This is a genomic window from Alteromonas sp. KUL49, from assembly GCF_006538345.1.
Taxonomy (GTDB): Bacteria; Pseudomonadota; Gammaproteobacteria; order Enterobacterales; family Alteromonadaceae; genus Alteromonas.
In genome coordinates this window covers 115,344-297,484 of sequence record NZ_BJKL01000007.1, presented here as the reverse complement: position 1 = coordinate 297,484, position 182,141 = coordinate 115,344, and the positions used below count along the sequence as shown (strand labels likewise).

Annotated in this window: 153 protein-coding genes and 6 pseudogenes (1 of these 159 only partly in view); 87 read left to right on the top strand and 72 right to left on the bottom strand. The window is 45.3% G+C overall.

The features are described from left to right. Window positions 1-13: 13 nt before the first annotated feature. From EYS00_RS20560 to EYS00_RS14220, 12 genes are all read right to left on the bottom strand, one after another. Window positions 14-178 (bottom strand): hypothetical protein, encoded by a 165-nt coding sequence (locus EYS00_RS20560; protein WP_165399390.1) that lies wholly within the window; start codon window positions 176-178, stop codon window positions 14-16. Between the two features lie 120 nt (window positions 179-298). Next, window positions 299-625, bottom strand: coding sequence for a hypothetical protein (locus EYS00_RS14265; protein WP_130637751.1), 327 nt, complete (start codon window positions 623-625; stop codon window positions 299-301). A gap of 581 nt (window positions 626-1,206) precedes the next feature. Next, a complete protein-coding gene (locus EYS00_RS14260; RefSeq protein WP_242618776.1) occupies window positions 1,207-1,494 on the bottom strand; it encodes a hypothetical protein in 288 nt (95 codons plus the stop codon). Window positions 1,495-1,614: 120 nt separating this feature from the next. Beyond that, the gene (locus EYS00_RS14255; protein ID WP_130637749.1) at window positions 1,615-1,995 is read right to left on the bottom strand and encodes a hypothetical protein; all 381 of its coding nucleotides are present in this window, start codon (window positions 1,993-1,995) and stop codon (window positions 1,615-1,617) included. 65 nt (window positions 1,996-2,060) lie between these two features. Continuing rightward, window positions 2,061-2,321, bottom strand: a complete 261-nt coding sequence (locus EYS00_RS14250) for a hypothetical protein (protein ID WP_242618775.1) — start codon at window positions 2,319-2,321, stop codon at window positions 2,061-2,063. Window positions 2,322-2,448: 127 nt separating this feature from the next. Next, entirely contained in the window at window positions 2,449-2,865 is a 417-nt protein-coding gene (locus EYS00_RS14245; RefSeq protein WP_130637747.1) for a hypothetical protein, read from the bottom strand. A 73-nt stretch (window positions 2,866-2,938) separates the two neighbouring features. Next, window positions 2,939-3,139, bottom strand: a complete 201-nt coding sequence (locus tag EYS00_RS14240) for a hypothetical protein (protein ID WP_130637746.1) — start codon at window positions 3,137-3,139, stop codon at window positions 2,939-2,941. A gap of 575 nt (window positions 3,140-3,714) precedes the next feature. Then, window positions 3,715-3,978, bottom strand: coding sequence for a hypothetical protein (locus EYS00_RS14235; RefSeq protein ID WP_130637743.1), 264 nt, complete (start codon window positions 3,976-3,978; stop codon window positions 3,715-3,717). 126 nt (window positions 3,979-4,104) lie between these two features. After that, window positions 4,105-4,518 (bottom strand): hypothetical protein, encoded by a 414-nt coding sequence (locus EYS00_RS14230; protein WP_130637741.1) that lies wholly within the window; start codon window positions 4,516-4,518, stop codon window positions 4,105-4,107. Between the two features lie 561 nt (window positions 4,519-5,079). Then, window positions 5,080-5,442 carry a hypothetical protein gene (locus tag EYS00_RS20555; RefSeq protein ID WP_165399389.1) on the bottom strand — a complete coding sequence of 121 codons (363 nt, stop codon included), beginning with the start codon at window positions 5,440-5,442 and terminating at the stop codon, window positions 5,080-5,082. Between the two features lie 142 nt (window positions 5,443-5,584). Then, on the bottom strand, window positions 5,585-5,761 hold the full coding sequence (locus EYS00_RS20550; protein WP_165399388.1) for a hypothetical protein: 177 nt from the start codon (window positions 5,759-5,761) through the stop codon (window positions 5,585-5,587). Window positions 5,762-5,911: 150 nt separating this feature from the next. Next, the gene (locus EYS00_RS14220) at window positions 5,912-6,349 is read right to left on the bottom strand and encodes a hypothetical protein (RefSeq protein ID WP_130637738.1); all 438 of its coding nucleotides are present in this window, start codon (window positions 6,347-6,349) and stop codon (window positions 5,912-5,914) included. A 254-nt stretch (window positions 6,350-6,603) separates the two neighbouring features. Between EYS00_RS14220 and EYS00_RS14215 the strand changes: the two genes are divergently transcribed. Next, entirely contained in the window at window positions 6,604-7,572 is a 969-nt protein-coding gene (locus EYS00_RS14215; RefSeq protein ID WP_130637736.1) for an integron integrase, read from the top strand. A gap of 80 nt (window positions 7,573-7,652) precedes the next feature. On the opposite strand, the gene fadA is transcribed toward EYS00_RS14215, so the two are convergent. After that, window positions 7,653-8,816, bottom strand: coding sequence for an acetyl-CoA C-acyltransferase FadA (gene fadA, locus EYS00_RS14210; protein WP_130637734.1), 1,164 nt, complete (start codon window positions 8,814-8,816; stop codon window positions 7,653-7,655). A gap of 18 nt (window positions 8,817-8,834) precedes the next feature. Beyond that, complete coding sequence (fadB, locus tag EYS00_RS14205; protein ID WP_130637732.1) at window positions 8,835-10,985, bottom strand: fatty acid oxidation complex subunit alpha FadB; 2,151 nt, start codon at window positions 10,983-10,985, stop codon at window positions 8,835-8,837. 388 nt (window positions 10,986-11,373) lie between these two features. Here fadB and EYS00_RS14200 point away from each other — a divergent pair, with 388 nt between their 5' ends. The 3 genes from EYS00_RS14200 to EYS00_RS14190 all read left to right on the top strand — a co-directional run bounded on the left by EYS00_RS14200 (window position 11,374) and on the right by EYS00_RS14190 (window position 15,573). Further along, the gene (locus EYS00_RS14200; protein ID WP_130637730.1) at window positions 11,374-13,431 is read left to right on the top strand and encodes a transglycosylase SLT domain-containing protein; all 2,058 of its coding nucleotides are present in this window, start codon (window positions 11,374-11,376) and stop codon (window positions 13,429-13,431) included. Between the two features lie 90 nt (window positions 13,432-13,521). Further along, window positions 13,522-14,841: a Xaa-Pro dipeptidase gene (pepQ, locus tag EYS00_RS14195; RefSeq protein WP_130637728.1), complete on the top strand. Its 1,320-nt coding sequence runs from the start codon at window positions 13,522-13,524 to the stop codon at window positions 14,839-14,841. 15 nt (window positions 14,842-14,856) lie between these two features. Next, window positions 14,857-15,573 carry a ZIP family metal transporter gene (locus tag EYS00_RS14190; protein WP_130637726.1) on the top strand — a complete coding sequence of 239 codons (717 nt, stop codon included), beginning with the start codon at window positions 14,857-14,859 and terminating at the stop codon, window positions 15,571-15,573. A gap of 192 nt (window positions 15,574-15,765) precedes the next feature. On the opposite strand, the gene ispB is transcribed toward EYS00_RS14190, so the two are convergent. Next, entirely contained in the window at window positions 15,766-16,740 is a 975-nt protein-coding gene (ispB, locus tag EYS00_RS14185; protein WP_130637724.1) for an octaprenyl diphosphate synthase, read from the bottom strand. A gap of 368 nt (window positions 16,741-17,108) precedes the next feature. On the opposite strand from ispB, the gene rplU reads away from it, so the two are divergent. The 4 genes from rplU to folA all read left to right on the top strand — a co-directional run bounded on the left by rplU (window position 17,109) and on the right by folA (window position 19,707). After that, a complete protein-coding gene (gene rplU / locus EYS00_RS14180) occupies window positions 17,109-17,420 on the top strand; it encodes a 50S ribosomal protein L21 (RefSeq protein ID WP_130637722.1) in 312 nt (103 codons plus the stop codon). A 15-nt stretch (window positions 17,421-17,435) separates the two neighbouring features. Beyond that, a complete protein-coding gene (gene rpmA, locus EYS00_RS14175; RefSeq protein ID WP_115591793.1) occupies window positions 17,436-17,693 on the top strand; it encodes a 50S ribosomal protein L27 in 258 nt (85 codons plus the stop codon). Window positions 17,694-17,894: 201 nt separating this feature from the next. Continuing rightward, window positions 17,895-19,061, top strand: coding sequence for an Obg family GTPase CgtA (gene cgtA, locus EYS00_RS14170; protein WP_130637720.1), 1,167 nt, complete (start codon window positions 17,895-17,897; stop codon window positions 19,059-19,061). Between the two features lie 148 nt (window positions 19,062-19,209). Beyond that, window positions 19,210-19,707, top strand: coding sequence for a type 3 dihydrofolate reductase (gene folA, locus EYS00_RS14165; protein ID WP_242618774.1), 498 nt, complete (start codon window positions 19,210-19,212; stop codon window positions 19,705-19,707). 45 nt (window positions 19,708-19,752) lie between these two features. On the opposite strand, the gene rpoS is transcribed toward folA, so the two are convergent. The 10 genes from rpoS to EYS00_RS14115 form a co-directional block, all read right to left on the bottom strand. Further along, window positions 19,753-20,742 carry an RNA polymerase sigma factor RpoS gene (rpoS, locus tag EYS00_RS14160; RefSeq protein ID WP_130637718.1) on the bottom strand — a complete coding sequence of 330 codons (990 nt, stop codon included), beginning with the start codon at window positions 20,740-20,742 and terminating at the stop codon, window positions 19,753-19,755. 82 nt (window positions 20,743-20,824) lie between these two features. Then, the gene (locus tag EYS00_RS14155; protein WP_130637716.1) at window positions 20,825-21,760 is read right to left on the bottom strand and encodes a peptidoglycan DD-metalloendopeptidase family protein; all 936 of its coding nucleotides are present in this window, start codon (window positions 21,758-21,760) and stop codon (window positions 20,825-20,827) included. A 1-nt stretch (window position 21,761) separates the two neighbouring features. After that, on the bottom strand, window positions 21,762-22,340 hold the full coding sequence (locus EYS00_RS14150; RefSeq protein ID WP_130637714.1) for a YqaA family protein: 579 nt from the start codon (window positions 22,338-22,340) through the stop codon (window positions 21,762-21,764). Beyond that, window positions 22,337-22,972 (bottom strand): protein-L-isoaspartate(D-aspartate) O-methyltransferase, encoded by a 636-nt coding sequence (locus EYS00_RS14145; RefSeq protein WP_130637712.1) that lies wholly within the window; start codon window positions 22,970-22,972, stop codon window positions 22,337-22,339. Before EYS00_RS14145 ends, EYS00_RS14150 begins: the two co-directional genes overlap by 4 nt. A gap of 21 nt (window positions 22,973-22,993) precedes the next feature. Beyond that, window positions 22,994-24,067 carry a tRNA pseudouridine(13) synthase TruD gene (gene truD / locus EYS00_RS14140; RefSeq protein ID WP_130637710.1) on the bottom strand — a complete coding sequence of 358 codons (1,074 nt, stop codon included), beginning with the start codon at window positions 24,065-24,067 and terminating at the stop codon, window positions 22,994-22,996. Further along, window positions 24,064-24,537 (bottom strand): 2-C-methyl-D-erythritol 2,4-cyclodiphosphate synthase, encoded by a 474-nt coding sequence (gene ispF, locus EYS00_RS14135; protein ID WP_130637708.1) that lies wholly within the window; start codon window positions 24,535-24,537, stop codon window positions 24,064-24,066. The genes truD and ispF overlap by 4 nt, the downstream gene beginning before the upstream one ends. After that, a complete protein-coding gene (ispD, locus tag EYS00_RS14130; RefSeq protein ID WP_130637706.1) occupies window positions 24,528-25,265 on the bottom strand; it encodes a 2-C-methyl-D-erythritol 4-phosphate cytidylyltransferase in 738 nt (245 codons plus the stop codon). The genes ispF and ispD overlap by 10 nt, the downstream gene beginning before the upstream one ends. A gap of 2 nt (window positions 25,266-25,267) precedes the next feature. Next, window positions 25,268-25,558: a cell division protein FtsB gene (gene ftsB / locus EYS00_RS14125; RefSeq protein WP_130637704.1), complete on the bottom strand. Its 291-nt coding sequence runs from the start codon at window positions 25,556-25,558 to the stop codon at window positions 25,268-25,270. A 102-nt stretch (window positions 25,559-25,660) separates the two neighbouring features. Next, on the bottom strand, window positions 25,661-27,373 hold the full coding sequence (locus EYS00_RS14120) for a TIGR03545 family protein (RefSeq protein ID WP_130637696.1): 1,713 nt from the start codon (window positions 27,371-27,373) through the stop codon (window positions 25,661-25,663). A gap of 107 nt (window positions 27,374-27,480) precedes the next feature. After that, window positions 27,481-29,103: a methyl-accepting chemotaxis protein gene (locus EYS00_RS14115; protein ID WP_130637694.1), complete on the bottom strand. Its 1,623-nt coding sequence runs from the start codon at window positions 29,101-29,103 to the stop codon at window positions 27,481-27,483. 372 nt (window positions 29,104-29,475) lie between these two features. On the opposite strand from EYS00_RS14115, the gene putA reads away from it, so the two are divergent. Continuing rightward, window positions 29,476-33,276 (top strand): bifunctional proline dehydrogenase/L-glutamate gamma-semialdehyde dehydrogenase PutA, encoded by a 3,801-nt coding sequence (gene putA / locus EYS00_RS14110; protein WP_130637692.1) that lies wholly within the window; start codon window positions 29,476-29,478, stop codon window positions 33,274-33,276. A gap of 59 nt (window positions 33,277-33,335) precedes the next feature. Here the strand turns inward: putA and EYS00_RS14105 are convergent, their stop codons facing one another. Next, the gene (locus EYS00_RS14105; protein ID WP_207301712.1) at window positions 33,336-33,899 is read right to left on the bottom strand and encodes a TIGR04211 family SH3 domain-containing protein; all 564 of its coding nucleotides are present in this window, start codon (window positions 33,897-33,899) and stop codon (window positions 33,336-33,338) included. Between the two features lie 199 nt (window positions 33,900-34,098). Between EYS00_RS14105 and EYS00_RS21210 the strand changes: the two genes are divergently transcribed. Genes EYS00_RS21210 through EYS00_RS14095 form a run of 3 tightly spaced genes read left to right on the top strand, consistent with a single transcriptional unit; the run spans window position 34,099 to window position 36,736 of the window. Continuing rightward, window positions 34,099-35,058: an inorganic triphosphatase gene (locus tag EYS00_RS21210; RefSeq protein ID WP_307723749.1), complete on the top strand. Its 960-nt coding sequence runs from the start codon at window positions 34,099-34,101 to the stop codon at window positions 35,056-35,058. Next, the gene (locus EYS00_RS21205) at window positions 35,055-35,603 is read left to right on the top strand and encodes a hypothetical protein (protein WP_307723748.1); all 549 of its coding nucleotides are present in this window, start codon (window positions 35,055-35,057) and stop codon (window positions 35,601-35,603) included. The genes EYS00_RS21210 and EYS00_RS21205 overlap by 4 nt, the downstream gene beginning before the upstream one ends. A gap of 47 nt (window positions 35,604-35,650) precedes the next feature. Beyond that, window positions 35,651-36,736 (top strand): AraC family transcriptional regulator, encoded by a 1,086-nt coding sequence (locus EYS00_RS14095; protein WP_130637688.1) that lies wholly within the window; start codon window positions 35,651-35,653, stop codon window positions 36,734-36,736. 14 nt (window positions 36,737-36,750) lie between these two features. On the opposite strand, the gene EYS00_RS14090 is transcribed toward EYS00_RS14095, so the two are convergent. Together EYS00_RS14090 and mutH are read right to left on the bottom strand one after the other, a co-directional pair. Then, window positions 36,751-36,996: a YfhL family 4Fe-4S dicluster ferredoxin gene (locus tag EYS00_RS14090; RefSeq protein ID WP_130637686.1), complete on the bottom strand. Its 246-nt coding sequence runs from the start codon at window positions 36,994-36,996 to the stop codon at window positions 36,751-36,753. A gap of 68 nt (window positions 36,997-37,064) precedes the next feature. Then, window positions 37,065-37,740: pseudogene (gene mutH / locus EYS00_RS14085) on the bottom strand (DNA mismatch repair endonuclease MutH). 116 nt (window positions 37,741-37,856) lie between these two features. Between mutH and rppH the strand changes: the two are divergent. The 7 genes from rppH to EYS00_RS14050 all read left to right on the top strand — a co-directional run bounded on the left by rppH (window position 37,857) and on the right by EYS00_RS14050 (window position 45,286). After that, entirely contained in the window at window positions 37,857-38,399 is a 543-nt protein-coding gene (rppH, locus tag EYS00_RS14080; RefSeq protein ID WP_130637684.1) for an RNA pyrophosphohydrolase, read from the top strand. Between the two features lie 34 nt (window positions 38,400-38,433). After that, window positions 38,434-40,725 carry a phosphoenolpyruvate--protein phosphotransferase gene (gene ptsP, locus EYS00_RS14075; protein WP_130637682.1) on the top strand — a complete coding sequence of 764 codons (2,292 nt, stop codon included), beginning with the start codon at window positions 38,434-38,436 and terminating at the stop codon, window positions 40,723-40,725. 81 nt (window positions 40,726-40,806) lie between these two features. Beyond that, window positions 40,807-41,613: a sulfite exporter TauE/SafE family protein gene (locus tag EYS00_RS14070; protein WP_130637680.1), complete on the top strand. Its 807-nt coding sequence runs from the start codon at window positions 40,807-40,809 to the stop codon at window positions 41,611-41,613. A 3-nt stretch (window positions 41,614-41,616) separates the two neighbouring features. After that, entirely contained in the window at window positions 41,617-42,414 is a 798-nt protein-coding gene (gene lgt / locus EYS00_RS14065) for a prolipoprotein diacylglyceryl transferase (RefSeq protein ID WP_130637678.1), read from the top strand. 22 nt (window positions 42,415-42,436) lie between these two features. After that, window positions 42,437-43,270: a thymidylate synthase gene (locus EYS00_RS14060; RefSeq protein WP_130637676.1), complete on the top strand. Its 834-nt coding sequence runs from the start codon at window positions 42,437-42,439 to the stop codon at window positions 43,268-43,270. Window positions 43,271-43,280: 10 nt separating this feature from the next. Beyond that, window positions 43,281-44,306 carry a response regulator gene (locus EYS00_RS14055; protein WP_130637674.1) on the top strand — a complete coding sequence of 342 codons (1,026 nt, stop codon included), beginning with the start codon at window positions 43,281-43,283 and terminating at the stop codon, window positions 44,304-44,306. After that, window positions 44,306-45,286, top strand: a complete 981-nt coding sequence (locus EYS00_RS14050) for a sensor domain-containing diguanylate cyclase (RefSeq protein WP_130637673.1) — start codon at window positions 44,306-44,308, stop codon at window positions 45,284-45,286. Before EYS00_RS14055 ends, EYS00_RS14050 begins: the two co-directional genes overlap by 1 nt. On the opposite strand, the gene EYS00_RS14045 is transcribed toward EYS00_RS14050, so the two are convergent. The 5 genes from EYS00_RS14045 to rapA all read right to left on the bottom strand — a co-directional run bounded on the left by EYS00_RS14045 (window position 45,283) and on the right by rapA (window position 51,543). Beyond that, the gene (locus tag EYS00_RS14045; RefSeq protein ID WP_130637763.1) at window positions 45,283-46,536 is read right to left on the bottom strand and encodes an MFS transporter; all 1,254 of its coding nucleotides are present in this window, start codon (window positions 46,534-46,536) and stop codon (window positions 45,283-45,285) included. The two genes, EYS00_RS14050 and EYS00_RS14045, sit on opposite strands and share 4 nt — an antisense overlap. A gap of 121 nt (window positions 46,537-46,657) precedes the next feature. After that, window positions 46,658-46,981 (bottom strand): hypothetical protein, encoded by a 324-nt coding sequence (locus tag EYS00_RS14040; protein ID WP_130637672.1) that lies wholly within the window; start codon window positions 46,979-46,981, stop codon window positions 46,658-46,660. Between the two features lie 130 nt (window positions 46,982-47,111). Beyond that, entirely contained in the window at window positions 47,112-47,954 is an 843-nt protein-coding gene (locus EYS00_RS14035; protein WP_130637671.1) for a DUF3530 family protein, read from the bottom strand. 68 nt (window positions 47,955-48,022) lie between these two features. Then, window positions 48,023-48,709 carry an RluA family pseudouridine synthase gene (locus EYS00_RS14030; RefSeq protein WP_130637670.1) on the bottom strand — a complete coding sequence of 229 codons (687 nt, stop codon included), beginning with the start codon at window positions 48,707-48,709 and terminating at the stop codon, window positions 48,023-48,025. After that, on the bottom strand, window positions 48,709-51,543 hold the full coding sequence (rapA, locus tag EYS00_RS14025) for an RNA polymerase-associated protein RapA (RefSeq protein WP_130637668.1): 2,835 nt from the start codon (window positions 51,541-51,543) through the stop codon (window positions 48,709-48,711). The genes EYS00_RS14030 and rapA overlap by 1 nt, the downstream gene beginning before the upstream one ends. 348 nt (window positions 51,544-51,891) lie before the next feature. On the opposite strand from rapA, the gene EYS00_RS14020 reads away from it, so the two are divergent. Next, window positions 51,892-53,289, top strand: coding sequence for a PhoH family protein (locus EYS00_RS14020; RefSeq protein ID WP_130637666.1), 1,398 nt, complete (start codon window positions 51,892-51,894; stop codon window positions 53,287-53,289). Between the two features lie 162 nt (window positions 53,290-53,451). Continuing rightward, on the top strand, window positions 53,452-53,862 hold the full coding sequence (locus EYS00_RS14015; RefSeq protein ID WP_130637664.1) for a BLUF domain-containing protein: 411 nt from the start codon (window positions 53,452-53,454) through the stop codon (window positions 53,860-53,862). A 38-nt stretch (window positions 53,863-53,900) separates the two neighbouring features. Here EYS00_RS14015 and EYS00_RS14010 read toward each other — a convergent pair whose 3' ends face one another. From EYS00_RS14010 to EYS00_RS13995, 4 genes are all read right to left on the bottom strand, one after another. After that, window positions 53,901-57,065 carry an HD domain-containing phosphohydrolase gene (locus EYS00_RS14010; protein ID WP_130637662.1) on the bottom strand — a complete coding sequence of 1,055 codons (3,165 nt, stop codon included), beginning with the start codon at window positions 57,063-57,065 and terminating at the stop codon, window positions 53,901-53,903. A gap of 116 nt (window positions 57,066-57,181) precedes the next feature. Beyond that, a complete protein-coding gene (locus EYS00_RS14005; RefSeq protein ID WP_130637660.1) occupies window positions 57,182-58,132 on the bottom strand; it encodes a hypothetical protein in 951 nt (316 codons plus the stop codon). Between the two features lie 77 nt (window positions 58,133-58,209). Continuing rightward, window positions 58,210-59,607 (bottom strand): siroheme synthase CysG, encoded by a 1,398-nt coding sequence (gene cysG / locus EYS00_RS14000; protein ID WP_130637658.1) that lies wholly within the window; start codon window positions 59,605-59,607, stop codon window positions 58,210-58,212. Between the two features lie 119 nt (window positions 59,608-59,726). Beyond that, complete coding sequence (locus tag EYS00_RS13995; protein WP_130637656.1) at window positions 59,727-61,451, bottom strand: DEAD/DEAH box helicase; 1,725 nt, start codon at window positions 61,449-61,451, stop codon at window positions 59,727-59,729. A 214-nt stretch (window positions 61,452-61,665) separates the two neighbouring features. On the opposite strand from EYS00_RS13995, the gene prsT reads away from it, so the two are divergent. Further along, window positions 61,666-64,440 carry an XrtA/PEP-CTERM system TPR-repeat protein PrsT gene (gene prsT / locus EYS00_RS13990; protein ID WP_130637654.1) on the top strand — a complete coding sequence of 925 codons (2,775 nt, stop codon included), beginning with the start codon at window positions 61,666-61,668 and terminating at the stop codon, window positions 64,438-64,440. Window positions 64,441-64,596: 156 nt separating this feature from the next. After that, complete coding sequence (locus EYS00_RS13985) at window positions 64,597-65,409, top strand: ion transporter (protein WP_130637652.1); 813 nt, start codon at window positions 64,597-64,599, stop codon at window positions 65,407-65,409. A 55-nt stretch (window positions 65,410-65,464) separates the two neighbouring features. On the opposite strand, the gene EYS00_RS13980 is transcribed toward EYS00_RS13985, so the two are convergent. Both EYS00_RS13980 and zigA read right to left on the bottom strand, forming a co-directional pair. Continuing rightward, window positions 65,465-66,097, bottom strand: a complete 633-nt coding sequence (locus EYS00_RS13980; RefSeq protein ID WP_165399386.1) for a DUF1826 domain-containing protein — start codon at window positions 66,095-66,097, stop codon at window positions 65,465-65,467. 1 nt (window position 66,098) lies between these two features. Continuing rightward, a complete protein-coding gene (gene zigA / locus EYS00_RS13975; protein WP_130637648.1) occupies window positions 66,099-67,304 on the bottom strand; it encodes a zinc metallochaperone GTPase ZigA in 1,206 nt (401 codons plus the stop codon). Between the two features lie 220 nt (window positions 67,305-67,524). On the opposite strand from zigA, the gene EYS00_RS20545 reads away from it, so the two are divergent. Then, on the top strand, window positions 67,525-67,692 hold the full coding sequence (locus tag EYS00_RS20545) for a hypothetical protein (protein WP_165399385.1): 168 nt from the start codon (window positions 67,525-67,527) through the stop codon (window positions 67,690-67,692). A 71-nt stretch (window positions 67,693-67,763) separates the two neighbouring features. On the opposite strand, the gene tolC is transcribed toward EYS00_RS20545, so the two are convergent. After that, a complete protein-coding gene (gene tolC, locus EYS00_RS13970; protein WP_130637646.1) occupies window positions 67,764-69,137 on the bottom strand; it encodes an outer membrane channel protein TolC in 1,374 nt (457 codons plus the stop codon). A 279-nt stretch (window positions 69,138-69,416) separates the two neighbouring features. On the opposite strand from tolC, the gene nudF reads away from it, so the two are divergent. From nudF to EYS00_RS13935, 7 genes are all read left to right on the top strand, one after another. Next, window positions 69,417-70,043 (top strand): ADP-ribose diphosphatase, encoded by a 627-nt coding sequence (gene nudF, locus EYS00_RS13965; protein ID WP_130637644.1) that lies wholly within the window; start codon window positions 69,417-69,419, stop codon window positions 70,041-70,043. Between the two features lie 38 nt (window positions 70,044-70,081). Beyond that, window positions 70,082-70,477, top strand: coding sequence for a DUF1249 domain-containing protein (locus EYS00_RS13960; RefSeq protein ID WP_130637761.1), 396 nt, complete (start codon window positions 70,082-70,084; stop codon window positions 70,475-70,477). Then, window positions 70,477-71,259: a metallophosphoesterase gene (locus EYS00_RS13955; protein ID WP_130637642.1), complete on the top strand. Its 783-nt coding sequence runs from the start codon at window positions 70,477-70,479 to the stop codon at window positions 71,257-71,259. The genes EYS00_RS13960 and EYS00_RS13955 overlap by 1 nt, the downstream gene beginning before the upstream one ends. Beyond that, window positions 71,256-71,849 (top strand): YqiA/YcfP family alpha/beta fold hydrolase, encoded by a 594-nt coding sequence (locus EYS00_RS13950; protein WP_130637640.1) that lies wholly within the window; start codon window positions 71,256-71,258, stop codon window positions 71,847-71,849. The genes EYS00_RS13955 and EYS00_RS13950 overlap by 4 nt, the downstream gene beginning before the upstream one ends. A 120-nt stretch (window positions 71,850-71,969) precedes the next feature. Further along, entirely contained in the window at window positions 71,970-73,865 is a 1,896-nt protein-coding gene (gene parE, locus EYS00_RS13945) for a DNA topoisomerase IV subunit B (protein ID WP_130637638.1), read from the top strand. Window positions 73,866-73,889: 24 nt separating this feature from the next. After that, on the top strand, window positions 73,890-74,555 hold the full coding sequence (locus EYS00_RS13940; RefSeq protein ID WP_130637636.1) for an HAD family phosphatase: 666 nt from the start codon (window positions 73,890-73,892) through the stop codon (window positions 74,553-74,555). Between the two features lie 131 nt (window positions 74,556-74,686). Beyond that, entirely contained in the window at window positions 74,687-75,994 is a 1,308-nt protein-coding gene (locus tag EYS00_RS13935) for a hypothetical protein (RefSeq protein ID WP_130637634.1), read from the top strand. A gap of 1 nt (window position 75,995) precedes the next feature. Here the strand turns inward: EYS00_RS13935 and EYS00_RS13930 are convergent, their stop codons facing one another. Further along, window positions 75,996-76,307 carry a hypothetical protein gene (locus EYS00_RS13930; RefSeq protein ID WP_130637632.1) on the bottom strand — a complete coding sequence of 104 codons (312 nt, stop codon included), beginning with the start codon at window positions 76,305-76,307 and terminating at the stop codon, window positions 75,996-75,998. A gap of 120 nt (window positions 76,308-76,427) precedes the next feature. On the opposite strand from EYS00_RS13930, the gene EYS00_RS13925 reads away from it, so the two are divergent. After that, window positions 76,428-76,619: a putative motility protein gene (locus EYS00_RS13925; protein WP_130637630.1), complete on the top strand. Its 192-nt coding sequence runs from the start codon at window positions 76,428-76,430 to the stop codon at window positions 76,617-76,619. A gap of 1 nt (window position 76,620) precedes the next feature. Here the strand turns inward: EYS00_RS13925 and epmB are convergent, their stop codons facing one another. Next, window positions 76,621-77,646 (bottom strand): EF-P beta-lysylation protein EpmB, encoded by a 1,026-nt coding sequence (epmB, locus tag EYS00_RS13920; RefSeq protein WP_130637628.1) that lies wholly within the window; start codon window positions 77,644-77,646, stop codon window positions 76,621-76,623. 36 nt (window positions 77,647-77,682) lie between these two features. On the opposite strand from epmB, the gene efp reads away from it, so the two are divergent. From efp to EYS00_RS13900, 4 genes and pseudogenes are all read left to right on the top strand, one after another. Further along, window positions 77,683-78,252 (top strand): elongation factor P, encoded by a 570-nt coding sequence (efp, locus tag EYS00_RS13915; RefSeq protein WP_130637626.1) that lies wholly within the window; start codon window positions 77,683-77,685, stop codon window positions 78,250-78,252. 272 nt (window positions 78,253-78,524) lie between these two features. After that, window positions 78,525-79,492: pseudogene (gene epmA, locus EYS00_RS13910) on the top strand (elongation factor P--(R)-beta-lysine ligase). A 153-nt stretch (window positions 79,493-79,645) separates the two neighbouring features. Further along, on the top strand, window positions 79,646-82,210 hold the full coding sequence (locus EYS00_RS13905) for a TonB-dependent receptor (RefSeq protein ID WP_130637624.1): 2,565 nt from the start codon (window positions 79,646-79,648) through the stop codon (window positions 82,208-82,210). Window positions 82,211-82,293: 83 nt separating this feature from the next. Beyond that, window positions 82,294-82,800, top strand: a complete 507-nt coding sequence (locus tag EYS00_RS13900) for a GNAT family N-acetyltransferase (protein WP_130637622.1) — start codon at window positions 82,294-82,296, stop codon at window positions 82,798-82,800. On the opposite strand, the gene EYS00_RS13895 is transcribed toward EYS00_RS13900, so the two are convergent. Both EYS00_RS13895 and EYS00_RS13890 read right to left on the bottom strand, forming a co-directional pair. Beyond that, complete coding sequence (locus EYS00_RS13895; RefSeq protein WP_130637620.1) at window positions 82,797-83,408, bottom strand: peptidylprolyl isomerase; 612 nt, start codon at window positions 83,406-83,408, stop codon at window positions 82,797-82,799. The genes EYS00_RS13900 and EYS00_RS13895 overlap by 4 nt on opposite strands. Window positions 83,409-83,422: 14 nt before the next feature. Further along, complete coding sequence (locus EYS00_RS13890; RefSeq protein WP_130637618.1) at window positions 83,423-84,604, bottom strand: methyltransferase; 1,182 nt, start codon at window positions 84,602-84,604, stop codon at window positions 83,423-83,425. Between the two features lie 192 nt (window positions 84,605-84,796). Here EYS00_RS13890 and EYS00_RS13885 point away from each other — a divergent pair, with 192 nt between their 5' ends. From EYS00_RS13885 to EYS00_RS13875, 3 genes are all read left to right on the top strand, one after another. Next, a complete protein-coding gene (locus EYS00_RS13885; RefSeq protein ID WP_130637616.1) occupies window positions 84,797-85,120 on the top strand; it encodes a BolA family transcriptional regulator in 324 nt (107 codons plus the stop codon). Continuing rightward, the gene (locus EYS00_RS13880) at window positions 85,062-85,709 is read left to right on the top strand and encodes a nucleotidyltransferase family protein (protein WP_242618773.1); all 648 of its coding nucleotides are present in this window, start codon (window positions 85,062-85,064) and stop codon (window positions 85,707-85,709) included. The genes EYS00_RS13885 and EYS00_RS13880 overlap by 59 nt, the downstream gene beginning before the upstream one ends. 298 nt (window positions 85,710-86,007) lie before the next feature. Next, complete coding sequence (locus tag EYS00_RS13875) at window positions 86,008-87,795, top strand: polysaccharide lyase family 7 protein (RefSeq protein ID WP_242618772.1); 1,788 nt, start codon at window positions 86,008-86,010, stop codon at window positions 87,793-87,795. 36 nt (window positions 87,796-87,831) lie between these two features. Here the strand turns inward: EYS00_RS13875 and EYS00_RS13870 are convergent, their stop codons facing one another. The 3 genes from EYS00_RS13870 to EYS00_RS13860 all read right to left on the bottom strand — a co-directional run bounded on the left by EYS00_RS13870 (window position 87,832) and on the right by EYS00_RS13860 (window position 91,107). Further along, window positions 87,832-89,085 carry an NAD-binding protein gene (locus EYS00_RS13870; RefSeq protein ID WP_130637610.1) on the bottom strand — a complete coding sequence of 418 codons (1,254 nt, stop codon included), beginning with the start codon at window positions 89,083-89,085 and terminating at the stop codon, window positions 87,832-87,834. Window positions 89,086-89,202: 117 nt separating this feature from the next. Then, entirely contained in the window at window positions 89,203-90,531 is a 1,329-nt protein-coding gene (locus tag EYS00_RS13865) for a nitrate regulatory protein (RefSeq protein ID WP_130637608.1), read from the bottom strand. A gap of 288 nt (window positions 90,532-90,819) precedes the next feature. Beyond that, entirely contained in the window at window positions 90,820-91,107 is a 288-nt protein-coding gene (locus EYS00_RS13860; protein WP_130637606.1) for a hypothetical protein, read from the bottom strand. Window positions 91,108-91,310: 203 nt separating this feature from the next. Between EYS00_RS13860 and EYS00_RS13855 the strand changes: the two genes are divergently transcribed. The 6 genes and pseudogenes from EYS00_RS13855 (at window position 91,311) to EYS00_RS13830 (ending at window position 100,787) form a co-directional block, all read left to right on the top strand. Continuing rightward, window positions 91,311-92,876, top strand: coding sequence for a SulP family inorganic anion transporter (locus EYS00_RS13855; RefSeq protein ID WP_130637604.1), 1,566 nt, complete (start codon window positions 91,311-91,313; stop codon window positions 92,874-92,876). 272 nt (window positions 92,877-93,148) lie between these two features. After that, complete coding sequence (gene nirB, locus EYS00_RS13850) at window positions 93,149-95,695, top strand: nitrite reductase large subunit NirB (RefSeq protein WP_130637602.1); 2,547 nt, start codon at window positions 93,149-93,151, stop codon at window positions 95,693-95,695. Window positions 95,696-95,708: 13 nt separating this feature from the next. After that, complete coding sequence (gene nirD, locus EYS00_RS13845) at window positions 95,709-96,062, top strand: nitrite reductase small subunit NirD (protein ID WP_130637600.1); 354 nt, start codon at window positions 95,709-95,711, stop codon at window positions 96,060-96,062. 51 nt (window positions 96,063-96,113) lie between these two features. Next, window positions 96,114-98,855 carry a nitrate reductase gene (locus tag EYS00_RS13840; RefSeq protein ID WP_130637598.1) on the top strand — a complete coding sequence of 914 codons (2,742 nt, stop codon included), beginning with the start codon at window positions 96,114-96,116 and terminating at the stop codon, window positions 98,853-98,855. Between the two features lie 75 nt (window positions 98,856-98,930). Next, window positions 98,931-99,808 (top strand): annotated as a pseudogene (gene cobA / locus EYS00_RS13835) (uroporphyrinogen-III C-methyltransferase). Further along, entirely contained in the window at window positions 99,792-100,787 is a 996-nt protein-coding gene (locus EYS00_RS13830) for a glycosyl transferase family protein (RefSeq protein WP_130637596.1), read from the top strand. The pseudogene cobA and the gene EYS00_RS13830 overlap by 17 nt, the downstream one beginning before the upstream one ends. A gap of 79 nt (window positions 100,788-100,866) precedes the next feature. Here EYS00_RS13830 and EYS00_RS13825 read toward each other — a convergent pair whose 3' ends face one another. Then, complete coding sequence (locus EYS00_RS13825; RefSeq protein WP_130637594.1) at window positions 100,867-103,989, bottom strand: efflux RND transporter permease subunit; 3,123 nt, start codon at window positions 103,987-103,989, stop codon at window positions 100,867-100,869. A 4-nt stretch (window positions 103,990-103,993) separates the two neighbouring features. Further along, window positions 103,994-105,232, bottom strand: coding sequence for an efflux RND transporter periplasmic adaptor subunit (locus tag EYS00_RS13820; RefSeq protein WP_130637592.1), 1,239 nt, complete (start codon window positions 105,230-105,232; stop codon window positions 103,994-103,996). A 229-nt stretch (window positions 105,233-105,461) separates the two neighbouring features. Here EYS00_RS13820 and EYS00_RS13815 point away from each other — a divergent pair, with 229 nt between their 5' ends. Beyond that, window positions 105,462-106,460 carry a LysR family transcriptional regulator gene (locus EYS00_RS13815; protein ID WP_130637590.1) on the top strand — a complete coding sequence of 333 codons (999 nt, stop codon included), beginning with the start codon at window positions 105,462-105,464 and terminating at the stop codon, window positions 106,458-106,460. Window positions 106,461-106,484: 24 nt separating this feature from the next. Here EYS00_RS13815 and EYS00_RS13810 read toward each other — a convergent pair whose 3' ends face one another. Both EYS00_RS13810 and EYS00_RS13805 read right to left on the bottom strand, forming a co-directional pair. After that, a complete protein-coding gene (locus EYS00_RS13810; RefSeq protein WP_130637588.1) occupies window positions 106,485-107,651 on the bottom strand; it encodes an AAA family ATPase in 1,167 nt (388 codons plus the stop codon). Window positions 107,652-107,657: 6 nt separating this feature from the next. Next, window positions 107,658-108,407 carry a LytTR family DNA-binding domain-containing protein gene (locus EYS00_RS13805; protein WP_130637586.1) on the bottom strand — a complete coding sequence of 250 codons (750 nt, stop codon included), beginning with the start codon at window positions 108,405-108,407 and terminating at the stop codon, window positions 107,658-107,660. A gap of 383 nt (window positions 108,408-108,790) precedes the next feature. Between EYS00_RS13805 and EYS00_RS13800 the strand changes: the two genes are divergently transcribed. From EYS00_RS13800 to EYS00_RS13770, 7 genes and pseudogenes are all read left to right on the top strand, one after another. Next, entirely contained in the window at window positions 108,791-109,015 is a 225-nt protein-coding gene (locus EYS00_RS13800) for a DUF2141 domain-containing protein (RefSeq protein ID WP_130637584.1), read from the top strand. After that, the gene (locus tag EYS00_RS13795; protein ID WP_130637582.1) at window positions 109,015-110,538 is read left to right on the top strand and encodes a carotenoid oxygenase family protein; all 1,524 of its coding nucleotides are present in this window, start codon (window positions 109,015-109,017) and stop codon (window positions 110,536-110,538) included. The genes EYS00_RS13800 and EYS00_RS13795 overlap by 1 nt, the downstream gene beginning before the upstream one ends. Window positions 110,539-110,971: 433 nt before the next feature. Then, on the top strand, window positions 110,972-112,381 hold the full coding sequence (locus tag EYS00_RS13790; protein ID WP_130637759.1) for a CmpA/NrtA family ABC transporter substrate-binding protein: 1,410 nt from the start codon (window positions 110,972-110,974) through the stop codon (window positions 112,379-112,381). Between the two features lie 25 nt (window positions 112,382-112,406). After that, complete coding sequence (locus EYS00_RS13785; RefSeq protein WP_130637580.1) at window positions 112,407-113,402, top strand: ABC transporter permease; 996 nt, start codon at window positions 112,407-112,409, stop codon at window positions 113,400-113,402. A gap of 17 nt (window positions 113,403-113,419) precedes the next feature. Further along, window positions 113,420-114,285, top strand: a pseudogene (locus EYS00_RS13780) (ABC transporter ATP-binding protein). Window positions 114,286-114,387: 102 nt separating this feature from the next. Further along, window positions 114,388-115,596 carry an alginate export family protein gene (locus EYS00_RS13775; protein ID WP_130637578.1) on the top strand — a complete coding sequence of 403 codons (1,209 nt, stop codon included), beginning with the start codon at window positions 114,388-114,390 and terminating at the stop codon, window positions 115,594-115,596. Window positions 115,597-115,623: 27 nt separating this feature from the next. After that, window positions 115,624-116,196 (top strand): molybdenum cofactor guanylyltransferase, encoded by a 573-nt coding sequence (locus EYS00_RS13770; protein WP_130637576.1) that lies wholly within the window; start codon window positions 115,624-115,626, stop codon window positions 116,194-116,196. A 6-nt stretch (window positions 116,197-116,202) separates the two neighbouring features. Here the strand turns inward: EYS00_RS13770 and EYS00_RS13765 are convergent, their stop codons facing one another. From EYS00_RS13765 to ccoG, 4 genes are all read right to left on the bottom strand, one after another. Further along, entirely contained in the window at window positions 116,203-116,793 is a 591-nt protein-coding gene (locus tag EYS00_RS13765; RefSeq protein WP_130637574.1) for an HD family hydrolase, read from the bottom strand. Between the two features lie 71 nt (window positions 116,794-116,864). Then, entirely contained in the window at window positions 116,865-117,494 is a 630-nt protein-coding gene (locus EYS00_RS13760) for a thiol:disulfide interchange protein DsbA/DsbL (protein WP_130637572.1), read from the bottom strand. A 109-nt stretch (window positions 117,495-117,603) separates the two neighbouring features. Then, entirely contained in the window at window positions 117,604-118,575 is a 972-nt protein-coding gene (locus tag EYS00_RS13755) for a serine/threonine protein kinase (RefSeq protein ID WP_130637570.1), read from the bottom strand. Beyond that, window positions 118,572-120,005: a cytochrome c oxidase accessory protein CcoG gene (ccoG, locus tag EYS00_RS13750; RefSeq protein WP_130637568.1), complete on the bottom strand. Its 1,434-nt coding sequence runs from the start codon at window positions 120,003-120,005 to the stop codon at window positions 118,572-118,574. Before ccoG ends, EYS00_RS13755 begins: the two co-directional genes overlap by 4 nt. Before the next feature lie 268 nt (window positions 120,006-120,273). Here ccoG and EYS00_RS13745 point away from each other — a divergent pair, with 268 nt between their 5' ends. After that, a complete protein-coding gene (locus EYS00_RS13745) occupies window positions 120,274-120,792 on the top strand; it encodes a DUF3016 domain-containing protein (protein ID WP_130637566.1) in 519 nt (172 codons plus the stop codon). 58 nt (window positions 120,793-120,850) lie between these two features. Here the strand turns inward: EYS00_RS13745 and EYS00_RS13740 are convergent, their stop codons facing one another. Then, window positions 120,851-122,611 (bottom strand): acyl-CoA dehydrogenase family protein, encoded by a 1,761-nt coding sequence (locus tag EYS00_RS13740; protein WP_130637563.1) that lies wholly within the window; start codon window positions 122,609-122,611, stop codon window positions 120,851-120,853. Between the two features lie 229 nt (window positions 122,612-122,840). Between EYS00_RS13740 and EYS00_RS13735 the strand changes: the two genes are divergently transcribed. Both EYS00_RS13735 and EYS00_RS13730 read left to right on the top strand, forming a co-directional pair. Beyond that, a complete protein-coding gene (locus EYS00_RS13735) occupies window positions 122,841-123,590 on the top strand; it encodes an SDR family NAD(P)-dependent oxidoreductase (protein ID WP_130637561.1) in 750 nt (249 codons plus the stop codon). A 14-nt stretch (window positions 123,591-123,604) separates the two neighbouring features. Continuing rightward, complete coding sequence (locus tag EYS00_RS13730; RefSeq protein ID WP_130637559.1) at window positions 123,605-124,462, top strand: amidohydrolase; 858 nt, start codon at window positions 123,605-123,607, stop codon at window positions 124,460-124,462. Window positions 124,463-124,492: 30 nt separating this feature from the next. On the opposite strand, the gene EYS00_RS13725 is transcribed toward EYS00_RS13730, so the two are convergent. The 3 genes from EYS00_RS13725 to EYS00_RS13715 form a co-directional block, all read right to left on the bottom strand. Further along, window positions 124,493-125,680, bottom strand: a complete 1,188-nt coding sequence (locus tag EYS00_RS13725; protein ID WP_130637557.1) for a mandelate racemase/muconate lactonizing enzyme family protein — start codon at window positions 125,678-125,680, stop codon at window positions 124,493-124,495. A gap of 13 nt (window positions 125,681-125,693) precedes the next feature. Further along, window positions 125,694-126,461 (bottom strand): class II aldolase/adducin family protein, encoded by a 768-nt coding sequence (locus EYS00_RS13720; RefSeq protein ID WP_130637555.1) that lies wholly within the window; start codon window positions 126,459-126,461, stop codon window positions 125,694-125,696. A 68-nt stretch (window positions 126,462-126,529) separates the two neighbouring features. Continuing rightward, complete coding sequence (locus EYS00_RS13715) at window positions 126,530-127,042, bottom strand: NUDIX hydrolase (RefSeq protein ID WP_130637553.1); 513 nt, start codon at window positions 127,040-127,042, stop codon at window positions 126,530-126,532. 134 nt (window positions 127,043-127,176) lie between these two features. Between EYS00_RS13715 and EYS00_RS13710 the strand changes: the two genes are divergently transcribed. The 5 genes from EYS00_RS13710 to EYS00_RS13690 all read left to right on the top strand — a co-directional run bounded on the left by EYS00_RS13710 (window position 127,177) and on the right by EYS00_RS13690 (window position 135,218). Further along, the gene (locus EYS00_RS13710; RefSeq protein WP_130637551.1) at window positions 127,177-128,259 is read left to right on the top strand and encodes an efflux RND transporter periplasmic adaptor subunit; all 1,083 of its coding nucleotides are present in this window, start codon (window positions 127,177-127,179) and stop codon (window positions 128,257-128,259) included. Window positions 128,260-128,261: 2 nt separating this feature from the next. After that, window positions 128,262-131,369, top strand: a complete 3,108-nt coding sequence (locus EYS00_RS13705) for an efflux RND transporter permease subunit (RefSeq protein ID WP_130637549.1) — start codon at window positions 128,262-128,264, stop codon at window positions 131,367-131,369. A 456-nt stretch (window positions 131,370-131,825) separates the two neighbouring features. Then, window positions 131,826-132,230, top strand: coding sequence for a phosphate ABC transporter substrate-binding protein (locus tag EYS00_RS13700; protein WP_130637547.1), 405 nt, complete (start codon window positions 131,826-131,828; stop codon window positions 132,228-132,230). A gap of 35 nt (window positions 132,231-132,265) precedes the next feature. Then, a complete protein-coding gene (locus EYS00_RS13695) occupies window positions 132,266-133,447 on the top strand; it encodes a topoisomerase IV (RefSeq protein WP_130637545.1) in 1,182 nt (393 codons plus the stop codon). 151 nt (window positions 133,448-133,598) lie between these two features. After that, entirely contained in the window at window positions 133,599-135,218 is a 1,620-nt protein-coding gene (locus EYS00_RS13690) for a methyl-accepting chemotaxis protein (RefSeq protein ID WP_130637543.1), read from the top strand. A gap of 56 nt (window positions 135,219-135,274) precedes the next feature. Here EYS00_RS13690 and EYS00_RS13685 read toward each other — a convergent pair whose 3' ends face one another. The 5 genes and pseudogenes from EYS00_RS13685 to rpsU form a co-directional block, all read right to left on the bottom strand. Then, a complete protein-coding gene (locus EYS00_RS13685) occupies window positions 135,275-135,964 on the bottom strand; it encodes a cupin domain-containing protein (protein WP_130637541.1) in 690 nt (229 codons plus the stop codon). 80 nt (window positions 135,965-136,044) lie between these two features. Further along, window positions 136,045-137,874, bottom strand: coding sequence for an RNA polymerase sigma factor RpoD (gene rpoD, locus EYS00_RS13680; protein WP_130637539.1), 1,830 nt, complete (start codon window positions 137,872-137,874; stop codon window positions 136,045-136,047). 311 nt (window positions 137,875-138,185) lie between these two features. Further along, window positions 138,186-139,970: a DNA primase gene (dnaG, locus tag EYS00_RS13675; RefSeq protein WP_130637537.1), complete on the bottom strand. Its 1,785-nt coding sequence runs from the start codon at window positions 139,968-139,970 to the stop codon at window positions 138,186-138,188. 93 nt (window positions 139,971-140,063) lie between these two features. Then, window positions 140,064-140,509 (bottom strand): annotated as a pseudogene (locus tag EYS00_RS13670) (GatB/YqeY domain-containing protein). 98 nt (window positions 140,510-140,607) lie between these two features. Next, a complete protein-coding gene (gene rpsU / locus EYS00_RS13665; RefSeq protein ID WP_012517258.1) occupies window positions 140,608-140,823 on the bottom strand; it encodes a 30S ribosomal protein S21 in 216 nt (71 codons plus the stop codon). A 313-nt stretch (window positions 140,824-141,136) separates the two neighbouring features. Here rpsU and tsaD point away from each other — a divergent pair, with 313 nt between their 5' ends. Next, window positions 141,137-142,150 (top strand): tRNA (adenosine(37)-N6)-threonylcarbamoyltransferase complex transferase subunit TsaD, encoded by a 1,014-nt coding sequence (gene tsaD / locus EYS00_RS13660; RefSeq protein ID WP_130637535.1) that lies wholly within the window; start codon window positions 141,137-141,139, stop codon window positions 142,148-142,150. Between the two features lie 16 nt (window positions 142,151-142,166). Here the strand turns inward: tsaD and plsY are convergent, their stop codons facing one another. Beyond that, window positions 142,167-142,769 (bottom strand): glycerol-3-phosphate 1-O-acyltransferase PlsY, encoded by a 603-nt coding sequence (gene plsY / locus EYS00_RS13655; RefSeq protein ID WP_130637533.1) that lies wholly within the window; start codon window positions 142,767-142,769, stop codon window positions 142,167-142,169. A gap of 227 nt (window positions 142,770-142,996) precedes the next feature. On the opposite strand from plsY, the gene folB reads away from it, so the two are divergent. The 6 genes from folB to EYS00_RS13625 all read left to right on the top strand — a co-directional run bounded on the left by folB (window position 142,997) and on the right by EYS00_RS13625 (window position 148,787). Further along, complete coding sequence (gene folB / locus EYS00_RS13650) at window positions 142,997-143,350, top strand: dihydroneopterin aldolase (RefSeq protein ID WP_130637531.1); 354 nt, start codon at window positions 142,997-142,999, stop codon at window positions 143,348-143,350. Then, window positions 143,350-143,844 (top strand): 2-amino-4-hydroxy-6-hydroxymethyldihydropteridine diphosphokinase, encoded by a 495-nt coding sequence (gene folK, locus EYS00_RS13645; RefSeq protein ID WP_130637529.1) that lies wholly within the window; start codon window positions 143,350-143,352, stop codon window positions 143,842-143,844. Before folB ends, folK begins: the two co-directional genes overlap by 1 nt. 8 nt (window positions 143,845-143,852) lie before the next feature. Beyond that, window positions 143,853-144,653, top strand: a complete 801-nt coding sequence (locus tag EYS00_RS13640; protein ID WP_130637527.1) for an undecaprenyl-diphosphate phosphatase — start codon at window positions 143,853-143,855, stop codon at window positions 144,651-144,653. Between the two features lie 31 nt (window positions 144,654-144,684). Then, window positions 144,685-145,053 carry a histidine triad nucleotide-binding protein gene (locus EYS00_RS13635; protein WP_130637525.1) on the top strand — a complete coding sequence of 123 codons (369 nt, stop codon included), beginning with the start codon at window positions 144,685-144,687 and terminating at the stop codon, window positions 145,051-145,053. Between the two features lie 326 nt (window positions 145,054-145,379). Continuing rightward, entirely contained in the window at window positions 145,380-147,548 is a 2,169-nt protein-coding gene (katG, locus tag EYS00_RS13630) for a catalase/peroxidase HPI (RefSeq protein WP_130637523.1), read from the top strand. A 402-nt stretch (window positions 147,549-147,950) separates the two neighbouring features. Then, entirely contained in the window at window positions 147,951-148,787 is an 837-nt protein-coding gene (locus EYS00_RS13625) for an HDOD domain-containing protein (RefSeq protein WP_130637520.1), read from the top strand. Window positions 148,788-148,795: 8 nt separating this feature from the next. Here the strand turns inward: EYS00_RS13625 and EYS00_RS13620 are convergent, their stop codons facing one another. Beyond that, the gene (locus EYS00_RS13620; RefSeq protein WP_130637518.1) at window positions 148,796-149,974 is read right to left on the bottom strand and encodes a benzoate/H(+) symporter BenE family transporter; all 1,179 of its coding nucleotides are present in this window, start codon (window positions 149,972-149,974) and stop codon (window positions 148,796-148,798) included. A 350-nt stretch (window positions 149,975-150,324) separates the two neighbouring features. Between EYS00_RS13620 and EYS00_RS13615 the strand changes: the two genes are divergently transcribed. After that, window positions 150,325-150,879, top strand: coding sequence for a helix-turn-helix domain-containing protein (locus EYS00_RS13615; RefSeq protein ID WP_130637516.1), 555 nt, complete (start codon window positions 150,325-150,327; stop codon window positions 150,877-150,879). On the opposite strand, the gene rdgC is transcribed toward EYS00_RS13615, so the two are convergent. Continuing rightward, entirely contained in the window at window positions 150,876-151,787 is a 912-nt protein-coding gene (gene rdgC / locus EYS00_RS13610) for a recombination-associated protein RdgC (protein WP_130637514.1), read from the bottom strand. The two genes, EYS00_RS13615 and rdgC, sit on opposite strands and share 4 nt — an antisense overlap. A gap of 94 nt (window positions 151,788-151,881) precedes the next feature. Further along, window positions 151,882-153,609 carry a sensor histidine kinase gene (locus tag EYS00_RS13605; protein ID WP_130637512.1) on the bottom strand — a complete coding sequence of 576 codons (1,728 nt, stop codon included), beginning with the start codon at window positions 153,607-153,609 and terminating at the stop codon, window positions 151,882-151,884. Window positions 153,610-153,810: 201 nt separating this feature from the next. Here EYS00_RS13605 and phoB point away from each other — a divergent pair, with 201 nt between their 5' ends. From phoB to EYS00_RS13545, 12 genes and pseudogenes are all read left to right on the top strand, one after another. Next, window positions 153,811-154,500, top strand: coding sequence for a phosphate regulon transcriptional regulator PhoB (phoB, locus tag EYS00_RS13600; protein WP_130637510.1), 690 nt, complete (start codon window positions 153,811-153,813; stop codon window positions 154,498-154,500). 73 nt (window positions 154,501-154,573) lie between these two features. Continuing rightward, window positions 154,574-155,875 (top strand): phosphate regulon sensor histidine kinase PhoR, encoded by a 1,302-nt coding sequence (phoR, locus tag EYS00_RS13595; protein WP_130637508.1) that lies wholly within the window; start codon window positions 154,574-154,576, stop codon window positions 155,873-155,875. Next, on the top strand, window positions 155,876-156,844 hold the full coding sequence (locus EYS00_RS13590; RefSeq protein ID WP_130637506.1) for a PstS family phosphate ABC transporter substrate-binding protein: 969 nt from the start codon (window positions 155,876-155,878) through the stop codon (window positions 156,842-156,844). Continuing rightward, window positions 156,825-157,715: a 2OG-Fe(II) oxygenase gene (locus tag EYS00_RS13585; protein ID WP_130637504.1), complete on the top strand. Its 891-nt coding sequence runs from the start codon at window positions 156,825-156,827 to the stop codon at window positions 157,713-157,715. Before EYS00_RS13590 ends, EYS00_RS13585 begins: the two co-directional genes overlap by 20 nt. A 102-nt stretch (window positions 157,716-157,817) precedes the next feature. After that, window positions 157,818-160,598, top strand: a complete 2,781-nt coding sequence (locus EYS00_RS13580) for a hypothetical protein (RefSeq protein WP_130637502.1) — start codon at window positions 157,818-157,820, stop codon at window positions 160,596-160,598. A 117-nt stretch (window positions 160,599-160,715) separates the two neighbouring features. Next, entirely contained in the window at window positions 160,716-163,367 is a 2,652-nt protein-coding gene (locus EYS00_RS13575) for a TonB-dependent receptor domain-containing protein (protein WP_130637496.1), read from the top strand. 176 nt (window positions 163,368-163,543) lie between these two features. Next, complete coding sequence (locus tag EYS00_RS13570; protein ID WP_130637494.1) at window positions 163,544-164,302, top strand: DUF3450 domain-containing protein; 759 nt, start codon at window positions 163,544-163,546, stop codon at window positions 164,300-164,302. A gap of 13 nt (window positions 164,303-164,315) precedes the next feature. Beyond that, window positions 164,316-165,677, top strand: coding sequence for a MotA/TolQ/ExbB proton channel family protein (locus tag EYS00_RS13565; protein ID WP_130637492.1), 1,362 nt, complete (start codon window positions 164,316-164,318; stop codon window positions 165,675-165,677). 2 nt (window positions 165,678-165,679) lie between these two features. Beyond that, on the top strand, window positions 165,680-166,198 hold the full coding sequence (locus EYS00_RS13560; RefSeq protein ID WP_130637490.1) for a MotA/TolQ/ExbB proton channel family protein: 519 nt from the start codon (window positions 165,680-165,682) through the stop codon (window positions 166,196-166,198). A 29-nt stretch (window positions 166,199-166,227) separates the two neighbouring features. Further along, window positions 166,228-166,635 (top strand): biopolymer transporter ExbD, encoded by a 408-nt coding sequence (locus EYS00_RS13555; protein WP_012517280.1) that lies wholly within the window; start codon window positions 166,228-166,230, stop codon window positions 166,633-166,635. A gap of 3 nt (window positions 166,636-166,638) precedes the next feature. Then, window positions 166,639-167,248 (top strand): annotated as a pseudogene (locus EYS00_RS13550) (energy transducer TonB). A gap of 4 nt (window positions 167,249-167,252) precedes the next feature. Next, window positions 167,253-168,578 carry a CDC27 family protein gene (locus tag EYS00_RS13545; protein WP_130637486.1) on the top strand — a complete coding sequence of 442 codons (1,326 nt, stop codon included), beginning with the start codon at window positions 167,253-167,255 and terminating at the stop codon, window positions 168,576-168,578. A gap of 87 nt (window positions 168,579-168,665) precedes the next feature. On the opposite strand, the gene EYS00_RS13540 is transcribed toward EYS00_RS13545, so the two are convergent. The 3 genes from EYS00_RS13540 to EYS00_RS13530 all read right to left on the bottom strand — a co-directional run bounded on the left by EYS00_RS13540 (window position 168,666) and on the right by EYS00_RS13530 (window position 172,583). Then, on the bottom strand, window positions 168,666-169,736 hold the full coding sequence (locus EYS00_RS13540) for a DUF1624 domain-containing protein (protein WP_242618768.1): 1,071 nt from the start codon (window positions 169,734-169,736) through the stop codon (window positions 168,666-168,668). Window positions 169,737-169,896: 160 nt separating this feature from the next. Then, window positions 169,897-172,023: a TonB-dependent siderophore receptor gene (locus EYS00_RS13535; RefSeq protein ID WP_130637484.1), complete on the bottom strand. Its 2,127-nt coding sequence runs from the start codon at window positions 172,021-172,023 to the stop codon at window positions 169,897-169,899. Between the two features lie 146 nt (window positions 172,024-172,169). Then, a complete protein-coding gene (locus EYS00_RS13530; RefSeq protein ID WP_130637482.1) occupies window positions 172,170-172,583 on the bottom strand; it encodes a hypothetical protein in 414 nt (137 codons plus the stop codon). Window positions 172,584-172,740: 157 nt separating this feature from the next. Here EYS00_RS13530 and EYS00_RS13525 point away from each other — a divergent pair, with 157 nt between their 5' ends. From EYS00_RS13525 to EYS00_RS13515, 3 genes are all read left to right on the top strand, one after another. After that, window positions 172,741-173,190 carry a hypothetical protein gene (locus tag EYS00_RS13525; RefSeq protein WP_130637480.1) on the top strand — a complete coding sequence of 150 codons (450 nt, stop codon included), beginning with the start codon at window positions 172,741-172,743 and terminating at the stop codon, window positions 173,188-173,190. 12 nt (window positions 173,191-173,202) lie between these two features. Then, window positions 173,203-173,859 carry a hypothetical protein gene (locus tag EYS00_RS13520; RefSeq protein WP_130637478.1) on the top strand — a complete coding sequence of 219 codons (657 nt, stop codon included), beginning with the start codon at window positions 173,203-173,205 and terminating at the stop codon, window positions 173,857-173,859. A gap of 101 nt (window positions 173,860-173,960) precedes the next feature. After that, a complete protein-coding gene (locus EYS00_RS13515) occupies window positions 173,961-175,730 on the top strand; it encodes a diguanylate cyclase (protein ID WP_130637476.1) in 1,770 nt (589 codons plus the stop codon). 39 nt (window positions 175,731-175,769) lie between these two features. Here EYS00_RS13515 and EYS00_RS13510 read toward each other — a convergent pair whose 3' ends face one another. Continuing rightward, window positions 175,770-177,329: an AMP-binding protein gene (locus EYS00_RS13510; RefSeq protein ID WP_130637474.1), complete on the bottom strand. Its 1,560-nt coding sequence runs from the start codon at window positions 177,327-177,329 to the stop codon at window positions 175,770-175,772. A 503-nt stretch (window positions 177,330-177,832) separates the two neighbouring features. Here EYS00_RS13510 and EYS00_RS13505 point away from each other — a divergent pair. From EYS00_RS13505 to lysC, 3 genes are all read left to right on the top strand, one after another. Further along, window positions 177,833-180,649, top strand: coding sequence for a bifunctional aconitate hydratase 2/2-methylisocitrate dehydratase (locus EYS00_RS13505; protein ID WP_130637472.1), 2,817 nt, complete (start codon window positions 177,833-177,835; stop codon window positions 180,647-180,649). A 178-nt stretch (window positions 180,650-180,827) separates the two neighbouring features. Continuing rightward, window positions 180,828-181,262 carry a DUF192 domain-containing protein gene (locus EYS00_RS13500; RefSeq protein ID WP_130637470.1) on the top strand — a complete coding sequence of 145 codons (435 nt, stop codon included), beginning with the start codon at window positions 180,828-180,830 and terminating at the stop codon, window positions 181,260-181,262. Window positions 181,263-181,337: 75 nt separating this feature from the next. Beyond that, window positions 181,338-182,141, top strand: the 5' portion of a protein-coding gene (gene lysC / locus EYS00_RS13495; RefSeq protein WP_130637468.1) for a lysine-sensitive aspartokinase 3. The gene runs 546 nt beyond the window's last position; the window shows 804 of its 1,350 coding nt (coding positions 1-804); its start codon is at window positions 181,338-181,340; its stop codon lies off the right edge, out of view.

Sequence of the window (182,141 nt, the reverse complement as noted above, 5' to 3'; positions counted from 1 at the left end):
CTTTTGTAGCACGTTATTTTTTTTTAGCGAGAGATGGATACGTATCCTCAACAGACTCCGGAGTGATTTCGAATTCAGTATTGTCAGGGTGATCGAATAACTTTCTACGCCACTGCATGTGCTGAGATATTTCGGCTCTGATCTCACCCAACAGTTGCAAATGAGCTTCTTTGGTCAAACTAAACTCCGAGAGTTATAACACTAAGCTAAGGGGCATAAGCACAATGCGAAAATCGCGAAGCCGCATTGTGTTTTTGTCCCAGCGAGCCGCGTAGCGGGTTGCGACTTGAGCGTTTTGTTAGGTGCGTTTTTCAATAACAAGAGTACCTCCCGAATTGCAGGATGTTGCAATGAGTTTTTCAGGTATATCGATTTTACTTAAAGGTGACATTGATTTAATAAGAATGAAAGGGTAATTGACAGTACTCACGCTACCTGCACTATTACTAGTAACTACAATTTTTTTAAGTTCACTATCTGTTTGTTCTAGGGCTGGATTGTGCCATGTATAGATGACGCTAACATCGAAATTTAGCGGGTTTTGAAGCTTTACAGTGCATTCATAAGAAGTCGCAAGTGCTTTTGTAGAATAGGTTAAAACTGCAATTAAAATAAATAGCTTCATTTAAGCACCTAACACTAAGCTAAGGGGCAAATGTACAATGCGAAAATTGCGAAGCCGCATTGTATATTTGTCCCAGCACGCCCGCGCAGCGGGATGCGACTTGAGCGTTTTGTTATGTGCCGGTTGCATAATAATTGAGATTACCTCCCAAAAGCGGTTTGTATGAAGATACTTTAACTTCTGAACCTACATAGCATCTTGGTTCACAAACAACTTTCAAGAACATGCCATTATCAAGTCTTACAGTGGCGTAATGAACTAGCGGCCCCGCACCACTTGGTTTCGGTATACTAGAGTATGTCTCAGCAATAACACCATTTTTTGTTTCAATTAGGTATCCGCGAAAAAAGACTAAGTCAGCTAGCAAATAAATTACCGCAAATATTAACAGCCAAATGAAAGTGCTCTTAAATAGTGATTTATTCATAACGTTTCAGGCACATAACACTAAGCTAAGGGGCAAATGTACAATGCGATAATCGCGAAGCCGCATTGTATATTTGTCCCAGCGACCCGCCCCGCGGGTTGCGACTTAAGCGTTTTGTTATAAGCCATTCTTAATACATCCCAGTTTAGTGAAATTAATCTCCACTGCTACCACCTGAATTTGAACCCTCGTTGCCTGAATACAAATTGCCACTACCAGAATGGTCTTTTACTGGGTTGCCACTGTTAGATTTTGGGTTTATTGAACGAAGAATTAGTACAGTGGCAAGTGGCCCAATAATCGGTACAAGCCAATTAGCGAGTAAAGTTACAACTTGAGAGCTTTTCTTAATAAAGAGAGTGTTGTTAACGGCTAATGTATTTAAAAATGCCCAAGCCAAATGAACGCAACAAATCCCTGCCAATAAATAAACCAAATCCATAAATTTTCCTGTGGCTTATAACACTAAGCTAAGGGGCAAATGTACAATGCGATAATTGCGAAGCCGCATTGTGTATTTGTCCCAGCACCCCGCGCAGCGGGTTGCGACTTAAGCGTTTTGTTATACGCCATTTGCCTGCAATGATTTTTTTGCTACCAAAATAAAGCAAATACCAATCCCTAAAACAATTAAACAAATAGCGATAAAAGGCATGGCGCTTACAATTACAGATATTCCTTCGCCTACATTACCTTCCGCAATTGTTAAGTTTTCTGCTGAGCCAGAAACTAAAAATGAAGTTGGCGCCCAAAATGCCCTGTAAGTTACCATAGCAGAAAGTCCTAACGAAGCTAACGCTCCAAAGCTCGCTACAATCCAGCCAACTACTTTCAGAATTTTTGCCAAAATCATATTTATCCCTAATAAATCTTTCCATTTTTGAGTGGCGTATAACACTAAGCTAAGGGGCAAATGTACAATGCGATAATCGCGAAGCCGCATTGTATATTTGTCCCAGCGACCCGCGCAGCGGGTTGCGACTTAAGCGTTTTGTTAGGTGCCATGTATCAAAGGCCTCCGTAAAACAATGCAAAGCATAGATAACCTGCTAAACAAACAGCAAAACCTGAATAAACCAATTTCCCAGAATAAGAGGCTGTTTTCCAATTCAGTGCACAGTAAATTAGTGAAAGAGGAAGGAATAGAATTGTAGCAATGCCAAAAATATGCTGTTTGTTACCTATGGCTGTCAATGCACTAATCAAACTACCGACAAAGAACAAGGTTATTCCTAAGCCCAGTAATAAAATCACTAAAACTAGTTCCAAAGATTGTTTCTCCTTCGCTGGCACATAACACTAAGCTAAGGGGCAAATGTACAATGCGATAATCGCGAAGCCGCATTGTATATTTGTCCCAGCGACCCGCGCCGCGGGTTGCGACTTAAGCGTTTTGTTATATGCCGGTGCCAGTCTGCCCAATTGAGGTTTCCTTTAGCAATTCTAGTCCAAGCTTTAAATGCGTATCCAAATTAATCTCCAAATAAAGCATGTCTATATTTTCTGGTAATTGCATCGATGGAGTTGAGCCTTTCAATCCGCCATTAAGTGCTATTTTGAATACAGTAGCAAATTCCAAGGGGGAAAGACTATCCATTGAATCAAACAATTCGACTTCAATGTTCGATTTCGCTACTAAATCCTTCTGGGAGTATTCTTCTTTATTCCCGACACGAGCGGTAACTACTTCGCGCCTAGCCGAAGCAAGCTGAATAATGTCTTCTATAATTTCCAAATCTATATTCATATTGATTGAGGCATATAACACTAAGCTAAGGGGCAAATGTACAATGCGATAATCGCGAAGTCGCATTGTATATTTGTCCCAGCGACCCGCGCAGCGGGTTGCGACTTGAGCGTTTTGTTATGTGTCGTTAGCTGAATAATCATTGTTGTTTAGGCGGTTCGTACATTAGCCATTTTGATGTAAATCCGGCACTTCCAAACAGAAAAACTACTCCAGCTAACCAAGGTAAGCCGCCTTCCCAGTCAGACCATTGTATTTGAGCAAAACCAAAGACAAATATGTAAGCTACTAGCGCCCAAACTAAGACTACGCTAATTAGGTTTCCGATTCTTTTAGTCACTACAATCCTTATAATTTATTTATCCTTGAAGGCACATAACTTCCAAATAAGGGGCGCAGGCACGGGGCTATAATCGCGCAGCGGCCCCGTGTATGCGTCCCAGTGCGCGTCAGCGCACGACTTAATTTGTTTGTTATAAATGATTTACGGTAAAAGCTGCAAGTGAAAAGAGTGTTGCCTTAGATTTGTTTTTGATGTTTTTAACAACCTGCCATGGCGCGCACTGAGCTAAAGCGGCTTTCAAAAGAGATTTGCCGCCACAAGTAACCGCTGATGTAGCAACTGTAAAATTAAAAACAACCTTTCACTCACTCGGTCGTAGCCGTTCTTGAATTATCCGCGAAGAGAGGCCGAAAAGAGTGAGTTGTTTACGCAGTCGAATGTTTGAGTACAAACGCTGTTAATTGAAAAGACAAACCAGAAGCTAATGGCTACTTAAAAAAGAGTTAAAGCCTGAATTTCGCCATGGTTTATAACACTAAGCTAAGGGGCAAATGTACAATGCGAAAATCGCGAAGCCGCATTGTATATTTGTCCCAGCAGCCCGCGCAGCGGGTTGCGACTTGAGCGTTTTGTTATGCTTCATTGCCCCAACGCCCTTGTTCTAGGCTAAGCTCTAGAAACTCTTGAAAAGACTGGTCTTCTACGTTGAAAAAGTCGAATCCTGTTCGTTTAAAACCGTCTATCTCTGCACTTTCCACCTTCCCAAGTCCTTTGTTTGCCAGAGAATATTCATTTTGAAGAATGTAGATAAGTTGATGGAAGCGCAAGTTAGGTTGAGCTTTCCAAATTTCCCGTAGTGATTCGAGTATTTCGTCTATTCTTTTTGGGTCTCTCACTAATGTTCCTTATTGGATGGAGCATAACACTAAGCTAAGGGGCAAAAGCACAATGCGATAATAGCGGAGCCGCATTGTGTTTTTGTCCCAGCAGCCCGCACAGCGGGATGCGACTTGAGCGTTTTGTTATACGCGTTTTTCAACGTAGTGCATACCCCATTTTTTCGCCGCAGCTAGCATGAAACTGAAATAGCTTATCGAAAAGCAGGCGTTAAAATATACGTCAGCTCCGTCTTTAAAAAGTAGAGACTGTGCAAACGATATAGCTATGCTGAACAAGGCAATAAACCATATAGCTTTAATTACATTGTCGTAAGTGGCGTTTTTTAAAATGCCACTGTGTTGCTGAAAGCTGAGAAAAAAACTCGATACCTTGTAGCACAACCAAACCACAAAAAGCGTTGCAAGACAGGTAAAGATAGTCGCGGACAATTCCTGAGTAGCTAAACCGATAAAAAAGGCGGAGAGGCACCAAGCGATAGGAAGCTTGATTGCATTCTTTTCCGTGAATGCTAAGTAATTAGGTTTTTCAGAGAGCATTTCTATCCTTGTTAATTAAGAGCGTATAACACTAAGCTAAGGGGCAAATGCACAATGCGATAATTGCGAAGCCGCATTGTGTATTTGTCCCAGCGACCCGCGCAGCGGGTTGCGACTTAAGCGTTTTGTTATGTGCGTACATTAAACATCCTTTTACTTTGTAGCATTTTGTACAAAAAATATAGGCTAATGAACGGGCATACAAATATTGCTTTGTACGAAAGTGTAATTGGGTAAATTTCCGGTAGCGCTAGACCGACTAGAAAAGCAAAAAACATAGCAGAAATGGAAAGGCCGCAGAAAATAAGACAGAAATAACCCAAAATTGTCAAAGAGCTGAAGGGCTTATTTGAGATAGCTTTTTGAATTATGGTGTAACCTGAAATGAAAAATACAATAGTTATTATGTTGGCGAGTACTAAATCCATCTAATTATTCCTTGTAGCACATAACACTAAGCTAAGGGGCAAATGCACAATGCGAAAATGGCGGAGCCGCATTGTGTATTTGTCCCAGCAGCCCGCGTAGCGGGATGCGACTTGAGCGTTTTGTTATGTGCGTTCATGCTAAAACCCCGTTTAGTAACATGCTGGGCATGAAAAAGCAGAATGCCAATATACCTGAACTTGTGAATACAATTGCGACTGCACAAAATGAAGCTTGAACACAAAACACAGAAGGTTTTGCAGAGGCACTTTGCCTTAAAGCTATTATCGCAGTGCAAATACACATTTTAACTTTTTGGTATTTTGTAGATAACCACGATGCTAGAGGGGCAAGGCTAGCAAAAACCATAGCAACCGCTACTTCCATACCTCCAAGCTGAACTAAAAACGCAATTTCTGGTAGAAACGCCGCGGCAACAACCATTGTAATTCCAACAATAGCGCGCTGTAGATTAGTTAATTCATTCCATGATTTCATATTTTTCCTTTAAGCACATAACACTAAGCTAAGGGGCAAATGTACAATGCGATAATCGCGAAGCCGCATTGTATATTTGTCCCAGCAGCCCGCGCAGCGGGTTGCGACTTAAGCGTTTTGTTAGGAGTACAAGTCATCAAAACTACGCCCCGATGCTTTTGAATAAAAAGTACGAGAGAGTCCCAATGCACAAGACAGCAATTGCCACCATTATGGTGAGTGTTTTTGATTTTGCCATTGATTGAGCTAGTGCTACTTCAGTTTGCATTTCAATGAGATCTGAAGCCTTCATTGATTTGCTAATTTTCTGTTTATTCATAAAGTCTCCATTTGAAATTTCGTGTACACCTAACGCCCAAATATGGGGCGCGGATGCGCAGGCGATAATGGCGAAGCCGCCTGCGTGTTTGCGTCCCAGCCCGCCTTGGCGGGCGCCATAATTTGTTTGTTATGTTGCCAGCCATTGAGGCTAATAGAAGTCATATAACTCTTTGAACCTTTCTAGTGACTCCTCTTCATTTTGTCCGAGAAGAGATTCGTTATAACTGATACTTTCAGGTACGCCAGCAGTTGAAAAATTCACCCTAACAAACTCTGCATAATGGCTTATGCCGTAGCTTAGATCTTGAAAGCCAAGAGTTTTATTCTCTGAAATTGGCTTAAAAGAGTTCGCATGGATAAACAAAGAATTCAGAGTTGGGCCACTCTTGTGATATTGAGCATTTATTTGTACAAGCTTAATTTCAATACCTTTTAGATGAGGCATTTTCTCTAATATAAAAAAGATTGATCTCTTTTCAATCGCATCTTTATCTAGTGACGCTAGTGTATCCCAAACATACTCTTCTGTTCCTTGGGCTGATGAAAGGAAGAATATAAGAAAACATGCAAGCACTCTCGACTTCAATTTTTCAAACCTCCGATGTTTATTGCAACATAACAATTTAATGTACGGAAAAAGTCCTTTATGCAAGACGGAATAATTCCATATATACGATTTCCTATTGTTTCAACTCTCGCACGAAAATACCCCAATATCAATTCACTACACTTTGGACTAGAAAATCCTGAGCAATAGTACGGAATCATTCCTGAATAATTTACAGGCCTCATTAAATTGTAGAAGCTGTGTTTACATACAGTTTAATGATAGGCGAATTAATGAGGTCCATGTTCTTGCAAATGGTTGTTGAGCATATGCGCAATCGGCGCTATGCCAAACGTACAATTGAGTTGTATAGCAGTTGGATCGTTAGTTTTATTCGCTTCAATGACAATGCCCATCCCGCCGATTTGGGCGACGAAGAAGTCGAAGCCTTTTTATCATATCTCGTCGCCGCCAAAAACGTTGCGCCTGCAACGCAGGCCAGTGCCTTAAATGCCTTGGCGTTTTTGTATCGCGATGTGCTCGAACGTCCTTTATCCCTTACTCTAGATTTTGTTAATAGCCAGCGCAAAGCAAAGCTTCCCGTGGTACTTACCGAAGATGAAGTCGTGCTCTTATTTTCGAAGATCCCCGCCGTGCATAAATTGCCTATTTCACTTTTGTATGGCAGTGGTTTGCGTTTGATGGAGTCAGTTCGGCTAAGGGTGAAAGATATTGATTTCGACTACAACGCTATTCGAATTTGGGATGGTAAAGGTGGAAAGAATAGGGTGGTTACTTTGGCCACCGAATTAAAGCTTGCGTTAGTGCGGCAGGTGGGCTTGGTGGAAAACTATTTAATGGCGGATCTAGATGATCCTGACTTTTCCGGTGTGTATTTACCATATCGGCTTAGAGTGAAGTACAAGAATGCGTCTAAATCTTTGGAGTGGCAGTACCTTTTTCCGTCGTCAAGGTTATCGGTCGACCCCGAAAACCAACGCCTACGACGCCATCACGTGGATGAAACGAGCATTCAAAAGGCAATAAGAAAAGCAGCGAAAGACTGCGAGATTAAAAAGAAGGTAACGCCACATACATTACGGCATTCCTTTGCTACCCACTTACTGCAAGCCGGCGCTGATATTCGCACAGTTCAAACTCAGTTAGGGCATTCTGATGTGAAAACAACCCAAATCTATACCCATGTGTTACAGCAAGGTGCACAGGGGGTAGTAAGTCCACTTTCTAGAATTTTGAAATAGCAGCCGAGCCTTCATAAGGATTCTGGTACGCACAAAAAAAGGGCCCGTAGGCCCTTTTCAAAGTGCGACGATATCAGCGTTTAAACACGCTCGAATACTGTAGCAATACCTTGGCCTAAACCAATACACATAGTAGCTAAGCCTAAGCTTACGTCTTGTGATTCCATTAGGTTGATGAGCGTGCCCGAGATACGTGAACCAGAACAACCCAGCGGGTGACCAAGTGCTATTGCACCACCGTTAAGGTTAATCTTGGTATCTAGGTTGTCCATCCAGCCTAGTTGCTTAATACACGATAGTGCCTGTGCGGCGAACGCTTCGTTAAACTCTGCAAGTTCAATATCGTCCATAGTCAGGCCAGCGCGCTTAAGGGCTTTTTGTGTTGCCGGTACTGGGCCGTAACCCATAATAGCTGCATCACAACCAGCGACTGCCATTGAGCGAATTTTTGCACGAGGCGTTAGGCCAAGGGCTTTTGCACGCTCAGCCGACATAAGTAACATTGCTGATGCACCGTCCGACAGTGCAGACGAGGTACCTGCTGTTACCGTGCCGTTTACCGGATCAAATACAGGGCGTAGTGCAGCCATGCTTTCCGCAGTACTTTCAGGGCGAACCACTTCGTCATGGTCGATTAGCTTCAACACACCGTTTGCATCATGGCCTTCAACAGGCACTATCTCGTTAGCCCAGCGGCCTTCAAGTTGCGCTTTGTGCGCTAGCTGGTGCGAACGTGCACCAAAGGCGTCTTGCTGTTCACGGGTAATGCCGTTCTGGCGACCAAGTAGCTCTGCAGTCATGCCCATCATGCCAGACGCTTTTGCCGTGTACTTGGCAAGGCCTGGGTGAAAATCAATGTTGTAGTTCATAGGCACGTGACCCATGTGCTCTACACCACCAATCATGTAAATATCACCACGGCCACTCATAATACCGCTAGCAGCATCGTGAAGGGCTTGCATCGATGAACCACACAAGCGGTTAACCGTGACTGCACCTGTGGTACGTGGAATTTGCGTAAGTAGCTGGGCGTTGCGCGCTACGTTAAAGCCCTGTTCTTTGGTTTGCTGAACACAGCCCCAAATAATGTCTTCAATTTCCGCAGGATCAACACCTGGGTTACGCGCTAGCAGCGCGGTCATAAGTGCAGCAGACAGGTCTTCTGCACGCACGTTTCTAAATACACCATTTTTTGAACGACCCATTGGGGTACGTACGCAATCAATTACGACGACTTCTTTCATTAGATTATCCTCCGGGTCTTAAGCGAAATATGATTTACCAGCAGCGGCCATTTCACGAACGCCGTCTGAAATCTGATAAATAGGGCCAAGTTCAGCGTACTTGTCTGCCATTGCAACAAAGTTTGCCAAGCCAATGGTTTCAATCCAGCGGAAAATACCACCGCGGAATGGAGGGAATCCTAAGCCGTAAAGTAGTGCCATGTCGGCTTCTGCTGCACTGTCTACAATGCCTTCCTCTAGGCAGCGAATAGCTTCGTTGGCCATAGGGATCATAAGGCGTGCAATAATGTCGTCAGCGTCAAAGTCTTTAGTTTCAGCGACGTGTGGCGCCATCAGTGCGTAAGCTTCTTCGGCTGGAGTTTTCTTCGGCTTGCCGCGCTTATCTACACCGTAGTTATAGAAGCCTTTGCCATTCTTCTGGCCTAAACGCTTGTCATTGTAGAACAAGGTCACTGGGTCGTTTTCTAGGCGTGCCATACGCTCTGGAATACCATCAGCCATTACGTCAGCCGCATGGTCGCCCGTATCAATACCGACTACATCCATTAGGTAGGCAGGGCCCATTGGCCAGCCGAATACTTTTTCCATCACTTTATCAACGGCAACAAAGTCAGCACCGTCAATCAATAGCTGGCTGAAGCCTGCAAAGTAAGGGAATAATACGCGATTCACTAAGAACCCTGGGCAGTCGTTTACAACAATCGGGGTTTTGCCCATTTTCAGCGTTGCAGCTACCACGGCATTAATAGTTTCTTCTGAGGTATTTTCGCCGCGAATAATCTCAACCAATGGCATGCGATGTACTGGGTTGAAGAAGTGCATACCACAGAAGCGCTCTGGCTTATTTAAGCTCTTAGCCAGTTGATTGATAGAAATCGTTGACGTGTTGGAACAGATAATAGCGTCACCTGCTACGTTGTCTTCGGTTTCTTTAAGTACAATACCTTTGACTTTCGGGTTTTCTACTACCGCTTCGATAACAAGGTCTGCATCTTTCAGCGTGCTGTATTCAAGTGTCGGCGTAATAGCGTTAAGGGTTTGTGCCATTTTGGCTGCATCAACCTTGCCGCGTTTCATGCCTTTACCAAGGATCTTCGCTGCTTCTGACAGGCCAAGATCTAACGCACCTTGGTTAATGTCTTTCATGATGACTGGCGTGCCTTTAACAGCGCTTTGATACGCAATACCGCCACCCATAATGCCTGCACCCAGTACAGCATTAAGTGAAGACTGTTTAGTCGCTGCTTTTGCTTGCTTCTTACCTTTGCCCTTGACTAGCTGGTCGGCTAAGAAAATACCAATCTGCGCTTTTGCTGCGTCGGTTTTTGCTAGTGCAACAAAGCCTTCGTTTTCTAGTTTAAGTGCACCTTCGCGACCAAGGCCCGCTGCTTTTTGTACGGTTTCTACCATTTTATGCGGCGCAGGATAGTGTTTACCTGCTTGGGCAAATACCATGGCTTGCGCAGTGCTGAAACTCATCATAGCTTCGTTTTTGTTTAACTGAAGCGGCGCTTTTTTCACAGCGCGGCGAGCTTGCCAGTCAAATTTACCCGCCGCAGCGTCTTTCAGCATTGAAAGCGCACCTTCAACGAGTGCTTCTGGTGCCACTACTGCGTCAACCGCGCCTTCTGCTAGGGCTTTAGCGCCTTTGCGGTCGCGACCAGTGGTCATCCATTCTAGAGCGTTATCTGAACCAATAAGGCGAGGAAGACGAACTGTACCACCAAAACCAGGCATTAGGCCTAGTTTAACTTCAGGTAAACCGATAGATGCAGTGGTGTCTGCAATGCGCAGATCACAGGCGAGTGTCATTTCACAACCGCCACCCAATGCGAAGCCGTTTACGGCAGCAATCGTGGGGAACGGAAGGTCTTCGAAACGGTCGAATACTTGTGATGTTTTGGCAACCCATGACAGCACTTCAGCTTCTTCCATGGCAAATAGGCCAGTAAATTCTGTAATGTCAGCACCTACGATAAATGTAGATTTTGCGCTGCGTACTAGCACACCTTTGATGTCACTTGCCGCAAGTAGGGCTTGAGTGGCTTCATCAAGTTCAGTAACCGTTTGACGGTCGAACTTATTGACTGAACCTTCGGCGTCGAATACCAGCTCAGCAAAGCCGTCTTCTAAAAGACTGACGGACAGACTCTTGCCTGTGTATATCATTATCATCTCCTTTGGCATTGGCCAGGATGTTAGTTGTGCGCTGCTCCAAGTGAAGCAAATTCCACGACTAACGCGTTAGGGTGGCTAGATTCTTTACAAAGCCACACAAAATTTCAATGAAAAATTCAAACAGCTGTTTAATTTTTTACAATACTGGTGGTGCAACCAGTGAAATTCAAGGTCGAATTCACATATTGTGTTTGTATAATGGGCATGTTTACCGTAAACCGCCAATTCACAGTGAAAATAATCTACTATCATTGCGTTAATGGCGCTGAACAGGTCAATGTGCTCGTGTTGATACCTTTGTTAACCCATCAGCCGTGATAAACGTTACTATGCTTATTGTCAGTCGCGTATTCTCAACTTTTAGCGGAGCAGTAACACAATGGACAGTGCAACCCACCATTGTTTGATGCACAAGGTACTTTCTAGCAAAGTGTTACGCCCGTATTGGTTAACACTGCAGGTAGTTTGTGTCTGGCTTCTAGCCCTTGGATTAAGCGGTTATGCTCTCGCTGATACTGACGCCACTGAAAATGCAGAGTTTGATTGGTACGTCACGCTCGAAAAAAACATCCGTACCGCCTCTTGGCGCAAGTTGTCTTCACTTGAAGAGCAAATCGAACAACATCAAGAACACCCACTTTATGCCTATTTATTGCGGGCAAAAATAAATCGCAATTTTACCTACGCGAATCGTCGTGAAGTAGAGCAATTTCTCAATGATTATGAGGGGCTACCAGTCGTTTCTGGCATGCGTAAACGGTGGCTAAAGTATTTGGCGAGTAAAAATCACTTCCACTCACTTGCGCGTAACTATCGTACTGGCATGGGGGCAGAGTTGACTTGCCATTACCTTCGGCATCAAATTAAGCAAGTTGACGATCCCGAGCCTTATATTCAACAGGTAACTGGCCTGTGGCTTCATGGTAAATCTCAGCCCGATAACTGTGACCCTCTCTTTTGGATGTGGCGCAAAGCAGGGTATTTAACTCCCGAACTTGCGTTTACACGTATTTCTATGGCGGCAAAACAAGGTGAGCGTAAGTTAGCGACTTACTTAAAACGTTTTTTGCCCACTGAACAGCAATACTTAGCAAACGCGTGGTTAGCGGTCATGCGTAATAAAAATCAGGCGAATACTAGCCGTCTATTTCCTCTGAAATATCCAGAACAGGAAGCAGAAATTTTGGTGTGGGCCATTGAAAAATTAGCCTGGCAATCGCCGCTAAAGGCGGTAGATGCATACAATAAATGGGATGAAAAGGCGGTCTTTTCTGTGCCCCAGCAACATGTATTGCGCCGTGCTATTTCACTGAGCATGACCATAGATGATTTACCCGAAGCACCTACTTGGTTAGATAAAGCCAATGTGGCGGGGGTGAATGATGATGTGGTGCAATGGCACGTAGCCTATTTACTTCGCTCTGAATCATGGCAAGAAATAGTCGCCGTTATCGATCAAGCGCCAGAAGCGCTGCAGCAAGAAGACTTTTTCCGTTACTGGCGAGCGCGGGCTTATGAAGCACTAGGGCAGTCAGGGCAAGCAAACACGGTTTATCAAGCGCTTGCTCAAGAGCGCCATTACTACGGTTTTGTGGCCAGTGCGCGACTGAATCAAACACCCACATTTGGCCATGAACCGGCACAGCGTAATGCCGATGTTATTAATACTGTTGCCTCGCACCCCGCCGCAGTGCGTGCAAAAGCCTTATGGACGCTACAAAACTACACCCAAGCGCGGCGTGAATGGCGCTACTTGTTATCCCAACTAAGTACAGAGGAAGTGACTCAAGCAGGTATTTTGGCCCACGAGTGGGGCTGGCATAGTCGAGCTATTGTGAGCTTTGCCCAAAGCGGGTATTGGGATGACGTGGAGCGTCGTTTCCCGTTGGCACATGCGTCACAATTTGAAACAGCAGCTCAAGAGCACGGTATATCCCAACCCCTAGCGATGGCTATTGCGCGCCGTGAAAGCTCTTTTATGTCTGACGCCGTCTCCACTGCTGGGGCTACAGGCCTAATGCAAGTACTCCCCAGTACTGCTCGCTACTTAAACAAGCGCCGTGTGAGTCGCAATACCTTATTTCAACCAGAGGCCAATGTGGGTTATGGCGCACAGTATCTGCGATACCTCACGGATAAGTTGGGCAATAATGATGTGCTGATCTCTGCATCTTACAATGCGGGGTGGCGTAAAGTATTGGCATGGCTACCCGAAGATAATAGTGTTCCCATGGATATTTGGATAGAAAATATTCCTTATCGAGAAACCCGCGATTACGTCAAAGCCGTTATGGCGTATAGAGAAATTTACGCTATGCAGCTAAACGCTCCGTCCCCATTTTTCGTAAGCCTCCTAGGGGCTTCTGCGCCTAGCTTTGACGAAATTGAGTCTCATATGACGGGTAGCGCAGCTGAGACGTGTACGGCAACCTGTTAAATTTCACCGAGGCAACGTGATACACTCACGCCATACTATTAAAAAAAGTGCACTGCCTTTTAGGCAGGCTTAATAAACGACAGAGGTGTTATGTCTAGCCAATTGACAACCTATCAAGAGCATATTGCTACGCTGCAAAGCCGCACTAAAGAAGCCTTACAACGTGAAGGGCTAGATGGTTTAGTGATCCACTCAGGTCAAGGCAAACGCATGTTCCTTGACGACAACTACTATCCATTCACAGTCAATCCTCAGTTTAAAGCCTGGGTCCCTGTGGTCGACAACCCAAATTGTTGGTTGGTAGTGAACGGCGAAGACAAACCTACGTTAATATTTTATCGTCCCGAAGATTTTTGGCACAAAGTTCCGCCTGTCCCCCAAGACTTTTGGGTAGAGAGTTTTAATATCGTTATGCTTGCTCAAGCAGATGCGGTAGAAAAACACTTGCCTTATGATAAAGCGCGCTATGCCTATATTGGCGAGTATATCGAAGTTGCTAAAGCCTTGGGTTTCGATAACGTGAACCCTGACCGGGTAATGCACTACTTACATTATCAACGAGCATACAAAACCGACTATGAGTTGGATTGTATGCGCCAGGCCAATAAAATTGCGGTGGCCGGTCACAATGCCGCCCAGCAGGCTTTTTTGGCAGGTAAAAGCGAATTCGAAATCAATTTGGCGTATTTATCAGCCTGTGGACAGGGCGACAACGAGGTACCTTACAATAGTATTGTTGCGCTGAATGAACATGCGGCCATATTGCACTATATGCAGCGTGATACAGCAGTGCCCAGCGAGAGTCGCTCGTTCTTGATTGACGCTGGCGCGAGCTTTCACGGCTACGCGGCTGACATTACTCGTACCTACACCAATCAAGACGGCTTGTTCGCCGACTTAATTGCTCAGCTTAACAAGGTAACGCTCAGCTTGGTCGATGCCCTTAAGCCCGGTACTGAATACACCAATGTTCAGCTACTTGCCCACGAAGGTATTGCTCACATGCTTAAAAACAGCGGTATCGTTAACCTAGACGTAGCTGAGATGATTGAAAAGGGTATTACATCTACCTTTTTCCCTCATGGTATTGGCCACTTCTTAGGCTTACAGGTACACGATGTGGCAGGGCTGGTGAATGATGACAGAGGCACGCCCAAAGCATCGCCCGCTGAACATCCATTTTTGCGCTGCACCCGTATTATAGAACCAAGACAAGTGTTCACTATTGAACCGGGTTTGTATTTTATCGACAGCTTACTTCGAGATCTAAAAGCAACTCCGTCGTCTAAGTTCATTAATTGGGACACCATAGGCATACTTCGCCCCTTCGGCGGAATACGTATCGAAGACAATATTATTGTTCACCGCGATCGCAACGAGAACATGACGCGGGATTTAGGGCTGAATTAATCTCAAGGAAAAAGCATGCCTAGCTCACTGAATGATGTACTCATTATTGCATTACTCGCGGGCTTGGCGATGCCCCTTGGCGCACTCATTTCTACTATTCACGGTATTCAACCCAGATGGCTTGCCAAAGAGCTTCGCCATGGCATTTTGGCGTTGGGAGCCGGCGCACTTGTGTCTGCCGTAGCCTTGGTCCTTGTGCCCCAAGGTCTAGAAGGTTTACCTACCTTCGCAGGTATAGGCTGTTTTATTGCCGGTGCTATTGGGTTTATGGGGTTAGATATATTCTTTGCTCGCAGTAAGTCTAAGGCAAGCCAGCTTGCCGCCATGCTCACCGATTTTATCCCAGAATCTTTAGCGCTTGGTGCCGCAGCGGCCACAGGCGGGAGCACTCTCTTACTTGGCGGGTTAATTGGTTTGCAAAATCTACCCGAAGGGTTTAACGCTTTCAGAGAAATGGCACCCAATACCAAACGCAAAAAAGTACGTTTACTCCTGATTTTTACTGCAATGGCACTACTTGGCCCTTTGATGACCTTGATTGGTTTTTGGGTACTCGATGATTATCCGGTGCTGCTTAGCAGCATCATGCTCTTTGCTGGTGGAGGTATTCTTTACTCGGTATTTCAAGACATAGCCCCTCAAGTGCCTATGAGAAAACACTGGCTACCCACCTTGGGAGCTATTTTGGGGTTTGCATTGGGCATGGTGGGATTTTTACTAGAGGGGCATTAGCAATAGCACTTGAGTTATTTTAGGTCAGATAACGTCAGTCAGGGAAACAGTCTTTATAACGATCTAAAGAGGGACGATGGACTTTTTATAGCCATCTGAGGCATGCATGTCGAAGCTGAGCCCCATGGATGGCACTGGCGTGCGATAAAAAGTCCATCATTACCTATTAGAGATTTCACCTGAAGGTGTTTTTTAGCTTGTTCGAGCCACAGACAGGTGCGCAAGAGAAGCTAAGGCCTCTTTGAATGGCGAGTCAGGAACAATAGCTAGCGCATCTACTGCTTTCTGAACTTCTTTGTGTGCACAGGCGGTGGTGTATTCCAATGCACCGGTGTCTTGCATAATTTGCTGTATTTTCGACAAATGAGGTAAACCGTTACCTTGCTCAATGGCGTCTTGTATTAATTGTCGATCATCGTCATTTTTGGCATTCCACATAGCGTACAGTAGGGGGAGGGTGGGCTTACCTTCTGCCAAGTCATCCCCGGCATTCTTACCCATCTCTTCGCTATCAGCCATATAGTCTAAGATGTCGTCGGCTAGCTGAAACGCAGTACCTAAGTGCTTGCCATAATCTTGCATCGCTGTTTCTACGGCTTGGGGCTGGTCTGTAAGTACCGCAGAAAGTTGTGTGGCTGCTTCGAACAAACGCGCCGTTTTACCATAAATAACGTCAAAGTAGCGCTGCTCAGTGGTTGACGCATCGTTACAATTCATCAGCTGAAGTACTTCACCCTCGGCAATTTGGTTGGTCGCTTGAGAAAGGATATCCATCACTCGCATACGCTTAAGGCTTACCATCATCTGGAATGAGCGGGTATACAAAAAGTCACCCACCAATACCGAAGCTTGATTACCAAAAATGGCATTTGCGGTCTCTTGGCCACGGCGAAGTGTAGATTCATCTACTACATCATCATGAAGCAAAGTTGCAGTGTGAATAAACTCGATAATTGCGGCTAAGGTGTGGTGGTCTGTATTTTCAATGCCCATCGCACGTGCGCTAAGCACCGTAAGTAGTGGACGTAACCTCTTACCGCCACTGTTCACAATGTAAAAGCCAAGCTGATTAATCAGTGATACGTCGGATTCTACTTGTTGCTGAATCAGTTGGTTAACGGCCTGCATGTCATCGCTGGCCATCGCGCGGATTTTTTCAATATCCATAGGCATGTGTGCTGAAATTCTTCGTTATAGTACTCGGCAATAATGGGGCTAGATTGTACCTTAAAGCGATTGACTATCCACCCTATTTGTTGACTGAATTGGTTGAAATGCCTCGTAAATACTATAAGTGGGTCTTTTATCCTTATTCTGTTCATCTAATTGTACAAAGTCCTTCTGTAATTAGTTAAAATAGCGAAAAAATTATGGTCCAAATTGCTACAACGTTCGCCTTTAAAAAGAATTTTGCGCAATGTTGGAAAAATAATCGATTTTTGTCTGTATTGGGGTTGTGATCCAAAGATGTATCACGTACAATTCGCGCCCTGTTTTTTGAATTGAAGCGTCAGTGACGCAGAGCGGAGTTAACTATGTACGCGGTTTTCCAAAGTGGCGGTAAACAACACCGTGTGGCCGAAGGCCAAACCGTTCGTCTTGAAAAAATCGAAGTAGCCCCAGGTGAAACGGTTGAATTTGACAAAGTTTTAATGGTAAGCAACGGTGACGATGTAAAAATCGGTACACCAGTAGTTGCTGGTGGTAAAGTGACAGCTGAGGTTGTTACACACGGTCGTGGCGATAAAGTAAAAATCGTTAAGTTCCGTCGTCGTAAGCACTCTCGTAAGCAAGCGGGTCACCGTCAGTGGTTCACAGAAGTGAAAATCACTGGTATCAACGCATAATAGGAGCACGAACTAATGGCACATAAAAAGGCTGGTGGTAGTACCAAAAACGGTCGTGATTCAGAAAGTAAACGCCTAGGTGTTAAGCGCTTCGGTGGTGAATCTGTATTAGCGGGTAACATCATTGTTCGTCAACGTGGTACGCGTTTCCACGCTGGTGACAACATGGGTATCGGCAAAGACCACACATTGTTCGCATTGAAAGACGGCAAAGTACAGTTCGAAGTTAAAGGACCGAAAAACCGTAAGTTCGTGAGCATTGTTGCTGAGTAAGCGCATTATTGCTTACGCCGAACAGGCTTAAGAAAAACCCCGCGCTTGCGGGGTTTTTTGTTTGTAAAGTGAGACAGTTTTAAAATTCCAGCGCACTAGTACATCATTGTTGTCTGCGTTGCAGGCGATACTGCTGGAATTGGTATAGACTTATAGGTTCCACAACGCACTAATACCAAGGCAATTCGCCCGGAGTGATAAATGAAATTTGTAGATGAAGCTGAGATTCGTGTTGAAGCTGGTGACGGCGGCAATGGCGTAATTGGCTTTAGACGTGAAAAATACGTCCCACGAGGTGGGCCTGATGGCGGTGACGGCGGAGACGGCGGCAGCGTATTCTTAATGGCTGATGAAAACCTCAATACATTGATTGATTATCGCTTCGAAAGGTTCCATCGTGCTGAACGTGGTCAAAACGGTCAAGGCAGTAACTGTACTGGTCGTGGTGGTGCTGATCTTACGTTAAGTGTGCCTGTGGGAACCCGTGCTACCGACGACGACACCGGTGAAGTATTGGGTGATTTGACCCGTCACGGTCAGAAGCTTAAGGTCGCGCAGGGTGGTTTTCACGGTCTAGGTAATGCTCGTTTTAAAAGCAGTACAAACCGTGCCCCTCGTCAAAAAACCAATGGTACGCCAGGCGAGATTCGCAACCTTAAACTAGAGCTAATGCTATTGGCCGATGTAGGTTTGCTGGGTATGCCAAATGCAGGTAAGTCTACCTTTATTCGTTCTGTGTCTGCGGCAAAACCAAAAGTGGCTGATTACCCGTTTACCACTCTAGTACCCAACTTGGGGGTAGTGCGCCAAGACTCTCAACGTAGCTTTGTGGTTGCTGATATTCCTGGGCTCATTGAAGGTGCAGCCGACGGTGCAGGTTTGGGAATTCGATTCCTTAAGCACTTAGAGCGTTGCCGAATTTTACTCCACATTGTTGATTTACTACCTGCGGATCAAAGCGATCCTGCCGAAAACGCTAAAGCCATTGTACAAGAGCTTGAAAAATACAGTCCTAAGTTGGCAAGTAAGCCTCGTTGGTTAGTTTTCAATAAAGTAGATTTGCTACTTGAAGAAGAAACCGAAGAGCTGTGCAAGCAAATTGTTGAAGAGCTTGAGTGGGAAGGGCCGGTGTATCAAATTTCTGCCTTCCAAAGGCTAGGACTTGACCCGCTTTGTCATGAGATCATGAATTTCATCGAAACGCTGCCAGTCGAGGCAGAAGTAGAAGACGAAGAAGACGAAGTTGAGTTTAAGTGGGATACGTATCACAGAAATACTATCGAAGCTCATGATGATCTTGATGACGACCTTGACGACGATGATTGGGACGAAGACGATTACGACGTTGAAGTAGAATACCGTAAATAGTCTATTACATACCATGTTATTGAAAAACGCGGCCAAAGAGTCGCGTTTTTTTAATTTTGGGTACATAGTGAGAAATGGGTAAATCCACAGACGTTATCACTGCATTCATGTATCATGAGGTCAACTTTTTTAACCGCGATAGGTAAGAATGAAAATTGCCATGATAGCCGCAATGGCGAATAACCGTATTATTGGTGCTGACAACGATATGCCTTGGCATCTTCCTGCTGATCTTAAGCACTTCAAACAAGTGACTATGGGTAAACCAGTGATCATGGGCCGTAAGACTTACGAGTCAATAGGACGAGCACTGCCTGGTAGACCAAACATCGTTATCACCTCAAACACTGAGTACACTTTGCCTGATGCATCTGTAGTAAGCTCACCAGAGGCAGCGATGGATCTTGCCACTACGTTAGTAGAGAAAGACCAAGAAGTAATGATTATTGGCGGTGGTACGATTTATCAGATTTTTCTTCCTCAAGCCGAGATGCTGTATTTAACCCATATAGACCTAGAGGTGAGTGGTGACACTCAATTTCCAGACTATTCGGTACATAGTTGGACTGAATCAGAGACTCAATCATTCTCTGCAGACGACAAAAACCCTCACAATTATCGTTTTGTTACGTTAACACGAGCATAAAAAAAGGCGTGCTGGTAGCACGCCTTTGTTAGCAACGTTTAAACGCTAGCCCATTTGGTCAAACAGATTCTCTAATGAAAGACCTTGATGGCCCAGCATATCTCTCAATCTGCGCAACGCTTCCACTTGAATTTGACGTACACGCTCTCGGGTTAACCCAATTTCAGCGCCCACATCTTCAAGGGTCGACGGCTCGTATCCCATCAAACCGAAACGACGAGCAAGTACTTCACGTTGTTTTGGGTTGAGGTCTTGTAGCCAGTTTACGATATTGGACTTGATGTCAGAATCTTGAATGTTACCTTCTGGACCCGATTCTTTTTCATCAGCAATAATATCAAGCAGTGCCTTGTCGTTCTCACCACCGATAGGAGTATCTACCGAGGTAATACGCTCGTTTAGGCGTAGCATTTTCGATACGTCTTCAACTGGCTTGTCGAGTGCCGACGCAATCTCTTCTGCGGTAGGCTCATGGTCAAGCTTTTGAGACAATTCTCTAGACGCACGCAAGTACACATTTAATTCTTTAACCACGTGTATTGGTAAGCGAATAGTACGGGTTTGATTCATGATGGCGCGTTCAATGGTTTGACGGATCCACCATGTGGCATAGGTTGAAAAACGGAAACCTCGTTCTGGGTCAAATTTTTCAACAGCTCGGATAAGGCCTAAATTTCCTTCTTCTATTAAATCAAGAAGGGCTAAGCCACGGTTGTTGTAGCGCCGCGCAATTTTTACAACTAAGCGCAAGTTGCTAACTATCATGCGTTTGCGAGAGGCTTCGCAACCTTTCAACGCACGTCTAGCAAAATACACTTCTTCCTCGGCGGTAAGTAGTGGTGAAAAACCGATTTCGCCCAAGTATAGCTGGGTGGCATCTAGGTTTTTGGGTAGGTCTTCCTGACTAATAACGGCATCGTCGTTTTCACTATCTAGTGCATCTGCTGCTATTTCCTCAGCTTTTACCGAGGCTTCCATGATGTCTAATTCGTCTAGTGTTTTCGTTTCGATCTCAGCTTTAGTTTTTTGGCTCATAACTGAATCTCCTGCTTCAAAGGTTACCTTATGATGTTTCTCCTTTAGAAATATTTTTATGCTTATTTATTGTTATTATAAATTATTGCTTCGGTAGGTATTTAAGTGGGTCCAAAGATTTTCCCCTATACCTCACTTCAAAATGAAGTCTGACCGAGTCTGTTCCGCTACTGCCCATGGTTGCGATTTTTTGACCGGCAACCACCCAGTCTCGTTCGTTTACCAGTATTGAATTGTTATACGCATAAGCACTTAGAAAAGATTCTGTGTGCTTAATAATCACGAGATTGCCATAACCCCGAAGCGCGCTACCTGAATAAACGACTTTGCCATCAGCAGCAGCAACTACGTCACTCCCCAATGGCCCTGCAATATCAACACCTTTGTTGCCAGACTCAGCGATATCGAAGGTTTCGACTATTTCACCAACTGCTGGCCACACCCAACATGAAACCTTGTCTGGGAACCCGTTCTGCGACGCATTATTGACGTTCGATGACGAGTTTTTGTCACATTTACTTTCATGTTTATTAACAAGATTTTCACTTTCACCATACCCATGTGATTGTGGTTGGTCAATCACTCTTTGGGCGGTATTTGTTGTGGTCAGACCTGTATCTTGTGTCGGTGTGACTGATGTGACTTCATTGCCCGTAGAAACCACGGTGGGAACTGATGGGCGAGGTGCTGGTGCGCTTGTGACTCTCACCGCTGTTGGCGCGGGTTTCTGAGCAGCTGGAGGTGTTAAACGCAACGATTGTCCGGGGAATATACGATAGGGCTCGGCAAGATTATTGTATTGAGCGATATCTCGATAGTCATTACCCGTGTACCAAGCAATACCGAAAAGCGTATCTCCGGGCTTAACGGTATAGGTGGTGTCTGTGTACCCGCCCGTCTCTTCTGATGGTTGACTGTTTAACAATACAATAGGAGCAGGAGTGGTGCGCGCACCACAACCTACTAGCAGCGCCGAGGTGATAACAACTGTGCATCCTAGCCAATTGTATGTAGACATGTTATTTCAGTAATAAGTAGGCAATAACAGCCAGTGCAACCACTATCCAGCCTAGCGCTTCAACATATTGTCTTAGCTTGGCTTCCATTGGTGCCCCGCCCCATCGCATCAAGCTGGCAACGAGAAAAAAGCGAGCCCCCCTACCAATGGCCGAAGCAATGAGAAAAGGCAGAAATGCCATTTGCAGAAAGCCAGCACTTACGGTAAATATTTTGTAGGGAATGGGTGAGAAGCCAGCTAAAAATACAATCCAGACACCATATGCTTCGAACCACTGCATGGCAGTCTCGATTTTGTGAGTATATCCCCAGCTTTCTATAACGGGCGCTAGCCAAGCATCAAAGGCAAAATACCCTAGCAAGTAACCAGCAATTCCTCCAACGATAGACGCTATGGTGGTGATTAGCGCAAAAGTGAATGCCCGGTTAGGTTGAGATAACGACATTGGGGCGAGCATGACATCTGGCGGAATAGGAAAAAACACAGACTCAGCAAAGCTCAGACCGCCTAAGTATTTACTTGCGTGTGGGTGCTTTGACCAACGAATAGCGAGGTCATAACACGGCTCAAAAATTTTCAAAGTAGCTCTCCTGCAACCAGAGGTACAAACCGCACAGCCTCAACTGTTGTGGTTTTAAGTTCCCCTTCGATCCTATCGATACACAGTAATGACTGTTGGTCGTCACCCACTGGAATGATTAATCTACCACCTTCTTTCAGTTGATCACAAAGATCTTGCGGTAAACTGCTTGCCGCTGCGGTAACTATTATGGCGTCAAATGGTCCCTTTGAAGGCCAACCTTTCCAGCCATCGCCATGTTTCATGGCAATATTGTGAAGGTCAAGCTGATTCATTCGCCGTTTTGCTTGAAACTGCAACGACTTAATTCGTTCAACGGAATACACATAAGAGAAAAGCTGCGCCAAAATTGCCGTTTGGTAACCCGAACCAGTGCCTATTTCCAACACATTTTTGGGAGGCGTAGGACTATCGAGCAATAATTCGGTCATTTTCGCTACGATATAGGGCTGTGAAATCGTTTGCCCCTGACCTATGGGTAAGGCCGTATTTAAATAGGCTTGATGCTTCAGTGTTTCAGGTAAAAAAACTTCTCTGGGCGTACCCGCAACGGCGTTTAATACCTTCTGAGAGCGAACTCCCTCGTTGTAGAGCAGCTCTGCTAATGCATCTCCTTTTCTTGAAACTCTCATAATGGTGTGTGTCTTCCTTTATTATTCTGTGTGCGTAGTGGGCGACAACGTTTCGATACACTCCCTCAGTACCGAAGTGGCAAAGCAACCGCTGGGTAATGAAAAGCTTATGGTTAATGTATCACCATCAGAGGTCCATTCAAGTTGTTGTGGCCAAATCTTGATAGCTCTGCGCTCTTGTTCAAAACCTGACTTGGCTAAAAACTCGGTGACTTCAGCGTGTTGCTCAGTAATTTTGGTTTCAAACCCTTGGGCGTCTCCCTGACTCGGCAGCGCTCCTTTGCCCCATAAAGGCGCCGTAGGGCTGATGTCTTGGGCGTCGAAGCGCGCCTGACTGTCACTGGCTTCTGGGGTTTGTATGTAAAAACTATTTGAACCGGTAAGCGATAGTGCGTCGCCATCCAGAACACTGTCAAAATGACCTTGATTAATACGGGCAGCGACAACTTCGTTAAACAACCAACTACGCAACGCCGAGAGTGCCATGGAACGCTTGTTGCGATGACGTATAGTTTCACCGTTCACCATGCGCTCAGCCATTAACAGATTACCACCGCGCTGTACCTCGCCCTGGTCGTTGATACGCATCACACCAAAACGTTGTTCGCCATAGTAATTGGGTACACCCCGTTGGCCAATATGAGAGAGTCGAGATGTGACCTCATCAATAGCAACCACATCTCGCAAGGTAATGATGAAGCGGTTTCCTTTGAGTTGCCCTGTTCGAAGCTTTTTGTGATGACGATACTGAGCAAGTACCTTAACCCCTTCTAGGTCGAAATTAGAAAAGTCAAAGTCTGGCTTTCCTGGGGCATGAATACCGAACCATTGTTGAGTTTTGGCGTACTTGTCTTTCCTACCCGCATAAGTGATTTGTCGCAGCGGAAGCTTTACAAACCGAGCGATCTGTTCTGCAACGTAAGCAGTGTTATTGTTGGTCTTTTCAACCCAAATGAATTGGTGCTCACCTTCACCACTGGGCTCGTAGCCTAAGTCTTCAATGACTTGAAAGTCGTCTGGGTAGGTTTTAAATACGCCCGAGGCGCTAGGTTTGCCATAGTAAAACGGCCAATGTTGAGTGTCTAACTGATTCATGAGCGTGCCAATAGTACAACGGCGTGAGCGGCAATACCTTCTTTTCGACCCGTATAGCCAAGCTTCTCAGTGGTGGTGGCTTTAACGTTTATGTCGTCTAGAGCACAGTTGCAGTCTTGCGCGATGGTTTCACGCATGGCTTGTATGTGCGGCGCCATCTTGGGCGCTTGGGCTACTATGGTCATGTCGGCATTACCCACCACATAACCTTGCTCGCCAATCACTTTGATCACGTGACGTAGCAACACACGACTGTCTACGCCAGCGTACTCATCATCAGTATCAGGAAAGTGCTTACCAATATCGCCCAAAGCGGCAGCGCCAAGCAAAGCATCACACAGGGCGTGTAGTAGCACATCACCGTCAGAGTGTGCGAGTAGTCCTTGATCGTACTCTATTTTTACACCACCGATAGTGATAGGTCCCTCGCCACCAAACTTATGTACGTCAAAACCGTGACCTATTCGCATGAACTCGCCTTATTTCTTTGTTGTAAGTAAAACCCAGCAAGCGGAAGATCCGCTGGGTGAGTAATTTTGATATTGATGGGATCACTGTCAATCAGTGTAACCTTTCCTTTGGCCCACTCTATGGCTGACGCTTCATCCGTAATGGCAACGCCCTCTGCGAGACTTCTCTCTAGTGCTTCAGTGAGTAGTTTTACCGGAAATAGCTGGGGGGTGAGTGCGTGCCAGAGATTTTCTCTACTTTCTGTATGCGAGACTGTACTGGTGGTAGACACTTTATTGATTGATGACGGCGGATTTGCACGTTTCATCGTGTCTCGTACCGGCGTGGCTAATATACCCCCGGAAACCTTCTCATTGTCGATAACTGACAAGAGCTTGGTGATATCTTGGTGTTGAACACAGGGACGTGCAGCATCATGTACTAGTGCCCATTCAAATCCATGAGCTTCACGCAGTGCGTTTAATACTGAGTCTGCGCGCTCATTACCACCTGTCACTACGGTGACATTGGGGTTGCTCGCGAGTGCTAGCGTTGGAAACATGTCGTCGTCGGGATTAAGGGCCAGTATAACGTGCTGAATGGCTGGATGAGCAAGTATATGGTCAACCGTATGTTCGAGTATCGTTTTGTTGTGTAACGTGAGGTATTGTTTCGGTATGTCAGCTTGCATTCGACTGCCAATACCAGCGGCTGGGATAACCGCAACCACGGCGGGTGCTACTTTCATGTTTAATTCGTTTCTGTTGGCAATATTCGGTAAAAAGTCTCGCCTTGTTTGATCAGACCCAGTTCATTGCGAGCACGCTCTTCAATGGCTTCCAAACCAATTTTTAGGTCGTTGATATCGGCTTTGAGTAGCGCGTTGCGTTGCACCAAATTAGCATTTTGCTGAGCTTGCTCGGCCACTTGATCTTGAAGTGCTGCGTAATCAGGAATACTGTTTTTACCAAACCACAAGCGATACTGCAGAAGCCCTAGCAGGGTCAGTAATAAGATGGGGAGCCAATTATCACGTAACACAGTATCACCTAAATTTGGAAAACTAACGGTAATGTAAAACCCACTGGGTTTCACCGCATGGCGGCTATTATGCCGCTATGCGGTGGGGGAAGCAAAGAGACATTACTCTTCCTGTCCTAAGCCCCTTTTTAATGCATCAAAAATAGAGCCTTCATTAATAAGCCCGCCCAATTGCGTTTCCAGCAGTGATTGCAACGCATTATTGTCAGCATTAGCGCCGTTAAGCATGGAGGTGATGTCGCCGAGCTGTCCGTTTAGCGCATTGAATTCATCTGCTCCAACCGCATTAATTTTAGCCTTCAGTTCGTCTATTTTATCTTGTTGCGATGCACTGAGTGCAGACATAGCAAGCTGGGCCAGTTGTCCATCTAAGTCAGAAGAAATTGAAAATCCAGGTTGGTCCACTGTACCGTTTAACGTCATATCCATGGACAGTTGTTGTAATGCTTGCAAGGCACCTGCAACAGCACTGGTGATATCACTCTCCCCAGTAGCTTCCATCACTAATTTAGACAGGTCGATGTTACCGCCGCCAGACACTGTATTGTCCACAATGTTAATTGACCCGACTGTCTCTACCAGCGCAGACTTTAACAGCGCATTAAGCGACTCGCTTTCGCTCAGAGAAACATTTTCCATCGCTAATCCAGCCAATGACCAAACTTGCTCAGCGTCTATGCCGTTCTCGTCCATCCAAAACTGACCGTTCGATGAAAACTGCTTGAGTAGGTTTCCTGCGGCATCAATGGTGAACGTTGTGGGTTTTCCAGTAACCGCATGGGCATTGGTAATGTTTTGCCAACTACTGGTGATACGCTCCTCTTGCCATTGCATAGAAACGTCCGCTTGTTTAACCAGTACTGCGGGGGCAGGTGCTGTTTCAGCTTGAGGTTCATTGTTACCCTCGACCAGTGGCATAACAATTTGCAGTGCAGACGTCAGATACTGAGTATATTCGGCAGCTTTGTCACCAAACACCATATAGGTGACTTGCGAAAGCATGGCTTGGTCGCCCATAAGTGCACCTTGAAGTAAGGTGTAGTCTTGTTGTCGTGCTTCATTAATTGCACTTAAGTGCTGTCTGATAACCTGCTGTGCTTCTTGAGTGTTTTGGGTGAAAGACGCAATGATATCTTTGTCAGCACTAATCGCCGTCTTCAGTTCCTTTAGCGTATTCGTCGCGTTGAGTAACGCTTGCGGATCTCGCATATTCACTGATTTTAACGCTTCTATCTGAGCCTTGTATTCTTCTATTCGCTCTTGGGTAGGTAGCGCCTTGTAACTGGCTTCAAGGCTGGTGGAATATTCCTCATAGGTTGCTTTTGCCTGTTCAACGGCGGTTAATGTTTGTAGCGGGCTACGCTCTATCAGTTCATCAACTGTGGGAATAGCGTCGGTCGCTTGTTGTTTAACATCGGCAAACGTCAGTGGTGGGCTGGGAACACGGTATACCTCACCCTCATGCTCTCGCGCTTGGTCAAAAGCTACGTCAAGCACAGATAGGTTATTGACAATAATAGGTTCAGACAGCAACGAAACTAACTCTACATCTGCATTGGCCTCACCAACTACTACTTGGTTTCGCATTGGTTTATGAGGATTGGTTAGCTCGATGTCGGTAATACTGACAGTGGTAGGGTAAAGCGAATGGTCTACTGAACCTATGTTGACCTCAGCGCCATACGATTCGCCCAACTTGCTTTCGAGTACTAATTTGATGATGGTATTGGCGAAAAACACGTAAGTTATCACCAACAGACCAAGTACGCCCAAAATAAGATACTTTAGGTTTAGCCCTTTACTGCGCTCACTCATAGTTTATTCCTTGTGTAGCTGCGATATCACGTTCGAAAAAGGAATCTTAAGTGTAATGTACATCATCACTTTGTACTAGCGCCTGTTTACCTCACTTGAGAGCAGCATCAAAGCTTAAATCGATTCGCAACCTCTCTAATCGCTATGCAACTGGTTTTTAGTGATTCACTAGCATCGGCAAGGGTGTCTGCAGTTTTCGAACTTTCATCCGCCGCGCCGGATAGGGCAGTTATTCGAGAGTTGGCCTCATTCGCCGCTTCTGCTTGTTGCTCGGTGGCTCTGGCGATTTGACTGCTCATACTTGATATGTCTGTCATGATACCGTCCGCTGCTTTGAGGTTTTCGTTGGCAGATATTGCCTTCTCAACCGTGACATTTGAGGCTTGCTGGCTGACTTTGACGGCGTTTACCGCAGCTTTGGCATTACTTTGCAATGTTTCAATCATAGCTTGGATTTCATCCGTACTTTGCCCAGTTCGACTAGCAAGGGTGCGTACCTCATCAGCTACAACGGCGAAACCTCGGCCTTGTTCACCAGCACGAGCTGCTTCAATAGCAGCATTCAGTGCCAAAAGATTGGTTTGATCGGCAATACCACGGATCACATCGAGTACCGCGCCAATACTATCTGTGTGTCGCGCCAGTTCGGTAACTACTTCACTGACACTTTCGATATTGTTGGTCAGTGAACGAATATCCTCCACGGTGTTTTCAACGACGTTAGCGCCGTCTTGTACCTTTTCTCTCGCGGTAGACGTGCTTTTCTCGGCGGTATCTGCGTTGACACTGACTTCCTGAATTTGCGATGTCATCTGATCCATCGCTTCCGCAACTTGAAGCATATTCTCATGTTGGTTTTGCGCATGGTGGTTACTGTTTTTACTCTCGTTATCAACAGATTCAGCCTGAATAGTTAATTCGGAGATGTTCTCTCTAATACTGAGTAAGGATTGACGAATCTTGTCAGTAAATTCGTTGAAGTATCTGGCTAGGCGAGTTACTTCATCTTGGCCGTTGACTGGCAAGGTACGTGTGAGGTCACCTTCACCTTTGGCAATGTCTCGCATGCGTTCGGCAATTTCTTGAATGGGGCGAACAATACTGCCGCCAATGAATGTGATCAAAATTACCACCAGAATAATACTGACTAGGCAAAATCCAATCACTAGGTAGCGCATGTGAGCGTACTCTTCTTCTAGCGAGGTAAGATAAATACCTGAACCGATGGTCCACCCCCAATCATCGAAGCGCTTTACATAGGATATCTTATCCTCGGGTGTAGTTTGCCCGGGTAGCGGCCACACATAATCCACAAAGCCGTCACCTTTTGCTCTTACCAGACGTGCCATTTCCACAAAAAAGGCTTTGCCATTGTCGTCTTTAAACGTACGCAAATCTTGTCCATCAAGAGAAGGTTTAATGGGGTGCATGATCATAGTGGGGGTATCGTCTTGCAACCAAAAGTAGTTACTGCCGTCGTATCTCAGTGTTTTCACCGCTTCTAATGCTTGTTGTTTAGCTGTTGCTTCGTCAATATCTGTGCGGTTGGCATAAAACATCAGCATGGTGTGGACAACTTCTACAAGGTGTTGATTTTCCTCATACGACTTAGCTTTCAGAGCATCAAAATGTCGGTTGAGCACAATGCCTGATAGCACTATGAGTATGAGAGCGGTGAGGGCAATGATGATGCACAGGCGCTGAATCAGGCTAAATTGTCGAAGTACCATACTGAACACACCTTGTTATAAATTTGTTAATACATTAATGGTGAAAGTGTAGACGTTTTTTTAACCTTGCACTTAACTTATATCGTGCAATTTAAAAGCAAAATTTGTCGTTCCGATAAGGTGTAAATCAGGTGAAAAGAAATATTGGCAGATAAATAAAAAAGTTGATCTTTGTACTCTTGGCGAAACACATATTTGTGCTAGTATCCGCGCGAATTGAGCTCGCGTTTATTCGCTCAGTTAATGAAGGATTTACACAATAAGAAGCAGGCGAAATACATCTGCTCAAAGGCCTAAGCAGTGTGAGTAAAAATAGCTCGTATCTGTTTTAGAGTTGGTTTGGTTTTCAGCTATTTCTACGAAAGGGTTGCCATGCTCATTAACGACGATTTTCATACCTTATCACCCCTACGCCAGCGTATACGCGATCACTACCGATTGAGTGAATCTGACGCTGTCGATCAAATACTTCCCATTGCCGAAGTTGACCCTAGTGCTCGAAGTCGTGCTTGGGATCGTGCAAGAACTATGGTGCTTAACATTCGACAAGCCCAAGAAGGACATGGGGGGGTAGACGCACTATTGAATGAGTTTTCTCTTTCAACCGCTGAAGGTATTGTTCTGATGTGTTTAGCCGAGGCTTTGCTTCGTGTGCCTGACAGCGATACGCAAGACGAACTTATTCGCGACAAGCTTTCAAAAGGTCAGTGGACACCACATCTAGGCAATTCTGACTCCTTGTTTGTTAATGCGTCCGCATGGGGATTATTGTTCACTGGCAATATGGTGAACTATGCAGATAAGCGTAAGAAAGACCAATTCGGATTATTGAAGAAAACCGTAGGTCGCTTGGGTGAGCCAGTTATTCGTAAGGCAATGAATATTGCTATGCGCGTGATGGGGCGCCAATTCGTGATGGGCGAAACCATTGATGCGGCGGTAGAGCGAGCCAAAGATAAAGAGAGTAAGGGTTACGTTTATTCTTACGACATGCTGGGCGAAGGTGCCCGCACTATGTCGGATGCAGACCGCTATTACGCCGCTTATGTCAAGGCCATTGAAGTGATTGGCGAAGCGGCAAAAGGCAAAGGTCCTATTCGTGCGCCGGGTATTTCAGTGAAGTTGTCGGCCATTCATCCGCGCTTTGAGTTGTCTCACAGAGAGCGTGTGCTCGCTGAAATCCCACCTAAGCTAAAAGCTTTGTGTTTAATGGCGAAAGCATATGATATCGGGTTAACGGTAGATGCTGAAGAAGCAGACCGTCTCGACCTTTCACTAGATATTATCGAGTCGGTATTTCGCGATGACGAACTGTCAGGATGGACGGGCTTTGGCCTTGCGGTACAGGCGTATCAAAAGCGCGCTATTCACGTTATTGAATATCTACGCGAGCTTACGGTTCAGGTAGGTCGTCCACTGATGATTCGTTTGGTGAAAGGCGCGTACTGGGATACTGAAATCAAGCTAACTCAGCAGGCGGGTCTTGATGAGTTTCCAGTATTCACGCGAAAGTCGTCTACTGACGTGTCTTACCACGCCTGTGCTAATCGCTTGTTAGCGTATCGAGATACTATCTATCCTCAATTTGCTACCCATAATGCATATACCGCATCGGTTATTTTAGAGCTGGCGGGTGATAACAAAACAGGCTTTGAATTCCAGTGTTTACACGGCATGGGAGACAGTCTTTACGACCAAGTAGTTACCCAAGAAAAAGTTCAGTGTCGGGTCTATGCTCCCGTGGGTGAACACGAGGATTTGTTGGCCTATTTGGTGCGACGTCTTCTAGAAAATGGGGCGAACTCATCGTTTGTTAACGCCATTGTTGATGATGAAAAGCCCGTCGAGTTGTTGCTTGAAGATCCGGTTGAGAAAACCCAGCGGTTAAAGACGCGTTACAATAAGCAAATCATTAAACCCAAAGATATGTTTGGTGAGCAGCGTGCCAATTCAAAGGGCTTAGACCTTACCGATATCAATGCACTGCATACGCTTCGCCCTGAATTAGAGCGATGGAAAGAGGCCCTCTCTATTCAGGCTTCTGACATTCCTGAGAATGGCGTTGCTGTGTTAAACCCAAGTGATCACAGCGATATTGTTGGCTACCACGTGTATGACGACGATGCATCAATGCTGGCTGCGTTAGATACTGTGGATCAAGGGTTTGCTTCCTGGTCTCAAACGCCTGTAAGTGAGCGGGCTGACATCCTCAATCGCACCGCGGATGCGCTAGAGCGCAATATGCCTGAACTCATAGCACTGTGTGTGCGAGAGGCGGGTAAGGTGCCACAAGACAGTATTGACGAAGTCCGTGAAGCGGTTGATTTTTGTCGTTACTACGCAGCCCAAGCACAAGAATTAGTAAAGGATGAGCGTCTGCGCGCCCGTGGAGTGGTGCTTTGTATAAGCCCATGGAACTTCCCCCTAGCCATATTTTTAGGCCAAGTGGTGGCAGCACTTGCAACGGGTAACACTGTGATTGCCAAGCCCGCAGAGCAAACGAGTCTAATTGCCATTCGCGCTGTAGACATGATGTATGCGGTGGGTTTACCTGTCTCTGCACTTAAACTGGTCATCTCTCCTGGAAAGCCAGTGGGTGATGTGCTGATTCCAGATCATCGCGTAAAAGCGGTAATGTTCACTGGGTCTACACAAACAGGGACTTTATTGTCTCGATTACTCGCGAACCGCACTAATGAACAGGTGCCGTTGATTGCTGAAACTGGCGGGCAAAACTGTATGATCGTCGACTCTACTGCATTACCCGAGCAAGTGGTAGACGATGTGGTTCACTCAGGTTTCCAAAGTGCTGGGCAGCGTTGTTCTGCTTTGCGTGTGCTTTTTGTCCAAGAAGAAATTGCCGATCAGTTGGCGCAAATGCTTGTGGGGGCAATGAAAGAACTTGAAGTCGGCGACCCCGCATACTTGAGCACAGATGTTGGTCCTGTGATTGACACTAAAGCGCTTACGAGCTTGACCGAGCATCAAGCGTATATGAAGGACAACGGTAAATTACTGTATCAAATTGCTGTGCATGAGAAGGCAGACAAAGGGACCTATTTCCCACCGTCCTTGTATGAAATCAAAGACATATCAGTACTGAAAAAAGAAGTTTTTGGACCTGTGGTTCACCTTGTACGATTTAAAGGCAGCGATATCGACAAGGTGTTGGAGCAAATCAATAGTACAGGTTTTGGTTTAACCATGGGGATTCACTCTCGTATTGAAGCAAGAGCGAATGAACTCGCTGCGAAAAGTCGAGCAGGTAATATCTACATCAATCGCAACATGATAGGTGCAATTGTTGGTGTTCAACCCTTCGGTGGTCGTGGACTGTCTGGTACAGGCCCGAAAGCAGGTGGGCCTAACTACTTGCCACGCTTAATGATAGAAGTCGCCACACCAGAAGAAGAGTGCAGTACTGATATCGCAGCGATGAATGAAGTACTGCGCAGTGATCAGCGTCACGCTGAACAAGCGCAGCAAATTATGACTGCTGCTGCGAGTGTTGAATCACAGTGGCGTCACATGCCATTGATTGAACGTGTGTCTATGGTGCGTCAGCTTCTCGCAAAAATTGCTCACGTGGATATTGTGGAAGACTTAGCCGATGATTTAAATCGCACCCTTGAAACCGCACGACAACAATTGATGAATGTAGAGCGTCACTTGTCGAAACCCGTCGAATTGCCGGGGCCGACCGGTGAGTCCAATCAGCTACATTACGAACCAAGAGGTACCTTGATGTGTTACGGCGACAAGCACGTGACCTTTGAATATTGGGTGTTGTCTTTGGTTACAGCGTTATCAACGGGTAATACGGTAGTGACTGTTGTGTCTGATTTGTTCTATGAAGAAGCGTTGGCTTTTCAGTCTAAGTTCTTGGCAACAGGAGCACCTAAGGGGGTGCTTCAAGTCGCTAAGTTGGCTCACACCGAAGCGTTGTTAGCATCACCTGCGCTAGCCGGTGTGGTGGTAGATTCTAATGCTAAGCGCCGCGCCTTTATGTCGAATGCGCTTGCTCAGCGAGATGGTGCAATCCTACCTGTGATTACTGCGGAGTATAATGACAACTTGCTCAAACGGGTAATTACCGAAAAAACCATTAGTATCGACACTACCGCATCAGGTGGTAACACCTCGTTAATGACGCTAGTAGAAGATGACGAGTAGGTAATATTGGAGCTGCGTTGGCAATACGCCAACGCAGCCATATTCGCTACATTAAGTTATTACATCCACTCGCTATTGCGGCGGCGCTTTTTAGGAATAAGCATTAATAGAATGCCCAATAGCACGCCAGCGCCTGCCACCATTCCCCCGCGGGTAAACCAACGCATTTGCTCGTCTTGATCGGCTTTGTCTAATGATGCTGTTAACGAAGCGACCTCGCTATTTTGTAGCTGTAGCTGTTCGTTAACACTAGCAAGTTGTTGTTCCGCTTGGTTAACACGTTGACGTAGCTCGGTGTTTTCAGCCGCCAGCGTTGCAGCATCGCTTTGGCTAGCTTCCAGTGCGCTTTCTAGGGCAGGTATGCGCAGTGTACTTGGTGCTTCGTCACTCACAAATCGCGATTCAATCCAGCCTTCTCGGCCTTGGTCATCTGTCACTTGGGTGAAGTCACTCTCACTGCCACGTGGTCCTACAGTGATGGCTGTACCTGCATCAATTGACCCTAATATGCGGTAGTTTCTTCCTGGTCCCGCATGAAGGAATACAAAGAGGTCCTCTCTGACATACTGACTTGGCTGTTCAGTTGTGCTCTCTTGAAAGCCATGAGAATAGAATGATGACAATAGAAGAGCAGAAAAAAAACACTGGCGAATCATGGTGAATCTCAAAAAATAGCGGTGTGGTGAGATGGTATTGGTTGCATCGCACAAAGGCAAGTATTGTGGGATACACATATTTTAAATAGGCGATACACCCAAGATTGCTTCTCGTATTATACAAAGGTATGGTGGCAACATTATTCTCTGCATAATTGCATTGTTCATGTCTGAAATAGAATTAAAGTTTGTGACTCGTCACGAGGCGCACGCTACATTCGTTGCAAAAGTGCTTCCCTTGTTTGAAGCAAAAAAGGTTTTACTCATTTCTCAGCGAGAGATGAGACTAGAAAACGATTACTACGATACGCCCTCGCAAGAGTTTCAAAAGCACAAGATGGGCTTTCGTGTACGCGGTAATAATGGCCAATACGAGCAAACGCTAAAAACTAAAGGTAAAGTCAGCGGTGGTTTGCATGAACGTGCAGAGCACAATGTTTCGCTTTCTCATCCACTTCCAGATTTATCTTTATTTGACGCTAGTGTATGGCCTGATAGCTTTCCTGTGGAAGCAAAGCAGTCGCGTCTGGAAAAGCAGTTTTCAACTCACTTCATTCGCTATGAATATTTGGTAGAACATCAGGGCAGTAAAGTCGAGGTAGTGATTGATTGTGGCGAGGCGGCTACTGAAAAGGCGTCGTCGTACATCAATGAAATTGAATTGGAGCTTGTCTCTGGCGAAGTGACCCACCTGATAGCGCTTGCAAATATAATTAATCAGGTAATGGACGTCCGGCTGAGTGACGTGTCAAAGGCTGCGCAAGGGTATGAGTTGTTGCATGGCTTTAATGGCAAGAGCAAATCCTTGCCTGCGTTCTTGTCTCTGGAGGAATCAACCTCCACAGAAGAGGCATTTGTACTTGCGGTGAACGCTGCATTGAAACACTGGCAATATCACGAGCACGCCTATATTTCTGGGCAAAAAGTTAAAGCACTCGGAGAGATTGCCAAAAGCGTGCGTCTGCTCCTACAAAGCGTGTCCTTGTATTTGCCCGTATTGCAGTGCCCTGCATTATTGAGTTTGCACAAAAAATTGATCGTATTGGCACAGCGCTGGGCGTGGCAAGATGACTTGCAGAGCTTGCGTTATCTTTTATCAAAGAAAAGTCTGTTTTTAAAACCTTGAGTAAACATCCTGCTGTCACGAGTTACTTACAGGGGCGTCAGGCCGGCCTGTTACATGCCCATGTTCCGTCAGAAATGTTTTTTGACCAATTTATGACAGAAATCAAGTTGCAAGCCATCAACTTAGTGCAGATTAAACCGTGGCGCAATCAAACCCAAGGCTTCGATTTACCCGTAATTGATCACGCCAAAGGGTGGTTGTCTCAAGGCTGGCAAACGGTACAACAAAGTATGCCACTTAGTAAGCCTATGCGCGCAACCAATTATTCTGCAGTGGAGGTTTTATTAAGGCAGACACTGTGGAGTGGCTTTTTACTCGGTGATTTGTTTGTCGAAGCGAGAGGAAATTTTCGTGCGCCTTGGCTAGATTTACTAACAGGTATTGACGAGTTGAATGCTTTACTTATGCTTAAGCAGGCATTAAAAGATGCTGACCTAGAGTCGCAAGAAGAATTAAGTCAGTGGACAAACGACAAACTGGCTATTCTTATTGGTGTCATGGAACGAACGCGCAATGTTGCGATGCAACGAGAAATTTATTGGTAATGCCGCCAGTGATGATTAATGGCGCATTAGCACAGTAGGACGTATGGATGCTTAGCACTGATTTTCTATTCGATTACACCTTATACGGCATTATCGGTTTGTACCTTGTCGTGTTAGCTCGGGTGTTTTATTTTGCCAATGACCTACCGTCAAAAGGTTGGATTGGTATTGCGGTACTCTGCTGGCCCTTCTTTATGCTGGATGAGTGGGTGCGCTTGTGGGATCTCCAAATGTTGATTCCGGTATTCGGCCTTTCTGATGCATTTGGTGTTTTATTGCTGACCTGCTGCTACCGTGCCGTTAAGTCTCTGCTTGTGCTCACTCCCTCCCGTCGCTTTCGTTTGTGGTGGCCATTTGTTGTCACCGCGGTAATTCAGTCTTTCGTGGTTTTTATCCCTGAAAGCGAAAAATTATTGTGGTTAGATGCATCGCCAAGCGGTAGTCCTCTGTTGTTGTGGCCCGTCTATTTGTCTTCATTGTGCGCAGGGTTCAGCATCTTGCTTTTGGGCATCTTTATTACTGAACACGTACATTTGTATCACCGCCATCTACCCGAACAGGTGGTGGACGTACAGGAATTTAGAGTGTCAAAACTCGCCGGTGTTATGGCGTTTACTGTAGGCGTAGCTTTCTCAAGCATTTTGTTGGTCACCGCAGCGATGTTTGGTTTTTTTGAATTACCCATATGGGAAAGCTTACATCATGTGATTTTGGGGGGGCCGCTACTGTTGTGCTTGCTACTACTATCGTTTAAGCGCACCACGTCGCCGTCTCCTCTTGATTACGAGAGATTAGAGCACTTGGACATCAAACCGGCACAAATGCGAGAGGTCATTACGCTTGCAGAGCAAGCAATGATTGATCAAAAAGCCTATAAGGAAATTGGTTTAACTTTAGCGTCGTTTTGTCGTAAAGCGAATATTGACCCTACTACTTTAGCGATGGCTTTGCAGTTTCAGGTAAAGAAAAATTTCAGAAGTTTTGTTTACCATTATCGTTTGGAGTACGCGAAAAAAGTGCTACTGAGAACCGATACTAAAATAGCGAAAGTCGCCAAGCGATTGGGGCTTAATTCGGAAAAATTCCTCAGTGATGTGCTGGTTAAACACCTGAGAAATAATCCGTCTTTGTAGCGAATTCTATTCGACTAGCAGTGCATCGCAGCATATTTATCCGCTAGTTGTGAGAGTGACTCTGTGTGGGCAGGGTCCTTCTCAATACATTCAACGGGGCACGCCGCTATACAGCTAGGTTCGTCGTAATGACCAATGCATTCTGTGCATCGGTTCGGATCTATCACGAAAATTTCACTGTTTGAAGAAATCGCCTGATTTGGACATTCGTCTTCACATAATTCACAGTTGATGCATTCTTCGGTAATTTTCAGCGCCATGATCTACTCCTTATCAAAAGGTACATAAAGACTATAGCGAACCGGAATATAGGGCAGCTTGAGGTAGGTCAAGCAAAAGCTTGATGAAGAATGTGAGCGGTGAATGATTTTCTCAAGTAAAAGCCTCTAGGGCGTGTTTTTATTCTTTGACCCTCTGGCCCAAAGGCGTCTGTAAGCACACTACCGTTTGCTGCTTTTGGTCTTATATGTAGGGCCTCACCTTGACGGGCTGTGATGGTCTCTACATTGCCGGTAAGAATGGCTTCGGTAAGCTCCTCCCAGTCGGTTCTGAGTATTGCGTCTTCTTGAGGAGTGGGGCGCCACAAGAAACCCGTTGCTAAGCGACGCTCGGCTAAAGGAATAGCGCGGTCGCCCTCAATAGGTAACCACAATACCTGTTGTAGCTTGTTTCTTACATTACTCTGTTGCCAGGTCATACCCGGGGGGAATTATCAAGGGTGTAAAACAAACGTATGTGGTTTCGAGAGGCTGACCGACGGCGTCGATAGGAATTGTTTTAAGTTCAACACCTAAATCGGGAAAGTCTTGCTGGGGTTTGGAACCCGCAGTGGCGCCTAACCACAATTCTACCAACATACCCGGCCATCCTTTGTGACGCTGCAAATTGGCAGGAATCGCTACATTTGCCATGGTAGCTAACTCGCCTAAACTCAAGCCTGCAATGGCCTGACAGCGTTTCAACAGTTCGTCGATGCTGGTTGGTGGTGTAGCTGGTGGTTGCATGATATGAGTCACTTATTACTTACCGCTTGTTCGTAGATGACGATTAATGCTTTGAAAGGCGTATATATTATGGAAGAATGCAACAATAGAAAAGTATAGAGTGCCCGGGAGTCTATGTGATAGATGCCGATGGATTCCGTGCGAATGTGGGCATAGTGATTTGCAACAAAATGGGTCAAGTATTTTGGGCAAGACGTTATGGTCAACATTCATGGCAGTTCCCTCAAGGCGGAATTGATGAAGGGGAATCTGCTGAACAAGCGATGTATCGTGAGCTTCACGAGGAGGTGGGGCTAACACAAAAAGATGTTTCTATCTTGAGTGTTACACGCAATTGGTTGCGATATAAACTACCCAAGCGACTCATTCGTCAGGGAAGCAACCCTGTGTGTATTGGCCAGAAGCAAAAGTGGTTTTTGCTCCAACTTGAATGCGATGAGCGGGAAGTTGATGTATTAAAAACAGGGCATCCTGAGTTTGATGATTGGCGGTGGGTAAGTTATTGGTACCCCATACGAAATGTCGTGTCCTTCAAACGGGATGTGTACCGCCGGGTAATGAAAGAATTTGCTCCGGTAGTGCTGTCTTCTCAACAGCGAGGCCAGCAGCGTCATCAAGGAAATGGCGCAAGACGCAATAAGAAGCGTCGTCGGGGATAATGTAAACCATGGACATGTGAGGGAATAAAGCGCGATGCTAACCACGCTTAAACGTATTGTGCAGGAAATTAATCAAATTCCTGCACTTGATACCGCTCTGTTCCGTCTAGCGAGCCGCGTAAAGCAAACGCTAAGCGTAGACTCATGTTCTATTTATCTCGCGGATTACGAAAAACAGGAATTCGTTCTCAAAGCAACAGATGGCCTTCACCCCGATGCTGTCGAGCAAGTAAAAATAGGTTTTTCAGAAGGGCTTATCGGTTTAGTTGGCCAAAGAGAAGAACCTCTTAATATTGTAAACGCCCATACTCATCCCCGATTCAAACACTATCCGGAAGTACAAGAAGAAGCGTATAATGGCTTTTTGGGTACGCCGATCATTCATCAGCGTCGAGTCTTAGGGGTTATCACACTGCAGCAAGGTGATATGCGCCGCTTCAGTGAAGACGAAGAAGCTTTCTTGGTGACCTTAGCCGCACAGTTGGCATTGGAAATAACCAATGCAGATATGCGTGGCGCGCTGAATAACACAACGTCCAATGATCCTATTCCCACGCAAAAAAATGTGAGTGGTATTCCTGGCTCACCGGGGCTGGCTATAGGTCGTGGCGCATCCTCTGAAAAATCCGTAAAGCTGAAAAACTGGGTAGTGAAGCGAACCACGTCTCCGGCTGAAGAAATTAAAATCTATCGCCGTGGTGTTGAACTTACTCGGGCTCATGTTGATGCCTTATCTCAGCGGTTAGATGATGGGATCCCCGATGACGTAAAGTCTATTTTTCAGCTCTATCACCATCTACTTGATGCCAACAGTCTCGGGCGAGAAGTTGAAGAAAAGATCCGAGGGGGGTGGGATGCCGCGTCGTCGCTCAAAATGGTAGTAGAGAATTACGCCGCCCGTTTTGAAGCAATGGATGACCCTTACATGCAAGAGCGGGCTATCGATATTGTTGATTTGTCTGACCGTATTCTCATGTATATCGTTACTGAGGCCAAAGGGCACAGTGTGGTTGAAACACCAGTGTACGACGAGAGTATTCTTGTTGCTGAAGAAGTGTCAGCCAATATGCTGGCCGAGTTCCCTCGAGAAAAACTCAAAGGCATCATCTCAATACGCGGGTCTAATAACTCTCATGCGGCTATTTTGGCCCGTGCCATGGGTGTGCCTGCGGTGATGGGTTGTCAAAACGTATCCCCGTCACTGTTAGAGGGTAAAGAAATCCTTATTGACGGATACGCGGGCGAAATCATCGTGTCGCCTGAGCGTCATATCAAACTTGAATTTGCGCAGCTTATTGAAGAAGAAGCGGCGGTTGCTCAGCGTATTGAAGCTGACGTCGACAAACCCTGTGAAAGTGAAGACGGATGTCGAATGGCGCTGTATATCAACGCAGGTTTATCCGCCGAAGTTGAAATCAATGCAGGCCAGATAGGTTCAGGAATTGGTTTATACCGTACCGAAATTCCTTTTATGTTACGTGAGCGTTTTCCATCAGAATTAGAGCAGGTGGAATTGTACCGACAGGTGCTTGCTTCCGCACCGTCACTACCTATTACCATGCGCACCTTAGACGTAGGCGGTGATAAACCGTTACCTTACTTTCCTATTAACGAGGAAAACCCCTTCTTAGGATGGCGAGGTGTTCGCTTAACCCTAGATCACCCCGAAATTTTCTTGGTGCAAGTACGTGCCATGCTCAAAGCGAGCGTAGGCTTGGACAACTTGCAAATTATGCTTCCTATGATTTCTTCCGTGTCTGAGGTAAAGGAAGCAAAACGACTAGTTAATCAGGCATACTTTGAAATAAGCGATGAGCTCAAAGCTAAGCATGTTAAGCTTCATCGCCCTAAACTCGGTATAATGCTCGAAGTGCCTTCAGTGCTTTATCAGCTACCTCAGCTTGCCAAACATGTGGATTTCTTTTCGGTGGGCAGTAATGATTTGACCCAGTATCTACTAGCGGTAGACCGAAATAATACGCGAGTTGCTAGTCTGTACAATTGTTACCATCCAGCAGTACTTGGTGCGTTGTTCGATATTGTCAAACAAGCCAATCAGAATCAGGTGCCCGTAACCATATGCGGTGAATTAGCAGGGGAGCCCGGCGGTGCAATATTACTCATGGGAATGGGCTATCGCCGCTTGAGCATGAGCGCTTTTAATATTCGCAAAATCAATTGGCTTATACGTAATGTAAGTTTGGAAGAAAGTAAGCAGTTACTATCGCTAGCACTAACGTCTAGCTGTCATAGTGAAGTGTTTGAACACGTCAATCAATATCTTGAAACGAAAGGTCTCGGTGGCTTGGTACGTGCCGGTGCTTAACGAAATATAAGCTTCATTTTATTAATCGCTTTCTGTAGTGAAAACTATGTTAGTCTACGCGCTTAACTTCAGGGAGTGGGTATGGATCCGGTAGTCATTATTTTTCTTAGTTGCCTAGGAATTGGCGCTGTGGTTGGTGTGTTAGCCGGCATGTTAGGTATTGGAGGCGGCTTGATTATTGTGCCTGCCTTGTCTTATTTACTGATCAATGTGTTGGGAATGAGTACGCAATATGTCATGCAAGTGGCAGTGGCAACATCGTTATCTACCATCATTTTTACCGGTCTTTCCTCCGCGCTTACTCATCACAAGTTAGGCAATTTTCATAAGCCAACGGTTATATACACCAGTTTAGGGATAGGGTTTGGCGCCGTTGCCGGAGCATTCACGGCAAGTGCAATTCCCGGCGAGATGCTCATTGATGTATTTGCGGTATTGGTCATGCTGATTGCATTGCAGATGGCTTTCGGTAAAAAGCGTGCCTCTGGAAATAAAGCCACACCTAAGGTTCTCGGTGTTGTTGGTACCCTAACCGGAGGGGTAAGTGCCTTCATGGGTATTGGCGGCGGCGCTTTGCTTGTACCTGCGTTAGTGTGGTTCAACGTGAACATTCGTCAGGCCATCGGTTGCGCTGCTTTTTGCGGTTTGGTGATCGCCGTATTTGGTACGGTAAGTTTTATCATCTCCGGCTGGTCTAATACAAGCCTACCATCGGGTAGTGTTGGGTATGTCTACCTGCCAGCGGGAGCAGGCATAGTCGCGACGTCCATGCTAACCGCCAATATTGGCGCCAAGTTAGGGCAGAAGGTCAATGTTAGAGTACTTAAGTTAATGCTAGCGGCCTTGCTAGTGTTAGTCAGTTTAAAAATGTTAGTAGGAATAGAATAGGTTATGTCTGACAGTAGTTATCTGGTATTCCCCAGTATAGACCCTGTTATTTTTAGTGTTGGGCCATTAAGTGTGCGTTGGTACGGAATGATGTACTTAGTGGCATTTGTCGCGGCGTATTTATTAGCACAGAAACGCTTATCAAATACCACCTGGACGAAAGACCAAGTCAGCGACATGCTGTTTTGGGGCTTTATCGGCGTCATTTTAGGTGGTCGATTGGGGTACGTGTTCTTTTATCAGTTTGGCATGTTTCTCGACGACCCCTTGTATCTATTTAAGATATGGACTGGCGGTATGTCTTTCCACGGCGGTCTCATTGGTGTCTTGGTTGCACTTTTTTGGCAGGCCAAGCGAATGGGTACCACATTCCTCGCGCTAGGGGATTTTGTCGCCCCTCTTGTTCCCATTGGTTTAGGAGCGGGGCGTATCGGTAACTTTTTAAATGCCGAATTGTGGGGAAGGACCACAGATGTTCCATGGGCTGTGATTTTTCCTAATGCGGGTAATGAACCCAGACACCCGTCACAACTCTACGAATTTGCACTCGAGGGCGTGGTGTTATTCGTCATCTTGTGGATGTACTCAGCTAAGCCTCGTCCTGTGGGCGCAGTAGGCGGTGTCTTCTTGTTGGGTTATGGATCATTCCGCTTTATCATAGAGTTTTTCAGAGAACCCGATGCACACATAGGCCTATACCAACTTGGCCTAAGTCAAGGGCAACTCTTGTGTCTTCCTATGATACTATTGGGATTGATCTTATTGCTTCGCGCATACAAGCGCGACGATGCAAATGCGTAACAACAGATAATAAAGAATAACGATGAAAGAATATCTTACTCTGATGCGCCATGTGCGTGACAATGGTGTGAAAAAGGAAGACAGAACCGGTACGGGAACCCTGAGCGTATTTGGTTACCAAATGCGATTTAATTTGCAGGAAGGTTTTCCATTGGTGACGACTAAAAAGTGTCACCTAAAATCGATTATTCATGAGTTGTTATGGTTTTTGAAAGGTGAAACCAACATCGCCTATTTGAAAGAGAATGGCGTAAGTATTTGGGACGAGTGGGCAACTGAAGACGGCGAGCTCGGTCCTGTTTACGGATATCAATGGCGCAGTTGGGATCGCGGTGACGGCACTACGGTCGACCAAATCAAAGAGTTAGTAGAACAGATTAAAACAAATCCAGACTCTCGTCGCTTGATTGTGAGTGCGTGGAACCCGGCAGTACTGCCCGATACAAACTACTCTCCGAAAGAAAATGCGGCCATGGGTAAGCAAGCCCTTCCTCCATGCCACACCCTTTTCCAGTTCTATGTACTCGACGGAAAACTCAGTTGCCAACTATATCAACGCAGCGGTGATATTTTCTTAGGCGTACCTTTTAACATTGCAAGCTACGCCTTACTGACGATGATGGTAGCGCAAGTTTGTGATCTTGAGCCCGGTGATTTTGTACACACATTAGGCGATGCACATTTGTACAGTAATCATTTAGAGCAAGTAGAACTGCAGCTTAGCAGAACACCGTACAAGCGTCCTACCATGGCCATTAACCCTGAAGTAAAAGATTTGTTTTCTTTTACCTATGATGATTTTGAGCTTCAGGATTATGAATGTCATCCACATATCAAAGCACCTGTAGCGATCTAGCGAGGTAGATGTGACTATTCCAGTACTCATTTGTGACGACTCTGGCTTTGCTCGCCGCCAAATGGCGCGCAGTATTCCAGATGGCTGGGATGTGGAGATTTCATTTGCAGAGAATGGAGCGGAAGCCATATCTATGATCAAAGCGGGAAAGGGCGATGTGCTTTTCCTCGATCTAAACATGCCAGTAATGGACGGCTACGAAACGATGGAGGTCATTCGAAAGCAGGACCTCCCGTGCTTGGTTATTGTGGTTTCTGGTGATGTTCAGCCAGAGGCGCGCACCCGTATGAAAAATATGGGGGCGTTAGAGTTTATTCGCAAACCTATCGACAATACCAAGTTAACGACTATTTTAGCGGCGTATGGTATTTACAACGGTGACAGCGAAGCGAGTCATCGAGTGGAAGAGGCGAATAAGCTTAAAACTCATACCTTGGAAGACCAGTTAGACGCTTATCGAGAAATGGTGAACGTTGCTATGGGTCAAGCCGGTGAAAGTTTAGCGCAATTACTGGGTACCTTTATCGATTTGCCCATCCCGAACGTAAATTTGTTAGCGAGTAACGAATTATCTATGGCGATTGCAGAGATTAATCACAATGAGTGTGTATCTGCAGTTTCTAAGGGGTTTGTTGGCTCAGGAATACGTGGCGAAGCTTTAGTCATATTCAACGACACCAATACACAGAGCATGGTCGAATTGCTTGGATACGATGCCCATGACTCGATAGGAAGCTTAGATTTAGAAGCCCTGATGGATGTATCGAATATACTTATTGGTGCGTGCTTAAATGGCCTTGCCGAACAGTTGAACGTAAGCTTTAATCAGACCCATCCAGTACTGCTGGGTCGTCACCAAGGGCTAGATACCTTACTCAGTGACAACGTGAAAAAATGGGGGCAGATTATGGCTGTCGAGATTGGCTACGCCATCAAAGCAAAAGGTATTGCTTTTGACTTGTTGTTGCTGTTCCCTGACGACGCCATGAAGCAAATTTATTCCAGATTAATGCAAGAGAGCAGAGAGATAGCTTAATGACTACCCCCATGGACGCAGGTAATTGGACCGAGGCACTTGTTAACTCCATTGAGGTGGGCGTGGTTATTCTTGACCGTGATTTTATGGTTGAGGCCTGGAATCCTTTTATGGCAAACCACTCCTCTGTGCCCGCGAAAAGGATTATTGGTACGTCGCTGTTTTCCCATTTTCCTGAAATCGATCAACATTGGCTGAGGTTAAAGTCGGAGCCTGTTTTTAACCTCAGAAGCCCAGTGTTCATTATTTGGGAACAGCGTGAATATTTGTTTAAGTTTGGTTGTGATAGACCTGTGACCTGCGACGCGGACCACATGTATCAGAACGTGACAATGTTTCCATTAGTATCCAGCTCCGGAGATGTAGAGCGTTTTTGTATGCTGGTGTATGACGTGACCGATCAGGCGTTAGGTAAACGCGGTATCGAGCGTCTTAACGAAGAACTCAAGATTGCCAGTCGAGTCGATGGGTTAACGGGCTTATTTAATCGCAGATATTGGCAAGATCGCTTTGAAAATGCCTATAAGCTTGCCATGCGTCGTGAAAAGCCGAGTACGGCAATGATGTTGGATATCGACCACTTCAAACGTATCAATGATACCTACGGCCACCAAGCCGGTGACAAGGTTATTCATGCCTTGGCACAGTTAGTTAAACGCTGTATCCGCGAAACAGATTTGGCAGGGCGCTATGGTGGTGAAGAATTTGCGGTGATTCTCACTGACTCTACAGTAAAAAATGCCACCATAGTTGCTGAACGTATTCGTCGTTTTGCCCAACGTCTCACTGTTGAGCACGAAGGTAATGAGATCTCATTTACGGTGAGCTTAGGCCTTGCGCAACTCGAGGTTGATTCCAAGTCTAGCATGGCTTGGCTTGAACAGGCCGACCAGGCCTTATACGCAGCCAAAGAGGGAGGCCGCAACCAATACCGTCTCTTTGGTGATGACGAAAACCCCGTAGCCATAGGCTTGGCTTAACGGTTTGCTTCCATCGTATTAATACGCTCTCTGATGTTGTATAAAAACAGCAAGCTCGGGATGACCATTAATGCGGTGGCGATGAAAAATACGCTCCAGTTACCGTCTAAATAATCTACCATAAAGCCACTGCTTGATGCGACAAGCGTTCTCCCAGCGACGCTCAATGAAGCCATGAGAGCGTACTGAGTAGCACTGAACGCTTTGTTACACAGTAGTGATATGAAGGCTACCATCGCCACCGTGCTCCATGCTGCAGTAAACCCATCAACGATTACCGCTGCGGTAAGTAATTTCACATCAGGGCCGACCTGTGCAATCACTGCAAACATCAAGTTTGATGCAGCCATAGCGATACCGGCAATCATTAAGCCTCGATAAATCCCATAACGAATATTTATTAGGCCACCAATGAGTGAAAAAATGATAGTCACCCACCAGTTTAACAACTTTGAATAACCGCCAATTTCGCTGTTGGTAAACCCGATTTCTTTGTAAAAAACGATACTCATTCGGCCTAAAAATGCTTCACCGAGTTTAAATAGAAAAATAAATAGTAAAAATGACAGAGCAACTTTTACACCATTACGCGTAAAGAACTCTTTGAAGGGAAAAATAATAGTTTGTTGCACCCACAGAAGCGCCCCTTGATTGTTGGACGCGCCTTGCACTGCTTTACGCATTGCGGCGCGGTCAATGTCTGGCTCTTTGGTGAAAAGCGTACCGAGTATTAACAACACCATAATCCCACCAATTATCAGGTAGAGCTGTGGCCAATACCAATCTGTAGAATCTGCAAGGAAAAAAGGCAAGGCACCAAGTCCGCCATAGCCTGTCCACCATCCTGCAGTGGCAACGGCAGAGGCAGCCGACATTTTGTCTCTTTCCTCTGACTCAATAACGTCAATACGATAACCGTCAATGGCAATATCTTGAGTCGCTGAACACAACGCTATCATAAAGCCGCATAGTGCAATCCAGAATAAGTGATTGCCTGCATTAAGTTGAGACATGACGATACAGCACAGCAGAACACCGCACTGCATCATAAAAATCCAACCCTTCCGTTGCCCGAATCCGTATATTTTCAGTCTGTCGACAAGTGGCGACCATATCCAATTGAACGAATAAACCGCAAAAATTGCCCCAAAAAGGCCAATAGCTGATCGAGACAAGCCTTCGTCTTTTAACCAGGCGGAGAGCACAGACCCTATCATGATCCATGGAAAGCCGCTGGCTATACCAAACATAAAGATTGTGAAGAGGCGTTTGTCTTTGTAGGTATTAAATGAACTGAGCAAGGGAGGAATTCGTTGAATGTTTTAGCTATTGAGCCACGAAGTGTAGCGAGTTGCAAGAAGGAGAATAGTGTTACGGACGAATACCCACACAGTCGAAAGGGCAATGGCCATTGCCATCAAGGAACAACACGCAAGTTTTTAGTTCATCGACCAACACTTGGTCGCCTTTGATAGTGTCTTCTGTCCAAAATTGCACCTGGTGAAGCACGTGCCAAAACACCCGCTCTTTTTGCGTGTAAGGTTGTGTAAGCGAATGAGCGATTTGTCCCCACTCTTCTAAGGTATCCCAAAAGAAGAGCTCGAGCTCTTTAAAAGGCATTTCTCCTTGCCAGAACGACTTCAAATAGAAGCTCAATTGCTTAGCTTTCTGATTTACAAATTCTTGCACTGTCACGAGGAATACAACCGTTTATGTATCTACATCTAAGTATAGCGGCAATCTGCTTGATTACTGTGTTTTGTAACTAGTTACGCTTAGACCACTGTTTTTATTTAGAAAATAGGTTAATCGTTTTCATTCTGGATTACCAGCCTAAATAGCGGATCCAGCCCAAAATTTGACCTGCAAGTAATTGAATATGCGGTGGTTGTTGATTCTGTGTAGTGGGGTGATGGATGTGTGGAGCAGCCAGTTGTCGCTGCCTGTAGTGCAGTTTAAGCGATGTTTTTGCGAGTGTTTCTCGTTGTTCTGCGGTGCTTGCATCCCAGCTATTTTGATTGGGGTAAGAGATATCTAACAACGGAAACGGTGTTTGGGCCACTAGTGATGGTAGTGCTTGATTTATCTCATAGTGCGGCCAATAGGGAAAAATGCTAACCATGGTATCAGGGTAGCCAATTTGATCATTCGCACCTAAATCTATGAGCTGTGCGGCGGTCATTCCACTCGCGATCACTAGCCTAAAGCCCGCGGTGTTATCGCTAAATTGGTAGAGTTGATTCATGATCATCATCAATCGCTGCTGCACATCTTCGTAGTTAGCAACCATTTTTCGACTATCTTCTCTGGCGCTAACATTCGTCATCTGCTCACCGTCTTGTGTTGCTTCTGCTGTCATTTGAGCGGCCACAGACCCATTTAAGAACAACGGAAAGATCACCGTGCGCCAACCCTTTTCATTGAGGGAAGAGGCAAGGTGTTTTGCATCAAATAGTGAGAAGCCTGATGCACTGTCATCGGCAAAAATAAAGGCAACGCCGAGGGTCAGTGGTAGTGAAGAAGGGGTATCAAATACGGGGTACTGGGACTCGCCGACCATGAGCTCGGTATATTCGTCTTGCATTAACGCGTGCTGTATGTCATTCATCATCTCGGCTTCTGCCCTAGGCAGCACCAAGCATAAGAATGCCAATAGAATTACACGCATAAACCGTCTCAAATAGAACCAATACTTATCGTATTATCGACCAATTTCTCAAAAGCTAAATGCTTAAATTAGAACGGGCTTGGCGTATGGTCACTAAAAGGGATTGGGGTTTCAAAGGTCATCCAGTTGTAAGAATCTGGGTGATTGAAGCTGATAGCTTGGGCATGCAGTTGAAGACGAGATGCTTTGGCGAGTGCCGTTGGGTGAGCATAGAGTCTGTCGCCAAGTATCGGATGCCCTAAAGAGAGCATGTGTACCCTGAGTTGATGGGAACGCCCAGTAACAGGGTAGAGCGCCATCAGTGCTTCGTCTTCTTTTTGCTCTACCACCTCATAGCGAGTAAGAGAAGGCTTTCCGTTGTCGTGATCGACTTTTTGCTTCGGGCGGTTTGGCCAATCAACAATTAACGGTAAGTCCACTTCACCCGAGGTATTGTTGACCACACCATTCACTCTTGCAAAGTAACGTTTGTGGGTGATCCTTTGCTGAAACTGACTCGACAAATTGCGGTGACTTTCTTTGTTCATCGCCATAATCATGATGCCGGAAGTGGCCATGTCAAGACGGTGCACGACAGTTGCCGTGGGGAAAACCTTATTAACACGACTAATCAGGCAGTCTTGATGTTCGGGAGCTCTGCCCGGTACGCTCAAGAGTCCACTGGGCTTATTAGCCACCACGATGTCGTCGTCATAGTACAGAATCGACAAATACGGATCATAGGGTGGCGCGTAAACAAAGTTAGGATTGGGCATTAGGGGTTATTTACCACAATTCGCAGAGCGTCTAACTGAACATCGGCTTGCTGAATCACTTCATCTAGGGCGTGAATTTGCTTTTCGATAAAGGTAATTTCACTGTCGCGGACTGCAGGATTACGTTGTTGCAAATCCTTTAAACGCTGAATTTCACTATTGAGCGTACTATGCATGTTTTCTAGTGCGTCGTGCAAGCATTGGTTGGCCTGTTGATGGGCAAGCTTTCGTGCCGCTTCAATGGACAGCTGGAGCGGCTTTTCTAGCGCACCCAATAGCTGTTGTGAAATCTTTTTACCTGCAGGACGCCTAACTTCAACATCTAACTCCACCTGTTTACCCTGCGCATCTAAGCATATTTTGATAGGGGTTTGCGGCAAGAACCGACCCAACTGAAGTGCTTTAGGCGCTTTTGCATCCAAGGTAAATAGAGCTTCAAGCCAATACGCGCCTTTGGGAAGTGTTTTTTCGGCGCTAAAACCAATACTGCTTTTGCCATGAACATCGGTAAGGATAACGTCAATGGCAGTGTGCACCAAAGGATGGTCCCAACTCAGAAATTGCACGTTCTCAAGAGTCGTCGCTACGCGACGTTTATAAGTCACTGTCATGCCTTCCGGATCTAGTCCGGGGAGCTGGCTGACCATAGATTCAGTGGGCATCAAGATAAAGCAATCGTTACCCTTTTCATCTTGCTGCACGCCAATAGCATCAAATACCCGCCCCATAAAGCGAGACAAGTCTTGTGTGCTGTCCAGTTCAATAATATCTTCGAGTAGCTGCTCTATACGTCCTTCACCCGAGGCATTTAGCTCTAGAAGACGGTCTCTACCTTCCTCGAGTTGCGCCATGAGTTGGTTATTAAGGACTCGACTAGTTTCAATTAACTCATTACGAGCATCCGTATTATGGGGTTGCAAACAAGCGCCCAGCAAAAGTGCTTTTACGTCTTCAAATACGCCAGTGCCAGTAGGGCAAGTGTTTTCGAAGGCATTAAGACCTTGGTGATACCACTGGGCTAATACGTGTTGTGCACTACTATCGATGTAAGGTACATGAATTTGCACGGTTTGAGTTTGCCCGATGCGGTCTAGACGACCAATACGCTGCTCAAGCAAATCTGGGGTAAGGGGCAAGTCGAATAAAACAAGGTGGTGGGCAAACTGGAAGTTTCTACCTTCGCTACCAATCTCACTACATAAAAGAATCTGTGCACCTTCTTCTTCGTCGGCAAAATAGTGTGCAGCTTTGTCTCGCTCAACAATACTCATACCTTCATGAAATACACTATGGCGGGTGCCTGTTTGTGTGCGAATTACCTCACCCAGCTCTTGCGCTGTTCTGGCGCTGGCGCATATTAGAAGGATTTTCGCCGGTTTTATCGACGCCATGAAATCCAGCAGCCAATCCACTCTCGGGTCAATGGTAGTCCATGAGTTAACGAGTTTAGGCTGCCTTTCTGGATACAAAGCTTGAGTAAGATCGCCGCTAACAATCGCTTCGCTGTATTCCTCTGGTGTTTCAAGGGGGTACACATTAAGCGCGCGCTCGGGGAAGCCCTCAATATTTGCTCGACGGTTCCTAAACAACATTCGCCCAGTACCGTGACAATCAATAAGTTGGTGTAATAGCGTAGAGCGAGCTTCTTGGGTCGAGAGCGAGTCTGCACTAGACACGTTGGCCATCACATCCGGTGCGATCTCTGTCAGTTTAGCCAGCTGTTTGTCGTCAGGTAGGCTTTCTGAAAGTAGTGGGGCAACCGCGTCTGCTAGCTGACTGTAGCGAGACTCCTCTTGTAAGAACACACTGTAGTCATGAAAGCGGGCGGGATCGAGTAAACGCAAACGGGCAAAATGGCTCTCATGGCCAAGCTGATCTGGTGTCGCAGTAAGCAGCAATACGCCAGATGTTTGATTGGCTAGCGCTTCAACACATTGGTACTCATCGGATGGAGCCTCGCTAGACCACGCCAAGTGGTGGGCTTCATCAACTACCATTAAATCCCAGTGCGCGGCTAACGCTTGTGCATGTCTTTTGGGATTAGAGGCAAGAAAGTCGATGCTACACAATACTAATTGATCATTCTCAAACGGGTTTGACTCCCCGTCATCAAGTGCTTCGCATCGACTTTCATCAAAAATAGCAAACGCTAAGTTTACGCGGCGAAGCATTTCCACTAGCCACTGATGAATTAATGAATCAGGTACCAAAATCAAGATACGTTCAGCGCGACCAGTTTTTATCTGTTGGTGAATAATCAATGCCGCTTCAATGGTTTTACCCAGACCAACTTCATCGGCCAGCAATACCCTCGGCGCATGTCGCGTTCCAACTTCTGAAGCTATATGAAGTTGGTGGGGTATTAGTGAGATACGCGCACCAGACAAGCCAATAGTCGAAGACTTGAAATAGGTATACTGATACTTCATGGCGTTAAAACGCAAATCGAACCACTTGGGGTGGTCAAGTTGCATATTGAATAAACGCTTTTCAGGTTGGTTTAAACGAATGTGATGATCGAGAAAGGTTTCTGGTAACCGTACCTGCGCTTTGGTGTCTTCTCGAATGCCCATGTAAATGAGCACGCCTTGGCTCTCTTCTACTTCAGTGACATTCATTTCCCAGCCATCTTGGCTTTTTACGGTTTCCCCTATCTCGAAGACGAGCCTTGTTAATGGCGCATTTTGTTTCGTGTACATACGGCTTTCACCGGTTGCGGGGAAAAGCACTTCTACAGCGCGAAAATCCACGCTGATTACGGCACCTAAACCCAGTTCCGTCTCAGCGTTACTTAACCAACGCTGACCAACAAAAAACGACATTTCAGAACTCATACTACACCAACCTATTTTTCGGGGGCGACATTGTACGCATTGCTACCACATAAGTCATTAATACTAGTACACCTATGATGAATAGGCGGCCCGATGAGGCACCTTCCGTTGTGAAGAACGGCTTTTGAAGAAAGAAATAGTTACTAAATAAACCGTGCCAAAAACAAAAAACTGCATTATGGTGAACATTAGAAGTGTGAAAACAAAAGCGCTTCTAGAAAAGCCATGCTTTTCGTCAGTCGATGCGATAAGGGTAGAGGTCCTATTCGAACGACACCTACTCTTCGCGTAACTGTCCCGAGCACGTCAGCGGTTGGACGGGCCAAGCTTTATTTACCGGAGTGTAGGATGCCCCAAAAAAAATCACCTGATACAAAAATATACGTCCTCGATACCAATATTCTGCTTCACGAACCTCTCGCCTTTCTCTCATTTAAAGAACACGACGTTGTTGTACCTATGACGGTACTGGAAGAGTTGGACTACATCAAAGACAGTAAAAAAGACGTTGCACGAGATGCCCGCGTATCTATTCGCGCTATGGAAGACTTGTTGCACGATGCAACGCCCGAACAAATGGTTGACGGCGTCTCAATGGAAGGACTCGGCGCAGGAGACACCGCCCCCTCTGGTGCACTGTCTATTTTTGCTGATCTCAATATGCTTGAAACCAATCAAGTGTTCACCAGCAACGAAAACGACAACAGAATTATTAATGTTGCGCTACATTTGCAAGCCAGTTACGCGCCACAACAAATTGTACTGGTAACGAAAGATCTCAACATGCGCCTCAAAGCAAAAGGGGCTGGTTTAAACCATGTTGAAGACTATCGTACTGACCAACTTATTTCTGATATCAAATACCTTTCTAGAGGCTTTCACCAATTTGAGGGAAGCTTTTGGGATCAAGTGAAAAGTGTAGACAGCCGCACTGAAGGTCGCGACACCATTCACACCGTACCCAAGTCCATGCTACCAGAGGCTTACGTAAATGAGTTTTTGCTTGATGATTCCAAACAATTTGCGGGGCTAGTGGAATCAGTCGATGCAGATAACCTAGAAATTTTAGACTTAGGTTACGATCGCCTAATGAGTCGCCATGCATGGGGCATTTCGCCAAAAAATATCGGTCAAGCTATGGCCCTTCACGCTTTACTCGATCCTCATATTGACTTGGTTGTACTCACTGGCCCAGCAGGTAGCGGTAAAACTTTACTTGCGCTAGCGGCTGCCCTTGAAATGGTTGTCGAAAAGAACATGTATGAAAAAATAATCGTGACCCGTAGCACACCAGAAATCGCTGAATCAATTGGCTTTTTACCGGGCACAGAGGAAGAAAAGATGCTTCCGTGGTTGGCGAGTATTACTGATTCACTGGAAGTACTGCACAAGCATGATGAAAACGTAAAAGGTTCAATGAACTACATCATGGAGAAGGCCAATATTCAGTATAAATCGGTGAATTTTATGCGTGGGCGCAGTATTCAAAACTCGATTGTTATCTTAGATGAATCGCAAAACTTAACCGCATCACAGTTAAAGACAATCATCACACGTTGTGGTGAAGGGACAAAAATTATCGTGGGAGGTAACCTCGCGCAAATCGACAGCAACTATCTTAGTGCGGTAACGTCAGGTCTGACTTATCTGGTCGAAAAGTTTAAAGATTTTTCTGGCAGTGCAACGTTGAATTTAGACGGAGTGGTGCGTTCTCGCCTTGCTGATTTTGCAGAGCGACATTTGTAGCCATTGGACATTTCCCATTAGTGAAGAGAACAAGGATGTTCTCTTCATTGTATTCAATTGGGTAAAAAAGTTTCGTAATTATCGTAACTTTAAAGCTGATTCGTGTGCAATTACAAAGCGCTGTGCTACTTTTTTCTAAAGCAATCAGGATGTTCACTAAGCATGTTTTTTCAATTGGTCTATTGCTCCAAAGCAAACCAACATTTTACCTCTGCCGATTTACTCGCTCTGTTAGAACAATCGAAAGACTACAATGCTAGCAAAAATATTACTGGCCTCCTGCTTTACAAAGATAAGTCTTTTATCCAGTTGCTAGAGGGCGATAAAAAGGAGATTTTGGACCTGTATAGGGAGATTGAAAAAGACACGAGGCACCGACAAGTGACTCGCCTTATCGAAAAAGAAACCGATGAACGTCACTTCCCGCAGTGGTCCATGGGATTTCAGCATTTAGATGAAGATAGTGACAAAGTGCAGGGCTATTCCTCTTTCATGAAGGATACCACGTTACTCACACCTGAACGGGCAGGCGAAGTATCAGAACTGTTGGACTTCTTCAAGTTAAATAGTTAAGGCGTGGACAGCAGCCTTTAATGACTTTTGTCGCAAAGCTAGGCCGCCTCACTCTCCAAATATTTGCTCTCGTCTACGTCGTCTATTTGATGTGGCGACAGGTAACGTTCTGCATAGATTTTGTAGATACCGGAACGAATAAATAGCTTAAACACTTCCATATCGACGTGATTGTCCAGACTCATCTTATACAGAATATCTATTGAAACACTCAGGGGTTTTGCGCGTTTATAGGGACGGTCTGACGCGGTTAGCGCTTCAAAAATATCAGCTAGTACAAGAATGCGTTCGGGTATGGATAGATCTTTTGCAGTGAGCCTACGTGGATAGCCAGTGCCTTTCAGTGTCTCATGATGAGTTGAGGCATATCTTGGCACCTTTGATAACTCTTTGGGGAATGGGAGAGAATCGAGCATTTTGATAGTACCGATGATGTGCTCGTTAATGATAAATCGGTCCTCAGCCGTCAGCGTGCCTCTACCAATTTTCAAATTGTAAAGTTCTCCCAAATTCGCTTTATGTTCTGGAACGTCAACTTTAATACCAAGATGTGGAGCGTATTCTACTTTTTTATCACGTGTGACAATATGTGCTGCCTTGTCTGATAACAAATGTTCGGTAACGGGAAGTGATTCTCCTGTTTTACTTTGATTGAGTTCTTCCAGTGGAGATAGGCCTAGTTGGTCATCGAAGTGCCGTTGCCAAGTTGTTCGAGCGATTTCATCGAGCCTTGCTAGTTTATCCTCTGCCATAAATTCTCCGCCCTGATTACAAGACGCGACAAAGGCAAAATCTTCTTGGAGTCTTTTTTGCGCCATTTGTAGTTTTGCATCTAGCATGGAAACATCACTAGGGTTAGCAATAAGACCTTGTAAATAATTGATTTGCGCGTCTCGCCATAGCACTTCAAATCGCATTCTTACTTCGTGAATTCGATTGTAAATGCATTCTAGCTTCGAGCCTTTATCAACGATGTGTTCAGGCGTAATAATTTTCCCGCAATCGTGAAGCCATGCCGCTAGCTTAAATTCACGTTGCTTGTCTTTGGTGTCCAAAGCAAACGACGCGAAGTAGGGCGTGTTGTCTTTGCTTGCAACATCCGCAAGCATCAATCCGAGCTCTGGCACTCGGTTACAATGACCAGCAGTGTAGGGCGATTTGTCATCGATCGCTTGAGCAATAAGTTTGACAAATGAGTCTAGTAGCGCAACTTGATTTTTTTCGTGCTCCTGTATTGAGTGAGCCATATTGGTTAGAGAAGAAAATACTTCGTCAATTTCGGTAATGAAACTAGATTGATGGACGAGGTCATCATACTGCCGACTTTTGATTTTACGGTTTTCCTCACTCAGTTTACGCATCGAATTCACAATGGGGTTAGAGAAAAACCAAGTCACTGGCATCAGTAAAACGAGTATGGCAAGGGTGATCAAAACCGACTTACTAACAAAGCTCAATCCTTGTTCGTAGGCTACTTTTGTGGGGATCATTAGCGCGAAGTAATTGGTATCGAAACGACCAAGCGTAGTGGTAGACAAAAATACTAGATATTCGGTGCCAGAGATGTTCTCGACGCGTAACTCGGTCGGAGTATTGAGTTCCGACGCAAAATCGATGAGTGCTTTGTAGGGAACCGTATTAGTGCTTAATGTTGCCGTGTTATCTGAACTTGTTTTTAACCACCGCTCGCTCAAATAAGCGATTTCTTGTTTAGTGAGATTGTTAATCGCAAAATCAAACAAATCGACGACATTTTGATTTTGACTGACCAGCCTGAGTGTGGTGTCAAAATTCATTCTCGATGTATCAATATTTGTGTGCTGCATTAACCCTTCGATAAAGTACATTTTTTCTGTGTACGAAAGAATGATTTCACTGTCGATAGTTGCGTATACTTCACCAGCTTCCACCGCAAATAATGCGTCTTTAATCGATGGGTAAGTAATCACCTCTATATCTGGGTATACCGCGGGGAGAATACTTTCGATGGACCAGCCTTCACCGATTGCCACGAGCTTTCCGTTCAAATCACTCAATGAATCAAGCTGTGGCTCTCCGTTTCGGGTCGCAATGGCCAAGGGCATATCTAATAGGGGTTGTGAGTAGTTTCCCCAGCTTTGGTTATCGAGAGTAACGTGAATGGGTTGCAGTATGTCGATATCACCATTTTGATACAGTGTTTGTAGTTCTAGCCAGCTAAATCCATTGATAAAGTTGAGCTTGAGTCCGAGCTTTTGCCCGAGTATGTTTATTAGCTCGGGAGTATAACCTCTTGGCTCACCCGAAATGGCGAAGTCTACAGGCGCCCAATCATTTTCATTACTCACGCTGATTGTTCCCAAGTTTTTAACGGTTTGTCGCTGCTGGGCTGATAGTGCCAATGGTGATACTTTGGGAGCGTTTTCAATATCACTGCTCAGGCTACTGATTAATAAGTCACCTTCAGGACCAAATACAAATGCTTGGGTTGATATTCTGTCGTCTGACGTCGAAAACTGTTGTGTGAGTTGGTTCGATAAGGTCTTCAACGCAATATCTACAGCAACGACGTGTTGTGTGCCAGAAACAAAGCGAGAGTATGATTTACCCGTTAAGCCTAAATGTTGGAACAAATAAGGTTTGGTTTCATAAACGCTGTCGTGGTTGGCATTTTGATACCACATGCGGTTGGTGGCGTCGTAATCTGAGGGCTCCGTGGTTGTATGTCTTGTATTGAGTTTTTCATCAAGGAACTCGGTTTTTTTGATACGCATACCATTGTGGTTATGAATATAGATTTTTACGAACCTATCCTCGTGAGCCGCATTGAATCTAGACCGAACGACAGTATTGCTCTCAAGATTAACGAATTGATAAAAGTCGCCGTTGTCTAAGCCGTAGAAAATAGCGTAGAAATCATTGTTCTCGAGTAAGATATCTTTAAATATCCCATCAACACGTTCGTCGATAGCATCACCGTCTAAAGCGTCTGTGTAATTTGCCAGTAATGATGTGGTACTCGTGGCGGCGTCATCGAGCGTGGAAATCGAGAATTCAATTTGACTCGCCACTTGTTTGGCAAAGTCTTGACTGGCAGATATTGCCATTTGCTTAGCAAAGTAATAGTGAAGAGAAATCGCCACTAGCGCAGTAAGTGCGGCTATTAGCGTACACATTACAACTATTGTTACGCGAAACGAAAATCGCTTGCTTTTTTGTTGCATAACATCTTTCCCTGTCACCAGTGCTGTTAATCGACTAGATACATTAAATGTTGTAACTTTGATCAAAAAAAGAACAGATTGTTGGTGTGGGGAAGTTGCTTTGGTTTAAGGCTAGGCTAGTTAACCGATTCAGTCGTGTAGCGACCAGTGAGTAATTGTTGTTTTGTCGTTTCAGAGACCTGACCAAAAGGGATCAATGCAGGGCCTGTGGGTTCATATAAAACATAGGTTTCGTCATTTATCGACAGTGTTTCTTCGTGTGCAAGTGGTTTTATTGCTACGCCAAGCAGTGCGTGATTGGGTAAAAATACCATTATCATGGAAGTGTCAGGTAAAAAAGCACGTACCAGGGCAGAGGTAAGCACGGCTTTGCTGTCACAATCCCCTTTGTTTTGTAGTAATAACCCCATGGGTGGCGCAAATCCAGCGCCATTACTCGACAGTCGATCGTCCAATGGGTCATAGGGAATACTCTGTACCCATCCGAGTAAAATATCTAAGTAAGCACGGGCATCTTCGTTGCCCGCGAGTTTTTCATAAAAAGCCTGCGAAGCCGGTATTAACGCTTCGGTCGTTTCGAGGATGTAGCGTGCATGGTCGGGTTTAATACCTTTTTGATTAAAGGAAGTGGTGAATTCCATGTAGTAATTCTCGAAAAGGTAGGCGTCATAGGCGTCTTTATGTGCGGTATTCATCACTCCCATGACTTCTAGCTGCCGAGCGGGTTGGCGTGACCTTACATCAATATCTATTGTATCTCTCTTCGGAATAATTCTAACGATGGCATCGCGGGGATCGTAACTTTGCGCTTCTTTCTGTAACGCTACTACCATGTGTCGCATCATAATAGGTGTACGATAGTTAGGTTGTACCGTGGGGGCTGAATTTATCGCGTCATTAGACAGAGTAAAGGTAACCTCCTTCTCCATACCGCTGCCATCAATCCATCGATATTCAAACACCGTAGTGTCTTCCAACACTGAATGATCAAAGCGGGTTTGCTCTGCATTAGCGCCAGAGACACACAGACAACTTAGCCATAGCATTGCACACGTGATGCGCGTCAAGAGGTTCATTTGTTATAGGCTTTCCGCATACCAATTACTCTTCTAGTATGCGGCTCGCTGAAAATAGTGCAAGTGAATCAATCGTCTGACGCTGGCGTGAACCAATCTAGCTTGCTGTGTAAGGACACCACTGACCCAACAATAATGAGTGTTGGTGGCTTCATAGAGGCGGTCTCAGGATGCTCAACAATCGTTTCAAGTGTGGCCGTAAGCACCCGTTGATTTTCTGTGGTTGCAGACTGAACTAGCGCGATAGGCGTTGTTGGTGACAACCCGTGTTCTATGAGCTTGTTGCAGATAATCGACAAGCCCGTAAGTCCCATGTAGAACACTAACGTTTGATTGTCATGCGCTAATGCAGGCCAGTTAAGGTCAATAGTATTGTTCTTTAAATGCCCAGTGGCGAAAACGACAGACTGTGCGTGGTCTCTGTGTGTGAGTGGGATCCCGGCATAGCTCGCGGCACCATTTGCAGCGGTAACCCCCGGTACCACTTGAAATTCAACACCTTGACTGATGAGGGTTTCAATTTCTTCACCACCTCGACCGAATATGTAAGGGTCGCCCCCTTTCAACCGGACTACACGGTTGCCTTTTTTGGCTTCATCGACCATTAACTGGTTAATGTCTTCTTGGGGGAGTGTGTGATTACTTTTTGCCTTGCCCACGTAAATCTTTTCGGCATCGCGGCGAACCAATTCTAAAATCTCTGGCGAAACCAAACGATCGTAGACCACCACATCGGCTTTCTGCATTAATCGCAATGCGCGAAATGTCAGTAGGTCAGCATCACCAGGGCCTGCACCTACAAGATACACACTGCCTTGTTCCTTTTTCTCTTGTGCTGCAGCTTCCAGTGCTTTCAAAAACGCCGTGTCAGCTTTGTCTTCTTGCCCTTTCTCTACAAGCTCCGCAATATCTCCATCCAAAACGTCTTCCCAGAAATAACGCCGTGCGGTAACCGTTGACAAGGTTTGTTTAACCTTCTCGCGAAATTTTTCTGAAAAGTTACCCAACCGGCTAATATTGGTAGGCAAAACAGTTTCGAGCTTTTGACGCAAATAGCGCAGTAAAACAGGGGCAACGCCACCACTGCTCATCGCGATCACAATAGGAGAGCGGTCAACAATTGATGGAGTGATAAACTGGCAGAGTGGCGTGTTATCAACCACGTTAACTAGCACATTTTGTGCTCGCGCTAAGTCGTGAACATGTTGATTAACCTCACCGCTATCGGTGGCCACAAATACCATGTCTTTGTGGTCGAGGTCTGTGTCTTCAAATACCCGTTCAATGAGTGTGACTTGGTCGCTTTGAGCCAAACGTTTAACGGTATCGCAAGCCCACGGTGCGACTACGGTAATAGTTGCTGGTGTTTTGAGAATGAGTTCGAGCTTTCTCGCGGCAACCTCTCCGGCACCCACAACAAGACAACGAAGCTGGCGAGCATCGAGAAACAGCGGAAAGTAATCCATAAAATCAGAACCCCAAAAACAAGAATTGACGCCATTTTGCGTCAATTCTTTATTTTTAGAAACAACGATTTTAGCCTAGTTATTCGTGTTAGTTATAACTAGCGTTTATAAGTAGAACTTTAGTTCTTACGTGGTTTACGGTTATCACGACGCTTAGGGGGCGTATCAGACCATTCTCTGATCGACAATCGTTGACCTGCCACACGAGTACCTTGAAGCACGTCTTTGGTCTCTCTCGGCATACCTTCAGGTAAATCAACTGTACTAAAGTTATCGTAAATTTCGATGGCACCAATGTGCTTAGAGTTAATGTTGGCTTCGTTTGCAATAGCACCAACAATGTTACCCGGCTTAGCACCGTGTACATGGCCTACCTCAATACGATAGCGCTGCATACCTTCTTCTGGTTTGCGGTTACCTTTTGGCACTCTGCCTTTGCGATCGCGACCATCACGGCCGTCACGAGAATTACGACGTTCACGGTTGTCACGCTGGGGCTTACTATGCAGATCTGGACGGTCAGACGGCTTGAGGATGAGAGGCTCATCACCCTGCGCTATTTTGATTAACGCTGCCATTAGCACTTCAGGAGATGCTTCTATTTCTTCCTGAATCATATCTACGATAGGCATGAGTGACTCAAGGCTATCGTGTTGCGTCGCTTCTTCAATTGATTGCTTGAAGCGAGATAAACGGGTTTCGTTTAGCTCGTTAATTGAAGGAATAGGCATTGCTTCAATCGGCTGTTTTGTTGTCTTCTCGATTGAATACAGCAAACGCTTTTCACGATGCGAAATAAATAGAATCGCATCACCAGAACGGCCTGCACGACCAGTACGGCCAATACGGTGAACATATGATTCGCTATCGTAAGGGATATCGAAGTTAATAACGTGACTTACACGCTCAACGTCAAGACCACGAGCAACAACATCTGTGGCGACAAGGATATCAATACTGCCTTGTTTCAATTTATCGACAGTACGCTCACGGGCAGCTTGTGGAATGTCACCGTTCAGTGGCTCTACGTCGTATCCGCGAGCAGACAATTTGTCAGCAAGTTCAACGGTTGCTGTTTTAGTACGAACGAAGATAATCACAGCGTCGAATGGCTCAACTTCCATGATTCGAGTTAGTGCCTCTAGCTTGTGGTGTGGAGCAACCTGACAGAAGCGCTGACGGATAGTACTTGCCGTGCTTACCTTAGAGGCAATTTTCACCTGCTTCGGTGACTTCAGATAACGCTCAGTGATCTTTTTGATTGGGCCAGGCATTGTGGCTGAGAACAAAGCGGTTTGACGTTCTTCTGGTGCGTGGCTAAGAATAAGCTCTACGTCATCAATAAAGCCCATGCGAAGCATTTCGTCAGCTTCGTCGAGCACTAGGAACTTAAGCTCGCTCAAGTCTAATGTCTTGCGTTTGATGTGGTCGATGATACGACCTGGCGTTCCTACTACAACTTGTACGCCGCGTTTTAGTTGGCGAATTTGGTTGTCATACGATTGACCACCGTAAACAGGTAGAACGCGAATCTTTTTGCTAAAACTAGCATATACTTGAAAGGCCTCGGCAACTTGAATAGCAAGTTCGCGGGTAGGTGCAAGTACCAGCAATTGTGGTGTGCGCTGTTCAGGGTCTATGTTTGCTAACATTGGGAGCGCGAATGCTGCTGTTTTACCAGTACCCGTTTGTGCTTGTCCCAGTAAATCGTGTCCTTCAAGCAATAGAGGGATACTTTCTGCTTGAATTGGTGACGGTTTCTCGTAGCCAACCTTTTCAAGGGCTTGTAAGATAGACTCCGGAAGATTGAGGTCTTTAAATGTCATATCGACAGTTGTGGTCATTAATGATCCTGATGTGTTTAAGTAAGGCGGGGGCGGTAAGCGGCTTAAACCCTCAGGGTCACTGGCGTACCGACATGTTGCAAAAAACCTTATTATATTCGAATAATAGGTAGGTTGCCACGTAATTGCACAGTCTTGGTGAAAAAATATGCAGTGTAATTGTTGCGATGTGTACTATACAAAATAATCATAGGTGTAGGGTAAAGGAATTCTAATGAGTAAAAAGTATCCCCATCAGTTAGTTAAACGTTCATCTTTAGCAGTTGTTTTATTGGCAAGTCTGCTTACTGGGTGTGGCGAAAAAACGATGGAAGCGTATATGGATGATGCTCGTGCATATGCTGAAAATCAGCGTATCGACGCGGCAATCGTAGAGTATAAAAATGCGATCCAAGCACAGCCAGACGCAGCATTGCCCAGATTTGAACTCGGTAAATTGTACATATTACAGGGCAATTTCGCGTCGGCTGAAAAAGAGCTCAACCGCGCATTGGAACTCGGCCATTCAGCCAGTGAGGTCATTCCTTTACTCTCTACGGCCTATCAGCAGTCTGGGGCAGAAAATGCACTGGTTGATATTGATCATCGCGCCGAGGGTATGACAGCCGTTGAATCTGCAGAAGTGGGCTTTTATAAACTGCAAGCGCTAGTACAACTTGGTCAAACAGAAGATGCGCAAACTTTACTCGACGACTTAGTTACCCTGGATACATCGTCGGTTTACAAAGGGTTGGTCGACAGCTACGAATTCATCATTGCGCAAGACTTCGCTGCAGCATTAGACAAAACGAAACAACTGCAAGCACAGGCACCATCAAATAAAGATGTGTTATTGCAATTGGCGGGTCTACACCTGCAACAAGGCGATATAGACGAGGCCGTTGGTGTTTACGAAGAATATGTGACCATCTACCCGTCGGACTTGAACCGCAAGTTCGTACTAGCTTCACTTCTCGTCGAGCGAAGAGAGCTTGAAAAAGCCGAGCCTATTGTCGATGAGTTAATGGAAATCAATAGCGCTAACCCTTTGTTAAATACTTACAAAGGTATTATTGAAGCTTCTAATGAGAACTTTGCCTCTGCACTACAGTTTCTTGAAACGGCAATTCAAAATGGGCGTAGTGACGAAGTTGTTCGCCTAGTAGCCGGTTTTAGTGCATTCCAGATCCGTGATTTTGAAGCAGCACAGCGCCATTTGACCATGGTGGCATCGAATCTTCCTGACAATCACCCGGGGCTTCGCATGCTTGCTGACAGTTTGCTGCAGCAAGGCGAGAACGATGAAGCGTTAGACGTGCTTAACCGTGTGGAAATGACGATGGATGCAGATGCATCTTTGTTCTCTAAAGCGGGTTACCAATTACTACGTCAAGGTAACGTTGTTGGCGCGCAGCAAATGATTGAAAAAACCAATAGCGCGAACCTTTCTGGTGAAGATTTAGCGCGTTTGGGCGTGCTACAACTGTCGCTAAACGATATCGACGGTTTGATTAATATTCAAGAAGCAGTAAAGCAAGCACCAGAATCTGCTACTTCACAAAATACGTTGGTAAGGGCTTTACTCGCCACCGGAAAGTTAAGTGAGGCACAAGAGGCCAGTGAGAGTTGGCGTCAAGCACAGCCCACTGATCCACTCCCTGTTATTTATCTCGCGAATATTGCGATTGCAGAACAAGACTTTGCTAAGGCAGAGACGTTGATCGGTGAAGCAGAGGCTTTGGATGCATCAAACCCAGAAATCACTTATACACGAGCAAAGCAATACATAGCTCAGGAGCGTATTAGCGATGCGTCGAGCTTGTTAACAGAATTCGTAGCGAGTAATCCAACGGATGTTCAAGGGATTACTATGTGGTTTGCTATAGAAGAATCACAGGATAAAGGCGATGTTGTGATTCAACACACAAGACGCCAGTTTGAGAGCGACAGCGATAATATTGATTTACGTGTATTACTAGCCCGTCTTTACTCCTTCTCAGGTCAGTTTGAAGCCACTACTCGTGTGCTTTCAGACGTTGAGCCTGATGTAACCACCCCAATGGGCTATTGGAATCTATTGGGTCAGTCTTACGTGAGGGAAAACAAAGTTGAAGAGGCCGCAGCACACTTCAACAAGTGGATTGAAATCTATCCTCAAGACAAAAATGCGGTATTGGGTATGCTACTTGTTCACGATACTCAGCGAGATTATCAAGATGGTGTGGATCTGGTAGATGAAGTACTAGCGAAGCGTCCAGAACCTCAGTTGTCACTACTAAAAGCTTATTTTCACAGTATGTTGGGGCAGAGTGAACCTGCATGGCCAATCATTGAAGGCTTCTCAGACCAAGTTAAAGCGCTACCTTTCGTAAGGAGCATTATTGCTCGATTACATATGGTGGATGGAAACGCTGATCTAGCCGTTGAGCATGCTAAAGCCGCTTATGAGGGCAATGAAACGTCAGCTAACGCGCTGCTTCGCCTCGCGTCATTGGAAGCGACAGGAGCACAAGACGAAGCTTATGCCTTTTTGTCTGAGCACGTTGCGCAAGATGGGAGCGACGTGAGAAGTGCTATGCTGTTAGCCGAGCGTCAGATTGGTCGAGACAGTGATAAAGCGGTGAGTACGTACGAAAGTATTCTCAATGAAATGCCCGACAATTTTGTCGTGTTAAACAACCTAGCTTACATCAACCTTGAAGCTGGTACCTTGGATAAGGCTGAGCCATTGGCGAGGAAAGCGGTAGCTATTCAACCTAGAAACTCCGATGCGGTTGATACGTTAGCACAGATCCTTGTTGCCAAGGGTGAGCAAGAAGAAGCGTTGTCCTTGTACGGTCAAATTGCTACCCAACCCATCCCCAATGAAGAGGTGTACTTAAATCATGTTGAGTTGCTTCTTCAAATGGGCAGAGAGACACAAGCTAAGCGCCGATTAGACAGCAGAGAGTTTGTACAAACCGGCTCAAAAGAGCGTATTGAGCGTTTGAAATCTAGTTTTGGTTTTTAGTTGCAAGGCTAAATGAGCTTCTAAAAACGCCGGCATTACGCCGGCGTTTTTGTGTGAGAACACAAAGATAAACAGCGCTTAAATCCTAAGGTATACTCTCGCGAGTAATTAGCAGGGTAAGGTCTCCCTGTTCATCATTTAACTTACTGGCTTCCTATGTACGAGAATATCAAAACGAACCTAAACAACCTGAAGAACAATAAAGTCTTTGAGTTAACCGTTGTTGCAGTGATCATCATTTCAGCACTTGAGATTGGCGCTAAAACGTTTACGCTGCCCGACAGTGCTATCCCTGTGACAAACATTCTAGACATCTTCATTACCCTGTTTTTCTTATTTGAACTTTCTGTTCGTTTTATCGCAGATGATGACAAGAGAAACTTTTTCAAAAAAGGGTGGAATGTCTTCGATACGCTAGTCGTTGTTATTAGTCTTATTCCAATTAACGACAGTGAAATGGCACTACTGGCAAGATTGGTGAGAGTGTTCAGGGTGTTGAGAATGGTGTCAGTAGTCCCAGAGCTTAGGGTCCTCATTAACTCCTTGATAAAAGCACTACCTCAACTTGGCTATGTGGTGTTGTTGATGTTTATTATTTTTTACATCTACGCGGCCATTGGCAGCTTTATTTTCAAAGACATCAATCCAAAACTGTGGGGAGATATTGCCATTTCAATGCTGACCTTGTTTAGGATAATGACCTTTGAAGATTGGACAGATATTCAGTACGAGACCATGGAAGTGTATCCTATGTCTTGGATATTCTATTTATCATTTATCTTCTTTACCGCGTTTGCATTCTTAAACATGGTCATTGGTATTGTGGTGAATGTTATGGAAGACGAGCACGAAAAAATGCGTCAAGAAAAACAAGAAGCGCAAAACATTCCAACAATCGAAGATTTACATGCAGAAATTCAAGAGTTAAAACAACTCATTAAAGCTCAAAGCACTTCAGGTAAAAATTAAGGCTTTGTGGTGGCAGCATGACTGCCACCTCGCCCTGTGTCGAATCATGGGGTGCTTAAATGGGATCTAAGGTGAGCAACACACGCTTCTCGTCATTGGCTACTTTACATGAGCGATGTATGGCTGCCATGTGCTCATGTTTATCCCACGCACTACCTTTTAATAAGCCAACATCATGGGTGTCTAGCTGCTGAATACTGTGTGGGTGATATGCCCCTTTACTTGACGATTTACTGCCAATCACAGGTTCATCCAACAGCTCCTCCACCGGCAAAAACTCAGTACCCTGCCCAAGATAGGTATTGACCAAACGCACGGGGATCTGGTCGGTGTGAAACTTAGGACACATGGCCGCTGTAAGAGGCACTAACCTCAATCCAACGCCTTCACAATCAAATAAGCAGGTAAGCACGTCAGAGAGTAAATATATGTCTTCGACGACCTCATTCTTGCCTTCTCCATCGGGTAGGGAGCGCATAAGTGCTTCTTTCAACGACGGTAACTCGAACATTTGGCGAATACCCATACCCAATGACGAAAACGTGGTGTCGAAGTAGTTCTGTATCACCGGGTTAGTTAAGCGTTTCCATATGGCAACACTTTTGTCGGGGGCGATGATTTCACTCAGCGCCATAGGCGAGTCACCTTGACTCCAAGACTGAGAGTGTATTGATTGAATCGCTAACATATTAGTGCCCCCATGCAGGGAACGGGTCTGTGAGCTGGGCCCAGCCATCTTTACCTGCAACTAACTGTTCGTCACTCAATAGACAAGCGTCTAAGCGATGAATGATGTCATCTTTGTCCAGCCCTTGACCAATAAACACTAGCTCTTGGCGCATATCTCCAAACGGCTCAACCCACTGTTCTTGTATCGCGGCAAGGTATTCAGGATCTTCGGGCCATTGCTCTCTAGGAACTGCTTTCCAAAACAGCCCAGCAGCACCATATCGTGCCATACCACCCGCTTGACTCCAGCTACCCGCTAACTGAGGACGCGTGGCAAGCCAGAAAAAGCCTTTAGAGCGGATGAGCTTGCCCGCAATATCCTTGCTGTGAAGGAAGTTATAAAACTTTTCGGGATGGAAGGGGCGACGGGCTTCATAAACGAAGCTACTGATACCGAACTCCTCGGTTTCTGGCACGTGCTCTCCGCGCAATTCTTTGAGCCAACCTGGCGATTGTTGTGCCTTTTCAAAACTGAATTTACCGGTTGCCAATACCTGTTTAACCGGCACATTGCCATTTTTAATCGGGATTTGTTGTGCGTCTGTGTTGAGAGTTTTTAAAATACTTTGTAAACGTTCTAGTTCTTTTTCTGATACTAGATCAGTTTTACTGATCAGCAGTACGTCTGCAAACTCAATTTGCTCTACAAGCAGTTCAGAAACACTGCGTTCGTCCTCTTCACCCAGGCTTTCTCCAACGTCATTCAGTGCTTTGGCTTCGTCGTAGTCTTTCAAAAAGTTGAGGGCGTCAACCACCGTTACCATAGTATCTAGGTTGGCAACATCAGACAGGCTTTGACCATCCTCGTCGGTAAATGTGAAGGTTTCGGCTACTGGAAGTGGTTCGGATATACCGGTTGACTCAATCACGAGATAGTCGTATTTGCCTTCCTTCGCCAGTCGGTTGATTTCTTCAAGCAAGTCTTCTCGTAACGTACAGCAAATACAGCCGTTACTCATTTCAACGAGCTTCTCTTCAGCGCGATTAAAACCTATTTCGTTTTTAACCGTGGCGGCATCGATATTTATTTCACTCATATCATTGACGATAACCGCCACCTTTAAGCCGTCTCTGTTATTGAGTATGTGGTTGAGTACCGTGGTTTTACCCGCGCCTAAAAAACCTGAGAGCACGGTAACGGGGAGAGGGGAGTAGTTAGCTGACATACTAAGCGTCCGATCGCGTTGGATATTTTACGTTCGATTAGTATATGTATTTTTTTGATTGTTACAATATAACATATCATTAAATTCGGCTGTCTATCGTCTGCATAAATTGGATTAAATACACACTAAAATCAGTGAATTGTTATTAAATGTCTAAAAAAAGTTGAGCTATGCGCAAAGGCGTTTATACTAAAGTCTAAAGTGGTAGGAGGAGTGAACCATGGACGACAATTCGTACAGTTTGCAAGACAAACTGAAGCGAGTCAGCGATGCTATCAATGAGTTTGATAATAGCAAAGATAAGGCCGAGCATCTTCGCGAAGAAATGCGAGAATTATTAACTACCTTGTCTCGCAAACCAGAAGATGTAGATTCTGAGATAAAATAATCATTTACACCTGATTATAAAAAGCAAAAGCGGCTAATTAGCCGCTTTTGTCGTATCTGAACCACTTAATATTAAATGGCCGAGGCGAGTCCACGGTTGATAGCTTCTACATCATCAACGGTTAACGTACCAGCTGCTTGCTTCAGCGTGACTACCGATTGAATAAAGTCGTAGCGTGCGCCAGCAAGGTTACGTTGTGCATCAAACAAGTTTCTTGTGCTGTCTAACACATCAACAATAGTACGCGTACCTACATCAAAACCTGCTTCTGTGGCTTCCAGTGCGCTATTAGCGGATACTACCGCTTGTTCCAACGCACGAATAACCGAGATAGACGCTTTAACATTATTAAATGAGCTACGCACCGACTGTACCGTTTGACGGTAAGTTTGCTCAGCAACTTGGCTCGCTGCTACATAACGGAACTTAGCTTGCTCAGTTTGCGCTACTACGCGGTTACCTTGGTAGATAGGTACGCTTACATTGATAGCTACAGACTGGCTATTCAAATATGGCGTGTCGTAGGCAAGTGAAGCTACACTGCCATCGTCAGCAAGAAATTCTGCATTGACGTCATCCTTTGAACGGCCGATGTTACCGCTTAGGCTAAGTGTAGGGTAGTGGCCTGCGCGTGCAGACTCTATATCTTCCTTGGCAATGTCAATAGCAAGGCGATCAACCAACAAAGACAAATTTTTATCTTTCGCTGTATCAAGCCAAGAATCAACAGTCGCTGGCATTGGCATGGTTGCGGAAAAGCTATCTGTGTTCAGTGTGAACAATTTGTCGTGGTATTTACCGGTGATAACACGTAATGCCTCTAGCGCAGATTCTAATTGGTTCTCAGCTTGAATTTCTTGGGCGACTGTATTGTCGAAATTCGCTTGAGCTTCATGAACGTCGGTAATAGCCGTTAAACCCACTTCAAAGCGTTGGCGCGTTTGTTCGAGCTGACGTTCAATCGCACGCTTTTCAGCTTTAACAAATTCTACATTGTCTTTTGCGCGTAGAACGTCAAAGTAGGCAGTAGTCGTGCGAACAATTAAGTCCTGCATGCTTGCGCCGAGTTGCGCATCGCTTTGCTCTGCCGCTTTTTCTGCACGGTCTAAGCCTACCCAGTTAGCATGGTCATAAAGTGACATGCTCAAACTCAAGCCGTAGTCGATGGTATCAACGTCTGTCTCTGTGGTTACAACTGTGTTTATGTCGAACTGTTGCAGCCTTTCTACTGTAGCCATGCTGTAACCGATTGACCCAGAAATCTGAGGTAATAAGTTTGCTCGGCTAATGCTGATCCCTTCAAAGGCTGCATCTCGCTGTGCTTTGGCTTGATTGACTAAAGGATCATTGGCTAACGCTTGCTGATAAACCTGAAGCAGGTCATCGGCCATTGCGCCGGATGTTAATGATAAACCCATTACCAGCGACAGAAGTGTTCGTTTCATGCTTGCGTCTTCCTGTTATGTTTATTAAGTCTTCGAGACTGTGTAAGTATGTTAAGTTTATGAAATTTCAATACCCAACCGAAAGTCTCTACTCGTAACAGTCCATGTTTAACTGTAACAGAATATGTGACATTGCTACGTTTTGTATTCAGTGAACTAGCAAATTCTCGGTATCTTACGTGTATTACTCAGGTCATCCGACCCTAATACGTTGCATATACAAGTTTTGATTCCATCTGTACCATGCATAATAATGGTTTCTCAGCAAAAGTGTTGCAAATGAACAAGGAAAACCCGTCTTTTACCTCAAATGATGTGAAAATCGAAAAAATCACCCCGCTTCACGACGGTTTTTTTAAGATGTTTGCGTACGAGTTTCGCCACAAATGTTTTAACGGTGAATGGAGTGATGTGGTTCGTCGAGAAATGTTCGAGCGCGGTCATGCGGTTGCGATTCTTCCTTACGATCCAATTACACAAGAATTCGTATTGATTGAGCAGGTGCGCATTGGTGCACTGCCTACCTCTTCGTCACCATGGCTTATCGAAGTGATTGCTGGCGTGATAGACGAGGGAGAAACGCAGGAATCTGTTTGTCATCGTGAGGCTATGGAAGAAGCGGGCATAGAACTTGAGCATTTAACAAAAGCGTTAAGTTATTTATCGAGCCCTGGCGGTACTACAGAACGTCTGCATATTTTTATGGCGTGTACAGATTCAACGAAAGCGGCGGGAATTCATGGGCTTGAATATGAGTCCGAAGATATTCTCGTGCACAGAGTCAGTGAAAGTACAGCGTACGATTGGTTAGAGTCTGGCAGAATAGACAACGCAGCAGCCGTTATTGCGCTACAATGGTTCTTTATGCACAAACAGACGCTTCTTAAGCAGTGGCAAGAAACGTGACACAATATCAAAAAAAGTATGTACCCCATTTACCTACAATGCAGGCACTGTGTGAGCTGAACTACAATCATGTCATGCGTATGTTGCCTGACTGTGATTCGGAAGACCTCACCTATACTTTTTCTGTAGGGGACAAACTGTCGTATTGCATTCGTATCCTTGAATCTGCCCGTTACACCAGCACCCTGTCTATTGCACAAACGTCTGCAGGCGTGCCTAGTTTTCTCAAACCCTCGATGACAGTTAGGCTTTACCATGATGCGAAAATGGCTGAAGTCATCAACAGTCAAAATACGGGGCGTTTAAAACCCTCGTACAGCTACCCCAACAGTAAAATGCGTCAACGAAACGAAAAACAGATGGTGAATGTCTTTCTAGCTGAGTGGTTAGATTTTTGTATCAAACTTACACCTAAGGCCACCTCTGAAGCCTAATGCCCGCTGCTCACACTTTTACTAAAATTATTCAGCTGAGTGACTGTCACCTTTTTGCCGACAAAACAAAGACTGGTTATAAAGGCATCAATCCCTATCAAACGTTAAAAAACATCGTTCATACGCTTGTAAATAGTGCCGACATTGAACCAGAAAGTCTGATACTCGTAACCGGTGATATTAGTGGTGATGATTCTGAGCAAAGCTACATGCATTTTTGTGCACTCGTCGAACCCCTTCTGACGCACCATACCCTGCGTGTTATTCCTGGGAATCATGATAATAATCCCCACTATCAAGCACTACTTGGGCGCTGGCACTTGCAGCCAAATGAACCGATTGAAACTTGTGATTGGGTAATACATGGGCTCGATACAAGAATTGTAGGGATAAAAGGCGCGAAGGGTGAGGTGAAAACCGATGAGCTTACCTTGGTCGAAAAGCGCGTTAACTCTCAACCCGCAAAGCATCACTTGTTAGCCTTACATCATCACCCCATTGCTTCTGATAGTTGGATGGACAAGCATGAACTCAAGGGAAGCAATATGTTATTGGCGTGGTTAGCACAGCAGCCCGCGATTAACGGTTTACTGCATGGTCACATTCATCACCCCCTGCGACGTACAACAAACGATGGCGTTCTGATAGCCGGTGCACCTTCTACAGCATGGCAATGGGCCATGACTCAAGAGTTTGGCGTGACTGAAGAGGGCGCCGGTTATCAAATCATTACGCTACACAATAATGGAACATTCGACTGTGAGGTTAGGAGAACACAATGATTCACGTGCTTTACCTTCATGGGTTTATGAGCTCGCCCCAATCTGAAAAAGCCACCGAAACCAAAGCCTATTTTGAACAACACTTCCCTGAGGTAACACTTCATACTCCAGAGATTTCCAATCACCCGAGTGAAGTAGCATCTCAGCTTACTGGCTATATAGAAGCGCATTCGGCTTTGCTAAATAACTCTCTAGAACTGCCGGGTCTGCGAGCCATTGGTAGCTCAATGGGTGGATACCTTTCTACATGGTTGGTAGAACAGTATGGCGGCAAAGCGGTGCTGGTGAATCCGGCAGTGCGTCCTTATGAGCTGCTGCAAGGCTACATTGGCGATCACGTTAACCCATACAGCGGAAAAGCATTTTCGCTCACACATGACGATATGGACATCATCAAAGCACTAGATACACCGCAGTTGAAAACGCCCTCTGTCTATAAAGTGTTATTGCAAACAGGGGATGAAACACTGGATTATCGTCAGGCAGAACAAAAATACGCCCAAAGCCATCTTGTGATAGAGCAGGGTGGTGACCATAGGTTTGTTGACTATCATAACCACCTTGAAGAAATTGCTGCCTTCTTGAGTTAAAAAACAGTCAAGGCGAAGCGATTGCCCCTGTGCAAAAGCCCTGCTAACATCGTTTACTCATACAGGTTAAGCCCATGTCGCTTTGCCCTTGGTTCACCGGTCAAAATAATAATCATAACTATGTCAAATCAATACAACTCTGATGCAATTGAAGTCTTAAATGGTCTAGAGCCTGTTAAGCGCCGCCCAGGCATGTACACAGATACTGTTCGCCCTAATCACTTGGGTCAGGAAGTTATCGATAACAGTGTGGATGAAGCGTTGGCAGGGCATGCTTCCAATATCAAAGTGGTATTGCACGAAGACCAATCTTTAGAGGTCATTGACGACGGACGTGGTATGCCGGTGGATATTCACCCTGAAGAGAACATGTCAGGGGTGGAGCTGATTCTGAGTAAGCTTCATGCCGGTGGTAAGTTTTCAAATAAAAACTACGCGTTTTCTGGTGGTTTACACGGTGTGGGTATTTCTGTGGTAAACGCATTATCTACTCGTGTAGAAGTGACCATTCGTCGAGACAGTCAAGTGTTTCAAATTGCGTTTGCCAACGGCGACAAAGTGGAAGACCTAGAGGTAATTGATACCTGTGGTAAGCGAAACACAGGTACCCGTGTGCACTTTTGGCCCGACCCACAGTACTTTGATTCAGCGAAATTCTCAGTAAGCCGACTCATGCATAATCTGCGCGCAAAAGCGGTTTTGTGTCCAGGGCTGCGTATTCGCTTCGACAACAAAATTACTAAAGAGAGCCAAGAGTGGTACTTTGAAGACGGACTTCGTGATTACTTGTATCAGTCGGTTAAAGAGTTTGAGACCATCCCGTCAGACACGCCATTCGTAGGTAGTTTCAGTGCCAGCACAGAAGCGGCCGACTGGGCGGTTATGTGGCTGCCCGAAGGCGGTGATTTAGTCACCGAAAGTTATGTAAACTTGATACCCACAGCGCAAGGGGGAACACATGTCAACGGCTTGCGTCAGGGCTTGCTCGAATCAATGCGTGAGTTTTGTGAGTTCAGAAACTTAATGCCTCGCGGTGTAAAGCTCACTCCAGATGATATTTGGGACCGTTGTACCTATATTCTTTCAACAAAAATGCAAGACCCTCAATTTGCGGGGCAAACTAAAGAGCGATTGTCATCACGCCAAGCGTCTGCATTTGTGTCAGGTATTGTTAAAGATGCCTTCAGTTTGTGGCTAAACCAACATACCGACGTTGCCGAATTGCTCGCGGAAATGTGTATCAGTAATGCACAGCGCCGTTTACGTCAAACTAAGAAAGTAGCGCGTAAAAAAGTCACCCAAGGCCCTGCGTTGCCCGGCAAGCTGACTGACTGTTCTTCTCAAGATATCAGTTACTCAGAGCTTTTCTTGGTGGAAGGTGATTCAGCAGGTGGCTCTGCGAAACAAGCGCGAGATCGAGAATTTCAGGCCATCATGCCTCTGCGAGGAAAAATTCTTAATAGCTGGGAAGTAGATTCTTCTCAGGTATTAGCGTCACAAGAAATCCATGATATTTCAGTGGCCTTGGGCATCGACCCAGATTCAACCGATTTAAGCGGTTTGCGATACGGCAAAATTTGTATTCTTGCCGACGCTGACTCTGACGGACTACACATTGCAACGCTTTTGTGTGCGCTATTCGTGCGTCACTTCCGAACTTTAGTCGAGCAAGGCCATGTATTTGTGGCGATGCCACCTTTGTTTCGTATCGACATTGGTAAAGAAGTGTTTTACGCCCTAGATGAAGGCGAAAAACAAGGTATTCTCGACCGTATTGAGGCCGAGAAAAAACGTGGCAAAGTCAACGTGCAACGCTTCAAAGGCTTGGGTGAAATGAACCCCATGCAGCTGCGTGAAACCACCATGGATCCAAACACCCGCCGTTTAGTGCAATTAACCATTGAAGACGCCGAAGAAATGATGGAACTCATGGATATGTTGCTGGCCAAAAAACGTTCTGGCGATCGCAAAATTTGGCTAGAAAGCAAAGGTAACATGGCGGAAGTTGGGCTGTAGCCAATCAATACACAAGGACGGGTGATGCCAGCATTAACACCAGAGGTTAATACCTTATTATTTGATCACGACGGCACTTTGATTAACTCAGAGAAGGCCCATTATGAAATGTGGGTTGAGGTATTGGCGCGCTACAACGTTGAGTTGAGTGAAGTCTATTACACCGACGTTATGGCTGGCGTGCCCACATCGCAAAACGCTATCGATGTTATTGAGCATTTTGATTTAGATGTTACCCCGCAAGCGCTAGAAGCCGAAAAGCTAGTATTAGTCAAAGCACTGCTAGACAAAGGGGCATTTCCATTGATGCCTTTTGCCAAAGAAACTGTGGAATACTTCCACAATAGAGGTTTTACCCTTGCCATCGTCACCGGTGGTAGTAAATCATCGGTACATAAAACTATTGAAACCTACGGTTTTTCTGAGTTTATTTCAGCGGTTGTGGCGGTAGAAGATGTTAAACACAGCAAGCCAGCACCAGAGTGTTACTTAAAAGCCATGACACTGTTGGGCAAAACATCGCAAGAATGTATTGCCATTGAGGATACCCATCACGGTATGCAAGCTGCTGTTTCTGCTGGGTTGAAGTGTGTTGCTATTCCCACCGAGCATTCTGCTCGCCATGACTTTGCCAAAGCTACAGTCATATTTGATTCACTACAGCACTGGCTCAGTGCTGAAACCCTTTAGGTCATCTTAGTTTTAACGTGAAAATACGTGCAATAAACCCCTAGTGACCGCAATTGCGCTTTAGCATTTGCGCTGATTCAGGGTAAACTAAAACTCGCTTATTTTTGTACGGCAGTAGTAACAGCGCAGCTATGTTCAGATTTTTCGGAAAACTTATCTCGTTCACCATAATACTCGTATTTATTCTCGCGATAATACTGGGTGGGTTAATGATTGCTGCTGTTGATAGAACACCTTTGGTTACGTCTAACGCGCCCAGTCAGCTTAATGATGCTGATAGTGTAAAAGCCTTACTAGCACAGTTGAATCACGCTTTTGCTGAACGTGAGGAAGGTCACAAGGTGACCTTATCAGAGGCACAGCTCACTAGCTTGGTGGGTATGCTGCAACGGGCTGTACCTAATGTGAAAGGCGACATTAATGTCACGCCTATGGGGGGCTCGGTAGCGGTTACTTTCTCTCCCAAGAATGTCAATCTTTACGTCAATGTCTCAACATTGATTCTTCCCGATGAATCCCTGTATGTTGATCACGTTAGTGTAGGGGACGTTACCTTGCCCGGTGGTGTGGTCATTTATGTGTTGGAAAAACTGGTTAATCACTTAACCTCGTCAAATGTCGCCTCGGTGGCGATCAGTCGTATCGAGCGTATCAATATGACTGATAACAATGTACATGTTGATGTTGCCCCGCTTGGGGATTTGTTCGCTGAACTGAATCAAGTATCTAGTCCTTTTGATGATGGCGATACACAATTGGAAGAGTTAACCGCTTACTACCTGCGTTATATTTCTGGTCGTGAAATTGCCCTTTCACCTACCCCTGTGCCCCTGATTGAATACTTGCGAGAAGGTATGGCCAGAGCTCGTGAGCAGAGCTCAACACCCGAAGAAGCCGTACTGCACAATAAGGCAGTGATTTTAGCCTTGGGCGTATTCGTTGGGCACCACAGACTGGGGGCTTTTATTGGTGACGTGCAACCAAACAGTGACAAAGCCCTAAAAGCGCGGTCTGAAGTGACAGTTCACAATCGTGCAGACTTAGCTCGCCACTTTATCTTGTCAGCTGCCATTCAGTTACTATCGGTAGATGATGTTTCATGGGCGATTGGTGAATTTAAAGAATTAGTCGATCGCGGAGAAGGCGGTTCGGGATACAGCTTTGTTGATTTAGCGGCGGATATGTCTGGTAACGAGTTCGCTCTTGTAGCCACTGACCCCGATAAAGCTCAAGAAGTACAAAATACTATTGCTCGTGTACGCACAGACAGCGATATTGTACCAAGTATTGCCGGATTACCTGAAGGTTTGGGTAAGGCTGAATTTGAGCAAAGGTATGGTGAGGTAGATAGCCCTCGTTATCGCGATGAAGTTCAGCGTATTCAGCGCCGTATTGATACGCTCTCACTGTATCAAAAAGCGTATCAAACCGGCGAATAGCTTACTTTTTGAGTGACGTTTGAAACTGCGACAACGTACTAAGCGCCAACTCAATTTTCTTTACTAGTGGCGGAAGCGCAGTTTTCGCTTCTTCCTCAGGCAATGTTTTAATGGCTTGCCAATCTTTGGCGATTTCTTCGATGTATGGGCCAAAGCGCTTTGCTGACGTGGTAAAGCCACTATCTGCGGCAAACACTGCAGTAAACTTTCCGTGTTGGGCTTGTTGCAAGCTATCTAAGATACCATCTGCGTCTAACGCCTTTCGGTGCAAGATTTGAAGGGTTTCTTGTAACTGTTGGTGTATAGCGTCCATAAAGCCTCAGAGTTTATTTAAAAATAAAGTTAAAGTTTCTCTTAAGGGTGTCGATACCCAAATGAGGTGGGCAATTCTGCCCACTTTTTTACTTTGCTACAAGCAACAAAGGAAATCGGTATGGATCTACAAGGTGCTAGTACCTCTGGAACGTCCGGTGCGTCTCTTGAGTTGGCTTCTCTGAAACTTGCTAAAGATCAGCAAAAAGAAGAGGGACAAGCGACGCTTCAGCTGCTGGAGTCAGCCGCTGACGTACCAAAATCGTCATCTGCAAACCCTGCGTTAGGGGCCAACATAGATACCTACGCATAGTTTACGGATGTAAGTGTAAGTCGATAGGCGTTTTGCCGGGTTGCCCACCAATCTCTCTGACGAGACGGGGCACCAAAAAGCCTGGCAGGCGCTTTATCGCTTTTTCCATAAGCACTCTTGCCTCGTCATCGCTCACGTAGAAATGCGATGCGCCCTGTACTTTGTCCAGTACGTGTAAATAGTAGGGCAAAATGCCTGCATCAAACAGTGATTCACTCAGATTAATAAGTGCCTCCCCACTGTCGTTAACTCCCTTAAGTAAGACCGCCTGATTCAATAATGTCACACCCGACTGCTGAAGCTTTTGCAAACGTGATTTTAGTGCTGCACTTACCTCATTGGCGTGGTTAATATGCAGTACAACTACGGTTTTTATTGGTAGCCTGGTTAACCATTGTACAAACTGGGTGTCGACACGCTGGGGTAACACCACGGGCAAACGGGTATGGATACGCAACCGCTTAACATGTTCAATGTTGGCTAATTGGTTTGCAAGCCACGAGAGCTGCTCATCCTTTGCCATGAGTGGGTCGCCACCTGAAAATATCACTTCGTTGATTTCAGGATGCTGAGCAATGTAATCAATGGTCTCTTGCCATTGTTGCTTATTGACCGAGTTGTCCCCGTAAGGAAAGTGCCGCCTAAAACAATACCGACAGTTAACCGCACACCCAGTGCGAACCATGAGTAATACTCGCGATTCATACTTGTGTAAAAGCCCTCGACCTGCGGTGTCGTGTTCTTCCAGTGGATCTTCTGAATAGCCTGGCGTGCTTAAAAATTCATCGCTTAAAGGCATCACCTGTAAAAACAATGGGTCCTGCGGGTTACCTTTTTCCATCAAATCGGCGAAGTGTCGTGGTACGCGCATGGGAAAAAGTCGTCGAGCTTTACTATGTTGAGTATAAGATTCAGTGTCGAGTTGCAGATAATTCACTAAATCGAGAGGATCGGAAAAGCTCTGAGCTAATTCTTTTTGCCAGTTAGACTCTACAGAAATCGCTTTTTTAGGTATTATTTGTGACACGAAGTATTTTGTACCTTATGTATATTCAGAGGAATTATGGCTAATTACAGCACTAACGAGTTCAAAGGCGGCTTGAAAATCATGCTCGACGGCGAACCATGCAACATTTTAGAAAACGAATACGTAAAGCCGGGTAAAGGTCAGGCATTTAACCGCGTTAAAATTCGCAAGCTTATTTCTGGCAAAGTACTAGAAAAAACCTTCCGCTCTGGTGAAAGTGTTGAAGGTGCTGACGTAATGGATACGGAACTTGCCTACCTGTATACCGACGGCGAATTCTACCACTTTATGAACAATGATACATTCGAACAAATCGCGGCTGACGAAAAGGCGGTTGGTGAGAATGTTAAGTGGTTAGTTGAAAACGATGTTTGTACTATCACTCTGTGGAACGGTTCACCTATCACAGTAACGCCACCAAACTTTGTTGAAATAGAGATTACTGAAACTGACCCAGGCCTTAAAGGTGACACTGCAGGTACTGGTGGTAAGCCTGCAACGTTGGCAACGGGTGCTGTGGTTCGCGTACCATTATTCGTTCAAACCGGCGAAGTTATTCGTGTAGACACGCGTTCAGGCGAATACGTAGGTCGCGCGCAAAAGTAATTTTGAGTGTAAGCTATGAAGAGGGGCTCAGCGTGGCTTAATGCAAGTAGCTTCAGCGATAAAAGGTTGTCTCGATCTCACTGAGGGAAAGCAATAAACTTTTTACAGCACGCAGTAGACCCTTCCATGGGGCTCGGCCTCGGCATCCATGCCGAGGACGGCCGTAAAAAGTCCATCACTTCCCCTCGCTTACATCGAAAACCCTGCTAATTGACCGACATTGCTCAGCCTAGCCTCTCTTTTTGTTTCAATTTCACCGTTTTAATATTTCTATGACCCAATGGCAGCCATCAACGTCTCACGAAGCTCGCGTGGCGAGAGCAAATATGCTCAAGACAATCCGCGCTTTTTTTGAAGCACGTAATGTACTTGAAGTGGAAACACCTTTGTTGTCATCGGGTACAGTAACTGACCAATACATCGATGCATTCTCCACAAAGTTTGACTTTTCTCAGGCGGGTGCGAGCAAAACACTGTTTTTGCAAACCTCTCCCGAATACGCCATGAAACGATTGTTATGTGCGCAAAGTGGAGCGATTTATCAAATTTGTAAAGCGTTTCGTCATGAAGGCGAAGGGCGATGGCACAATCCTGAGTTCACTATGTTGGAATGGTATCGACCAGGGTTTGACCATCACCAGTTAATGGATGAAGTCGACGCGCTGTTAATGTCGTGCCTGAATACGAACACCTCAACAAGATTGACGTATCAAGCGGCGTTTATGAAGTATGTTGGCATAGACCCCCTTGATGTCAGCGATGATATTCTCGTTAGGGCAATGTGTGAGCATGGGATTGATATCAATAAGCCGGAACAGCTCGATACCGATAGCAAACTTCAACTGTTGTTTTCTCAGGTAGTAGAGCCAGAAATTGGTAATGACTCACCGTGCTTTATTTTGGTTTTCCCGCCTCACAAGCGGCATTGGCCAAGGTAAATACAGATGACCCGCAAACCGCAGACCGTTTTGAGGTGTATTATCAAGGCGCAGAACTCGCTAACGGGTTTCACGAGCTCAGTGACGCAGACGAGCAGCGCTTGCGCTTTATCGAAGATAACAAAAAAAGACGTGAATCAGGCCTACCCGAGCGCCCCATTGACGAAGCGTTTCTTGCCGCACTTGAATCAGGTCTGCCACCTTGCTCCGGCGTTGCCTTAGGAATCGATAGATTGCTCATGATTAAAACCGGCGCGTCGCATATTCAAGACGTCATCAACTTTACTGTCCATCGCGCATAGGCCTTCCTATTAGACATATACTACTAACGATAGTTATGTCGCTTGCCGCAATGCTTAGTGAGTAATCTTTTTTAAGTTGACTTTAAAATTGCACATTACAACAATGATATAACATCACGCATTTTATAAATAATACTTACAAAGGAAACACACATGAGATTGCCGTCGCTCTTGAGCTTGACGATAGCAGGTATTCTTTCTAACTCTGCTTGGGCAACTACCGTTACGGGTAAAGTTACCGATGAAATGGGTAAACCTGTTGCTGGTGCTCAAGTTAACATCGAAGGTACACGCCGAGTCGCAATGACTGATGAACAAGGGATGTATCGCTTTGATGGCGTTAAACAAACCCATATCCATCTACACGTTTACTCAGAACAATACATTCACGGCGACAACGATTTAGGTGAAGTCGAGGGTGACCAAAACGTCGACTTCACGCTTAAAGCCTCTTCAGTAGAAAACATAGTCGTTACCGCAACTGCGTTGGAAACCTCAGTATTGGAGTCAGTTACGCCTGTTACTGTACTCAATGCAGACGCACTGCGTCGTGTAGAGGCTGCAACACTGGGTGAAACGTTGAAGTCTACACCAGGTGTACACAGCACTTACTTTGGCCCTGTGTCTAGTAGCCCAATTATTCGTGGTAACGATGGTCCACGAGTGAAGATTGTACAAAACGGCTTAGATGTCTCTGACGTTTCACGAGTTGGTCCGGACCACAATGTTGCTAGTTCATTGGCTAGCGCTACTCAAGTTGAAGTCCTTCGTGGTCCAGCAACCTTGCAGTACGGAAGCGGCGCCATTGGTGGTGTGGTCAATGTGGTTGATGGACGTATCCCACAATACCTTCCTGACGCAGTGTCTGGTGAAGCTGAACTTAGCTATAGCTCGGTTAACGAAGGTAAATTCGCTAGAGCGGATATCTCAGGTGGTGCAGGACAGTTTGCATGGCACATCGACGGTTACTCAAGAGATACAGAAAACGCAGATATCCCCGGTTATGCGTCAGTTGACCCTGATGAAGATGAGCCTAACGGTATTCTTGAAAGCAGCGCAATGGAAACCACAGATTTTACTGCGGGTTTGTCGTATGTTGCAGAGGAAGGCTATTTCGGTTTCTCAGTAGAGAAACTGGACAATTTATACGGCGTTCCTGGACATTCTCACGGTCATCACGACGAGCATGAAGAAGAGCATGGCGACGAAGAGCATGATGACGAGCATGGCGAGGAGGAACATGGCGAAGAAGGCGTGATGCTCGACGTTGATATGACGCGCTATCAAGCTGCGGGTGAGTGGCACTCTCCTGTACGCGGTATCACTAATGTGAAATTTGCTGCGTCTTACACAGACTATGAACACGTTGAGTTAGAAGAGGGCGAAGTAGGTACTTTGTTCTCAAATGAATCGAATGAAATTCGCTTGAGCTTCTATCATGAAGAGATCAATGGTTGGCACGGTGTATTTGGGCTACAAACCCAATACAGCGATTATGTGGCAGAAGGCGAAGAGGCCTTTACTCCAGCGAATACCATGGACAGCATGGCATTGTTCCTGATTGAGCAAAAGAAAGTGGGTGATGTGACCTTTGAACTCGGTGGTCGTATTGAATTCACAGACTTTGATGCAGAAGACATGGAAATTGAGCTAGCCCTTGAGCATCATGACGAGCATGACGAAGACCACGACGATGATCATGATGAGCATGAAGACGATCATGAAGATGAAGATCATCACGATGACGACCATGATGATCACGATGAAGACGAAGATCACGACGAGCATGAAGCCCATGAGTTCAGCTTTGATACGTATGATTTCTCTAGTGCATCACTCTCAGCGGGCTTGAATTGGGAGTATGCTGAAGGCCAATCTGTGGCAGTAACACTATCCCGCAGTGAGCGTGCGCCCAGCCAACAAGAGCTCTTTTCAGCGGGTCAGCATTTGGCTACGCAAAGTTATGAAATTGGCCTTGTATTCGATCTTGATGAAGACGGTGAAATTCACGATGAACTCAATCGTGTGGAAAAAGAGGTCAGTACTAACCTAGACGTTACTTTCCGTAAATTCACCGGTGATTGGGGTTATAGTGTGTCTTTCTTTTATAACCAAGCCGATGATTATGTGTTCCAGTCTAATACTGGTCTAATTGCATTGGCCGAAGCTCATGAAGAACACGGTGATGAACATGAAGAAGAGCATCACGAAGATGAACATCACGATGAAGATGAGCATGGTCATGACGAGGACGGCCACGACGAAGAAGGTTTACCCGTTTACTACTTCCAACAAGCGGATGCAGATATTTGGGGGATGGAAGCCGAGGGATATTATGACTTCTCTCAAGAGCTACGTTTAACCTTGTTCACCGATTTTATTCGTGCTGAAGTTGAGAGCGAGAGCTTGCCGCGCACACCGCCTTTGCGTTTTGGCGGTAACCTGAGCTATGAAGGCGCTGCGTTAAGTGCGGATCTTGGTGTGACTTGGTATGACGATCAGACTAATGTGGCATCGTTTGAAACGGGCACTGAGGGTTACACCTTAATTGACGCCAATGTGGAGTATCGTATGACTACACAGAATGTTGATTGGGTGTTCTTCGCACGTGGTAACAACCTAACCGATGAAGAGGCTAGGGTTCACACTTCATTCTTGAAAGACCAAGCGCCACTGCCAGGTAGAAACCTGACTGTTGGAGTAAGAGCTAGCTTCTAAAGTTTTAGAAAATAAGGCTTTTAATTACTGCGGGCCGCCATCATACTCACTGACTAATCGTTAATGAGTAAGGTGCGGCCCGTATGCATTTTTCTACACGTAGACTGACCTTGTGTGCCCTTACATCCGATGATGCACCTTGGCTACTCACGCTCAATCAAGACCCATTATGGTTGCGATTTATCGGCAACCGTGGTGTTCACTCTATTTCCGATGCTCACCAATATATAGCGCGTTCTACAGCTCACTTAGATGAATGGAACTACGGCTTACTTGCAGTGAAAGACGCACATTCGAACACGCCTTTAGGGTTATGTGGGCTGATCAATCGTTTCTTATTTACATGCCCTGACCTCGGGTTTGCATTACTGCCAGAAGCAAGAGGAAGAGGTATTGCAAAGGAAGCTTGCAATACAGTTATTGCATGGGCCAGAGACGAGCTAAAGTTTGATTATCTCACAGCCATGACTCATCCAGAGAATCTTAAGAGTCAGCAAGTGCTAGCGTCACTGATGTTTGAAAAACGCGGGAAGCTCTGTGTTGATACTGAAGGCCCACAGAGCTTTTTTAGATTGAATTTACGCGGTTAGTACTCTACCGGCGGTAGCACAGTGATTTTCTTGATGAGGATCTGCTCAACAGGCACGCTGGTGGTATTTAATTCAATAGAGTATTCCGTTTCGACCTCTGAGATTGCATCTAACACAGCTTCACCCTCGACAACCATTCCAAAAACCGAATAGCCCCAGCTTCTACCAGGATCTAGGCTTTCGTTATCGTTCATATTAAAAAAGAACTGACGGGATGCTGTATGTGGGCCGTTTAAACGCGCCATCGAAATAGTGTGTAAGTCGTTTTTCAGACCACTTCCCGACTCATTAAATATCTCACCATAACTGGGCTTTTCACGATAGTCAGGCGTGTAACCACCACCTTGTATGACAAAGTTAGGATCAACACGGTGGATAAGTGTATTTTCATAACTGCGCTTATCAACGTAACGCAGGAAGTTGTTTACTGTGATAGGTGCTTTTCGGCGATCAAGTTCGACGATGATATCGCCCATACTTGTCTCTATTTTTACTCGAGGGTAATAATTATCAGGCTGAATATGTGAACCATCTTCCTTGGTAGCTGCGAACACACTTAAGCTAAAAATGGCAGCCAATAAAAAGCCGATAACCAATCTGAGTTTCATTACGAAGAATTCCTTTAACGTTTTGCTGCTACTAAGATAACGAATTTCTTATCACTGGCAAGTACCTTTACGCCACCAAAAAGGCGTTTTAACTTAATGTGATAGTCCAGGTGTCGGTTGCCTACCACCACTAAGTGACCCCCAGTACGCAACAGTGCTTTGGCGTCACTAAACATTTGCCAGGCGATATGGTCGGTAATGGCATTCTGTTGATGAAACGGTGGGTTACAGAACACTTTTGAGTACGACCTGGTATTTTCGGTGTAAGGTGTAACCTTATCAAGCAACGACTCTAAACAATTACTGGCAACAAAACTACACTGAGCGAGTTGTTCAGGGAAGTTGGTTTCAACATTTTTCTTCGCGCTGTCGATGGCCATAAAAGACTCGTCTACAAACGTCACTTCGCACTCGGGGGCTAGTGCAAGTGCGTTTAGTCCCAGCACACCGTTACCGCAGCCCAAATCTATGACTTTATCGGTGTTCTCTACCTGCATGTGCGGCATCATGATACGCGCGCCAATATCCAGTGATTGGCGGGAGAATACATTGGCATTGTTAGACAGTGTCAATGACGTGCCATTTTTTGCGTTGCATGTCCACACTGTAGGGTAGGGGGATACGTGATGTTTCTGTGTAGTAAATTCACTAAAAATCAGTCGAGATTTCTTTTTCGCTAGCGATGTTTTTGTAGGGCCAAGGTAGTTCTCAAACAACCCCAGTACAGACTTAGTGACGCTTTTCACTTTACCCGCAGCAATAATCCGCGTGTTTGGTTTAACGATACTTTGTAAATCAATCAGCTGCTGCTCGAGCAATGCCAGTGCGCGAGGTACTTTTATAAGCACCAAAGTGGGTGAATCATCAATATCTGAGAGAGGAGCTACGCTGGTTAATTCGGTTACCTTTCCTTCCAGATTATTCGCACTTACATTCTCATGCAGCGAACGTGTCGAAATATAAGAATCAGACACCCAGTGCGGATTATGATGAGAGAACCAGCAACCTAGTGCGCCAAAATCATCATTAAAAATGAGGATCTTCTGCTCATTGTTGTCATTTTCTAGGGTGGTTTCTACATGCTCAATGAGCAACTCGTCTGCGCTGTCCCAGGCTTGTAAGCTTTTGTGTTGATGCTTCGCTGGGTAGCGAACCAGTGTAAAGTGGCGATCAGCCAGAGAGAATGCCGTGTTCATTATGTGTCTTCAGTGCTAAGTCAGTAGAGAGCGTAACGCCGTAAGCGCTTACGAGGCGTATTATCCGCGATGGTGGTTCATAGAGCAAGCAAGGGAGTTTAGACGAGTTCACTACTCGGAATAGAAAGACACAAGAGGTACTGGGATGATAGAATCTGTGTACTTTGTAGTTGTATAAATGAGCAAACCATTATGAATGTTAAAGCTTTCATTGAAGACAAAATTGTTCCAGCGCTTTCACCGCGCTATTTAGAAATACTTGATGAGAGTTACATGCACAATGTCCCTGATGGTGCTCAAAGTCATTTTAAAGTCACTGTCGTTTCAGACGCATTCGAAGGAAAGCGCTTGATTGCTCGCCATCGAACCATCAATGGTTTAGTGGCTGAAGCACTGGAAGGCCCAGTACATGCGTTAGCCTTGCATACCTACACTGCCGATGAGTGGAAAGCTCGCGGTGGCGAAGCCCTTGAATCGCCTAAGTGTTTGGGGGGAAGTAAGCTCGACAACCAATAACACGGTGAGCGTTGTAGCAGGGTATTCAAATCTTGTCAGTGATATTCTGCTCTCTGACGAATTCCGCGTAGGCTGTTTACATGCATTGAGAGACTGTCAGCTACCTCAAGGCTATATCGGAGCGGGTTTCGTTCGCAACGCCATTTGGGATCATACGCACAACAAGACGGAATTAACTCCACTCAATGATGTAGATGTGGTCTATTTCGATAAAAATGATGTGTCGATCGACACTGAAAACCGCGTTCAAAGCTACTTAACGGAACGCCTCCCAAAAGTACGATGGCAAGTTAAGAATCAAGCAAGAATGCATCAGAAACATGGGCATTCGCCTTACATCAGTACTGAGCATGCTATCTCTCACTGGATTGAGCGAGAGACCTGCGTCGCAGTGAGGTTAACTTCTACTGGAGCTTGTGATGTTATCGCGCCCTTCGGATTAGCGTGCAACTTTGCCAATACCATTACGCTAAACAGCCCCGCCAAACTATCGCCTATATTCATTGAGCGCATTGTCAACAAAGGGTGGCAAACACGCTGGCCCAATTTACAGGTGTGTGGCATAGCCCTTAGTTCATCATTGCGCTGATAGAAAATCATTTCGCAAACCACCTCAGTGACCATTGCTTCTTCGCATTGAAATATGATGCGCCGCAATATCTCCTCTCCTCTTTAATATTGGTTAACCAATTATTTAAATGTTACGGACAATTTAATATTTTGTTATTACCATTTTTGATTCTTTGTTTTACAATGAAGAAACATTTGGTTAACAAGCTGCCAGATGTTACTTGGATTGAGACGTGTTTCACATGACAAGGCTTCATATAGAAAGGGATTCGTTGTTTGAGCTTCACATGCGAACACACAACATAGGAAAACAAAGAATGAAATACCCCCTACGCGCGACTGTGCTCTCGAGCTTACTTGTGCCCATGACCGCATTAGCAAACGTGACTTTGGATAACCCCGGATTTGAAAACAACTTTGATGGATGGGCCGACACTGACCCTTCAGCAATATCCGGTGTAGCAAACTCTGGTAGCAGATCGGTAAAGATAAGTGGATCAGCAGGCAGGGTTGAACAGTCTGTTGCTCTTACTGCAAACACCAATTACACCCTTTCTGCTTTTGTGCGCGGAAACGGAACACTAGGCGTTCAAGGAAGTGGAATTAGTGCTTCGAACAATCATTCGAGCAGCGATTGGGAACAGGTCACTGTGACGTTTAACTCGGGAAGTGCGACCTCTGCCACTATCTATGGTGCATACAACGGCGGGGAAGGACGTTTCGATGATTTTACATTAACTGCCGGTAGTTCAAGCACGCCGCCTGATAACGGTGGAACCGACCCTGTGAGTTGCCAAGGTAGTGATACCTTGACCATCAATATGGCGACTGACAACGGCACCAACGATGGAAACGTACCGGCAAATGCTATTGATGGAAATTTGGCGGCTACCTCTCGTTGGTCTTCAAATGGCATTGGTAAGCAAATTACTTTTGATTTAGGGGCTACCGCTGAAGTTACAGACGTCCGACTGGCTTGGTACAAGGGCGACCAACGCAGCGCGTACTATGAGATAGATACTTCCCTAGATGGCCAAAACTGGACCTCAGTACTAGTCGCAGCCCAATCGAGCGGCACAACACAAGGTTTTGAAGATGTGGATGTGTTAGACAGTGACGCTCGATTTGTGCGGGTAACCGGACAAGGCAACTCGTCAAGCAATTGGAATAGTTTGATTGAAGCGCAAATTATCGGTTGTACTGATGGTACTGATGGGGGGACAGACCCAGTTGATCCACCACCAACCAACCCAGGTAATCTCGATCCTAACCTTCCGCCATCAGACAACTTTGATTTGCTCGATTGGACTTTAAGTGTTCCTATTGATACTGACGGAGATGGTAAAGCTGACACTATTAAAGAGGGTCCTCTCAGCAGTGGATACGAGAATAGTAGCTTCTTCTATACGGCCACAGATGGCGGTATGGTCTTCCGAGCGCCAGTAGCAGGTGCGAAAACCTCTACAAATACTAGTTATACTCGCTCTGAGTTACGTGAAATGTTACGCCGAGGCGATACTCAATACGCTACCAAAGGCGTTGGTGGTAACAACTGGGTATTTGGTGATGCACCTTCGAGTGATCGTAATATTTCTGGTGGTGTTGACGGTACATTAGATGCAACCTTATCGGTAAATCATGTGACTACCACGGGTAGCAGTAGCCAGGTAGGTCGAGTGATTATTGGTCAAATTCATGCCAACGACGATGAGCCTGTGCGCTTGTATTACCGCAAGTTGCCAAACAATAGCAAAGGCAGCATCTACATTGCTCATGAACCCAATGGCGGTAGTGATCAATGGTATGAAATGATTGGTAGCCGCTCGAGCAGCGCATCAAACCCGAGTGATGGTATTTCACTAGATGAAGTATTTAGTTACCGCATTGATGTTTCTGGCTCTACATTAACCGTAACCATCATTCGCGACGGCAAAGCAGACGTTGTTGAAACTGTTGATATGAGTAACAGTGGTTACACCAGCGGTGGACAATATATGTATTTCAAAGCTGGCGTTTATAACCAGAACAATACCGGGAATGATAGCGACTACGTGCAGGCAACTTTCTACAAGGTTGAGAACAAGCACAGCGGTTACGCATTTTAACAAAGCCTATACGCGCCCACTCATTGGGCGCGTTTTTTACACCCCACGTTTATCTGACACATCAAGCCAATCTGCGGGAAAATTCTCTCGAACTAGCTTATTAATACTGACGTTAAGTATGTCGTTTTGCTCGCTAACTGCAGTGGCAAACTTAGATGGTAAGTAGCTACGGGCAATCACCATGGCACCGGGATACTTGCGCTTGATCCACAATGAGGTTCTAAAGTTATCCTCTTCTGAATCGGTACATAGAATAATGACTGGTTGTGAGTCTTTGAGATCTACGTTGGCTCGCAATTCTTTCCATACTTGAGGGTGCGATATTGGGCCTTCAAATACTTCACGTCGGCAAAAGTTGGTTAAGTTGTTTTGTTCATCAACAACTTGAATACGACGCTTAGCGTCCACGCCGATAATGGCAATGGTATCAATTTCTTCTTTCGCACTGTATTGAAGCTCTTCAAGTATGGTTTGTCCAAATACACCAAACCCCGCAATAACGACTACATCTTTTGGCGTGGTTTCCAAAAAGTGCGTATTCAGATGCTTTTTCACCAACGCAGAGGCTGCGAGTTGATAGGCATTAAAGTTGATACACAGCTTAGCTACATATGAATCGGCCATCGAGCGCATAAATCGAATACTGTTACAGTGAATGATGATGTTGTTTTGAAGCTTTGGCTCTAAGTCGAGAATTTTGTGAGCGGCTTCGTAATTTTGAAAGTTATCATCACCCAACAGAATGACTTTCTTAGCACATTTAAGATGTAAGCGTTGTAAGAAGAAGCTTCGTGTAATATCGCCCCTGACAATCTTTGCATGGTAGCGACGCCTGAATTCAACCTCTCTCAACTGGTCAAAATCATTGTCGATAATCAGTAAGTTTGCAGAGGGAGAGACTCGTCGAAACTCTTTCACAAAAGACACAGCTAGTTCCCCTGAACCGGCCACAATAACGTGGTTGCGGAATCGTTGAAAACGCCAAGTATGTGGCGAAAGGGTCTTAACCACAGCTTCAATGATGGTTGATGCTGCGAGAATTGGAGAGCCAAAGTAACTGATCCACAATAAAGTGCGACTGAACAATGGACCGCCTTGAGGAGTACCCAAGTCTAACCCACCCATCACAAATAGCCCCAAGCTGTAATAGGCTTTTGTGAGTGCATCGGCTGCGTGTACATCGGGCCTTTCTGACAAGCCCACGCCGGTTAAGAAACCGAAAAATGCGCAAAAGAAAAGTACCGCCGCCACTGACCAGCGCCAGCTTACTCTCATGCTAAAAAACGACAAAATACACGTCCCTTGGAAAACAGTAGTTCACTTTGTTGAGTGTATTTTATTCCTTTGCGGAAGTTAAGTATTGAAAATACGGAGAATTACTCTTGAGCCAGTGCTCGCGAACACACCTTAGCCGTTAATGACATGAGGTTTGCTTTTCTTGTCTATTGCAACCACTACCCGCTCAGCTATTTCTGCCAGCTTTTTATTCTCGTCCATGGCTTGCTTTTGTAGTCGTCGATAGGCTTCGTTTTCACTGAGTTGCCATTGTTGCATGAGTATCAGTTTGGCACGATCAATAAACTTATGCTCTGCGATAGCACGTTTCGCATCTTCAAGTTCTCGCGACATATCTTTGATGTGCTTTGCTTGCCCTTGAAGTAAATCGTAAAACGAGCGGTGGGCAGAAAGCCCTTTGGTTTTTACTCCTAGAGGTGTGTGGTCATCGTCCTGACCTTCGTGCATGCCGTATAATCCTGGCATTGTTGGGTCGAATAGCATGGTAAGTGGTGAGCCGTCAGGGGCGTTCTCTTCAAACAGCTTTTCGAGTAGCTTTTGATGGTTTTTCATTTCGTTCTGTGCATTGTTCACACTCTCAAGCGCGACTTCTAACAAGCTCTGCGTCAGCGCGTTTTCGATAGCACGCATGGCATCAATACGTTTAGTCGCTACTTCAAACCATACTTCGCTGAGTTCGGATGAAATCGGGCGACCATCGGCGAGCTGCCTAATCATTGTGCGCAAACGGTCAATATCTTGGTTCATCGAGCTTGAGCCCAATAATGCCCATGCTTTCTCTTGAGAGGGCGGGGTGAACTCACAAAACAATGAGAAGTGGTGGCTTTGTGCTTGTTGGAGAGCTTCCATTTTGTCGCAAATCAGATTGTCAAAATGAGACTCTGCAAAGCCTATGGCGCCCCATGCCCTCTCTTGCCCAGCAAACTCTTTACCTTGCATAAAATTGAATAGGGCGACAAGTAAACGAGTGATTTGAGGATGACTGGCGATATCCGCAGCCTCGAATATCACGGTGAGCAATCCAGCCACGAGTCGACAATAGGCTTGGGTTGAATCAAGGGGAGATAAGGTTAGATCGTGAATTTGCTTACGCAAGACGGGTAAATGGTCAACCCCCTGAAGTGCTAATGTAATGCTACTTAGTAACCTTGGATTTGCATTGGTGCCACTGTTATTCAGATAAAGAGACTTTAACTGACTGCGAAAAGTTTCTTCTGCCAAAGTACTCGATTCTATTTGCTGAGCGCGCTGTTCGCCAAAACGCTCTCCCTTTGACGCTAGATAGATATTACTCGAACCACGTTCACGCTGAAGTTCGTGCACCATATCTTTCACAGCAATAACTATACGGCAGTTGCTTGCCAGCTGCTCTAGTACACTAATTTCGGCACGCTTTGCTGATAACAAAAAACGCTTGGTAGTATCACTGCAGTTCTTCATCGGGTTTTCTCTCGAGTGTTTGAACAGAGCGTAAAACGCTCAAAAACGATCAAACCATATCTGCAAGCAAGGCTTATGCCTTCATTATCTTGGGAAAAGGGTAAAAAGCACTTTTAATGGGATGCTTATCTTACTGATTTTAATGACTATTATCTTATGTTAACCAAATGAAAACTAAAAGTGTGCAGTGTTTTGCTTTATATTGGTGCATCAACTGTGTGGTGCTGCAACTTGGTGCATTTAGATAGGCGTAATTTATTGTGCTTAATGTCTATGTGATTCTCTTCACTATTGTCTGATTATGCGAATAAACCAACCAACAAACAAAGAGATAAGCAGAGCAAAAAAAGAAATTAGTAGAGAAATCATTCCTAATCTGCCGCTGAAATCTGGGGTTTCTCCCGTGTTCTCACTGACTAGCATTCCCGATGCATTGAATATATACAAGGACGCCAGCGATACAAGCAGTATCACAGCGGTAGACATGGCAGTAGCACGCCAAAAATTTTGTGGAGCTAACCAATGTAAAATGGCGGCAATGAGTACAGAAATACCCGTAAGAAAGTAGGGAACCACACTTTATCCTTTTGTAGTAGTGAACGCCGATAGTACGTTGAGAGCAATGAAAGCGCAACACAGGCGGTGGGCTTAACATTCTATTAAAAGATTTTCAGGTTTAATGGTGATAGAATCGCCGAAATATTCAACTCACACTATTTGTGTATAGGCGAGCCCTTTGGCAAACGGTGTTCAATCAACTTATCGACCTCTGAGAAAACATGTTTGATTTAATTACAAATCGCGACAGCAATGTGAAAAACGATGTGCTGTCGGGTATTACTGTGGCACTTGCGTTAGTGCCTGAAGCCGTTGCATTTGCTTTTGTGGCCGGTGTAGAACCTATGATTGGTTTATACGCTGCGTTCATGATGGGATTGATCACTTCTGCTATTGGCGGTCGCCCAGGAATGATCTCTGGCGCAACAGGCGCTATGGCGGTAGTCATGGTGGCGTTGGTCGCGCAACACGGTGTGCAATACCTTTTTGCTGCGGTGATATTGGCTGGGTTGCTCCAAATACTTGCCGGCGTGTTCAAGCTGGGCAAGTTTATCCGACTGGTGCCTTATCCGGTCATGCTAGGTTTTGTGAATGGTTTGGCCATCGTGATTTTTCTTGCCCAGTTAGGTCAATTCAAAGTGTTGAATGACATGGGTGAACTCACCTGGATGCAAGGCTCTATGTTGTATTGGATGGTTGGCCTAGTAGCGCTGACAATGGCCATCATATACCTGTTACCCAAGTTAACCACCGCTGTACCTGCGTCATTGGTTGCTATTATTACCGTGACCGCGTTGGTACATGGCCTCGATTTAGAAGCGCGCACCGTCATCGATTTCGTACGCGATTTATTGCCAGCGGACCAAAAAGAAGGTGCAACCTTGGCAGGTGAACTGCCTACATTCGCAATCCCAATGGTGCCATTCACCTGGGAAACCCTCATGATTATTTTGCCTACCTCGATTATTTTGTGTCTTGTGGGCTTGATTGAATCTTTGCTAACACTGTCGTTAATTGACGAAATGACAGACACCCGTGGTCGCGGAAACAAAGAATGCGTTGGCCAAGGCGTAGCCAATACAGTCAATGGTTTCTTCGGCGGTATGGGCGGCTGTGCCATGATCGGGCAGAGTATGATCAACATCAATTCAGGTGGTCGTGGTCGCTTGTCGGGTATTACTGCGGCAACCGTACTGCTTGGTTTCATTTTGTTTGCAGCGCCTCTCATCGAGATGATTCCTCTTGCTGCACTTGTTGGTGTTATGTTTGTCGTTGTTATTGCCACCTTCGAGTGGGCATCGTTCCGCATTATGCGTGGTGTAAACAAAGAAGACGCATTTGTTCTATTCTTGGTAACTGCGGTTACTGTCATTGCTGATTTGGCGGTTGCGGTAGTAGTTGGTGTGATTGTTTCTGCTTTGGTGTTTGCGTGGAAGCATGCGAGAAATATTGAAGCAAAGCATCACATCGACAATGACGGATGGAAAGTCTACGAGCTTCAAGGGCCATTGTTCTTTGGCTCTGTAAGCCACTTTAAAGATTTATTTGATGTGACTGGCGATCCAAATGACGTGGTTATCGACTTTGTTAACTCGCGAATTTGGGATTCATCAGGTATCGACGCGCTTGATTCGTTGGCCGATAAATACGAGCAGCAGGGTAAGAAGCTGCACATCCGCCATATTAGTGATGAATGTCGTAGTTTATTGCGCAATGCTGATAAGTTCGTAGAGATTAACGTGAATGAAGATCCACGTTATCGCGTTGCGACGGATAAACTGGCATAAATTAGTGCACCAATAATGGTGGTTTTGCTACTGTTTGGTGCATATACCCATTAACTTCCTATGGGTTTATTTAACAAACTGCATATAAATCAACGATATAATTTTTGGCATTAAAGTTGTAACAATAATTACGTGTATGTGTTGAGTGAATATCACTCGTTTAAAATGTGTTCGTTGTCGGTAGTGCTGCCGACAACACAAAAGGCAACGAAGCCCACACCAATGAAAATTGGCGTGGGCTTTTTTTTGTCCCGAATAAAAAGGGAGAGAGCATGACTACTTCAAATTCAAAATTAAAAGTGTTGGTTGTTGGTAATGGCATGGTGGGTCATCACTTTGTTGAACAACTTCACGCAAGCAATGCAGACGCTGAAATTACCGTATTAAGTGGCGAGTCTCGACTAGCTTACGACCGCGTTTACTTATCGTCGTATTTTTCTGGCGCTACCGCTGATGACCTAGCGCTTACCGACGGTAAAACCTATGACGGATGGGGCGTAAACTATGTATTGAATGCCATGGTGACTGAAGTAGACCGTGCAAACAAGTCTGTCACTACCCAGAGTGGCGAAACTTACAGCTATGACAAACTCGTTCTTGCTACTGGCTCTTACCCTTTTGTTCCGCCAATCCCTGGTAATAACCAAGAACACTGCTTGGTGTACCGCACCATAGAAGACTTAGAAGCGATTGAATCATCGGCTCGCGAGAGTAAAGTCGGCGTTGTTGTCGGTGGTGGTTTGTTGGGACTGGAAGCGGCCAACGCGCTTAAAGAAGCAGGCCTTGATACTCACGTTGTTGAGTTTGCACCTCAGCTTATGGCTGTTCAGTTAGATGAAACTGGCGGCAGTGTATTACGTCAAAAAATTCAAGATTTGGGTGTGAAAGTGCATACCCAAAAAGCAACTCAAGTCATCGAAGCGGGAGAGAGCTGTAGATATCGTATGGCGTTCGCCGACGGCACATCTCTTGAAACCGATATGATCTTGTTCTCTGCGGGTATTCGTCCGTCAGACCAACTAGGTAAGCAAGCCAAACTCGATATGGGCGAGCGTGGCGGTATTGTGATCAACGACCAGTGTTTAACCTCTGACCCAGACGTATATGCCATTGGCGAATGTGCGCTTTGGGATAACAAGATTTTTGGTCTTGTGGCACCGGGCTACACCATGGCGAGAGTAGCGGTAAGTCACTTACAAGGTGAAGGACTGACCTTCGAAGGTGCTGATATGAGCACCAAGTTGAAGCTTATGGGTGTTGAAGTAGGCTCTATTGGTGATGCTCACGAAAGAACCGAAGGTGCGCAAAGCTATACTTACTACAACCAGCCAGACGGTGTTTATAAGAAACTCGTAGTTGATGCCGAGCAAAAGCATGTGCTTGGCGCTGTATTGGTGGGTGATACCAGCGATTACGATACCTTACTTCAATATGCATTAAACGGTATTGAGCTTCCTGAAAATGCAGAGAGCTTGATTATGCCTACAGGCGGAGAAGCGCCAGCGTTAGGTGCCGATGCATTACCTGATAGCGCAACGATTTGTTCGTGTCACAACGTTGCTAAGTGCGACATTGTGAGTGCTATCGACAGTGGTAGTTGCAGTGTTGGTGACGTTAAATCAGCGACTAAAGCAGCAACCGGTTGTGGCGGCTGTGCGGCACTACTGAAAAACGTGGTAGACAGCGAGCTAGAAAAACGCGGTGTTGAAGTATCTAAAGCCATCTGTGAGCACTTTAACTACACCCGCCAAGAGCTTTTCCACATCATCAAAGTGAACGGTATTAAAACCTTCGATGAGTTACTAGAAAAACACGGTTCAGGCCTTGGTTGCGACGTGTGTAAACCAGCAGTGGGGTCTATCCTGGCGTCTGTTTACAACGATTACATTCTCAATCCGTCTCACTTGCCATTGCAAGACACTAACGATACCTACCTAGGTAACATGCAGAAAGACGGTACTTACTCTGTTGTACCTCGTGTGGCTGGCGGTGAAATTACGCCTGAAAAGCTCATTCTTCTTGGCGAAGTAGCGAAGAAATTCAACCTCTACACCAAGATTACTGGCGGTCAACGAATTGACTTGTTCGGTGCTCGTGTTGAGCAGTTGCCTGATATTTGGGAAGCGCTTGTTGCTGGTGGTTTTGAAACTGGTCACGCCTACGCCAAAGCACTCAGAACGGTTAAGTCATGTGTAGGTAGCACATGGTGTCGATACGGGGTTCAAGATTCTGTGGGCGCGGCTATTGAATTAGAAAACCGCTACAAAGGTTTACGTGGACCTCACAAAATTAAGTTTGCAGTGTCAGGCTGTACCCGTGAGTGTGCCGAAGCACAGAGCAAAGATATCGGTGTTATTGCGGTAGAAAATGGCTGGAACCTTTATGTGTGTGGTAACGGCGGTATGAAACCTCGTCACGGCGACCTTTTCGCAACCGACCTAGATACTGAAACCCTTATCAAGTATATCGACCGCGTGTTGATGTTCTACGTACGTACCGCAGATCGTTTGCAGCGCACCTCAGTGTGGATGGACAACTTAGAAGGTGGTCTAGAGTACCTTCAAGACGTGGTGATTAACGATGCATTGGGCTTAAACGAAGAGTTAGAAACGCAAATGCAAGCGGTGGTTGACGCTTACCAGTGTGAGTGGAAAACCACTATCGAAGACCCTGAAGCTCGTAAGCGTTTCCGTCAGTTTGTTAATAGTCAAAGTACAGATTCAAACATTCAATTTGTTGATGAACGTGGACAAATTCGCCCTGCAACAGAAGCTGAAAAGTTTGCAGGTACTAAAGCCATTCCCGTAGAAGTGGTGTAAGGAGAAAATTATCATGACTGCAAATACCGAATTAGCGCAACGCTGGCACGAAGTGTGTGATGAAACTGACCTTGTTGCAAACAGTGGTGTATGTGCACTGATTGACGATCAACAGGTTGCTATTTTTAGCTTCTACAACAAAGGCGAGCGCTTTATTTACGCCATTAGCAACTACGATCCAGTGGGCAAAGCAAACGTCTTGTATCGCGGCTTACTTGGGTCACTCAAAGATGAGCCAGTGGTAGCGTCTCCGCTCTACAAAGAACACTACTCTCTAGAAACAGGTAAGTGCTTTGAGCGCGATGATGTTAGCGTGATGGTTTACCCTGTTAAACTAGAGGGAACACGGGTCCACGTTGCCGTTTAACGGCAACTTATCCGTCGAAGTAGTTAACTAGCTGTATTGTCCGAGGCGAAAATGAATATACCTGCTCCAATAGTCAAAAAAGTTGCACCTCAGCTAAGGCAAAGTACTTGCCCGTATTGCGGTGTTGGCTGTGGAGTAGACATTAGTTGCAGCGGAAACGGGCGTGCCTTATCCCTGGACAAGGTTAGCGGCACGCCTGAGCATCCGGCCAATTTTGGAAGATTGTGTGTTAAAGGCACAAATCTGTTAGAAACAAATGATCTCAGTGGTCGTTTGTTGAGCCCAACCATAGCAGGTGAAGAGGTAGATTGGGACACGGCTACCTCCTTTGTTGCCGAAAAAATGGCTCAGGCCATTTCTGAATATGGGCCGGATGCCGTTGCTTTTTATGTATCGGGACAGCTATTAACCGAAGACTACTACATTGCCAATAAATTCATGAAAGGCTATGTGGGTAGTGCCAATATTGATACTAATTCTCGCTTGTGTATGTCATCTGCAGTAGCTGGCTACAAACGGGCATTTGGTGAAGATGCGGTACCTTGTTCGTATGACGATCTGAGTTGTACTGATTTGTTGGTGATCACTGGAAGTAATGCGGCGTGGGCACACCCTGTATTATTCCAGCGAATGCAGCAAGCTAAATTACGCAACCCAGAGATGAAGATTGTTGTAATCGATCCACGGGCTACCGAAACCACGTCTATCGCTGATTTACACATTCCTCTTAAGTCTGGGTCTGATGTGGCGCTATTCAATGGCTTGCTAAATTACGCGAATGAGCAAGGCGCAATAGACAAAGAGGATGTGCAATCGTTCACCAATAATCTAGATCAAGCCCTCGCTAGTGCCAGTGAAGCTACATTAGCTGCCGTTAGTGAAATCTGTGATGTAGATGCAGAGCTACTTGAGACGTTTTATGATTGGTTCGTGAATTCACCAACAGCAGTGACCTTCTACTCAATGGGAATTAATCAGTCGGTGGCGGGTGTTGATAAAGCCAATGCCATCATTAATTGTCATCTTGCATTGTCCCATATCGGTAAACCAGGAAGCGGTCCGTTTTCAATAACAGGTCAACCTAATGCCATGGGTGGGCGCGAAGTGGGTGGTCTTGCCAACATGCTGGCTGCACACAGAGATATCGAAAATCCAGCGCACAGAGACAGCGTTCAACGCTTTTGGAAGTCGCCTGCAATGGCCCAAGAGGCTGGGTTAAAAGCCGTCGATTTGTTTGAAGCTGTTGAGTCTGGCAAAGTGAAATTCGTTTGGATAATGGGGACAAACCCCGTGGTGAGTATGCCTAATCGCCACCAAATCGAAGCAGCCTTAGCAAAGTGTGAAACTGTAGTGGTTTCAGACATAGTCGACACCAATGATACCCTCGCGTTTGCGAATGTCGCTTTACCAGCTACTGGATGGTCTGAAAAAGACGGTACAGTGACGAATTCGGAACGTTGTATTTCTCGCCAGCGTGGGATGCTGCTTCCTCCAGGGCAAGCAAAACACGACTGGCAAATCATGTGTGATGTTGCGTGCAAAATGGGCTTTGAAGAAGGCTTTACTTTTACCACGCCACATCAAATATTCGACGAGTACGCACAGTTAACTGAGTGGGAAAACAACAACGAAAAACTGCTCAACTTGGGTGGCATGGTAGGCATGTCACAACAAGAGTACAATCGATTAACTCCAGTTCAATGGCCCGTCAAACGCGGTGAAGAACACCTGTCTAGTAAGCGACTGTTTACCGACAGACGTTTTTCAACGCCCAATGGCAAAGCGAACTTCGTTGCTGTTACCTATAAAGCGCCGCAACAACAAACATCAGCTGAATACCCGTTTGTGCTTAATTCGGGCAGAAGCCGAGATCAATGGCACACGATGACGCGCACCGGTAAAGCGGCGAAATTATCTTCACACATGCCGTATGGTCACTTACATATTCACCCTACTGATGCACAAGCGTTATCAATTACTGAAGGGCAGCTGATTAATATTACCAGTGAGTCCAGCGGAGAATCGGGGTGTATTTATCCCGCTAAAATTGACAGTGGTCAGCGCAAAGGGGATGTATTTATTCCTATTCATTGGTCGAAGGTATGGGGATCTCACTGTGCGTTAACCCGTTTGTACGCACCTGCAACGGATCCTTTATCGGGCCAGCCTGAGCTAAAACACGGTGCAGTGACTTTAGCGGTTCAAGAGTTCGCGAGTTATGGTTTGCTTGTGACTAGCGATGAAACGACCGCGGAAGTAGTGACACAACATGCTGACTATTGGACCAAAACACCAATGGAAAACAGTGAGGCATGGCGCCTGGCATCCAACGCAAGTGCAGCATCTTGGTTAAATACACTGCAAAGTGCGCTTCCTGAATCTTACACTTTCTATCGTTTTTCTTCGGCGAAGAACAGCGTTTTAGTTGCCGCGAGTGATGAGAAATTTTGCTTTGCAATAGTGGTAGGCAAAGATACCACAACACTGAATCCAGAAGGCAAAGTACCTACCGCATGGCTGAGTAGTTTGATGGGGCAAGAGGTATCAGAAACGTCGGTTGCATCTTTGCTGCGCAGCGAGCCTGACGAAGCCTTCTTAAATGGACCAACAGTATGTACATGTTTCAGTGTACGGACAAAAACCATCGAAAATGCTGTGAAGACTGGCTGTAGTACGGTGGACGAATTAGGTCAGAAACTCAAGTGCGGTACCAATTGTGGTTCATGTAAGCCTGAGCTTCAGCAGATTATCGATAAACAAGTGTTGAGTTTGGTTGAGCCTTCAATTCAATAATTTTACTGATAAGTCGTTTGGCCAATAGCTGGGTGACTTTAACGATTGTTCAATTTCAATAACAAGGGGAACATTATGATGCAGGCTATTTTTGATAAGTTGCCCATGTTTTTTCGTGGTATTACACAAGAGCGAAATACATCCCGTGCTAGAGGCGATGCTCAACGAACAACACACGGCCGAGAGGGTGAAGTGTTTATTGTGGGCGCAGGACCGGGCGACGTTTCTCTGCTCACGATGAAAGCGTATGCATTATTGCAAGATGCAGACATTGTACTTTTGATGCTTTGGTGAGTGAGGAAGTGCTTGCCATCATACCAAGGCACATCAAAAAGCAGTATGTAGGCAAACGTTGCGGTAAACACAGTGTTCCTCAAAATGAAATTTGTGCGCACATGGTATCTTTAGCCCAACAAGGGCTACGTGTGGTTCGCCTAAAAGGCGGTGACCCTGCAGTGTTTGCGCGCACAGGTGAAGAAACGCAAGCACTCGAAAAGGCGAGCGTACCTTACGCAATTGTTCCAGGTATTACCGCAGCCTCAGGTGTGTCGGCCTATACTGGTATTCCTCTTACTGATCGCCGTTGCGCTCAGCGTGTTTCGCTATTAACGGCCCATTTCAAAGATGAAAATCAGTTACCTGATTTCGAGAAACTTGCCGCACAAGCCAAAGATCAGACACTGGTTGTGTATATGGGATTGAGTCGTTTGGCTTTATTGAGCGACAAGCTGGTGGAGAATGGTTTATCTGCCGATTGGCCCGTAGCTGTTGTTGAAAATGGCACATGTAAGCATCAAAAAACAGTGACTGGAACGCTTAACAGTATCAGTGCGAAAGTTCATGATGCACAGCTAACAGGACCGGCATTACTTATTCTTGGAAAAGTGGTAGAGTCTAGGCAATCTGTTGACCTGTCGTTGTTACAAACACCTCACTATGTCCCAACCGTTTAGCGAATACATCAAAATAATAGGCAAAGGTAAAAAAGGAAGCCGAAGCCTTACCCGAGAAGAAGCATTCGATGCCATGCGTCAGTTGTTGGCCGGTGAGGTAACTGGAGACCAACGGGGCGCTTTTCTGATGCTACTCAGAACGCGAGAGGAAACCCCTGACGAAATTATTGGTTTTATTGATGCTTGTCGTTTACTCATCGAACCCGAACTAAAATCGCTCACACCCCAGCTAGATATTGGTTGTTATGCGGGCAAACGACGTCAATTGCCCTGGTACTTGTTGTCAGTGGCTGTGTTAGCCGCTAACGGTTATAAAACCTTGCTTCACGGTGCTCATGAACCTGGTTCTGGTCGCTTATATGCGAGTAAAGCATTACCCACATTAGGGCTAGATGAAGTCACCAGTATCCAATCAGCAAAACAACAGCTTGAAACCTACAACGTCACTTATTTAGATCTTGGGTATGTTCTGCCAAGTTTGAATACCCTGATTAAACTCAGAGAAGTGTTTGGCCTTCGGTCCTGTGCCAATACGCTATCTCGTTTACTTAACCCTTCTGCTGCGCCTTACTGTGTACAGGGGGTTTATCATATGCATTTAGACCACAAACATCGCCATGTGAACGAAGCTTTCCCTAATTTCGACGCTTTGTGTTTCCGCGGCGACGGTGGTGATCCTGAAGTCAACAGTGAACGACCCACTGAACTGTTTGTGACCCGTAATGGCAATACCGAAGTGCCCGTGCTTCCCGAAATGACCGAAGGATGGGCGATGAAGGACAAGTCAATGTCGTTGGAGACTATGCTACAGGTTTGGGCGGGTGAAATTGATCATGGATATGGACGTCAAGCCACGCTAGCATCATTAACCAGTTATCTTTTGTTGGTTGATAACCTAGATGTACAAACGGCACAAGAAAAGGCCGCCGCACTGTGGCAGCGAAGAAATAAAAAAGCGCTGCCATTCGCTAAAGTCTAATCTTATTAGTAGACAAAAAAGCGCGTATGGCTTCAAGTCATACGCGCTTTTTTTCAAACAACTTACTATTCGCCGTCTTTTATTTATTCCGTTGCAATAGATAGTAAAACAACGGAGTAAGTATTAGGCCAAAAATAGTGACGCCAATCATTCCAGAGAATACTGCGACCCCCATGGCTTGACGCATTTCTGCACCAGCGCCCGTTGAAACTACCATTGGGAATACTCCCATGATGAAGGCTATAGATGTCATCAATATAGGACGTAGGCGCAAACGACAGGCTTCTTTCACCGCTTCTAGGGCGTTCATACCATTTTCTTGTAGCTCCTTGGCAAACTCTACAATCAATATGGCGTTCTTAGTTGCTAGCCCGACTAATACAATAAAGCCAATTTGGGTAAATATATTGTTGTCGCCACCCCACAAAATAACGCCAGTGATTGCCGAAAGTAAGGTCATTGGAACAATAAGAATGATAGCCAAAGGTAGACGCAAGCTTTCGTACTGAGCGGCCAACACAAGGAAAACCAATACGACGACGAGGGGGAATACCAGCATGGCGGTATTGCCGGCTAAAATCTGTTGATAGGTCAACTCTGTCCACTCGTATGTCATACCCAAGGGAAGCGTTTCTTCTAGAATTTGCTCAATGGCGGCTTTCGCTTGGCCTGAACTGTAGCCCGGAGCGGGTCCACCGTTGACCTCGGCTGTCACGTACCCATTGTAATGCATAACCCTGTCTGGGCCTGCGGTATAGCCTACATTCAGGAAAGTACCCAGAGGGATCATTTCTCCATGAGTACTGCGCACCTTGAACTGTTTAATTTGTTCAACATCTTCTCTGAACGGCGCATCGGCTTGCACATTCACTTGATAGGTACGGCCAAATAAATTGAAGTCGTTCACATAAACGCTGCCCAAATAGGCCTGCAGGGTGTCAAAAATAGTATCTACGCTCACGCCTTGGCTAATGGCTTTGGTGCGATCTAAGTCTACATCGAGCTGAGGAACATCAACGGTAAAACTCGTAAAGTTGCCAGTAAGGGCTGGGTGTGCCCACGCTTTACCAATCACTTGCTGAGTAACTTCGTTGAGCTTTTCAAAACCCAAATTTGCGCGGTCTTCAATTTGAAGTCTAAAGCCACCAATAGTGCCTAATCCCATGACAGGAGGCGGCGGAAAAATAGCAACAAAAGCGCCTTGAATTGATGAAAACTGCATGTTGAGTTGTTGGGCAATAGCACCGGCAGACAGTTCTGGAGTCGTTCGCTCGTCAAAGGGCTTTAATGGTGTGAACAAAATCCCCGAATTTGGGCTATTAGTAAATCCATTAATATTCAATCCCGGAAATGCAACGGCATCAGATACCCCTGGGTGTTCAAGAGCAATTCGTGACATTTCACGGATAACTTCCTCGGTTCTGTCTAATGAGGACGCATTGGGCAATTGTGCAAAGGCAATGAGGTACATCTTGTCTTGCCCAGGTACATAGCCTGTTGGCGTGGTGCTAAATTGCTGGTAGGTCAGCCCCATTAAGCCTGCGTACAACACCAAAACAATCCCGCTCATACGCACCAATTTACTCACGCCTTTGGTATAGCCTGCTGCGCCTTTGGCAAACAATCGGTTAAATGGTGCAAACAACCAGGTGCCAAACGCTTTGTCCATCAATCGAGTTAACGCGTCTTTTTTGGCGCCTTTGGGTTGCAACAAGATAGCCGACAATGCTGGGCTGAGGGTTAATGAATTAAATGCTGAGATAAAGGTCGAAATAGTAATGGTTAATGCAAACTGGCGGTAAAACTGACCAGTAAGACCCGACATAAATGCGGTTGGAATAAATACCGCGGCCAACACTAGGGTTGTGGCAATAATGGGGCCTGTGACTTCGCCCATGGCTTTAACAGTGGCGTCTACCGGGGAGAGACCATCAGCGATGTTTCGCTCAACATTTTCCACAACAACAATGGCGTCATCAACCACGATACCTATTGCGAGTACTAATCCGAACAATGACAGTGCGTTTAATGAGAAGCCCATTAGCTGCATGAATGCAAAGGTACCCACAAGAGAGATAGGCACGGCAGCTAGAGGAATAATAGAAGCTCGCCATGTTTGCAAAAACAACACAACCACCAGCACAACCAGCAGTACGGCCTCTAACAAGGTACTAATAACCGCTTCAATTGAACCTTTAACGAAAATAGTGGGGTCGTAAACAATGTCGTACTCCAACCCGTCGGGGAACAACTGTGAAAGCTCGTCCATTTTGGCACGGACATTTTCAGATATTTCTATCGCGTTAGAGCCCGGAGCTTGGAAAATAGGGAGCGCCACAGCGGGCTGATTGTTTAATAATGCTCGTAGTGAATAGTTACTAGCTCCTAGTTCAATTCTGGCGACATCTTTAAGACGAATAACTTCGCCTTGGCTTCCAACTTTGATAATAATGTCACCAAATTCGTCTTCATTCACAAGACGACCACGTACATTGATAAGCCATTGGAATTCGCTGTCGCCAGCGGGTTGTGCACCTAAACTACCGGCGGCAGCTTGTTGGTTTTGTTCACGAATAGCATTAACGATATCCGTGGGGTTAAGTCCTAGTGCGGCGACTTTGTTTGGATCTAACCAAATACGCATGCTGTAATCGCTAGCACCAAAAATAGCGACACGGCCAACGCCCTCAATTCGCGCCAGTTCGTTTTCGACATTTTGCTCGGCGTAGTTACCAAGGTACAGCATGTCGTAACGCTGATCAGGCGACGTTAGATGAACCACCATGGTGAGATCTGGCGAAGACTTTTCTGTGACTACCCCTAAACGTTGTACCTCTTGTGGTAATCGAGGTAGGGCGCGGTTAACGCGATTTTGTACCAAGGTGGTTGCATCATCAGGGTCGGTGCCAATTGCAAAGGTTACAATCAGGGTTAAACGACCATCTGACGTTGCTTGGGACGACATATAAATCATGCCTTCGACACCGTTAATTGCTTGCTCTAACGGCGTAGCAACGGTTTCTGCGATAACTTTGGGGTTTGCTCCCGGGTAGCTGGCAGTAACCTCTACAGTTGGAGGCACAACTTCTGGATATTCGGTAATGGGCAGTTGCCAAACGGCAATGGCACCACCAATGAAAATCAGTAGCGACAGTACCGTCGCAAAAATAGGGCGATGAATGAAAAAGCGTGAAAACTGCATGGGGTTAGTTACCTGTAGACTCAGTATTCAAGTTAAGTGAAGCGAGTTTTTGGTTCTCATCTAATCGCTGTTGCCATGCATCTAATTGCGCTACTTGTTCAGGCGTTGCCATGTCTCTGATTTGGGGAGCGACTACAACACCCGGGCGAACACGCTGTAGACCGTTGACTAGGATCGTGTCACCGGCAGACAAGCCCTTGTTGATAAGACGCATTGCACCGACTTTGTCACCTAATACCACTGGGCGATAGGCAACCTTGTTGTTCTCATCAATAACAAAAACAAACTTATTATTAAGGTCAGTACCTATGGCTTTTTCATCGATAAGAATGCCGTCAAATGTGGGACTCGCGGCAACTTTAAGGTGGGCAAACATACCAGGCATAAGGTAGCCATCACTGTTCTCAAATACCGCGCGAACACGAATCGTGCCCGTGGTTGGGTTGATGGCATTATCGACAAAGTCCAACGAACCCCAAAACGCATATTCATCACTATTCACTAATTTCATGGCCACAGGTTGGCGCTCTTGAGCATCTCTTTGACCGGACATTTCCATATCTTTGTAATTGAGGAATGATTGCTCATCCACGTCAAAGTATGCATATAGCTTGTTGGTTGAAACGATACTCGTCAGTACGGTTTCACCGGCGCTCACATAGTTACCCGTAGTCACGTTCGCACGGGATACTCGTCCTGAAATCGGTGCCTCAACCCGAGTGTAACCTCGATTCAGCTTAGCAAGGGCCAATGAAGCTTCTGTGGCTTGTACCGCCGCTTGAGCTTGCTGTAGCGCTGAATGGCGATTATCGAGTTCTTCTTGAGATACCGCTCGTGTTTTTCTTAGCTCTACAGCACGTTGATAGTCTGTGGTTGCTAGGCTACGTTGACTCCTAACTTGGGTAAGTTGTGCTTGAAGACGGTTAACTTCTTCTTTGTACAACTGGTTGTCGATGAAAAACAAGGTATCACCTTGCTTCACTTCGCTACCTTCTTCGAACGCTACAAAATCAATGTAGCCCGATACTCGAGGGCGTAGCGACACGGTTTGAGGTGCTTCAAGACGACCGGTAAATTCATCCCACTCAGTGATACGCTGACTAAGCACTTCGGCCACTTCGACTTGCGGCGCTGCCATTTGCGTTGCTGCGGCTACTTGTTCGCTGCTGTCTTCAGTACATGCAAAAAGAACACTGGCGACTAAGCTCACCAAGGCTAACCTCGTTAAAGAGTTAACAGACATAATTAGAACCTACATTGAGAATTTGAAAACGGGTGAATACCCCAGCGACACTGATGTAGACTGAAAAGTCATTAGGATTGTTATTAGATAATCAATTCGCGTTGTGTAAACGCTGACCATTATCCATAGATGAAAAGATAAATATAATTATATTTTTATATGAAACATATTTTCTATAGTGATATATTTAGGAAGTCCCCATACAATAGACTCATGCAAGAGAGCGAATATGCGCCACCAAGACCTTAATTTACTGATCATTTTCGACGCTATTATGACAGAAGGAGCGATTACTCGTGCTGCCGATAGGCTTGCAATGACGCAGCCTGCCGTTTCTAACGCATTGTCTCGTATGCGATCAGCATGGAATGACGAGTTATTCGTCAAGGATGGGCGAGGTATTCAACCGACTAATTTCGCCCGTAATCTCTGGGGGCAGGTGAGAGGACCGTTGGGTCAACTGGAAGATGCGATAGCACCGTCTGCCTTTGATGCTGCTACGGCAACACGTACGTTTCGCATTGCCGCTGCCGACATTACCGTGGAGGCTATTTGGGGACGTTTACGTCACGAGATAGAGAAGAGCGCGCCGGGAGTTAACTTGTTCACTATACCCAATAACTTTATCGATCAGGAAGATTTACTCAACAACGCAGAAGTAGACCTGATTGTCGGTAAATCTACCTCTAATGTCGAAACCATCAGGAGTGAATACCTTACCTCACCAAAGTTTGTCTGCGTTATGCGACACGATCACCCGCTGGCCAAAAGGGATGAACTCAGTTTGGAGGACTTCATTCAGGCCGAACACTTACTGGTAACGTTATCGGGTCAACTGAACAATCTGACTGATCAAGCGTTAAATAATATTGGTATGAGCCGTCGTATTGCCATGTCGGTAAATCACTTTTCTGCAGTATCGTCGCTATTAAAGCAAAGTAATTTGATATGTGTTGTACCTTCAATGGCGGTGGAGCAAGAAATTTTCAGTGACGAACTTGCAGTCTATGAAGTACCCATTGAACATGCCCCTAGTCATGTCTCGCTCATGTGGCACAAGCGCCAAGAGAACGATCAAGGGTTAACCTGGCTTCGTCAATTAATCGCGAGAATAATGCGTGAACGTGCAGACCAACATTTCAATGCATTGGCTAAATGCTGTCGAAAGGGCTACTGTCCAGAACAGGTTAAGCGTTTAGTGCAACAAAATGTGGTAGCTATCTCGTAAGACGATTGAAGCTATCGCGCTGGATTAGCTGGGCCAATGCCAACTGGGTGTAGTGAGTAAATCCTGTCCGGCAATAGTGGTTTCGCTCAGTGTTTTCTCTAGGTAGATACTGTTGCATCGCGTATCACATTCAAGGGAAGAGATTAGAGGTTTTGCATGTGAGACCACCCACACCTGTGTGCTGTTAGCCGCAGTTTTAATGAGTCGACCAAGTGCGGGTAGAAGATCTGGATGCAAACTGGTTTCTGGTTCGTTGATAACCATTAGACTCGGTGGACGCGGGGTGAGTAGGGCGGCAACCCACAATAGGTAACGCAATGTTCCATCTGAGAGTTCTTTAGCGCTGAGCGGGCGTAACAATCCTCTTTGCTTAAACTGAAGCGTAAAGTGACCATCATTGCTGATTGAAACACTGACTGAAGCACCGGGAAAAGCATCATCTATCGCATCGTAGAGTGCCTCTTCAGCGCCAATCTCAATGATCGTTTGTATGGCGGCTGCAAGGTCACGGCCATCGTGATGAAGAACCGTTGTTCGTGTACCTAGCTGAGGCTGTCGCGCCGGTGCTTGGCTATCGGTTCTAAAGTGGTCGTAAAAGCGCCAATTATTGATAAAGGTCTTAAGCGACAGCACTTCGGGGCATTGTTGTGGGTCGGCAACTTGCGTAAACATGCTTTCGAACATAGGTTGATGTTTGGATATGACCTCCCACTGCCTACTCCGTTTTACTTTCACTACGTGGTCAATACGCTCCACCAATGCTGACGCAGGTCGATGTCTTGGACCTTGCCAAATGGACTCCCGTTTGATTTCCGGATCTAAGTTGAACGCTGAAGGATAGGGAACGGGGGGCGTGATACCCAATGCAACGGCATAACTGAACGCCTCGCTGGCAAATCCTAAGCGCAAACGTTTACTGCTATCTGCAGGCGTTCCCTCTATATTAACTTCGCCACGTTTCATTCGGTCACTGATTTCTCGGGGGCCTGCCCAGAACGTGGTGCTTAGTCCACCCTCGTTAGCCAGAGAACTAATAACACCGCCCCGAGCCGTCTCTGCTAGCAGCCTTAACGCCTTGTAAAGGTTCGACTTACCCGCACCATTTGCACCAGTCACCAAATTCAGTGGTCCCATAGGGATAATAATATCGTGCAGCGAGCGATAATTATTTATGGCGAGAGTGGTGATCATAGGCGTCTAATGAATACCCGAGTTTTTGACGTTGTCGGCGTAGGTCTTTGATACAGGCACTTTGAGATTATTCTCCAAAATAAGAAGGGTTTTACGATTTTCTTTTGTCACTTGTGCCACTGCGGAAATTGCTACCCACCATGAACGGTGGGTTTGCAGTCCGGGGTAATCTTCAAGCATATCAACCGCGTCTTTAAACCGCATCAATAAAAGATGATGACCCTTGTCGGTATACACTTTGAGATAATGATCGGCAGATTCAAAAGCGTACAATTGCCCTCGTTTTTCGACGGGTAGCAGTGCTAAAAACTTACTCAGTTGCGTATCAGAAATGGTAGGTGATTGCTCTAGCTGCGCTTGTTGCTCTACAAGCGTTTCTTTAATCAAACTCACTATGGTAATCACGCCACCAATCACCAATGTTTTAGGGAATACATTAAAAAAGTCGCTCGCCATTGAGACTGACTTTCCGAAGTAGAGTGTGGTCACCAGAGGCACCAAAAAGCTCATGGGTATACTTGCCACGAAGGCGCCCATGGCCACGCGCTGCCAATGAGAGGCAAGGAAGGGCGAACAACGCTTATCACACTGATCGATAATAGGGTGGTAAACCAGATAGCCAACCACGCATATAATCACCCAGTAAGATATAGACACGTACAAAGGCAATGCGTCCATTCCGAACGGTGATAAAAAGCCAACAAATAGACCGACACCAACAACAACCAGTAAATCATAGGCTTTTTGTGTGATCATTTCGCGAATCGTCAATTGAACAGAGCCTCTTTTCCGCCAATTTCACGAAGTCTTTAGTGCACTTTACGTATTGGCGCTATTGCGTTAATGCCAACTATTTTATCGTCTTTTCCACACGACGCAATTGTCGTCACCCGTAGAAAAAGGAAACAGCAAATGAAAAAACTAATAGGGCTAACATTAGGCATGGCAGTCTCTTTAACCTCTTTGACAATGGCTTCAATGAGCCACGCGAATACTGGCAAAGAAATCGAATTCTTAATCAACGGGGTAAATAGCTCCGACGGTAAATTGTACATTCAACTGTTTAAAGGTGAGGCCAACTACGAGGAGGCAAATGCGTACAACGCCACGATCGTTCCGGCACAACAAGGCACACTAAAGTGGTCTTTTACGTCAACGAGCCTGGAGAGTATGCATTGCGTTACTTTCATGACGAGAACGATAACGGACAAATGGAAACGAATATGTTTGGCATCCCTACGGAAGGATATGGATTTTCAAACAATGCTCAGCCCAACTTTGGGCCAGCAAGCTATTCACAAATCAAGTTTGTTGTCGCTGCAGAAATGACCAAGATCACCAATGAGTCTGAGGTAATTTACTAATGGAGCGGCGTCAGGTTCTAAAATCAATTTCCTTGGCGGTAACCGCAGGTCTGTTGCCCAACAGTCATCTCATGGCGATGGCTGAGCAGTTTGTAGAAAATGACGCATTGTCTGAAGTCTATCGTCAATTTCAAACAGCGTTGGCAAACAACCCCAAAATGCTCGGGTTTTCTAATGTTGATGCTGACTTTTCGCCGCGTAAGCTCGATATCGAAGGGCGAATCCCCGCAGATTTGATTGGCACATTCTACCGCAACGGCCCAGCAAAACACGAACGAGGGCAAGCCCGTTACAAACATTTGTTTGAAGGCGACGGCATGTTACAGGCGTTTTCCATTGGTGATGGTGAAATAGAGCACAAAGGACGCTTTATTACTACGCCAAAGTTCAATGCGGAACAACAAGCGCAGCGCTTTTTGTACTCTGGGCCAGAGTCCCGTTTGTCACAATCACGGGGAGTCACTGGTCCAAACGATATCAATGTAGCCAATACTAATGTGATTTCAGTTAATGACTCACTGTGGGCGCTTTGGGAAGCCGGTGCTCCTGCCTTAGTCGATAAAAACACACTAGAGTTTGACCGTTACGCTATTTTAGGAGAACACCAGCACTATGGGAAAACTCTCGACAATATGCCTTTTTCGGCACACCCGCGTATCGAAGCTAGTGGTGATATTTGGAATTTTGGTCTTAATGCTACAGGGCATTTAGTCCTGTATCACCTCGCTAAAAATGGAGATGTAAATAAAGTTAAGGTAGTTGCCACAGGATACAAGGGCATGATGGTGCACGACTTTTTGATTACCGAGAAGCACGTGATTATTGTTTTACCGTCATTGATTAGCAAGCGAAATAAGCCGGGCTTCTTTGAGCGAATTGCTTTTGAGGGCGACTTGCCAATGCAGATCATCTTATACAGCAAAGACGACTTTAGCGAAGTGCGTCGTTACGAGTTGCCCGCGGGTTTTGCTTTTCATTATGGGAACGCATGGGAAGATAGAGATGGCACGATTCACTTTGATGCAAGCCTGTACCCTGACTTATCGGTGCTCACGGCGTTGGGGAAAGTGATGGCAGGGGAGCATATGGAGAGCCAATCGGATGCGACTAATGTGCTGATTCGTTTGTACCCTGACGGGCGCTATGAGATGGAAGATACGGGCATAGTGAGTGAGTTTCCAAGAATAGCATCCTCGTTAATAGGCAAGAAACACAGCGTGCTTTATCACTTGAGCAGTCAAAGTGGAGGCGTATGGAGCGATACACTGAGTCGACTTGATTTGAAAACTGAGACGTACCAACACTTCCACTTTGGTCATGACTATCTAGTAGAAGAGCATGTCCCTGTAGGCAATGCATTAGATGAACGCAGTGGATATTTGATCGGAACAGCATTACATGTGCCGAGCAAACGGACTTGTTTGAATGTGTTTAAGGCCGATAGTGTGTACGATGGACCAATCGCCCGCGCATGGTTGCCTTATCACCTGCCACTGGGATTCCATGGTAACTTTGTCGCTTAGGTAAGCATTGTTGGGCGAGCCAGTTGCTTCCACATGCACTACACGTGCACTAATAGTGCACTTGCTACCTGTTTTAGTGCGCTGTTCGCACTAACATCGTACGATTTATTAATGGATATTTTATTCAGTTTTAATAATTTCTATGTTTTATAGGTAGTTAGCAGTGTGGCACGATGAATGCAAACCATTAATCGCAAAACATAAGGTGTTAATCTGATCACCCAAAAATAACAACAAAGTGATCGTTAACCCAAAAGACCGTCATTAAAGATGTGCAATAACTAGAGTGGTAATGCGCTCAAAAAATTAGACAACTAGATTTGTTATTCGTACCCAAGTAACGAATAACGTCCGGCAACGAAGCCCACCAAACGTGATGCGAATGCGTCAACCGTTGGTGGGTTTTTTTTGGAATCGAGGAACACCAATGAAAATGCTACAGCAGGTTTTACGTTTAAAAGGATTGCGCAAAAAAGTTGGCAGTCGTATATCAGCAGCACTAGCGCTGACCATAGCTCTAGGTCTTCCGCTAGCAAACAGTGCAAATGCACAAGATGTGGGTTGGCCAGAAAAAGAAGAACTTAAATTTGGCTTCATTAAACTTACAGATATGGCGCCTCTAGCTATCGCCTATGAAAAAGGCTTTTTCGAAGAAGAAGGTCTTTACGTTCAGCTAGAGGCTCAAGCAAACTGGAAAGTGTTGCTAGACCGTGTAATCGATGGTCAGCTTGACGGTGCTCACATGCTTGCGGGTCAGCCTCTTGGTGCAACTATCGGTTTTGGTACTGAAGCACATATCATCACTGCGTTCAGCATGGACTTAAACGGTAACGGTATCACTGTTTCAAACGAAATTTGGGACAAAATGAAGCCCTTCATTCCGGTAGAAGACGGCAAGCCAGTTCACCCTATTAAAGCTGACTACCTTAAGCCTGTAGTTGAGGAATACCGCGAAGCTGGTAAGCCTTTTAACATGGGTATGGTATTCCCAGTATCTACGCACAACTACGAGCTACGCTACTGGTTAGCGGCTGGTGGTATTCACCCTGGCTACTACGCACCACATAAAGGTGACACTTCAGGTCAAATCGATGCAGAAGCATTACTTTCTGTAACACCTCCACCACAAATGCCTGCAACTATGGAAGCGGGTACTATTTACGGTTACTGTGTAGGTGAGCCATGGAACCAACAAGCAGTATTTAAAGGTATTGGTGTACCAGTTATCACTGACTACGAGATTTGGAAAAACAACCCAGAAAAAGTATTTGGTGTAAGCCAAGCATGGGCTGACAAGTATCCAAACACTCACATTCGCGTTGTTAAAGCACTTATCCGCGCAGCAATGTGGCTAGATGAGAACAACAATGCTAACCGTCCAGAAGCAGTACGCATCCTTGCTAGCAGCAGCTATGTTGGTGCTGACGAAGATGTACTTGCTAACAGTATGACAGGTACGTTCGAATACGAAAAAGGCGACAAGCGCGAAGTTCCTGACTTCAACGTATTCTTCCGTTATAACGCAACCTATCCGTACTACAGTGATGCGATTTGGTACCTAACGCAAATGCGTCGTTGGGGACAGATCTCTGAGCAAAAATCTGACTCTTGGTACCAAGACATTGCGAAGAAAGTGTATAAGCCTGAAATCTATGCAGTTGCTGCTAAAGCACTTATTGCAGAAGGTAAGGCAAATGCCGCTGACTTCCCTGAGTTTGATACTGAATCTGGCTTTAAGCCACCACAATCTGAGTTCATCGATGGTGTTACATTCGACGGAACTCAACCAAATGCTTACCTTGATAGCTTTAGCATTGGTCTTAAAGGCGAAACGGTTCTTTAATCGCCTAAGTTAATTGGAGACTCCTATGAGCAAGACGACAAACATTCTTAATCTCGGTACTTCACCGTCGTCACTGGGTGGCATGTTCGGCAAAGTATATCAATCTGCGCCAGCAATATTGTTACCTATCATTGGTTTACTACTGTTTCTCGCAGTATGGAACGGTGTGGCAAAAACCATCGATACCTCCCTTGGTCAGTTTCCTGGCCCAGCTCAAGTATTTGAGCAAGCGGGAGCGCTCATAGGAGAGCACAGCGCGCAGCGTGAAAAGGCGGAGGCGTTCTATGAGCGCCAACACGCTCGCAACGAAGCGCGTATGGCACAAGATCCAACGTATGTTCCGAGAATTAGAGAGTTCACGGGTGCGCCAACGTTCTTCGACCAAATCTGGACGAGCTTGTACACCGTATCTGTGGGCTTCTTGATAGCATCTATTGTTGCAGTACCCATGGGGATAATATGTGGTCTAAGTAAATCAGCTTATACCGCTATAAACCCGCTTATACAGCTGTTTAAGCCAGTATCTCCGCTCGCTTGGTTACCACTAGTTACTATGGTAGTGAGTGCACTGTATGTGAGTGACGACCCAATGTTTTCAAAGTCGTTTGTTACATCAGCTGTTACCGTTTCTCTATGTTGCTTGTGGCCAACCTTAATCAACACTGCTGTTGGTGTATCAGCCATTGATAGTGATTTGATTAATGTAAGTAAAGTACTTCGACTTACGCCTATGTCACACCTCACTAAGATAGTTCTACCTTCTTCAATTCCTATGATTTTCACTGGGTTGAGACTGTCTTTAGGTATAGGTTGGATGGTACTTATTGCGGCAGAAATGCTTGCTCAAAACCCTGGTTTAGGTAAGTTTGTTTGGGATGAATTCCAAAACGGTAGTTCTGAATCTCTTGCTAGAATCATGGTAGCGGTACTTACTATCGGTGCTATCGGTTTCGTGCTAGACCGCTTAATGCTTTTAATCCAGCGCAAAGTTAGCTGGGACAAAAACAGCGTACTACGCTAATTAATTAGGAGACTATGATGCAATCTAAACACCTTGAATTAGCGCAAGTAGGTATTGATTTTCCTACGCCAAAAGGCCCTTTTACGGCACTTACTGACGTAAATCTGAAAATTGATAAAGGCGAATTTGTTTCACTGATTGGTCACTCGGGTTGTGGTAAATCTACCGTTCTAAACATCATCGCAGGATTACACCAAGCGACGACTGGCGGTGTAATACTTGACGGTGCTGAAGTTAGAACGCCGGGGCCAGAGCGTGCGGTGGTATTCCAAAACCATTCATTGTTGCCATGGTTGAGCGTTTATAAAAACGTTGAACTCGCGGTTAAACACACAATGCGTGGTAAGTCGAAAAAGGAAATTCGCGAATGGGTACTTCACAATCTTGAGCTAGTACACATGACTCACGCACTGGACAAGCTACCTTCTGAAATTTCAGGTGGTATGAAACAGCGCGTAGGTATTGCTAGAGCGTTGGCAATGGAACCAAAGGTACTTCTTATGGATGAGCCATTCGGCGCACTTGATGCGTTGACTCGAGCACATCTGCAAGACTCTCTCATGGAAATCCACGCGGATCTGGGTAACACCGTTATCATGATCACACACGATGTTGACGAGGCAGTATTGCTGTCGGATCGCATTGTCATGATGAACAATGGCCCAGCAGCAACTATTGGTGAAATTTTGAATGTGGAATTACCACGTCCTCGTCACCGTCTTGAGTTGGCTGATATTCCGACTATAACCATTACAGACACGAAGTGCTGACTTTCTTATACGATAAGCAAAAAAAAGTTGAGCCAGTGTCACAACACAAATCCAAAAAACAGGCTGATGTTGCGTCTGAAAAGAAAGCAGTGGGTAAATCAGATGCGGCCTAACCTAGTTAGTACCTTCTAATTTACTAATAAAAATTATTTAGTGTTTTTTATCCTGTGTTGACGCAGGAGGGGAACACTCGGCAAAAATATTAAGGAACACACATGAAATCATTGAAGACTTTTACGTATGCAGCATTATCAGTAGCAGTTGTTGCGGGCTTAGCGGCACCAGCACATGCAGAATCAAAGTGGCATGAAATACTAAGTGATTCAAAGGGTTGGGCAGATCTTAACCTTCGTTATGAAGGTGTAGAGCAAGATAACGCGCTAAACGATGCAAGCTCTCTTACCCTTAGAACACGCATTGGATTTCAAACGGGTACTTTGAATGGCTTTTCATTCGTAGCTGAGGCAGAAGACAGCCGTATTGTTCTGGGTCAAGGCGACTATTCTGTAGGCCCAACAGGTTACCAAGTAGGCGAATATTCTGTAATTGCAGATCCCGAAGTGACTGAGGTAGACCAAGCGTTTCTTCAGTACAAAAACGATAGCTGGACAGTTAAAGCGGGTCGCCAGGTAATTGCATTAGATGATCACCGTTTTGTTGGTCACGTAGGTTGGCGTCAAGACCGTCAAACCTTTGATGGTATCTCAGCAAAGGTTTCGGTAACTGAAGATCTATCTGTTTTCTACGCATACGTTAACCAACGTAATCGCATTTTCGCAGAAGCAGGCGATTTAGATTCAAAAGATCACCTATTGAATGCAAGCTTAAAGACTGGTTTGGGTAAATTCACCGCATATGCTTATTTACTAGAAGTAGATAATGACACGGACAATGCTCTTGATACCTACGGTATTGAGTACGCCGGTAAAGCGTCTACTGACTCAGTTAAATTTGCATACGGTGCAGAGTATGCAACGCAAACTAGTGAGTCTGGCGCAACTGAATACGACGCGAGCTATTTGAATGCTAACTTTGCGGCAACTATTTCTGGAATTACGGCAAAAATTGACTACGAAGTACTTGGTTCTGATGACGGAATGTACGGTTTTGCAACTCCGCTAGCAACACTTCACAAATTCAATGGTTGGACTGACCAATGGTTAGGTACTCCTGCACAGGGTCTTGTTGACACCACCTTCTCTCTGTCTGGTATGCTAGGCGGCGGTAAGTGGTTGGTTGCTTACCATGACTTCAGTGCGGACGAAGCATCTGATACCGTTGATGACCTAGGTAGCGAAATCAATGTTCAGTACACTAAGAAAGTGGGTAAATTCACTCTTGCAGCTAAGTACGGTACCTTCTCTTCAGAAGACGTTAAAGTTGATACAGACAAGCTTTGGATCTGGGCATCAACACGCTTCTAAGAAACTGATAGCGGGTTTAGGTTTGTTATGAACCACAGTGATAAACCCGCGATTTATGCTTTGATTCTATGCGGTGGGGAATCCCGCCGCATGGGGTCAGATAAAGCGAGTTTGGTTTATAAGGGCCATTCGCTTTTACACCATGCTAAAAGTATTGTGGTAAACGCCGGTGTAACAGAGGTTTTCTCTGTGGGTGGCGCCAGTCATGATATTCAAGATACTAAGGCGTTTCAGGGGCCTGCATTCGCTACTGCCTCAGCGCTATCAACACTTCGCACTAGTGTTCCTACTTTATCATCATTCATTGTGTTACCCGTCGATATGCCATTGCTGGCTGAACACATGCTTCGAGATTTACTCAACAACGCACTAACCCGCAAGACCAGTTGTTATTATGAGGATCAGCCATTTCCCTTTGTGCTCTATCACCCTTTTAAACACATGCCTGTGCTTGAGAACTTATTATCTATTAGTAAGGGGCCTTCAATCAGGCGGTTACTTAGCTTGTTGAATGCAGAACAAATCGAACCGCCTGTGGAGGGCGAGACGTCATTCTTTAACGTTAACTCGCCAACCGAATGGAAGCAATTGAAGAGGTAATGTGCCTCAGCTAAGCCAACCTTGGGTTTGTGCGTAGGTTAACTGCTCTTGTAAATAGTCCCAAAGTTTCGGTGCAGATGTTTTTAGTAGCACATTGCGTTTTTCGATTTGAATACGAGTAATACCGTGAGCGCGCCAACTACCTCCCTCTGATCGCATATTCTGAAATACGGGTAAGATCCTATCCATGGATTTGGCGAATTGAGCGTCTGGAGTGTTTGCCTCTTCGAACTCTATCCATAGCGCGAGGTAACGTGAACCAATATCAGTGGGAAGTAAGCCAAATATGCGCTTTGCTGCGTCTAACTCTTTTCTAGCCTGCTCTTCATGCTGGTTACTGGTATCGAAAGCGAATAAGTCGCCAGCGTCTATTTCGACAATATCGTGAAGTAATATCATTTGAATGACTCTCGATATATCGATGGGCTCGTGAGCGAAGCGTGCCAAGGTTGAGGCTGTTAGCGCAACATGCCAACTGTGCTCTGCTGAGTTCTCTTTTCTATTGTCATCAAAGGGCAAACGTATTTGACGTTTAACGCGTTTGAGGTGGTCAAGCTCTGAAATGAAGGCTGAAAAATCACTGGGAGAAAATGACATTTGTTACTCCTTAAAACAAAAAGCGGGCAGCAACCAAGGTTACCACCCGCCTTTCAAATACTTTTAAATGTCTATTGCTGAGATAACCAGAGAATCAATTCGATCATATCATCAGCTGTCATATCGCGGGTAAAAGTTGGTTGATATCTACCGTTGATAATGAAATTAGGTACACCAGTGAGATAGCTGCGGTAAGCATCAATCTTGTCCTGATTGCCTTTCATCGCGCGGTGAATACCAAAGCTTCCAGCCACTGAGTCGAACTTCTGTCCGTCTAGGCCCTTGGCAATAAAAATATTTCTAAGGTCGTTGATACCTGTGATGGTCGCTCTTTGTACGTGAATATAATTAAAGATAGCAGCATTAATTGCCTCTTCTTGTCCCATCTGACGAGCGACGAACATAGCTTTTGTTGCTGCATCTTGTAGTTCTGGGCCACCAACACGCATGAAGTTAACATGTACTTTTTCAAAAGCCGTGTTAGCGCTCTTGCGGGCTTTAATCTGTTCTACGATAGATTCAAAGCGATAGCAATGCCCACACCAGAATGAAAAGTACTCTCTAATCACTGGCGATTCAGTGGGTTCTTCGTCTAAAACGACATAATGCGTTCCTTCCTGCCATTTAGAACCGGGTGCTTGTGCACATGCGGTCAGTGGAAAAAGAAGCGCCATTGCAATCAGTACTGCAAATTTTTTCATTGTGAATGCATTCCTTAGGATTATTTTTGCTAGTTTGAGATTACCACAGCCACAACAGCCGCACTAGTCAACTCGATAAGTGAGCGAAAAAATCCAATGAATGAAGATTTTACATACCTAACTTTAAAGGTGGCTCTTGCAGCGCAGCCATTTGCTCTTTGAGTGCGAGAATTTGTCCTTCCCAATATTTATCCTCCGCAAACCACGGAAAAGCCCTAGGGAAAGCAGGATCACTCCATCGACGAGAGAGCCAAGCCATATAATGAATCATACGCATGGCACGCAATGGCTCTATGAGCACTAACTCTTTGCTATCGAACTCGCAGAATTCTTCATAGGCTTCAACCAATGTGTCCAGCTGTAAAAGCTGTTGTTGTCTGTCACCACTGAGCATCATCCATAAATCCTGTACCGCGGGGCCCATTCGACTGTCGTCCAAATCGACAAAGCTGGGACCATCTCGCCACAAGATATTTCCGGGGTGGCAGTCACCGTGCAATCGAATGATATTATCAGCGTGGTAACGCTGCTTTGTCTCGTTTATCACTGGGTCGAGAATGGCAAAAAATGCAGTCTTTAAATGGTCGGGAAGTAATTCACTTGAGGCGAGTTCCTGACGTGGTTCATCAAGGTAACTGTCAATGGTTATGCTCGGTCTGTATTTGAAAGGGGATGCCTTAGAAACGCTGTGGATGCGTCCGATGAACCTTCCCATCCACTCTAGTTGGTCTAAGTTATCATTCTCGAATTGTCGCCCACCTACAGAGGGAAATACGGTAAATCGGTAACCATTGGCGGTGTGTAACGTCTCGCCGTCAATTCGCTTAGGCGCCACTACGGGTATCTCAGTACTGGCAAGCTCGTGAGAAAAGTCATGCTCTTCTTGTATTTGTTCGTTACTCCAGCGTGCTGGTCGATAAAACTTGACGACCAACCGTTGGTTGTCATCATCGATAAACTGATAAACGCGGTTTTCGTAGCTATTGAGGGCAAGGAGGCCACTTTGAGGATAGATGCCCTTGGATTCAAGGGCATCTAATATAGAGTCAGGACTCAATCCTGAAAAGGAAAAATCTGTCATTTATAGAGAAATTTGGTTGATTCGCTCACTGTAATGACCTCGCCATTTTCAGTCGTTGTTGTCACAGTAAACGCTATGTCAGTGACACTATCTTCCAGATTATCAGGAGAGGTTGCAACTGAAATAGGCGTCGTGGACAAATTACCACCTTCAACAGTAACTACTGAATCTCCAATGAAACTGTGGTCAGCAAGGCCCGATACGGTAATCACGTATGTATTAGTGCTTTGAGATTTGTTCAAGACTTTGATGGTATAAACGTTTTCAATGTCACCTGTGTTGGTCTCACGGTACAGTGAATTTCTGTCGCGAATAATATCAACCTCTAACGGAACGCGCGTAGCAATGTTCGCAATCAACAGTCCCATCATAACAAGCAGCACGACGAAGTATCCGACAAGCTTTGGTCGTACAATATGAGTGGTACCGCCTTCTAGTCTTTCTTCAGAGGTAAAGCTAATAAGTCCTTTAGGGTAAGACATTTTATCCATCACCCCATTACATGCATCAACACAGGCACCGCAATTGATGCATTCATACTGAAGCCCATTTCTAATATCTATACCCGTAGGACAAACCTGCACACAAAGGTTGCAATCAATACAATCACCTAAGCCCTTTTCCTTGACTTGTTCATGAGAGAGCTTACGGGGCCTAGGGCCTCTCGATTCACCGCGTTTGGCATCGTAAGACACCGTAAAGGTGTCCTTGTCAAACATAGCCGACTGAAAGCGAGCATAAGGACAAATGTGAGTACACATGATCTCGCGCATATAACCTGCATTGCCGTATGTACAACCCGCGAAAAATAGCACGGAGAAGGTCGCCCAAAAACTTGTATTAAAGGTAAAGAAGTCGACAAACAGGCTGCCGATAGGCGTGAAATAGCCGACAAATGATAGTGCCGTTAAAGTCGCTATGATTATCCAAATAGAATGCTTTAAGAACTTGCGAATGAATTTGTCAGCATCCATCGGGCGACCGTCCAACTTCATTCGTTTGTTTCGCGGCCCTTCAATTTTTTCCTCAACCAAGTTGTACATGTAAACCCACGTGGTTTGCGGACACATAAAACCGCACCATACACGCCCAGCAAACGTGGTGACAAAGAAAAGTGCAAATGCTGAAACGATAAAAATGTACGCCAGAACTGTGAGATCTTGTGGCCACAGTGTTAAGTGAAAAATAGTAAATCGTTGGTTGACGATGTCGAGCAATATTGCTTGATGACCGTCGTATTGAATCCATGGAATACCAGCAAACAATACGATAAAGAATAAACCGAAGAAGCGACGGAATGTTTCTAAGGGGCCTTGAACTGCTCGCACATATATGCGGCTGCGTGCACTTCGACGTTTTCCTTGTTCCGCTGATTTTGGTTTGTGTACCTTCACCGGCGTTACATTTTTCACCGGTATTTGATCATTCATGAGACTACCTTTCTGAATACACGATTAACTTGGGCGGGATGAAGTATAATCTTTTTCTAATGTTTGAAATTTAATGTAGATCAACAATAGTATAGCGTGCAGTTAGTCAGCCCATCACTCTTTATTTTCTTGAGAGTTGATATGAAGCAGTTCTATACTCATTTTGTATGATTGACGCGCAACAGTTCGATTGAATTATCATCAATAAAAGTGGTCTATTCGGTAGTTAAGTGCGTTTGAATCATCGAGATGGGAATAGGAGACAATCATGTTAAAGCGTTTTGTACAAATATCACTAAGTGTGAGTAGTCTTTTAGTTGTAGGATTTTTACCTCAAACGGTCACTGCGGCCCAAGTCACAGTTACCTGGGAGTCGCCTGAAGATTACCGTGATGTAAGGCCGGTCAATCAGTCTCGATCTTCTTTCAGAGAGCAAACTTTTAAGCAGTTAGAGGCCTATTTTGAGGAGTTGGCGGTGGCATTGCCTGAGACGCACTCTTTAAATATTACTGTTACCAACCTTGATTTGGCCGGCGAAGTCTGGCCTGCATCTTTTGTCGGTATGGGACCGGCTGGCAATGATGTTAGATTGATACAAGATATAGATATTCCTCGCATGGAATTTACTTATTCGTTGTTGGATGCAGACGGACAAACTATTGCTGGTCAAGAAGTGAAGCTGAAAGATATGGGCTTTTTGATGGGAAGCACAACAAGGCGACAGGGCGATTCGTTGGCCTACGAAAAGCATATGATCAAAGAATGGTTTGATGAGGCGTTTGATTGATCATAAAAGAGCCTAACTAGATGTTAGGCTCTTTTTCACAATAGTCTCTCGTTTCTATTTACTGATAATCAAACTCGCTTTCCGCAATAGAAAGCGTGCTATCAGTCCCAGCAAATAGTGCTGCTTTATGCGACTCTTTTCGCACTAGAATACGATCAACGTAGAAGTTCTTGGTTTTCTCTTTAGCAGAGGCAATTGCTGTATTTTCACACTGCTTTGCGCTGTTAGCCATGCTGTACCACAATACACCGACGAGAGAATACGCTGTATAGGCTAAATAATCGCAAGCCGCCGTGGCAGCTGTCGTTGGATCCATGCCCAAACATTCGTTTGACGTTGCTTGCCATTCATCCAATAACGCTTGTGCACTCGCCTTAGCGCTCTCGTCCTTGATGTTATTCACTAAATCGTTGAACGCGCTGTAGGTTGCTGCGAGCATTTTTCCGCCATCGCGAGTGAGTTTACGACCAATCAAATCTAGTGCTTGGATCCCGTTGGTACCCTCATAGAGCATAGTAATGCGCACGTCACGAACGTGTTGCTCCATACCCCATTCTCTAATAAAGCCATGACCACCAAATACCTGAACACCAATATTAGTTGTCTCTAAACCCATATCAGTCATGTAGGCTTTACATACAGGTGTTAAGAATTGTAATACGAGGTCTGCATGGACTTTTTCTTCCTCAGTACCCAGTTTTTCTATATCCATATACTTGGCGTAAAGCAAAGACAGAGCACGGCAGCCCTCTATTTGAGACTTCTGTGTCAGTAGCATACGTGCTACGTCAGGTTGGAATACGATAGGGTCTGCTTTGCCATCAGGATTTTGAATACCTTGGGGTGCACGAGATTGTAAACGCTCTCTAGCGTAAGTCAGTGCGCCTTGATAGGAAGCTTCAGCTGCCCCTAAGCCTTGTAGACCAACCTGGAAGCGAGCATCATTCATCATAGTGAACATGCATGCTAGTCCTTGGTTTTCGCCACCCACCAACCAGCCTGTTGCACCGTCGAAGTTCATGACACATGTCGGGCTCGCTTTGATACCCATTTTGTGCTCAATACTGCCCACAGACAGCGCATTCGCTTCACCTGGCTCATTGTTAGCATCAGGAATAAATTTAGGCACTACAAACAAACTAATGCCCTTTACACCTTTGGGAGCATCGGGCAAGCGAGCTAAAACAAGATGAATAACGTTGCTCGACCAGTCTTGGTCTCCCGCAGTGATAAAGATCTTGTTGCCTGTAATACTGTAACTGCCGTCACCCTTTGGTTCAGCTTTTGTGCTCAATAGACTAAGGTCAGTACCTGCATGCGGCTCAGTGAGATTCATTGTGCCTGTCCATTCACCACTGATCAGTTTTGCAAGGTAAGTAGACTTAATGTCGTCACTGGCGTGCTTGGTGACAGCTAAGATTGCACTCTCGGTAAGCATAGTTGTTAAACGCCAGCTTAAGTTTGCTGCGTTTAGCATTTCGTGCACGGGTACTGCCATAGTGTAAGGCAAATCTTGTCCATCGTAGTCGGCACTGCCTAGCATGGCGTTCCAACCGTTTTCTACATATTCTTGGTAAGCTTCAGCAAAGCCCTTAGGCGTTGTCACTTTACCGTCTTCAAGCTTACAACCCTCTTCATCGCCCTCGCGATTCAGTGGCGCTACAACGTCAAGGGCAAATTTTGCACCCTGAGCAACGATTTCGTTGGCTAATTCACTATCAAAGTCGCCGATACCTAGAGATGCATAGTGTGCATCAAGGCCTAACCAGTCTTTTAGTAAAAACTGAAAATCAGCGGTAGGGGCATAAGTCATTGGCATAGATGACTCCTTTTTTCAAACAAGTGTTTTAATTTGCCGACATTATAGACACAATTTGTACTAACAGAGTAGTCCACGACAAAAAGTTAATGAAATATTATGAATAACTGGGAGTGATTTTCCTTTCTGTTACCTATGCAAAGGTTACAATAAACGTTAAGAGTCATGGTAAGAGCTAATGTAGCCACTTGTTTTGAGATAAATGTTGAGATAAATGTTGAGATGAATAATGAAGAGTAGTCGCCCTGTTTGTATTGTTACCGGTGGAAGTATGGGTATCGGTTTAGCCGTGTGTGAGCAGTTTAGTGAAAATGGCTATGATGTGTTCAACCTTGATATTTGTGAACCTCAACGTGTTCTGAATAACGTAAATTGGTTAGCGTGCGACGTGAGTAACGTGGAACAGGTCTCAACAAGTGTAGCGCTCATTGTTAAGGGTACTGAGAGGATAGATGCATTAGTGTGCAATGCAGGCAAGCATTTGTCGGCCACTATTGAACAGACATCTGAGTCTCAATTGGACGACATGATAAACCTTAATATCAAAGGCGCATACGCTGCTATCAAGGCCACATTGCCGCAAATGAAAGCACAACAGAGCGGGGCAATCGTAGTGATGGGCTCAGATCAGTGTTTTGTGGGCAAGAGAAACTCATTTGCTTACGGATTAACAAAAGCTGCAATTGCCTCAATCGCTAAAACTACGGCGCTGGATTATGCTCAGTACCAGATTCGCGTAAATGCAGTTTGTGCAGGTACCATTGAAACGCCATTGTTTCACAATGCAATAAACAAGTATGTCGCGGCATCTGGCGCTAATAAAGCTGATGTTGTAAAAGAAGAGGCTGATTTACAACCCATTGGAAGACTCGGTCAACCTGAAGACGTGGCAGCAATGACGTATTTTTTGTGCAGTGAGCAAGCCAAGTTTATTACTGGAAGCTTACATGCGGTTGATGGCGGTTACACGGCGCAATAATATCAGTACTGACGATGAACTTTGTTGACCCACACCTACATTTTTTTGCCCTGCAACAAGGCCAATACGGATGGTTGAAGCCAACCAATCCTCCGTTCTGGCCAGATAAATCAGTTATAGCCAAAGAGACTACGGAAGCTGCGTTGTTAACTAGTACTAATAGTGTGCCGGTGGCGTATGTCCATATTGAGGCTGGGTTTGATAACGAGCGTCCATGGCGAGAAATTGACTATTTGCAGCAAACCAGCCGCCTGCCGTTTCGAGCCATAGCGACTATTGATCTGCTTGGCAACAATGCACTGAGCCACATAGAAACACTCGCACATATGCCATCAGTAGTGGGGGGTAGGCATATATTAGACGATGATGCGGTTGATATATTACGACACCCAAAGGCGCTGCATACGCTAAAACATCTTGCCTCAGTAGGGTTAATGTTTGAAGCTCAACTTAATCTAGCGGATGATGCCAGTGCAAAAGCGTTGTTGAGTGTGTTAGAGAAAACACCATCGTTGAAAGTTACGTTAAACCACGGCGGCTTTCCTTCTCTTTTCGAACCTTCACGTCGGTGGAAACGCAATTTGCTGGAGTTGTCACGGTCAGAAAATGTAGCGGTAAAACTATCTGGTTGGGAGATGCAGGACAGGCAATGGGCATGGTCTCAAGTGCGTGAAATCTTAGAAATCACCATGGCAGCTATCTCACACGAGAGAATAATGATGGCGAGCAATTTCCCGCTGTGTCAGTGGCGCATGCCCTATGGCAGTCTTTGGCAAGGATATGAGGCTTTGCTAGTTAGGGTAGTGCCGGAACACAAACAGGCACTCATGCAGCACAATGCAATTAACTGGTATGACCTTAAAGGTAAGTAATTAATTACTTACCTTTAAGGTTTTCGATAGCTAGTTGTTGAGTTCGGTCACAGTCATGTATGGCGAACGGTAAACCACTTCGTCATTGAGTTCGATACCAATCCCTGGCGTATCTGGCGCTTCGATAAACCCATTGACCGGTTGAGGATCTTGAATACAGAGTTCGCGGTTCCAGTGTTTGATGGCATAAGTATGATGCTCGTGTATCAAGAAGTTAGGGATCGCTGTTTCTAGGTGTAAGCTTGCCGCAGTTGCTACTGGGCCACCACACACGTGCGCTTGAATCCTGACGTCGTAGACATCGGCGTAATCACATACTTTTTTGGCTTCGGTAAATCCACCACACAAACCCACATCTGGTTGAAGTACGTCAAGAGATTGGTCTTCTAAGTAAGGACGAACATCCCAACGGTGATACAAGCGCTCGCCGCCAGCAATGGGCACATTAACGTTCTTCGCCACTTTGTCGTGAAGTTTAGAGTTTAAGTAATTTACTGGCTCTTCGTAATATAGGCAGCCAATTTCCTCAACAATATCGCCTAGCTGAATAGCGGTTGTCGCGCCCAATAAGCTGTGGCATTCGAAAATGATGTCGCCGTCTTCGCCCATGGTATCGCGAATTGCTTGAAGTCTTGCTTTGAACAACTTCAACTCAGGCTTCGTGAATAGCTTGGTGCGATCAAAGTGGGTGTTACCGTCTTTATCGTAAACAATCGGGTCAACTTTAACCGCGTCATAACCTTCTTTAAGGGCTTTTTCAGTGGCGCGAGCATAGTCTGCTGGGTCGTTAAGGCGATTAACTTCTTTGTCCCAGTCAAACTGTAACTGACTGGCGTAACAACGGAGCTTTCCGTTAGTTTTACCGCCAAGTAACTCGTACACAGGAAGGCCCAGTGCTTTGCCTTTGATATCCCAAAGTGCAGTGTCTATGGCGCTCATCGCTGCATAAATAACTGGCCCGCCACCTAGACCCCAAAAGCCTTCGCGCAACATTTTTGACCAAAGCTTTTCGGTGTGAAATGGATTAAAGCCGATGAGTACGGCTTCGGCAATTTCTTTGATCATGTGAGCGGCGGCGCTGTGACCCCAATCATAGGCGAGGCCTGCCTCACCAACGCCTGTTATTCCCTCGTCCGTATATACGCGCACAAATACAGGATTCCACATGGGGCGGTCAGGGCATTGAATATCAAAAATTTCTACTTTGGTTACTTTCATCGTTGTGGATTACCTATTCACAAAATGTTGGGTCGAGTTTGTACGCTTTTCTTAGCATGGCTGGCCACGCCTTTTGGCCACCAGTTTCTCCGCTGTGTACAACTTTAGCTTGCTGATATATACCGTCGATAATGGGTTGGGGGATCTCAATCACATTTTCATTGGTGCGCATGAGTGCCATTTGAATTTCACAGGCGCGCTGTAAATCGTAAAAGCGCATGAAGGCGTCTCCCACAGTTTCCCCGATGGTGAGTCCACCGTGATTAGGCAACAACATATGATTGGTTGAACCGAGATCTTGTTGCAGCCTGAGTTTTTCACCTTCATCAACGGCCAATCCTTCATAACTGTGATACGACAACGAGGGAAGGGAAAAGAGAGAATACTGGCTCCAAGGCTTGAGCCCACCTTCTACCGATGCCACGGCAATGGTGGCAAGGGTATGTAAATGAATGACACAGTGGGCGTCTTCCCGCACTTCGTGAATAGCACTGTGTATGGTGAAGCCTGCTGGATTAATTTTGTGCGGCGTATCATCAAGAATATTGCCGTCGAGATCGACTTTCACCAGATTTGAAGCGGTGACTTCGTCAAAGCCTAGTCCAAAAGCGTTAACCAAATAGTGGTCGCTGTCAGGTACCTTGGCAGAAATATGGGTATAAATTAGGTCACCCCAACGCATATCGGCGACTAATCGGTAACAGGCGGCAAGGTCTACACGAACTTTCCATTCTTGTTCAGACACTTTACCTTTTAAATTTAAGGACGGGAGTGTAAACACTATCGTTCTCCTGAATTATATTGTCGTCACGGTAACAAAGCCTAAAGTAACTCACAACTATTGGGCGGCTATTGGGTCGTAGCGCCGTGAGCGACGTAGGCGTCTCTGAGTGGTATTAAATCATCGGGATAGCGTAAGTGGTCGTGATCCAGCTCAAAGGGCTTTACTTTTTCCAACTGAATAACCTCAATAGCTGACCAATGTGGCGCGGAAAATTCGGTTGGAAGCTTATCTAAATCAGCGTTTTCATCACAGGCGAAGAGTGCCAGTCCGTTCTTGGTAACAGCAACTTTGTCTCTTACCAGAACATTTAACCCTGTTTCTTCCCAGGTTTCTCTGTGTGCTGTGCATGCCAAGGATTCTCCCTCTTGAGTGCCGCCTCCGGGAAAATCTAACCTTCCAGACAACCTATGACGTATCATGAGCACGGAATACTCAGTTTTTATTACGCAAGCAGCTTGTTGTTCTGTATGTGTTTTTTCATCGGTAGTGCGGCACGCGGGTGCAGACGGCGTACCCTCGGAGCAGCCCAAAAGCGTTAAAACAACCAAAATAGCTGATGAGCGAAAAGCGGTTTTCATTTGATTCGGTAAAATACATACTTTGAAATAACTTACTACACTAAAGTTTTCCGTGTAATACAACTACATGGAAACATCTAGCACCACTTTGGGTACTCTATCACGAGCTGCCTCATAACCAACAGGAAAGTCTTATGTCTTCACGATTTTCACTTTCGCCTTTGTTTATTGGCGTTGTACTTTTAGCCGCTGTGGTGGTGTATCTGAATTTGCCAAGTGAAAATGAGCAAAGAGGGCCGGGCAATAGACAAACTCCTGTTAAGACTAGCATAGTATCTATGAAGTCCTTTCCTGTTACTATTGAAGCGTTGGGCACTGCGGTAGCCAACGAATCCGTTACCATAACCGCACAGGTCACCGAGACCGTACAAGCGGTCAATTTTGAAGATGGTGACAAAGTAGTTGCGGGTCAGGTCTTAGTCGAGCTGAACAACAGAGAAGAACTTGCACGTATTGCGGAGCTTGAGGCTAATATCAAAGAAGCCAAACGTCAATACAGTCGTGTTGTTGACTTGCGTCAGTCAAGTGCAGCATCGGAACAACTACTTGATGAGCAGCAAGCAAGAGTTAAAGCACTAGAAGCACAGCTTGATGTGGCAAAAGCACAGTTGGACGACCTTAATGTTAAAGCACCGTTTGCGGGATATTTAGGTGTACGTCAAATCAGTAAAGGTGCTCTGGTGCGCCCTGCTGATGCCATTACAACGTTGGACGACATTAGTGTTGTTAAGGTCGACTTTAGTGTGTCAGAAAATCAACTGGCAAGCTTGTCAAATGGTCAGCGTGTATCAGCTTCCTCAGTGGCGTATCCCGGTGTGGTTTTCGAAGGCACTATCTCAAACATCGACACACGACTTGACCCAGTAAGCCGTTCGATATCTGTTCGTGCCATCATAGATAATAGCGAAGCAAAACTGCGCCCAGGTATGCTGATGACTATTGTTGTCGAGAAACGCGTACTTAATACCCTGATTGTGCCTGAAAGAGCCTTGGTTCCTGTTCAAGATAAGCAGTATGTTTATGTGGTAGAAAACGACACAGTTTCACAGCGTGAAGTGTTATTAGGTGAGCGAAGACCTGGGTTTGTACAAGTGGTTTCGGGTCTTACCGAAGGTGAGGAAGTCGTGGTAGACGGTACGCTACGGGTGCAAGACCAATCAAAGGTTCGCGTACTAAGTCGTGTACAAGATGATGCCCAAGCGCTAGGCGGGGAATAATTATGTTGTTATCTGATATATCAGTTAAACGCCCAGTCTTTGCCACGGTAATCAACTCCCTACTGATTATTTTTGGCGTGGTGGCAGTGTCTATGCTGTCATTGCGTGAATATCCCGATATTGATCCACCTATAGTATCGGTTAACACCACCTATGATGGTGCCTCTGCAAACATTGTAGAAACTCGAATTACACAAATACTCGAGGATAGAATTTCCGGCATCGAAGGCATTAAAAACATTACCTCTACGTCGAGAAACGGGCGGTCCGACATAACCATCGAGTTTAATTTAGAGCGTGACATAGACGCCGCTGCTAATGACGTGCGTGAGCGTGTTAGCCGGGCATTGAATAATTTACCAGATCAGGCTGATCCCCCAGAGGTATCAAAAGCTAACTCAGACGAAAATGCCATTATTTGGTACAACCTTCGAAGCACCAATTTAAATGTGATGGAGCTCACCGACTACGCAGAACGATTTGTTGTTGATCGGTTATCTGTGGTCGATGGCGTCGCACGTATTCAAATCGGTGGTGGTCGTCGTTATGCCATGAAGGTGTTTTTAGACCGCAACGCAATGGCAGCACGCGGGATTACGGTAGCCGACGTTGAAAATGTGATTCGTGCGGAAAATGTAGAGCTACCAGCAGGTGAGGTTGAGTCCGTCGACAGAAACTTCGAAGTCCGAGTGGCAAGAAGCTTTTTAACGCCAGACGACTTTGCCGCACTTACCGTGGCGGTAGGCAGTGACGGTTATCTTGTCCGTCTTGGTGAGATAGCTCGCGTTGAACTTACCGCTGAAGACGATGAAACAGAGTTTCGTGGCGACGGCGTAAACATGGTGGGCTTGGGAATCATCAAGCAATCCAAAGCCAACACACTTGATGTAGCTCGTTCTGCTCGTGAACAAATCAAGCGTATTGAAAGCACACTACCAGACAATATCTTTATTGTTGCCAGTTATGATTCATCAGTATTTATCGAAGCATCGATCAATGAAGTTTATGAAACCCTAGCGATAGCGATGTTGATGGTGGTCATCGTTATCTATGTATTCCTTGGTAACGTTCGAGCGACTTTCATTCCAGCTGTGACGGTGCCTGTTTCTCTGGTTGCTGCTTTCATAGTGATGTATGGGTTGGACTTTTCTATCAACTTGTTAACGCTTTTAGCGCTTGTATTGGCAATCGGACTCGTTGTTGACGACGCTATCGTTGTACTTGAAAACATTTATCGCAGAATCGAAATGGGCGAGCCACCCATTCTGGCGTCTTATCGCGGTGCAAAAGAAGTTGGTTTTGCGGTTATCGCAACAACGTTAGTGCTCATATCTGTATTTGTACCGCTCGTCTTTTTGGAAGGCAATATCGGTCGATTGTTTACGGAATTTGCCTTGGCGATTGCTGCGGCAGTGGCTTTTTCGAGCTTCACTGCACTGACGTTATCTCCCATGATGGCCTCTAAGATTCTAAAAAAGCGCAACCGTACTTCTGGGTTTGGAAGCTGGGTAGACACTGCGTTCAAAGGTGTGGAAAAACGCTACTTCACAAGTTTAGGTAAGACGGTGCATCAACCCATCCTTATGGTGCTGCTGCTGGTACTATCTATGGCTGCGGTTTACCAGTTGTCTAAAGAGATACCTAGCGAATTTGTACCTCGTGAAGACCGCGGAAACTTCTTTATCCTGATGAATGCACAGGAGGGGGCAAGCTTTGAGAGTAATGCGCGCAACCTCAAAGCAATCGAAGATGTGCTTATGCCATACCGAGAGAGCGGCAAATTAAAGCGTCTACTCGTCCGTACACCTGGCTTCGGCGGTAATGCAGGTATTGCTATTGTGGGTGTTGCTGATTGGGATGATAGAGATTTCACCAGTTTTGAGTTGATGGCAGAAATCAGTGGAAAACTGAATTCTGTACCGGATGTCCGTGCGTTTGCCATCATGAGAAGCGGAATCTCAGGTGGTGGTTTTGGTCGACCTGTCCAATTTGTATTGCAAGGTGATACCTATGAGAACCTCGTCGCTTGGCGAGATGTTGTAATGCAAAAAGCAGCGGAAAACCCTAATCTAGTGCGCTTAGATTCTGACTACAAAGCAACATCACCTCAGCTATTAATTAATATTGATAGAGACAGAGCGGCGGACCTAGGGGTATCGATCAGTGATATTGGTCGAACTTTAGAAGTAATGCTAGGGCAGCGACGTGTTTCTACCTTTCTAGACCGCGGTGAAGAGTACGATGTTATCGTTGAGGGAATAGAGGAAGACTATCGTAGCCCCAATAGCATTGAAAACCTTTACGTTCGTTCAACACGCACCGGCGAGTTAATTCCAATGGACAACTTGCTCACCTTTAAAGAGCAAGCTACGTCTGCGCAGTTGAATCGATACAACCGCATGCGTTCGATTACCATTACGGCAAACTTGGCAGACGGTTACACTCTTGGTGAAGCGCTCACCTTCCTGCAAGACGTAGTGCGTACTGAATTACCAGACGGTGTTTCCATAGACTACAAAGGTGAGTCACAGCTTTATCAAGAAGCTGGTAATTCATTTGTTTATGTATTTATGCTGGCGTTAGCGGTGACTTATCTTATTCTTGCGGCGCAATTTGAAAGCTGGGTGCACCCATTGGTGATCATGCTTACCGTACCTTTGGCCCTTGTCGGTGCCTTCATAGGTTTGTACTTCAGTAACATGACTATCAACATATACAGCCAAATCGGCTTGGTTATGCTCATTGGCTTAGCGGCTAAAAACGGCATACTAATTGTCGAGTTTGCTAATCAGTTGCGGGATGCCGGAATGGCATTTGAAGAAGCCTTGAAAAAGGCGTCGACGCAGCGTTTAAGGCCTATCGTCATGACTGGCTTCACTACCGTGTTTAGTTCTTTGCCACTGGTTGTCGCATCGGGCCCTGGTGCAGAGAGTAGAATGGTCATCGGTATGGTTATTTTTACTGGAGTTTTGGTCTCTGCGTTTATGACCTTGTATGTTGTGCCAACTGCCTATTATTGGATGGCTCAAAACACAGGCTCTCCACTTAAACGTACCCAAGAAATTGAAACTCTTGAGGCACAAATTCCATACAGGAAAGGCGAGGAATAAGCTCTCTTACGAGTGCGCTATGCGAGCCTAACCTGGCGTAACATGGCGCACTTTGCTAATGATATAAGTATGTTTTTTTATATCTTTCCATTCAGCTGGTAGTCACTGATTGTTTTTTATTGTTCAGTTGAATCAGTGCCTTATCGTTCTTTTCTTCGTGTGTATCGTTATTTTTCTCATAGCATTAGGTATGCATAAGAATGCCAAACTACACAAAAAGTCTAATTGTCTATTACTTTTTGCACTATAAACTCCTCGACTTATATCTGGTACGACCAATTAACACTCAGTAATTTAACTTAATTTTCTGATCTACATAGCGAAATATGTAATCTCTGCTATTACTTATGCTACAGGATCAACACATCAGTTAATTACTTGGGACCTAGGTTGGTTGTCGTTGATTCGCACATTTCAAGCAAGTTATTTCATCCTGTGATGACAAGAGGACACACAATGAAAAAATGGTTACTCGCAGTGAGTTTGTGTAGCGGTATGGCAATGGCGGATGTCGCTGTTGTTGTACATCCAAGCAATGCAGACACGCTTGATACCAACACAATTAGCCGTATTTTTTTGAACAAAGCAAAGTCTTTCCCCGGAGGAGAACGTGCAGTGCCATTCTCCCTTGCAGAGGGAACCGCTGAGACCGACGAGTTCAATAGCGCCGTGTTAAAGAAAACGGCTGCACAGCTAACTGCATTTTGGTCGAAGCTTGTATTCACTGGAAAGGGACAACCGCCTAAAAGCTTTGATAGCACTGCAGAAATTCTTGCAGAAGTTGCCTCAAATCCCAACGCCATTGGTTATGTAGACGCCAGTGCTGTAGATGACAGTGTGCGCGTTGTTGCCACATTTTAATTCTACCGTTAAGTAACAATTTCTAAGGAACTAGCATGAAAAATAAACTTGCTCTTCTATCTATGGCCGGACTATTTGTTACGCCTGCAATGGCTGAAGTACAAATTAATGGTTTCGCAAACCTTATCGGCGGAATGACACTAGATGACGGCGAATCATTGTATGGTTACGACGATGATTTCTCTTTTGACCCTGCCAGTGTATTCGGTCTTCAAGTACGTGCAGATGTGAGCGATAAGTTGTCAGCTACCGCCCAGTTAGTGGGTCGTGGAAGCGAAGACTACGACGCTGATTTTGAGTGGGCCTATATGACTTACAACCTGTCTGATACTACCAATATCAGTGCAGGCCGTTTGCGTATGCCACTGTTCAAATATTCTGCATCATTGGATATTGGTTATTCTTACCATTGGATTACGCCACCAAATTCAGTGTATGGCGTTGACTTCAATAACATTGACGGTGTTCGTGTGGACTATTCCAATTACTCTGGAGACTGGGAATACAATGTTCAGTTCACCACGGGTAAAATCCAAGCGGATACCACCATTGGTGGTGAGCCAGCGGCATTAGAAATCAAAAATGTCGTCTCTTTGTCTACCGATATCACGAGAGACTGGTTTAGCGCTCGAGCATTGTATGCCAGAGGGACGGTGACAGCGGTAAACCCAGAGTTCACAGAGTTTTTGGATGGCCTACGCCGGTTTGCGCCTATTATTCCAACAGCGCCTGGGGTTGCTGATTCATTAAACGCAGAAGACGACACGGGTACTTTCGTCGAAATCGCCCTTGATGTGGATAAGTACGACTGGTTTGTCGGCGCAGAGTTTACTCACACCAAGGTTGATGACGCTGTTATTTCGCCAAATGATTCTTGGTACGTCACAGCGGGTATGCGTTTAGGTAAATTTACTCCACACATCACTTACGAAGTAGATGAGTCAGAAATCTCTGACAACCAAGCAGCAATAAACATGCTTCCGCCATCCATTTCTACAGGTGACCCTGTGACTGATGCTACCTGGGCCGCACTCTACATTGGTGCACAAGGTGTTATCGCTGGTCAAAAGTACGAAACTACCACTGTGACAGTGGGTGTGAGATATGACGTTGAGCCTGGCTTTGCAGTGAAAACAGACGTGAGTTGGTACAGCGACGATTTAAACAGCAGTGAAGATGCAACTCTGCTTCGTGTTGGCGTTAACTACACTTTCTAACTAGACTGAAAAATGTGCAGTCATTCAAATGGCTGCACAAAAAAGCTAAAGGTTTTTAGAGCGGTAAAGATAACACTAATAAGATAAATTGAAGTCGGTGTTAATGTAATAGCCGATTCAAACACAGAATGACGTACTGGTGAGCGTGCATATGAATCTATTAAAAACAATGCCAATCGCAACTAAGATATTTCTGATACCGGGTATCGCTATATTGAGTTTTGTCGGCTACTTGCTGATAACTGTGGTGACTGCGCTAAATAGCGGAAGCATGCTAGAGCGAGCGAGAGACGTTCAGTTCCCGGCGTTGCAGCTTTCCGCATCTGCACTTGTGGATATGGAAAAGACAAAGGATACCTTGAGTAGTGCGGTAACTACAGGTGATTTAGATACGCTAGAGCTCGCTAAAGATATTGCACAATCATTAGACGACAACTTAAATAACATTAGTAGCATTAGCCCGGATTTTAGAAGCGATATTAATAAGATCTCGAAGGATTTTGGTGATTATTTTGAGACTGCTTATTCCGTTTCTGGTTCTATGATTGATGGTACAGCTGATTACAGTCAACTCGGTACACTGTCATCTCGAATGAACAGCTCCTATGACGATTCTTTAGCAGCCATGACCGCATTTAGAGACCGTCAAGAAGCAGCGTTTAAATTAGCCTTTGAAGATACCGACAGTGCCAATACCAGACTTATTAGTATGGGTGTGATAGTAACGATTGTTGTCACCTTGCTGATGTTCGCGACGGCGGTTCCTATTGTTCGCGGTATAAAGTTGAGTATCGACGACGTGGTGCGTTCGTTAAAGGATATTGCACAGGAAGATGGTGACCTCACCGTTCGAATCAAAACCGAAAGCAAAGACGAAATTGGTGACCTTGTCCATTGGTTCAACCAGTTTATGGAGAAACTTCAAGGTGTTGTTAAAGACGTAGTCGAGGCGAGTATACCGCTGTCTAACTTGGCGCAAAATCTCAGAGGGTTAACTGAAGAGACCCAACGAACCATTGACGTACAACAGCGCTCTGCGAAAGATGCAAAACACGCCGTAGATACAATGAGTGGCTCAGTTGACGGTGTTGCCCATAGTGCAGCGCAGGCTGCTAAAGATGCAGGAGAGGCAACGGGTTCGGCGTCAGACGGACGTAGAATTGTTCAACAAACGGTATCCAGTATTCAACAATTGGCTGACAATGTTGAGGAAACGGCAGAGGTACTAGGACGCCTCGAAGCCGATTCTAACAAGGTGGGCTCTGTATTGGACGTTATTAAAGGTATTGCGGAGCAAACTAACTTGTTAGCACTTAACGCTGCCATTGAGGCCGCTCGTGCCGGAGAACAAGGTAGAGGCTTTGCCGTGGTTGCAGACGAAGTTAGGACCCTCGCGTCTCGTACTCAGCAGTCCACAGAGGAAATTCAAAATACAATTGAGCAACTACAAAGCGCAGCACAGTCTGCTGTGGCAGTTATGTCTAAAGGTACAGAGCAGGCGAGTAAGAGTGTTGAGACTGCCAATGAGGCAGGTGTAAGCCTTGAGACCATCACCACTACGATTGATAGTATCAATCAGATGAACGAACAAATTGCGCACAACACGGAAGAACAGCGACTGGTTGCATTGGATATTGTTAAGCACGTTGATGAAATTCATCAACGTACAGAACAAACATCTAGCCGCTCTGGTGAGCTTGGTAGTATGTGTAATGAGCTTGCGGACTTGGCTCAGCACCTAGAATCTATTGCTAAACAGTTTAGAGTCTGATCATTAAAAAGCACAGATTGAGGGAGGGCCTCAATCTGTGCTTTCTTCTTATTATCTCACGCCCAACTGCTATTGATAGCTTTAACGTCAGTGTTAAGGTGTCCGCGCTTTCGTAAGAGTGTTGCAGTCTCTTCCTCACTACGCAGACTATGAGTGAAGTTGTGAGGTAGCCTTATCCAGCTTCCTTTGGTACAAAACTCATCGTTAACGGTAATACCGCCTTCCATTACAAAATACTCTACGCCGCCGACGAAAGCTTGTTGGGCTAAAGTAGTGAGTTCACTGAATCTGAGTAAATCTACGCACTCACTCTCATAAGAGTGTAGGAGCATATTTGAGAGTCCATCAGCAAGGAATCGCCATTTCGCCCCATTAGTGTTGACGGCTAACTGCAGAGTATCGTCTTTTGCAAACTGGTGGAGTTTGACAAAAAGGAGTGCGCCCGACGCTCCCACTCTAGGACGGTGTGCTGTACCTATCGGGTTTCTTAAATAATATCCTGAGGGATACTCCCCATGCTCATCGGCGAAAACTCCGTCCAAAACGAGTATTTCTTCGCCCCCATCATGCTGATGTGATGGAAACTCACTGTTTGGTGCGTACCTAACAATGCTAGTGGCTCGAGCGACTTCATCACCAATTCTATCAAGAAACATGCGCTCAACCCCGATCATAGGCGATTGACGCCACTCGTAGTCATCGGGTTTTATAATCACTGCTTCGTTAAAATCGGCGTTGTATCTCATACGTGTCCACTCATTTATTGAAGGAAAAAAAATCCCCTGCAAGCAGGGGACTTTTTAAAGTATAGACAACTTTTGAATATTTACTCGTCTAAGAAGCTCCGTAATTGCTCTGAGCGGCTAGGGTGACGTAGCTTACGTAATGCCTTAGCTTCAATCTGACGGATACGCTCACGAGTAACGTCAAACTGCTTACCCACTTCTTCAAGCGTATGGTCAGTGTTCATATCGATACCAAAGCGCATACGAAGTACTTTCGCTTCACGAGCGGTTAGGCCAGCAAGTACTTCTTGTGTAGCGTCTTTCAAGCTGCCGCCAGTGGCTGAATCGAGGGGCTGAATAATGGTGCTGTCCTCGATAAAGTCACCAAGATGCGAATCTTCATCATCACCAATAGGCGTCTCCATTGAGATAGGCTCTTTGGCGATTTTCAGCACCTTACGTATTTTGTCTTCAGGCATCAGCATGCGCTCTGACAATTCCTCTGGCGTCGGCTCACGACCCATTTCCTGAAGCATTTGGCGAGAAATACGATTCAGCTTATTGATGGTCTCTATCATGTGTACCGGAATACGGATAGTACGCGCTTGGTCAGCAATAGAGCGAGTGATAGCTTGTCGGATCCACCAAGTTGCATAAGTCGAGAACTTGTAACCACGACGGTATTCAAACTTATCTACCGCCTTCATCAGACCGATGTTACCTTCTTGGATAAGATCCAAGAACTGCAAACCGCGGTTGGTGTACTTTTTCGCGATTGAAATAACAAGACGCAAGTTCGCCTCAACCATCTCTTTCTTAGCTCGGCGGGCTTTCGCTTCACCGATAGACATTCTGCGGTTAATGTCTTTGATGTCAGGAATAACCAAGCCAGTTTCTTGCTCTACAGCATTCATTTTGCTGATACAGCGCTCAATTTCTTCCTGAAAAACCGCAAGTGTTGACGCGTAAGGTTCTGATGAAGCAACCGCTGCTGTTAACCATTCGCTCGATGTTTCATTACCAGCAAACGCCTTAATGAAGTCTTTCTTAGGCATTTTGGCGTTAACCACACAGAACTTCATCACAAGACGTTCTTGAATTCGTACCTTGTCCATCATTTGGCGCATGTTTTTAACCATGCGATCAAATTGCTTCGGTACTAAGCGGAACTCTTTGAATACGTCGCTAAGTGCAACGATTTCTTTGCGTGAATCCGCGTGTGAACGGCCTTTGCTCTCGATAACGGCACGAGCTTTGGCATATTGCTCACGTAACGCATCGAATTTTTCACGAGCCAGTTCAGGATCTACACCCGTATCTTCATCTTCATCGTCGTCATCTGAATCATCATCTTCATCTTCCAATTCTTCTTCAGACAATTCCGATCCAACGTGCGTCGCCGTTGGTGCTAAATCTTGTTCCTCATTAGGATCTACAAAACCAGATATGATATCGCTTAGGCGAATTTCTTCCGCTTCGTAGAGGTCCCATTGGTCTAGCAAATACGTGATAGCTTCTGGATATTCCGCAACTGAACACTGTACTTGATTGATACCGTCTTCGATACGCTTGGCGATTTCGATTTCGCCTTCACGAGTCAATAGCTCCACAGTACCCATCTCTCGCATGTACATGCGTACGGGGTCCGTAGTTCTGCCGATTTCACTTTCTACCGTCGCAAGTGCTTGCGCTGCGGCTTCAGCGGCATCTTCATCAGCTGAAGCTTCTGCCATGAGAAGTTCGTCTGAATCAGGAGCTGACTCAGTTACTTGAATTCCCATGTCATTGATCATGCGGATAATATCTTCGATTTGATCAGAATCGACTATGTCTTGCGGCAGGTGGTCGTTTACTTCTGAAAAGGTTAAGTAACCTTGCTCTTTACCTTTTGCTATCAGGAGTTTAATCTGAGACTGCTTGCTTTGCGCCATATACCCTACACTTCTCACATTCTAATAGGTTGCAATAAACCAACAGGTCACATGCGTTGCGCCTATTGATATGCTAATTTCTTTGCCGTTTTTGCGCTCGGTGTCACGTATCTTTTTCACGATGCACACCTGCCCGGGTTTGGTTCTGCCCGTTTGTTGGTCGGCGAAATATATTTACTGATTTTTGCGTCTTACACTACTTTTTTGCGCTCACAGCGAATTGGCCAGTATAGCAGAAATAGGGGTTGTTTGACCAGAATGTAATCAGACTTTTTGGACAATATTTACATTAGGTGCTAAGTGCCTTTGGGTCAGGTTTTTTGCCTTTCCTTCATCAGCAGTGTGAGCTCTTGCTTTTCTGCATCTGATAGCGGAGCGATGCGAGAGCGAGAGATCAGGGTGTCTATTCTGCTGTCGAAATGCCAGTCTAATAACTTTCCGAAACTGTCTCTATATACGTTCTGTGCGTCTTCGTGGTTTACCAAATGTTCTTGCAACAGCAACTTTGACAAACTTTGCGCATGGGGATGGTTTCTAAAATGTTCGATGACTTGTGCGGTGTTTGCACTCGGTGTCGAGACGCAATAGGCATGCAAGTCGTGCAGTATTGCCATACCAGCCATACTCTCGCGTCCAAACACACTAGGCTGAACGTCATCGCACTGCGCCGCTAACGAGGGAGTATCCAGTAGTAACCTAATCAGCATTCTAAGTGGCGATTGTTTTGCCTTACTGACTTGATGCTTACTGGCTGAGTACTTAGGCTTTGCACTTTGTTCGTTAGCAAGGGAAATGTCTTGCTGAAGCTTAAACCGGTCGTATTCGCCAGTGTGCTTAGCAAGCTCTTCTAACAGCATTTGCCTTTGTCCATCGCCAAGAACGGTATCAATAAGCTGGTTTGCGGCGTTTTTTAGCGCCATTTTCCCTTCCGCCGAGCCGATGTTATGTTGCTTCAGCAAGTGTTCAAAGAAAAAGCGGGACAGGGGAAGGGCTTCGTTTTCCACTAATTGCTGAAAGCCTTCAGTGCCACTTTTGCGAACCATAGTGTCGGGGTCTTCGCCGTCGGGTAAAAACATAAACGACATCTTTACACCGTCTTTAAGCGCGGGGAGTGCATTCTCTACCGCCCGCCACGCTGCTTCACGTCCTGCACGGTCACCGTCGTAGCAACATACTATATGCTGAGTCGCTCTGACCAACATCTGAATATGTTCTGGCGTGGTCGCCGTCCCCAGTGCCGCTGTTGCATTATTGATTTCAAATTGACTGAGAGCAACGACGTCCATGTATCCCTCTACAATCATCACACTGTCTAGCTTGCGGTTATTTTGCTTGGCTTGATAAAAACCAAACAGTTCACTGCCTTTGTGAAAAATTCGAGTTTCTGGTGAGTTGAGATACTTGGGGCCACCGTCGTCTAATACACGGCCACCAAAACCTACCACTCGGCCACGCTTGTCGCGTATTGGAAACATGATCCGGTCGCGGAAAAAATCATAAGTACGACCCTTGTCATTTTTGTTCACTAATTTTAAATCTATGAGCTGCTGAACGAGGGCGGGGGAGGTGCCAAACGTGATTAGCAAGGTATCCCATCCGTCTGGGGCGTAGCCGATTTCCCACTGCTTGACGACTTCACCACTCAAACCACGTTGTTTTAAGTAGTCAATGGCTTTAGCACTTTGGGCGTGTTGGCGTAATTGCTGTTGAAAAAAACGCGCAACTTTGTCCATCAGTGCGTAATCGTTGAGCTGCTGTTGCTTCTTTTCTTCGCTGATCTGCGGCGCAGAGCCTTTTTCCCGGGGAACGTCTAGCCCGTGTAAACGAGCAAGTTCTTCAATGGCTTCAACAAACTCAAGCCGGTCGAATTCCATGACAAAGGAGATTGCATTCCCGTGCGCGCCACAGCCAAAGCAATGATAAAATTGTTTGTCTTGGCTTACCGTAAAAGACGGTGTTTTTTCGTTGTGGAAAGGACAACAGGCTTGGTAGTTTTTACCTGCTTTTTTCAACTTTACACGGGAGTCGACAATATCTACCACGTCGGTTCTTGCCAACAGATCATCAATAAAGTCGCGAGGTATTTTTCCAGCCATTAATAGGTACGAATAAGTAAATCAGTGTTCACTGTATCAGGGAACTGCTTTGATGAGAATGGGGGCTAAAACCCCCAGATGGAAGTCAGTAAACTAAGCGGTAAGTCGCGCTTTGATCTTAGCACTCAGTGCACCCATGTCGGTGCGTCCTTGAACTTTCGGTTTTAGCGCGCCCATGACTTTACCCATATCTTGCATGCCAGAAGCACCAGTGGCAGTCATGGTTTCATCAATTAGAGCTGCCAATTCGTCGTCGGTTAATGGCTGTGGTAAGAAGTTTTCTAATACTACGATTTCTTCTCGCTCTTTGCTTGCCAGATCATCCCTATCGGCAGCATCATACTGCGCAGCTGCGTCTTGGCGCTGCTTAACCATCTTCGTTAGTACCGCTAATACCGCAGTGTCGTCGAGGGTAATTTGCTCATCGATTTCTTTTGTTTTATTGCTGCAAGTGCCATTCTGATAGTGCCAAGTTTCGTTTTTTCTTTAGCACGCATAGCATCTTTTTGTGCGCTTTTTAGTGACTCTACAAGTGACATGACCTTTCCTTTTATTCAATGAAGTAAAAAATACTACCCCACAAACGCGAAAGGTGCTGCAATTGCAACACCTTTCAGACTCGTAACTTAACCCTGTTTTAGTAGAGTTTTACGCGACGTGCGTTTTCACGAGCTAGTTTCTTAAGATGACGCTTCTTAGCGGCTGCTTTCTTGCGCTTGCGTTCCCACGTCGGCTTCTCGAAGAATTCACGACGACGAACTTCAGATAGAACACCTGCTTTTTCACAAGAACGCTTAAAACGACGCAGCGCCACATCAAACGGCTCGTTTTCTCTAACTTTAACGATAGGCATTAAATACTCACCTCAAAATTTTGCTTAAATATCCGGGTAAAATTGTGCGCTAAAAAGCCACCCGGGTTAAAAATGGTGCGAAATTCTAATCATTCCTACCAGGAAAGTAAAGGTGTAATTGCTAAAAAATAGTCAGTCGAGACAAAATAACCGCATTTCAATTCCAACGGTGAAAATATCGGGGTAAACTCTGCCCCGTTGGTAATGCGACTCAATAGTATGACGTTAAATTAATACTGGCTACCTTAGCGCTTTTTCGGCGTGTTGTCTGCATTACCTTTCTGTAGTTTTCATATTACCAAGGTTAATCATCATGCGAATTTTAGGTATCGAAACTTCTTGTGACGAGACGGGCATAGCAGTCTATGACGACGAGCAAGGTTTGTTGTCTCATGAATTGTACAGCCAAGTGAAGTTGCATGCTGATTACGGTGGTGTAGTTCCTGAACTAGCGTCCAGAGACCATGTTCGAAAAATCATTCCTCTTATCGAGAAAGCCTTAGTAGATGCAAAAACTACCGCTGAACAAATTGACGGTGTAGCCTTCACTCAAGGGCCGGGACTCGTGGGCGCATTACTCGTCGGTTCTTCTGTTGGGCGCTCGCTTGCGTACGCTTGGAATGTACCTGCAGTAGGCGTGCACCATATGGAAGGCCATTTGTTGGCGCCAATGTTAGAGTCTACTGCACCTGAATTTCCTTTTGTCGCCTTGTTGGTCTCCGGTGGCCACTCTATGTTGGTTAAAGTAGATGCTATTGGCGAATACGGAGTTCTGGGAGAATCTATAGATGACGCCGCAGGCGAGGCCTTTGATAAAACGGCCAAGTTACTCGGACTGGATTATCCCGGTGGCCCATTGTTAGCTAAGCTCGCTGAAAAAGGTGAGCCAGGACATTATAAGTTCCCTCGACCGATGACGGACCGACCGGGGTTAGACTTTAGCTTCAGTGGTTTAAAAACCTTCGCTGCTAACACTATTCGAGATGCCGATGGAAGCGAGCAGACCAAAGCGAATATCGCCTACGCGTTTCAAGAGGCGGTAGTTGATACGTTAATTATCAAATGCAAACGAGCACTTAAACAAACGGGGATGAAACGATTAGTGATAGCTGGTGGCGTGAGTGCCAATACACAGCTTAGGTCGCAAATGCAGGCATTGATGAAAGAACTTAAAGGCGAAGTCTTTTACCCGAGCTTGGCCTATTGTACCGACAACGGAGCTATGATCGCTTACGCTGGTATGCAGCGATTGAAGGCGGGACAAACAGTTGAGTTGTCTGCGCAAGCTAAACCTCGTTGGCCATTAGACTCCCTGTCCGGGCTTTAGGCCAAGCGTGATAAGGTTACTCTTTCACTTTCCCCTTAGCCCATACTTTTCCTTCTTTGCCCGTAAGCAAGCGCTGAATATTTTCCCGATGACGGAAGATGATCAGTAGGGAAAGCATGGCGACAGGGAGGGTATATACGGGTTTGATAAACCAAGTAAAAAGGGGGGCTAAACCCACGGCTAGTATTGCTCCCAATGATGAATATCCGGTGATGAATACGACTAATATCCAAGTCGCAATCAACATACCTGCCAGATCTAAACCTATGGGGAGCATTGCGCCAAAAGCAGTTGCTACCGCTTTGCCGCCCTTGAAACCGAAATACAGCGGAAATATGTGACCCAGGCATGCTGCAATAGCAACCATTCCCAGCATGGGTGGACTCAACTCAAGAAAGTAACTGGTGTAGACAGGTAGGGTACCTTTAAGAATGTCTGCAACCAATACTAGAGCCGCTGGAATGCGACCTCCAAGGCGATAAACGTTTGTTGCACCGGGGTTGTTTGAGCCAGAACTTCGCGGGTCAGGTAATCCAAATAATCGACAGACAATGATCGCGCTTGACAAAGAGCCGCAAAGATAAGCTACTCCAATCATCAAAATTAATAATGCAATCATGTCATACTGCTCGCGTTAACGTTACACTTAGCGGGCAGTAGGCGATATTTCTATCTAATACAATGCAACTACCCTTGGTTTTATGTTGACTCGCGCTGTTGAAAGTTAACGCAAACCACATAAACTACGCTATCAGCGTATCAGTTGCCACTTTTCACCAATGATTTTCATGTAAAAAGTGTGACATAAGACCAGTAAACAGGCTCTAACAACGATTGAAAGGTAATATGGGTAAAATATACATATCAGGACTTAAAGTAGACACCTTAATCGGCGTTTATGACTGGGAACGGACTAGCCCAACGACTTTGTTATTAGACGTAACAATGAAGGCCGACCTATCGCGCGCAATGACCTCAGATGATGTTGAAGACACTATCGATTACGCAAAAGTTGCCGAGTGTATTGTTGATACCGGAAAACGAAGTACCTTTGAACTGCTTGAAGCGTTTGGTAATGCAGTAATGAACGATGTTTGTCATCAATTTCCGGTGAAAGATATTAGTGTAAAAATTACCAAGCCCGGTATCCTCCCCAATGCTCAGGCAGTAGCTGTTGAATTACATAGAGACAATGTTTAATGCCTAAGCATGTCATCCTTATTAGCATCGGCAGTAATATAGACCGTACCAAATATACCAATGCATCGAGACAAGCATTGGCTGCGTGTTTTGACGAGCTTACCGTGTCCTCAGTTTATGAGAGCGAAGCAGTGGGATTCAATGGTTCGCCTTTCTACAATTGGGTGGCCAGAGCAACCACATCACAATCAATTGAGGATGTTTGTCGCACACTCAAACAGATCGAAAAAGATAACGGTCGGGTTCACAGCGACAAAAAATTCTGTTCTCGCACTCTTGATTTAGATTTGCTCACCTATGATGATAGGGTAATAACCGATCCATTAGTTCTGCCAAGAGAAGAGATTCTTTACAACGCATTTGTACTGCAGCCACTGGCAGAGTTAGTGCCTCAGGACAAACACCCTGTGTTGGGCGAAAGCTATCGCGCGCTTTGGCAGGCATTCGACAAAACCAAACAGATACTCAAGCCAATAGAATTTAACTGGAGTTAAGCAAGGGAATGACGTTATTTGAAATTATAATTCTGGCAATTATTCAAGGTGTTACAGAATTTTTGCCAATCAGTAGCTCTGGTCATTTGCTACTGCCCGCAGAGCTATTCGGTTGGGAAGCTCAGGGACTCGCTTTTGACGTTGCTGTGCATGTAGGAAGCTTACTCGCTGTAATGATTTATTTTCGTAAAGAAATCTGGCAGATGTCGTTTGCTTGGGTAACCCACGGTTTTAGTAAACAGCAAAGCACCGATAGTAAGCTAGCATGGTACGTCATTATTGCTACTATTCCGGCCGTGATTATTGGCTTTTTAATGAAAGACTGGATAGAACTCAACGCACGTACTGCGCTGGTCATTGCCGCTACTACAATCATTTTTGGCGTCTTGTTATGGTTTGCAGACGCAAAAGCGAAGCAAATCCAATCGCTGGAAAGTTTAAGTATTAAACAAGCGGTAATCATTGGTTTTGCTCAAGTGTTAGCGCTTATCCCTGGTACTTCCCGTTCGGGGATTACTATGACCGCAGGTTTGATGTTAGGGCTAGACCGAGAGAGCTGTGCTCGCTTTTCTTTCTTGCTGTCGATTCCAGTCATTCTGGGAGCTGGACTACTATCCACACTTGATTTGCTGTCAGCACAGGAAGCAGTGGATTGGTACGCATTACTCTATGGAGCACTTTTCTCATTTGTTAGTGCGTACCTATGCATATTCTTGTTTTTAAGTTGGATTTCAAGAATTGGTATGCTGCCATTTGTGATATACCGCCTTGCGTTAGGCGTTATTTTGCTTTGGTTTGTGTTCGCTTAACAGACATTGAAATATTGCGGAAGAGGTACGTATGTCAGAGACGATTTTTACTAAGATCATCAACAAAGAAATTCCTGCAGATATTTTATACGAAGATGAACTGGCGCTGGCGTTCAAAGACATTAGTCCTCGAGCACCGATACATTTCTTAGTTATTCCTAAAAAGCCCATTGCTACTATCAATGATATTGGTGAGGAAGATCGGGAAGTGGTTGGACATTTATCTTGGGTAGCGGCCAAGGTGGTTTCAGAGTTGGGCGAAGCTGAGCAAGGTTTTCGCACTGTGATGAACTGTAACGAGTTCGGTGGGCAAACGGTTTATCATATTCACCTACATGTATTAGCAGGAAAACCGCTTGGGTGGCCTCCTTACACTGAAAAGCTCAAAGAACTTGAATAAAGCCATACTGCTTTCCTGAGGCAGTCTGTCGACTGCCTCCAGCTTTTTCTTCTTACGCACTAAACTTTCGATTCAACAAGTTGAACTATTCATTGAATGTTTCGCTCCTGTTTAGAGAAGGTGATGAACGTTTTACTGCACGCTATGCACACGTCCCTGTGCGCTCGGCTTCGACATCCATGTCTCAGACGGCTGTAAAAAGTTCATCACCTTCTCTCATCGCAGCAGCATTACTGATTAACATTAATTCACTACTATTTCTCCTCCGTAAACTAAATCACTGTCTATACTCAAATGCATCGTTGAAACCCGTACGGAGCGAAAGCATGAGCAGTGATAAGAGCAGTGGTGAAGGCAAGTGCCCTTTTGTGCACGGTGGTTTAACATCAAATGAGGCAAGCAACCAAGCGTGGTGGCCGGCGAATTTGAATCTAGATATTCTCCATCAGCACGACACTAAAACAAATCCTCTTGGCGAGTCATTTGATTATAGGGAGGCGGTCAAGTCTATCGATTATGAGGGACTGAAAGCAGACCTGTTAGCGTTGATGAAGGACTCACAGCCGTGGTGGCCTGCGGACTGGGGAACCTACGCAGGGTTAATGGTCAGAATGGCCTGGCATGCGGCTGGTACTTATCGAGTGTCAGATGGTCGCGGCGGTGCTAATACTGGCAACCAGCGCTTTGCCCCGCTCAACTCTTGGCCGGATAACGGCAATTTAGACAAAGCTCGCCGACTCTTGTGGCCTATCAAGAAAAAATATGGCGATGCCCTGAGTTGGGCCGACCTCTACATCCTTGCTGGAAACATGGCCTATGAGAGTGTGGGGCTAAAACCTTTCGGTTTTGCTTTTGGAAGAGAGGATATTTGGCACCCAGAAAAAGACATTTACTGGGGTGCCGAAAAAGAGTGGTTGGCACCAAGTGACGAACGTTACGGTAGTGTGGATAAGCCGGATACTATGGAAAATCCATTAGCGGCAGTACAAATGGGACTTATCTATGTAAATCCTGAAGGCGTTAATGGTGTACCTGATCCACTAAAAACTGCAGCACAGGTGCGAGAAACTTTTGCTCGCATGGCGATGAATGATGAGGAGACAGTAGCATTGGCAGCTGGTGGACACACCATAGGCAAATGCCATGGCAATGGAGATGCAGGTTTATTGGGGCCAGAACCAGAAGGTGCAGAGCTCGAAGAGCAAGGCTTCGGCTGGATGAACCACAAGGCTCGAGGCGTCGGAAGAGATGCAGTGACCAGTGGACTTGAAGGTGCGTGGACCACTAACCCCACTAAATGGGACAATGGCTACTTTCATCTATTACTCAACTACGACTGGCAATTAACTAAGTCTCCTGCTGGTGCTCCTCAATGGGAACCTGTCAACATCAAGGAAGAAGATAAGCCCGTTGATGTTGAAGATCCATCGATTCGCGTAAATCCAATGATGACTGATGCCGACATGGCGATGAAAATGGACCCTGAATATCGAAAGATTTCTGAGCGCTTTTATCAAGACCATGCGTATTTTTCAGAGGTGTTTGCTCGAGCATGGTTTAAACTTACTCACCGAGATATGGGGCCTAAAGCCCGTTATATTGGCCCTGACGTACCGAGTGAGGACCTCGTGTGGCAAGACCCAATACCCGAAGGTGCCACTGACTACAGCGTAGATGCTATCAAGCAGGCGATTGCTGATAGCGGTTTGTCAGTGAGCGATGTTGTGTGTACTGCTTGGGACAGCGCAAGAACATTCCGAGGGTCAGACTTTAGAGGTGGGACTAACGGAGCACGCATCGCTTTAGCCCCCCAGAGCACTTGGGAGGCTAATGAGCCTGAGCGTTTGGCAAGTGTTCTTGCCGTGCTCGCTCCAATAGCCCAGGCCAATGGGGCAAGCTTAGCAGATACGATTGTAATTGCGGGAAATTGGGGAGTAGAACAAGCTGCGAGTCATGCTGGTGTAAACGTTAGCGTGCCCTTTACTCCCGGTCGTGGAGACGCAAGTAAAGAAATGACCGATATCGAATCCTTCGCGCCTCTCGAACCGGTGGCCGATGGGTTTAGAAATTACCTCAAACAAGATTTTGTGGTTAAACCTGAGGAGTCACTGTTAGATCGAGCTCAATTGATGGGGCTTACAGCACCGCAAATGACAGTACTTATTGGCGGCTTACGTGTGATCGGCACTAACTATGGCAATGGAAGTGAGGGGGTATTTACTGAATCTCTTGGGAGTTTAACTAATGACTTCTTCGTAAACCTTACAGATATGTCTTACCGCTGGGAGCCGACCGGGAAAAACAGCTACGCGATAGTTAACAGAGAAAGCGGAGAAACTACCTGGACAGCAACGCGTGTTGACTTGGTATTTGGCTCGAACTCTGTTCTGAGAGCCTACGCTGAACACTACGCTCAAGATGGTAACAAAGTGAAGTTTGTCGAGGACTTTGTCGCTGCATGGGTACAAGTTATGGACGCGGACCGTCAGTTTTAGTTCATTAGCGCCATAGGCGATTGAGAGGGCGTGCTTACGGCACGCTCTTTATTCTGCTTCAAGTACGACGGGGAATAGTCGTTAGTTACAAGGTTTTCAAAAAACGTTCCAGAAGTACCTATGAAACGCTTTGAAACTGCGGAAAATCAATGATTTCTTTAGTCTTATGTTCAATATCAATTCTTTGTTATTAAAGGTAAAAAATAGGTTAATTCTCTTCTATACTTATAAAGCTATGTTTTTTAGTTAAGAAGCGTATAGTGAAGAGATGTGTGCTCTAAGGTAATTCGCGTACCGAAGGAACAGTCTAGTAGAGCGCTAAAGTGTGATAGTGGTAATCGTTTTCCGGATTTATCACTATTTGGCCAAATGCCGATTGGATCACTTAATTAAGGTAGGATTATGTCTACGCAAAATGCACTTTCAACAATTCTTGTAGAGAAAATTAATAACGATACATTAGTACTTCCTACATTACCTGCAATTGCTTTAAAAGTAAGAAAAGCTGCAGATGACCCAGAAATAAACTTAAACGCTATGGGAGAGGTCATTGCACAAGATCCTTCTCTTAGCGCACGCATGATTAAAATTGCCAATAGTGCGTATATGGGGCGCGCAGTCAAAGTTAGCTCAATAGGCCAGGCGGTAACTAGAATCGGCCTTCGTCAAATCAAAAACATTTCTACGGCATTGGCCATGGAACAATTGTTTGTTTCTAAGAACGATGTAGTTGCTGCTTATTTGGAGAAAGAGTGGGCTAAAACCATCGAAATCGTGGCAAACGCTATGGCAACAATGCAGCTGTATGTGCAGCGTACTAAAAAACGTGAGATGAGCGTAGACTCAATGACCTTGGCGGCACTCATTCATAAAATTGGTGTACTTCCAATCCTTACAGAAGCAGAACGCCACCAAGAAGTTTTCGCAAACTCAACGTTTCTAGAAGTGGCTATTGATAAACTCTCTAGTCCTATTGGCGCAAAAATCATGGAAGAGTGGGGCTTCGGTGACTCCTTCGTTAATGTTGCTAAGTATTGGAAAGACCTGCGCTATATCCCTGAAGCGGTGAGCTACATTGATTTTGTTCGCGTAGGCGCTGTGGTAGCCGGTGCTATGGACAACCAAAAAGACGCGGTACTCAATTTGGCCATGCAACGAGGGATTATTGATGATGTCGCCGAGTTGCAATCAGACGACTTCGCCGAATTTGCGAGTGCAGCAAAAGCCATTTTTGCTTAATCACACCATCACACTTTTTTGCTGACTGTATCTCTTTTGCAGTCAGCACCTTTCTTCTTTTGTTCATACTGCACAAACAACAAAATCACCCCCAACAATAATCCCCATACTGGTGATGTGAGTGTAAACAGGGTAAACCCCGAAGCACAACACAGAATAGTTGCTAACGCTGGTGTTCTAAACTTCTCAGGGGTTAAGGCTTTTGATAGAGCGCTTTCTAGCGTAGGAAGTAGTGCTAGGCCAGCCATAAGATGAATAACCTCTTGCGGCATATTCACAAAAAGCACCACAACAGAGGAGGCTAGTAAACCCAATAGTAAGTAACCAATTCCCGCCGCCAAAGCTGCTTTGTACCTCTCACTTTTTTCCGTGTCCGCATCTTCGCTCATACAAAGAGCTGCGGTAATCGCCGCGAGGTTAAACGTAAATCCACCCAAAGGAGCAAGAGCGGCCTGTAAAACCGCAACGCCAGTAAGAATAGGTTTGTGATTTGGGTAGTACCCGTGGGCGTGGTGTATCGCTATACCCGGCAAATTTTGTGACAAGGTAGTAATAAGATACAAAGGCACGGCCAAACCAACGAATGCCGAAAGAGAAAATTCTGGCATTATCCATACTGGTGTAGGAAGCGCTAGCGTAGGGATTGGCCCATTGGTTAGCAGCGTGCTCACTGCGACAGATAGCACTAACAATGCCAACATGACGTAGCGTTGGAACATGCGCTTTCCAATAAAGTAAACAGTTAAGAAAAGTGCCACCAACCCTGGAGACGTTCCAGCATGGGTAAAAATATTGAAGCAAATCGGCAGCAAAATACCAGCAAGCAGACCGTTTGATAAAGGCGTTGGAATCTTTTTAATTAAATTGAGAAGGTAGGTACTTTGTGCTGTGATTAATGATAGTAATGCACACAAAACAAAGGCACCGATACACTCGGGTAAGCTATATTCGCTTACACTACCCAGTAAGAACGCCGCTCCGGGCGTAGACCATGCCGTTACTACCGGCATTTTAGTTATCCAAGAATAGAAAATTCCCGAAAGACCCATCCCCATGCCTAGCGCAAGTAACCAACTGGTGACCATGTCGGGTGATGCTCCAGATTGTTTGGCTAGGTCAATAATCAGTACAACTGCACTACTGTACCCAACAATCACCGCACTGAAACCCGCGGTAAAATGATTCAGTTTAAAAAACGCTCTTCACGAAAGGGTCCAAATAAAGTCATTGAAATGAAAAAATGCTATATTGTGCGTTATAACATACATAAATGCTGTGCGCTATAGCGCACGCCTGTTTTATAAAACATTAACTCGGTATTGATAAATGTGGGTCAGTAACCTAGAAGAAGGAGCGATGGACTTTTCATTGCACGCCATTACCATCCATGGGGCTCAGCTTCGGCATCCATGCCTCAGATGGCAATAAAAAGTCCATCGCTCCCTCTCTGATATACCGAACAAATTACGTACTTAATCGGCCAGTATATTTAATGCAGAGTCGTTTACTTGTTAAGAGTTAAAAGAGAACCCAATTAATGAAAGCACCTATTAATCAGGCATTAGCGAATTCGATTTCACAGCGGCTTAAGGAAATACGAGCTGAGAAAGGGCTTTCTCTTGATAAGGCCGCAGCTTTAACGGGAGTTTCTAAAGCCATGTTGGGGCAAATTGAGCGAATGGAATCAAGCCCAACTATTGCGGTATTGTGGAAGATCGCTTCTGGGCTATCCTGTTCCTTTTCAAGCTTTCTTCAAAACAGCAAGAAAGTCACTGGAAGTGATGTGGAGCAGTTTGTTGACGACCCTAATATGTCGGTTAAGACCTTATTTCCTTTTGACGCCCAAAAAGGCTTTGAGGTATTTGAGATAACTCTGAAGAACAATCATATTCAAATTTCTAGTGCACACCAGACTGGCGTCACAGAACACATTCACGTCACTGAGGGGGCACTCGGACTCAAGATAGGGGAAGAATGGATAGAAGTCGGTCAAGGTCAACAATCTATCTTGAATGCTGACCTTGATCACGGATACCGAGACAATGTAGGAAAAACAACGTTTATCGTTGTTATTCACTACCCTGTACATTAAAACGCAGTGGTTTCTAACTCGAGGGCTTTCTTCAAAAACACGATTAGCTGGTCGATCTCTGCAGACATCAGTGCGAACTCTGCGTCTAGGCGAGCCGCAACTTGGTCTTTAGGAATATCGTCGGTTTCTTCTTTGATGCGATCAGCAAATTTGATGCGTTTGATAGCGCCATCTTCAGTAATCATACCCGTGAGCGTTTCCTGATATTCAAACGCCACTTTCTGAACTAATTTACCTGCATCGAGGTGAATAGTGATTTCGTCAGAATCCAACGGTTGATTCTTGCATCGAATAACGCTTTCAGAATCATCAGAAGCTTTGAATTCAGCCTCTTCTAACAGCACAATACCATTGGGTGTTGCATCAGTTAACCAATGAGTCAATTGCGATTGAAGGCTCTGTCTTGCAAGAGGAACCACGGGAAGTGATCCGATAGCCTTGCGTATCAATGACAAATAGGTTTCGGCTTTGCCGTCTGCTGATGCATCCACAACAACGAGATTCTCTGACAATGATATATAGCCATGAGTGTAAGTATTTTTGATAAACGCTTGGGGTAGCAGACGAGTTTGAATCTCTTGTTTTAAATCACTCTTTGCTTTTTTCCCCACGGGAGCGCCAGTTTCAAGCTCAATTTTTGTCACTGCTTCATCAAGCTCAGCATTAATCACTGCGGCAGGTAGTATTTTTTCTTGCTTCTTTACCGTTATCCAAAAGCGATCTTGCACGCGGTGAAACATAACATTGTTGCTTCCTGCTTGAGAGAATGGCGATGCAAAACCCATTGTAGCGAGATCTTGGCTGCCGCACGGACGAAATGCGTTTTCGTTGAGTGCGCGATTAAGGTCCTCGTCGTTGAGAGAAAGGGGCTGGGTAAGCTGATAGGCTTTAATATTCTTAAACCACATGAATAAAGAGTCTTTCGGAAGTAAAAATGGTCGGTAAGCCTATCAATCATAGGTAGGCTAACGCAATCCTTATTGTGATATGACAGTGTTCAAATTAGCACTGTATGGGAAAACGTATGTCGTACGCTAAGCCTTTACCCAGTTCACTACTTGCTTCAATTTGGCCAGATAGTGCTTGGGTGACTAAGTTATACATAATGTGAGTACCTAAGCCGCTACCACCTTCACCACGGCGCGTAGTGAAGAAGGCATCAAACAACTTGTCTAAATGCTCTTGTTCTAATCCCTTTCCGTTGTCATCATAGTGTATGAATACGTCGTTATCGTCGTGGGTTACCGTGAGTGTAATTTCCCCCACTTGGTTTTCACTCAATCCATGGATAAGCGAATTCATCACCATGTTTGTCACGATTTGCGCAATGGCTCCAGGGGCACAACGAATAACCAAATCTTCGGGACAGGACACGTTAATCTTGTGGTTACTGTGCTTGAAGCTGGGTTTTAGTGACTGAATAATTTCGTGTAAATAACGATTGAGTTCAAATTCGCGGATTGCTTCACTCGTTTGGTCCACGGCGACTTGTTTGAAACTGGCGATAAGCTCAGATGCCCGATGTAAGTTGTTCAGTAACAAGCTTACGGTTTGGTCTGCATCTTCAATAAACATCGCCATATTCTTGGTGGTGAGTGTCTTGTCTTCAAAGCTCGACTTTAATGTAATTACTCGCTCATGTAAGAAGCTAGCTGCCGTTACGCCCACGCCAAGTGGTGTATTTACATCGTGCGCGATACCTGCAACCAATCCTCCAAGAGAGGCCATGCGCTCTGAGTCAACTAACTGGGCCTGCGCCATTTGAAGGTTTTCCATGGAATTCGCCAGCTCGTTGTTTCGATTCCGTAACTCGTCTTCAATATACTGTCTGTTTTCGTTTTCTTGACGAAGTTCTCTTTGGTTCGCAATAAGTTCATCTTTCTGCTGTTCTAGATCGAGCATGATTTGCGAAAGCGAAGCGGTCTTTTTGGCAACTTCCTGTTCAAGGATAAGGTTTTGGTCGTCTAGCTTTTTGTTGACTAATGTAAGTTGGTCTTGGGCACCTTGGAGTTTTTCGTTTGATGTGACTAGGTCATCAATAACTTGGTTGTATGAATCCTTAAGTTGTTGAAGTTCGTTGTCATCACCCAGGACAACTTTAATTTTGCTTTCAGAGGGTCTTTCAGGGTCGAAGTCCTCCATTTGGCGAGTAATTTCAGACAAGGGTTCAGACAACATGGTTCTGAATGCCGTCATAAACAAAAACACCAGGAAAGTTGTTTTCAGAATCGCATTGCCGATAAGAAAAAAGATGCCTACTTCAATACGGCTCATAATGGTGTCAAAGCTTGAGTAAAGCGTTACGTCACCCACCATGGATTCACGGCCTAAGAATTTGAAAAACAGGGGAAAGCTATAACTAAATACACCACCAACGTGGTCTTCTATAACTTCTTCTTCAATAGGAGATCTAGGGCGAGGTGCGCCAATACCAAATTCGGCAATAAATCCACCATTCTCGTCTCGTACCTGAACTCCCTCTACGATAGGTAGTTCGAGTAAGCCTTCAGCGATAGAACGGGCTTGTTCATTGTTAAGCTCCCATATCGCTCTTGTTAAACTGGTGGAAAAGGTATTCTTAAGAGTTTGAAGTTCGTCTTCGACGTGGTTTTTGGTACTTAGGTACTCTGTGAAAATCTGACCAGCCGTCACTATAAGCGTGAGAATAAAGTAAACCGAAAGTACTCTTGTGAGAAGTTTTCGTGATAACCCTGTCTTCACGGCTGCCATTTATCAACCCGCCCTTTGTTGATTACATGTTAATCCTAAGCCAAGAATATGCGTAAACGCCTGAATAAACAAGCGGACTAGCCAAAAGACTAAAGCAAAAAACTTTGTCTAAAACTTGACACATTAATGTCATCGTTTTAATAAAAGTGTCATAGACCCCATTAATAATAACGGCGTTTTGTGATGACTAGGAAAGTATCGATGTCCCGTACAATACTGGTGGTTGAGGATGAAGCCCCGATCCGCGAGATGTTAAAGTTTGTGCTTGAGCAATCTGGCTTTAGCGTGATTGAAGCTGAAGATTACGATATTGCACAAGAAAAACTGGTTGAACCGTATCCCGATCTTATTCTTTTAGATTGGATGCTACCTGGTGGTAGTGGTGTTCAGTTAGCAAAGAGCCTGAAGCAACACGAGTTTACTCGTGATATTCCGGTAATAATGCTAACCGCCCGTGGCGAAGAGGAAGATAAGATTCGCGGCTTAGACGCCGGTGCTGACGATTACGTCACTAAGCCTTTTTCGCCGAAGGAGCTTATTGCACGTATAAAAGCCGTCATGCGTCGTGTTACGCCAACGTCCAGCGAAGAACCTATCGAGTTTAATGGACTGAAGCTCGAGCCTGTGTCTCATCGTGTAATGGCAAATGAAGTGCCGTTAGATATGGGCCCTACTGAGTTTAAATTGCTGCACTTTTTTATGACACACCCAGAACGTGTATACAGCAGAGAGTTATTGCTTGATAATGTTTGGGGAACAAATGTTTACGTTGAGGATCGTACGGTTGACGTACATATTCGTCGTTTGAGAAAAGCTATTTCTCGCAACGGTCACGACGCTATGATCCAAACCGTGCGTGGTGCAGGATATCGATTCTCCACTAAGTTATAGTAACTATTGCGGTTCGAACAATAAGGTTTGACCCGCACCACCGGGTTTTCAAAATTTTAGGGCTCAATCCAATATGTATTATCCTTTCTCTTGGTTGAGAAGTACGCTCAGGCTAGCGCTTTACTTAGTGGCGTTTGCGTTAATCGGATGGTACTTGGATGACATGCTTGTAGCCGTGGCTATAGGTGCTACCATTCTGCTTGTGTTCAATTATTGGCACCTCTACAAGCTTAACCGTTGGTTGTGGCATAGCCGTAAAATGTCTCCCCCCACAGTGAAGGGCATGTGGGAGCACATTTATGAAGGGATTTACTACCTTCAACGTCGAAACCGCAATAAACGTAAAGAGCTAGGAGCTCTTGTAAAGCGTTTCAGAGAGGGTTCAGAAGCACTGCCAGATGCTGCGGTCGTGGTTGATGCCAAAGCGTGTATTATTTGGTGTAATCGACTGGCACGCTTGGATTTAGGGTTGAAGTGGCCTCAGGATGCTGGTCGACGCATTGACAATCTGCTCCGTCATCCTGACTTTATTCAATATTTTCATACAGGTAATTTTAAATATCCTATTGAAGTGCCGTCGCCAACAAACCCCAACAAAACCTTTGAATACCGTATTATGCCCTATGGCGAAGAGCACCTTCTGCTTATTGCTCGAGATATCACTCGAGTGTCCCAGTTAGAAGAGATGCGTAAAGACTTTGTCGCTAACGTTTCTCATGAACTTAGAACACCATTGACGGTTATTAACGGTTACTTAGAGCTCTTTCCCGAAGATCAGGAACAAGACCCCTTTGTTGCGAAGGCCCTTCAAGAAATGACGTCACAAACCCAGCGCATGCAAAATCTCATTGAGGATTTACTGGTGTTGTCACGTATCGAAGCAAGCTCTGAACGCATTTATGAGAATGTAGTGAATATACCCGCAGTGCTTTCACAAATTGAGCGAGAGGCCAATGCACTCAATAAAGACAAAGGACACAAGATCTCCTTCCATGTCGACCCTGATTTAACAGTGTTTGGCGTAGAAACTGAGCTGCGCAGTGCTTGTTCTAATCTGGTGTTTAATGCCGTGAACTATACACCGCCAGGCGGTGAGATAAGTGTTTATTGGGAACATTCTGACAATGGTGTTTCGTTCGCTGTTGTTGATAATGGCGATGGTATTGAGGCATCTCACCTAAATCGCCTCACAGAAAGGTTTTATCGCGTCGATAAAGCTCGCTCTAGAAAAACCGGTGGTTCTGGGTTGGGGCTATCCATTGTTAAACACGTGTTGAGTCACCACAACTCTCGACTGGATATTCAAAGTAAAGTAGGGGAAGGTAGTCGCTTCTCGTTTGTACTTGATAGAGAACTCATTGCGGAGCAACTATAAATGAATAGATGGTTTAAGCGTTGCTTAATCGCAGTGGGTACAATGCTTATCTGTTCTGGTGTTTGCGCAAATGATGTCCCTGCTTATGAGCGCCAACCGGGCGTAGCAGGGAAGATAACATCGGTAGGGTCCGATACGCTTGCCAACCTCATGACGTTTTGGTCTCAGGAGTTCAAAACGCTATACCCTCAAGTGAGTTTTCAAATTCAAGCTTCAGGATCTTCAACTGCACCCCCAGCGCTTATTGAAGGAACTGCCACAATCGGTCCAATGAGCCGAGAACTCAAACCCAGTGAGGTCAGAGATTTTGTCCTCAAACACGGGTATCCGCCTACGGTGTTGAGAGTCGCGATGGACGCTATTGCCATTTTTGTTGAAAGACGTAATCCGTTGGAAGGGTTAACACTGCAGCAGGTGGATGCTATTTTTTCTCAGACGCAGTTTTGCGGCAACAATACCCCTCTCCAATATTGGGAGCAACTTGGGATCACAGGAGAAGCCTACAAAGCACCTATCCGTCTTTATGGTCGAAACTCGGTGTCTGGTACCTATGGATTGTTTAAAATAATGGCACTGTGTGACGGTGATTTTCGTCAAACCGTCAATGAACAACCGGGCTCCGCTTCTGTTGTGCTGTCTGTAGCGTCCGGTAAGGGCACCATGGGTTATGCTGCCTATGGATACAAGACAGCTGGTGTTAGAGCATTGCCTCTTGGGCAGAGTGAAGATTCGTTAGTTCCTCTCACCATAGACACAGTAAGAAATGAATCTTACCCTTTTGCTCGTTTTCTCTATTTGGTCATCAATAAAAAGCCAGGCGAACCGCTACCTATTCTCGAGAGGGAATTTCTTCGATTCATCCTTTCGAAGCAAGGACAACAACAGGTGGTTCGAGACGGTTATTTTCCGATCCGCGAAGATGTGCTTTTGAGGCAGAGGCGTCTGCTTGATGAAACCAGTTCGTCCTAGTACTTTACCGCCAAAATGGCGTCAGTGGTTAAAAAACGTGTTGCCCACGGCATCGCCGGAAAAAGTGTGTGAAACACTAGTCAACGAAGGATTTACCGCCCAACAGATTATCAGTGCAATGGGTAAAAATTTCCCCGAACATATCAAGTTACCTGACGATGATAAATTCTATTTACAGCACGCAACGCCTGCGGTACTGAAAAACCCAAACTGTAAGTCTATTTGCAGTGATTTACCCATCTACTCCATTGACAATGTGTTCAGTCAGAGTGAGTGCAGGAAAATAGTCGATTTGACGAGCGGTATGCTAACACCCTCGAAAATCATGGTACCACAAGAAAAAGACTACCAAGATTACCGCACTTCTCGCACCTGCTATTTACACCAAACTAAAGATCCTTTCATCGACAGTATTGAAGATAGAATCTGGGGACTAGTTTCCCCTCAGCGTGGCGGCGGTGAAACCATACAAGCACAGCATTACAGTGCTGGTGAATACTATAAACCCCATCATGATTTTTTTGCCCCAGGTACAGAGAGCTTCAAACGCTCAGGCAGAGAGGGAGGGCAACGTACTTGGACTTGCATGATTTACATTACTTGTCCTGAAAAAGGTGGCGCAACTCACTTTCTCGAGCCGGATCTATTGGTCGAACCAGTACCTGGAAAGGCTATACTTTGGAATAACTTACACACCGATGGTACCCCCAACTATGCGCTGCGCCATCAAGCCTTACCTGTCGAAAAGGGTGAGAAATTGGTCTTGACAAAGTGGTTTAGAACAAGAAAACACCACCAAAATCAAAGAATAAGTAACAAAGGTAAGCGAACGACCAAGCCAGTAGCTCATTTTTTAAAAAAACTAGTATGAAACTTTTGTGACAGAACTGTTATGTAACAAATGTGTCATTTACCTTAGGTAAAGTTCCTGCGTTTTCTAAATCCATAATTATATCTGCACTTGGAGCAACGAATGGAACTTAAGCACTTATTTCAGGCATCAGCAATCACAGCTGCGCTTGTTTTAGCCGGTTGTGGCGGCGACATCAACATCAGTGAAGGCGACATCGACAACAGTGTTACTAATAACACCACAAACAACGGTGGTGGCGATACGCCAACTACGCCAACTGATCCAGTTGACACTCGCCCAGGTGAGCCAAGCACGTTCTTGAGCACGCAAGTATCTGAAGCTTTTGGTACTGACGTGGAAGTTCGCGTTTTAACTGGTCGCCTAACTGACGCAGACGCTGATGACAGCGGTAAAATCGTTTTAACCAACGACACAGTTTGGACACTTGAAGGTCCAGTTTTTGTTGGTAACGACAACGCTGATAGCACAGTGCTTGAAATTGAAGAAGGTACTATCGTATTCGGTCGTACTGGTGCTGATTACCTAGTTATTAGCCGTGGCTCTCAAATCGAAGCAATGGGTACTTCTGATAGCCCAGTTATCATGACTTCATACAACGACGTTATTGGTGACGAAGTTGGTGCTGGTCAATGGGGTGGTGTGGTTATTCTTGGTAACGCGCCATCAACTAAATGTCCAACTGACGGCTCTGACTGTGCACTTCAAGTTGAAGGTGCAGAAGAAGGTGCAGTATTTGGCGGTACTAACTCAGCTGATGATTCTGGTACGCTTAACTACTTCGTTGTTAAATACGCAGGTTTCGAAATCGCGCCTGATAACGAACTAAACGGTATCACCTTTGGTGGTGTTGGTTCTGGTACTGAAGTTGATTACATTCAGGTTCATGGCAATGCCGATGACGGTGTTGAGTTCTTCGGTGGCTCAGTTAACGCAAAACACGTAGTGCTTACTGGCAACCAAGATGACTCTGTAGACTGGGACAACGGCTACAACGGTAAGCTTCAGTATGTATTCGTTCAACACGCTACTGACAACTCAGACGCTAACCGCGGTATCGAGGGTGATGGTGACGGCGGTGAAGGTACTGACTTCTCTCTACCTATGATTTCAAACATGACGGTTATCGGTAATACTTTCGATACCGCAGATGCAGATTCTGAAGGTCTTCTTCTTCGCGACCAAACTGGTGCACACCTAATGAATTTCCTTCTTACTGGCCCTGAAGGCATGGGCGAGTGTTTGGAGATGGACACTGACGATACAGTTCAAGGTAACTTATCTGACGGTGACCTAACGATGACTTACTCTGTTATCGCATGTTCTGAAGCATTCAATACACCAGACGGTGCGGTTGACCTAGAAACATGGTTCACTGGCCAAGACGGTAACCAGCTTATCGCGTTTGAAGATCGTGCAAACATTGGTATGAACATCGACGGTTCACTAACTTCTGAAAGTACGCTTCTCACTGCTGGTGGCGATGCTGCAACTATGGACGCGTTCTTTGATACAACAACTTTCGTTGGTGCTGTTGGTGCAACTGACTGGCGTGAAGGTTGGGCATTTGGTTTCGGCGGTGGTGAAATCGAACTTGTTCAAACCGCTTCTGGTTGCCCAGCGGGTACTACATCAATCACACCTGTAGACGGCTCTACGACTACGTGTGAAGTATCAGGTACTATCACGTCTGACCTACGCCTAACTGAAGGCAACTACTACGCACTATCTGGTGCAGTATTTGTAGGTGGTGACAACGAGAACAGTGCAACTCTAACTGTAGACCCAGGTGTAACAGTTTACGGTGCTTCTGGTAACGACTACTTAGTTATTAGCCGCGGTTCTGAAATCAACGCAAACGGCGACGCTGCAGACCCAATTACTTTCACTTCAAGAGATCACGTTGTTGGCGGTCTAGAAGCCGGTGAAGCTGGCCAGTGGGGTGGTATGATCATCCTAGGTAACGGTGAATCTACTAAGTGCCCTACTGACGGTTCTTCATGTGCACTTCAAGTAGAAGGCGCACAAGAAGGTGCAGTATTCGGTGGTACAGACAACACTGAAAGCTCAGGTACACTTCGCTATGTACGTGTAATGCACGGTGGTTTCGAAATCGCACCTGACAACGAACTTAACGGTATCACTTTTGGTGGTGTTGGTTCAGGTACTATTGTTGAATACCTACAAGTACACAAAAACGCAGATGACGGCGTAGAGTTCTTCGGCGGTGCAGTTAACCTTAAGTATGTTGCGCTAACTGGTATCCAAGATGATTCAGTAGACTGGGACAACGGTTACCAAGGCAAGCTTCAGTTCGTTATTGTTAAGCACGCTGATGACAACTCGGATGCTAACCGCGCGATTGAAGGTGACGGCGACGGTGGTGAAGGTACTGACTTCTCTAACCCAATGGTTGCTAACATGACCATTATCGGCAACACATTCGATACTGCAGACGCTGACTCTGAAGGTGTTCTACTTCGCGACCAAACTAACGCTCAACTATACAACTTCGTAGTGACTGGCCCTGCAGGCATGGGTGAGTGTTTCGAAGCTGACCTGAGCGACGGTGACACAACGCTTCTAGCTAACATGGACGGTACGAATGACCCTCAGCTTACTTTTGAATCTTCAGTACTAGCATGTGCTGAGAACATCAAAGACTCAGGTGATTTCAACCAAGAAGCTTGGTTCACTGCGCAAACTGGCAACAGCTTGCTAGACAATACTGCTTCAGTATTGAACGGTATCTACACAGTTAATGACACAACACCTACGGACGTATCAGCTATCGATAGCTTCTTTATGTCAGTTGACTTTGTAGGTGCGGTTAAAGATGCAGACAACGACTGGACTACTGGCTGGACAGTTGGTCTTGAGTAAGACCCCGCACTTCTAACCTGCGATTAAGCAAGTACGTTGCGCGAGTGGCGTACTTGCTTTCAAGTTTGTAATACACGGTTTTCCGTGAGAAAAAATTCGCTTTCGAAGAGGTTAATTATGAACAGACCTGCTAACAGGTTTCTTCTAAAACCCATCACTTTAGCCGTTGCTATGGGCATGACGCTCCCAGCAACTACTATTTCTGCGCAAGAGTCAGACGAAGACAATGTGATTGAAGAAGTAGTAGCTACAGGTACTCGATTAAAAGGTACCGCTACGGCTGTTATGGAAGAACGCAAGAACCAAGCGTTTGTTGCTGATATCATGGGCGCGGAACAGATTTCCCGTACCGGTGATAGCGATGCAGCGGGCGCACTACGCCGTGTAACAGGTTTGACCCTGGTTGATGGTCGATTCATTTACGTTCGTGGTTTGGGTGAACGTTATTCATCTACTCAGCTAAATGGCGCGATCGTACCTAGCCCGGATCCTACCCGTAACGTAATTCCGTTAGATTTATTCCCGGCGAGTATCATTGAGAGCTTAGCGGTACAGAAATCTTACTCACCTTCAATGCCAGCGGCATTTGGTGGTGGTAATGTTGATATCCGTCTGAAGTCTATTCCAACGCAGAAAGTATTCAACGTATCTGCAGCAGTAGGCATTGATACCGAAACTACCGGCGACGTTATCGCCTATGAAGGTGGCGATCGCGACTGGTTTGGTGAAGACGACGGCAACCGTGCCGTTTCTGCAGAAATTCAAGAACGTTGGGATAGCAAAAACTTTCTAGATGACTTAGAGCCTAGTGAAGCCCTTGAGCTTTTCAAAGGCATCAAGCGCGACTACGGTACGTTTGAAGAAAGTGCTGACCCAGACATGCGTTTTAACGTTACCCTAGGTAATAGTTACGATTATGACGATGATTGGCGTTTTGGTTTCTTACTGACATCTCGTTATTCTGCGCAGACCCGTGCGAGTGAAGAATATGAACTACAAGACCCAGATTTAGTGGGTGATAACATTGTAAACGTTCGCTTCTTCGATGATATTCGCGGTACAGAAAAAACAGTCACATGGTCTACCCTGTTGACCATGGGTGTGGATTACAACCGTAACCACCGTATTGATTACAGTGTTATTGCGCTGAACGACACACGTGACGAAGTACGTGAAATGTTTGGTAATACCGAAAACTTGAGTATTGCTGAAGGCCTTCGTATTCGCGATATCGACGTACAATACGAAGAACGTACGCTGTACACCAATCAAATCAAAGGTATGCATACCTTCCCAGAGCTAAACTTTATGGGTGTTGATTGGACTTACTCTTTGGGTCGCTCAGTACGTAATGCGCCAGGTAACTTTAATACGCGCTTCGTTATTCAAGACGCGAATGAAGACGGTGTTTTTGATTTAGATACGGAAATGGGCCTAGCGGATGCGCAAACTGCTGCTCGTTATACCTTCCAAAACCTACACGATCGCCTAGAAAACTTTGGTTACAACGTTACCTACCCAACTATGTTTGGTAAGTGGGAAACGGAATTCAAAGTAGGTGCGAGTTTTGTGACTAAGACGCGTACTGCGGAAAACCGCCGTTTTGACATTAATACCCTAGGTGTTGAAGACCGTTCAATTCTTGCGGGTAGTGATTTCGGTGAAATCTTCAGTGATAGCGTACTAGAGACAATTGAGCTGTCTAGTCGCCCACTTATTCGTGATACTACCATTGCTGGTGATGATTACGTCGCGGGTCAAAAGATTGATGCTTACTACTTTGAAGCTGATTTCTTCTACGACAACAAGTGGCGTTTCACGGGTGGTGCACGTTGGGAAGACTTCCGTCAGGTGGTTGCTCCACTTGATCCTCGAACTAACCAGTTCGACTTGAGCGACGAAGATGACCGATCACAATTAGCGTTCCAAGAAGATGCTTTCTATCCTGCGCTAGCGGTAACTTACTTCCTTGAAGATGATATGCAACTTCGTGCGAGTGTTGGTCAAACCGTAGTACGTCCAGACCTTCGTGAAGTATCTGCGGCGACTTACCTTGACCCACTGACTAACTTCCCAATTGCGGGTACACCTGGTGTACAAACTACAGATATCATTAACTATGATGTTCGTTGGGAATGGTATCGTGAAGCGGGTAACAATGTTTCTGTAGGTTTGTTCTACAAAGACATGGAAAACCCTATTGAATCTGTTCAGTCTCCTGCACAGGACGGACCGCCACTTATCCGTATTGCTAACGCCGAATCTGGTGAAGTGTACGGTGTGGAAGTTGAATTCCTTCAGGGTTTAGAGTTCATTGGAACGGGTATCTGGGATAACTTGTTTGTTACAGGTAACGTCACAGTCAGTGACTCTGAAATCGTGTTAGATCGTCAGAACATTGTTGAACAAACGGGTGTTTCTGCGGCAATCACCAATGAAGTACGCCGTATGACAGGTCACTCTGAATACGTTTTAAACTTGCAGTTGGGCTTTGACTCAGACAACGGTGAACACTCAGCTTCTGTTGTGTACAACGTATTTGGTGAGCGTATTCTTATTGCTGGTATCGATGGTTTCGATGACAGTTATGAGCAGCCATTCCACTCATTAGACGTGGTCTACAAGTACTATCCTGACTTTAATAGCACTGTCACATTTAGAGTACAAAATGTACTCGGTGAAGATAGAGAAATTTCTTTCGAAGATACGCTATTAAGGTCTGAAACAAGAGGTACAAGTTTTAGGGTTTCGTACAAATACGATTTCTAATCAACCTCTTATAAAAAAGGCCGCCATCGCGGCCTTTTTTGATCTAATGCGCTTTAATCAGTTCAAAAGTTTTATGACAGTCATGTAATAAAACTGTCATAGAAAATCCCTATCCTACGCGCAGAATTTTATAGTCGGAAAAGTCCGGTTTCTTTTAACTTTAAAGGTTTGAACGTATGAAGCTTATCAATGCTTTGCTTGTTGCAGGTACGCTCGCTGCGGCCCCAGCGCTCGCACAAGACGATGATGTCTTAAAACCCGTTGTCGATTCGGCAGCACAAATCAATGAATCTGCTGCTAGTTCGCAGGAAACCATCAACGGCATCACTGATCAAATTGATGACAAACTACAACAGTTCAAAACGTTGATGAAAGAAATTGAAGGTCTTGAAGTTTATAACGGCCAATTAGGTCGCCAGATTAACAATCAAGAACAAGAAATGGCTGACCTAAATGCAGCAATCGATGAAGTATCGGTTGTTGAGCGTCAAATCACTCCACTCATGCTTCGTATGATTGATGGTCTTGAACAGTTCATCGCGTTGGACGTTCCGTTCCTTCCTCAAGAGCGTACAGACCGTATCGCAGACCTTAAATCGATGATGGATCGCGCCGATGTTGCAGCATCTGAGAAATTCCGTCGTGTAATGGAAGCTTATCAAATTGAGATGGATTACGGCCGTACAATGGAAGCCTACAGCGGTATCCACACTATCAGTGGTCAAGAGCGTGACGTTGAGTTTTTACGCTTAGGCCGCACTGCACTTATGTACCAAACTCGTGATGCCAGCCTTCAAGGTGTTTGGAATAAGCAAACCCGCCAATGGGAAGAGCTAGACAGCAGCTACCGTACTCAAATTACTAAAGGGTTACGCATGGCTAAGAAGCAACTAGCACCAGATTTGTTAATGATGCCAGTGGCTATTACGGACTAAGAGGTTGATGATAATGTTTAATACAGTAAAACGTATTGCTGTTGGTCTAGCGGCGCTGAGCATCAGCATGGGTGCAGTGGCAAACGAACGCGCACTTGATTTAGACGCACTACTTGCACAGCTTGAAGCGGGTCAATTCGCACAGTCAGAGCAAAACAAACAACGTGAAGCAGATTTCATTGCACAGCGAAGCGAACAAGAGCGTATTTTGCGTGAAACACTCGCTCGCCGTGACCAGTTACTTCTTGATTCTGAGCGTTTAGAAACACAGTTTGAAGAAAACGAGTTTAAATTGGGTGACCTTAACGGTGCACTTGATACTCGTCTTGGTTCACTTAAAGAATTGTTTGGTGTACTTCAGCAAGTGGCTGGCGACACAAAGAACAAATTCTATAACTCTATGATTTCTGCACAAATCTCTGGCCGTTCTGAATTCCTCGATGAAATGGCACAAAGCATGGGTTCAAGTTCTAAACTAGCCTCAATTGAAGAAATTGAGCGTGTTTGGTACGAGATGCAACGCGAAATGACAGAGTCAGGCAAGGTAACAAGCTTTACTACTGATGTTGTTGAGGCTGGTGGTGCTAAGGTGAACAAGAGCGTTGTTCGCGTAGGTCCTTTTGCGTTGGTTGCAGACGGTAAATTTCTTGAATACAACGGTGTGACTGGTACGGTTTCAGAACTTATTCGTCAACCTGCTGACCGTTACATGGCTTCTGCTGCTGAGTTACAAGCTTCAAACGGCGAGCTAGTTCAATTCGGTATCGACCCAACCGGTGGATCTATCCTTGGTCTTCTTGTTCAAGCGCCTAACTTGCAAGAGCGTGTAGAGCAGGGTGGACCGGTAGGTTACATCATTCTTATCGTTGGTGCTTTCGGCCTATTACTAGCTCTAGAACGCCTAGTTTCACTAAGCTTGATTCGCATGAAGGTTAACAGCCAGCTTAAGAGCAAAGAAGTTAAGACTAACAACCCACTTGGTCGTGTACTTAAAGTACGTGACGAGCATCCAGATGCTGACGTTGAAGCACTAGAGCTTCACTTAACTGAAGCAATTCTTGGCGAAGTACCGAAACTAGGTCGCAACCTAACCATTATTAAGATCATCTCTGTAGTGGCACCGCTTATGGGTCTACTAGGTACAGTAACCGGTATGATCAATACCTTCCAAGCAATTACCTTGTTCGGAACAGGTGACCCGAAACTAATGGCAGGTGGTATTTCAACTGCACTTGTAACTACGGTACTAGGTCTTGTTGTTGCTATCCCAATGACTTTACTTTACGCAATGCTTAACACCCGTAGTAAGAACATTGTTTATATCCTTCAAGAGCAAGCCTCTGGGGTTATCGCAGAGCGCGCTGAGCGAGGCTAATCATGATCGAGTTTCTGGAAGCAATTCGCGATTTCACAGAAACAGGTGGCCAGGTTCTCCTGGTCATCGGTCTGCTGATATTCGTTATGTGGCTTTTGATCCTCGAGCGTGCCATGTATCTGATGGTTTGGCATAAACAAGCTAAGAAGCAAGCGGTAACCCTTTGGGATGCTAGAAGCGACCGCTCTTCTTGGTTTGCGGAACAAGTTCGTCAGAAAATGATTTCAGAGTTAACCATGCGCCTAAACGGCAGCATTCCCATTATTCAGTCGCTAGTTGCGTTATGTCCGCTACTAGGCTTGATGGGTACGGTAACCGGTATGATTGAAGTGTTTGATGTAATGGCGATTTCAGGTTCGGGTAATGCTCGTTCTATGGCGTCAGGTGTATCAAAAGCAACTATCCCAACTATGGCGGGAATGGTTGGCGCACTTTCAGGCGTATTTGCCTCTACTTGGTTAAACCGCATGGTGAAATCAGAACGCACGCATCTTGAGGATGCATTGTCTATTCAACGTTAATGCTCCGGCGTTAAGGTAAGGTATTTATTATGAAGCAGCACTTTCAAAATTTGGTTGATGAGGAAGAAGCAAATATCGATATGACGCCCATGCTGGACGTTGTATTTATCATGTTGATCTTCTTTATCGTTACAGCGTCTTTTGTGAAAGAAGCAGGTATCGATGTAAACCGTCCTGAAGCGGCTACTGCGGTTAAGAAAGACCGTGCGAACATTTTGATTGCTATCTCGGATAAAGGTGAGATTTGGATTAACAAGCGTCGTATCGATGTACGAGCAGTACAAGCAAACATCGAACGTTTGCACGCTGAAAATCCTCAAGGCACTGTTGTTATCCAAGCGGATAAGAAAGCAACAACAGAGACTTTGATTAAAGTTATGGACGCGTCTCGTGCAGCGGGCGTATACGATGTTTCGATTGCAGCCCAAGAGCAATAAATCATGCCACGATATTTAATCGCATTTGTAATATCCCTTGCGATAACGTTAGGCCTGGTTTTTCTTGATGCAATCGCTGATCAAGATGGGAGGCAGCGCCCTAACAGAACCGCCTAAGGGTAGTGTGCTTGACTTTGTTCGTGTGAAACAAGACGAACAGGTCGAGAAAACCGATCGTAAACCCAAAAAGCCACCTAAGCCAGAGCAGCCACCCCCGCAGATGGAGCAGCCACAAATGGATTCTCCAACACCTAATGCAGAGGGTAACTCAATGGATTTTGGTGCTGATGTGGGTGACGATATTTCACTAGATGGTGGACTGGCACTCGAGTCAGGCGATGGTGAATATCTTCCTATTGTTAAAGTGGCTCCAGTATATCCTCGTCGTGCATTGCAGCGTGGTATCGAAGGGTTTGTTATTGTTGAGTTTACGGTAACTAAACAAGGTGCAGTTCGCGACCCTATTGTTGTTGAAGCCAATCCTCAGGGAATCTTCGAACAAGCCGCAATAGATGCTGCGATGAAGTTTAAATATAAGCCGCGGGTAGTAAATGGCGAAGCCACCGAAGTTTCTGGTGTGCAAAACCGTATTACTTTCCAAATTGATGGGTAATCGTATGATGAAGAAACAAACGAACAAGCTACTAAGCGCCATTACGTTTGCAATTGCATCTGCAACGGTAACCGTACCATCAATGGTTGTTTCTACCGAAGCTGTGGCCCAAGAGCAACGTGCTAGTGACAGACCCACCCGTCGTGTACCTACACTTCGCTCAAAAGTATACGAGCAGCTATCCCGTGCTCAAACTGCTGCTGATGAAGCGGGTAATGTTGAAGAAGCCATCGCTATTCTTAAAGAGGTTGAAGAAAAATCAAGCTCAATGAATAGCTATGAGAAAGCCATGATGTATAACTTCTTCGGCTTTATTTATTACAACAACGAAGATTACGACATGGCCCTTGAGTCGTTCGAAAAGGTAGTTGATCAACAACCAATTCCTGAACGATTTGAAATGACCACCCTGTTCAGTCTTGCCCAGCTTCACCTAATGCAGGGTAACTATTCACGTACTATCGAGTTTTTGGAGCGTTGGGAAGCGATCAATACCGGTGTTATTCCACCAAAAAATAAAGTATTGAAAGCACAAGCATACTATCAAAACAAACAGTACGCAGAAGCGCGAGATTGGATAACGCAAGCCATAGTAGAACACGAGGCGGAAGGTATGTTGCCTGATGAGGGATGGTTGATTCTTCAGCGTGCTATTTTCTACGAGCTCAAGCAGCCAGAACAAGTAAAAGATGTACTTGTTAAGCTAGTGAAACTATACAGCGAACCTAAGTACTGGATCCAGTTAGCAGGTATGTATGGTGAATTAGGTGAAGAGCGTAAGCAGTTGGCAATCATGGAGTCTGCTTATCAGCAAGGCTATGTAGAGTCAGCGGCAGATATCTTCAATCTAGCGCAGCTTTACTACTATCACAGAGCGCCGTTTAAAGGTGCCTTGCTTATGGAACAAGCAATGAATGATGGTGTACTTGAGAGCAACTTAAGAAACCTTAAGTTCCTAGGTCAAAGCTGGACACTAGCCAAAGAGCAAGACAAAGCCATTCCTGTAATGATGCAGGCGGCGGAGCTGTCTGAAGATGGTGAGATAGACGCGCAAGTGGCTCAAATTCTTCTAAACGAAGAGCGTTTCGAGGAAGCTATTGAAGCGGCTGACCGTGCTATTGAAAAAGGTGAAATGCGCAACCCAGGTTTAGTGTACTTAATCAAAGGTATGTCGCTTTACAACATGAAGCAATATGCTTTGGCATTAAATCAATTGGCAGAAGCAGAAGCCCACGACAAAAGCCGTGCTATGGCTCGTCAATGGAAGCAGTTTGTTCAGTCTGAGAAAGATCAGGCAGAGCGATTGGCTGCCGAATTAGACGCCGAATAATACACCGTTTAAACCATTAAAAAACGCCGCTTTTAAAGCGGCTTTTTTGTATCTCGACCCTAGTCTGGGTCGTAGAATAATGGTGCATCAGAAGTAGCTCAACCAGGGCTTGTTATGCTTCTCTTTGTGTTTGTAATTAGAGAATCGTTTCGCAGGATAGTACAACAAGGCAATTAGCATCGCTGCACCAATCCATATCTGCGCAACTGAGTCCAAACCAAATCGAGTTCCATGGGGAGCACCTACTATTCCATAGAATATCCAGTATGCCGCCAATAAAACATATAAGTGAACAATATAGGCGAACATAGGCACTGAACCATAAACCTTCAGAAGTCTGAATACTGGGTTTTTTTCTTTAATCGTGTCTAACCACGCTAAAACAAAAGCACCGAATCCAAGCGTTATAAGAAGGTAGTTCAAAGACGGTGGATATTTGCTGAAATTGAGAAAGTCCCTTACTGTGGCTATTGCCGAGTCTTGTATGCTCCATGGCAGTGTTTCACCATAAAAGTTCAGCCAACGGATTGTCAATAATATAAATAAGCTAATAAAGCCACCGACAATGAGTAGTTTACGACGGGCAATAGCGTCGAAAGCCTTGGTGTAAATTGGACCTGCGAAGTAGCCAAGTAGAATGACACCGAACCAAGGTAGCACTGGGTATGACGCGCGAAACTTAAATCCAAAAATTGTCCCCAGGTCGTTTTGGTCATGTAAGATTGACCACATAACATATCCCCACTCTCCTGGAACAAATGTTATCGGTGACAATGCATTGTGGCCGAATACTATGACTAAACCTAACGCTCCTATTGCCAATTTAGGAAGGTGACACGCGAAAGCAAGACCAATCATACTTACACCAATGGCCCATAAAACTTGTAACCATACGGTCGTGGCGATGTAGTCTATCCAGACTAGATAGTACAACACTACTTCAATGGCAATGAGCACAATGCCGCGTTTGAGTAGAAAACTCGTGGGTGATCTGTGTGGCTTGTTTGTAGGGTGTGCGTATAGATAAGCAGACATACCTGCGAGAAAAATAAAAATAGGCGCACAAAAGTGGGTGGCGTAACGAGTGAAGAAGAGTTCAGTTGACACAGAATCGTTAATCGGGTCACCCACAGGGGTATGCATAAAAAACGCGTTCACGTACGTGGTCCACCATCATGATGAGAATCACTAAGCCCCGCAACAAATCTATGGACGCAATCCGAGTTGGATATGTATTTTCGTTTCCCATAACATCTCTCAATATGGAGTAAGTTGCAGCGAGCTGACTAGCTCGCTGCGAGAGTTACATAACGGCGTATTAGAAGCTGTATGACGCTGATAATGTAAAGTTTCTTGGCGCGCCAGGTTGTACCCAAGTATTCGAGAATGAATTTGGGTAGTAACGATCATCAAGCAAGTTATCTACTTCTAGTCGAAGCTCTACTTCTGGCGTGAGTTCGTAAGTAGAGAATAGCCGTACCGTGGTGTAGCTTGGTAACTCAAAGTCCGCACCAAAGAAACCATTTCGTTTACCTACGTGAACAATAGCACCGCCCAAAGACATTGGTGACCCACCAATGTTTAGTTCTTGTACTAACTGCAGTGTCAGTTGCTGCTCAGGTACGTTTAATAGTGGGCTACCCGGCTCTACATCAAAACCAAAGTTCGCATCAAAGAATTGATTTTTTGTTTCGGCGTCTATGTAAGCATATGAGAACCAAACACTCAGATCGTCTTTGATATTTCCTACGATATCCACTTCGACACCTTTACTCTCGGCTTCACCAATGGCCGCGGTGGTAAAGGTATTTACGTCATCTACCACAAGGATACTGTCTTGCTTAACATTGAATAATGCCACCGTACCTTGGATGTTACCCTTGTTAAGTAGGAAGTTTGCTCCCGCTTCAATCGATGTTGATTGATTTGGTTCGTGGCCATTCCCGTCTTTATCGGTGCCAGAGAGTGGTCTAAAGTTTTCTCCGTAAACCGCATAGAAAGACAAGTTTTCAGAGCTTTTGAACACTAACCCTAACTGAGGACTTAAGCGTGATTCAGTTTGTTCAGTAATCGAGTAGGGATCAGAACGTCGGTTCACAAGTTCTTGTTTGTAATCATCAAAACGCGCACCGATTCGAACATCAATACTGTCTGTTACGCTGATTTGGTCTTGTACATAGACACCAAAGGATTCTTGAGTTTCTACTCTGTCTGTATTGGGTAGCGGCTCTGGTAGCTCATAGCTGCCGTATACAGGGTTGTATACATTGATGCTTTGACTGACACTGCCACCTTGCCCATCACGAACACGAAGGAAGAACTGATCATTTTCGAATTCGTCTTTGTCGACACCCAGAATAATACGGTGGGTTAAACCAGCGGTTTCAAACTCACCACTCAGTTCCGCGCGCAAAACATAGTAGGTGGCATCGTATTTACGATATCTACGGAAACGGCTGAAATCGCCATCTTCGCTAACACTACCAAAACCATTCTCAGTGGCAAAACCTTCGAGAGATGTGTCTCTGAAGTTAACGCCAACAAGGCCGCTCCAATCATCACTAAAGTCATGCTGCAACTCTAGCTGATGCCCTAGTACTTCTGTTTCGATGGGACCATCGCCCGGCTCACCAAGAAAACGACTTGCTGGAAGTGCGTCTAAATCGCCATTGATTTCAACAATACCGCGGTCAAATGGGATTTCTTGGTTGCTGTATTCCAGCTCATAGGTCAATTGGCTATCGTCGCTAATACGCCATGCTATGGATGGGCTGAAACCATGCTTTGTGGTTTCTACCGTATCGCGAAAGCTCTCAGCGTCCTCAAAAAAGCCAACGAGTCTTATGGCTACGTCGTCAGATACCGGTGTTGTGTAATCTACATCGGTACGATAGCGACTCCAACTTCCTACAGATACTCTAAACTCACCACTCTCATCAAATGTAGGTCGCTTAGTGACAAGGTTTATTGTTCCACCTGGTTCACCTCGGCCAAATAACGCAGCTCTTGGCCCTTTTAGTACTTCTACCGATTCTATGCCTGATAAATCACGAGGACCGCCAAAACCACGACCGGCATTAAACCCGTTGACTAGGTAGTTGCTTGGTAAGTTTTCATCGCCAACAAATCCGCGAATAGCAAAGCTATTCCACAGTCCACCAAAGTTGTTTTGACGTGCAACTGAGGCCGATAAATCAAGTGCTTGAGTAAGATCAATGGCGCCAAAGTCCTGCAGTGTTTCTGAATCTAACCTCAGCTCAGCCTGAGGTGTTTCTAGGCGAGTAAAATCGCCTTGATACGCTTGTTTTGATTGCACAACGGTAACAACTTCAATGTCTGCAGTGTCAGTCTCAGTGGTTTGGGCAAAGCTAACCTGCGTACTTAAGGCTAGAGCCAATGGTGCGAGTGTAAACTTAGGAAGTGTGTGTTTCACGTTCAGCCTCATAATTATAGAAATGATATAACATAACAAAAGAGGCCGGTAGATTAACCCTCGGCTCGTCGGAACTCAAGATGTATCAGTAATTTAGTCGTACTATCTGGCTAGTTGAACGTTTTGACTTTTTTTCGAACTGTATTCTGACTTGATTTTTATAAACTCAGCAGTCTTTCGATGGCTCTTTTACGAGATGAGGTAAGCACCTGAATATTTTCTGAGCTTTGTATTTGAGTAACGTAGGTTATTTGCTCAAGGCCGAGTTGTAGCACCTTTTTACACCATGGCTCGCGCTCTGAAAAAAGCGCTTGGAGTTTGTTCACGAGCTTTTCACGAGAGGCGGTACCAAGGCCAATATTATGGACTTTACATTGACGTTTGATAAAGGACTTCCATTCGTCGACGTAACTTTCAAAAAGTCGTTCAGGGAAGTCGGGTAGGTCCAAGAGATCCTGCTCAATATCTTGTATGGGATCAGCCTTGTCTAATGTTACGCGCAATACCAACAGGGTATCGATTGGCGCATTGTTGATGTCAAATCCATTAAGAAGTTGTTTAAAGTCGTACATCGCTGTTTCCGGTGTTTGTATAAAGCCTAATGCTTCTTAGCGGTTCTCATATTATGTTTTGTTCATTTTCGTCGCAGTTGTGATCTAACTAGACTGTTACTTACTAATCTTACGGTATTAGACTCAAAATAAGTTCAGTTCTGCTTTTGGAGGTAACGTGTATAGAGTCACAGGCATCAGACTTTTTGTTTCGGTAGCCGTGTGTTGTGCTGTATTGTGTACTCTAGTGAGCAGTGTGGTTGCTCGCGCAGTTAGCGCCACCGGTTCAGGGTTTTATGATTTGTTGGAAAGCCAGGCCGAGTTGTTACCGCTGCGGGTTAGTGATGCTTGGTATCTCACTGATATTACGATTAAAGATTCTACCGTGGAAAGGCGCTATCTCAATGGAAGCTTAGACTTTGGGAGAATGAGTCGAGCGCATTCCGCGCATTTTACGTCTACAACAACAGCAGAGCTTTATGAACAATGCGGTGTTTTTAAGCGAGAGATTTATTCTTTGGGTATAACTTTGGTGCACCACATGTCGGACAAGCAAGGCCGTGTATTTGCTGTTGTTATTATTGACGCTAAGCGATGTGATAGTTATGCATCTGCCCACAAATTTTGAATGTGACGGTCTATGTTTAGCCTAATCGCAAAGATGTCGACGTTGTTGAGAAAAAACTCTCATCCAAGCTCTGGAAAATCGTTAAGTACCGGCGAAGTAAAGTCTCAATGGAAGGATACCGGCAAGGTCTTCTATTTAGAGCAAACATTTAAGTTAGTTTATCAGTCTAATTGTGGTGAGGTTACCCTCGAAAATCTTTCGTTTGAGCGCCTTTCGGCAGTGCTTGAGCAATTGAAATCTATGGATGAGCAATCGCCCATGTCCCGCGCCACTATAGCCAACACCGAAAGTGCATTCCAATTGAGTCTGTGTGCAGTCACATGGCAACAGAATGAAGATAATTTGCGAATAAAAGCCATACCAGAAGCTGCCATACTCAGGAGTAAAACACCCGACTTCAACAACGCACAAGCCATATTCAAGCATGAATTTTTATTAGAGCACGATGATATCCTTACACCTACGGTGAATCATCAGAAAGCTGGCGTATTTATTTATAACCAGATATCCATAGGACAGTTCACAGAACAGATCAGAGTCGCAAATCAATCGATTGAAAATGCCCTAAAGCGCAGGGTAAGTGTTAAAGCGGAAAATTACGCGACGCCGTTTACGTCAAATGAAGAACGGGTCATCAACGCTGTATTAACTGCTCAAAACAAGCGCTAATTTTTTTATTTATATCTATGACTTAACAGTCAGCCATGTTGTCGAATACACAATTATCGCTTAGTATCAGCTGTATAAATCATAAACTGAACTAGGTGTAGATGCTTTATCGATTGGGTGTTTTTGCGATTCTCGTCTTTTTTTCTCTCACTGTTTTTGCTCAGAATTCCACTATTGAATCACTTAAAGCAGAACTTGAAGATAACACCCTTTCTGCATCGCAGCAGATAGATATATTCAATCAACTCGCAAGGCTTTATTTATATTCTGAGCCGGAACAAACCGAATATTTCACGCAACAAGCGATACCACTCGCTATTCAAAACGAAGATGACGAAAGTCGGGCTGTAGCCTTGCGCTTGTTGGGCATGGCAAGCATGTATCAAGGCAAAAATGACAATGCGTTTGGTTTTTTAACTCAAGCAATAAGTGTTGCCGAGATTACTGAAAATTTTCACCTTCTATCAATCTGTTATCGCGCGTTGGGCGTCTTCTATGAGTTGACAGTCGATTACGACAGTGCCATGAAGTTTTACATTGAAGCTTTGAAATACGCCAAGCTTAGTGAACAGCCAACTGATTTGGCGATGGTATACAACAATCTTGGCAATGTACTCAATTCGCAAGGAGATTATGACGAAGCGGCGAATTACTTCCAAAAGTCTATCTTTATCCACCGCTCTATCAAAGACGTTGAGATGGAGATGAATGCAACTGTTGGTTTAGCAGTGTCTTACCTAAAAGGGAGTGATACGGAGAAGGCGTTACAAATATTAACGACTGTACGCGAGCAGCAAAGTGATATCAGTGATTTTACTTACAGCGAATCTACAGTAAATCTAGCCCACGTTCATAACAAGCTAGGTCATTATCAACAAGCTATTGAGCTTTATGAGTATGTGATTAACGACCCTCGAGGTGGCGCGTATCCACAAGCTATTGCTGCTGCCTACCTCGGACTAGCTGAAGTGCTGGCGGTGATGGAAAACTATGATCAAGCATTGTCTGTCTATCGAGAAGGTATCAATGAAATTCGAGGGAAAACCTCCGTTGAGAGCGAGATGGCGCTTTACGAGGACTTGGCAAAATTAGAGCTCAAGTTAGGTAACTACGAAGCTGCTGCCGTTGTTCAAGCTGAATATATTGAACGTAGAAATACCATTCAGCCGCTTACCCAAAACGGAATTATTCAAAAGCTAGAAAGTCAGCTTAAAGTAGAGCGCGATGTTATTAAGCTGCAAGAGGCGCTATTGCAGCAAGAAAGAGACTCTCGTCATGCCTCGGTATATCTGTTTGCGTCTGTAGTGATATCGCTTTTTTGTATCGTACTCATTTTGGCGCTGCGACTGAGAAAGCATAAGCTACTTAGTCTCCAAGAAACTAATCATGCACTTACCGTCGCATCACAAACTGATTACCTAACAGGGGTTGGTAATCGACGTTATCTAGATAACAAACTCTTAAATAAATTTGGAAAGTCTGGTGATATTGCTTTCCTACTCTTGGATATCGATTACTTTAAAAATATAAATGATAGTCATGGTCACGACGTTGGTGATGAAGTACTCATCGCTTTAGCAAACCAACTTACATCATTGTGTAATGAAGACGACTTTGTCGCCCGTCTGGGTGGGGAGGAGTTTGCGATTCTTCTACTGGATACTGATACGAGTGAGGTACTCACGTTTGCAGACAAGGTTAGAAAAAACGTTGAAGAAATGACGTTTTCAGTGGATTGCAAAATAACCATTAGCATAGGCGTGTCGTCGGGCAATATGAAAAGCGCGACATATGATGAACTCTATAAAAAAGCTGACTTAGCTCTCTATCAAGCAAAGCGCAAAGGCAGGAATACGGTTTGTGGCGAATAGGTGATGAACAGTGATATTGCTCATCACCTGATTTAGCGACTATGCAGTACGAAGTTCTCTACGTAGAATTTTACCTACACTCGATTTAGGTAATTCTTCCAAAATAGTAACTTCTTTGGGAGTTTTGTAGTTTGTAAGTAGTTGCTTACAGTGAGATAAAACGGTCTCAGTATCAAGTGGTTCAGACACTGTGATATAGGCACACACTCTCTCACCAGTTTTCTCATCCGCCTTGCCTACTACAGCAGCCTCAACAATGGCTGGATGTGAGGTCAAAACGTCTTCCACCTCATTCGGGTAAACATTAAAGCCTGACACTAGAATCATGTCTTTGAGTCTGTCGACGATTTTTATCGCGCCGCTGGCTTCTACAACACCAATATCTCCAGTTTTGAAGAATCCGTCTTTTGTCATTACTTTGGCAGTTTCGTCATCTCTATTCCAGTATCCGAGCATTACCTGAGGGCCTCGCGCAGCGATTTGACCTGACTCGCCATGGGCCACTGGTTTGTCATTGCTATCCAGTAACGCAATTTCTGTGTCTAACAAAGGTAAGCCTACCGTGCCTAATTCTTCTGAACCTGGGGTATTAAAGCACAGCACTGGCGCGGTTTCGGAAAGGCCGTAACCTTCAGTGATCATGCTACCCGTTACTTCCTTCCATAACGTTGCAGCGCCTTGCGTAAGCGCAGTACCACCAGACATGGTTAGTTTTAACCCAGAGAAATCGAGCTTCTGGAATTCGGGGTGTCGTCCTAAGCCGACAAATAAAGTATTGATACCTGCAAAGGCGGTAAATACATGTGGTTTAAGCGCGTTGATAAAACCGTCAATATCCCTAGGATTCGGAATAAGTACAATATGACTGCCTTTGGCAAAGAGGGTAATCATGCACACCGTGAACGCATAGATATGATAGAGGGGCAGCGGACAAACAAGAACTTCCTCGCCCTCTTTAAAGTGAGCGCCTAACCGATCTAACGTTTGAATACTGTTACTTAATACATTTCTATGGCTCAGCGCTGCCCCTTTCGATACACCCGTCGTGCCACCTGTGTATTGCAACATGGCGAGTTCGTCGAGCTCAGTTGCAGCGCGCGTCACTGGAGGTAGAGCTTCTCCTGTATTTATCGCATGACTCAGTGACAACCCATCAGGGGCAGTGTCAGGCATCAATAATTCTGTGGCCGAGGTAGTGATGACAGTTTTGATTTCGGTATCATTTCTAATAGCGTCGAATTTGGGATACAAATCACTAAGAATGATCAAAGCAACAGCACCACTATCGGTGAACTGATGGCGCATCTCTCGTTCTGTGTAAAGCGGGTTCGTATTGACCACAACAAGACCTGCACGAAGTGCTCCGTATACGGCAATAGGGTTTTGGATCAGGTTGGGCAACTGGATGGCAATTCGATCACCCGGTTTTAAACCCGCTTCATGAATCAGATATCGCGACAAAGCTTCTGACCGTTGGTCAATGTCGGCAAAAGTCATGGTTTGACCTAGCGCGGTATAGGCTGGTTTGTCTGAAAACTTCTTTAGGGTAAGTTCTATGTAGTCGGCTAAACATTCGACATGAGCAGGGTAAGTTATCATAAAAAATTCCATCAACTTGTCTTGGCACTACGCTATCAGTAATAACGTTTCATTAACATATGTGTTGCTTTATTCCTACTTATCAACAGCGCTTATAGATGAATAATTTTACAACTGAAAATGCATAAAAATGCGAGATTACACGCTATACTCCAGTGATACTCAAAATAGACTGTTTTTTGAACTGGTACGACCATAATTGGTGGAAATACCTACCATAACCTGAAAAGGGCAATACGTAGCTTATGCTAACCGTATTTCACCTGAGTTAAGCAATTGTTAGCCCTCTGTTTTTTGTTTAAGTTTATGAAATTCATTTTGTTTTTTTGTACTGTTAGACGTAAGACGAAAATCAGGCAATACACCATGGTCTTATATCGTTTTGATAATATTCGTGTGTTAAATAAAGCACTGAATTTATAGTGATTAACTGAGACGGCAAAATCAGGTAATATAAAACCCAACCTTTTCATGTGTATAACAAACAAGACCGAGAGAGATATATGAGTTTGTATTCAGATTACATGGCAGAAATCGAGACCCGTAAGAAGGATCTTGGTTTACATCCAAAGCCAATCGACAGCGCTGACCTTTTGTCAGAAATCATTGCTCAGATCAAAGACACAGGCAACGAGCACAGAGAAGATTCACTTAATTTCTTCATTTACAATACCCTTCCAGGGACGACAAGCGCAGCGGGCGTAAAAGCGCAGTTCCTAAAGCAAATCATCCTAGGTGAAGAAACGGTAGCAGAGATTACTCCTGAGTTTGCTTTTGAATTGCTTTCTCACATGAAAGGCGGCCCATCTATTGAAGTACTACTTGATCTAGTGATCGACGGTAGCGATGTTGATACCGCTAAGCAGGCAGCTGAAGTACTTAAAACACAGGTATTTTTATACGACGCAGATACTGCACGCCTCGAAGCCGCTTACAAGAAAGGATGCCCAATCTGTACGGATATTCTTGAGAGCTATGCAAAAGCGGAGTTCTTTACCAAGCTACCTGACATCGAAGAGAAAATCGACGTTGTTACTTACATTGCCGCTGAAGGTGATATATCAACTGATTTACTATCTCCGGGTAACCAAGCGCACTCTCGCGCCGACCGTGAGCTTCACGGCCAGTGCATGATTACGCCAGAAGCACAACAAGAAATTGTTGAACTAGGTAAAAAGCACCCAGATGCGAAAGTGATGCTTATCGCTGAAAAAGGTACCATGGGTGTTGGTTCTTCACGTATGTCTGGTGTTAACAACGTAGCACTTTGGGCGGGTAAACAAGCAAGCCCTTACGTTCCATTCATCAACATTGCACCAGTGGTTGCAGGTACTAACGGTATTGCACCTATCTTCCTTACGACTGTAGGTGTAACCGGCGGTATTGGTCTTGACCTGAAAAACTGGGTTAAGAAAACTGACGAAAACGGTGAAGTGGTTCGCGACGAAAATGGCGATCCAGTACTAGAAGAAGCGTATTCTGTAGCGACAGGTACGGTACTCACTATCGATACTAAAGCGAAGAAGCTTTACAACGGCGACCAAGAGCTCGTTGACGTATCTGATGCCTTCACGCCGCAAAAAGTTGAATTCATGAAAGCGGGTGGTTCTTATGCGGTTGTTTTCGGTAAGAAACTTCAAACATTTGCCGCTGAAACACTAGGCGTAGAAGCGGCGCAGGTTTATGCACCGTCAAAAGAGATTTCAATTGAAGGTCAAGGCCTTACTGCGGTTGAAAAAATCTTTAACCGCAATGCCGTAGGTGTGTCTTCTGATTCACCTCTACACACAGGTTCAGACGTTCGCGTTAAGGTAAACATTGTAGGTTCTCAGGACACTACAGGCCCAATGACCTGTCAGGAACTTGAAGCAATGGCGGCATCAACGATTTCAACAATCGTTGATGGTGCATACCAGTCTGGTTGTCACACTGCATCGGTATGGGACAAAAAAGCGCAAGCGAACATTCCTAAGCTTATGTCATTCATGAACAACTTCGGTGTAATCACAGCACGTGATCCTAAGGGTGTTTACCACTCAATGACCGACGTTATTCACAAAGTGTTAAATGACATTACTATTGATGACCGTGCGATCATCATTGGTGGTGACTCTCACACGCGTATGTCTAAAGGTGTAGCCTTTGGTGCCGACTCGGGTACGGTAGCACTTGCGCTAGCAACAGGTGAAGCAGCAATGCCTATTCCTGAGTCTGTAAAAGTGACCTTTAAAGGCAGCATGAAAGAGCACATGGACTTCCGTGATGTTGTTCACGCTACGCAAGCACAAATGCTTAAGCAATTTGCTGGTGAGAACGTATTCCAAGGTCGTGTTATCGAAGTTCAAATCGGTACCCTTCTCGCTGACCAAGCGTTTACCTTCACTGACTGGTCAGCAGAAATGAAAGCAAAAGCGTCAATCTGTATCTCTAATGACGAGACTATGATTGCGTCACTTGAGCTTGCTAAGAGCCGTATTCAAATCATGATCGACAAGGGCATGGACAACGAAGCAAGCATGCTTCAAGGCCTAATTGCGCTTGCTGACAAACGTATTGCTGAAATCAAGTCAGGTGAAGTTCCAGCACTTGCACCAGACGACAATGCGAAATACTACGCAGAGCTTGTGGTTGATCTTGACCAAATCCAAGAACCAATGATCGCTGACCCAGACGTAAATAACGAAGACGTTTCTAAGCGCTACACTCACGACGTTATCCGTCCAGTATCTTACTATGACGGTAAGCCAGTAGACTTAGGTTTTGTTGGGTCTTGTATGGTTCACAAAGGTGACATGCAAATCATCGCGCAAATGCTGCGTAACCTTGAAAAGCTCAACGGTAGTGTTGAATTTAAAGCGCCACTGGTTGTTGCTCCACCAACGTACAACATTGTTGATGAGCTGAAGGCCGAAGGCGATTGGGAAGTATTGGCTAAATACGCAGGCTTCCAATTCGACGATGACAAGCCAAAAGAAGCTGCACGTACTAAGTACGACAATATTCTTTACCTAGAGCGTCCTGGATGTAACCTTTGTATGGGTAACCAAGAAAAGGCTGAGCCAGGTGATACAGTTATTGCTACCTCTACTCGCTTGTTCCAAGGCCGTGTTGTTGCCGATTCTGAAGAGAAGAAAGGTGAATCGCTACTTGGTTCTACACCACTTGTAGTACTTTCAACGGTACTAGGTCGCTTCCCAACTATGGAAGAGTATAAAGCTGCGGTCGAAGGCATTGACTTAACTAAGTTTGCCCCACCGTCTGAAGACTTAAGTGTTGCACCTAAGTTTACACCTGATGTGGCTGTGAAGACGGTTAGCTAAACGTTAGCTTTTAACATTTGTTGTGAAAAGCCCCGACAGTGTTTGGGGCTTTTTTCTTTATACGCTCTAGTTAAATTTTTATGCGAAATACGGCGTTGAATATTCACTAAGTTCGCGTATAAACTACACAGCCGCTTTTTCACCAAAGCGAAATCACAAAACGAAAAAGGACAGTCGAATGGCTAAGTTAAGTTTCATCGCAGTGATGTTGTTATCTATTGTTACGTTCGCCTGTGCGAACCCACTAGGTAGTGTGGAGTTCGACCAGATAACGTTAGAAATTGCTGAGCAAGAATACACGGTAGAGTATGCGCAAAGTTATGAGCAGCGTGGGCAAGGACTCATGTTTCGTACTGAACTTTGCAGCGACTGCGGGATGTTTTTCAAGTTTGACCAAGAAAAATTTGCTGGCATGTGGATGAAAAATACCAATATCCCTCTGGATGTAGCATTTATCGACAGAAATGGCGTAATTACAGATATAAAACCTTTGACCCCCCATGACCTATCAAGCGTGGGCTCGTCGAAAAAGGTACTGTACGCGTTGGAAATGAATCAAGGGTGGTTCGCTGAGCACAAGGTCAGTGTAGGCGACCAAATTAACGTTAAATGAGTTGGTGGTGATCGGTAGCTGTGCTCAGCATTAAATAGGGGCTAGCACGTAACCGTTCATTGCAGGAGTTACACAGTGTCAAATGCTTTATCTATCGCCAAATTCGGCGGTACCAGTGTTGCTAATTACGGTGCAATGCAAAATTGTGCACGTATTGTAAGTAGCAGCGAAACTACGCGAATCGTTGTTGTCAGCGCCTCTGCAGGGGTGACAAATCATTTGGTGAGCCTGGCTCACACACCATTGACGCAACAAGAAATTGAGTCAACCTACCAAGCCATTGTCGATATTGAATTGTCGATACTCAACGAGTTAAAAGATAAGTCTTCAGTTGAGCCAAAACTAAATAGTTTGCTCGATGAAGTCAGAGAGCTCGCCTTCCATGAAGAAGTACTTCATAGGAGTGATTTAAAGGACCAATTGCTTTCAATGGGCGAACGTATGTCATCGTTACTGTTCAGTGCAGTGCTCGGTGAAATGAATACCAATGCGATGAACTTCGATGTTCGTAAGGTGCTTCGTACGAATAGTGAGTTCGGAGCGGCTACGCCACAGCTTGATAAGATTGAAGCGTTAGCAACACAACTACTCAAACCAGAAATAGCGCACGCCGTTGTGGTAACGCAGGGGTTCGTAGGTGCGGATGAAGAAGGTCGTACAACGACTCTCGGCCGAGGTGGGTCAGACTTTACCGCAGCATTGCTGGCAGAGGCGTTAGATGCGCAAACTTGTGAAATCTGGACGGATGTTATTGGGGTCTACACTACGGATCCGCGCATTACCCCAGCAGCGCGTCCGCTACCAGAGCTAAGCTTCGAAGAGGCCGCCGAAATGGCAACGTTTGGCGCGAAGGTGCTTCACCCTGCTACTATGGAACCG

What these genes read in the sequence shown, in the direction of transcription:
- EYS00_RS14265 (WP_130637751.1), bottom strand. Translation starts at nt 625, where the DNA reads ATGAAGCTATTTATTTTAATTGCAGTTTTAACCTATTCTACAAAAGCA.
- EYS00_RS14260 (WP_242618776.1), bottom strand. Translation starts at nt 1,494, where the DNA reads ATGGATTTGGTTTATTTATTGGCAGGGATTTGTTGCGTTCATTTGGCT.
- EYS00_RS14255 (WP_130637749.1), bottom strand. Translation starts at nt 1,995, where the DNA reads ATGCGGCTTCGCGATTATCGCATTGTACATTTGCCCCTTAGCTTAGTG.
- EYS00_RS14245 (WP_130637747.1), bottom strand. Translation starts at nt 2,865, where the DNA reads ATGCGACTTCGCGATTATCGCATTGTACATTTGCCCCTTAGCTTAGTG.
- EYS00_RS14230 (WP_130637741.1), bottom strand. Translation starts at nt 4,518, where the DNA reads ATGCTCTCTGAAAAACCTAATTACTTAGCATTCACGGAAAAGAATGCA.
- EYS00_RS20555 (WP_165399389.1), bottom strand. Translation starts at nt 5,442, where the DNA reads ATGAAATCATGGAATGAATTAACTAATCTACAGCGCGCTATTGTTGGA.
- EYS00_RS20550 (WP_165399388.1), bottom strand. Translation starts at nt 5,761, where the DNA reads ATGAATAAACAGAAAATTAGCAAATCAATGAAGGCTTCAGATCTCATT.
- EYS00_RS14215 (WP_130637736.1), top strand. Translation starts at nt 6,604, where the DNA reads ATGAGGTCCATGTTCTTGCAAATGGTTGTTGAGCATATGCGCAATCGG.
- fadA (WP_130637734.1), bottom strand. Translation starts at nt 8,816, where the DNA reads ATGAAAGAAGTCGTCGTAATTGATTGCGTACGTACCCCAATGGGTCGT.
- fadB (WP_130637732.1), bottom strand. Translation starts at nt 10,985, where the DNA reads ATGATATACACAGGCAAGAGTCTGTCCGTCAGTCTTTTAGAAGACGGC.
- EYS00_RS14200 (WP_130637730.1), top strand. Translation starts at nt 11,374, where the DNA reads ATGGACAGTGCAACCCACCATTGTTTGATGCACAAGGTACTTTCTAGC.
- pepQ (WP_130637728.1), top strand. Translation starts at nt 13,522, where the DNA reads ATGTCTAGCCAATTGACAACCTATCAAGAGCATATTGCTACGCTGCAA.
- EYS00_RS14190 (WP_130637726.1), top strand. Translation starts at nt 14,857, where the DNA reads ATGCCTAGCTCACTGAATGATGTACTCATTATTGCATTACTCGCGGGC.
- ispB (WP_130637724.1), bottom strand. Translation starts at nt 16,740, where the DNA reads ATGGATATTGAAAAAATCCGCGCGATGGCCAGCGATGACATGCAGGCC.
- rplU (WP_130637722.1), top strand. Translation starts at nt 17,109, where the DNA reads ATGTACGCGGTTTTCCAAAGTGGCGGTAAACAACACCGTGTGGCCGAA.
- rpmA (WP_115591793.1), top strand. Translation starts at nt 17,436, where the DNA reads ATGGCACATAAAAAGGCTGGTGGTAGTACCAAAAACGGTCGTGATTCA.
- cgtA (WP_130637720.1), top strand. Translation starts at nt 17,895, where the DNA reads ATGAAATTTGTAGATGAAGCTGAGATTCGTGTTGAAGCTGGTGACGGC.
- folA (WP_242618774.1), top strand. Translation starts at nt 19,210, where the DNA reads ATGAAAATTGCCATGATAGCCGCAATGGCGAATAACCGTATTATTGGT.
- rpoS (WP_130637718.1), bottom strand. Translation starts at nt 20,742, where the DNA reads ATGAGCCAAAAAACTAAAGCTGAGATCGAAACGAAAACACTAGACGAA.
- EYS00_RS14155 (WP_130637716.1), bottom strand. Translation starts at nt 21,760, where the DNA reads ATGTCTACATACAATTGGCTAGGATGCACAGTTGTTATCACCTCGGCG.
- EYS00_RS14145 (WP_130637712.1), bottom strand. Translation starts at nt 22,972, where the DNA reads ATGAGAGTTTCAAGAAAAGGAGATGCATTAGCAGAGCTGCTCTACAAC.
- truD (WP_130637710.1), bottom strand. Translation starts at nt 24,067, where the DNA reads ATGAATCAGTTAGACACTCAACATTGGCCGTTTTACTATGGCAAACCT.
- ispF (WP_130637708.1), bottom strand. Translation starts at nt 24,537, where the DNA reads ATGCGAATAGGTCACGGTTTTGACGTACATAAGTTTGGTGGCGAGGGA.
- ispD (WP_130637706.1), bottom strand. Translation starts at nt 25,265, where the DNA reads ATGAAAGTAGCACCCGCCGTGGTTGCGGTTATCCCAGCCGCTGGTATT.
- EYS00_RS14120 (WP_130637696.1), bottom strand. Translation starts at nt 27,373, where the DNA reads ATGAGTGAGCGCAGTAAAGGGCTAAACCTAAAGTATCTTATTTTGGGC.
- EYS00_RS14115 (WP_130637694.1), bottom strand. Translation starts at nt 29,103, where the DNA reads ATGGTACTTCGACAATTTAGCCTGATTCAGCGCCTGTGCATCATCATT.
- putA (WP_130637692.1), top strand. Translation starts at nt 29,476, where the DNA reads ATGCTCATTAACGACGATTTTCATACCTTATCACCCCTACGCCAGCGT.
- EYS00_RS21210 (WP_307723749.1), top strand. Translation starts at nt 34,099, where the DNA reads ATGTCTGAAATAGAATTAAAGTTTGTGACTCGTCACGAGGCGCACGCT.
- EYS00_RS14095 (WP_130637688.1), top strand. Translation starts at nt 35,651, where the DNA reads ATGCTTAGCACTGATTTTCTATTCGATTACACCTTATACGGCATTATC.
- EYS00_RS14090 (WP_130637686.1), bottom strand. Translation starts at nt 36,996, where the DNA reads ATGGCGCTGAAAATTACCGAAGAATGCATCAACTGTGAATTATGTGAA.
- ptsP (WP_130637682.1), top strand. Translation starts at nt 38,434, where the DNA reads ATGCTAACCACGCTTAAACGTATTGTGCAGGAAATTAATCAAATTCCT.
- EYS00_RS14070 (WP_130637680.1), top strand. Translation starts at nt 40,807, where the DNA reads ATGGATCCGGTAGTCATTATTTTTCTTAGTTGCCTAGGAATTGGCGCT.
- lgt (WP_130637678.1), top strand. Translation starts at nt 41,617, where the DNA reads ATGTCTGACAGTAGTTATCTGGTATTCCCCAGTATAGACCCTGTTATT.
- EYS00_RS14060 (WP_130637676.1), top strand. Translation starts at nt 42,437, where the DNA reads ATGAAAGAATATCTTACTCTGATGCGCCATGTGCGTGACAATGGTGTG.
- EYS00_RS14050 (WP_130637673.1), top strand. Translation starts at nt 44,306, where the DNA reads ATGACTACCCCCATGGACGCAGGTAATTGGACCGAGGCACTTGTTAAC.
- EYS00_RS14045 (WP_130637763.1), bottom strand. Translation starts at nt 46,536, where the DNA reads ATGTTTGGTATAGCCAGCGGCTTTCCATGGATCATGATAGGGTCTGTG.
- EYS00_RS14035 (WP_130637671.1), bottom strand. Translation starts at nt 47,954, where the DNA reads ATGCGTGTAATTCTATTGGCATTCTTATGCTTGGTGCTGCCTAGGGCA.
- EYS00_RS14030 (WP_130637670.1), bottom strand. Translation starts at nt 48,709, where the DNA reads ATGCCCAATCCTAACTTTGTTTACGCGCCACCCTATGATCCGTATTTG.
- rapA (WP_130637668.1), bottom strand. Translation starts at nt 51,543, where the DNA reads ATGAGTTCTGAAATGTCGTTTTTTGTTGGTCAGCGTTGGTTAAGTAAC.
- EYS00_RS14020 (WP_130637666.1), top strand. Translation starts at nt 51,892, where the DNA reads ATGCCCCAAAAAAAATCACCTGATACAAAAATATACGTCCTCGATACC.
- EYS00_RS14015 (WP_130637664.1), top strand. Translation starts at nt 53,452, where the DNA reads ATGTTTTTTCAATTGGTCTATTGCTCCAAAGCAAACCAACATTTTACC.
- EYS00_RS14010 (WP_130637662.1), bottom strand. Translation starts at nt 57,065, where the DNA reads ATGCAACAAAAAAGCAAGCGATTTTCGTTTCGCGTAACAATAGTTGTA.
- cysG (WP_130637658.1), bottom strand. Translation starts at nt 59,607, where the DNA reads ATGGATTACTTTCCGCTGTTTCTCGATGCTCGCCAGCTTCGTTGTCTT.
- EYS00_RS13995 (WP_130637656.1), bottom strand. Translation starts at nt 61,451, where the DNA reads ATGACCACAACTGTCGATATGACATTTAAAGACCTCAATCTTCCGGAG.
- prsT (WP_130637654.1), top strand. Translation starts at nt 61,666, where the DNA reads ATGAGTAAAAAGTATCCCCATCAGTTAGTTAAACGTTCATCTTTAGCA.
- EYS00_RS13985 (WP_130637652.1), top strand. Translation starts at nt 64,597, where the DNA reads ATGTACGAGAATATCAAAACGAACCTAAACAACCTGAAGAACAATAAA.
- EYS00_RS13980 (WP_165399386.1), bottom strand. Translation starts at nt 66,097, where the DNA reads ATGTTAGCGATTCAATCAATACACTCTCAGTCTTGGAGTCAAGGTGAC.
- zigA (WP_130637648.1), bottom strand. Translation starts at nt 67,304, where the DNA reads ATGTCAGCTAACTACTCCCCTCTCCCCGTTACCGTGCTCTCAGGTTTT.
- EYS00_RS20545 (WP_165399385.1), top strand. Translation starts at nt 67,525, where the DNA reads ATGGACGACAATTCGTACAGTTTGCAAGACAAACTGAAGCGAGTCAGC.
- tolC (WP_130637646.1), bottom strand. Translation starts at nt 69,137, where the DNA reads ATGAAACGAACACTTCTGTCGCTGGTAATGGGTTTATCATTAACATCC.
- nudF (WP_130637644.1), top strand. Translation starts at nt 69,417, where the DNA reads ATGAACAAGGAAAACCCGTCTTTTACCTCAAATGATGTGAAAATCGAA.
- EYS00_RS13960 (WP_130637761.1), top strand. Translation starts at nt 70,082, where the DNA reads ATGCAGGCACTGTGTGAGCTGAACTACAATCATGTCATGCGTATGTTG.
- EYS00_RS13955 (WP_130637642.1), top strand. Translation starts at nt 70,477, where the DNA reads ATGCCCGCTGCTCACACTTTTACTAAAATTATTCAGCTGAGTGACTGT.
- EYS00_RS13950 (WP_130637640.1), top strand. Translation starts at nt 71,256, where the DNA reads ATGATTCACGTGCTTTACCTTCATGGGTTTATGAGCTCGCCCCAATCT.
- parE (WP_130637638.1), top strand. Translation starts at nt 71,970, where the DNA reads ATGTCAAATCAATACAACTCTGATGCAATTGAAGTCTTAAATGGTCTA.
- EYS00_RS13940 (WP_130637636.1), top strand. Translation starts at nt 73,890, where the DNA reads ATGCCAGCATTAACACCAGAGGTTAATACCTTATTATTTGATCACGAC.
- EYS00_RS13935 (WP_130637634.1), top strand. Translation starts at nt 74,687, where the DNA reads ATGTTCAGATTTTTCGGAAAACTTATCTCGTTCACCATAATACTCGTA.
- EYS00_RS13930 (WP_130637632.1), bottom strand. Translation starts at nt 76,307, where the DNA reads ATGGACGCTATACACCAACAGTTACAAGAAACCCTTCAAATCTTGCAC.
- EYS00_RS13925 (WP_130637630.1), top strand. Translation starts at nt 76,428, where the DNA reads ATGGATCTACAAGGTGCTAGTACCTCTGGAACGTCCGGTGCGTCTCTT.
- efp (WP_130637626.1), top strand. Translation starts at nt 77,683, where the DNA reads ATGGCTAATTACAGCACTAACGAGTTCAAAGGCGGCTTGAAAATCATG.
- EYS00_RS13905 (WP_130637624.1), top strand. Translation starts at nt 79,646, where the DNA reads ATGAGATTGCCGTCGCTCTTGAGCTTGACGATAGCAGGTATTCTTTCT.
- EYS00_RS13900 (WP_130637622.1), top strand. Translation starts at nt 82,294, where the DNA reads ATGCATTTTTCTACACGTAGACTGACCTTGTGTGCCCTTACATCCGAT.
- EYS00_RS13895 (WP_130637620.1), bottom strand. Translation starts at nt 83,408, where the DNA reads ATGAAACTCAGATTGGTTATCGGCTTTTTATTGGCTGCCATTTTTAGC.
- EYS00_RS13890 (WP_130637618.1), bottom strand. Translation starts at nt 84,604, where the DNA reads ATGAACACGGCATTCTCTCTGGCTGATCGCCACTTTACACTGGTTCGC.
- EYS00_RS13885 (WP_130637616.1), top strand. Translation starts at nt 84,797, where the DNA reads ATGAATGTTAAAGCTTTCATTGAAGACAAAATTGTTCCAGCGCTTTCA.
- EYS00_RS13875 (WP_242618772.1), top strand. Translation starts at nt 86,008, where the DNA reads ATGAAATACCCCCTACGCGCGACTGTGCTCTCGAGCTTACTTGTGCCC.
- EYS00_RS13865 (WP_130637608.1), bottom strand. Translation starts at nt 90,531, where the DNA reads ATGAAGAACTGCAGTGATACTACCAAGCGTTTTTTGTTATCAGCAAAG.
- EYS00_RS13855 (WP_130637604.1), top strand. Translation starts at nt 91,311, where the DNA reads ATGTTTGATTTAATTACAAATCGCGACAGCAATGTGAAAAACGATGTG.
- nirB (WP_130637602.1), top strand. Translation starts at nt 93,149, where the DNA reads ATGACTACTTCAAATTCAAAATTAAAAGTGTTGGTTGTTGGTAATGGC.
- nirD (WP_130637600.1), top strand. Translation starts at nt 95,709, where the DNA reads ATGACTGCAAATACCGAATTAGCGCAACGCTGGCACGAAGTGTGTGAT.
- EYS00_RS13840 (WP_130637598.1), top strand. Translation starts at nt 96,114, where the DNA reads ATGAATATACCTGCTCCAATAGTCAAAAAAGTTGCACCTCAGCTAAGG.
- EYS00_RS13830 (WP_130637596.1), top strand. Translation starts at nt 99,792, where the DNA reads ATGTCCCAACCGTTTAGCGAATACATCAAAATAATAGGCAAAGGTAAA.
- EYS00_RS13825 (WP_130637594.1), bottom strand. Translation starts at nt 103,989, where the DNA reads ATGCAGTTTTCACGCTTTTTCATTCATCGCCCTATTTTTGCGACGGTA.
- EYS00_RS13820 (WP_130637592.1), bottom strand. Translation starts at nt 105,232, where the DNA reads ATGTCTGTTAACTCTTTAACGAGGTTAGCCTTGGTGAGCTTAGTCGCC.
- EYS00_RS13815 (WP_130637590.1), top strand. Translation starts at nt 105,462, where the DNA reads ATGCGCCACCAAGACCTTAATTTACTGATCATTTTCGACGCTATTATG.
- EYS00_RS13810 (WP_130637588.1), bottom strand. Translation starts at nt 107,651, where the DNA reads ATGATCACCACTCTCGCCATAAATAATTATCGCTCGCTGCACGATATT.
- EYS00_RS13805 (WP_130637586.1), bottom strand. Translation starts at nt 108,407, where the DNA reads ATGATCACACAAAAAGCCTATGATTTACTGGTTGTTGTTGGTGTCGGT.
- EYS00_RS13795 (WP_130637582.1), top strand. Translation starts at nt 109,015, where the DNA reads ATGGAGCGGCGTCAGGTTCTAAAATCAATTTCCTTGGCGGTAACCGCA.
- EYS00_RS13790 (WP_130637759.1), top strand. Translation starts at nt 110,972, where the DNA reads ATGCTACAGCAGGTTTTACGTTTAAAAGGATTGCGCAAAAAAGTTGGC.
- EYS00_RS13785 (WP_130637580.1), top strand. Translation starts at nt 112,407, where the DNA reads ATGAGCAAGACGACAAACATTCTTAATCTCGGTACTTCACCGTCGTCA.
- EYS00_RS13775 (WP_130637578.1), top strand. Translation starts at nt 114,388, where the DNA reads ATGAAATCATTGAAGACTTTTACGTATGCAGCATTATCAGTAGCAGTT.
- EYS00_RS13770 (WP_130637576.1), top strand. Translation starts at nt 115,624, where the DNA reads ATGAACCACAGTGATAAACCCGCGATTTATGCTTTGATTCTATGCGGT.
- EYS00_RS13765 (WP_130637574.1), bottom strand. Translation starts at nt 116,793, where the DNA reads ATGTCATTTTCTCCCAGTGATTTTTCAGCCTTCATTTCAGAGCTTGAC.
- EYS00_RS13760 (WP_130637572.1), bottom strand. Translation starts at nt 117,494, where the DNA reads ATGAAAAAATTTGCAGTACTGATTGCAATGGCGCTTCTTTTTCCACTG.
- EYS00_RS13755 (WP_130637570.1), bottom strand. Translation starts at nt 118,575, where the DNA reads ATGACAGATTTTTCCTTTTCAGGATTGAGTCCTGACTCTATATTAGAT.
- ccoG (WP_130637568.1), bottom strand. Translation starts at nt 120,005, where the DNA reads ATGAATGATCAAATACCGGTGAAAAATGTAACGCCGGTGAAGGTACAC.
- EYS00_RS13745 (WP_130637566.1), top strand. Translation starts at nt 120,274, where the DNA reads ATGTTAAAGCGTTTTGTACAAATATCACTAAGTGTGAGTAGTCTTTTA.
- EYS00_RS13740 (WP_130637563.1), bottom strand. Translation starts at nt 122,611, where the DNA reads ATGCCAATGACTTATGCCCCTACCGCTGATTTTCAGTTTTTACTAAAA.
- EYS00_RS13735 (WP_130637561.1), top strand. Translation starts at nt 122,841, where the DNA reads ATGAAGAGTAGTCGCCCTGTTTGTATTGTTACCGGTGGAAGTATGGGT.
- EYS00_RS13730 (WP_130637559.1), top strand. Translation starts at nt 123,605, where the DNA reads ATGAACTTTGTTGACCCACACCTACATTTTTTTGCCCTGCAACAAGGC.
- EYS00_RS13725 (WP_130637557.1), bottom strand. Translation starts at nt 125,680, where the DNA reads ATGAAAGTAACCAAAGTAGAAATTTTTGATATTCAATGCCCTGACCGC.
- EYS00_RS13715 (WP_130637553.1), bottom strand. Translation starts at nt 127,042, where the DNA reads ATGAAAACCGCTTTTCGCTCATCAGCTATTTTGGTTGTTTTAACGCTT.
- EYS00_RS13710 (WP_130637551.1), top strand. Translation starts at nt 127,177, where the DNA reads ATGTCTTCACGATTTTCACTTTCGCCTTTGTTTATTGGCGTTGTACTT.
- EYS00_RS13705 (WP_130637549.1), top strand. Translation starts at nt 128,262, where the DNA reads ATGTTGTTATCTGATATATCAGTTAAACGCCCAGTCTTTGCCACGGTA.
- EYS00_RS13700 (WP_130637547.1), top strand. Translation starts at nt 131,826, where the DNA reads ATGAAAAAATGGTTACTCGCAGTGAGTTTGTGTAGCGGTATGGCAATG.
- EYS00_RS13695 (WP_130637545.1), top strand. Translation starts at nt 132,266, where the DNA reads ATGAAAAATAAACTTGCTCTTCTATCTATGGCCGGACTATTTGTTACG.
- EYS00_RS13690 (WP_130637543.1), top strand. Translation starts at nt 133,599, where the DNA reads ATGAATCTATTAAAAACAATGCCAATCGCAACTAAGATATTTCTGATA.
- EYS00_RS13685 (WP_130637541.1), bottom strand. Translation starts at nt 135,964, where the DNA reads ATGAGATACAACGCCGATTTTAACGAAGCAGTGATTATAAAACCCGAT.
- rpoD (WP_130637539.1), bottom strand. Translation starts at nt 137,874, where the DNA reads ATGGCGCAAAGCAAGCAGTCTCAGATTAAACTCCTGATAGCAAAAGGT.
- dnaG (WP_130637537.1), bottom strand. Translation starts at nt 139,970, where the DNA reads ATGGCTGGAAAAATACCTCGCGACTTTATTGATGATCTGTTGGCAAGA.
- rpsU (WP_012517258.1), bottom strand. Translation starts at nt 140,823, where the DNA reads ATGCCTATCGTTAAAGTTAGAGAAAACGAGCCGTTTGATGTGGCGCTG.
- tsaD (WP_130637535.1), top strand. Translation starts at nt 141,137, where the DNA reads ATGCGAATTTTAGGTATCGAAACTTCTTGTGACGAGACGGGCATAGCA.
- plsY (WP_130637533.1), bottom strand. Translation starts at nt 142,769, where the DNA reads ATGATTGCATTATTAATTTTGATGATTGGAGTAGCTTATCTTTGCGGC.
- folB (WP_130637531.1), top strand. Translation starts at nt 142,997, where the DNA reads ATGGGTAAAATATACATATCAGGACTTAAAGTAGACACCTTAATCGGC.
- folK (WP_130637529.1), top strand. Translation starts at nt 143,350, where the DNA reads ATGCCTAAGCATGTCATCCTTATTAGCATCGGCAGTAATATAGACCGT.
- EYS00_RS13640 (WP_130637527.1), top strand. Translation starts at nt 143,853, where the DNA reads ATGACGTTATTTGAAATTATAATTCTGGCAATTATTCAAGGTGTTACA.
- EYS00_RS13635 (WP_130637525.1), top strand. Translation starts at nt 144,685, where the DNA reads ATGTCAGAGACGATTTTTACTAAGATCATCAACAAAGAAATTCCTGCA.
- katG (WP_130637523.1), top strand. Translation starts at nt 145,380, where the DNA reads ATGAGCAGTGATAAGAGCAGTGGTGAAGGCAAGTGCCCTTTTGTGCAC.
- EYS00_RS13625 (WP_130637520.1), top strand. Translation starts at nt 147,951, where the DNA reads ATGTCTACGCAAAATGCACTTTCAACAATTCTTGTAGAGAAAATTAAT.
- EYS00_RS13615 (WP_130637516.1), top strand. Translation starts at nt 150,325, where the DNA reads ATGAAAGCACCTATTAATCAGGCATTAGCGAATTCGATTTCACAGCGG.
- rdgC (WP_130637514.1), bottom strand. Translation starts at nt 151,787, where the DNA reads ATGTGGTTTAAGAATATTAAAGCCTATCAGCTTACCCAGCCCCTTTCT.
- EYS00_RS13605 (WP_130637512.1), bottom strand. Translation starts at nt 153,609, where the DNA reads ATGGCAGCCGTGAAGACAGGGTTATCACGAAAACTTCTCACAAGAGTA.
- phoB (WP_130637510.1), top strand. Translation starts at nt 153,811, where the DNA reads ATGTCCCGTACAATACTGGTGGTTGAGGATGAAGCCCCGATCCGCGAG.
- phoR (WP_130637508.1), top strand. Translation starts at nt 154,574, where the DNA reads ATGTATTATCCTTTCTCTTGGTTGAGAAGTACGCTCAGGCTAGCGCTT.
- EYS00_RS13590 (WP_130637506.1), top strand. Translation starts at nt 155,876, where the DNA reads ATGAATAGATGGTTTAAGCGTTGCTTAATCGCAGTGGGTACAATGCTT.
- EYS00_RS13585 (WP_130637504.1), top strand. Translation starts at nt 156,825, where the DNA reads ATGAAACCAGTTCGTCCTAGTACTTTACCGCCAAAATGGCGTCAGTGG.
- EYS00_RS13580 (WP_130637502.1), top strand. Translation starts at nt 157,818, where the DNA reads ATGGAACTTAAGCACTTATTTCAGGCATCAGCAATCACAGCTGCGCTT.
- EYS00_RS13575 (WP_130637496.1), top strand. Translation starts at nt 160,716, where the DNA reads ATGAACAGACCTGCTAACAGGTTTCTTCTAAAACCCATCACTTTAGCC.
- EYS00_RS13570 (WP_130637494.1), top strand. Translation starts at nt 163,544, where the DNA reads ATGAAGCTTATCAATGCTTTGCTTGTTGCAGGTACGCTCGCTGCGGCC.
- EYS00_RS13565 (WP_130637492.1), top strand. Translation starts at nt 164,316, where the DNA reads ATGTTTAATACAGTAAAACGTATTGCTGTTGGTCTAGCGGCGCTGAGC.
- EYS00_RS13560 (WP_130637490.1), top strand. Translation starts at nt 165,680, where the DNA reads ATGATCGAGTTTCTGGAAGCAATTCGCGATTTCACAGAAACAGGTGGC.
- EYS00_RS13555 (WP_012517280.1), top strand. Translation starts at nt 166,228, where the DNA reads ATGAAGCAGCACTTTCAAAATTTGGTTGATGAGGAAGAAGCAAATATC.
- EYS00_RS13545 (WP_130637486.1), top strand. Translation starts at nt 167,253, where the DNA reads ATGATGAAGAAACAAACGAACAAGCTACTAAGCGCCATTACGTTTGCA.
- EYS00_RS13535 (WP_130637484.1), bottom strand. Translation starts at nt 172,023, where the DNA reads ATGAGGCTGAACGTGAAACACACACTTCCTAAGTTTACACTCGCACCA.
- EYS00_RS13530 (WP_130637482.1), bottom strand. Translation starts at nt 172,583, where the DNA reads ATGTACGACTTTAAACAACTTCTTAATGGATTTGACATCAACAATGCG.
- EYS00_RS13520 (WP_130637478.1), top strand. Translation starts at nt 173,203, where the DNA reads ATGTTTAGCCTAATCGCAAAGATGTCGACGTTGTTGAGAAAAAACTCT.
- EYS00_RS13515 (WP_130637476.1), top strand. Translation starts at nt 173,961, where the DNA reads ATGCTTTATCGATTGGGTGTTTTTGCGATTCTCGTCTTTTTTTCTCTC.
- EYS00_RS13510 (WP_130637474.1), bottom strand. Translation starts at nt 177,329, where the DNA reads ATGATAACTTACCCTGCTCATGTCGAATGTTTAGCCGACTACATAGAA.
- EYS00_RS13505 (WP_130637472.1), top strand. Translation starts at nt 177,833, where the DNA reads ATGAGTTTGTATTCAGATTACATGGCAGAAATCGAGACCCGTAAGAAG.
- EYS00_RS13500 (WP_130637470.1), top strand. Translation starts at nt 180,828, where the DNA reads ATGGCTAAGTTAAGTTTCATCGCAGTGATGTTGTTATCTATTGTTACG.